The sequence below is a fragment of the Desulfosporosinus sp. FKA genome (assembly GCF_002196785.1).
In the GTDB taxonomy this organism is placed as follows: domain Bacteria; phylum Bacillota; class Desulfitobacteriia; order Desulfitobacteriales; family Desulfitobacteriaceae; genus Desulfosporosinus; species Desulfosporosinus acididurans.
Genome location: NZ_NAHZ01000025.1, coordinates 115,343 through 292,290 on the forward strand (window position 1 = coordinate 115,343; position 176,948 = coordinate 292,290).

191 protein-coding genes, 2 rRNA genes and 9 pseudogenes (1 of these 202 cut by a window edge) are annotated in these 176,948 nt (G+C 38.9%); 151 read left to right on the forward strand and 51 right to left on the reverse strand.

Features of this window, described 5'->3' with window-relative positions; all coding sequences use genetic code 11:
- On the reverse strand, positions 1–968 hold the 5' portion of the coding sequence (locus tag B5771_RS07845) for an MFS transporter (protein ID WP_088187031.1). It extends 277 nt beyond the left edge of the window; 968 of the gene's 1,245 nt are visible here — the first part of the coding sequence; its start codon is at positions 966–968; the stop codon falls past the left edge of the window.
- Between the two features lie 144 nt (positions 969–1,112).
- Here B5771_RS07845 and B5771_RS07850 point away from each other — a divergent pair, with 144 nt between their 5' ends.
- The gene (locus B5771_RS07850) at positions 1,113–1,997 is read left to right on the forward strand and encodes a LysR family transcriptional regulator (protein ID WP_088187032.1); all 885 of its coding nucleotides are present in this window, start codon (positions 1,113–1,115) and stop codon (positions 1,995–1,997) included.
- 58 nt (positions 1,998–2,055) lie between these two features.
- Here the strand turns inward: B5771_RS07850 and B5771_RS07855 are convergent, their stop codons facing one another.
- Positions 2,056–3,357 (reverse strand): homocysteine S-methyltransferase family protein, encoded by a 1,302-nt coding sequence (locus B5771_RS07855; RefSeq protein ID WP_088187033.1) that lies wholly within the window; start codon positions 3,355–3,357, stop codon positions 2,056–2,058.
- 343 nt (positions 3,358–3,700) lie between these two features.
- Positions 3,701–4,009, reverse strand: coding sequence for a carboxymuconolactone decarboxylase family protein (locus B5771_RS07860; RefSeq protein WP_047808502.1), 309 nt, complete (start codon positions 4,007–4,009; stop codon positions 3,701–3,703).
- 319 nt (positions 4,010–4,328) lie between these two features.
- Between B5771_RS07860 and B5771_RS07865 the strand changes: the two genes are divergently transcribed.
- From B5771_RS07865 to nuoB, 7 genes are read left to right on the forward strand one after another with little or no spacing between them, the layout of a single operon-like run.
- Complete coding sequence (locus B5771_RS07865) at positions 4,329–4,877, forward strand: TetR/AcrR family transcriptional regulator (protein ID WP_088187034.1); 549 nt, start codon at positions 4,329–4,331, stop codon at positions 4,875–4,877.
- A gap of 43 nt (positions 4,878–4,920) precedes the next feature.
- Positions 4,921–6,978 (forward strand): proton-conducting transporter membrane subunit, encoded by a 2,058-nt coding sequence (locus B5771_RS07870; RefSeq protein ID WP_088187035.1) that lies wholly within the window; start codon positions 4,921–4,923, stop codon positions 6,976–6,978.
- Positions 6,979–7,017: 39 nt separating this feature from the next.
- Positions 7,018–7,974: an NADH-quinone oxidoreductase subunit H gene (locus B5771_RS07875; RefSeq protein WP_088187036.1), complete on the forward strand. Its 957-nt coding sequence runs from the start codon at positions 7,018–7,020 to the stop codon at positions 7,972–7,974.
- 7 nt (positions 7,975–7,981) lie between these two features.
- Complete coding sequence (locus B5771_RS07880) at positions 7,982–8,641, forward strand: hydrogenase (protein ID WP_088187191.1); 660 nt, start codon at positions 7,982–7,984, stop codon at positions 8,639–8,641.
- Between the two features lie 10 nt (positions 8,642–8,651).
- Positions 8,652–10,124, forward strand: a complete 1,473-nt coding sequence (locus tag B5771_RS07885; RefSeq protein WP_088187037.1) for a hydrogenase 4 subunit F — start codon at positions 8,652–8,654, stop codon at positions 10,122–10,124.
- A 33-nt stretch (positions 10,125–10,157) separates the two neighbouring features.
- A complete protein-coding gene (locus B5771_RS07890) occupies positions 10,158–11,861 on the forward strand; it encodes an NADH-quinone oxidoreductase subunit C (RefSeq protein WP_088187192.1) in 1,704 nt (567 codons plus the stop codon).
- A gap of 46 nt (positions 11,862–11,907) precedes the next feature.
- Positions 11,908–12,765, forward strand: a complete 858-nt coding sequence (gene nuoB / locus B5771_RS07895) for an NADH-quinone oxidoreductase subunit NuoB (protein ID WP_088187193.1) — start codon at positions 11,908–11,910, stop codon at positions 12,763–12,765.
- A 410-nt stretch (positions 12,766–13,175) separates the two neighbouring features.
- Here the strand turns inward: nuoB and B5771_RS07900 are convergent, their stop codons facing one another.
- Together B5771_RS07900 and B5771_RS24230 are read right to left on the reverse strand one after the other, a co-directional pair.
- Positions 13,176–14,000, reverse strand: coding sequence for a hypothetical protein (locus tag B5771_RS07900; protein WP_088187038.1), 825 nt, complete (start codon positions 13,998–14,000; stop codon positions 13,176–13,178).
- Between the two features lie 75 nt (positions 14,001–14,075).
- Positions 14,076–14,216 (reverse strand): hypothetical protein, encoded by a 141-nt coding sequence (locus B5771_RS24230; protein WP_172408184.1) that lies wholly within the window; start codon positions 14,214–14,216, stop codon positions 14,076–14,078.
- Positions 14,217–14,399: 183 nt separating this feature from the next.
- Between B5771_RS24230 and B5771_RS07905 the strand changes: the two genes are divergently transcribed.
- From B5771_RS07905 to B5771_RS07920, 4 genes are all read left to right on the forward strand, one after another.
- Positions 14,400–15,047 carry a flavodoxin family protein gene (locus tag B5771_RS07905; RefSeq protein ID WP_088187039.1) on the forward strand — a complete coding sequence of 216 codons (648 nt, stop codon included), beginning with the start codon at positions 14,400–14,402 and terminating at the stop codon, positions 15,045–15,047.
- A gap of 372 nt (positions 15,048–15,419) precedes the next feature.
- Positions 15,420–16,340 carry a ketopantoate reductase family protein gene (locus B5771_RS07910; RefSeq protein WP_088187040.1) on the forward strand — a complete coding sequence of 307 codons (921 nt, stop codon included), beginning with the start codon at positions 15,420–15,422 and terminating at the stop codon, positions 16,338–16,340.
- Positions 16,341–16,625: 285 nt separating this feature from the next.
- The gene (locus B5771_RS07915; RefSeq protein ID WP_088187041.1) at positions 16,626–17,111 is read left to right on the forward strand and encodes a DUF4829 domain-containing protein; all 486 of its coding nucleotides are present in this window, start codon (positions 16,626–16,628) and stop codon (positions 17,109–17,111) included.
- Positions 17,112–17,162: 51 nt separating this feature from the next.
- Positions 17,163–18,005, forward strand: coding sequence for a site-2 protease family protein (locus B5771_RS07920; protein ID WP_172408190.1), 843 nt, complete (start codon positions 17,163–17,165; stop codon positions 18,003–18,005).
- Positions 18,006–18,197: 192 nt separating this feature from the next.
- On the opposite strand, the gene B5771_RS07925 is transcribed toward B5771_RS07920, so the two are convergent.
- Together B5771_RS07925 and B5771_RS07930 are read right to left on the reverse strand one after the other, a co-directional pair.
- Positions 18,198–18,470: a hypothetical protein gene (locus B5771_RS07925; protein ID WP_088187042.1), complete on the reverse strand. Its 273-nt coding sequence runs from the start codon at positions 18,468–18,470 to the stop codon at positions 18,198–18,200.
- 324 nt (positions 18,471–18,794) lie between these two features.
- A complete protein-coding gene (locus tag B5771_RS07930) occupies positions 18,795–19,163 on the reverse strand; it encodes a hypothetical protein (RefSeq protein ID WP_088187043.1) in 369 nt (122 codons plus the stop codon).
- A 251-nt stretch (positions 19,164–19,414) separates the two neighbouring features.
- Here B5771_RS07930 and B5771_RS07935 point away from each other — a divergent pair, with 251 nt between their 5' ends.
- The gene (locus B5771_RS07935; RefSeq protein WP_088187044.1) at positions 19,415–19,954 is read left to right on the forward strand and encodes a DUF1456 family protein; all 540 of its coding nucleotides are present in this window, start codon (positions 19,415–19,417) and stop codon (positions 19,952–19,954) included.
- 64 nt (positions 19,955–20,018) lie between these two features.
- Positions 20,019–21,362: a VWA domain-containing protein gene (locus tag B5771_RS07940; protein WP_088187045.1), complete on the forward strand. Its 1,344-nt coding sequence runs from the start codon at positions 20,019–20,021 to the stop codon at positions 21,360–21,362.
- A gap of 176 nt (positions 21,363–21,538) precedes the next feature.
- On the opposite strand, the pseudogene B5771_RS07945 reads toward B5771_RS07940, so the two are convergent.
- Positions 21,539–21,815, reverse strand: a pseudogene (locus B5771_RS07945) (MGMT family protein).
- Positions 21,816–22,110: 295 nt separating this feature from the next.
- On the opposite strand from B5771_RS07945, the gene B5771_RS07950 reads away from it, so the two are divergent.
- The 3 genes from B5771_RS07950 (at position 22,111) to B5771_RS07960 (ending at position 24,161) form a co-directional block, all read left to right on the forward strand.
- Positions 22,111–22,803 (forward strand): DNA alkylation repair protein, encoded by a 693-nt coding sequence (locus B5771_RS07950; protein WP_088187046.1) that lies wholly within the window; start codon positions 22,111–22,113, stop codon positions 22,801–22,803.
- 20 nt (positions 22,804–22,823) lie between these two features.
- Positions 22,824–23,462 (forward strand): nitroreductase family protein, encoded by a 639-nt coding sequence (locus B5771_RS07955; protein ID WP_088187047.1) that lies wholly within the window; start codon positions 22,824–22,826, stop codon positions 23,460–23,462.
- A gap of 225 nt (positions 23,463–23,687) precedes the next feature.
- Positions 23,688–24,161, forward strand: coding sequence for a hypothetical protein (locus tag B5771_RS07960; protein WP_088187048.1), 474 nt, complete (start codon positions 23,688–23,690; stop codon positions 24,159–24,161).
- 15 nt (positions 24,162–24,176) lie between these two features.
- Here B5771_RS07960 and abc-f read toward each other — a convergent pair whose 3' ends face one another.
- Together abc-f and B5771_RS24235 are read right to left on the reverse strand one after the other, a co-directional pair.
- Positions 24,177–26,102 (reverse strand): ribosomal protection-like ABC-F family protein, encoded by a 1,926-nt coding sequence (abc-f, locus tag B5771_RS07965; protein ID WP_088187049.1) that lies wholly within the window; start codon positions 26,100–26,102, stop codon positions 24,177–24,179.
- Positions 26,103–26,201: 99 nt separating this feature from the next.
- Positions 26,202–26,354: an RAxF-45 family protein gene (locus tag B5771_RS24235; protein ID WP_172408191.1), complete on the reverse strand. Its 153-nt coding sequence runs from the start codon at positions 26,352–26,354 to the stop codon at positions 26,202–26,204.
- A 236-nt stretch (positions 26,355–26,590) separates the two neighbouring features.
- On the opposite strand from B5771_RS24235, the gene B5771_RS07970 reads away from it, so the two are divergent.
- Positions 26,591–29,041, forward strand: a complete 2,451-nt coding sequence (locus tag B5771_RS07970; protein WP_088187050.1) for a DsrE/DsrF/DrsH-like family protein — start codon at positions 26,591–26,593, stop codon at positions 29,039–29,041.
- A 397-nt stretch (positions 29,042–29,438) separates the two neighbouring features.
- Positions 29,439–30,020, forward strand: coding sequence for a Uma2 family endonuclease (locus tag B5771_RS07975; RefSeq protein ID WP_088187051.1), 582 nt, complete (start codon positions 29,439–29,441; stop codon positions 30,018–30,020).
- Positions 30,021–30,024: 4 nt separating this feature from the next.
- Here the strand turns inward: B5771_RS07975 and B5771_RS07980 are convergent, their stop codons facing one another.
- Entirely contained in the window at positions 30,025–30,744 is a 720-nt protein-coding gene (locus B5771_RS07980; RefSeq protein ID WP_088187052.1) for a DUF169 domain-containing protein, read from the reverse strand.
- A gap of 149 nt (positions 30,745–30,893) precedes the next feature.
- Positions 30,894–31,319, reverse strand: a complete 426-nt coding sequence (locus B5771_RS07985) for a MarR family transcriptional regulator (protein WP_088187053.1) — start codon at positions 31,317–31,319, stop codon at positions 30,894–30,896.
- A 249-nt stretch (positions 31,320–31,568) separates the two neighbouring features.
- Here B5771_RS07985 and B5771_RS07990 point away from each other — a divergent pair, with 249 nt between their 5' ends.
- The 4 genes from B5771_RS07990 (at position 31,569) to B5771_RS08005 (ending at position 34,061) form a co-directional block, all read left to right on the forward strand.
- The gene (locus B5771_RS07990; RefSeq protein ID WP_088187054.1) at positions 31,569–31,967 is read left to right on the forward strand and encodes a rhodanese-like domain-containing protein; all 399 of its coding nucleotides are present in this window, start codon (positions 31,569–31,571) and stop codon (positions 31,965–31,967) included.
- Between the two features lie 351 nt (positions 31,968–32,318).
- A complete protein-coding gene (locus B5771_RS07995) occupies positions 32,319–32,576 on the forward strand; it encodes a phosphopantetheine-binding protein (RefSeq protein ID WP_088187195.1) in 258 nt (85 codons plus the stop codon).
- A 146-nt stretch (positions 32,577–32,722) separates the two neighbouring features.
- Entirely contained in the window at positions 32,723–33,538 is an 816-nt protein-coding gene (locus B5771_RS08000) for a nitroreductase family protein (RefSeq protein WP_047808524.1), read from the forward strand.
- Between the two features lie 16 nt (positions 33,539–33,554).
- Complete coding sequence (locus B5771_RS08005; RefSeq protein WP_088187055.1) at positions 33,555–34,061, forward strand: PaaI family thioesterase; 507 nt, start codon at positions 33,555–33,557, stop codon at positions 34,059–34,061.
- Between the two features lie 86 nt (positions 34,062–34,147).
- Here B5771_RS08005 and B5771_RS08010 read toward each other — a convergent pair whose 3' ends face one another.
- Positions 34,148–34,540, reverse strand: a complete 393-nt coding sequence (locus B5771_RS08010) for a pyridoxamine 5'-phosphate oxidase family protein (RefSeq protein ID WP_088187056.1) — start codon at positions 34,538–34,540, stop codon at positions 34,148–34,150.
- Between the two features lie 111 nt (positions 34,541–34,651).
- Between B5771_RS08010 and B5771_RS08015 the strand changes: the two genes are divergently transcribed.
- The 5 genes from B5771_RS08015 to B5771_RS08035 all read left to right on the forward strand — a co-directional run bounded on the left by B5771_RS08015 (position 34,652) and on the right by B5771_RS08035 (position 37,280).
- Positions 34,652–34,999, forward strand: coding sequence for a helix-turn-helix domain-containing protein (locus B5771_RS08015; RefSeq protein ID WP_047808527.1), 348 nt, complete (start codon positions 34,652–34,654; stop codon positions 34,997–34,999).
- A 578-nt stretch (positions 35,000–35,577) separates the two neighbouring features.
- Positions 35,578–35,874 (forward strand): nucleotidyltransferase domain-containing protein, encoded by a 297-nt coding sequence (locus B5771_RS08020; RefSeq protein WP_088187057.1) that lies wholly within the window; start codon positions 35,578–35,580, stop codon positions 35,872–35,874.
- Entirely contained in the window at positions 35,858–36,292 is a 435-nt protein-coding gene (locus tag B5771_RS08025; RefSeq protein ID WP_088187058.1) for a HepT-like ribonuclease domain-containing protein, read from the forward strand. Before B5771_RS08020 ends, B5771_RS08025 begins: the two co-directional genes overlap by 17 nt.
- A gap of 383 nt (positions 36,293–36,675) precedes the next feature.
- On the forward strand, positions 36,676–36,933 hold the full coding sequence (locus B5771_RS08030; protein WP_088187059.1) for a type II toxin-antitoxin system HicA family toxin: 258 nt from the start codon (positions 36,676–36,678) through the stop codon (positions 36,931–36,933).
- Between the two features lie 2 nt (positions 36,934–36,935).
- Complete coding sequence (locus tag B5771_RS08035; RefSeq protein ID WP_088187060.1) at positions 36,936–37,280, forward strand: type II toxin-antitoxin system HicB family antitoxin; 345 nt, start codon at positions 36,936–36,938, stop codon at positions 37,278–37,280.
- 49 nt (positions 37,281–37,329) lie between these two features.
- Here B5771_RS08035 and B5771_RS08040 read toward each other — a convergent pair whose 3' ends face one another.
- Complete coding sequence (locus B5771_RS08040) at positions 37,330–38,406, reverse strand: hypothetical protein (RefSeq protein WP_088187061.1); 1,077 nt, start codon at positions 38,404–38,406, stop codon at positions 37,330–37,332.
- Between the two features lie 117 nt (positions 38,407–38,523).
- Between B5771_RS08040 and B5771_RS08045 the strand changes: the two genes are divergently transcribed.
- From B5771_RS08045 to trmB, 8 genes are all read left to right on the forward strand, one after another.
- On the forward strand, positions 38,524–39,273 hold the full coding sequence (locus tag B5771_RS08045) for an AAA family ATPase (RefSeq protein WP_088187062.1): 750 nt from the start codon (positions 38,524–38,526) through the stop codon (positions 39,271–39,273).
- A gap of 583 nt (positions 39,274–39,856) precedes the next feature.
- Positions 39,857–41,797, forward strand: coding sequence for a DNA mismatch repair protein MutS (locus tag B5771_RS08050; RefSeq protein WP_088187063.1), 1,941 nt, complete (start codon positions 39,857–39,859; stop codon positions 41,795–41,797).
- A gap of 359 nt (positions 41,798–42,156) precedes the next feature.
- A complete protein-coding gene (locus B5771_RS08055; RefSeq protein ID WP_088187064.1) occupies positions 42,157–42,618 on the forward strand; it encodes a DUF2975 domain-containing protein in 462 nt (153 codons plus the stop codon).
- A 16-nt stretch (positions 42,619–42,634) separates the two neighbouring features.
- Entirely contained in the window at positions 42,635–42,868 is a 234-nt protein-coding gene (locus B5771_RS08060) for a helix-turn-helix transcriptional regulator (RefSeq protein WP_088187065.1), read from the forward strand.
- On the forward strand, positions 42,861–44,408 hold the full coding sequence (locus B5771_RS08065; protein ID WP_088187066.1) for a DUF4173 domain-containing protein: 1,548 nt from the start codon (positions 42,861–42,863) through the stop codon (positions 44,406–44,408). Before B5771_RS08060 ends, B5771_RS08065 begins: the two co-directional genes overlap by 8 nt.
- A gap of 315 nt (positions 44,409–44,723) precedes the next feature.
- Positions 44,724–45,581 carry an ARMT1-like domain-containing protein gene (locus tag B5771_RS08070; protein WP_088187067.1) on the forward strand — a complete coding sequence of 286 codons (858 nt, stop codon included), beginning with the start codon at positions 44,724–44,726 and terminating at the stop codon, positions 45,579–45,581.
- 260 nt (positions 45,582–45,841) lie between these two features.
- Entirely contained in the window at positions 45,842–46,459 is a 618-nt protein-coding gene (locus B5771_RS08075) for a TetR/AcrR family transcriptional regulator (RefSeq protein WP_088187068.1), read from the forward strand.
- Between the two features lie 33 nt (positions 46,460–46,492).
- Positions 46,493–47,131 (forward strand): tRNA (guanosine(46)-N7)-methyltransferase TrmB, encoded by a 639-nt coding sequence (gene trmB / locus B5771_RS08080; protein WP_088187069.1) that lies wholly within the window; start codon positions 46,493–46,495, stop codon positions 47,129–47,131.
- Between the two features lie 661 nt (positions 47,132–47,792).
- On the opposite strand, the gene istB is transcribed toward trmB, so the two are convergent.
- Together istB and istA are read right to left on the reverse strand one after the other, a co-directional pair.
- Positions 47,793–48,536, reverse strand: coding sequence for an IS21-like element helper ATPase IstB (istB, locus tag B5771_RS08090; RefSeq protein WP_088187071.1), 744 nt, complete (start codon positions 48,534–48,536; stop codon positions 47,793–47,795).
- A complete protein-coding gene (istA, locus tag B5771_RS08095; RefSeq protein ID WP_088187072.1) occupies positions 48,537–50,075 on the reverse strand; it encodes an IS21 family transposase in 1,539 nt (512 codons plus the stop codon). It lies immediately after the preceding gene.
- Positions 50,076–50,423: 348 nt separating this feature from the next.
- Between istA and B5771_RS08100 the strand changes: the two genes are divergently transcribed.
- The 13 genes from B5771_RS08100 (at position 50,424) to B5771_RS08160 (ending at position 61,138) form a co-directional block, all read left to right on the forward strand.
- A complete protein-coding gene (locus B5771_RS08100; protein ID WP_088187073.1) occupies positions 50,424–50,666 on the forward strand; it encodes a hypothetical protein in 243 nt (80 codons plus the stop codon).
- 275 nt (positions 50,667–50,941) lie between these two features.
- Positions 50,942–51,286, forward strand: coding sequence for a CPBP family intramembrane glutamic endopeptidase (locus tag B5771_RS24240; RefSeq protein ID WP_282433334.1), 345 nt, complete (start codon positions 50,942–50,944; stop codon positions 51,284–51,286).
- Positions 51,287–51,517: 231 nt separating this feature from the next.
- Complete coding sequence (locus B5771_RS08110) at positions 51,518–52,132, forward strand: SGNH/GDSL hydrolase family protein (RefSeq protein WP_088187075.1); 615 nt, start codon at positions 51,518–51,520, stop codon at positions 52,130–52,132.
- 230 nt (positions 52,133–52,362) lie between these two features.
- A complete protein-coding gene (locus tag B5771_RS08115; protein WP_172408193.1) occupies positions 52,363–52,809 on the forward strand; it encodes a DUF4829 domain-containing protein in 447 nt (148 codons plus the stop codon).
- A 1,137-nt stretch (positions 52,810–53,946) separates the two neighbouring features.
- On the forward strand, positions 53,947–54,462 hold the full coding sequence (locus B5771_RS08125) for a DUF1648 domain-containing protein (protein WP_047810172.1): 516 nt from the start codon (positions 53,947–53,949) through the stop codon (positions 54,460–54,462).
- Positions 54,463–54,695: 233 nt separating this feature from the next.
- On the forward strand, positions 54,696–55,091 hold the full coding sequence (locus B5771_RS25205) for an AraC family transcriptional regulator (RefSeq protein ID WP_348982943.1): 396 nt from the start codon (positions 54,696–54,698) through the stop codon (positions 55,089–55,091).
- Positions 55,084–55,548: a GyrI-like domain-containing protein gene (locus B5771_RS25210; protein WP_348982944.1), complete on the forward strand. Its 465-nt coding sequence runs from the start codon at positions 55,084–55,086 to the stop codon at positions 55,546–55,548. Before B5771_RS25205 ends, B5771_RS25210 begins: the two co-directional genes overlap by 8 nt.
- A 111-nt stretch (positions 55,549–55,659) precedes the next feature.
- Entirely contained in the window at positions 55,660–56,208 is a 549-nt protein-coding gene (locus tag B5771_RS08135) for a DUF6144 family protein (protein ID WP_088187078.1), read from the forward strand.
- A gap of 690 nt (positions 56,209–56,898) precedes the next feature.
- Positions 56,899–57,651, forward strand: a complete 753-nt coding sequence (locus B5771_RS08140; RefSeq protein WP_088187079.1) for an AAA family ATPase — start codon at positions 56,899–56,901, stop codon at positions 57,649–57,651.
- 240 nt (positions 57,652–57,891) lie between these two features.
- Positions 57,892–58,368, forward strand: coding sequence for a hypothetical protein (locus B5771_RS08145; protein ID WP_088187080.1), 477 nt, complete (start codon positions 57,892–57,894; stop codon positions 58,366–58,368).
- Positions 58,369–58,555: 187 nt separating this feature from the next.
- The gene (locus tag B5771_RS08150; RefSeq protein ID WP_088187081.1) at positions 58,556–58,975 is read left to right on the forward strand and encodes a GNAT family N-acetyltransferase; all 420 of its coding nucleotides are present in this window, start codon (positions 58,556–58,558) and stop codon (positions 58,973–58,975) included.
- Between the two features lie 311 nt (positions 58,976–59,286).
- On the forward strand, positions 59,287–60,045 hold the full coding sequence (locus tag B5771_RS08155) for an alpha/beta hydrolase (protein ID WP_088187082.1): 759 nt from the start codon (positions 59,287–59,289) through the stop codon (positions 60,043–60,045).
- A 274-nt stretch (positions 60,046–60,319) separates the two neighbouring features.
- Positions 60,320–61,138 carry a DUF92 domain-containing protein gene (locus tag B5771_RS08160; RefSeq protein ID WP_088187083.1) on the forward strand — a complete coding sequence of 273 codons (819 nt, stop codon included), beginning with the start codon at positions 60,320–60,322 and terminating at the stop codon, positions 61,136–61,138.
- A gap of 402 nt (positions 61,139–61,540) precedes the next feature.
- Here B5771_RS08160 and B5771_RS08165 read toward each other — a convergent pair whose 3' ends face one another.
- Positions 61,541–61,951 carry a YjdF family protein gene (locus B5771_RS08165; protein ID WP_088187084.1) on the reverse strand — a complete coding sequence of 137 codons (411 nt, stop codon included), beginning with the start codon at positions 61,949–61,951 and terminating at the stop codon, positions 61,541–61,543.
- Between the two features lie 801 nt (positions 61,952–62,752).
- Between B5771_RS08165 and B5771_RS08170 the strand changes: the two genes are divergently transcribed.
- Positions 62,753–62,938, forward strand: coding sequence for a hypothetical protein (locus B5771_RS08170; RefSeq protein ID WP_088187085.1), 186 nt, complete (start codon positions 62,753–62,755; stop codon positions 62,936–62,938).
- 296 nt (positions 62,939–63,234) lie between these two features.
- A complete protein-coding gene (locus tag B5771_RS08175) occupies positions 63,235–63,831 on the forward strand; it encodes a YdcF family protein (protein ID WP_088187086.1) in 597 nt (198 codons plus the stop codon).
- A 22-nt stretch (positions 63,832–63,853) separates the two neighbouring features.
- On the opposite strand, the gene B5771_RS24245 is transcribed toward B5771_RS08175, so the two are convergent.
- The gene (locus B5771_RS24245; RefSeq protein ID WP_172408194.1) at positions 63,854–63,994 is read right to left on the reverse strand and encodes a hypothetical protein; all 141 of its coding nucleotides are present in this window, start codon (positions 63,992–63,994) and stop codon (positions 63,854–63,856) included.
- A 171-nt stretch (positions 63,995–64,165) separates the two neighbouring features.
- On the opposite strand from B5771_RS24245, the gene B5771_RS08180 reads away from it, so the two are divergent.
- From B5771_RS08180 to B5771_RS08200, 5 genes are all read left to right on the forward strand, one after another.
- Entirely contained in the window at positions 64,166–65,032 is an 867-nt protein-coding gene (locus B5771_RS08180) for a PH domain-containing protein (RefSeq protein ID WP_088187087.1), read from the forward strand.
- A gap of 177 nt (positions 65,033–65,209) precedes the next feature.
- Positions 65,210–65,545 (forward strand): hypothetical protein, encoded by a 336-nt coding sequence (locus B5771_RS08185; protein ID WP_088187088.1) that lies wholly within the window; start codon positions 65,210–65,212, stop codon positions 65,543–65,545.
- A 204-nt stretch (positions 65,546–65,749) separates the two neighbouring features.
- Complete coding sequence (gene fosX, locus B5771_RS08190; RefSeq protein ID WP_282433329.1) at positions 65,750–66,205, forward strand: FosX/FosE/FosI family fosfomycin resistance hydrolase; 456 nt, start codon at positions 65,750–65,752, stop codon at positions 66,203–66,205.
- Positions 66,206–66,369: 164 nt separating this feature from the next.
- On the forward strand, positions 66,370–66,744 hold the full coding sequence (locus tag B5771_RS08195) for a desulfoferrodoxin (RefSeq protein WP_088187090.1): 375 nt from the start codon (positions 66,370–66,372) through the stop codon (positions 66,742–66,744).
- A 309-nt stretch (positions 66,745–67,053) separates the two neighbouring features.
- Positions 67,054–67,656, forward strand: a complete 603-nt coding sequence (locus B5771_RS08200) for an HAD family phosphatase (RefSeq protein WP_088187091.1) — start codon at positions 67,054–67,056, stop codon at positions 67,654–67,656.
- Between the two features lie 2,654 nt (positions 67,657–70,310).
- Here B5771_RS08200 and B5771_RS08225 read toward each other — a convergent pair.
- Both B5771_RS08225 and B5771_RS08230 read right to left on the reverse strand, forming a co-directional pair.
- Complete coding sequence (locus tag B5771_RS08225) at positions 70,311–70,820, reverse strand: DUF2284 domain-containing protein (protein ID WP_242966786.1); 510 nt, start codon at positions 70,818–70,820, stop codon at positions 70,311–70,313.
- Between the two features lie 177 nt (positions 70,821–70,997).
- On the reverse strand, positions 70,998–71,594 hold the full coding sequence (locus B5771_RS08230; protein ID WP_088187096.1) for a LysE family transporter: 597 nt from the start codon (positions 71,592–71,594) through the stop codon (positions 70,998–71,000).
- A gap of 120 nt (positions 71,595–71,714) precedes the next feature.
- Between B5771_RS08230 and B5771_RS08235 the strand changes: the two are divergent.
- Positions 71,715–72,270, forward strand: a pseudogene (locus B5771_RS08235) (XRE family transcriptional regulator).
- 828 nt (positions 72,271–73,098) lie between these two features.
- On the opposite strand, the gene B5771_RS08245 reads toward B5771_RS08235, so the two are convergent.
- The 3 genes from B5771_RS08245 to B5771_RS08255 all read right to left on the reverse strand — a co-directional run bounded on the left by B5771_RS08245 (position 73,099) and on the right by B5771_RS08255 (position 74,226).
- Positions 73,099–73,359 carry a hypothetical protein gene (locus B5771_RS08245; RefSeq protein ID WP_088187098.1) on the reverse strand — a complete coding sequence of 87 codons (261 nt, stop codon included), beginning with the start codon at positions 73,357–73,359 and terminating at the stop codon, positions 73,099–73,101.
- A 15-nt stretch (positions 73,360–73,374) separates the two neighbouring features.
- Positions 73,375–73,638, reverse strand: coding sequence for a hypothetical protein (locus B5771_RS08250; protein ID WP_088187099.1), 264 nt, complete (start codon positions 73,636–73,638; stop codon positions 73,375–73,377).
- 129 nt (positions 73,639–73,767) lie between these two features.
- Positions 73,768–74,226, reverse strand: a complete 459-nt coding sequence (locus tag B5771_RS08255) for a hypothetical protein (protein WP_088187100.1) — start codon at positions 74,224–74,226, stop codon at positions 73,768–73,770.
- A gap of 344 nt (positions 74,227–74,570) precedes the next feature.
- Here B5771_RS08255 and B5771_RS24750 point away from each other — a divergent pair, with 344 nt between their 5' ends.
- From B5771_RS24750 to B5771_RS08295, 8 genes are all read left to right on the forward strand, one after another.
- Entirely contained in the window at positions 74,571–74,957 is a 387-nt protein-coding gene (locus B5771_RS24750; protein WP_242966787.1) for a hypothetical protein, read from the forward strand.
- Positions 74,958–75,582: 625 nt separating this feature from the next.
- Entirely contained in the window at positions 75,583–76,071 is a 489-nt protein-coding gene (locus tag B5771_RS08265) for a DUF3796 domain-containing protein (protein ID WP_088187101.1), read from the forward strand.
- On the forward strand, positions 76,072–76,275 hold the full coding sequence (locus B5771_RS08270) for a helix-turn-helix transcriptional regulator (RefSeq protein ID WP_088187102.1): 204 nt from the start codon (positions 76,072–76,074) through the stop codon (positions 76,273–76,275).
- Between the two features lie 199 nt (positions 76,276–76,474).
- Positions 76,475–77,002 (forward strand): DUF3795 domain-containing protein, encoded by a 528-nt coding sequence (locus B5771_RS08275; protein ID WP_172408195.1) that lies wholly within the window; start codon positions 76,475–76,477, stop codon positions 77,000–77,002.
- Between the two features lie 172 nt (positions 77,003–77,174).
- The gene (locus tag B5771_RS08280) at positions 77,175–77,672 is read left to right on the forward strand and encodes a PaaI family thioesterase (protein WP_088187104.1); all 498 of its coding nucleotides are present in this window, start codon (positions 77,175–77,177) and stop codon (positions 77,670–77,672) included.
- A gap of 250 nt (positions 77,673–77,922) precedes the next feature.
- Complete coding sequence (locus B5771_RS08285; RefSeq protein ID WP_172408196.1) at positions 77,923–78,489, forward strand: recombinase family protein; 567 nt, start codon at positions 77,923–77,925, stop codon at positions 78,487–78,489.
- Positions 78,490–78,491: 2 nt separating this feature from the next.
- On the forward strand, positions 78,492–79,532 hold the full coding sequence (locus tag B5771_RS08290) for a recombinase family protein (RefSeq protein WP_282433335.1): 1,041 nt from the start codon (positions 78,492–78,494) through the stop codon (positions 79,530–79,532).
- Between the two features lie 14 nt (positions 79,533–79,546).
- Positions 79,547–81,085, forward strand: coding sequence for a recombinase family protein (locus B5771_RS08295; protein ID WP_088187107.1), 1,539 nt, complete (start codon positions 79,547–79,549; stop codon positions 81,083–81,085).
- A 16-nt stretch (positions 81,086–81,101) separates the two neighbouring features.
- Here the strand turns inward: B5771_RS08295 and B5771_RS08300 are convergent, their stop codons facing one another.
- Positions 81,102–83,582, reverse strand: coding sequence for a LuxR C-terminal-related transcriptional regulator (locus B5771_RS08300; protein ID WP_088187197.1), 2,481 nt, complete (start codon positions 83,580–83,582; stop codon positions 81,102–81,104).
- Between the two features lie 188 nt (positions 83,583–83,770).
- On the opposite strand from B5771_RS08300, the gene B5771_RS08305 reads away from it, so the two are divergent.
- The 24 genes and pseudogenes from B5771_RS08305 to B5771_RS08410 all read left to right on the forward strand — a co-directional run bounded on the left by B5771_RS08305 (position 83,771) and on the right by B5771_RS08410 (position 105,988).
- Positions 83,771–84,028: a DUF2442 domain-containing protein gene (locus B5771_RS08305; RefSeq protein ID WP_088187108.1), complete on the forward strand. Its 258-nt coding sequence runs from the start codon at positions 83,771–83,773 to the stop codon at positions 84,026–84,028.
- 88 nt (positions 84,029–84,116) lie between these two features.
- A complete protein-coding gene (locus tag B5771_RS08310) occupies positions 84,117–87,308 on the forward strand; it encodes a fibronectin type III domain-containing protein (protein ID WP_088187109.1) in 3,192 nt (1,063 codons plus the stop codon).
- A gap of 865 nt (positions 87,309–88,173) precedes the next feature.
- Positions 88,174–88,638, forward strand: a complete 465-nt coding sequence (locus B5771_RS08320) for a hypothetical protein (RefSeq protein ID WP_047812164.1) — start codon at positions 88,174–88,176, stop codon at positions 88,636–88,638.
- A gap of 75 nt (positions 88,639–88,713) precedes the next feature.
- On the forward strand, positions 88,714–89,676 hold the full coding sequence (locus B5771_RS08325) for a recombinase family protein (RefSeq protein ID WP_282433336.1): 963 nt from the start codon (positions 88,714–88,716) through the stop codon (positions 89,674–89,676).
- Between the two features lie 129 nt (positions 89,677–89,805).
- Complete coding sequence (locus B5771_RS24755) at positions 89,806–90,117, forward strand: recombinase family protein (RefSeq protein WP_242966788.1); 312 nt, start codon at positions 89,806–89,808, stop codon at positions 90,115–90,117.
- Between the two features lie 277 nt (positions 90,118–90,394).
- Positions 90,395–90,496: pseudogene (locus B5771_RS24760) on the forward strand (zinc ribbon domain-containing protein); the annotation flags it as partial.
- A gap of 9 nt (positions 90,497–90,505) precedes the next feature.
- On the forward strand, positions 90,506–90,949 hold the full coding sequence (locus B5771_RS24765) for a hypothetical protein (protein WP_242966804.1): 444 nt from the start codon (positions 90,506–90,508) through the stop codon (positions 90,947–90,949).
- 186 nt (positions 90,950–91,135) lie between these two features.
- Positions 91,136–91,687, forward strand: coding sequence for a sigma-70 family RNA polymerase sigma factor (locus tag B5771_RS08335; protein WP_088187112.1), 552 nt, complete (start codon positions 91,136–91,138; stop codon positions 91,685–91,687).
- Positions 91,668–92,639 carry a hypothetical protein gene (locus B5771_RS08340; protein WP_088187113.1) on the forward strand — a complete coding sequence of 324 codons (972 nt, stop codon included), beginning with the start codon at positions 91,668–91,670 and terminating at the stop codon, positions 92,637–92,639. Before B5771_RS08335 ends, B5771_RS08340 begins: the two co-directional genes overlap by 20 nt.
- A gap of 97 nt (positions 92,640–92,736) precedes the next feature.
- Positions 92,737–93,030 carry a hypothetical protein gene (locus B5771_RS08345; RefSeq protein ID WP_207652680.1) on the forward strand — a complete coding sequence of 98 codons (294 nt, stop codon included), beginning with the start codon at positions 92,737–92,739 and terminating at the stop codon, positions 93,028–93,030.
- A 352-nt stretch (positions 93,031–93,382) separates the two neighbouring features.
- The gene (locus tag B5771_RS08350) at positions 93,383–93,673 is read left to right on the forward strand and encodes a PadR family transcriptional regulator (RefSeq protein WP_088187115.1); all 291 of its coding nucleotides are present in this window, start codon (positions 93,383–93,385) and stop codon (positions 93,671–93,673) included.
- A 417-nt stretch (positions 93,674–94,090) separates the two neighbouring features.
- Entirely contained in the window at positions 94,091–94,801 is a 711-nt protein-coding gene (locus tag B5771_RS08355) for a response regulator transcription factor (protein ID WP_088187116.1), read from the forward strand.
- The gene (locus tag B5771_RS08360; protein ID WP_088187117.1) at positions 94,798–96,189 is read left to right on the forward strand and encodes a HAMP domain-containing sensor histidine kinase; all 1,392 of its coding nucleotides are present in this window, start codon (positions 94,798–94,800) and stop codon (positions 96,187–96,189) included. The genes B5771_RS08355 and B5771_RS08360 overlap by 4 nt, the downstream gene beginning before the upstream one ends.
- 113 nt (positions 96,190–96,302) lie before the next feature.
- Complete coding sequence (locus B5771_RS08365) at positions 96,303–97,067, forward strand: ABC transporter ATP-binding protein (RefSeq protein WP_088187118.1); 765 nt, start codon at positions 96,303–96,305, stop codon at positions 97,065–97,067.
- Entirely contained in the window at positions 97,054–99,084 is a 2,031-nt protein-coding gene (locus B5771_RS08370) for an ABC transporter permease (protein ID WP_088187119.1), read from the forward strand. Before B5771_RS08365 ends, B5771_RS08370 begins: the two co-directional genes overlap by 14 nt.
- A 269-nt stretch (positions 99,085–99,353) precedes the next feature.
- The gene (locus B5771_RS24250; protein ID WP_172408197.1) at positions 99,354–99,509 is read left to right on the forward strand and encodes a hypothetical protein; all 156 of its coding nucleotides are present in this window, start codon (positions 99,354–99,356) and stop codon (positions 99,507–99,509) included.
- A 497-nt stretch (positions 99,510–100,006) separates the two neighbouring features.
- Complete coding sequence (locus B5771_RS08375) at positions 100,007–100,543, forward strand: (Fe-S)-binding protein (RefSeq protein WP_088187120.1); 537 nt, start codon at positions 100,007–100,009, stop codon at positions 100,541–100,543.
- 263 nt (positions 100,544–100,806) lie between these two features.
- Positions 100,807–101,001 carry a hypothetical protein gene (locus B5771_RS08380; RefSeq protein WP_088187121.1) on the forward strand — a complete coding sequence of 65 codons (195 nt, stop codon included), beginning with the start codon at positions 100,807–100,809 and terminating at the stop codon, positions 100,999–101,001.
- A 29-nt stretch (positions 101,002–101,030) separates the two neighbouring features.
- A complete protein-coding gene (locus B5771_RS08385) occupies positions 101,031–101,597 on the forward strand; it encodes a GNAT family protein (protein ID WP_088187122.1) in 567 nt (188 codons plus the stop codon).
- A gap of 194 nt (positions 101,598–101,791) precedes the next feature.
- A complete protein-coding gene (locus B5771_RS08390; RefSeq protein ID WP_088187123.1) occupies positions 101,792–102,037 on the forward strand; it encodes a hypothetical protein in 246 nt (81 codons plus the stop codon).
- A 284-nt stretch (positions 102,038–102,321) separates the two neighbouring features.
- Entirely contained in the window at positions 102,322–102,783 is a 462-nt protein-coding gene (locus B5771_RS08395; RefSeq protein WP_172408198.1) for a MarR family transcriptional regulator, read from the forward strand.
- Between the two features lie 58 nt (positions 102,784–102,841).
- The gene (locus B5771_RS08400) at positions 102,842–104,332 is read left to right on the forward strand and encodes a UbiD family decarboxylase (protein WP_088187125.1); all 1,491 of its coding nucleotides are present in this window, start codon (positions 102,842–102,844) and stop codon (positions 104,330–104,332) included.
- Between the two features lie 497 nt (positions 104,333–104,829).
- Entirely contained in the window at positions 104,830–105,261 is a 432-nt protein-coding gene (locus B5771_RS08405) for a GNAT family N-acetyltransferase (RefSeq protein ID WP_207652681.1), read from the forward strand.
- A gap of 307 nt (positions 105,262–105,568) precedes the next feature.
- On the forward strand, positions 105,569–105,988 hold the full coding sequence (locus tag B5771_RS08410; RefSeq protein WP_088187127.1) for a GNAT family N-acetyltransferase: 420 nt from the start codon (positions 105,569–105,571) through the stop codon (positions 105,986–105,988).
- A gap of 139 nt (positions 105,989–106,127) precedes the next feature.
- Here the strand turns inward: B5771_RS08410 and B5771_RS08415 are convergent, their stop codons facing one another.
- Positions 106,128–106,334, reverse strand: a complete 207-nt coding sequence (locus B5771_RS08415) for a MerR family DNA-binding transcriptional regulator (protein ID WP_088187128.1) — start codon at positions 106,332–106,334, stop codon at positions 106,128–106,130.
- A 34-nt stretch (positions 106,335–106,368) separates the two neighbouring features.
- Here B5771_RS08415 and B5771_RS08420 point away from each other — a divergent pair.
- The 6 genes and pseudogenes from B5771_RS08420 to B5771_RS08445 form a co-directional block, all read left to right on the forward strand.
- A pseudogene (locus tag B5771_RS08420) lies at positions 106,369–106,547 on the forward strand (carboxymuconolactone decarboxylase family protein); the annotation flags it as partial.
- A gap of 205 nt (positions 106,548–106,752) precedes the next feature.
- The gene (locus B5771_RS08425) at positions 106,753–107,142 is read left to right on the forward strand and encodes a hypothetical protein (RefSeq protein WP_088187129.1); all 390 of its coding nucleotides are present in this window, start codon (positions 106,753–106,755) and stop codon (positions 107,140–107,142) included.
- 12 nt (positions 107,143–107,154) lie between these two features.
- Complete coding sequence (locus B5771_RS08430; RefSeq protein ID WP_088187130.1) at positions 107,155–107,373, forward strand: helix-turn-helix transcriptional regulator; 219 nt, start codon at positions 107,155–107,157, stop codon at positions 107,371–107,373.
- Between the two features lie 484 nt (positions 107,374–107,857).
- Positions 107,858–108,286 carry an HTH domain-containing protein gene (locus tag B5771_RS08435; RefSeq protein WP_088187131.1) on the forward strand — a complete coding sequence of 143 codons (429 nt, stop codon included), beginning with the start codon at positions 107,858–107,860 and terminating at the stop codon, positions 108,284–108,286.
- A 45-nt stretch (positions 108,287–108,331) separates the two neighbouring features.
- Positions 108,332–108,616: an undecaprenyl diphosphate synthase family protein gene (locus B5771_RS25060; protein WP_282433331.1), complete on the forward strand. Its 285-nt coding sequence runs from the start codon at positions 108,332–108,334 to the stop codon at positions 108,614–108,616.
- A 341-nt stretch (positions 108,617–108,957) separates the two neighbouring features.
- Complete coding sequence (locus B5771_RS08445; RefSeq protein WP_207652682.1) at positions 108,958–109,137, forward strand: hypothetical protein; 180 nt, start codon at positions 108,958–108,960, stop codon at positions 109,135–109,137.
- A gap of 396 nt (positions 109,138–109,533) precedes the next feature.
- Here B5771_RS08445 and B5771_RS08450 read toward each other — a convergent pair whose 3' ends face one another.
- On the reverse strand, positions 109,534–109,944 hold the full coding sequence (locus tag B5771_RS08450; RefSeq protein ID WP_088187133.1) for a YjdF family protein: 411 nt from the start codon (positions 109,942–109,944) through the stop codon (positions 109,534–109,536).
- A gap of 352 nt (positions 109,945–110,296) precedes the next feature.
- Here B5771_RS08450 and B5771_RS08455 point away from each other — a divergent pair, with 352 nt between their 5' ends.
- The 3 genes from B5771_RS08455 to B5771_RS08465 all read left to right on the forward strand — a co-directional run bounded on the left by B5771_RS08455 (position 110,297) and on the right by B5771_RS08465 (position 112,461).
- Positions 110,297–110,701 (forward strand): hotdog fold thioesterase, encoded by a 405-nt coding sequence (locus tag B5771_RS08455; protein ID WP_047810268.1) that lies wholly within the window; start codon positions 110,297–110,299, stop codon positions 110,699–110,701.
- A gap of 252 nt (positions 110,702–110,953) precedes the next feature.
- Positions 110,954–111,562 carry a PadR family transcriptional regulator gene (locus B5771_RS08460; RefSeq protein ID WP_172408199.1) on the forward strand — a complete coding sequence of 203 codons (609 nt, stop codon included), beginning with the start codon at positions 110,954–110,956 and terminating at the stop codon, positions 111,560–111,562.
- Positions 111,563–111,654: 92 nt separating this feature from the next.
- Positions 111,655–112,461 carry an NAD(P)H-dependent oxidoreductase gene (locus tag B5771_RS08465; RefSeq protein WP_088187135.1) on the forward strand — a complete coding sequence of 269 codons (807 nt, stop codon included), beginning with the start codon at positions 111,655–111,657 and terminating at the stop codon, positions 112,459–112,461.
- Between the two features lie 201 nt (positions 112,462–112,662).
- Here the strand turns inward: B5771_RS08465 and B5771_RS08470 are convergent, their stop codons facing one another.
- From B5771_RS08470 to B5771_RS24780, 3 genes are all read right to left on the reverse strand, one after another.
- Complete coding sequence (locus B5771_RS08470) at positions 112,663–113,475, reverse strand: MerR family transcriptional regulator (RefSeq protein WP_088187136.1); 813 nt, start codon at positions 113,473–113,475, stop codon at positions 112,663–112,665.
- Between the two features lie 244 nt (positions 113,476–113,719).
- A complete protein-coding gene (locus B5771_RS24775) occupies positions 113,720–113,875 on the reverse strand; it encodes a hypothetical protein (protein ID WP_242966789.1) in 156 nt (51 codons plus the stop codon).
- Entirely contained in the window at positions 113,859–114,023 is a 165-nt protein-coding gene (locus tag B5771_RS24780) for a hypothetical protein (RefSeq protein ID WP_242966790.1), read from the reverse strand. The genes B5771_RS24775 and B5771_RS24780 overlap by 17 nt, the downstream gene beginning before the upstream one ends.
- 373 nt (positions 114,024–114,396) lie before the next feature.
- Here B5771_RS24780 and B5771_RS08480 point away from each other — a divergent pair.
- Positions 114,397–114,556 (forward strand): annotated as a pseudogene (locus tag B5771_RS08480) (aspartyl-phosphate phosphatase Spo0E family protein).
- Positions 114,557–114,622: 66 nt separating this feature from the next.
- Entirely contained in the window at positions 114,623–114,763 is a 141-nt protein-coding gene (locus B5771_RS24255; protein ID WP_172408201.1) for a hypothetical protein, read from the forward strand.
- A gap of 403 nt (positions 114,764–115,166) precedes the next feature.
- On the opposite strand, the gene B5771_RS08490 is transcribed toward B5771_RS24255, so the two are convergent.
- The 3 genes from B5771_RS08490 to B5771_RS08500 all read right to left on the reverse strand — a co-directional run bounded on the left by B5771_RS08490 (position 115,167) and on the right by B5771_RS08500 (position 116,350).
- A complete protein-coding gene (locus tag B5771_RS08490; RefSeq protein WP_088187139.1) occupies positions 115,167–115,409 on the reverse strand; it encodes a hypothetical protein in 243 nt (80 codons plus the stop codon).
- Positions 115,410–115,481: 72 nt separating this feature from the next.
- On the reverse strand, positions 115,482–115,901 hold the full coding sequence (locus B5771_RS08495) for a hypothetical protein (protein ID WP_088187140.1): 420 nt from the start codon (positions 115,899–115,901) through the stop codon (positions 115,482–115,484).
- A complete protein-coding gene (locus B5771_RS08500) occupies positions 115,898–116,350 on the reverse strand; it encodes a helix-turn-helix transcriptional regulator (protein ID WP_088187141.1) in 453 nt (150 codons plus the stop codon). Before B5771_RS08500 ends, B5771_RS08495 begins: the two co-directional genes overlap by 4 nt.
- 1,007 nt (positions 116,351–117,357) lie before the next feature.
- On the opposite strand from B5771_RS08500, the gene B5771_RS08505 reads away from it, so the two are divergent.
- The 4 genes from B5771_RS08505 (at position 117,358) to B5771_RS08520 (ending at position 120,685) form a co-directional block, all read left to right on the forward strand.
- Complete coding sequence (locus tag B5771_RS08505; RefSeq protein WP_140417712.1) at positions 117,358–117,966, forward strand: hypothetical protein; 609 nt, start codon at positions 117,358–117,360, stop codon at positions 117,964–117,966.
- A gap of 277 nt (positions 117,967–118,243) precedes the next feature.
- Positions 118,244–118,480, forward strand: a complete 237-nt coding sequence (locus tag B5771_RS08510; protein WP_088187143.1) for a hypothetical protein — start codon at positions 118,244–118,246, stop codon at positions 118,478–118,480.
- Positions 118,441–119,346 carry a recombinase family protein gene (locus B5771_RS08515; protein ID WP_242966802.1) on the forward strand — a complete coding sequence of 302 codons (906 nt, stop codon included), beginning with the start codon at positions 118,441–118,443 and terminating at the stop codon, positions 119,344–119,346. Before B5771_RS08510 ends, B5771_RS08515 begins: the two co-directional genes overlap by 40 nt.
- Before the next feature lie 121 nt (positions 119,347–119,467).
- Positions 119,468–120,685: a transposase gene (locus tag B5771_RS08520; protein WP_242966791.1), complete on the forward strand. Its 1,218-nt coding sequence runs from the start codon at positions 119,468–119,470 to the stop codon at positions 120,683–120,685.
- A gap of 336 nt (positions 120,686–121,021) precedes the next feature.
- Here the strand turns inward: B5771_RS08520 and B5771_RS08525 are convergent, their stop codons facing one another.
- The 4 genes from B5771_RS08525 to B5771_RS08540 all read right to left on the reverse strand — a co-directional run bounded on the left by B5771_RS08525 (position 121,022) and on the right by B5771_RS08540 (position 124,080).
- Positions 121,022–122,209, reverse strand: a complete 1,188-nt coding sequence (locus tag B5771_RS08525) for an MFS transporter (RefSeq protein WP_088187145.1) — start codon at positions 122,207–122,209, stop codon at positions 121,022–121,024.
- Positions 122,210–122,283: 74 nt separating this feature from the next.
- On the reverse strand, positions 122,284–123,255 hold the full coding sequence (locus tag B5771_RS08530; RefSeq protein WP_088187146.1) for a permease: 972 nt from the start codon (positions 123,253–123,255) through the stop codon (positions 122,284–122,286).
- 272 nt (positions 123,256–123,527) lie between these two features.
- Complete coding sequence (locus B5771_RS08535) at positions 123,528–123,761, reverse strand: thioredoxin family protein (protein WP_088186112.1); 234 nt, start codon at positions 123,759–123,761, stop codon at positions 123,528–123,530.
- Between the two features lie 13 nt (positions 123,762–123,774).
- A complete protein-coding gene (locus B5771_RS08540; protein ID WP_047811418.1) occupies positions 123,775–124,080 on the reverse strand; it encodes a metalloregulator ArsR/SmtB family transcription factor in 306 nt (101 codons plus the stop codon).
- A gap of 170 nt (positions 124,081–124,250) precedes the next feature.
- Between B5771_RS08540 and B5771_RS08545 the strand changes: the two genes are divergently transcribed.
- The 7 genes from B5771_RS08545 to B5771_RS25215 all read left to right on the forward strand — a co-directional run bounded on the left by B5771_RS08545 (position 124,251) and on the right by B5771_RS25215 (position 128,907).
- Positions 124,251–124,556 carry a metalloregulator ArsR/SmtB family transcription factor gene (locus B5771_RS08545; RefSeq protein WP_088187199.1) on the forward strand — a complete coding sequence of 102 codons (306 nt, stop codon included), beginning with the start codon at positions 124,251–124,253 and terminating at the stop codon, positions 124,554–124,556.
- A gap of 143 nt (positions 124,557–124,699) precedes the next feature.
- Entirely contained in the window at positions 124,700–125,761 is a 1,062-nt protein-coding gene (gene arsB / locus B5771_RS08550) for an ACR3 family arsenite efflux transporter (RefSeq protein ID WP_088187147.1), read from the forward strand.
- Between the two features lie 36 nt (positions 125,762–125,797).
- Positions 125,798–126,211 (forward strand): arsenate reductase ArsC, encoded by a 414-nt coding sequence (locus tag B5771_RS08555; protein ID WP_088187148.1) that lies wholly within the window; start codon positions 125,798–125,800, stop codon positions 126,209–126,211.
- A 22-nt stretch (positions 126,212–126,233) separates the two neighbouring features.
- Positions 126,234–127,238 (forward strand): mercury methylation corrinoid protein HgcA, encoded by a 1,005-nt coding sequence (hgcA, locus tag B5771_RS08560; RefSeq protein ID WP_088187149.1) that lies wholly within the window; start codon positions 126,234–126,236, stop codon positions 127,236–127,238.
- A gap of 17 nt (positions 127,239–127,255) precedes the next feature.
- On the forward strand, positions 127,256–127,546 hold the full coding sequence (gene hgcB / locus B5771_RS08565) for a mercury methylation ferredoxin HgcB (RefSeq protein WP_088187150.1): 291 nt from the start codon (positions 127,256–127,258) through the stop codon (positions 127,544–127,546).
- 185 nt (positions 127,547–127,731) lie between these two features.
- Complete coding sequence (locus tag B5771_RS08570) at positions 127,732–128,061, forward strand: hypothetical protein (RefSeq protein WP_088187151.1); 330 nt, start codon at positions 127,732–127,734, stop codon at positions 128,059–128,061.
- Between the two features lie 540 nt (positions 128,062–128,601).
- The gene (locus B5771_RS25215) at positions 128,602–128,907 is read left to right on the forward strand and encodes a LuxR C-terminal-related transcriptional regulator (protein WP_088187152.1); all 306 of its coding nucleotides are present in this window, start codon (positions 128,602–128,604) and stop codon (positions 128,905–128,907) included.
- 36 nt (positions 128,908–128,943) lie between these two features.
- Here B5771_RS25215 and B5771_RS08580 read toward each other — a convergent pair whose 3' ends face one another.
- A complete protein-coding gene (locus B5771_RS08580; protein ID WP_088187153.1) occupies positions 128,944–129,957 on the reverse strand; it encodes a M28 family peptidase in 1,014 nt (337 codons plus the stop codon).
- A 213-nt stretch (positions 129,958–130,170) separates the two neighbouring features.
- A complete protein-coding gene (locus tag B5771_RS08585; RefSeq protein ID WP_088187154.1) occupies positions 130,171–130,596 on the reverse strand; it encodes an SH3 domain-containing protein in 426 nt (141 codons plus the stop codon).
- Between the two features lie 384 nt (positions 130,597–130,980).
- Here B5771_RS08585 and B5771_RS08590 point away from each other — a divergent pair, with 384 nt between their 5' ends.
- The 9 genes from B5771_RS08590 to B5771_RS24260 all read left to right on the forward strand — a co-directional run bounded on the left by B5771_RS08590 (position 130,981) and on the right by B5771_RS24260 (position 140,492).
- A complete protein-coding gene (locus B5771_RS08590) occupies positions 130,981–131,364 on the forward strand; it encodes a BlaI/MecI/CopY family transcriptional regulator (protein ID WP_088187155.1) in 384 nt (127 codons plus the stop codon).
- Between the two features lie 34 nt (positions 131,365–131,398).
- Positions 131,399–133,249: a M56 family metallopeptidase gene (locus B5771_RS08595; protein ID WP_282433337.1), complete on the forward strand. Its 1,851-nt coding sequence runs from the start codon at positions 131,399–131,401 to the stop codon at positions 133,247–133,249.
- Between the two features lie 90 nt (positions 133,250–133,339).
- The gene (locus B5771_RS08600; RefSeq protein WP_088187157.1) at positions 133,340–133,696 is read left to right on the forward strand and encodes an SH3 domain-containing protein; all 357 of its coding nucleotides are present in this window, start codon (positions 133,340–133,342) and stop codon (positions 133,694–133,696) included.
- 220 nt (positions 133,697–133,916) lie between these two features.
- A complete protein-coding gene (locus tag B5771_RS08605; RefSeq protein ID WP_172408204.1) occupies positions 133,917–134,855 on the forward strand; it encodes a C39 family peptidase in 939 nt (312 codons plus the stop codon).
- A gap of 111 nt (positions 134,856–134,966) precedes the next feature.
- Complete coding sequence (locus tag B5771_RS08610) at positions 134,967–136,220, forward strand: hypothetical protein (RefSeq protein WP_088187159.1); 1,254 nt, start codon at positions 134,967–134,969, stop codon at positions 136,218–136,220.
- A gap of 431 nt (positions 136,221–136,651) precedes the next feature.
- A complete protein-coding gene (locus tag B5771_RS08615) occupies positions 136,652–137,893 on the forward strand; it encodes a M15 family metallopeptidase (protein WP_088187160.1) in 1,242 nt (413 codons plus the stop codon).
- A 1,412-nt stretch (positions 137,894–139,305) separates the two neighbouring features.
- Complete coding sequence (locus tag B5771_RS08625) at positions 139,306–139,737, forward strand: Hsp20/alpha crystallin family protein (protein WP_088187161.1); 432 nt, start codon at positions 139,306–139,308, stop codon at positions 139,735–139,737.
- A gap of 389 nt (positions 139,738–140,126) precedes the next feature.
- The gene (locus B5771_RS08630; RefSeq protein ID WP_088187162.1) at positions 140,127–140,285 is read left to right on the forward strand and encodes an aspartyl-phosphate phosphatase Spo0E family protein; all 159 of its coding nucleotides are present in this window, start codon (positions 140,127–140,129) and stop codon (positions 140,283–140,285) included.
- Between the two features lie 66 nt (positions 140,286–140,351).
- Entirely contained in the window at positions 140,352–140,492 is a 141-nt protein-coding gene (locus tag B5771_RS24260; RefSeq protein ID WP_172408206.1) for a hypothetical protein, read from the forward strand.
- Positions 140,493–141,086: 594 nt separating this feature from the next.
- Here the strand turns inward: B5771_RS24260 and B5771_RS25065 are convergent.
- Positions 141,087–141,671: a transposase gene (locus B5771_RS25065; protein ID WP_282433332.1), complete on the reverse strand. Its 585-nt coding sequence runs from the start codon at positions 141,669–141,671 to the stop codon at positions 141,087–141,089.
- Between the two features lie 3 nt (positions 141,672–141,674).
- Complete coding sequence (locus tag B5771_RS08640) at positions 141,675–142,607, reverse strand: DUF4180 domain-containing protein (RefSeq protein WP_088187163.1); 933 nt, start codon at positions 142,605–142,607, stop codon at positions 141,675–141,677.
- Between the two features lie 835 nt (positions 142,608–143,442).
- On the opposite strand from B5771_RS08640, the gene B5771_RS08645 reads away from it, so the two are divergent.
- The 6 genes and pseudogenes from B5771_RS08645 to B5771_RS08665 all read left to right on the forward strand — a co-directional run.
- Complete coding sequence (locus tag B5771_RS08645) at positions 143,443–144,054, forward strand: Crp/Fnr family transcriptional regulator (RefSeq protein ID WP_088187164.1); 612 nt, start codon at positions 143,443–143,445, stop codon at positions 144,052–144,054.
- A gap of 76 nt (positions 144,055–144,130) precedes the next feature.
- On the forward strand, positions 144,131–144,904 hold the full coding sequence (locus B5771_RS08650) for an SDR family oxidoreductase (protein WP_088187165.1): 774 nt from the start codon (positions 144,131–144,133) through the stop codon (positions 144,902–144,904).
- Between the two features lie 112 nt (positions 144,905–145,016).
- Positions 145,017–145,382: a VOC family protein gene (locus tag B5771_RS08655; protein WP_088187166.1), complete on the forward strand. Its 366-nt coding sequence runs from the start codon at positions 145,017–145,019 to the stop codon at positions 145,380–145,382.
- Between the two features lie 324 nt (positions 145,383–145,706).
- Positions 145,707–145,805, forward strand: coding sequence for a DUF6431 domain-containing protein (locus B5771_RS24790; RefSeq protein WP_242966792.1), 99 nt, complete (start codon positions 145,707–145,709; stop codon positions 145,803–145,805).
- Between the two features lie 40 nt (positions 145,806–145,845).
- The gene (locus tag B5771_RS08660) at positions 145,846–146,055 is read left to right on the forward strand and encodes a hypothetical protein (protein ID WP_242966793.1); all 210 of its coding nucleotides are present in this window, start codon (positions 145,846–145,848) and stop codon (positions 146,053–146,055) included.
- A gap of 240 nt (positions 146,056–146,295) precedes the next feature.
- A pseudogene (locus B5771_RS08665) lies at positions 146,296–146,445 on the forward strand (YjbQ family protein); the annotation flags it as partial.
- Between the two features lie 5 nt (positions 146,446–146,450).
- Here the strand turns inward: B5771_RS08665 and B5771_RS08670 are convergent.
- Positions 146,451–147,173: a DUF3784 domain-containing protein gene (locus B5771_RS08670; RefSeq protein ID WP_088187167.1), complete on the reverse strand. Its 723-nt coding sequence runs from the start codon at positions 147,171–147,173 to the stop codon at positions 146,451–146,453.
- Between the two features lie 204 nt (positions 147,174–147,377).
- Between B5771_RS08670 and B5771_RS08675 the strand changes: the two are divergent.
- Positions 147,378–147,676: pseudogene (locus tag B5771_RS08675) on the forward strand (TfoX/Sxy family protein).
- A gap of 298 nt (positions 147,677–147,974) precedes the next feature.
- On the opposite strand, the gene B5771_RS08680 reads toward B5771_RS08675, so the two are convergent.
- Positions 147,975–148,466 (reverse strand): hypothetical protein, encoded by a 492-nt coding sequence (locus B5771_RS08680; protein ID WP_088187168.1) that lies wholly within the window; start codon positions 148,464–148,466, stop codon positions 147,975–147,977.
- 200 nt (positions 148,467–148,666) lie between these two features.
- On the opposite strand from B5771_RS08680, the gene B5771_RS24265 reads away from it, so the two are divergent.
- A complete protein-coding gene (locus B5771_RS24265; RefSeq protein WP_172408207.1) occupies positions 148,667–148,828 on the forward strand; it encodes a hypothetical protein in 162 nt (53 codons plus the stop codon).
- On the forward strand, positions 148,819–149,085 hold the full coding sequence (locus tag B5771_RS08685) for a hypothetical protein (protein WP_242966794.1): 267 nt from the start codon (positions 148,819–148,821) through the stop codon (positions 149,083–149,085). The genes B5771_RS24265 and B5771_RS08685 overlap by 10 nt, the downstream gene beginning before the upstream one ends.
- Positions 149,086–149,181: 96 nt before the next feature.
- On the opposite strand, the gene B5771_RS08690 is transcribed toward B5771_RS08685, so the two are convergent.
- Both B5771_RS08690 and B5771_RS25070 read right to left on the reverse strand, forming a co-directional pair.
- Positions 149,182–149,658, reverse strand: a complete 477-nt coding sequence (locus B5771_RS08690; RefSeq protein ID WP_088187169.1) for a hypothetical protein — start codon at positions 149,656–149,658, stop codon at positions 149,182–149,184.
- A 314-nt stretch (positions 149,659–149,972) separates the two neighbouring features.
- Positions 149,973–150,104: a hypothetical protein gene (locus B5771_RS25070; protein ID WP_282433333.1), complete on the reverse strand. Its 132-nt coding sequence runs from the start codon at positions 150,102–150,104 to the stop codon at positions 149,973–149,975.
- 311 nt (positions 150,105–150,415) lie between these two features.
- On the opposite strand from B5771_RS25070, the gene B5771_RS24270 reads away from it, so the two are divergent.
- The 8 genes and pseudogenes from B5771_RS24270 to B5771_RS08720 form a co-directional block, all read left to right on the forward strand.
- On the forward strand, positions 150,416–150,568 hold the full coding sequence (locus tag B5771_RS24270) for an SHOCT domain-containing protein (RefSeq protein ID WP_172408209.1): 153 nt from the start codon (positions 150,416–150,418) through the stop codon (positions 150,566–150,568).
- Positions 150,569–151,515: 947 nt separating this feature from the next.
- Complete coding sequence (locus B5771_RS08695; protein WP_088187170.1) at positions 151,516–152,760, forward strand: PAS domain-containing sensor histidine kinase; 1,245 nt, start codon at positions 151,516–151,518, stop codon at positions 152,758–152,760.
- Between the two features lie 180 nt (positions 152,761–152,940).
- On the forward strand, positions 152,941–153,426 hold the full coding sequence (locus B5771_RS24795; RefSeq protein WP_088187171.1) for a hypothetical protein: 486 nt from the start codon (positions 152,941–152,943) through the stop codon (positions 153,424–153,426).
- A complete protein-coding gene (locus B5771_RS24800; RefSeq protein ID WP_242966795.1) occupies positions 153,414–153,785 on the forward strand; it encodes a hypothetical protein in 372 nt (123 codons plus the stop codon). The genes B5771_RS24795 and B5771_RS24800 overlap by 13 nt, the downstream gene beginning before the upstream one ends.
- 210 nt (positions 153,786–153,995) lie before the next feature.
- Positions 153,996–154,088: a hypothetical protein gene (locus tag B5771_RS23835; RefSeq protein WP_242966796.1), complete on the forward strand. Its 93-nt coding sequence runs from the start codon at positions 153,996–153,998 to the stop codon at positions 154,086–154,088.
- 442 nt (positions 154,089–154,530) lie between these two features.
- Positions 154,531–154,626 (forward strand): annotated as a pseudogene (locus tag B5771_RS08710) (DUF2200 family protein); the annotation flags it as partial.
- Positions 154,627–154,677: 51 nt separating this feature from the next.
- A complete protein-coding gene (gene arr / locus B5771_RS08715; RefSeq protein ID WP_088187172.1) occupies positions 154,678–155,427 on the forward strand; it encodes an NAD(+)--rifampin ADP-ribosyltransferase in 750 nt (249 codons plus the stop codon).
- Positions 155,428–155,990: 563 nt separating this feature from the next.
- Positions 155,991–156,326 (forward strand): annotated as a pseudogene (locus tag B5771_RS08720) (VOC family protein); the annotation flags it as partial.
- 583 nt (positions 156,327–156,909) lie between these two features.
- Here the strand turns inward: B5771_RS08720 and B5771_RS08725 are convergent.
- From B5771_RS08725 to B5771_RS08740, 4 genes are read right to left on the reverse strand one after another with little or no spacing between them, the layout of a single operon-like run.
- Complete coding sequence (locus tag B5771_RS08725; RefSeq protein WP_088187173.1) at positions 156,910–157,986, reverse strand: HAMP domain-containing sensor histidine kinase; 1,077 nt, start codon at positions 157,984–157,986, stop codon at positions 156,910–156,912.
- The gene (locus tag B5771_RS08730) at positions 157,979–158,683 is read right to left on the reverse strand and encodes a response regulator transcription factor (RefSeq protein WP_088187174.1); all 705 of its coding nucleotides are present in this window, start codon (positions 158,681–158,683) and stop codon (positions 157,979–157,981) included. Before B5771_RS08730 ends, B5771_RS08725 begins: the two co-directional genes overlap by 8 nt.
- Before the next feature lie 10 nt (positions 158,684–158,693).
- Positions 158,694–159,296: a DedA family protein gene (locus B5771_RS08735; RefSeq protein WP_088187175.1), complete on the reverse strand. Its 603-nt coding sequence runs from the start codon at positions 159,294–159,296 to the stop codon at positions 158,694–158,696.
- Positions 159,297–159,308: 12 nt separating this feature from the next.
- Complete coding sequence (locus tag B5771_RS08740; RefSeq protein WP_088187176.1) at positions 159,309–159,890, reverse strand: methyltransferase; 582 nt, start codon at positions 159,888–159,890, stop codon at positions 159,309–159,311.
- 724 nt (positions 159,891–160,614) lie between these two features.
- Here B5771_RS08740 and B5771_RS08745 point away from each other — a divergent pair.
- Positions 160,615–160,887 (forward strand): hypothetical protein, encoded by a 273-nt coding sequence (locus tag B5771_RS08745; protein WP_088187177.1) that lies wholly within the window; start codon positions 160,615–160,617, stop codon positions 160,885–160,887.
- 158 nt (positions 160,888–161,045) lie between these two features.
- Here the strand turns inward: B5771_RS08745 and B5771_RS08750 are convergent, their stop codons facing one another.
- On the reverse strand, positions 161,046–161,549 hold the full coding sequence (locus B5771_RS08750) for an Rrf2 family transcriptional regulator (protein ID WP_088187178.1): 504 nt from the start codon (positions 161,547–161,549) through the stop codon (positions 161,046–161,048).
- Between the two features lie 185 nt (positions 161,550–161,734).
- Between B5771_RS08750 and B5771_RS08755 the strand changes: the two genes are divergently transcribed.
- The 3 genes from B5771_RS08755 (at position 161,735) to B5771_RS08765 (ending at position 163,622) form a co-directional block, all read left to right on the forward strand.
- Complete coding sequence (locus B5771_RS08755) at positions 161,735–162,106, forward strand: pyridoxamine 5'-phosphate oxidase family protein (protein WP_088187179.1); 372 nt, start codon at positions 161,735–161,737, stop codon at positions 162,104–162,106.
- 21 nt (positions 162,107–162,127) lie between these two features.
- A complete protein-coding gene (locus B5771_RS08760) occupies positions 162,128–162,304 on the forward strand; it encodes a 4Fe-4S binding protein (protein WP_014825274.1) in 177 nt (58 codons plus the stop codon).
- Between the two features lie 913 nt (positions 162,305–163,217).
- Positions 163,218–163,622 (forward strand): hypothetical protein, encoded by a 405-nt coding sequence (locus tag B5771_RS08765; RefSeq protein WP_088187180.1) that lies wholly within the window; start codon positions 163,218–163,220, stop codon positions 163,620–163,622.
- Here the strand turns inward: B5771_RS08765 and B5771_RS08770 are convergent.
- Complete coding sequence (locus tag B5771_RS08770; RefSeq protein ID WP_348982945.1) at positions 163,555–164,280, reverse strand: transposase; 726 nt, start codon at positions 164,278–164,280, stop codon at positions 163,555–163,557. The genes B5771_RS08765 and B5771_RS08770 overlap by 68 nt on opposite strands.
- Positions 164,281–164,548: 268 nt before the next feature.
- Here B5771_RS08770 and B5771_RS08775 point away from each other — a divergent pair, with 268 nt between their 5' ends.
- From B5771_RS08775 to B5771_RS08790, 4 genes are all read left to right on the forward strand, one after another.
- Complete coding sequence (locus tag B5771_RS08775; protein ID WP_088187181.1) at positions 164,549–164,923, forward strand: hypothetical protein; 375 nt, start codon at positions 164,549–164,551, stop codon at positions 164,921–164,923.
- A 55-nt stretch (positions 164,924–164,978) separates the two neighbouring features.
- Positions 164,979–165,485, forward strand: coding sequence for a hypothetical protein (locus B5771_RS08780; RefSeq protein WP_088187182.1), 507 nt, complete (start codon positions 164,979–164,981; stop codon positions 165,483–165,485).
- A 189-nt stretch (positions 165,486–165,674) separates the two neighbouring features.
- Positions 165,675–166,346: a hypothetical protein gene (locus B5771_RS24805; RefSeq protein WP_242966797.1), complete on the forward strand. Its 672-nt coding sequence runs from the start codon at positions 165,675–165,677 to the stop codon at positions 166,344–166,346.
- Positions 166,347–167,614: 1,268 nt separating this feature from the next.
- Positions 167,615–169,009 carry a sodium:solute symporter family protein gene (locus B5771_RS08790; RefSeq protein ID WP_088187183.1) on the forward strand — a complete coding sequence of 465 codons (1,395 nt, stop codon included), beginning with the start codon at positions 167,615–167,617 and terminating at the stop codon, positions 169,007–169,009.
- A 393-nt stretch (positions 169,010–169,402) separates the two neighbouring features.
- Here the strand turns inward: B5771_RS08790 and B5771_RS24275 are convergent, their stop codons facing one another.
- Entirely contained in the window at positions 169,403–169,570 is a 168-nt protein-coding gene (locus B5771_RS24275) for a hypothetical protein (protein ID WP_172408210.1), read from the reverse strand.
- Positions 169,571–170,134: 564 nt separating this feature from the next.
- Here B5771_RS24275 and B5771_RS08800 point away from each other — a divergent pair.
- From B5771_RS08800 to B5771_RS08825, 6 genes are all read left to right on the forward strand, one after another.
- Positions 170,135–171,583 (forward strand): MFS transporter, encoded by a 1,449-nt coding sequence (locus B5771_RS08800; RefSeq protein WP_088187185.1) that lies wholly within the window; start codon positions 170,135–170,137, stop codon positions 171,581–171,583.
- Between the two features lie 242 nt (positions 171,584–171,825).
- A complete protein-coding gene (locus B5771_RS08805) occupies positions 171,826–172,080 on the forward strand; it encodes a transcriptional regulator (RefSeq protein WP_140417715.1) in 255 nt (84 codons plus the stop codon).
- 29 nt (positions 172,081–172,109) lie between these two features.
- Positions 172,110–172,631 (forward strand): GNAT family protein, encoded by a 522-nt coding sequence (locus tag B5771_RS08810; RefSeq protein ID WP_242966798.1) that lies wholly within the window; start codon positions 172,110–172,112, stop codon positions 172,629–172,631.
- Between the two features lie 442 nt (positions 172,632–173,073).
- On the forward strand, positions 173,074–173,829 hold the full coding sequence (locus B5771_RS08815) for a class I SAM-dependent methyltransferase (protein WP_088187186.1): 756 nt from the start codon (positions 173,074–173,076) through the stop codon (positions 173,827–173,829).
- An 818-nt stretch (positions 173,830–174,647) separates the two neighbouring features.
- Positions 174,648–176,212 (forward strand): 16S ribosomal RNA (locus tag B5771_RS08820).
- Positions 176,213–176,633: 421 nt separating this feature from the next.
- Positions 176,634–176,948 (forward strand): 23S ribosomal RNA (locus B5771_RS08825); the annotation flags it as partial.

Genomic DNA, 176,948 nt, shown 5'->3' on the forward strand with positions numbered 1-176,948 from the left:
CTGCCAAAAAAGCCGAAGGTTAGGGAAGCAATCCCGAGAATTTTAATGGCTAGAGATGTCTGTAAGGTGAGACATGCTCCTAAAGCCATAAGCAATAATCCAACCCAAAGCATTTTGTTTCGGCCGTGCAGATCTGCCTGACGGCCCATCCAGGTAGAACTAAATGTGCCGACAATATATAAGACGAAAATAAAGCCAACGATTGTTTGACTCAGGGAATAGGGTCGAGCCATTAATTGAAAGCCGATGTAATTATAAAGTGTTACAAAACTTCCTAAAATAAAAAAGGCAATTCCATATAAACAAAGAAGGCTGGGATCTTTCAGATGGTCAATCATGGATTTTGTCAGCATTTTAATTTCCAGTGGGCGTGGTTGAAAATGTTCTGATGGCGGCAAGAGATAGCAGAAAAGCAAACTGGCCAGAACGCTTAAAATCCCAACGGCGCCAAGGGCCACTCGCCAATTGAAGAGATCAGTCAGGATTCCAATTATAATCCGTCCGCTCATCCCACCAACTGAGATTCCGCTGACATAGAGACCCATGGCAATTCCTAAGTCCCCACGTTCAATCTCCTCGCTGAGATAAGCCATGGCTACAGCGGGCAAGCCTGCCAGAACAATGCCCTGAAGAACGCGAAAGAGAAGAAGCATATGATAATTTGGCACGAAAGCGGTGAACATGGCTAAAACCGAAGCTGAGACTAAAGAAAAAATCATCAGCGGCTTACGTCCTTTGACTTCTGACAGGGATCCGACAAAAAGCATACTAATGGCCAGAGCCATGGTTGTTAAAGAAAGAGATAAACTTGCAATTGCCGGGGAGATATGAAATTCCCGTGAAAACACTGGCAGTAGTGGTTGTGTACTGTACATAATGGCAAAGGTGTTAAAACCACCGAAAAACATGGCTAAGGTTGTTCGGCGAAAGGTTTTCGTTCCTTTCTTGATATAAGGTTTTTCATTCATGAACGTTCACCTCAATAATTATTTCGCTTATTATCCTACACCTTGACACCTTATTACGTCTAATTTATAATTTGCATCAAATTGATAACTATAGGTAATGAATAGTAAGACGGTAATTTATATGATTCTGGAGAGGTAATTTTCATGGAATGGACACAATTTCAATACTTTCAAGTTGTTGCACAACTGCAGCATTTTACAAGATCAGCAGAGGCTCTGAATATTTCCCAGCCGGCGTTGAGCCGCTCGATTGCCAGACTTGAAGAGGAACTGGGTGTTCCCTTGTTTGAACGTCAGGGGCGCACAGTAGTTCTGAATAGCTATGGAAGAATCTTTCTCAATCGGGTAAACCGTGCTATTCAGGAAATCACTTTAGGACAGCAAGAAATTGAGGATTTGATCGATCCTTTTCAAGGCAGTGTTTCTCTGGGATTCATCCATTCTCAGGGTTCGAATCTTGTCCCGGACTTACTGGGAGCCTTTCGCAAAAACTTTCCAGAGGTCCGCTTCATGCTTTACCAAAATTTAACGAGTCAAATCTTAGATCAATTAGAAGCCGGGGATATTGATTTCTGCTTTTGTGCCCGGCCGATAGCCCGTGAAAATGTTCATTGGATTCGGTTGTTTACTGAAGAGATTATTCTTATTGTTCCCTGTGAACATCCTCTAGCCCAACGAAAGACGGTTAAGCTTGCCGAATTAGCGGAAGAACTTTTCATTGCTTTTAAAAAAGATGTATCCTTAGGAGAGATTATTGATCGACTTTTTCAGGAAGCAGGAATTACCCCCAAGGTAACTTTTGAGGGTGAAGAGATTGGAACGATTATGGGATTAGTGGCGGCAAAACTTGGGATTGCCCTTATTCCCAAGATCAAGGCCTTTGATATGAGCGGACTATCCCAAGTTCATGTGTCAGCGCCTTTATGCCAGCGGGTCATAGGAATGGCCTGGATTGAGGGACGATACCTTTCTCCTGCCGCCAAACGGTTTAAAGAATTTGTGATGGAGCATTTTCTCCGTGAAAAATAGCCTCCCTTGGCAAAAGTTCAGGGAGAGAAAAAATCTTCTTTAAAACCAACGAACGGATCTAAAAAGATCCGTTCGTTGGTTTTAAGCTGTCATTAACGATTAATGCACCATAATGCTGCAAGCGAGAAAGTGAGATGCTGGAGTCTGCTGAAAGAACAACTCCTGCTCTCCCGGGATAATATCTTAGGAATTGTTCGATAATTTCCGGAGACTTGGCTTTAATCATTACAGGCTTTCTAATAAATGATCCAAATTGGCCGGCGAAATCCACAATATCAAAGGTTTCTCGGATATCCCCAAAATCCAGCAGAAGGTAATCAAAAGCATCGGATCGACATTCGTGGGCTAAGCCAGAGAAGCTGCCATCAATTAATGAAGCCATTGCTTCTGGGGTAAGCTTTTTAACTGTGTGTTCCTGGTCAGGGGAAAGTATGAGATGGCTAAAGGCTGACGCAAGGGTCGGCACGGATTTCAGGTTGATTTCCGGGATCTGGAGGCTAGTAAGAGATTTTCTTAGTTCGCGAATAAATTCTGGGGTAGTTCCGCAGCATCCGCCAATAAGCCGGACGCCATTTTCCAGATAATCTTTAGTATATGAGGCGAATTGTTCCGGTGTTTGACGATAAACCAGCGCTCCCTCGATGAGTTCCGGCATGCCGGCGTTAGGTTTTACGCAAAGAGGAACGGAGGCCACAGAATACATTCGTTTTATAGGTTCAATTAAACTTTCCGGGCCGCCTGAGCAATTAGCCCCAACGATTGCAGCACCGAGGGACTGGCAGACGATAGCGCAGGCTTCCGGCGAATTGCCAAAGGTTGTCCGGCCATTGGCTTCGAAGGTCGCTGAGGCGATAATCGAAAGTTCCGTTGTTTCTTTGGCTGCCAAAATGGCCGCCCTTAATTCATTTAAATCAATAAAGGTCTCAAAGTTCACAAGGTCTGCGCCGGCATTTTCGATGGCCTTTAAGGATTCTTGAAAGACGTTGTAAGCCTCATCAAAACTTAAATCACCGGCAGGTTCCATAATTGAACCAGTAGGGCCCAACGATGCGGCTATATAGGTTCGGCCGCCAACAGTCTCCCGTGCTAATTTAACGCCTGCTGCCACAAGTTCAGAGGTTTCGTCCCCCAGGTTATGTTTATCCAGAGTTATTTTGTTACCCGGAAATGTATTGGTTTGAATTATGTCTGAACCGGCTTGCTGATATTCAGCATAGAGATTTTTCACAACGTCCGGATGTGATAAATTCCACTCTTCGGAAGCTTCATGTCCGGTTAGGCCTTTCTTTTGGAGCATAACTCCTTTAGAGCCATCATATAATAAAACTCTTTTTTGAATTGATTTCAGAAAGTCATGCAAGGATTTAACCCCCTTCATAGATTAAATTTACTGTCATCAATAACCTCAATACTAACTAAAATTGCCTCTTTAGGCAACTAATATTTGATCCAGTTTTTAAGACCCCCACTTCTGCTCGGCAATAATGTCTACTGGATATTATTGGATCTAAAGCCCTGATGTTCAGCTAACTTAAGTAATGGTTTCTCGTAAAAGTTCACGATGGATCTGGTGATTTTCGTTGGACTTTCAAGTTGTCTCAAAAATTGCTGAAGAGGAAGACTAGGTCATCTAATCTTCCTCTTTTCTATTACGGGGTGCTTTTAAAGTTACTCATTCGGATCATTTGAGCGAATTTGTTAATTCAGGGTTTATCATTGTTAGCAAACGCTGCTGATGATGTCGCTAAAATAGAGTTTCCAAAAGCGAAATAAGCGATTCTTAAAGCTTCGGCAATCTCAGCATCACTAGTTCCCTGACCTCTTAGTTGCTTGGCAATTGATGATACGCCTTGACTTGCTCCATGAGCAGCATCTAAAGCGAGAGCAATCAATAGTTTTGTCTTTTGATCCAAAGCCCCTGGTGTCATGGCAGATGCAAAAACCTTTTCAATCGCCTGAGCAAAGTCCGGATCACTGCTTTCTAAAAACTTCAGATAGACAGGTAGTGACATAAAAATGCCTCCTTTATGTGTTTGGATTTTAATTAGTTTATCACAAAATTGGAGGAAGCCATAATAAAGGCTGAATCTTTTTGCGATTTCCTAAAATCAAGAACAAATGTTGGATAGGGTATCCATTATTTTTTTAAATAACATATTAATTATATAACACTATTAGATAAGGCTTTAAATCAAGATATTGCTATTAAACAAAGTATGATTAAGTATTAATAAAATTAATTACGACTACATTGACAGGCTAAAGATCAGAGACTATACTTTGCAAGGCTACCTAACGTTCGGTAGGTAATCAGTCAGGAGTGTTGCTGCGATGGAAACAAAGAAAAAGCTTATGGATTCTGCCTTCAAATTGTTTGCGTATAAAGGAAACGAGTTTTCCTTATCCGAAGTGGCAAGCGAAGTCGGGATACAAAAGGCTTCTATTTATGCTCATTTTGCCAGTAAAGAAGAGCTGTTGTATGCAGTGATTGATCGGGAGATCAATCAATATTTTTTGGAAATCAATGAGCACTATCGGGATTTAAAAAGTATGTTTTTTATGATTTTCAATTATTACGATAGATCACAAACGAAGCTGTATTTTTGGAAAAGGCTGCTCTTGTTTCCTCCTCAAGCCTTTGCGCAGACGCTAATTGCCAAAATACATATCTTATCTGAGGAGCGCTTCCAAATCGTCAAAGATATCATTCGGGCCAATATGAAGGAGGGGATTATTCGCAATCAAGACCCGGAAACAGTGGCTGCTTCCTATATGGCCTTGATTCATGGTATCTTATCAAGCGTCATTATCTATCAAGCTGAAAATGTTACAATCCATTTGGAAGGGATCTGGAACAATTTTTGGAAGGGGATTTGCTAAGTACGAAGAGAAAATCCGTAAATTTTTGGAGGTCTAATAATTCATGGAGCTATATTTGCGCAATTTATTTTTGATGTCTGTTTTATTGTATGTACTAGGTGCCGCTGCTTCGGCTCTAATCTATTTTTTCAAAAAACCGTATAAAACCAGTATGACCGGCAGCTTCATGGTAAATGCCGTCTGTATTGTTGCTTCCGGTCTTGGAGGAGCCGCTTCTGCGGCTAAAATTTTGTTGGCAGCTAATCCTCTAAAACTGATTAACCAATCGTCCGCCATCCCGTTCATATCTTTAGAGATGAACCTGGATAACCTTTCGGCCTATTTCGTATTGGCCCTATCTGTCTTAGTGTTCTGCGTTTCCCTCTATTCTATCGGCTATCTTTCCCATTACAACGGAAAAAGAAATATTGGACTTTTTAATTTGTTATATACAATGTTTATTCTTGCGATGATTGGTGTCCTGACTTCAGCCAATACAGTTTGTTTCTACATATTTTGGGAAGCGATGTCCTTGCTTTCCTATTTTTTGGTGGTTTTCGAGTCGGAGAAAGAGGAAAACACCAAAGCAGGAACAGTGTACATTGTCATGACCCATATTGCCACGGCTCTGCTCCTCATTGGGTTTATTATCATTTATAGTTATACAAAGTCCTTTGCTTTAAGCGCAAATACGGCGGCTATCCCCGCGATGGCCAAAAATATTGTGTTTATACTTTTCTTGATCGGTTTTGGAACTAAGGCCGGTATTATACCTCTGCACATTTGGCTGCCTCACGCCCATCCAGCAGCCCCCAGCAATGTTTCGGCACTAATGTCTGGCATCATGATTAAGACAGCGATTTATGGACTGGTTCGTTTTGTGCTTTGTTATCTGGGTGTCCAAAATACTTGGTGGGGAGTTGTGATCTTAATTCTTGGTATTTTGTCTGCTGTTCTCGGCGTTGCCTATACCTCGATGGAGCATAATGTTAAGCGGCTTTTAGCGTTTTGCAGTGTAGAAAATATCGGAATTATCCTGATTGGCTTAGGCGTTTCTTTTATTGCCTTTGCCCTGCATCATCAAATTATCGGCAGTTTAGCGTTGACCGCTGCTCTTTTGCATACCTTTAACCATACGTTATTTAAAGGCGGTCTTTTTCTCGGGGCAGGTGCTATTCAATATGCAACTCATACTAAAAATATTGAAGATTTAGGCGGCCTTATTAAAACAATGCCCCTTACGGCCTTGTTTTTTCTTTGCTTCTCTCTAGCCATATCGGCTATCGTCCCTTTCAATGGTTTTATCAGTGAATGGCTGACCTATCAGTCGCTTTTTGCCACTATTCTCCCTGGCCATATCGGATTGAATTTCTTAGCTGTTTTAGCTGCCGCGGCCCTTGCTTTGACAGGGGCTATGGCTGCCGCTGCCTTTGTGAAACTTTTTGGCATATCTTTTTTGGGTTTGCCCAGAAGTGAGCAAGCAGCTAAAGCCCAAGACGTTCCGGCAACGATGATGATAGGGATGGGAATACTTGCAGCCCTCTGCCTGGGCATTGGCCTTTTCCCATTAACGATGATTAAGCTTTTGGACAAGGTCGTTCTTAGTGTAGGCGGCGGTTCCATCTCTGGTCAGCTGCGAGGAGGGTTTTTGCTGGCCTATTACCCGTTAACGATCTCAGTGAACAGCATATCTCCCCTAACTTTTATGCTCGCTTTGGGTGCCATCATTCTTCTTGCGCTCATCGTGATTAGAATTGTGGGGGGAAAATACATCGAACGGAGATACGGGACTTGGGATTGTGGGTTTGAGGCTTTGAATTCCCGTACGCAATATAGTGCTACAGGTTTCTCCAAACCCATGAAGATTGTCTTTAGGGCCTTATTCAGGCCGATCCGCAAAACGATTGTTGAAGGGGATTCGCAGTATCATCCGGAAGCGATTATTTATTCCACGACCATTACTTCAATTTTTGAAGATTACCTGTATGAGCCCGTCTACAGAGCGCTGCTCAGGTTTTCCAGAAGAACAAAGTTTAGAGTTCAGACCGGCAGTATTCACAACTACCTTTTCTACATTTTTGCGCTGGTCTTGTTGTTAATGTTATATAACCGCTTTGCATAATGATATAAGTTTGCAGAGAAAGAGAGGGGAGATTGCACAATGAACAATATTGTTTACCTCTTGGTTCAATTATTAGTCATTTTACTCGTTGCACCTTTCGTTAATGGATTGATCAAAAAGGTTAAAGCCTTGAGCCAAAAAAGAAAAGGTGCTTCAGTTTTTCAGATGTATTTTGATTTGTACAAACTTGTTAAAAAGAAAACTGTTGTTTCGAACGTTTCTTCGTGGATTTTTCATGTGACTCCCTATATTGTCTTTGCGACAGCTATGGCTGCGGCCTTGCTTGTTCCTGTTTCGACGAAGATTCTGCCGCCGCAAATTCCAGGAGACTTTATTATGGTTGTTTCCATCTTGGCCCTCGGCAGGTTTTTTCTGATGATTGCAGCTCTGGATACGGCAAGTACCTTTGGCGGAATGGGCAGCAGCAGGGAGGCCATGATCTCTGCGCTCATTGAACCATCTATCCTGATCTCGATGTTCACGGTTGCCCTTATTTCCCGCTCAACGTCGCTGCCTCAAATCATGGAAACGGTTCAGAAGGTTGGAATTCCCTTAGCTCATCCGGTCTATATCATGGTGGGCCTGGCCTTATTAATTATTATTCTTGCCGAGACCTGCCGCATACCGGTTGATGATCCGTCAACACATCTGGAATTAACGATGGTTCATGAGGCAATGATTCTGGAGTATTCCGGGAGACATTTGGCTCTGTTAGAATACGGTGCCGCAGTAAAACAGCTTGTTTTTATGACCTTGTTTGTGAATATTTTAATCCCTCAAGATCAGATGATTGGACTAATAGGTTTAGGGGCGCTGATCCTTTCGCTGCTCATTTATTTACTAAAGGTCATTTTGCTGGCTTTGGTCATGGGAATTATTGAGGTCAATACGGTAAAATTAAAACTTTTCAGCATCCCCAATCTGGCCGCCCTGTCCTTTATCCTTGCATTTTTAGGTGTTTTACAGTTTTTGATCCTGGGAGGTAAGCATGTCTAATTTGGCAGTGAATTCTAATCTGTTAGAAACTCTATCGGTCTTAATCCTATTATCTTCCTTCGTCCTGATGGCTAGTAAAAGAATCAATTCCTACATTAAAACCTTTCGGATTCAGTCGTTCCTGATCGCTTTAGCCGCCGGCATCATGGGGCTCCGAAGTCTGATAAGCGAGGGGCGGTGGGATTTTCTGGTGGTGTGCCTGCTCATCATGATCTTCAAGGTGCTTTATATTCCCAACATGTTGAACAAAACTTATAAGAATGTCAGCTACAAAGTTGAAAAAGACTTTATTTTAAATATTCCTATCCTCGTCTTGCTCTGCTGCGGACTCGTTGTGTTTTCTTACTTCACCTTGACAGGGGTTGACGGGCTTAGTCAGGACGTTTTAAACCTGCAGCTTGTCAACGCGGTCTCTGTGATCTGGATTGGTCTTTTGTTTATGATCAGCCGTAAGAAAGCGATCGGCCAGATCATCGGCTTCTTGGTCATCGAAAACGGTCTTTATATTACCGCGATGTACTCAACACAAGAGATGCCCTTTATCGTTGACCTGGGGATCTTTATTGACCTTCTTACCTTTGTTTTGATTATGGGTGTTATGACGTTTCGCATCAATGAAAAATTCGAGTCCATTGATACAGATCAACTGAATAACCTGAAAGGATAAGATACAGAAGATGGGCATTTTACTCCTAATCGTACCTTTAGTTGCAGTCCTGTTGTTATTAACCGTCAAACAAAGCCAATTCCGGCATGCTATAAGTGTTGGGACTTCAAGTTTGCTGCTGATCCTGGCCTTAAGCCTGAATCGTGAGGTGCTGCTTCACGGTAGTGTTCAATACGCTTCTTGCGGTGGTTTCTTCTATGTTGATGCTTTAAGCATGATTGTTTTAGACATTGTATTGATCATTGGTTTTATGGCAGCCATTTTTTCGCTTGGTTATTTAGAGGCAGAAATTAAGCACGGCAAGCTTAAAAGGGAAAGACTGGGCCTCTATTATAGCCTGATGTATACCTTTATTTTTACGATGGTGCTCGCGTTAACAGTGAAAAATATGGGGCTGATGTGGATTGCCATTGAGGCCACATCCTTGTCGTCAGCCTTTCTGGTCGGGTTTTATAATGATAAACATGCTTTGGAGGCCGCCTGGAAGTATGTGATTCTCTGTTCGGTGGGAATTGCCATTGCCCTACTGGGGATTATCCTGCTTCATCTCTCCTCGGCCGGTGTTTTGAACAGCAGCTCATTTTTGGATTGGACTGCTCTATATGCTAAGGCGTCTTCGCTGAAAAGTTCTGTTTTACGTCTGGCCTTTATTTTTATTCTGGTTGGTTTTGGCACGAAAGCCGGTCTTGCGCCGATGCATAACTGGCTCCCCGATGCTCATAGTCAAGCCCCTTCCCCAATCAGTGCCCTGTTGTCCGGGGTCCTCTTGAATACCGCTCTGTATGGGATTATTCGTGCAGCAGTCATTGTCGATCGTAATCAGGGAAGCAGCAGCTTTACGGGAAGGCTCCTCATCGGTATTGGAATCTTATCCATTGCCACGGCGGCCGTTTTCATTCTAACCCAAAAAGACTATAAAAGACTCTTGGCCTATTCCAGTATCGAACACATGGGAATTATTGTTGTTGCCATGGGTCTGTACTCTCCTTTGGCTGTCTTCGGAGGGCTCATGCACATGATTAACCACTCTCTGACCAAATCGATGCTGTTTTTTTCGTCGGGTAATATTTTGCAGAAATATGATACCAAACAGATTTCCAAGCTCAAGGGAGTCCTGAAAATAATGCCGGTAACGGGGACGGTCTTCTTGCTGGGCTTGTTTGCTATTGCCGGAACTCCGCCCTTCAGTGTCTTTGCCAGTGAGTTCAGCATTGTGGTTGCAGTATTTGACGGGCCTTACAAATGGGTTGGGGTAATTTTTGTCTTGCTTTTGGCCGCAGTATTTGCTGGGATTGCCGTAACGTTACTGAAGATCTTTTACGGTGAACCGGGTGATGAGAGCTTGCAGGCCGGTGAAGTAAATCTTCCGGGAACCGTTTGCCTGGTCATTCTGCTGGTGGGCATTACAGTCAGCGGCCTTTATCTGCCGGGAGATTTAAAAGAACTTATCACAAAGGCGCAAGGTATTATTCTTGGAACATAGGCGTATGAGGGGAAGAGGAGGGCACGAATAGTGATGACATCGAACTTAAAAGGGAATCTTGAGAGTAAATTTGCTCTCAAGGTTTTTTCTGGTAAGGAATTTTCAGAGACAGCCTTTCCGCTGGCAGTAAAACAAGTAAATAATAATTCTCAAGCTACTTTGGCTTCTGATAAAGACAATTCGCAGCATGTCAGCTTCAGCGATCACGATGATAAATTTTGGCAGGAACAAGATAATGTCTATTATCTTGAAGCGCCTTTGGCAAAGGTCAAAGAGATTTGCTGTTATATTCAAGAACTTGGCTGTCCTCTCGTCTTAATGTTTGCCAATGATGAGCGGAACTTTCAAGCAGGCTATGCTGTTTATTATGTTTTTGCGGTTAGAGAAGAAGGTATGCTCGTAGTGATCAAAACCAAGGCAGACTCGGAAAGTATGGAGATCCCTTCTATTAGCAATCATGTTCACGCTGCCTCAGGTTATGAACGTGAAATTCAGGACTTGTTCGGACTTGTGCCGGTTGGGCATCCCGATGCTAAACGACTCGTCTTTCACGGCAATTGGCCTCAAGGAGTGTATCCTTTGCGCAAGGATTTTGCTGTCGGGCAAAAGCCGGATTTTGCTCAAGAAAAAATCCGCTTTCAGGAGGTTGTGGGCGAAGGTGTTTATGAGATCCCCGTTGGCCCGGTTCACGCCGGGATTATCGAGCCCGGTCACTTCCGGTTTAGTGTCGCGGGTGAACCGATTATTAATCTTGAAGCGCAGTTGTATTACGTTCATAAAGGGATTGAAAAATTAGCTGAAGGTCAAAGCCTTGAAAAGTGCCTGTTCATTGCCGAACGGATCTCAGGGGATGAGACTTTTGCCAATTCGCTGGCCTACTGTCAGGCGATTGAAAAAATTGCCGGATCGAAAGTTCCTGCCAGAGCAGCCTATACCAGAGTTCTCTTTGCTGAACTGGAGAGACTCACCAGCCACTTAGGTGACCTTGGCGGAATTTGTCTTGACGCAGGTTACGGTTTTGCCAACTTCCAGTTTCAAATGATGAGAGGTTGGGCTTATTCCGTTGCCGATGAACTCTGCGGGATACGGTTTTTAAGAAGTGTCAATAAATTGGGCGGAGTCAGAAAGGATTTCGTCTCCGGTAAGGAAGCTAAGCTAATTGAACTGCTGTTAAATATTCGTTCCGAACTTGAAGACACCGTGAATATTGTTAAATCGAACAGTATGTTTATCGATAGAGTTGAAAATACAGGTATTCTGGAGCCCAAGATAGCTGTTGATCTAAATGCTGTAGGACCGGGAGGACGAGCGTCAGGGATACGTTACGATGTTCGCAAAGCGTTCCCCTATGCGGCTTATCCAAATTTGAATTTTAAGGTCCCTGAACACAACAATGGAGATATTAACTGTAGAATGAATACTAAAATTGAAGAGAGCTTTGAAGCGATCGACTTAATGATTCAGGCTATTGAAGGGATGCCTGTGGGGAAGGTTTGTGAACCAATCGCGGAGGTCAAGCCTTATCGTTTCGCTTTCGGGTTAACCGAAGCTCCGCGGGGTGAAAATATTCACTGGGTGATGACCGGAGAGAATAATACCCTTTACCGTTATAAAATCAGAACTCCTTCCTTCTGCAACTGGCCTGCTCTCTGCCACGCTGTTAAGGGAAATATTGTCCCGGATTTTCCTCTGATTAATAAGAGTTTCAATCTTTCCTATGCCGGAAATGATTTATAGTAATTTTGCTAACGAGGGAATTTTATACAAAGCAAGGAAGATAGATATGTTCGATACTTTGAAAAAAATTATTAAATATCCAAGGCTGACGCAGGATTATCCCAATAGAAGCCTTACTCCCGCTTCGTTTCTGGGCCAAACGGAGATTGATACGGCGAAATGTAATTTCTGCGGAGAATGTGCCTTACATTGCCCTTCTCAGGCCATTGTTCTGGATAAAAGTGCCCGGAGCATAGGCATCGACTACGCAAAGTGTATCTTTTGTATTCTGTGCGAGGAGATTTGCCAGGTTGGTGCAGTCCAAACGACCAATAAATTTGAACTGGCTGTAAGGGATAAGGTAACGCTGAATAATCACGCTTTATGTGCTAATGCCTTAAGAGATACGCCTTTAAGCAATAAGAGTAACGGTGAATCTTTTTATAAGACTGCTGTAATTAATGAAGAAAACCCAAACACCTCCTACGAAACTATTTGCAGCGATCTACAAGCAACTGTCAAGAAGATTTTTGGCCGAAGTCTCCAAATCAGGGAGGTCGATGCCGGATCTTGTAATGGCTGTGATTACGAAATTAATGCTTTGAATAATCCTTTTAACGATCTGGAAAGGCTCGGGATAAGCTTTGTTGCCTCGCCGAGGCATGCCGATATGTTGTTGGTAACAGGAACCGGAACCAGAAATATGCAGCAGGCCTTGGTTAAAACGTATGAAGCAACGCCTGATCCCAAGCTTGTTGTCGCCGTAGGTGCCTGTGCCTGCAGCGGAGGAATTTTCAGAGATACCTATGCCACAAATAACGGCATTGATGCTCTGGTACCTGTGGATGTCTATATCCCGGGATGCCCGCCGAGACCGCAGGCAATTATCTATGGAATCCTGAAAGCCATAGATAGAGTTAAGTAAAGATAGTTAATATAAAGAGAATTGAATAGAGAGAATTCCATGACCGGGTTTATAAATAATAGAAAGGGCCGTTAAAGTACGAACGAAACGTTCATTCTTCAACGGCTCTTTTGTCCGATCAGAAATTATGACCATCTGTTAAATGCTTTTCTCTGGTAAAGTACAAACAATCACTTCAAAGCCGCTCAGATTTGAAGAAGCCGGATTTCTCTTCCTTGTTTGAATAGATTTATCTAATCGTAAGACTCTCACTTTTGTAAGTGGGAGTAATTCCCATACCTTGCTTCGGTAGGGGTAGGATCCATCCTTCAGCGCGATAGAATTTGTTATGGTTCAGCTTTAGCTGAACGAGTTCACTAAATGCTGCGGCCGGAAGGTTAAAATCTGTTTTTAAATATCTTTCGTGATGTTCAAAACTTAATTTTCCCTGCGGCAGACAGAATAAAACTTAAGCCCAAAGTCAACAAAGAACCGATTAAAGCCAATTCTGAGAGAGCGACTATATAGGTAGTGTAATGGGTTACCTTCTCGATATAACCGTAGGTATTAACTCCCAGAGAGGTTCCGAGAATTGAAAGCATAAAAAGTATTAAGTAAAGAACAACGAGTCCCTGAGTTGCTCCTTCAATGTCTGCCCAACTTAAGGCCATGTGAGATGAAATGCAAATGGCTAAGAACAAAAAAAACCAGAAATTTAGACTGAATACATGATTTAGGGTAAAAAGACTCTTCAATAGAACAAGAGTGCCCTTGAAAAATTCTTTGAAGAAAGTCAGGTCGGAAGGTTGAGACAGTCCACTTGTTTTCCAATAAAGTTCAAAGGCCTTAAACGAATTTGGTAAGAAAAAGTGCAGACAAAGAAACAGAACGCCAATCCCACTGAGGAGAGGTGCTATGCCAATGAAGAAATTGCCAACTGATTGATAGATACTCCTCCGGTTATAAGAGTGAGAGACATACCCAAGGGTGCCATTTGACCGATTAATTTTTAGTAATTTCAGGTCGGTAATTTTATGACCAAAAATAAGGCACATTAAGGCATGTCCCAGTTCGTGCACCGGAGTGCCCAGCCAGGCAGTCGCCAAAATTCCTTTATAACCAAAGGCAGCGAAGAAATTTTGGTTTGCTTTACGCTCCAGGATGCCTAATATCAGTCCGATGACAAGCAGCGGACCGACAAGACTAATTAATTCTAGAAAGCTGATTTTAAGGGCTCCGGCTAATAATTGTTCCATTTTTAATCTCTCTCATAGTTCTATTTAATGTTTTAGGAAAGCTTTAACTTTACAAGAATCCTAAATTCAATTAGGCTATACTTTTAGAACTGCTCTTTGAGCTTGCTGCATACTTGCTTTTTGCTTCTCTCCTACGGCTATTTTACCGGTAATAAAAGCACCCGACCAAAAAATAGATGTCAGCACCATTAAAAGGTGAACCTTTTTATCAGACAATACCAGCGCTCCTCTCTAACTGACTTCAGATTTAAATAATAAACCAATTATAGACTAAGCTTGAAAAATATCAAGGAACGAGAAGCAAATAGACAAATCAGCGGCAGGACCATTTTGTCAATTGATTGTTTGAGAGTATAATTAACTAACTAAAATAATCAACAGAGGGTGTGACTAGATACCATGAAAGTAATTGCTGTCAATGGAAGTCCAAGAAAAACATGGAATACTGCTACGCTATTGCATAAAGCTCTTGAAGGTGCTGAATCGGTCGGAGCCCAAACGGAGATCGTACATTTATATGACTTGAATTTTAAAGGCTGTATCAGCTGTTTTGCCTGTAAACGGAAAAATACTAAGAACGCCGGACATTGTGCCGTACAAGATGATTTGAAAATTGTTCTGGAGAAAGTCTTAGCAGCCGACGTCCTCCTCATCGGTTCCCCCATCTATTTTGGGAATGTTACCGCCGAGATACGTGCTTTTTTAGAACGCCTGTTATTCTCCAATCTTTCCTATAATGAAGGACATCGATCTGTTTTCCAAGGGAAGTTAGCATCGGGTTTTATCTATACCATGAATGTTCCCGAGGAAATTTTGCAACAAGTTAAATACGAAGAAAATGTCTTTCAGCCTAACAAAAACATGCTGCAATTACTTGGAGGACACTCTGAATTCATGATCTCTGCTGATACCTACCAATTTGATGAATATTCCAAGTATGAGGCATCTATGTTTGATGTTAAACACAAGGCTCAAGTGAAAGCCGAACGATTCCCCATTGATTGCCAGAAAGCTTTTGACATGGGAGTTCGCTTAGCAAGGAGCTAAATTTAAGGGATTAGTCAGTAATCAATAATGAGCAACCCATTTCATTTGGACTTCTGCATAAAGGGAAAAAATAATTCTTTCATCAATAATCATCTGTAAGAACTTATCTTTTTGCAAGAACTTAATCCTTCGGATAGAACTTAACGGATAGAAATAACAAATGGGACGCCATTTAACTAATAATGGCGTTCCATTTTGTTATTTCAAAAAATTAGCGATTGGTGGGAGGGAACTTGAGAAGATCTGGCGAAAAAGGAAGGATGATGAAAGTAACAAGGGGAAAGTAATCTATGCTTGTTTGGGCAATTTTTAGTCGATTGAAGTATTGGGAACTATACATGCAATATTAATAGAGAGAAAGGTTAATGTGTTATGGAGATAAAAAAGGTATCAATTATCGGTTTAGGCGCCTTAGGAATTTTGTTTGGCCATCATTTGAGCAAGAGAATGCCCCAAGGGGATTTAAGTATTATTGCTGACCAAGAAAGAATTCGAAGGTATCAGAGGGATTCTCTTTATTGTAATGGTGAGCGCTGCCAATTCAATTATCTGACACCTGAAGACAAAGGGGAGCCAGCCGATCTGTTGATCTTTGCTGTTAAGTATAATGGTTTGCAGGACGCTGTCAAAGCCGTTAAAAATCAGGTCGGGGAACATACGATCATCTTTTCGGCGCTGAATGGAATCAGCAGCGAAAGAATTATCGGACAGACTTACGGGATGGACAAAATTCTCTACTGCGTAGCCCAGGGCATGGATGCTGTAAAAGTTGGCAATCAATTAACTTATGCCCATATGGGAATGCTGGTCTTTGGCGAAGGGGAACCGGGGCTCATCTCAGAACGAGTGAAACGGGTTGCTCAATTTCTGGAAAGTATGGCCGTGCCCTTTGAAGCGGTAACGGATATGAACCGGCGTATGTGGGGCAAATTTATGCTCAATGTCGGTGTCAACCAAACTGTTGCAATGTATGAGAGCAACTATGGCGGGATTCAAAAAGAGGGTGCGGCGAGAGATACAATGATTGCCGCTATGAGAGAAGTTATGGTTCTTTCCGAAAAGGAAGGCATTAATTTGACAGAGACGGATCTAACCTATTGGCTGAATCTCTTAGATACCTTAAATCCGGAAGGCAAACCATCCATGCGGCAGGACATGGAAGCCAGACGTTTCAGCGAGGTGGAACTGTTTTCGGGAGCAGTTTTGGAATTAGGGGTAAAATACGGTGTAGCAACGCCGGTTAATCAAGAACTTTATAGGCGGATAAAAGTGATTGAAGCTCAATATGATTAGAATAGGCGCATTTGCCATAGGGTCTTTGTAACGTATAGTTTAGATTCTTCTACAACGGAATATAATCAAGTGTTGGTATCTCAGCACTCAGACGATCTTTATAATAGAAACTTGTGGGAGCTTATTACATCATGGGGTGGAAATAACTGTTATATAAGGAAGATGTCCTTTAACAATGCTTCTTTATCAGCTAATTAAAAATATATTAATTGGGAACGGAATTGGCACATGCATATAACAATTCCATTCCCATTAATATATTTTTGAAAGGAATTGATAATAATCATGAAAAGGATTTTATCCATAACATTCCTGCTAATTTTATTGTTCAACGTAATTGGATGTTCTCAATTTCAGGGAAATACTGAAAGTGATAATAGATTAATGCCTACAACTTCCGTTTCTGCTCAGAAAGTTACAACTGAAGATATTAGTGAAGGAAAACAAGTGATTAAAGATTATGTTAACGCCTTGAAAAGTAGGGATTTGGGAAATTTAGAAAAAACATTAGGCAAATATAAACAAGGAATTTATAATAAAGACAACATTGGTAGTTTTGACCTTGAAATTGAAACTATTGAGTACCCTGGTAAATATCTTAATGCTCATATCCCCCCAAGTAGTTATAAATCTAATTACGGAAAAGACCCCTATAAATCCATGTGTCTTCATGTGATTTTTAAAGAAGGAACTAATAAAAAGGATTGGGATTATATTTTGATTAAAGAAACTGAAGATTCTCCATGGGTTATACATGATTGGGGCTTTTGAGAATCATTGCTTGGTGGATCTGTTTCGCTTCGCAGAGAGGTGGAGAAGAAGATGGATAACAATGTACATGCTGAACATCAAAATTATGTACCTCCGGAATTATCTCCCAAAAAGAAAAAAGGTTTAGCCGGTGTAATTGCTGTCATCATAGGTCTATTGGTGAAATTCAAAGCAGGATTATTATTGGTTTTACCAAAGCTTAAATTTGTCTTTGTTTTATTAAAGCTTGGTAAATTTGGGACAACTGCTTTTTCAATGCTTATTACAATAGTGATCTATGCCTGGACATTTGGCTGGATGTATGCCGTAGGTTTTGTCGCCTTACTTTTTGCCCACGAAATGGGCCATTACATTATGGCCAAATGGGTAGGACTGCCGGTCTCAGGCCCAATTTTTATTCCCTTTGTCGGTGCTTTAATACAGCTTAAAGAACCACCTGTCAATGCTAAAATGGATGCTCAAGTTGGCTATGCAGGGCCTTTTGCAGGTTCCTTGGCTGCGGGACTATTATTCCTTTTCTACCTAGCCACCGGCTCTAAACTTGTTTTAGCACTGTCTTATACGGGGTTTCTTCTTAACCTGTTTAATCTGATACCGGTTCATCCACTGGATGGAGGCCGGGTAACTACTGCAATTTCGCCTTATTTATGGTTGATCGGAATACCGATCTTGATATATTTTACCATTACCTCTTTCAATCCAATTCTCGTTTTGATCATCATCTTAGGGGGCATTCAAATCTATAAACACTGGAAAGGAACCGATAAAGAGTTCTATGAAGTATCGCCTGAAACACGGAATATTTTTGCAGTTCTCTACTTTGGTTTACTTGCCGGTTTAGGCTCAGGTGTCTGGTATACTCTCCAAATACTTGAGACATATAGAAGATTTTGATTAGCGATACTTCAACCAAGCCATACATTGGCAGGAAAGGCAAGGTTTCGTCTTGGAATAGTAACTGTGAAGCAGCTGCTGAATTTTATGATGCCGCAATACAATAAAACAGAAGCGCTCCCCTCCCACTTTGACAACAGTGAGAGGAGAACGCTTTCTAATTCCTGATACTCCATGAATTATTCGTATAACTTACATGTTAACTACATTAATATGGGGTGAGCTCTGGTTGTTTCGCTCAACAATATGGTTTACTACTTTAACAACGGTGGCCGGCGAATTAGTCAGCTTGACTACTCTAAATTCCCTGGAGTTTTCACCATATAAATCTCCCAGGATTTCCAGAATTCTTCCCTTAATAGCGCTAAATGTCAGCTTATCACTGGCAGCGCGTAATTCGGGTACCCAAAGTCGATCAATTTCATGTGATAATTGGGATAGTTCTTTACAGGAATGTAGAAACATAGTTCCTCCTTATCTTAAACAATTATTGGAATGGGGTTTTCTAAAAGAGGTTAGACGGATTGCCTAAATCAATTTTATAGGAATAATGTTAATTCTCAAGATAACCAGTGTAAAATCTTTGTAAAAAGAAGGCAAACTCACACACGTTCTTAAGATATGTACTTAGTTGCTTTTTAGTGAACAATTTAATAGATAAATTTTGGAGTAATATTGGTATAGTTTGAGAATAACGCTCGTCTATAACGACCGGCGTTGGCTGCTAAAAGGCTCGAATAGGGTTTCGGTCAAATCTTTGCGGTGGGTTGATTGGGAGTTTTTCGATATTCAGTTTAAAATCTCTTTCTTAATCTCATAACTATACTCTTTTTTACCTTCCATTTGACTATAGGTATATTCTTGAACTTTGTATATAACTTCATTTTCTTCAATAATTCGTTGATCTGTATAGTCGTCTTCGAAGCCGGATAGTACCCTTACTACCTGAGCTCTTCTCGGTAACCCAAAGGAACCGACTGTTACAATCTCGCCAATTTGAGCGGTTTCGTCTTCTTCGGCCTGGGGAATAAGAGCAAAAACTTCGTTATCGGCAATAACCTCATACCCGGTACGCTTACCAAAGCAATTATCGTTTTGCCCCGCAAGCTGTTCGATCGTCAGATTTTCTGTAATTGGATTTGTTAGATTTATCGTCATAATTTTTTGCACTCCTCTGTCTCTGGCCATATTATCTGGATTAGTATATGGAAATAGAGGGGCATAATACGTTAAGGCAGAAACTTCGGAAGTTTAAGTGAGGGCAGTTACCTTTTGGTAACTTGGCTGTCGATGGGTTATGTTTTATCGAAAACCTTATTCACTAAAAGCTCTCTGATGGTGACGGTATCGTCAGCTCAGCTGATCAAATATTCATGCTATAATGGATAGTCTAGGATAGATTTAGGAGGATTACGATGGATAATAATGATATTTTAGTTAGAATAAGATATGCGCTAAATTTAAGAGATACTGAAATAGTCGAGATATTTAAGTTTGGCGGCCTTGAGCTAACGGAAGACTTAGTAAAAAAGATGCTTATCAAATCAATAAACCCTTACCGTCATAATGATACGGCTGACGAGCAGAACGAGAGAGATGCAGATGATAGGGAAGAAAGAATCAGATGCAAAAACAGTATGTTAGAGTCATTCTTAAATGGTTTAATTACATATAAGCGAGGAAAGCAGGATGAAAAACCAGAGCCTTCTGAAAGTACGGTGCTTAAGAACAATGAAAATCCCAATAATATCCTGCTTAAGAAATTGAAAATAGCGCTCTCCCTTACAAGTGAAGAGATGATAGATATCTTCGCCGAAACAGGAATTATCGTAACAAAAGGAGAATTGGGAGCGCTGTTGCGAAGAGAAGGGCATAAGAATTATAAAGAGTGCGGCGATAAATATGCTCGAAATTTCTTAAAAGGATTAACGAAAAAATACAGAGGGTAGATTAACGGCGAATTGTTAGAAAGGAGCAAGGGCATACTCTTCAACCGAAGTGAGCTCGTTTTATATGAAAAGTTTAATACAAGGAGAAAAGGTAAAAATCCAAGATTACATATCTGAGCAGGAAATCGAGATCACGATAGCTTTAAATTCAGCAATGACCATCGATATTAGCTGCTTCGGTCTCGATGAAAGAAGACAGCTTTCGGATGACCGGTATATGATTTTTTACAATCAAATGAGTTCTCCGGAGAATTCTCTTCAGATGATCGCAAATAGTAATGGTAAAGGCCGATTTAAAGTCGATTTAAATAAGGTTCCCACTTCCATTAAAACTATGGTATTTACGGCTGCGATTGATGGGGAGGGGGTAATGTCCCAAATTTCGAGCGGCTTTATTGCGTTTGCTGACAGGAATGGCGAACAATTAAGATATGATTTTACTAGTCTGAATTTTAACAAGGAACGAGCCATAATTTTCGCTGAACTTTATTTCAGGGATTCTTGGCGTATCAATGTTATTGGCAGCGGTTTTGACGGTGGCCTCAGTGCCCTGTTGAAACATTTCGGAGGAGAGGAAGCCAAAACCGCTGAAACATTACAGAATGACCTCCAGACAAGCAATTCTTCAGTTGCTGCACCTGAAGTATCTTACGAAAAAATTAGCTTAGAGAAGAAGATGGAGCAAAAAGCTCCCGCTATCCTATCATTGGCCAAAAAGGCAACTATATCTCTCAAAAAGGTAGGCTTGGAAAGCCATTGTGCCAAGGTAGCTCTATGCCTTGATATATCCGGATCAATGAGTTCTTTATATAGAAGCGGTCAAATGCAGGAGTTTGCTGAAAAAATACTTGCGTTAGGCTGCAAATTTGACGATGATGGGTCCATAGATTTGTTCCTTTTTGGCAGCAAAGCCCATGAGGCAGGAGATATGTCCATCGACAATTTTGACGGGTTTGTAAGCAGAACTCTGAAAAAGTATCCTTTAGAAGGCGGAACACATTATGGCAAAGCTATAAAAATGATCAGAGATTTTTATGCTCCGGGATTTAAACAATCTGGTCTGCCGGTTTATGTTATGTTTGTTACAGATGGGGCACCTTTCGACCGGGATTATACTAAAAAACAACTTAGCGAAGCTTCTCATGAACCTATTTTCTGGCAGTTCATGGCCATAGGAAAGTCTAAAAAAGATGTCATTTCTAATGGCGGAAGATTTTTTGCCAGACTGGCCGCCAGTGATTTTACCTTTTTAGAAGAGTTGGACACGATGAGCGGGCGATATGTAGATAATGCTAATTTCTTTAGTGTGGAAAATCCTTCTCAGATATCCGATGATTACTTATATGATTTGTTGATGAGTGAGTATCCGAACTGGCTGAAAGAAGCTAGGCAAAAATCAATCTTATAACTATTTAGAGGCTAGACAATCATGCCGTATTTATCTTATCTTTTAAGCCCTCCCAATTCCTTCACCGCTAAGTATTCCAATCGGGAAAGGCGGCTCGGCAATAATGTCCACTGGACATTATTGTATCTGAAGCCCTGATGCTGAGCTTATGCTGAACGAGTTTACATATAAGTGCTTTAAGTCTTTGATACAAAGTCCCACAGATACTTTTTTAAATTCACGCACCCGTTTTCTTTAAAGTGAACACCTTCGTTGGCTAGGAGCCGTTTTTGATCTGTCCATCCTGGAACTAAACGACCTTGGTGATTCACAACCCGATGGCAGGGGATGTCATGAGAATGAACATTGTGGGTAACCTGTTAAAAAGGCAATCATTCCATAAGTGGCGACGTTACCAGGGGGGATATCTCTGACAATTTCATAAACTTTATTGGAAAATTCTTTTCTGTTCAATTTTATTCACCTGGCCAATTTCATCTTTTTCCGGAGTGAAGGGCTCCTATTCTCTTTAGGTGGCGAGATGAATAGCCGCCCTCAAATTATTACCGAACATTAGTTCCAAATCCGTTCTTGTTGTGGTAAAATAACGAATGGAAAATCACTCCACTTGGAGAAACGGGAGCTTTACGATTAGATGAACTAGCGAATAGCCCTTGACTTGTTTCTAAGCAATTATTCGGTTAATGTGATCAGGCTGATTAGTTTAGTTACGGTTATTATAACATTCGTTGATGAAGGGTAGAATGATATGAGCAATGTTGAAGAAGAGATCCGACGTCGGCTATTCGAGCTGCAGGATCTGAAATACAAAGAGTTTGCGAGCAAACTTATGCCGACAGTGAACCCGGAAACCGTGATTGGCGTTCGTACGCCGGACCTGCGGAAGCTCGCCAGGGAATTTTCCAAAAGGCCGGAAGCCTTGGAGTTCCTTAAAATCCTGCCGCACGCGTATTATGAGGAAAATAACCTGCACGGCTTCCTGATCGAAACGATCAAGGATTATAATGCCGTTGTTGCCGCCGTCGATGAGTTTCTGCCGTACATAGACAACTGGGCAACCTGTGACTTGATTTCACCAAAGATATTTAAAAAGCATCTGCCCGAACTCTTCGAAAAAATCAAAGTCTGGCTATTATCCGACCGAACCTATACGGTACGTTTCGGGATTGGAATGCTGATGAGCTTTTATCTCGATGATGCTTTCCGGCAAGAGATGCTTGAGCTTGTGGCTGGTGTCCGGTCGGACGAATACTATGTCAATATGATGATCGCCTGGTATTTCGCAACGGCATTGGCCAAGCAGTATGAAGCGTCTTTGCCGTATATTCAGGAACAGCGTTTGGCGAAGTGGACCCATAATAAAGCTATCCAGAAGGCGATTGAGAGTTACCGGATTAGCGACGAAACAAAGACGTACCTGCGGACACTGAAAGTAAAATAAGGCCCAAGGAGGAATAGTAAATGCCTAGCAATCAAAATTTGGATGAAGTCTTGAAATCCCGCCGTTCGATTCGTAGGTTTACTGCTGAAACACCTGCTAAAGAGGATATCGAAGCAATTATTGAAGCAGGTGTCTTAGCACCTTTTGCCGCCTTAGCTAACATCGGAAAGGATGGACGCAAATTTATTGTAATTTCTCGTAATAATCAGCTCCTTACTCAACTAGCGAACGTTGTTAGAAAGAAGGCTGCTGATCTCGCCGAACAATTCAGGTCACAGATGGATACCAATCCATTCCTGCAAACTCAAGGTCAAGGATTTCTGAAACGTCTAGAAATGACCGCACAACAAGGCCCTTTAGGTATAGGCAGCGCACCATATTATATAGTTGTTGCTGAAAAGAAAGGTATTCCGGATGTACAGCATCAATCCATATCCTACTGTCTGGAAAATATGTGGTTAAAGGCTGCATCGCTCGGACTTGGCTTCCATCTGGTATCAATAACAAGCCAAATGGAGCAGGACAGCGAGTTCTGCAGCTTGTTAAATCTCCCTCTGGGTGAGTATAGTTTGGACGGTTGCGCAATAGGATATCCTGCTCAAAATTCACCTCAGCCAACAATAGCTTCAGTTGAAGAAGTGACGACTTGGTTTATTTGAAATCAATTAATTATGAAGAAAGAAATGCTGACTGCTAACCGCAGTCTTCTTTTTTACGGGCCGATGCAAAATACCATCCTTCTGGAAAGCAGGGGGCAGAATATCGGGGAAAAAGTGAACTCGTTCAGCTAAAGCTGAACATCGGGGCTTCAAATGCTAATTTAATGTATTAAAGATTGCCATCATTCCAATACTAATTTTAAAAGAATAGTGATGGTGGTTAATATGCCAAAGTATCTTATTTATCCTTTGTATGCAGCAGTATTTGCAGTGATTTTATTAGTTTGTGTGCCAAGAAAGGATATCCAGCGCTTATCGATTTACGGAATTATCTTTGGCGGTGTTTTTGAAGTTATACTCCATATGCTTGGAAAATTAGCCGGATTATATGGATGGTATGACCACGGCCCACTTGGATATAAGGGTATTCAAATTTTTTCGCCTGTGTCATGGGGGATTTTTTTCATTTTATATTTTTACTTTTTGCCAAAATATAAACCTTTGAACTACATTTATATGGTAGTTGCCATAATGTTTAGCATTCTATACACAAACCTTGTTATAAGTTTGGGTGTCTTTTATTGTTATGATAGATTCTTTGTTCCCTTGATTGCTTTTACAATTTGGTTTTCAGCAGCTACATGGGGTTATTATAGGTTGAATAATTTCATTGACAAGAAAGAAAAAAGCAATAGCTAAGTAATGAATAGCAATCTAGGACTTGTCAGATATCATAACCCACTTGTCATACAAAAGATTAAGCCGGCTTTCAATAGTCTCCCTTTCATGCTGGAACGAAGCAAGTCCTGATGAGTCAGAAGAAATTGCAGGGTCAGACATTTGAACCTCAATATCAAGAAGTTGTTGTTCCAGTGCGGCTATTTCCTTTTCTAGTTGAGCGGCTGATTTACCCAGATGGATTTCCTTTCCAACAGATGCTTTAACTTTCTGCCCCCGTTTATTAGCAAGGTTTGCCGGACTGTCTGTTTTACTAGCGATTTTAATAATTTGCTTGGCCTTTCTTTCCAGATAGTCATTATAATTGCCCAAGTACGCCATAACCTTGCCCTGATCAAGTACCCAAACCTTGTGAGCCAAACGATTGATAAAATACCGATCGTGAGAGACTGCCAGCAGTGTGCCGGGGAACTTCTCCAAGGCTTCTTCCAGAGCTTCACGCGAATCAATATCCAGGTGATTCGTAGGCTCATCGAGCAATAACAGGTTTGGCTTTTGATACATGAGTAATGCCAGCTGCAGCCGGGTCCATTCTCCGCCGGACAAACAGTTAATCTTCTTAAAAACGTCGGAATCGTAGAAGGAAAACTTTGCTAACTGTTTTCTCGCTTCACCTTCATCCATATCCAGTTCTGCACGGAAATACTGAAGGATGGTTTGGTCGGATTTGAGCGGTGCACTGTCTTGGGAGAGATATCCGATGTCAACTCGTGAGCCAAGGCGTATTTCACCGCGATCTGGGTTTTCCTGATTTAAGATCAATTTTAGAAGAGTACTTTTACCGCAGCCATTTTTGCCGATAAGGATGATTCGTTCGCCGTAAAATAGCTGGGCTCTGACTTGACCGAAAAGCGAGCGGTCAGCATAGGATTTGCTGATTCCCTCCAGCGAAATCACTTGTTTTCCGGAACGGTCATTTTGTTCGAGATGCAGGCCGATTTTTTTGCGTTCTAAGATCGGCCTTTTTAGTTTAATCAGGCGATCTAAGGCTTTTTGCATCGATGCGGCGCGGCGGTGAAAACCGGGATTCGGTGGATTAGAACGGTTGCCCCAGTCAATTAATTGTTTGATGGATTCCTGCATTTTTTTAATCTTCTTCTGTTGTTCTTGATAATTTGTAAACTCTGAGAGTAGGCGGCTCTCTTTTTCTTTCTGATAGGCGGTATAGTTCGTTTGATAAGTTACAGCTTCTCCGTCTTCCAGCTCAATAGTTTTGATTATCACTTTATCCAAAAAGTAACGGTCATGAGAAACAACGATGACAGTGCCCCTATAGTTATTCAAGAAAGTCTCAAGCCATTCAATAGAAGTCATATCCAGGTGATTGGTTGGTTCGTCCAGCAATAAAACATCGGGCTGCGTCAATAGTAAGGCTGCTAAACCCACCTTTGTTTTTTCTCCGCCGGATAACGAAGAAAATGGACGTGGATAGTAATCCGCCATGATACCGAGTCCGTTGGCAACCTCGTCGATGCGGGAAGAAATTTGGTATCCATCCGCCTCTTCGAACTTCTCCTGAAGTTTGCCATATTCCAGCATAAGCTGATTAAGTTTATTATCTGCGGCGTTCATGAGGTCGGACATTTTTTGCGCTATTCGTTCTAGTTGCTGCTGCCATTTCTTTACTTCTTGAAAGTACTGTTCCAATACTTCATAGACGCTCATTTTGGAGTCATATTCAGGGGCTTGGGCTAAGAACCCAATCTTGGTGTTTTTGCGTATGGCGATTTGTCCTTGTTCAGGTTGAAGGGATCCTATGATTAACTTTAAAATTGTGGACTTTCCTGTTCCGTTACGACCTATTAGACCTACTCGTTCACCTTGCTTAATATCAAAGGAGACATCGGTAAGCACTTCATTGGCACCAAAAGATAGTTTAATGTGTCGAAAATCAATAATCATGTTCATTCTCCTCAAGGGAAATGACACTTTCATGGATTTAAGCATAAAAAAACCGCAGGGAAATGTCCCTACGGTCGCAGCTTCAATGTTTCGTTGCGGTCATGGTAGGTGTGTCATTTCGCAATTTTGTTGATCCGTACTCAGTTGCTTAAAAATGGGCATATCTATCCCGTTAAATGAAACTGCATACATGATTCCAAAGATTGCTATTGGCAACTGTTCAAGACGGAGCATTGCAACATCGCGATTCATCCTACCACACCTCCTTCACTGAATTACTATGAATATAGTAACATAATTTTTGTGGAAAAATCAACCAAGCTTTTATTCCCCATTGACACCCTATACCCCCGGGGGATATAATATAAACAATTCAAGTTCATTTTTTCACAGGTAGAGCCTGAATAGAAATGGCGACAGCTGTTTGCATTCATTTGCATTCAATTGAGAAAACTAAAATTATGTAACTTTTATGGAGGAATAATATTATGTCAAAAAAGGTACTCATAGTTGGTGGAGTAGCCGGGGGGGCCTCAGCTGCTGCGCGTTTAAGAAGACTTGATGAAAAGGCTCAGATCATCCTGTTTGAAAGAGATGACTATATCTCTTTCGCCAATTGTGGTCTTCCCTATTATATCGGTGAAACCATTAAGGAAAGAGAGAAGCTCCTCGTCCAAACTCCTGAGGCTATGAAAGCAAGATTTAACATTGATGTGAGGATCAATAGTGAAGTCATTGGTATCGATACGGAAAAGAAACTGGTTACCGTCAGAAGTAAGGGGCAAGGGACTTACGAAGAATCTTATGACGATCTTGTCCTTTCACCGGGAGCTAAAGCTCTCCGGCCGAATATTCCGGGGATAGAAAGCGCTAAGATATTTACCTTAAGAAACATTCCGGACACAGACAGAATTAAGGCCTATGTTGATCACAAGGGCATAAATAGTGCCATAGTTATCGGCGGAGGTTTTGTCGGGGTTGAAATGGCTGAGAACCTGGTCGAGAGAGGCTTGAAGGTTACTTTAGTTGAAGCCGCTCCCCATATTTTGGCACCGTTTGATTCAGACATGGTGGTTATGGCTGAAAAGGAATTAGTCGAAAATGGCGTGGGTCTTATCTTGGCAGACGGCGTTAAAGCCTTTAAAGAAATTGGAAGCCAAATCGAAGTAACGTTGAGCAGCGCAAAAATAGTTTCTGCCGATCTCGTCATTCTAGCCATCGGAGTAGCACCAGATACTGCTTTTCTAAAAGACTCGGGCTTAAAGTTAGGACCTAAAGGTCATATCGTCGTTGATGAAAGAATGCAAACCAATGCCAAAGGAGTTTACGCAGTAGGAGATGCCATAGAGGTTGTCGACTTCATTACGGGAGAAAAGACGGCTGTTCCCTTGGCTGGGCCGGCAAATAAGCAAGGAAGAATTGCTGCCGATAATATTGCGGGTTTGAATTCGATTTACAAAGGCACTCAGGGAACCTCGATCCTTAAAGTTTTCAGTTTAACGGCGGCCAGCACAGGAGCCAATGAGCGCACTCTGCAAAAAGCAAATCTGCCTTACCAGGTCGTCTACGTTCATCCTGTGGCTCACGCATCTTATTACCCGGCTGCTTTACAGCTGACTCTGAAACTGATTTTTAATGATCAAGGCCAAGTATTGGGAGCTCAGGGAATCGGTTACGATGGCGTTGATAAACGGATCGATGTTATTGCTGCCGTCATTCGCTTAAAAGGCACGGTAGACGATTTAGCAGAATTGGAATTAGCCTATGCTCCGCCCTTCTCATCGGCCAAAGACCCTGTCAATATGGCGGGATTTGCAGCTCAAAACGTTCTGTCCGGAAGAACTCATGTGGTAGCCTGGAAGGATATAGAGCTGTCTGACCTTACAGATTCAATTCTTTTGGATGTGCGAACGGAAGAGGAGTTCAGCAATGGACACATCCCCGGTTCTCTCAACATTCCTCTCGATAGCTTAAGAGGCAGAATGGGTGAACTCGATAAGAACAAACAGGTCATCGGGTACTGTCAGGTAGGTTTAAGGGGCTATGTTGCCGACAGGATCTTGAGCCAAAATGGCTATAAGGTATTAAATATTACCGGTGGCTATAAAACTGTCTCCCTGCAAGAATCTCAGCTTCAAAACCCAGATTCTGAGAGTCGGCAGCCCGCTCCGGGAGCCGGCGAGGCGAATAAACCTCAGGGGTATTTTGATAAAAGTATTGATGCCTGCGGGTTGTGCTGTCCTGGACCATTGATGCAGGTAAAAGCCGCTATGGACACGTTACAGCAGGGCCAGGTGCTCAAAATTCTGGCGTCTGATCCGGGTTTTTATGAGGATATTAAAGCTTGGACGAAAAGAACTAATAATCAGTTGATCGATGTGGCCAAAGCCGGGGGTGTCATTTCAGCCTTCATCAAAAAGGGCACGCAAAAGGACCCGCTTAAGCAAGAACCGGCAGAGGCAACCTTAAAGGACAATAAGACCATGGTCGTTTTTAGCGGAGATTTAGATAAGGCCATAGCATCCTTTATAATTGCCAATGGGGCTGCGGCCATGGGGAAAAAAGTAACGATGTTTTTCACCTTTTGGGGTCTAAATATCCTGCGCAAACATGAAAAAGTCAACATTCAGAAAGGTTTCATGGATAGGATGTTTAGTATGATGATGCCGAGAGGAAGCAAACGCCTTAAGCTATCGAAGATGAATATGCTGGGTTTGGGCGGAAAGATGATCAGAAAAGTTATGAAGGATAAAAACGTTTCTTCCCTCGAAGACCTCATCAAGGCCGCAATGTGCAATGGGGTAGAGATAGTAGCCTGTCAAATGTCAATGGATGTCATGGGAATCAACCAAGAGGAATTACTCGATGGCATTAAAGTTGGCGGAGTCGGTTATTATTTAGGTGAAGCAGAGGATTCCAACGTAAATTTGTTTATCTAACGATGACTTCGTTATCGGTCATGAGTGAAGGATAATTGGCTTTAGTGATAGGAATCAATAGAACCGGATAAGTACAGCCCCTAATGCCGAACGGCATTAGGGGCTGTCTCATCAGATAATCCTACCAATACCAAGGGCGGCAATAACAAGGATAACAACATCTGTAGCCAAAGATTCTATTACCCCAGCACCAAGGATACATGCCCGCCATCTCCTTTCATCTGAGATGACAGAAGATAAGATTTCCTAGAATAATTTACGTAATCTGTCCGAGCTTTGTGACAAAAATTGATGCTTAATTTGCTTTTTGAGGCTCTATCTATGATGTGTTATAATATGGTAATAGTTCATGACGATTTAGATAATTGAATAGTTGATATTACGGGGGTGAGTTTTAATGTCAATAATTCAGCATAGTAGTGATAAAAAATATACCTATGCAGATTATCTTACCTGGAACGATGGAGAAAGATGGGAAATAATTAATGGCGTGCCTTATATGCAATCTGCTCCTACATGGCAGCATCAAGCCATATCCAGTGAACTAATGTTGCAATTTGGTGAATACTTACGGAATAAGCCTTGTAGAGTTTTTTCTTCGCCTTTCGATTTAAGGATACCTGAATTAAATGAAGAAGACGAAGAAACAACGTTTGTATGTCAGCCCGATCTTCTCGTCATTTGTGATAATGCCGGTTTAAAAGGTACCGGGTATTATGGTACTCCGACTCTGATTATTGAAATATCATCTCCTTCAACGGCAAGGATAGATAAGCTTTTGAAGTTCAATAAATTTGAAAAGGCCGGGGTTAAAGAATATTGGATTATTGAACCGGATGGTAAGTTCGTGAGCGTGTTTACCTTACAGAACAATAAGCGTTATGGACGGCCGGATGTTTATTCAGATGAAGAAAAAATAAACGTAAGCGCCTTACCCGATTTAATAATTGATCTTAATCCGGTTTTCGCTGGTCTGTAAGATACTATTCAATTCGTGACGCTATGCCAAGCCATGTTTCTTTGGTTAAAAAACCCTCTTCCACCTGCTCTTCTAACTCTAAAAATCGTCTATAGGGAATACTGAATGAAAGGATATCCTTGTCTACATATTTTCTTGCTGAGGGGTCGGTTAGCCCTATAACACACTTTGGTTCTTTCTCCTCAGCTTGTGCCAGAGGATATAGTACAGACTGATGACAACCGGCACCAAATTCTATTTTAACATTGTCTTGGGTTGGTTTGTCGTAGTTGGCGAACTGTACCAGAGCGGACAGTTGGTCGGCATTTACTAGGAAAATTATGACTTCTGGCGTTTCGTCCCGAGCTAAGACTGCCAAAGGCTTAAAAATAAGATAAGTTTTTGCCTCAACATCCGGCAATTCGGCGGCAAATTTTGCGGCCAGGTCAGGACTTTTTTTGTAGAATTCTCCTTCTCTGCCGCCTACACCGCCCGTTGAGAGGAAATATTCAATAAAACCTAATTGAAACCGTTGAAAACCTAAGCCGACTTTGCCGCCACTACATGTCGTAGTCTTGTTATCAAATGCAGCAACACGACCTTTGGCTGCGGCATTTAACATAGAAATTGCGCAACCCCATTTCCCTTCCTTAAACTGCAATGCTCCCTCTGGCTTAGAGTCCGAACGAAATACGGCAACAGGTTGATACTTAAGTTTAATAGCAGCGGCGATCTTACTTTTCATAGTGACCCTCCTTATTCTTAATCCGTCAGGTTATAGAGCTCAGGTTATTCCTTGCTAACATAAACCACTACCGATCGATAGTGCTTAAGACTATAACCAAAGCCAATTATTATTATAGTTGTCATAACAACTATAATAATAAAAAATAACTAATTAAGATTATTATAGATTTGATTTAATACTTTAATTAATTCTGCTGCTTTCTGTTTTTCTATTCCCATGGTAGCTTCCTTTAGTAATTGCGTAGCTTTAGGTACTAACTCATCTCTTAATGCCCAGCCACTCTTTGTCAAGAAGATCTGATAAGCCCTTTTATCGACTGGATGAGGCTTTCGGACAATCAAATCTTTCATTCGTAACTTTTCAAGAATGCGATTAGTATTTGGTTTATCTTTAAAGATGATATCTGCCAACTCTTTAGGGGTCAGGCCTTCTTGTACCCATAAACAGTTAAGTACAGACCATTGTTCCGGTGTAACATTATAGTCATTAAAGCGTTGAAATAACTTATTTTTAAGTTTTGTATTCGTCTTATTTAGAATAAATCCCAATGAATCCTCTAATTTAAATTCCATCGGCTATCACCTCAGTTGTTATGACAACTATATTATATACGCGTCGTAATTTTCAGTCAATCGCCAATGGGGATGCGGCCATGGGAAAAAGGTCAACATTCAGAAGGGTTTCATGGATAAGATGTTTAGCATGATGATGATGAGATTATTTTGATTGACAAAATTGATGTTTTGGCCTACAATGCCGATATACCCCATGAGGGTATATCGGCATCTTTATTACTATCTTAAAGGGGAAGGGGATAGAGTATGAATCCGACAATAACTATATCAATTATAGTTGGAGTAATAATAATCTGGCTGTACGGCAAGTACTCAGACAAAGAAGTAAATAAATTACGGATCGATCCCTCGGAAGCAAAAAAGAGGCTGGATACTGAAAAGGATATCATTCTTCTGGATGTTAGGACCGAACGAGAATATGTCGAGAACCACATTCCACGAAGCACTTTGATCCCTTTGAACGTGCTGGCCAGAGAAGCCGGCAAAAAGCTTCCAAACAAGCAAACTGCTGTTTTTGTTTATTGTAGGAGTGGAAATCGAAGTAAAGCTGCTGTAAAGATGTTATTAAAGCTTGGGTACTCTAATGTTTACAATTTGGGCGGTATAATACGCTGGCCGTATAGGACTGTATCCGGTAAGAAGTAAACGTATTTAGGCGCCAATCAGATTTGGAGACTGACTGGCGTCTTTCTCAGAGTTTCTAACGCAATCATTCAAAGGAGAGGGCCCGAACCCGGTGAATAGGCGGAGATAAGATTCATCTTTTCGTTGGAGGATTATGCTATAATACTTGTAACACCTTGTCGAAGGACGGTTAGTATTAAGCGGCCTTGCTGCTAAGATTAAGAAGTTTACCCAGGCGGGATAAAATAATAATTACACCTCCATTGTGAAATTGTAATTGTACCATAATTGATTTGATTTTAAGAGACGAATGAGAATTCGAATCAGCCAGCACTATGTTACAAAATCGTTGAGGAAAGGTGTGTGACTAAAATGGAAGACAGAGTACTATTCACTTTAAATCATATTTTACAAAAGAAGAAGAGAAAGATAACCCTGGAGAGCCGTTTATGGGAAGACTTATTTGTAGATTCATTAGATATGTCGATGATTATTGGGGATCTGGAGGATGAATTCGAGATAACCATTACTGATGACGAGTTTGCAGATGTGGTTACCGTCAATGATATTGTAGAAAAACTTAAAGCTAGAGGTTTATCCGATTACCAATCGATTATGAATTCGATCTGATTTCATACCCTTCGTTCCCAGCTTCTGGATTTGAAACGCAATCCATCTGGCTTATTCCTCCGCTGGAAATTCTAAACGAATGGTCATTTTTGTGCATAAAGACTATGCAAAAAGACTAGAAAAAGTGGAAAGTTGGAGTGATGAATATGGATCTAATACAAGTTAACCAAGAGAAATGTATTGGCTGTGGACTCTGTGCAGAAGTCTGCCCCTCTGGATGTATCATAATGGAGAATCAAGTGCCACAGGCCACAGACCGGAATTGTATTGCCTGTGGACACTGCGTGGCTGTATGTCCCGTGGCGGCAATGGACAATGTGAAGGCACCACTTGCCAAACAGTTGCCGCTTGAAAATGTGCCTGTTCTTGATGCCGACACGGCAGCTCGCTTTCTCCGTTCCCGTCGATCTATTCGCCGTTACAAACAAAGTCCTGTACCACGGGAAAAAATAGTGCAGCTCCTTGATATCGCGCGCTTGGCACCTACCGGAGGCAATACTCAAGGTGTTGCTTATCTCGTCATTGATAACGCTGAAACGCTGCGCAAAATAACGGCTGCTACAGTTGATTGGATGGAAGAGCAGGTAAAAAGTGGCTCTGCATGGGCACAGTATTATACTGGAGTAGTGGACACCTATCGCCAAACCGGTCAAGATGTTATTTTACGAAACGCTCCGTGTCTGATCGTAGCCATAACTTCAAAGAACTTTCAACCCCGCGGACGTGACAATACACATTTTTCACTTGCGTACGCTGAACTCTATGCACCTGCTATTGAATTGGGAACATGTTGGGCGGGATTCTTTGAAGGGTGCGCCTCTGCCAAATATAAACCATTATTGGATATTTTGAAGCTGCCGGAAAACAGGGTTGTCACCGGTGGATTGTTAGTAGGCTTTCCAAAGTATACTTATAAACGATTGGTGGACAGAAATCCGTTGCAAGTATCGTGGTGGGACTAAAGGTGGAGGAAAAACAATGAACCAGAAAGTCGTTAAAAAACAACAAAATTGTAAGAAATGCTTAGTCTGCGGCTTAAAGAATGACCTTGGATTAAAAGCTTCTTTTTACGAAACCGACATGAATGAATTGATTGCCATCTTTAAACCCCTCGACGAACATCAAAGTTATCCAGGAAGACTGCATGGCGGAATTGCCGGAGCAATCTTGGATGAAACGATTGGCAGAGCTATCATGATCCAGGATGAAACGATTTGGGGAGTTACTGTTGAATTGAATTTAAAATATAAAAAGCCTATTCCCCTGGATCAAGAGTTAAGGGTTGTGGGCAGAATTACTAAGGATTCTAAACGATTGTTTGAAGGGACAGGGGAAATACTATTGCCTAATGGGGAGATTGCAGCTGCAGCTTGGGGCAAGTACATGAAAATGCCAATTGAGAAAATAGCAGACTTTAACGAAGATGAACAGGAATGGCAAGTTGTATCGTCAGATAGTGAACCCAGCGAAATAGAGATCCAATGAAAGGTCATCAGAAAACAATGCGACAATAAGCCACCGTTCACAGAAAAACGGTGGCTTATTGAAGTTTCAGGCTCTTCAATTAACAGTTAAAATTTAATAATTTTGGGTTCGCCTGCAAAGGAAGCAATCGTAGCTACGGCATCTTGCAAATACAGTACCAGAGTGTTGTCATCAGTTGCAGAATACCGGGATTGAAGTGAAGGATAGCTGTCAAGCATACTTTGCTTTGCTTCAACACGTTCATCCGCTACAGCAACGGCTTGGATGCGAATCCATTCCTGGCCATTAAAAGCGCAAATTTCAATTTTGGGATTGGCCATGATTTGCTTGGCAACGTCCTTTACCTTACCCGTCTGAATATAGAGCTTTCCTTCAAAAATGTTGGCGGTCCCGAAGGGACGGACTCGTGGCTGATCTCCATCCAGGGTTGCTAAGTAATATGTCTGGCACTTTTTCAAAAAATCCAAAACCTCTTGCATAAGTTATCCCCTTTCAAATTTATACAATAAATTTATAATAAAAGTCTTGAAATTGCAAGTACGACTGTTTATGATATATAGTATTCAGAAAGATACTATTGGGAGGAGATTATGGAAACAGAGAACGATTTATTTGGGAAATGCCCTTATACAACAGCACAGAAGGTTCTTTCGGGTAAATGGTCAATGCTTATCCTTTACCATCTCGGGCAAAGAACCATGCGCTTTGGAGAATTGCAGCGGCAGTTGCCTGATTTAACCCAGTCAACGCTGACGAAACAGTTACGCACTTTGGAAGAGAATGGATTGATCGAAAGAAAGATTTATCCGCAAGTTCCACCAAAGGTCGAATACTCTTTAAGTGATATAGGCATAAAGTTTAAAAAAGTGTTAGCTGAATTGGCAATTTGGGGCAACGAATATATCAAAACCTTGAAGGACAAGAATTTACAAATTTAAGACCTCCAGCTTATACTTATACAGATCCGGTAGTGTAACTGCAAGATGAACAACATCTGAACAGACACTTCAACAGTCTAAACTCTGCTGAACCTATTTCTGGTTTATAAGAGCCATTAGATTGTATTATCTGTTATTTCAAACTGAATATATCAATGATAAGCATCTGTTTACGAGATGCTTTTTTGCTGATATTTAACTAATGCTTGTATTTGTGAAGTTAAACAAACTTATAAACCTGTTTTTATAATAAACAGCATTTGCTACACTCGTTGTTATGATCATGAAAAAGAAATAACCGCCCCTGCCAGGATCGCGGTTATTTCTTATAACCCGTAGTTCCGTCTAACCGTTCGGTTAGACAATCTTGCCGGGCTGGCGTGCAAACATACCTATCGCTGGGGCTGTATATTGATGCGCTGACAAGAAAAGCACATTGACGGGATAAATTCCGCATGCTATGCTGAGAATACCAATAATTGGAGACGGAAAAATGCCAAGTTAATAGTTAAGTTTATAAATTAGCCAAAGGTATTAAACAAAAAAGTCTTAGATAATGACAAGAGGGTGTGATCTGAATGCCTGGGCAAAATCATCAGATATCTGAATTAGAAAGTATTATGCTTCGAAATAATCTATTTAAGAAATTCAAATTGAGCAAATTGGGAGTATTCGGTTCTATGGCAAGAGGAGAAATGTCTAATGACATAGATATCCTCATTGAAGACAATGTTGATTACCGATCACTGTCAGTGTTTAGAGATGAGCTCCAAAAACTTACAAATAAGCACATAGATATTGTAATCGAAAGGTATGCCAATCCCATAGTGCTGCATAGAGCAAGAAAGGAGATTATCTATGTTACCGAGCATTAAGAACGACCTCATGTATCTGCTCAATATACTTGAGTGCATCGAGAAAATCATACTGTATTTCGCAGATTGTACCAATGCTGAGGACTTCTTCGAAAAGAACGAGCAGATGAATTTCAACGCCACTCTGAATCTTTTGACGAACATCGGTGAGAATGTTGGAAAAATCAGCAAAGAGCTTAAACAGATATATTCGGATGTGGATTGGCCGTTGATAAAAAGCTTCAGGAATCGGGTAGTTCATGACTATATTAATATTGATACTTTTATGGTGTTTGATATAATCACAAATGATCTCAAAATGCTTAGAGGTACGATTATGAATATTGTGGGGATAGAACTGGATAAGGGTAGTTTCGATACAGAGGAATATGAGGCCGCTAAGAAGAGTTTCTATTATCGGCATATTAAGTTTGATTAAATAAGTACGGAAGTGCTGCCTTAATTTCAAGGAATTCGGAAAACTGACAATGTCAGTTTTTTTTATACTTCAGAAAGCATAAGTTTTGGGGGTACTAAAGGGTACCTGATTCTAAGCATTCAGATCATCAATAAAAAAATATGATTGATGAATTCTCTATCCTCATCAGAAATTACCATACCCCAATCGACCCAACAGACTGCTCTTTGTCGCCCATCGAAAGGAAATATTAAGTCAGAGTTTGGCTTGTTTTCGCGGGATACTCAAGGATCTTAACTAACGGAAGGCGCAGCTCAATAAGTTAATAACGCCAAGGAATATGCAACTAATATTTAGTTGCATATTTTGATCTTTGATAATATAGTTAAGGTAAGAGGTGCACAATGAGCAAAAGAGATAAACTTATAGAGAGATTGTTTAATAGACCTATCGACTTTGAATATGATGAAGCAAGAAGTCTGTTAGCAAAATTCGGTTACAAAGAAGATAACAGGGAGCGTACTTCAGGGTCGAGGGTTGCTTTCGTCCACTGGGAAACAGGACATATTATAAGACTTCATAGACCGAATCCAGGTAATATATTGAAGAACTATCAAATTGAGCAGTTAATTGAAGAGTTGAAAAGTCAAGGAGTGGTTTGATTATGAAAGATGTGATGATATACAAAGAATATATTGGTTCAGTGCATTACAGCACAGAAGACGAGATTTTCTATGGCAAGATTGAAGGTATAAATGATTCAATCAGTTATGAAGGCAGTAGTGTCAGTGAACTAAAGTCAGCATTTGAAGAAGCGGTTGAGGATTATCTTGAACTGTGCAATTTGAACGGTAAAGAACCTGAAAAGACGTATAAAGGCAGCTTTAACGTAAGAATAACCCCTGAGCTTCATAAACAGGCAGCACAAAGGGCCTTGATAGAGGGCAAATCATTGAATCAGTATGTTGAAGAGGCGATAAAGCACTATTCAGCAAAAGAACAAGAATAACGGAGATCATTGGCAGTCCCAACAGCCAATTTCCGACTGTGAACGTTCTTTAAGATTTTGTGGAATAGGCTGTCAGGATTTGTTGGATGAGCTCCTGCCGGCTTTCAGGGATTTCGATTTTGAAGTGCTCAAGATAATCAGATACTTGCTTGGGTGAACCTCTTCGACCGACGATTGCATAAGCTAAGTAGAATAAAGAGGTGCCCCAATTGACTTTCTCGCCCTGTTTGTTTTTGAGTCCATTGCGAGGGAAGTTTAAGAGATCATCGCCAATGTCTTTAACGATTTCATCGAGTTCCCCAATGGTCTTCACTCCCAGGTAACTAAAGACTGTCGTGAGATAGCCAAAAAAACGGTCCTTTAATTCCAGATCAGCGTTGACGATATGACTAATCTTCTGGTCGAGGCTGCGGATGTGTTGCGATTTCAGAACATAGGATTTTAGCGATGCCTGATTGATAAGTACCATAGTGGGAGTATTCTCGATTTGAGCTTCAACTTCAGCTTCGTAATTAGCGAGGTTGGAACGAATTTTAATAAACTCTTCGTCCGCCAACTCCAGTAATCCAGCCAGTCGCGAGAAGCTTCTCCGGATTTCTCGGGGAACGGCGTGTTCATTTTTGTAACCCAAGTCATGTTCGATTTCAGCCCATGTATGTTGAAGGATGGAGCGAATTTGAATTTCTACTTTACAATCAATAAAGCGTTGGTACTCAATAAGCTGAAGTCTAAAGGAGGAAAGTTTGACGACATAATGAAGGGATAGATAGCCAAATTTCTCAGGGTCAATCAACTCTCGCTTGTCCACGGAATTTGACCGATCTACCTCAAATTCCTCCTCCACGAAACTTGCGATAAGGTCCACTTGGTCAGCAAAATAGGTAATAATCCGGATTCCGGCCAAATCGGTGATGTCTTCTAGTTTTGAGTATTTATCATCTTCCCGATTTGCTTTTCTCTTTAAGCTTTCCCGGCTTTTTACCCGGGAAGTGATTGAGTGAACGTTGATGCCCTTAAGCTGAAGTATTCCTTTTAACAAGTTTTCGGTGACATTTGTAAAATCAGAATATACTGGATAAACTTGATCAAATTTAGCGATAATGTCGGCTGAATTTTGATTGGCCATCTTAAATTTCCCTTCGGTTCCTTAATCTTATTTTAGTTATTATGTTATCATATTTATTTTGCCATATAAACGTCACGTCATCACTCAGAATGTACAGGAAATTAAGGAGATGATGTAATGGACGCAAATAGTGTTAAACAGTACATAAGATATATTGAATTAGATAGAGAAAGAGTCCCATCATTCTCGGAATATCCTTTTAACCTGCCGGCAATCAAGAATCTGCAGAGGTTATCATTTCATCCGCAGGTTACATTTATTGTGGGGGAAAATGGTTCCGGGAAGTCAACAATCTTAGAATCAATAGCTGTAGCTTATGGGTTTAATGCTGAAGGCGGCACCAAGAATTTCAATTTTACGTCGAAAGCTACTCATTCCAGACTGAATAATTATATTAAAGTTGTCAAAGGTACTCAAAGGCCTCGGGATGGCTTCTTTTTAAGAGCGGAAAGTTTTTATAATTTCGCCTCAACTATAGATGACTTGGATTCGGAACCCGGAGGAGCGCCAATCATTAACTCCTATGGCGGCATATCGCTGCATGAGCAATCACATGGAGAGTCGTTTTTTGCCTTATTTCAAAATAGATTCGGCGGTAAAGGTATATACATTCTGGATGAACCTGAGGCAGCTTTATCGCCAACGCGGCAAATGTCTATGCTTTCCATAATGCATGATTTGGTTGGGGAAGGGTCTCAGTTTATTATTGCCACCCATTCGCCAATAATAATGGCGTATCCCCAGGCATGGATATACGAAATTAAAGAAGGAATTGAAACTGTAAAGTATGAGGATACCGAACATTATCAGGTTACACGTGCTTTTATTAATAACCCTAAGAAGATGTTAAGAGTACTTCTGGAATAAGGTGAACGAGTCAGTTTGTGGTTCATATCCCTTCGTGAACTATACCAAGACTAAACATTCCATTAACAGATCATTGTCCATATTCGGGATATAATTGACATTTGCCACAGAAATGTAATAAACTAGATTATACCTTAAAACGAGAGGATGGTTTTTTTGTTAAATGTGTCTGTAATGGTGATTTTCAACTAAACAGTTGAGAGAGGCCGCCTTATAAAACGTGGGTTTTATGCCTGCATTTTTAAGCGTGCCTTTCTGAAAGCGCAACGTTTGCGCTTTTGGATAACGCCTTACAGATTACTGCCTACAATAACCATTTGAGTTATAACAGTGTCAGCCTTTGACGATAAGGTCAACAAAGCTGACATTGAAGCTATGGCGAAGATATCGTTATAGAATGTAGAGTGTAACAGGCATGTCCTGCTGCACTTTATTTATTTTCTCAAGATTGTTATGTGATTTTAGACGTCAGTTAAAATCATTGCCCACAGGAGTAGTCTGCGTAGTTTGGGGATCTTAAAGATCTTTGAAATAAGGCAGTCTCTCCTGTGGGCAATTTCATTGTTATAAGGAGGATTTATTGATGAACGCCGACAATACGCTGGAATTTAATATGATACTTGAAACTTTGGCGAACTACGCACTTTCTCAAAAGGCAAAAGAATACTTGCTCTCCCTAAATCCATTTTTAAGCGAGCGGGAGTGCAGATCTAAAATGCAGGAAACAACAGAGGCTAAGAAAATGTTAGAGGGTATTGGCACGCCGCCGCTTGCTGCCATGAAAGAGCTTGATAAAATTTTAGACTTAACTGCGAAAGGCTCTATGCTGACTCCTGAACAGTTTACAGGTATCTGTGATTTTATTTCTTCCTGCAAAAGAATGAAGAAATATCTTAAAAAGGCTGAAGCGTTTAATACGGAGATCGCCTTTTATGGTCATTCTTTAAGTTCTCTTGACACGCTTTTTGAGGAGATTGAGCGCTGCATCAGAAATGAAGCCGTTGACGATAACGCTTCTCCTGCTCTTCGGGATATACGCAGAAAAATAGAGAACACAAAATCTGCCGTTAATCTAAAGCTTGAGGCCATCCTGCGCAGTAAAAAAGAATGGTTCACTGATGGATATGTCACCATCCGTAACGGACGGTTTGTCTTGCCGGTTAAAAAAGGTTATAAAAATCAGTTCAGCGGTACAGTCGTTGATACTTCGAGTTCAGGCGGCACGTATTTTATTGAGCCAGCAGCCGTCAGAAAACTGCAGGAAGAGCTGGCCATTTTAGGAATTGATGAAGAGAATGAGATTCGAAAAATATTATATACCCTTACTGTCCTCGTTGATGAGCATATGAATGAGTTAAGAATCAACAAGGATTGCATGGAAACATTGGACTTCATATTTGCCAAGGCCAAGCTGTCTATGGATATGAAGGCAATTCCTGTCTCTATTACAACGGAACGAAAAATTGTCATAAAGCAGGGAAGGCACCCCCTATTGAAAAAGGATCAATGCGTCCCTCTTGATTTTGAACTGGGAGGGGGTCTGCATGATGAAGCAATTAACGGTGTTGTAATTACCGGGCCAAACACAGGGGGTAAGACCGTGGCCTTAAAAACGATTGGTTTGTTATCATTGATGGCTCAAAGCGGACTTCATGTTCCTGTGTCCCAGGGCAGCGTCTTTTGTATGCATAATAGTATTTTTTGCGATATTGGTGATGGTCAAAGTATTTCTGAGAATCTATCCACATTTTCGTCCCATATTAAAAACATTGTTGCCATTCTTAAAGGCGTATCCGGCGAAAGTCTTGTTTTGCTGGATGAGTTAGGTTCCGGTACAGACCCTGCTGAGGGAATGGGACTGGCCATAGCAATCTTAGCTGAATTAATTCAGAGAGGCTGCCTTTTTGTAGCGACCACCCATTACCCGGAAATAAAGGATTTTGCTAAGAATACTAAAGGACTTACGAACGCACGTATGGAGTTTGATCGTGAAAACCTACAGCCTTTATACAAGCTGCAAATCGGCGAGGCCGGAGAAAGCTGTGCCTTATTTATTGCCCAAAGATTAGGATTTCCCGGGCATATGCTAAAGCGAGCCCAAAGGGAAGCATATCGAAGCAGATCTTCGGGGTTAAGCGACAGAAATACTATTCTGTTTGACGAAGATAAGACTAAGATGGATGCTGATACCATTTCCTACAGTAAAATTCAAAAAGAAGTTCCAAAAGAAAAATCGCCCTCACGGAGCGAAAGCTTTAATATAGGCGACTGTGTAACGGTTTACCCGCAAAAATTGCTTGGTATTATTTACAAGAGGGCCAATGAAAAGGGCGAGCTGGGAGTACAGATAAAAGATAAGAAACAGCTTATCAATCACAAGCGGATTAAGCCTTTCATTCCTGCAAGTGAACTTTACCCTGAGGATTATGATTTTTCGATTATTTTTGATACGGTGGAAAACCGAAAGGCCAGACACCAATTAGAAAAAGGGCACGATGTAGTGATTGAATATGACGAGGATTAAAGGAAATTAACGAAATGCAGTGAAGCAATCATTGCCGAATACAAGTCCCTTCTTAAATGGCCGGATCACAAGGTGATCCGGTTCTTTTGCCCTCATCGGAAAGTTGCATTTAGTTTTCCAAAAGGGCTTTTCGGCTACAAAAACTGCGTTTCGGTTTACAAAATGGCATCTCGCCTTTCAATTAAGTTTTCAATTATGTTCGCATCTTGTTCTTGGATCAATATTTATTGAAAAACAATAAAAATTTAGCGATTTTTAATAAAAATTTATTGATAAATATGCAAATCCCATTTATACTCTTATGGTAAGGGAACGTTATAAGACAGCAGAAGATGTTATAAAGGAGGATTTAGTGGATCATGGTTATTTTGGACAAAAACGGCTTGTCGGGCTTTACGAAACGGATTCTGGATTTTATTTTCCTGGGAGGGCTTGGAATCTTTATTACTCTTCCCTATGCCCTGAGATGGTATATGAATGCAATCTACCGCACGAGCACAGAAAATTATTATTTTTTGCTTGGCTTCCTATACATAACGGGACTGGTATGCCTTGGGTTGGTTAACGAGATGAGAAAGATATTTAAAACCCTCAATAGAAGAAATCCTTTTATGATGGATAATGTGAAAAGTCTGAACCGAGTTGGAGGGTCTTGTTTTATCATTGCTGCGGCTTATCTCGTGAAGATTTTTTTCTATAATTCAGTCCTAACTGCGATTATTACGATGGTATTTATTATTGCAGGACTGTTTGCCGTAGTTCTGGCAGAAGTATTTAGACAAGCAATTGCAGTTAAGGAAGAAAATGATCTGACAGTATAATGAAAGGATGCTTGAGATGGCTATAGTTGTGAACTTAGATGTAGTAATGGCAAAAAGAAAAATTAGTTTATCCGAATTAGCAGCTAGAATAGATATTACTTTAGCGAATCTTTCAATTTTAAAAAATAATAAGGCCAAGGCCATTCGGTTTACGACCTTGGAAGCGATTTGCCGTGCTTTAGATTGCCAGCCAGGAGATATTTTAGAATTTACGCCGGAAGGGCAGATTGGAGACATTAACGATGAGTGAAATTCATGATAACCCATCTGTATGCAAGGATGAACTCTTTGCCAAGAAGGAGAATAGCGTGCTCTTGATTTCTGCTCTAGGTTTGGGTTTGCTGTTTAATCTTTTGTTCTATGGAAAACCTCTGGGAGTATCCTATCCGTTATACATAATGGCTCTATATCTAGTATTATTTTGGAATATGCGAAATAAACGCCCCCTTAAAGTTGACCAGAAATTGCTGATGGGCATCCCGATAATTTTACTTTCGTTTTCTTATTTTCTATATTCCAATCAGGTTTTTATTGTTCTCAATTTTATGGCAATTCCTATTCTCGTAGTTGCTCATACATTGCTTCTGACTTCAAACAATAGATATGAGTGGTTTAAATCTCAATTTTTAGGTGAGGTAATTTATGGCATGGTGGTCCGTCCCTTGGAGAACTTTCTAAAACCTTTTTATGTAATATTAACCTTTGCGAAGCATAGGCCCAATTCAGGCAAGTATAGGGCAGCAAGTAAGATATTGATAGGTTTACTGGCTGCGGCAGGATTGTTAATGGTCATCATCCCACTCTTGGCTTCTGCAGATGATATATTTCGGCAGTTGCTTGAACGAGTTCCTAATGTTTTCAGGGTTATTAACATTAATGAAATTGTTCCAAGAGTGATTGTCGTCACACTGGTTACATGTCTTGTGTTCAGCTATCTGTGGAGTTTATTAAGTTGCAAGGTAGGATTAAACAAGGGGTCATCAGACACATTAAGCGGGGAAGTTTTAAAGACCGACAGTCTGCAAAAATCCAGAGCGTTTCTTGATCCAATTACGGTTACCTCAATGCTGGTGCTGATTGACTTACTTTATACCATTTTCATAGCAATCCAGTTTTCCTATCTTTTTGGCAGCTTAAAGTTTGGCCTTCCCCCAAATTTCACATACTCCCAATACGCAAGGAAAGGATTTTTTGAACTGGTTGTAATCACCTTGATTAATCTGATAATTCTTTTGGGGAACATGAATTTTCTGAAGTCATCGGGGACTAAACTAGATCAGGTTGTGAAACTTTTAAACACAATTCTGGTGGCCAGTACTTTCATTATATTGTTGTCGGCCCATTTCAGAATGTCCCTGTATGAGGATGTATACGGTTATACCTATCTGCGGGTATTAACCCATGCTTTCATGGCCTATTTGTTTGTATTGTTAGCTGTTACCTTATGTAAAATATGGCGTCAAAGGACACAATTACTTAAATCTTACTTAGTAATCTCAATAGTTGCCTATACCCTGATCAATTATGTTAATATAGACAATATCATTGTTAAAAATAATATTGAACGTTACAACCAGGGAAATCCTATCGACATTACATATTTGACAACTCTCTCCTATGATGTTGTTCCCAAGCTCGTTGATCTCGCGCACAGTACATCTGATCGGGTGTTGGCAGACCAGTTGGAGAAGGGGCTTATTTATAAGAAGCAAGTGCTGGCTAAAGAGAGGCCCTGGCAGTCTTTTAATATTTCAATGTATAGGGCAAGTAAAGTCTTATCACAGCAATAAGCTCGGCACCGACTTAGAAACTCTCAATGCTACTGCAGTCGATACTGCAGTAGTATTTGATTATCTTTTAAAGGATGCACTATATTTTGTGAGCGACATAAACCGATTAAATAGATATAATTATAATGATTTGGAAAAGAGACTGAACCAGAGGTGGAATTTTATACTTCTGTACAACGAAGCAAAATTATTGATTAACAATATATTCATCTGAAATGGGATAACTTAAATCGGGGATTGCTTTAGAGTAATAGATAAATAATAAGTTAAAGCTAAATAACCAATTTAAAGCTAAATATCAAGGAGGCTCCCACATTGAACGTTGTCTTGGATTGTATCCCCTGTTATATTAAACAAACTATCAATACGTTAGCCCAAAGTGATAGTTCTGAGGACGAAATGCGAGAAATTATTCATCAAACGCTGCCTCTCTTCTCGCAATTAGATCCTCAAGGAACTCCCGCTGAAAATTCGACGATTGTTCTGAGAAAAGTCAATGAGCTATTAGGAAACAAAGATCCCTTTCATAAGGCTAAGAGGGAGTCCAATGAATTAGCGCTAAAACTTCTGCCCCAGCTAAAAGAGAGAATTAGGCAAAGTTCAGATACGCTCTTGATGTCTTTGAAGATCGCTGTTGCCGGCAATATTATCGATATGGGCATTCTGAAGGATTTTGACGTTGAAGGAAGCATTCGGGAGGCTATGGAGAAGAATTTTGCCCGGGACGATTATTCGTCTTTCCAAAGGAAATTAAACGATGCCAAGGAAATCTTAATTCTCGGAGATAACAGCGGAGAAATTGCTTTCGATCGGCTTTTGGCTGAACAACTGTCCGAGTTGGGGATCAGAGTAACTTATGCCGTTAAGGATCAACCGATTTTGAATGATGCTACGATGGAGGATGCGGAACATGTAGGTATGACAGAGCAAGCTCGCGTTATTTCGAATGGCAGCATCTTTTTGGGGACCATTCTCAAAGATTGTTCTGATGAATTCTTACGGGCCTATAAAATGGCTGATTTAATAATCTGTAAAGGGCAGGCCAATTATGAATCGCTGGAGGCTCTGGGCAAAGAGGATCAACGACTGTATTTTCTGCTGAGGGCAAAGTGTGAAATTGTGGCGAAAAATTTAGGGGTTCAACTTGGTGAAATGGTATTTTGCTGCAGCTGAAGGGGTAAGAATTTAATATAATTTCGGTTATAAATGGGTGGGAAATCAAGGATTTAACAATCCAAGACCCGGAAATCGAGGTCATGATCCATAAAATAGATGAACATGAACATGGACTTGATGAAGCATGATTCAGGATTGAGGCAGGCTTATTGGAACGATCTGGCATGTTGTACACTCCTTTTTAGTATGTTACTATTAAGTGGATCATTCTCCGCTTGCCAAGACCGTTTTTGAAGTTTTTTTAGGGAGGTGATGGTATGGTTAAAGATGCAGGGGCAAGCACCGTTCGCTCTGAACGGCGTGATGCCGCCGAGAATCGACAACGTATCTTGAATGTGGCTATCAGACTCTTTGAACAGCATGGGGTTGAACATGTCAGTATGAATCAAATCGCTGCAGAAGCACAGATTGGATCAGGAACCCTTTATCGCCGATATAGAAATAAAAGTGAATTATGTCTTGATTTAATTAAAGATAACGTAGTTCTGCTCTTCGAGGATATTGAAACTTACCTGGAACAGAATCGTTCTAGACCGCCAAGTCTACGCTTGAAGGGAATTCTTAGTCTATTTATCCGTTTCAGAGAAAAGAAAGCGCAATTGCTTACAGGTGTCGAAGATTCATCGTCAAGCCAATCCAAGACTCGAACGCGGAGCCCAATTCATGACGAACTGCATCAGCTATTGGTTGAGCTCTTTGACGAGATAAATAAAAGAGAGCCAGTTCATCCTGAGAGTGCTTTTAGAGCCGATATGCTTTTAATGGCCTTAAGCAAAGATGCCTATTTGTTTCAGAAAGAAGTGCGAGGTTATTCGCCGGAGACGATTTTGGAACAGGTCTGTTTAACCTTTATCCCACCTGAAAGAGACAATTGAAGTTTGATCTATAGTTATTGAGGAGAAAAGTTAATGCGGCTTAGAAGAAAGTGGTGGGCAAGGCCTGAATTAGAAAAGGATGATAAGGCTGTCTTTGATTCTATACGCTACAAAGGAAAATGGAAAGGACTTTTTGGCAATAACCATCCGATTCATTTGGAATTAGGCTGTGGGCGGGGACGCTTTATCAATGAGCTAGCTAAGATCAATTCGCATATAAATTACCTTGCTATTGATGTTTATGATGAGCTTTTAGTGTATGTTCTGAGAAAAGCCAATGAAAGCCGCTTAGATAATCTTAAAGTGATCTCTATAAATGCTCAGAATCTTGGAGATATCTTTGCTCAAGATGAAATTGAGAAACTCTATATTAATTTTTGTAATCCATGGCCAAATAAACGACATCATAAACGAAGATTAACTCATCCCAATTTTTTAGGATTATATCAAACATTTTTAAAAAGCGGATCGGAAATCTGGTTTAAAACTGATAGCGAATTTCTTTTCATGGATAGTCTTGAATATTTTGCAGCCGCGAGGTTTAAAGAACTTTATAAGACCTACGATTTACATCAGAGCGATTTCCAGGGCAACGTTCTGACTGAATATGAAGAGAAATTTTGTGCTCAAGGAATTAAAATTAAATTTGGCAGGTTTAAAAATTCTAAATAAAAAAGGAAATAAAAATGTCGAGATGCTGAGCGAGCACCTCGACATTTTTATTGGTATTAATGTTAAATGATCAATAATTTAACATAGAAAAACAATGAATTAGCAAAAATCAGGAATAAATTGAATAAATTCTTCCTATCATGGGAGGTGATGGAGAAATAATGTAGAAATGTTAGTTATCAGGAAATCGTGTGAGGTATTATGCTGTATAAGTTGACAGAAACCAAAAAAAGTAATTATATTGAGCTTATAAAATGGATAAAGGGTTTGAATGCTCGTTCCTATGAGATTGTTTTTCAAAAACCTCTAAAAGCACTTAGACTGAATATTTCATCTTTTGGGTGCGACTGGAGCGGAAAACAAGTGCAGTGGCAGCGGAGAAATAGTGCGGTCAGCGCGGAAAGGCCGAGCGCCTTTGGCATAAAACAGTGCATTCGTATTGGTTGAAAATCTCATAATTTATGGTATCATAAAATTGCTTTTACTCACTCGGAGGATAGTGCAACGCCGGAGGGCGACATGAGCGCCGTGTGAGGTTTGGCAAGGAGAGTGATACCGCCCGGTGTCGCTCTTTTTTCGTTCTTGATATTCTCACAATACACTCTCCTTGGAAAACAAAAAGCGATAAACTCTGCGCCGCCAGGCGCTTTGTCAATTTCCTCTATTCTCGAAGCCCCAGTCTTTCGCGCATGGCCAGGTCGCCCTCAATGAGGATTTCATGGGAATTTTGAACGATCCGGTCGAGGATTGCGTCGGCAATGCGACTTTCACCGATCATCTGATACCACCCCGCCGGAGCGGACTGTGTGATAAAAATTGTGGACGCCTCGCCATATCTAGCTTCAATGATCTCAAACAAATCTGCTGTTTGATGCTCAGAAAGTGGAGTGAGCAGCCATTCGTCGAAGATGAGCAGTTGATATTTTTTATATGCTGCAAGGACCTTTTTGTACATACCTTCGCCCCGCGCGATGTTCAGATCTTCCAAAAGCTCCGGCAGACGGATATATTTTGTTTTGTATAGCTGGCGGCAGGCAGAAACGCCCAATGCGCACCCCAGATAGCTTTTACCTGCGCCGGAAGCGCCCATAACAATGATGTTGTTTTTACTCTTAATGTATTTACCAGTTGCTAGCTGCAAAATCTGTTCGCGGTTCAGCTTCCGGTCGGCATGATATTCTATATTTTCAACACATGCGCTGGGTAATTTGAAGGTTGCGGCCTTGATAAGCCTTGAAATATGGGCGCTTTTGCGATCTGACCACTGGCGGTCGACAATCAGTCCAAAGCGGTCCTCAAATGACAGCCCGTTCATCGCAGAATCGTTCAACTGCTCCCTGAAAGCCTTCGCCATAGAGCGCAGGCGAAGCTCCGTTAATTTATCTATCGTTTGTTCGTTCAACATTTACTTTTTCCTCCCATAATATTCGGCTCCGCGAATGAATGAATGGCTCTCATCCACGGGCTTTGTCTCTTTGTTCAACGATTTAAGCTTGTCGCTCCCTGATTTTAAAATACTATCGATGTTCTTATAGCTTGGATTCGGCGTATAGGAGAGAGCCTTTTCGCAAGCTGCTTCCAGACGTTTCACACCATATTTGTCCGCAAGCTTTAAAACACCAATACAGGCGCGGTAGCCCTGTTGTTCAATTTTATGGGAGGAAAGAATAGCAGTAATAGCTGACTTGGTGTATTCTCCAATAGATTTTGCCCAAGAGATGAAGCGCTCAGCGTTCCACTCGGTATAGCTTTTATGCTTCTCTGGCATATGCTCTGGGATGGTGTGATACTGACCTGACTTGCCGTACAATCTCGGATGGGAGCAGATGCGGTGGTTGCTGTAGAAGACTTCGATGGTTGTGCCAGTAACACGCACATCCATTTCATGCTTGATATATTCATAGGGTACGCTGTAGAAATTCTTTTCCACCGAAATATGGTAATTGAAGCCGCACATTAGTTTTTTCCATATCGCAAGCTCGTATCTATTTTTTGGCAGTGGCTGTAAGAACTCTTTTTCCTCATTTAAAAAGGCGCTCATTCTACTGCCCGGTTTCTTTTGAAATGGTTTTTCGTTGAATGCCCGCAATTTTTCGGATATTGCTTCGTTTAAATCGCTCAGCGTGAAAAATGTCCGATTGCGTAAAGCGGCAATGATCCATGTGGATATGACCCCCACAGCGCCCTCTACGGACGGCTTATCCTTTGGTTTACGTACTCTGGCTGGAATTACTGCGCAGCCGTAATGTTCTGCTAGCTCATGATAGGACTTGTTGATTGTGGGCGAGTACCAATTAGACTTCTCTACACCTGTTTTGAGGTTGTCCGGCGTAAGGATGCGCGGTATTCCGCCAAAAAACTCGAAGGCGTGAATATGAGCGCTGATCCAACTTTCTTGGTTTTGGGATAAAAATGCTTCAACATAAGAACAGGCGCTGCATGGAAGGGTTGCTACAAAAATGTATGCCGGCAGCTTCTCGCCGGTATCCCTGTCTACCACAGATGCAGTTTGCCCTGCCCAGTCCACCTCAAGTTGTTCACCGGGTTTATGAGTTAAATGCATAGTCGCTTTTGTCGTCTGCACATAGCGATGATAATGGAACCGAAACTGTGTGAAGGCATATGGGATTTCGCCGTTTTGCCTGCATTCATTGCAGTATTCTTCCCATAGCAACGTCAGCGTAACTCCACTTTTTCCAAGTTCTTTATGCATCTTTTCGCAGTCAGGCATCTTGTGGTTCTGATCCTTCGCTTTTTCCGGGAACAGCAGATCCTGCAATTCCCGGTCACTCATGTCACTGGGTAAAGGTAGTTCGATACCCTTGACCTGCGCCCGGCGTAGCACCTCCGCTACGGTATTTCGCGAGTATCCCAGTGCGGTTCCGATACTCGTGCGGCTTAAGCCTATTCCGGCTAGCCTTAGAATTTCACGGTAGTTCGTCATTCTATGACCTCCAAATTATTATTTGTGCCTTTTTGGACACATACAATAATTTTACTACCACTATATACCGCACTCATCGCTGCTCTGACTGCACTATATTTCCGCTGTTATTGCACTCACTTTCCGCTCAGAATGCACAGTTTTGTCCGCTGTATTCAGATGTGAAAATTACAGTAGATCCATGAAAACGGGAGCAAATTAAACCTTTACATTTAAGTAAAACACACTGCCAGCCTGCAAAAAGGTAGAAATTAAAAACACCTAAATTGTCACTCATGGTCAGATATGGACTAAAATGAGGAATTTACTTTTTCATAAGTATGTGTATTTGGTTGGAGGGAGACGCGGATGCTTTCTTTTAAGATGGCAGGGGAATCCAGACTAAAGGGTGGAGTTGCTGTTGTATTGCTTGTCGGGTTATTGTTTTTACGTTTTCCCCTAGTGATTGGACGAGCGTATGACGTTTTTCTCATACCAAGCAAATGGATAGTTCCAGTATTTCAGAGTGGGACTTATGTCATGACAGCAATCTTAATATGGTTGGAACGAAAGAGACTAAAAGATTTTAACATAGCTTCGGAGCACTTTTAATTTTTATTGTTGGGCCTTTGATAGAGCCTGTTGGGCAAATTGTTAAATATCCTACGTCAGTAAATTCTATGGGACTGACTACATGGATTTCTATAGTGACGTCAATTTCACTTTTAATTTCCCTGTTTGTTACGCGAACTAGATTTCCAATAGGAGAAATCAGGAAATACCTAATTTGGCTAATTATTAGTGTGCTTATTGGACTGTTCCTGGGAGTTATTTTTAGTAGATTAACGAGACTGCAGGTTTCTAGACAATCGATACATATCCATATAATGACTGCCTTTTTGCTGTTGAAGAACCAACTACCTCACTATTTCCTTGTCCAATTAAATAGTGCAGCAATTTTGGAGGAACCTTTGTTCCGTGGCTTCTTCTGGGGCTATCTAAAGAATCGGGGCTGGAAAGAGTCATGGATTTGGCTTACTCAGGCAGGTTTGTTTGTGATTGGACATATTTACTACATTAATAAAGCACCATTGTCTTTTTGGATTATCGTACCACTTTCTGGTTTAGTTTTGGGATTCTTGGTTTGGCGGACACGAACTATTGCTACGAGTATGGTCGCACACGGACTGATCAATTCCGTTGCTGATTTATCGTCGAATTATACAGTTTGAACATGTCTGAGAGACGCGGCGTCGGATAATACAGATTTAGCGCCACTTAGCAAATATGAAAGAGGCAGCCCTGAAGGATGGCATTTCTATATTACTTTAGAAAATAAGCGCTATGATTTAACAAAATTACAGTTCGAAATTAAACCCATATAGGATGATATTCTGTCAGATTGGGGAAAAAGGCTAAACATAGAAACTGAGGTAATTGACTGAGTAGCAAGGTGAAAATATATGGAAAAGAAAAGAGTATTTGTCCTTGGCGATAGCATCTCGATACACTACAGCCCATTTTTAGAAAAAATGATAAGCAGTAAGTATAAGTATCAACAAAAGAGCCAGGTTATTGATGCTCTCAAAGATTTGAATAAGCCGTCTGGGGATAATGCGGGTGACAGTAATATGGTCCTGGAGTATTTAAGAAATGAAGAGAAAAAAGGTGTATATTACGACATATTGCTCGTGAATTGTGGTTTACATGATATAAGGGTAGATCGTAACACTAACCAAATTCAAACTGAGAAAGAGCATTATGAGGAAAATTTAAAACAAATTTGTGAAGTTGCCTTGAAAATGTCACAAAGAATGTTTTGGATCACGACTACCCCAGTTATTGATATAATCCATAATCGTAGATCTGAAGGATTTCTAAGGTATGGCAAAGATGTTGAACTCTATAACCATTTGGCAGAAAAAATAATGGACAATTTGCAAATACCAATTATTGATTTATTTTCATTCACTAGTAGTCTAGGAAACAATATCTATTATGATCATGTACACTTTACTGAAGAGGTCAGGGCATTACAAGCAGCTTTTATTTCCGGATATTTATTTAGTATTGGATAAAAAAATGGATTAATTCCAGTCCACCCAACAATCCCGCTATCTCTCAACACCAAATCCCCATAAACCCCTGTCAAGCCACCGAACTCCTTCAATCCCGCAGGATGTGATGTGGTTACCTGGTGGATACCGGGTGGATGCGACATATTGAGGTTTGCGTGGTTAGTGGGTGTGGTAGGCGGATTCTTGTTGCACATTTGTAGGATTATGTGCAACAAATGAGGGGGTACAACTTGAAAAAGAAACTAGTAATCCTTGGACTTATAAGCTTGTTTGTTTTTACTTTGATGAGATTCGGTATTGAAAGCGTTCCTATCAACACTAACAATTCATTACAACCTAAACAAGTAATAGAAAACTACTATAAATTCTATAATGAGAAAAATAGAGAGGGTTTATTAACCACATTAACTAAATGGCATGACCAATCTAATGTGAATTTTGGTTTCGATAATCTAATATTTACAAAGTTTGTGAGTATTGGAGATAACGATATGACCACAGTTAATGCTTATTTGGGGTGTGGTCGTGGGTCAGTTAACGGAGTTGAATCAAACAATGTTGTGGCGTACAAAGTAATTTTTGTATCTCTAGATAAATGGGCTTCACCATGGCCAAGTGGAATCCAAACTAAAGGTTTTACTTTGATTAGAGAAAGTGATGATGCACCGTGGGGCTAATAGGTGACATGGGTGAAGGTTAAGGAAGAAACCTGTCATAAAGGAAAAAATCACTTAGCAGGGCATTTTATATTTTCTGCTAAAATAATACGGTTTTAAACTAATTGATGTGACTTCAAATATGGACACAATAGTAATTTATGTTAAACCAAAAAGGGGGAATAAGGTTGAATATAGTTGGATTGGCATTAATTGTCCTAGGTATAATATTTCTAATTTATTCTATTATGTCTAAAAACAAGGTCAATATTTACAATAGACGTAATAATCTAATCATAATAAATAAACATGAATTTTTAAAACTTCAGTTATATTTTTCAATTTTCACATCAGTATGTGTTATTACGTGGGGACTGATAATATATAATTTGCCTAATTTGCCTAACATATATATACTACTATCTCCATTGTTATTCCCTTTTATGAATTCTATAATAAACCCAATAAGTAGAATTAAAGGATATATAAAGTAAATATAATCATAATACTACGCAATTTTTTTAAAATTCAAATTAAGGGGAGCCGTTTTGGTTTCTCTTGAAAATTGTCATATTATCAATACTTTTATTAAACATAGCCATAATTTAAAATGATATTGCATATTATTCTGATGTTATGCATTAGAATGAAACTCCAGTCCTGTTCCGAACAGAGCAACTCACCCCACGCTCCAAGCTAATCTCAAGAGGAAATAGCCGCCTAGCTGGTGTTCGAGTTGTAGACTAAAAACCCCCACCCACGAAAAACCAAATAATCTAAACGACTTTGCGAATCCAGGGCGTGTTGCTCTGGATTTTTACAATTTGTCTGAGTACAGTGGTATAATTAGGAAAGGATAGCGGTTAGAACTGGCCCGTACACCAATTCCGTCAGTTGGCGGACAGCTCAACGTGGCAATTTAGCTGACAGTTATTTACTTGCGTCATCCCAACACCTCGCTAACCTCAAGGAGAAATAGCCGCCTCGTATAAACCCCAACCACCTGTCAACCTACCGAACTCATTCAATCCTACAGGATGGATGTGCTAGGCTAGCGGATACGGGGGGGTGGGGGGGATGCGTCACATTATTGGGATTTGGGAATATTTGGAATTTCGGGCTATAGCCAAATAGTTTGCTTTAATAAAGGAGCAAGTTATGAATGAGAGTTCTTCGAAGGAAAAACGTCCGCGAATACAAATGCATCGTTCCTTACTGGAAAACATATTCGATATTGGAGCTATAATTGGAGTAGTAGCTTCATTAATTTATCCTGTAATTATATGGTCCTCATTACCAAGTAAAATTCCGGCTCATTACAATATTCAGGGTCAAGTTGATCGATGGGGGTCGAAAGGGGAAATATTCCTATTAGTTCCAGTGATCATTCTAATGTACATATTCCTAACAATAATTAATCGTTATCCACATAAGTTTAATTATCCATTTGCTATTACCGAGCAAAACGCAGAAATACAATATCAGATAGCCAGGTTAATGGTCCAATCTCTGAAGGCGGAAGTTATTTGGAATTTCGCTTATATTCAATGGAGAACTATTGAGGGTGCAATGGGCAAGGAGCTAGGTCTTGGAATAGGTTTCATCTTAATATCTATATTGCTACCGTTAGTTACTCTGATTTTCTACATTTGGCAGGCATTTAAGGCAAAATAGTGTGAGAACCCTAACACCTGATGCTGCGTGATGTCCTTACCTATCCAAAGGCGCTCAACGAACCAGAAAGCAGGAGTGGATGGGTTTATATGGGAGTGTGTGAAAGGGGACCGGTGTTGGAGAACTGGGTAGGCGGTTTGAATTACATATGGGTACGCTTTCTGAAAGATTATCCTGGTACTCTTTGGATACATGTGAATCATAAATTGCTGTCATAGTAATAGGGGTGCAATATGATCAACGAGGAATTAATAAATAAGAGTGTTGACTATATCATACAACATTTTGATGAGGGTATTTCGGTTAAAGAGGTAACAGATCACTTTCATTTCTCGAAATTTTACTTTTGTAGGGTGTTTAAAGAAGTAACAGGTGAAAGCATATATGCATTTATGAAACGTTTAAAAATGGATCTAAGTGCTGTTGATATCAAATTGGAAAAGCATAAAACAATTACTGATATTGGATTGAATTATGGATATAGTCCATCGAATTATAGCTCTGCATTTAGAAAGCATCATCACGTTTCTCCGGTTGAATTCCGCAAATCTACAAATTGTACGATTATGTTAAATCCATTTTATCCCAACAATTTTGCTAAGTTTGATACGTTTGATAATTATGGATAAAAAGACTAAAATAAAGGAATTAAAAGAATATTTAGTTATTTACGAAAGAGCTATTGGAAATTATATTGAATTAAAGGAAAAATGGATCCAGTTTATGGATACATACAGAGATTATATCAAAACGGATACACTGATGATGGAAAGATTTTATGATGATCCTTCCATTACCGACTTGAATAGATGTATTTGTGATTTATGTATGACAGTAGATGGAAGTTGTGAATTAGACAATATTACCACGATAAAAGCTGGTAAATTCGCGGTGTATCGCTACGAGGGTAAAATAAACAATATCTTTTGTAGTCTACAAGGACTATTTAGTGTTTGGTTGCCTAACAGCGGTTATCAAATGGATGAAAGATATGGATTAAATATTTATCATAAAATTGACATAGATAATGAACGGGTAATTATGGATATATGTATACCAATTAAAAAAGCAAGAATTCAGAAGTAATCCTACAGACTTTTTTCTATAATGAGAGTCAATTGGGGCTAGATAATTCTCAAGAAAAAAGTCTATTTTTTATGAGTAAAGAAAATATTAAAGAACATGGAGGTATTCAGAATGCTAGATATAAGAAAGAACCAAGAGTTTGCTACTTATGAATCAGTTATAAAGAGAAGTGATATTGAAACAGCAAAAGAAATTGTATATGGCAAAGGTGGATTGGCAAAAGGCGAGGATAATGCCAATTGGGTAAAATCAACAATGCGTAGATTAGAGAATACATTTGATCAAGAAACGATAAAACAAATTCGAATGGACTGTCAGTGTGGTTATGGAATGGATGAAAAATTGACATTAGTTAAGGAGTTGGCATCTACAGCATCAAATCTAGCGGAATTTGCAAGTTCGGAGAAGGCAGAATCGGCTGGTTTATTCTATAGAGACGGAGTACTTCACCTACAATTTTTATTTTGCCCTTGTCCTATACTTGCTGATGTAGACAGATTGGATACAAATACGTGGTGCCAGTGCACAACAGGATATAGTAAAGTTCTATTCGAAAAGGCTTTCGATTGTAAAGTGGATGTTGAATTATTAAAAAGCATAAAAATGGGCGATGATATATGCCTCATGAAAATCATTCCTCAAGATAAAAAATGGAAATGAATAGCAGAGGCTAAAATCTCATCGACTCGACGACCTGAAGACTTGTAACACATCGGGGTATAACCTCAAGTGACGTTGATGAGACAATTGACGTACTAAAAAGTATATTATAATGAAATAAAACCTATCGTTTTTAATATGGAAGTTGAATAATCACCCCACACCAGCGCCCCCAGAGAAATTAGGGTTAAAAAAGGAAGCCGTTTATAGGAAGGCCCGGATTGTTGATAATTAATATTATGATTCTGTTAGCTATGGTGTTTTAAAAGAAGAATGGCAAACAATCATAGAAAATTGCTATAACTGACTAAGATAGACTTTTTAGCTTTATATCACCCATAACTTTCCTAATGCCTTTAACACTTAACCTTGTTATAATAGACTTCCTATCAAACCTGCGATGTACGAAGATTTGATTTGGTTTTGACCCTATTATAAATTTCGGGAATTAAATAAACTAACTGATTAGGTCAGTCCTCAAATGTTAGGGGAAACCTAAAAATGCCCACCTGCGAGAGCAGGGTTAAAAACCAAATAATCTAAACGGCTTTGCGAATCCAGGGCGTGTTGCTCTGGGTTTTTTCTATTATAAATGGAACAACAATTTGGCGAGGTACAGTGGTATAATTTGATTCAGATAGATGAGAGGGTTGGTAACTTTAGCGTAATTTATTTTTCGGAGATGAAGTGATGGAATCAAGTGTAAGCCAACAGTACATAAGATACATAGAATTAGATAGGGAAAGAGTCCCCTCATTTTCTGAATACCCTTTTAATCTACCGGCAATAAAAGATTTATACAAATTGTTACTTCATCCTAAAGTGACATTTATCATCGGAGAAAATGGCTCCGGGAAGTCGACGATTTTAGAATCAATGGCCGTCGCATATGGGTTCAATGCTGAAGGTGGAAGCAGAAATTTCAATTTTACATCTAGAGCGACCCATTCTGATCTAGATAACTATTTCAAAGTTGTTAAAGGTACAAAAAAGCCCCGTACTGGCTTCTTTTTACGAGCGGAAAGTTTTTATAATCTTGCCACAAATATAGATGATCTGGATTCAGACCCCATAGATGAACCACGAATAATTGATTCATATGGTGGTATATCATTACATGAGCAATCACATGGAGAGTCCTTTTTTGCATTATTTAAAAATAGGTTCAGCGGCAATGGCATATACATACTTGATGAACCTGAAGCAGCCTTATCACCAACGCGGCAGATGTCTATGTTATCCATAATGCATGACCTAATTGAAGAAGGGTCTCAGTTTATTATTGCAACTCATTCGCCAATAATAATGGCTTATCCCAATTCACTGATATACGAAATTAAAGAGGGAATTGAAACTGTATCATATGAAGATACTGAACATTATCAAGTTACGCGTGCTTTTATAAATAATACCAAGAAGATGTTAAAAGAACTTCTTGAATAATTTGATCGCTATACCCCCCTGATCGAATACCAATTCACCCCCGCCACACGCGCCACCGCTACCCTCAAACCCAAATACCCGGTATAATGCTAACCAGCAGTTATTTGGTGTGACTTGTGTGAGGTTACCGGATGGTGGGCTTCTAGCTGAAGTAACACTAACAGCTAATCCTGCAGGTCCTTTTGTCTAGTGGCTAGGTGGACTAATAAGAGATACTTTAAAGTAGAGGTGTAGTATTAATTGAAAAAAGTAACAATTATTTCAATAATATTATTAGGCCTATCATTAATTATCTCTAGTCTTTTTATAATGCCAATTTCAATAGATTACAAATATGAAGGAATTGCTTACCAGCTAAATAATTCGAAATTTAGTCAAAAGGCTCTAATCGAATTATCTGGTCAATACGATAAAAAGCTAAAAAAGTTTGATGGTCAACTGTGCATAAATAAAAATGAGTTTGTACCATGCTTTTTTTCACCTGCCACAATGTGGATATGTTATGCAGGAGATAGAAGATACATAATGGGGCAGGTATACGCAACTGAGGATTTAAAACAGCTTACATTTGAAATAAACAATGAACAAATTTATTATGACTTAACTAAAGAACCCTATAAGGGTGAAAATTTGTTAGTTACCGTGCCAGCCAATAATAAAGAAGAGGCTGAGGCGATTTACTATAATTTAAAGCAATATGGGGCTATTGGAAAATAGATTCTTGCAGTCTGTTAAAATATCTACAAGTAATATTTTGCCCTTACCTATCCAAAGGCGCTCACCGAAGTGGGAAGGTGGAGGGGATGCTTGGGATGGGTTGGATGGAGAGTTGCGTGTTGATGGGGCTGGTTAGATAGAATGAGCAAAGTATATCATACAAAGTTTTAAATCGGAGTGAGAAAGCATGTTTAACTACAAGATTGGTATAGACTGTATCGATTGGCAACAGCTCTTTCAAATATATGATGAGGTTGGATTAGTTGCTGGCTACGGTAAAAAGAAGGATCATGACAAGATTTGTAAGGCATTTGAACAAAGCTATAAGGTAGTAACAGCTTGGAGAAATGAGAAACTAATTGGAGCGGCCAGGATGTTGTCGGATGGAGTTTGTTATGGAATGATCTTTGATGTAGGTGTCTTGCCGGAATATCAGAAATTAGGAATCGGTAAGGGCTTGATTGCTGAATTGCTAAAAGAAAACGATCACTTATGTATTCATTTGACTTCGACTTTCGGGAATGAGGGATTCTATAGAAAGTTAGGGTTTAAGCGTCATAAAACTGCATTTGCCAAGTATCCATATGACTCAGATTATTTAATTTGACCTAATTTTGGGCCACACAATCAATACCTGCTCTTACCGCCACCCCAGCCCCGTCACCCCCTCCGAACTCCTTCAATCTCGCAGGATGGATGTGGTTGCCTCGTGGATATGGGAAGGCGGTGGGGATGGGTCATTTTAAGTACATTAAGAGGAATTATCAAAAACATGTAGAACATTTAAATTTGAACTGCGATATGATAATTTGCGGTTCCAATATGGATCAATGAAGGAGGCTTCGTAATGGGGATTTGGTAGACCGTCTTCACATATGAAAAAATTTTTTTAAATTTGATAGTGAAGAGGGGATACTTATGTCCTTTTTTAGATACGAAGGTGCCAATGTTTATTACAAAATAGTTGGGAAGGGTAACACACCTTTGCTGTTCTTACATGGTAATACTGCTTCTTCAAAGATGTTTACACAAAAAGTCAAATTCTACGCCGAACGATTCCGGGTTGTTTTAATAGATTATCCTGGGCATGGTAAATCAGAAATGTTGCAGGAGTTCCCAGTGGATTATTGGTGTTATAATGCCAGGGTTGCCATTAAATTATGTCAAACGTTGAAGTTAAATAAAGTAAACTTAATCGGTACGAGTGGGGGAGCCATTGTCGCCCTAAACATGGCTTTATTAGAACCATTGCTTGTCGGCAAAATCATTGCAGATAGCTTTGGAGGCGATTCTCTAAATTGTGAAGATGTTGCTACTCTGAGAGACCAGCGTGAAGAAGCGAAGGGAAATATACTTTCAATACTATTTTGGTTTCTGATGCATGGTCTGAGGTGGAAGAAAGTAGTAGATGCTGATACTAAAATGATCGAACAGTCTAGTTTATCCAGAAAGGGATACTATTGCGGTGATTTATCAGAAATAACCGTGCCAGTATTAATAACCGGAAGTCTTCAAGATGAATTGATTAGGGATATAGAATTTCGTCTGAGAGTATTTTCCAATGGGTTGAGAAATTCAAAATTGGTTTTTTACCCAACTGGTTCTCATCCAGCCATGTTTAGTAATAGTAGAGAATTTGACAAGCTAGCTCTTGAGTTTTTAGAAAATAATCACTAGCTTTTATAATCTTTGAAATACCCTTCAGAATACCTTTATTGGCTTTGGGAGGGTATTTCAATCCTAGTCGACTTTAGCAAAGAATTAGCGAGAGTTAGGGCGGAGAAATATGTAGGTGCATTATTAATATCAATCCCTCCGTCCTAGCGAACCTCAAGAAGAATTGTCGCCATGAAAAAAGTAGCTTGTTCAAGTGACTGTGGTCTGCGAATGAAAGGTATATCGCCCATATCATTCTTTATGATAGAATAAACTAAAAAGGTTCTAGAAGAAAATGATTTTTGATACTCTTTGGATAGATATTTCAGTAATTGCCAGCATTATAGCAATTTGTATTTTGGCATACAAGGCGAAGGCACTCACACTTTTGGGAGCGGTTTTTGCCTTTTTCCTGACTGTTGGGCTTTATATTTCTGGTGGTATTCCTTTCTTGGTTGCTTTGTTAGGATTCTTTATATCCTCTAGTTTTTTTACAAAATTACGTGCAAAGGAGAAGGAAGAGCTCGAAAAGGCATTGTATGAAAAGGGCGGAAACAGAGACCATGTTCAGGTCTTAGCCAACGGTGGGGCTGCATTTATCATTGCAGTAGCTCATTTCCTGATGCCTGATAAACAGCTTTTAGTAGCGTATTTTGTGGCAATAGCAGCCTGTAATGCTGACTCATGGGCTTCGGAAATCGGTATTATGAGTAAGGCGACCCCATTTTCAATTATAAATTTTAAACTTGTACAAAAAGGGATGTCTGGTGGGGTGACATTTCTCGGATTGTTTGCAAGTGCTTGCGGTGCTTTGTTTATTGCCGGAATATATACAATATTTATGTTTGTACGTTTTCCTTTCCTTGAACTGATAAGGGATTGTACAATTATTGCGATATTTGGATTTGCCGGGGCTGCTATAGACAGTGCATTGGGGGTGCTTTTCCAACCTGCCTACGTTGACAGTATAGGGAAGCTCACGGAAAAAAGAGCTGACGGCAGAGTGCAAAACAAGAAGGTAAAAGGCTATGAATATTTCGGTAATGATATGGTCAATTTCGTAAGCTCCCTGGTAGCTGCAGGTCTTGCATATTGTGCTTTGACTTTTTTATAATAAGCTTCCTCCAAACCTGCGAGAGCGGGGTTAAAAACCAAATAATCTAAACGACTTTGCAAATTCAGGGCGTGTTGCTCTGGATTTTTCCTATTATAAATGGAACAACAATTTGTCGAGCTACAGTGGTATAATTAGGAATAAGTGAAGCTAAGAACTGGCCCGGATGGGTCAATTGACGGACAACTCAAAGCGGCAATATTCCGCCCAGTATAGCGGGGATTGTTATTTAGCCGGAGAACGTTGGACAAAGAAATCCTAATTCCTAATACTGCGGGATATCCTTACCTATCCAAAAGCGTTCACTGAACCGGAAAGTTTGAGCCTGAGGGATGGGCCACTTGGGAGTTCTGAGGGACTAAAATTAAAAAAATCCGGGTAAAACCCGGTGAGTAAGTTAAGTTATTTGCCTCTGTGTTTGGCCTTAGCCTTAAGGGTCGCAATCTTGCGTTTCTTTTCAGCCAGTTCCTCGCGTTGCAATTTTGATTCTATGCGTCTCTCCACTTTACGACTTTTCAAATTCTCTTTGATAGCCTCTTGTGAATAGGTGGAGATCCCTTTTGATTGCATTTCTTTTGCTACTTGTCTAGCGAGTTTCTTCGGATTCGCCGATTTGATTTTTGGATGAGGAGCACAAACTAGAGGCTTTGAGGAAGCTAGAAATTCCATCATTTTATGGTTGATAAACCACAGAACGTCCGTATCATGCGGTTCCGTTCCAAAAACATATCGAGCTGCCATGAGTTTTGAATCAGCTATTTCCTCAACCACTCCTACCCAAAATTGGTCATCGTAATAGACCGTTAGTTTCATTTCTATGCCGCCCTCTCGATAAATAGTAACAAACAATGGACATCCCGAGAGGGAAGGATACGACACCGAAAATATCAGTGCATCCGGACTACCAACCGGACCGTGTTTTTATGTTCGCATTACTATTATAGCTTATTTAATCAAGCCTTTCGAGTATTAAACAGCTACCCTAACCCCCAATGCTGGGGATGTTCTTACCCATCCAAAGGCGCTCGCCGAACCGGAAAGCTGGAGGGCTACGTTACATAGAAATTTATAATCGTGCACAAAAGGAGTAACAGAGTATGGAATTTATTATTGAGGACAAGGCAATAAATACAATTGAAAAAAATGGAGGGAATTTGATTATTAAAAATCAAATTAGCTATAGTTGAAATGGCTGGATCAGCAGACTCTGGTCAGAGGCCGACAGCAAAATGAAAAGTACAAAGTTTTATGACGAGTATCAATATAAGGGCATCAAAATATTTATTGATAAAACCTTGAATGTTTCTGATCAAATTCATGTTGATTTACAATCGGATCACTCTTTTGGGGAACCATTATTTACAATCAAAGGTGTGTTCATCTAGAAAAATGAGGCCAATCCACTGCTCATACCACTCATGCCCCACACCACCATCAACCCCAAATCCCCATAAAACCAAGCTTACCTGTCAAGCCACCGGAACTCCTTCAATCCCGCGGGATGGGATGGGCTTGCCTAGTTGGATAGGGGAAGGTGGGGATAAAGGATGGGAGCGTTTTTAACTCGCCAGAGCGCTTTGAATGTTCGTGAATATTGAGGTGAGGTGATAATTAATGGATAAAGATAAATTTACAATCTGTAAAACGTGCTCAAAAGAAGTGGCACGGTCTGCTACTGCATGTCCTCATTGTGGCGCAAAACTTAAGATGAATTTAATAGAAAAGTTAGTACTTTACGTTATTGTCAGCTTTATTGCAATATTTCTTTTTGAAGCATTTGTAATGCGGTGGGTAAAGTAGCTCGATTTGGTACAATTATTATCCTCAATTTGTCTGGCCAAATGTGCTGAAAATCTATACACCCACCTTGTCCACCCAGCTACCCTCAAATCCAAATCCCCATAAACCCCAGCCCCCAGCCAACTACCGAACTCCTTCAATCCCGCAGGGTGATATGAAATTACCCTATGCAAAGACGCTTACCGAACTGGGAAGGTGGAGGGAATGGCCTATATGGGAGCAGGTCTGACGCTTGTTGAATATATGTAGAATAGGCGAAACAAGTAATGAAGATTGTAAGAGGGGGGATGTATTAATTGACAATAGTTTATATTTTATTATTCTTAGTTATACTATGCTTCTTCATTGCAATTACGGTAACTTGTCTTAATTTTAATAAAGCAGCCAATAATAGCGGCCAAAAAAGAGATGTCATCATTGTACTTGGTTATCCTGCAAAAAAGGACGGAAGCATATCCCCTATTTTACGTGAACGAATAAATGAAGCGTCAAAGCTATATCATGAAGGAGTTGCAGGAACCATTATTTGCACTGGTGCTGCAGTAGCTAACATCTATATTGAAGCAGATATCATGGCTCAAGCCCTGATTGAATTAGGAGTGCCAGATTACTGTATAATCCGTGAAAAATTGGCTAAAGGTACATATGATAATTTAGTAAACTCAAGAAAAATTATGCAGGATAGAAAACTTAATACAGCGGTTATAGTATCTTCACCGTGGCATTTACGAAAAGCTAGTTCCTATGCCTTCAAGCTTGAAATTGACCATACAGTAGAAAAATCAAAATTTCCGCATGAATACTTATTGATAGGAATCGGTATGATTTACCTTTATATATACACACAGATGTTTATAAACATTTTAAAGCATTATCAAAGTAGAAAAATATAAACAAGATATAATGACGAAATATTCAAATATTTAGTATTAAGATAGGGTTCCAAATTTTTGTATCTAAGGGCTTGTTCCAGATATTACGTATCACCGCCCGCCAATCATAATCCCAATCCCAATCCCAAACCCAAATCCCCATAACCCCCAGCTTACCAGTCAACCCACCGAACTCCTTCAATCTCGCAGGATGGGATGTGGTTGTTTGGTGGATAACGGGGAAGGTGGGGATGAGGGGAGTTGTTGGAGCCTGCTATTTCAGTTACATCAGGACAACCCATATAAGTGGTATTTTGGGTTGGAAAAGTAGTAAGAAACAAGAGGGTGTGTAAAGATGTACTTTTCATCCAAACGTGATATTTGGCTTGGGTTGCTGCTATGGATACCAATAATAGCGGTGCTTGTTCTAACAACATGGATACCGGCATCAAATGGGCAATATGATCCAACTGGTACATTTATCTTTATACCAATTGTGGCATTTATCGCATGGCTTTGGTTCGGAACAGGATATCGAGTGACGGACAATGAGTTAAAGATAAAATGTGGTCCCATTAGGAAGATAATTTATTTAGAAGAAATAACGAAAATAGAAAGTACAAGAAATCCGATATCCTCTCCAGCCCTTTCATTAGACAGGCTGGAGATTAAATACGGGGAAAGTAAAACAGTAATAATCTCACCACAAAATAAAGAAGGATTTATAAACCAAATAATAGAAAAATGTCCAACGGTGACGGTAGATGGTAATAACGTAGACATTTCAAGTAAGAAAAGAATGTCGGTGCGCATTAGATTTGGAGCAATTATCGCTGTTTTAGCCATAGTTGGCGTAGGTACATTTATGTATTTTAGCAATAAGCCAGCTAGTTATACCATTCAAGGAGGCACTCTAAAAATTAGTGGAGAATATGGTGAAGTAATAAAGCTTTCAGATATAGCAGGTATCGCGATAAAAGACCAGATTCCTGAGATTCAGCTTAAAACAAATGGTTCCGGTTTAGGAAGCATGTTGAAGGGTTATTTCAAATTAAAGGGGATAGGACAGGCAAAATTGTTTGTTGATACGCAAAAGCCACCCTTTATTTTTATAAATGTAAAGTCTGGCTTACGTATCATGAATACCGAAGAACCAAGCGAAACAGATCAGCTTTATAAGAAATTATTAGAAGCTTGGAAACAGAACGCTACACCAATGTAACGTTTATATGCCAAATACCTGCCTTGGCATAACCCCCCAGCCACCTGTCAACCTACCGAACTCCTTCAATCCCGCAGGATGGGATGTGGTTGACTAGTGGATAGGGGGAAGGTGGTGGGCTAACATAGGTAGAATCGGTTCTGTAAGGTAAAATTCCTATTAATTTTGGAGGATTAAATGAAACTAATAAAAAGGATTGGTATGTTGGCAGGCTTATCATTCATTATTGTTTTATCGATACTCTTTGCAAATCGAGTAATATATGGCACATTCAATGTATTTGGGTATCCAAATAGAGTGTTTTTTGGTGGATATAGATATGATAATAACGGATATATTGTAACATTAAATGGTAATAAAAGGCCAAAATATAAGGTTTCTGAACTTATAGATAGAATCATCGGAAAAGAAATTTATAGTAAGGAAAAAGATTTCATCGGAAATGGAAAGGTTGTTTATTTGCATTTAGATGGTGATAAATATCTTGTTTTAGGATCAGGTGGGGGAGGCTGATTACTTGCTTGTTCCAATTACACTATCGATATCAAATCTCTCGCCACCTCATTACCTCGCCATCCGCAACCCCTCAACCTCCAAATCCCCATAAACCCAAGTCACCACCGAACTCCTTTAATCCCGCAGGATGGTTGCCTGGTGGATACCGGGGAAGTGTGGTGAGGTGAGAGATGGGCTGGCGTCACATGTACGAGTAATCTAATGCAGATTGGAGAGTTTGTATTGATTCAAGGGATAAGCCATTTGACTTTTATTGTAAAGAATATAGAAACTGCTTCGACTTTCTTTCGTTCAATCTTTGATGCAAAAGAAATATATTCAAGTGAACATAAGACCTTTTCCTTATCAAAGGAGAAGTTTTTCTTGATCAACGATCTGTGGATTGCGATAATGGAAGGGGAATCATTGTCTGAACGTACATATAATCATGTTGCATTCAGAATAGAAGAGGATGAATTTGTCTATTATGAGTCAAAAATTAGAGAACTTGGGCTGGAGCTTAGAACTCCACGTTCAAGAGTTGATGGTGAAGGTCGATCATTGTATTTCTATGATTTTGATAATCATCTCTTTGAATTACATACGGGTACGCTTTCGGAAAGATTATCTCGCAACTCCAGCGCCACCAAGCTACCACTAACCACCAAATACCTATAGACCCCAGCCCCCAGTCAACTAGCAGACTCCTTCAATCCCGCAGGATGGGATGGAGTTGACTATTGACGTAAACCCTGAGGAAATAGAATAGTTTTAGATTGAAAATAATAGTTATTATGATATAATTATTATAAATAATTTATTGAGTGAAGAGGAGGATGAATATGTCTGAGATTGTATTTTATCGTTGTGAAAAATGTGGAAACATGGTGGCTATGATTAAAAAGGGCGGAGGAACCCTCGTATGCTGTGGGCAACCAATGACAAAGCTTGAAGCCGGTTCAACAGATGCTGCACAGGAAAAGCACGTCCCTGCCATTACAAGAGAGAATGGGAAAATCAAAGTCGCAGTTGGTACAGTATTACACCCTATGCTCTCAGAGCATTATATTGAATGGATTGCGTTTGTGGCAGACAACAAACTTCAAATGGAGTTTTTGCAGCCTGGCATGGAACCCAAAGCTGAATTTAATGACGTGGCTTCTGGATCTGTATACGGATACTGCAATCTTCACGGCCTTTGGAAGACGGATTTCTAATTGATAAGCAAAAGTTCATCTGAAAATAATGATTAGGTCACTCTTCCACAGCTAGATGAAAACTAAAACCCACCCACGAAAAACCAAATAATCTAAACGACTTTGCGAATCCAGGGCGTGTTGCTCTGGATTTTTACAATTTGTCGAGGTACGGTGGTATAATTAGGAAAGAAGAGCGGTTAGTGAACTGAAGAGCTAGTCCGGACGCCAATTTCGTCAAATGGCGGACAACTTAACGCAGCAATATACTGTCCAGTATAGCAGGGATAGTTATTTAGCAGGAGACGTTGGGCAAAGGAGACATGAGAAATGATCAAAAACATCATTTTTGATTTAGGGAATGTTTTGATAAATTTCAAGCCACTAGATTATGTGTGTACCAAAATTGCTGATTGTCAAAGAGCAAATGAGGTTTACCAAAGTATTTTCAAAAGCCCCGAATGGCTGATGCTTGATAGGGGAACCGTGACCGAAGAAGAAGCAATAAATACGATTTGTGAGAGGAATCCGGATCTCAGTAAAGAAATTAGACTTGTGATGACAGATTGGTACCAAATGTTAACGCCGATAGAAGATGTTTTGGATATAGTGAGAGACTTAAAAAGTATTGGATTCAAGATTTATTTTTTATCCAATTATCAGTCGCTTGCTTATGAACATGTCAGAAAGGTGCATTCTGTATTTAACTATTTTGATGGTGGGGTATTTTCTTTTGAAGAAAAACTTCTCAAACCTGAACCAGCAATTTATGAAAAACTAATTCAGAGATATGAAATTGAACCTCAAGAATCGATCTTTATAGATGATACAAAAGAGAACGTTGAAATCGCCTCGACAATAGGGTTTAATGCAATACTATTCACGAGTTCTATTAACCTAAGAGAAGAATTACTCAAATACGGCGTTCTTTAAGTATCCTTGTAATTCAAGCACATAAAACCAAACTCCAGTCATCCACCGAACTCCTTCAATCCCGCAGGATGGGATGGGCTTGCCTGGTGGATATGGGGGAAGGCGGTGGAGTCTATAAAAGGGACGTCTTCTGAAGGATGAGATTGAAAGTCGGAGAAAGAGGGGTGTAAATGAAAACAAAGATTATATCCATAATTATCATCCTTGTAGTTTCGGTATTATCATTATTTATGATTTTATAAGTATCAGGCTTAAAAAAATGCGATATGGGGAATTAAAGTATGTCTTGAAAAGAACTAATAAAAAAGTTCAGGTCATAGGGCTTTTCATCCTAGTAGCAATTTTAATATTCGAAGCGGTCTTAAGAGTCGTTAATATCTCATTTCTATATATGCTGGGCATGTTACCACTAATGTTCGGTTATCACAACGTGGAAAAAGAGGGGTTAGGCGATAACTGCATTTATCAATGGGGAATACCTACAAAGTGGAGTAATGTTACTTCATACTATTTTAAAGAAGAACTATTGACATTTAATGTAACCAAAAAATTCTCAAAACTATCTTTGTACTATATCTCAATATCAAATCCTTCATCACACTTCAACCCCAAATTCCTATAAACCCCCAGCCACTCGTCAAGCCACCGAACTCCTTCAATCCCACAGGATGGGATGTGCTTAGCTATCGGATAACCGAACCGGAAAGTTGGAGGGGATGGTCACATAAGTATTGTAGAAACTAACGGAGCGTTTTTAGGCGCTCTTTTTACATTCTTATTGCAGGAAACAAAGGATAATAGTGGAATTAGATAAATATGGATTGTGCCGTGAATTATTGAGGGGGATCATCTTTGAGTATATTTTGTTTTCCGATTTTTCACTATATTCAACAGTGCTAAAAAAGCACGACAACAAAAAAGGAAACAAAGTATAATAATAGACCATAACGGCATCGATTTAGAATAAATACCCCTATCATAAATCACATAAGAAAGGACTATGGGATAAATAAAATCAAGTATATTAATCCATAGCCTTTTTTCTGACATATAGTGTTTTTTAATAAACTCCAGCACTAGCTCACCTCCACAAGGTTCAACAATCTTATGTTGTTTTTAATTTAACTAAGTCCATTCTTTTACATCCTTTATTAGGTATGGAGTGATTTTATTTCCATCAGGTTATATTTCTTCTCCCAATTCGGCTTTATCTATAGGTTTGACAGTCGCGATTAACATCATTATTTCCTCTTGATGTTCTAAAGTTACCAGTTGACCAGGTTCAGGAATATCTATGCCAAAAAATTTAATATGAGAGATGTTATAGTAATCATTTATTTTTATCCCCCTGAATTTTTTGAACGCTAATCTCAGTAAAAACAATCCATATTATGTTAAGAATATTTAGTGGGTCAGGTCTGATTTCCTCAATCTAATTAAATTTGTGATGGTTGTAATAAATACTACGCCAAAGAGCAAACAACCCACTATACTACCAATGCTTGCGAATCGACAGAGTTTGTACGAATCGAAACTGGTTCCAATTAGAAAGAAAGGAATTAAAAGTCCTGCACATGAAAGAAATGGTATCATCTTATTTATATTTGATATAGAAAGGGGTCTACTTAAAACACATAAAAGCAGTCCTATAGGTAATAAAAGCAAAGATAGTGGAATTATGAACACAAACCCTAAAGGGTCAGGTTCGTACCATGGACAAGTTTTAAAGGGAGATGTGTAAATAAAAATCAAAAATAATAAGACACATAACTCTGAAATATTTAGAAAGATAAACCCTAAATATCTTAATTTGATTTTTCTTCACCTCCTAAAAAATCCTCACTTTTTTGCCCTGCAGATAAGGGTTTTTTAGAGCGTCAGCTTAGTGACATCCTTGACTTTAATATTCCAGGATATTTTTGATTAACCGCTCCATAGACAATATATGTTATATCTAACATTTTACAGTATCCTATTTATTTTGTGGACAACAATTTTAGGATTATTTGGGCACATCTCAAACTCTTATTTTTATTAGAATGTTTATATGCTTGTGGATTTATATGAAGTTATGCGGAAATACTCAAGCCCGAATAGAGCTTGAGTTTATCGGTTTTAATAGACATACATCCGTAACGACTGACTTTAAATTAACCTTCGCATTATCCTACTTCGCAGCCCCAAGATGGTGGTCTCAACCAAAGGAAGATAGAAATGTGGTGGCACACAATTCGGCTTTGCTAGCTCTCTATGAGAATCGTTACTGTTGCTTAAGGGGATCTTAAAAACTGGTATATCCGATAGTATTGAATATATCCTGACAGAAATTCATTTAGTTGACAATGTCCTAACTTCGTTGTTGTCTGCTAAATGAATAAATATGCAAAGCGACCTTCAGCTTATAAAGTGCTGAGGTCGCCTTTAGGTTTTTTACTGCAAGCAAAAATAAGCCAACTAATTTTCGGAAAGATTGGAGCAGCCATTATTCTGGCGAAAGGACATGTTTGGTTAATGATATATATCATAGGCAGAATAAGAACAATGGGAATTATTTCAAATATGCAGATATAAGCAATTTTTCCGATATAAATTATTAGCAGTTTCAGCGAGTCAATAGTAAGCCGCCCTAGTTAATGTGAATTAAACTAATCAATTTATTCTATAAGTATTAGTCCAAAATGATTTTGAACTTCATCCTTCCCTCTCAAGGTTGAAATTTCGTAGCCATTATTCCTTACCGTTTGATAAACATCTATTCCGCAAGCTTCCATGGCAGGAGCTATTTTGTCGGGAAAATTGCACCCTTGTGTATTGCATTCTTTACAACGCAAACATGGACCACTACCAAAGGCAATGGCCTTGTAATAGCCGTCGAGAAATATTTCTTTGGCAATCTTCACAGCAATATCTGTTACAATAGACATATCATGACACCTAAAAAGAATAGCCATATTGTAACAATCTATTATTTCTTGAGTCTGTTTGTAGCTTGGAGATTTTGGCGGGCAACACCAACTTTTTCCATAGCGTCCACATCCAAATTGGCATTTATAGATTGTCCAAGGAGCAGTTACAATTGATTTTGTATCAATGGATTTTATACTATCAGAACCTAAACTCTGTAGTAATTCTATATACTTTTTTATAACAACATCTTTTTCCACTGTACCAACCTCCGATTATTATAGAATGATTAATAAGTATAACCAATGATTTTTGCCCAATTTTTAGTTATTCAACCAATGCGAAAAAGTATAAATATAATATAAACTAAACTAATCGGTATTTTCATAATAGAAATCTTGTATTCTTAGAAAATGAAAATTGATTTACGTTTCTAATTAAAAGAACAATGAAATAGCACAATATAAAAGTAGTAATGCCATAACAATATTGATAATCTTTTCGTTTTGAACAAGAAGTTTTTGAAATACAGAACCAAATAGTGACCAGCAACAAGTAGCTATAAACCCAACGGAAGCGAGAATTATCGAAAATATTGCTAGTACAATCACAGACCTGTAGTAAGGCACAATAAAAGTTGAAACTGTTGTGATTCCGTAAAGGATAACCTTCGGATTTACAAATTGAAGAAGAAACCCAGCTTTGAAAGTGTTTGTTTTCTTTTGGTCGTTGCTATCACTATTACCCTTATTATGAGGGTCATTTTTATATGTCTTCCATGCAAGCCATAGAATATAAACAGCTCCGATGCAAGTCATAATTGGTTTTATAGAGGGTATAAGACGGAAAAGTGTTACACTGAAAGTGCTACAAAGAGCAATTATTGTAAAGAAACCAAAGAAAATACCAATATTAAAAAATATACATTTCATAAATCCGTGACGACTGGCGTTTGACATGGACATTATATTATTTGGTCCTGGGGTAAAGGTCGTTATAACTACATACGATAAAAAAGCAGTAAAATTCGGCATATGACTCCCCTCTCTCTATTTTGTGTGATATAATATACAATATGATTTTTATACAGCACGTTGTGCAATATAATGATATTATACGTGCACTATATTGTCAATGGACGGTGGGATAATATTTTGGATAAGTTGAATTATGTTATCGCCGAAAACTTAAAAAGACTTCGTGAAGAGAGAAAGTTAAGCCTTGATAATGTATCAAGGCTTTCGGGTGTTAGCAAAAGTATGCTCGGTCAAATTGAAAGGGGCGAGGTAAACCCCACAGTATCAACGGTATGGAAAATTTCCAATGGGCTTAAAAATATCCTTTACCCAGTTAATGAGCAGACCAGAAGCAGATATTGAGTGTATTGATAAAACCGAAATACAACCACTTATTGAAGATAACGGAAGATTTAGGAATTTCCCAGTATTTCCTTTTGATAGTGAACGAAGATTCGAAATGTACTCGCTTGAGATTGATGGTGGGGGTCATCTGGATGCAGAAGCACACCCTTATGGTACTCAAGAATTTATTACTGTATTTTCAGGTGATGTTATCATAAGTGTAAATAATGATAATTTCGTAGTAACTACAGGCAATTCAATCCGATTTAAGGCTGATAGTCCACATAGTTACAAAAATTCGGGTAGTGAAGTCTGCACATTATGTATGGTTATTTACTATCCACAATAGGATGTTATAAATCCAGGACCAGCAAAATCAACTTCCACTAATCCTACTTCGCAGAACCCAAGAAGGTGGTCTATTACCGGATGAAGGCTCGGAAATTCCGGAAATGTGGTGCTCGCAATTCGGCATGTTGGACAATTTGATCCTGTACAATTGCTTTGGGGATGAGCTGATTTGAAAGCTGGTATAACTGGCCATGTACAGGAATAGAATATTTTTGACAGATGTCCAGACCAATTAGGCTATGCCCTCACTTCCGGTGGGGGAATAGTACATTACAATATAAAATTAAGCGACCTTCAGCGAATAAAGTGCTGAGGTCGCTTTTTTTAATTGGTTTGCTAAGTTTTAAAAATGCCCATGTTGAAAAACAGTGCCAAACAAAATAGGTGATAAACGGGATTAAGATTCGTCCGTGATGCCATATTATGATACCTAAGTTTTCAAGAACATTCGAAAACATTAAACTGAATAAAGATGCAACAAGAACATAAAAATACATCCATTGTTTGTTAGAAGGAAGAAAATAAAAATACAAGAGAAAGTAAGATGTCCAGGCAATTAAAGGGAAAAAGGGTATGCCCAGAAATCCAAAGGGTCCGTAATTGATATATTCAAACAATCCAGTAAGCCTAAGAAATAGGACAATTAGACCGTCCATGAAACCTCCTAGGGCTATTGCCAAGATTAATAACCGTATAATTTCGTTCAAAGGTATGAGTAATCTAGCAATTGCAGCTAAAACAATCGTGTATATTGGGTATATGAAATAGGTTTACAAGTAAAAGAAGTCCTCCTTTGAACAATCCAATTTCTTAGTGTTCGTTGGGCTTACTGCAAAGACTTTTCTAATTCTTCTAAGCCGCGTTCTATGATTTGTTCCAGGGCAGCATCGTTTATCTTGTTTTGTTCTTCCTCTGATACAAAGCGTGAAAGATAAGATTTTTTAATTATCTTATATATACTATCATAAACTTCGTATTTCTCTTGTATAGTCCATTTCTTGAATTGGCGTGAAGCTTTAATTTGGGCAATCTGTTCTGGAAAGTTTGTTGCAAAATAAAACTCCCGCCGGAATGCTTCTTCATCCATGTTCATAAACCTCCTCTAATGCATAGCCTTCTTCATTTCCAGTCGTGCGCGATCTAACAAATCTTCCATTGCGGCATTTTGCATGCTGCGCTTTTCTTCCTGAGTAGGGCCTTCCGAGAGAAAATTGTTCTTGACGAAGGTGTAATATTCATCGAACAGCTCTTTCTTGTTAGTTTTGTCTAAATTACGAAGCTGGCGATCTTTTTTTAAATGCACAATCATTTCAGGTAGGTTTGTTTGCAAATCAAGTTCTCTTAAGAATATATAGTCATCAGCCATTAGATGTTCCTCCTTGCTATACTAATGATTACTGAGAATTTGGTATGCATAAACATACATATATTCATAATAAATTGACTCGATTATTGAGAGTTATTATCAGTAGTTCAGACTGAAGATGCCGTTTGATTAGTGTTTAAACATGAAGTCTTTGTAAGGCCCCAGTATAACAAAACTACTCATGACAAGACCAAATACAATCAGGAATACAACAATCCCCCAGAGAATACGACCGATAATCCTCGCTCTATCAATATTTCTCTGTTTAAATACTTCTTCAGGGAAAAGTTTTATCGCGATTATCGCGGTCATAGTATCAATTACTTCCAACGTGGTTGTCGGATTACTTATATAGTGTCCTTTGAACTTCATCGTTCCAAGTTTATCTATAGAGGAAAGTCTTGTTATATTTCGGAGAAACAGTTGCATCAAAAAGCCACCTATAATAATTCCGGCTAGAAGAGTGCAGGCGGCCTGCCAGTTGTCTTTGATACGAATAGTAGCAAAATAGCCCCATTGATTTTCGAATAGGTCCCAAAATTGAACGACAAACCAATCAAACCCTTGTGGTACTTTATCAGAAAGCACTCATTCATCATCTTCTTTCTGCTGTCTGCTGTCTGCGACAGATAAGCCTGGAGATGGTGCTTCAACTTCCGCGACGGAAACTACTTCAACCATACAAGTTACTCAATAAAGTTATAATTTTTAAGTTTCGATTCATTGTACATCAACCCTCATCAATTTTTTGTCGGTGAGGGTTGATATAATTTTATGTAAGAAATGATTAAAATTTAAACAGGTGGTGGGTATAATAAGAACATGAGTTCTATAAACAAAATATATGTACTAAGAGGCGGTAAAAATGAGAGATGTTTGTGCTGAGTGTAATAGGAAATCCTGTTGTACGGAGACCTGTGAAGAGTGGTTGATTGCTCATGATCAATGCCCAGTGTGCCGGAACAAACTTATTCATATCGGTGGATGTACGGAATGTATCACGGGTGATTGGGCGAAGTGTGGTTAGTTACATGAAAGTCGTTATGGCGCCTATAGAAATGATTGCATGGTTCGATATCCCCGGTACACCTCGTCCGATTCGCTTTCGACATGAAGGCAACGTTGTTAAAGTTGAGATGATTAAACGAATATCTGAAGAGAAAATTGCCGGAAATCGAATGAGAATTTATGATTGTCAGAGTGAGATCCATGGGCTAATGAAGCAATTTCAATTGAAGTATGAGCTAAAGGCAAGTGGTTTTTGTATAAGATTTAGATTTTGTTTTCTTCGTGCATATACAGAAATAGAAACCTCCTAGCGAAGTTGCTGGAGGTTTGCCATAACTATTTTATTTCATTATGCGTCGATTTCTTAGTCGATGGGCTGCAATAAGGGAACAAAGCAAAAATGCAAAAAACAGGATTGTAAATTGTCTTGTATAAGGAGTAAATATTGATAATGCTAGTGCAATCCATTGAAGAATTAAAAAGATATAATATTCCATAATCCCTCCTAAGAATCATTTTTAATATCTTGTTCAGGTTTATGAAAATTGATTTTGATAAAATCTTGGTTTAAATACCATCTAATGTAGCAATTTGCCCACACGAAGTGGACATTGGGATTATAAGATAAAAGAGTGACGATTAACTTATATAGATATTCGAAGATATAACGAGTATTTTGGAGTTAGCATCTTTGATCAAAAACACTCAATTGACAGAATTTAAAACACGAAATTCAGTTCCCTAAGCCTGATTTTCGTGTTTCTTGACCTCTGTATGTTTCCACAACTTGTCATTTGTCATAGTCTGTTATCGGACTCAATGCTATGCATAAAGTTAAATTACAGCTAAATGCATAAGTATGGTATTGACAGTAATAACTCTTAGTTATATATTTATAACTAAGAGTTAAAAATATATAACTAAGAGGCGATTTCAATGGTTTTTTTTAATACTATAATTGGGAAAGAGATATGGAATTGGTGGTTTTTTTGGTTCGTAAGTATTATGTTCATTATTGTTTCCAGTATAATATCGAGACATAAAAATAACGGAGGAGTTGAACAAGAGGCGATTTTTATGAAAAGAAATTTCAGGAATTTCAACCCAATAGCTTTACTTGGTTTGATTGGATTTCTTGGAATTATTGGCCCTATAATTGGCAAAGCGACATGGTTCTTTCTGCTTTCTTGGTTTGTTTGGTTTTCATTTTATCGCACAACCGCAGACGAAAGATTTCGAAAAAATCTTTTTAAAGCCAGTCTACCAAGCTATGCAATAATTATGTTAGGACTTTTATCGTTATTTTTCATGAAAGACTCAGGTATGTATAAGGATATTATCTATTCCGGCATTGAGTTTATTTATACAATAGGGTTTTTCAGTTTTCCTTTGGTACTCAAATACTTTGAAGTGTATGGTGAATAAATGGCAACATTAAAAACGAACTTAAAAAAGTATCGCTTCTTGGCAGAAATTTCTCAAGATCAATTAGCCAATTTAGTGGGTGTTCGTCGTGAAACCATCGTCCATTTGGAAGCCGGAAAATATAATCCGTCTTTAAAATTAGCCTTTGACATTGCAAAAATATTTAATGTTCCTATCGAAGAAATATTCACTTATACGGAGTAGTTATTATACCGAACAAGATAAATTGTATAAGGGTCTCCGCCAACCTCTGGTTCGACGGTTCGTAGGAATGAAAATAGCACCAGCTACTTAATTGAGAATGCTGGTGCTATTTTCATAACCTCCATTATCAGACTCAATGATAAATAAAAATTTTTAGCATGAATATATGGGAGGAATATCCAGGAAATATATTGAATGTATGTTAGTAGGGGAAAGTTTTCGCTTAAGAAGAGAAAGGAATGACAATTCTATGAGTGATTATAATTATGACTCTTATTGCGGACTTTATTGTGGTGCATGTATTGTTCTGCATGCTTATAAGAATGGTTATGAAGATAAAATTGCCCCACGTTTAAACTTTGAACCATCACAGATAAAGTGTAATGGTTGTAAGACTGATATACTATTTGAAAACTGCCGTAAATGCATAATACGAGATTGTGCCATTAACAAGAAACTGGAACATTGTATAAATTGTATTGATTATCCATGTAATTTACATAATGAATTATTACGAAATTTCTCAAAAGAGCACAAATTGCCACATTTACAAATCATCCCCAAAAACCTTATGACTATAAAAAGTATTGGAGTTGATCAATGGCTTAAAGAGCAGGAACGAGTTTGGAAATGTCCAGAATGCCAAACAGACTTTTCATGGTATACTCCTAAGTGTATTAAATGCGGCAGGGATTTAGACAAAGTAAAAGACTACAATAATTTATAAACACCCCCATCCCTAATGCTAGTATCTCTATTAAACAATTTCAATAAAAATAGCACCAAGATGTGGGTGCTTTTGTCATAACGTTCTATATGGAACGCAGAAGGATATTTATTCCAATGAAGCGAAGATGTTAGGCGGTGAAAGGTACTTTGGTTAATGAAAGGGGTCTTTTATGGATATCGAAAGAAAGCGGACCATTGTCTGGGACGATCCTCAAATAAACAAAAGGGATGCGGTGTCATCCATTTCTGGACTGGATTATCTAAGGGCCATAAGGGACGGTAAAATCAGCCAGCCACCGGTTGCAAAACTGATCGGGTACCAGATCAAGGAAGTTGACCATGGCTTTGCGGTATTTGAACTTGATCCTGGAGAGCAACACTATAATCCTTTTGCTACCGTTCATGGGGGAATTCTCTCCACGTTGCTGGACACCACCATGACAGCCGCGGTGCTTACAACGCTCCCACAGAACATAACCTGTTCGACGATTGAGATTAAAGTGAATTTTATAAAGCCTGTCAATACTCAAAGCAAACTGTTGTGCTGTGAGGCTAGGCCCATCCATATCGGAAGGAAACTAGCCACTGTTGAAGGACGCATAATGGACGGAAATAATGAATTATATGCTCACGGGGTGGGCACCTGCATGATTTTTAAAGTAGGTTAACCTCCACATAAAATGGAATTCGAGAGCTGCCACAAGGTATATGGCAGCTCTTTTCATAATCATTTTTAGTGGACTCAAATAAATGGTAAACAAATGACTTTCGTTAAAGACTTATCTATTAAAGCTCTTAACTAATACTTGCCATCCACCCCATACAAGAGCTATCATGTCCTACACCGGGACTCTATTAACCCGGCGTAGGATATTTTTTTCCTACCAATATGTTCCCACAAGCCTTCTAAGAAGGGAGATGAGCGACACGAAAAAGATACGCACCATTGAGAAAGCACCAGTGCCTCTCAAAAAACTTAGAGTTTGCGCCTACGTCAGGGTTTCCACTAACCAATCCGAGCAGCAGGAAAGCTTTTCAGCCCAAGTCCAGCATTACACTTCCTATATAAATAACAATCCAGCTTGGACCTTTGCAGGCATTTATAGCGACCAGGGTATATCCGGCAAGAACATAGAAAAACGACTAGAGTTCATGAGGATGGTTCAGGATGCTGAAAATAAAAAGTTTGACCTTATCATAACAAAATCAATAAGCCGTTTTGCACGCAACGTTCAAGATTGTTTGGAAACTGTCCGTAAACTTAAACTTCTTGGGATTGCAGTTCACTTCGAGAAGGAGGCTATTAACACTTTAACCGCCGAAAGTGAGCTTATGTTATCCATCCTAAGCTCAGTCGCAGAGGAAGAACTGGCCTCCATATCCCAAAACATGCATTGGAGTAACCAACGGCGTTTCAAGAAAGGTAAGTTCTCAGTTAACACAAAGCGCTTCCTTGGCTATGATAAGACCGAGAGGGCAATCTGATAATTAATGAAGAACAAGCAACTATTGTGAGACAAATTTTTAAAGACTATCTTTCCGGTCTGGAAGTTTCCCACATAGCCAAAGGCCTTGAAGCTGATGAGGTGACAAACATCTCCGGAAAGGTTAAATGGGCTGAATCAAGCATAAGAGATATACTGAAGAATGAGAAATACGCTGGTGACGCCCGCCTTCAAAAAACCATTACAACGGGCCTATATAATAGGAAGAGAAATTCTGGCGAAGCCCCAATGTACTATGTAAAGGACAGTCATCCGGCCATTATTAGTCGAGAGGATTTTGATAAGGTTCAGGAATTGATGGCGATGCGGGCCAAGTCAAAAGGAAACATGAAGGGTGATCGAGAGAAATACACAAATCGATATGCTCTAACAGGAACTATAGTTTGTGGCAACTGTGGGAACACTTTCAAACGGCATATAGATAATTGTGGTACGATTGCCGAGTCGGTTAGCTGGATTTGCAGCACATATATAATAGGAAGAAAAAAATCGTGTGGTATGGGAAGGGTTAAAGAAGAGACAATTAAGGGATTGCTTGTGAGAATGTTTAACCGGATTTGTGATGACCGGGCCAAATTGCTGGGAGACTATAAAGCAAAATTGGAAAGGGAAAAGTTAACTGAGTTAGATAATGAGCGCATCGGAAAATTGGATGAGGAAATTGGAAACCTAATCCAACAAGAACGGGCGCTCTTTTTAATAGAAGGAAAGGGCTATGCAGACCACAATTTGGTGAAAGCTGAACACGAAAATCTCGTGGTCAGATTAACTGGGCTTAAAGCAGAACGATCCGATTGGATGGCTGAAATTAATAAGCGAGATAATCGAATGGTAAGAACTCTGGAACTTGAAACCATACTTGAGGCCCAATGTGGTAACCTCACAGAATTTAACGATGATTTGTATCGAAAGATAGTCGAAAAAATAGTGGTCAAGGAACGAACCAAGTTAATATTCCAGTTAAAAAATGGCCTTGCTTTCGAGGAAAGTTACACCTTGAAGCGAGGCCGCGATATTTTCTAGGGAGGTTTTTATTAATGGCAACAATAACGGTTATTCCGGCTAAACCGATGCAAGAGTTAAAGGGTTTAGAGGCTACCGCAAAACTTAGAGTTTGTGCTTATGCTCGGGTTTCAACAGATAATGAGGAGCAATTGTCAAGCTATCAGGCGCAGGTTGAGCATTATACCTCATATATCCAGAATAATCCAGACTGGGAATTCGTACAGGTCTTCAGTGATGAAGGTATCAGCGGCATCAACACCAAGAAACGCGAGGGCTTCAACCGCATGATTGATGAATGTATGGCAGGTAGGATTGACATGGTGATTACAAAATCCATTAGTAGGTTCGCGAGGAATACTCTCGACACTTTGAAATATGTACGTCAGTTAAAAGAAAAGGGAGTGGCTATTTTCTTTGAAAAAGAGGCTGTTAATACTTTGGATTCTAAAGGGGAATTTCTAATAACTCTTCTCGGAAGCCTGGCGCAAGAAGAGAGTTCAAATCTGTCTCAGATCACCCGGATGGGTATCAGTTACAGGTTTCAGGAAGGTAAGGTTTTAGTTAACCACAATAAATTCCTCGGGTATACCAAGGATGAACAGGGCCAGTTAGTTATAGTGCCGGAAGAAGCTGAGGTAGTTCGACGGATATTTAGGGAGTTTCTTGATGGCAAAAGCTCTTATAAAATAGCCAGTAATCTGCAAAGGGATGGGATACTCACTGGGGCAGGTGGTTCACGGTGGTATGATAGCACCGTCATCAAAATTCTGAGGAACGAAAAGTACATGGGGGATGCGCTCTTGCAAAAAACGTATACCATAGATTTTTTAAGTAAAAAGCGAGTGAAAAATACCGGACATGCAGCCCAGTATTATGTTGAGGATAGTCATGAAGCTATTGTTTCTAAGGAAGAGTTTGCATCGGTGCAGGCGGAGTTCGAAAGACGGGGGAATATGCGAGGGTATTCCAAGACTGGGAAGAGTAAGTTCACAAGTGATTATGCCTTTTCAGGTAAACTGTTCTGCGGGAATTGTGGTTCGAAATTTAGGCGTACCAAATGGGGAAGTGGTAAGAATCTACAGATTGTCTGGATATGTATTAACCATCAAGCTGGTGGCGATTGTGATATGAAGGCTGTTAAGGAGAAAGCTTTGGAACGGGCGTTTGTGCGGGCAATGAATAAAAATATTGCCACTAAAGAGGCCTATATAATAGAAGATATTAGTGGTCCGGAGTTTGATTTTCAAGATATCGATGCCAAGATAGCAGAACTCCAGCAAGAATTGATGAATACGGTTCGGAATAATCAGGAATATTCGAGTTTGACTGCTGAGATTGAAAGGTTGACGGCCCATAAGCAGAGGTTGAAGGGCGATGAGGCTGAGAGGGCATGGAGAGATAGAATGCGAGAAGAGTTCATGGCCTATCTGGATGCTAGGGATGGTAAGCTGCTTGATAGGTTTGATGGAGATTTGTTTCGGAAGATGATTGAGAAGGTTAGAATTGAGTCGATGGTTGAGGTGGAGTTTGTGTTTAAGGTTGGGGTTATGGGGAGGGAAGTGCTGGAATAACAACTATTATAGGCGATTAGTTTTTTAGCCACCCATGCATTTTAGCCACTTTGATCGCAGAAACTTTTCCGTTGACTTCAAGTTTTTGGTAAATATTTTGCAAATGTGTTTTCACCGTTCCCAAGGCCACGCACAGATGTGCTGCGATTGCATCTCTGCTCAAGCCTTCAGCAGTGAGAGAAAGAACTTCGATTTCTCTTTGTGACAACTGGACTTTGCTGATCGGACTATTTCTGAGGCTGTCATTGTATTGTACACTGAAATCGAGAATTTTTTGGAGGTATTTGTCATTTGTACTTCGCGAGGCGATGATGTTAAGCATGTCCATAATATGAGGAGCATTTTCAATAAATGGCATAACGATATCATCGGCACGGCCTTTGGCTAAACCGTTCTCCAGAGCCGCTATACCTTCGTCAATTCCATATAAATGATATTTTGCAACAGCCTCAAAAATATGTTTATGAATATAGCCCAATTGATTCTTATAGTGAGAGAAGTGCTCATCAAGGCTTTCCGCTAGAATCTCTAGCTCTATATAATTTTTGGAAAGAAGGATAGCTTTGCCATAAACGATATAATTGAAAGCAATACCCTGGTAGTAAAAATCGGTTTCCGTCATATCACCTGTCTGCAGCCAGCAGGGTATTATTTCCGGCTGCATCAGACAAGCATGAAGATAACCCTTGCAGATATCAATGGTTGTATAATAAATTGAATTGTGGACCTGTAACACTTCATTTTCTAAGTGTCTAAGCAATTCTAATCCGGCAGGGATTTTTCCCAGCAGAAAATAAAGCCGGATTAGATTGAAGGTGGCACAGATTATAATGCCAGTTTGTGATTTTGTTCGGGCCTTACAAATTGCCTTGTGGCTGTTCAGTTCAGCTTCCCCCAAGTTGCCGGTTTCCAGTGCATATTCAGCGGCTGCTAAAGAGTCAGAGCCTGTGCCGCAACCGTCGGCAAATTGAACATAAGCCATAAACTTTGCGGTTACAGCCCGGGTTAGTTTTTTGAAGCCGCCTTGATCCCGGAAATAGATATACAGTAAATGGGGAGAGCCAAACGTAAACTCATCCTCCCGGCGCATAATCCAGGATTGTTGTCCGTTCAGAAGTCGGATGATTTTGTCATTCGTATCATCGTTGAGTTCGAGCTTATTAAAGTATGTAAACTTCTTAATAATCAGGCTCTCTGCAATAATTCTGTTTTGGTAGGTTTCATCAATATTGTTTATTTGCTCATAGGTTGTTCTTAGGTTTTCTAATTTCTTGGTGTAGGCGGATAGCTTATCTTTGTCTCCGCCGATAATCATGAGCAGAATATGCTGTAGATAGGCAAGGGGATATTTGTTAAGCAAATTCAGCGGTAAGCTTTCAAACATCTGAGGAGAACCTTCGAAGTCAGAAAGACTTTTGGTAATATTTCTGGGATTGTTGAGATGAGTAAGAATTTGCTCTGGATCGCCGGATCGATAAAGGCAGGCATATGCTGTTTTAAAGTCCCTGTTCGCAAGATGCCATTCTCCAAGACGTTTATAGAGACCTTGGAGTTCCTCTATTTGAAAGTGTTGTTTAAGCCGCAGAAAATCCAGTAGTACATTGTGAATATTATAGGTTTTCTTCGCTTCGTTATAAGTGACGAAAGCATTTTCCTTACGAAGCTTTCTGAGAATTTCGAGGGTCTTATCCTCCTGAGTAACAAACATAGCTTGTTTGACTGTGAAATCATTCATTAAGGAAAGCTTAAGTAAGAAATTTTGAATATGCTCATCTAAAACGTCAAAAAGCACGTTTTCCACAAGTTCATCAATGGAACTATTCATGCCCACTGGAATGCCATTTTCCAATCCAAGCAATATTAAATAAATTAAAGAAATCCAGCCGTCAGTGTATTCATTGATTTTTTGCACATCGATCTCCGATATTGTATCGGACATCATTAAGCAATAGTCTCGGATTTCCTGCTCGCTAAATTTTAAGCTTTGTTGAGATATGACATAGCACAGTCCCTTGGCAAGCATCTCAGAAAAGTTGAGCTGGCTGGTATCTCTGGTAATAATAACGATATGAAGATTATCCACTTGTTCAGCCACAATATGCTGCAGAAACTTGGCAATATGACTATTGGGTGAGAGATGAAAGTCGTCAATGACCAGTTCAGTTTTATCTTTAAAATCCATGTTGTTCAAGAGGGACAATACCTTGGCGACTTGGGGTATATCAACAGGAAAACCAAGGCTTTTTAAGGTCAGAGTGGCATTTTTATCGATTTTTCCAAGTTCATCAGCAAATTTATCCCAAAACATGGAGGTTGATTCTGCTGAACTCTGGAAGGTAATCCAGAGGGGACTGCGTTTCTTAAAACGAAAAAAATCTCTGACTGCCGTTGTTTTTCCAAACCCCATAGGCGCTTCAACTATCGTCAGGGGATAATCGTAAAGAATTGATAGCCTATCAAAAACACGTTTTCTATAGATCGTTTGTTTTACTTTCAATTCAAATTCCTCTATTCTGATCATTAAAGCCTATCCAATACAGCCTATATATTATTATCGAAAGTAAATAAAAATTTGTTAAGCAATAAAAATACGCCGAACGGCTGATACACAAACTAGAAAATACTCTCTATGATTACTCAGGAGGAGTAATTTTTTTGTTTTTTTACCGACGAGGAGGTGTATCTATGTGTAAGATTATCAAAGTAACGGCGCAGGATGACTTTAAGTTGTTGATAGAATTTGAGCAGGGTCATAAAGTTCTCTTTAATATGCAACGATTGATAAAAACCTTACCTTTCCTGGCGCTAAATGATCTTGAGTGTTTCCGAAAGGTGGAAATCGAAGATAAAGCTCTCTATTGGCCGGAGGCGGGCGGTCGGAAGCAAACGATCCTGCCGGTCAGGCTTACTGTAGATAATATCCTGTTTGCAATCCGGGATTAAATATCGAAAGGAAGATTATGTAAGGCAGGGCAAACCTATAACCTCAAGCAGTAATTATTTTGAAAATCGATATCCGGAGGGATGGAAAATGAAAAGACAATTGAAGCGGTTTGTGTATTTAGTATTTACCTTTATGTTTTTAGTAACCAGTATATTGGGTGTTCCCCGGTTAGCCTCAGCAGCAAATTCGACGCCCGTAAAATTATCCTCCTTAGCCAGTGGTAACACGGTGCATTTCGGTGGCCAAACATGGATAGTCGTAGATCCTAGCACAGGTTACTTGCTTATGCAGGGTTATTATGGCGGCAACATGGCGTTTGATTCGGATGACACTCAGATTTTTGATAAGAATGATCCAAACAACCTTGCATATTACCTGAATAATAATTTTTACAACAGCTTGCCCCCCGCAGATCGTGCACTAATCCAATCCTCTAGCTGGACCCTTGAGGATAATTCGGGCGGATCACATAGCAGCGTCGATTGTAAGATTGGATTGATTAGCTTCAGCGAATTTAATACATTTAAAGAAAGTGTTATTATTAATTCGCATATTTGGTGGCTTCGCACTCCTGTGAACGGCCAAACCAACTACGTCTTTATCGTAAATGGTAACAGCATCCTAGCCTTCCCAGCCAACCAAGCCGATTTAGCTGCCGTCCGTCCCGCCTTGCATCTCAATTCCGACATCTTAGTATCCGGTGGTAATGGGGGCACGGTGTTGGAACAGACACCAACACCAACAATCACAACCCCGGTTTTAGTCAGTTCTACCAGCGTCTCTGGGACAGCGGTAGTTGGTGCTAGCGTAAAGCTTAGCGTAAATGGAGCAATTCAATCGCCAGTAACTGCAGATGGAAGTGGAATCTGGACAGTTGGAGGATTAACTGCTCTAAACGTAGGTGATGCCATTTCCGTAACTGCAACAGCCATAGGAAATAACGAAAGTAACCCAGCGACTGCGACAGCAGCTAATCCCCCCGGTGCGCCGACCATTGGCACCGCGACAGTAGGAAATGGTCAGGCAACGATAAGCTTTACCGCGCCGACAACTGACGGAGGCAGCGCCATCACAGGGTATACGGTAACCTCCAGCCCTGGAGGATTGACAGCAACCGGAACAAGCAGTCCGATTACCGTGAGCGGGTTGGCCAATGGCACGGCCTATAACTTTACCGTGACGGCCACCAATGCAGCGGGAACAAGTGCGCCGTCAGCAGCGTCAAACAGCATCACACCATCTGCGCCAACCACAGGATTTGCGAATACAGCAAAAACCTCCAGCACAGCGACCTTCAGCTGGACAGCAGCAAGCGGGTCAACAGGGATTATCATCCAGCAGTCGCCGAGCGGAGCCAATACTTGGACGACGGCAACGACAACCTCGGCGATAGCGGTTGATGCAACGACAGCCACCGTGACCGGTCTAAGCCCGGCAACGAGTTATGAGTTTCGGTTGGTGGTGACCGGGGGAGCCAATGCAGGGAACTCTAATGAAGTGACAGTAACTACTGATGCAGTGCCAACCACAAGTTTTGCCAATACATCGAAGACCTCTAATACAGCGACGTTCAGCTGGCCTGCAGTAAGTGGGGCAAGCAGCATTGTCATCCAGCAGTCTCTGGATGGAGGGACAACCTGGACAGCGGCAACCACAACTTCAGCAATAACAGTTAGTGACACAACAGCCACAGTGACCAGCCTCAGCCCGGCAACAAGTTATGAATTCCGGTTGGTGGTGACCGGGGGAGCCAATGCAGGGAACTCTAATACAGTAACAGTAAGCACTGATGCAACCCCAATAACAGACTTTGCAAATACGGCAAAGACCAGCAGCACAGCGACCTTCAGCTGGACAGCAGCAAGCGGGGCAACAGGGATTATCGTCCAGCAGTCGCCGAGTGGAGCCAATACTTGGACGACGGCAACAACATCAGCTATAGTGGTTGACGCAACGACAGCCACCGTGACCGGTCTAAGCCCGGCAACGAGTTATGAGTTCCGTTTGGTGGTGATCGGGGGAGCCAATGCGGGGAACTCTAATGTCGTGACAGTAACTACCGATGCAGCGCCAACCACAAGTTTTGCCAATACAGCAAAGACCTCCAGCACAGCATCCTTCAGTTGGCCTGCAGTAAGCGGGGCAACCAGCATCGTCATCGAGCAGACTCCGAGTGGAGGTAATAGCTGGACAACGGCAACCACAAGTGCGATAGCTGCTAGTGATACAACAGCCACAGTGACAGGCCTTAGTCCGGCAACCAGTTATGACTTTAGGTTGGTGGTTACCGGGGGAGAAAATGCGGGGAATTCAAATATAGTGACTGTAACTACTGATGCAGTACCACCGCCAACTCCGACGACCTATACAGTAACCTTTGACGCGCAAGGCGGTAGTGCAGTGTCAAGTATAACAAACGTAACCACTGGTGCGACTATAAGCGCTCCGACCGCACCGACGAAAGCAGGGTATACCTTTGGTGGCTGGTATAAAGAGTCCTCTTGTACTCATGCCTGGAATTTTAGCAGTGATACTGTGACAGGGAATATAACAATGTATGCCAAATGGACAGCGAATACCCCGCCCCCCGTCTGGACCTGGTATCCAGGCGAGCTGCAGTTCAGCCAGTCTTCCTACAGTGTTGATGAAAACGCCGGGACAGCTACGATTACCGTCAATCGTCTTTATGGCAGTGACGGGACGGTCACAGTTCACTTCAGCACAAGTAATAACACTGCAACAGCTGGAGAAGACTATACCGCAACAAGCGGGGAGTTAAGCTTTGGCTATGGAGAAACAAGTAAGACCTTTACCATTCCGATCACCAATGACAATATCTTGGAAAATGATGAGACAGTGAATCTAACGTTAAGCAGCCCCACAGGCGGAGCTTATCTGGGAAGTCAAGCCACGTCAACACTCACAATTCAAGACACGACTTTGCCGGATGAGAAGCAATATGCCTTATTTCCTGTAAGTGGTATTGCTGGCGGAGTATCTACCGATAAGATGTGGAAGATTGTCATCAATAGGGAAGTGGATCCAAAAAGTGTGGATCAAGCAAGTATTTTTATCTGCAATAGCAAAACAGGTAAACGGATACCTGTGAGTTATGAATTTGCCAATGATCCGGCGACGAATTATACTACTTTGACCATTAAACCTATGCAGTTGTATGTCATGGGCCAAAATTATAGTTTGTATATAACTACAGGAGTAAAAATGATCGATAGTTCTTTTCTTAAACAGGGCTTGAGAGTTCCCTTCACTGTAAAATAATTTAAGATTGGTAAAATCAGCCGATGGGATTGAACAAAATCTCATCGGCTGATTTATTATGTGTTTGCTAAACCGACAAATCGCGCACTCGCGGCACGTTGAGACCGTGTCGGTTCTGAAAACACTAACATTTTGAAAGTCGCTTGTAGCAATGGTTTCGTGGATGGGATATTTTTGAAATAGGCCAAAAATGTTAAGAATGTGTTAAGAGTGCGTTCATGGGAAGAACATGTTAGAAGTAAAAATAGAGTTAACTTAGTAAAATATTCCAATAAAAGCTGGGCACATCTTTGAAATGGCAAATCCCTCTTCACAATAGTGGAAAGGGATTTTCGTGTTTTATTACAAATTTCCCCTTACTTCTCAGGGGAGGTGTGAGATATTTAGATTGCTTGTATTAAAGAGAAGAAATGATCTAAGGGGTATAGAAAATTGGTTAAGACAACTAACGCAATAAGAGATTTTGTTTCATCGTTGTTTTTAGTTATTATATGTACATCCTTATTATCACCATTTATTTTGGTCTCGTATACATTAATTAAGTTTATTTCCGGGTTATTATTTAAAAATATTTTAGCTGCAAATTATATTCCTTTATTAATTTCTTTGATCATTTTTGCGAATATACCCAATTACACCATTGGTAAATTATCACCGATAATTGAACGGTACGTAGAAACCAATTCCAGTTACTATTCGCCTAAGCATAAAGGTTCTGTTACTATTCTTCTTATGATTTTATTCAAGGTAGCACGTTTAAAATCACGCTTAAAGATAAGTATCTATGCTATTTCTCTTATTTTGGTTTTGATCACGAATCTTCAAGAATGTGGCGTGTATTTAATATCAAGAAGGAGTGAAATGAATGGTTCTAAATAATATAAAAGCTTTTTTACTGCATTTAGGCTTAGACGTCATGGTACTGTTCTTTTTTTCCCCTATAATGGGCAAGTTTTTTTCTTCGTCCACAGTGGTACCAAGATTATTTGGGCTATTATCCGTAGTGTTATGTATTTGCCTAGGATTGTTATTAACTCCAAAAGGTACAAAATATAAGAACTTTTTATCCTGTATATTACCAGCTATTATTGGGCTTTTGGTATGGCTTTATTGTTATGTCAATTGGCCGGACAGTTTTAATAGCAACGATCCATCAGGATGGCGACTGGTGTATGCATACTACACATGTGACTCAAATTGGATGGTTGGTTTCTTGGACAATACCGGCCGCCTATTTTATAATGCAAACTTAGCACCCCTTTTCTCATTTATACCGTCTTTCTTGTTATTTATTGGTTTAGAATTAAAGGCTAGAATTATCAAAAGGTGATGTAATTTATGATAATTCGGTTGTCTACTTTACGGAACCTTTTTTATCGGACTTAAATAAGAATTTTTGTAACGCATAGCCAAAGGTCTTGAAGTTGATGAAGTTGTAAATATCTCTGGAAAGATTAAATGGGCTGAATCAAGCATTCGAGATATTTTGAAAAATGAGAAGTATGCCGGGGATGCACGCCTTCAAAAAACAATAACAACAGCCCTATATAATAGGAAGAGAAATTCTGGCGAAGCACCAATGTACTACGTAAAAGATAGTCACCCAGCCATTATAAGCAGAGAGGATTTTGAGAAAGTTCAGGAATTGATGGCACTTAGGGCCAAAGCAAGAGGAAACATTGAGGGTGATCGAGAAAAATACCAAAACCGCTATGCTTTGACTGGAACTATTGTTTGCGGCCAGTGTGGGAATAAATTTAAAAGGCATATAGACAATTGCGGGACGGTCGCGGAAAAGGTTTGCTGGATTTGCAACACATATATAATAGAAGGAAAAAATTTATGTAGGGTCGGGAGGGTTAAAGAAGAAACTATTAAAGGCTTGTTTGTGAGGATGTTTAACCGGCTTTATGCTGACCGGGCTAAGCTGTTGGGACATTATAAGGCAAAGCTAGAAAAAGAAAAGTTAACCGAGTTAGATAATGAGCGCATCGTGAAGTTAGATGAGGAAATTGAGAAACTCATCAAACAGGAACGGGCGCTCTTTTTAATAGAGAGTTACGCAGACCATAAATTGCTGAAGGCTGAACACGATAAACTTGTCAAAACCTTGACCCAACTTCAGACGGAACGATCCGATTGGATGACTGAAGTCAATAAGCGAGACACTCGATTGGCTAGAACTCTGGAGATTGAAGCCATACTTGAAGCCCAAGGAGTCAGCCTCACAGAATTCAGTGATGACTTGTACAATAAGTTAGTCGAAAAAATAATAGTCAAAGAACGAACCAAATTAATATTTGAGTTTAAAAACGGCCTTGCTTTTGAGGAAACTTATACCTTGAAGCGAGGCTACGATATTTTCTAAGGAGGCTTTTATAATGGCAACAGTAACAGTGATTCCAGCAAAACCGATGCAAGAGTTGAAAGGTTTAGAGGCTACCGCAAAACTCAGAGTTTGTGCTTATGCTCGGGTTCAACAGATAATGAAGAGCAATTGTCGAGCTATCAGGCGCAGGTTGAGCATTACACCTCATATATCCGGAACAATCCAGCTTGGGAATTTGTTGATATTTTCTCGGATGAGGGAATTAGTGGTACCAACACTAAGAAGCGTGAAGGATTCAATCGCATGATAGATGAGTGTATGTCGGGCAAGATTGATATGGTGATCACTAAGTCAATTAGCCGGTTTGCTCGCAATACGCTAGATACATTGAAATATGTACGGCAACTTAAGGAGAAGGGGGGGCTATATTTTTCGAAAAAGAGGCTGTCAATACACTGGATTCGAAGGGAGAATTTTTAATAACTTTGCTCGGAAGTCTGGCCCAAGAAGAGAGTTCCAATTTATCTTAGATAACCAAGATGGGTATAAGTAACAGGTTCCAGGAGGGCAAGGTTTTAGTTAACCATAACAAATTCCTCGGGTACACCAAAGACGATCAGGGGATAGTCACGAAGCTATTGTTTCAAAGGAAGAGTTTGCTGCGGTACAGACGGAATTCGAAAGACGGTCAAATCTACGGGGATATTCCAAGACAGGAAAAAGCAAATTCACCAGTGACTATGCTTTTTCCGGTAAATTGTTCTGCGGGAATTGTGGCTCGAAATTCCGGCGTTCTAGATGGGGAAGTGGTAAGAATCTACAGATTGTCTGGATATGTATTAACCATCAAACTGGTGGCGATTGTGATATGAAGGCGGTAAAAGAGAAGGCTTTAGAGAAGGCATTTTTACGGGCAATGAACAAAATTATTGTGAACAGAGAAGCCTATTTATTAGAAGAGACTAGTGGTCCGGAGTTTGACTACGAGACTATCGATGTCAAGATAGCGGAACTCCAGCAAGAATTGATGAATACGGTTCGGAATAATCAGGAATATTCGAGTTTGACGGTTGAAATTGAAAGATTGCATTCGCATAGGCAGAGGATGAAGAACGATGAAGCCGAGAGGGCGTGGAGGAGTAGGTTGGTAGGAGAGTTCAAGGCCTATCTGGATGCTAGGGATGGTAAGCTGGTGGATAAGTTTGATGGGGAATTGTTCCGGAAGGTAGTTGAGAAGGTTAGAGTAGAGTCGATGGTCGAGGTTGAGTTTGTATTTAAGGTGGGGGCGAAGGTAAAGGAGATTTTGTGGTGAATAATGAATTTAAAGCTAAAAATTAATACTCTCCTGAGTAAACCCGTTTAAGGTATCCTAAAATTGTTCGGAGAAATACTAACCGACAATGTCCAGCTAATTATAATTTTTACTATTATTGATCGAACCATTTTAGTACATGATGTGTATATATAGTAGATTATTAAACAGAGGAGGAGGGATATTGTGAGTGACCAAATAGTTAGGGAAACGGCTGAAAAAATTTTTAATGAACATTCTAATTTCGTTTATCGAACAGCTTTTTTTCTGACCAAATCATCTGAATTGGCAGATGACATTACCCAAGAAACGTTTATACAAGTGTTTCGAAAGTTTAATACTTACAATTCTTCTAAGCCATTAAAACCTTGGATATACAAAATAGCTGTAAATATCACCAGAAATATGATCCGAAAACAAAAATGGTTAAAATTTTTTGGAGAAATCCCAGAAATTCGCTCTGCTGAGTTTATAGAAAACTATATTCTTAAGAGCGAAGAGGAACATGAATTGTGGAGGGCGGTAAATAATTTAAATCTTAAAGGCAAAGAAGTAATTATCTTGCATTTTTACTCTGGCTTAACATTAAACGAAATTTCAGTTTGTTTGGGAATACCTATAGGTACATGCAAGTCGAGGCTGAATTCCGCATTAAATACGCTCCGTAAGAGCATACCGAATAATAATTTTGAATTTTTGCTAAAAGGGGGAAACCTATGTGAAGCAAGCAAACTCTGAAATAGAAGATGTATTAAATTTAGTCCTAAATCAATATTCTCAGCCTAAATCCTTCACGTCTATCTGGAATATTTATCAAAATAATAGACGTAGCAAAAGTAGAAATAAGAGGATCATGGCAATTATTTCCATAGCTCTAGTAGCTGTTATAGTTATGGGCGCAGGTATCTTAAGAAAAATAGATAATACAAATTATCCATTTATTAATGATCCTCAGGTAATTGGGAAATGGGAATCTGTTGATTTTGTTCAGAAGATTAATGATTTTAGACCTGGTAAAGAGTCGACAGATGAAAAATTATATCTTACAGCATTAGCCTTTATTAAGGATGGGAAGATGCTTAATGCGACGGATAATGGGAAATTAACGTACACCTCATTCACCTGGACAAAGGATAAAGTAATTAATAAGCAAGAAAAGACAGCGAGCAATTATATAATTAAAGACATAAATGGTTCGACATATATGTTCTTTGAATGGAAGAGTGGTGATTACATTTTTAGGAATATGTCTCCTAGTTATTATGTATTAAAGAAGGTTGACAATAATGATTATTCAAATTATCAAGTAGAACAAATTAACCATGATAAAACTGATTATCCGTTTGTCGATGATAAGCAAGTAAAAGGAAAATGGGAAAGCGTGGATTTTGTTGCAAGTATCAATGAATTTCGCCCTGGGTTTAAGCGTTCTTTGGAAGATTTATTTCTAACAGGATTAACTTTCTATGATAATGGTAAAATAGATTTTGCAACAACATCAGGGAAATATTCAGGAGATTTAATCACATGGACAAAAGGAATGATCATAAACAAAAAAGACAAAACTGCGAGCAAATATCAAATTAAGGTTATGAACGGAAATACTTATATGTTTTACGAATGGAAAACTGGCAATTATATCTATGGAGGCGTAGCACCTAGTTACTATGTACTAAAAAAAGTTGACTAATATTTTAGCCCGACTAAGCTGTTCTCATAAGAGAGCAGCTTTTTATAATGGATCGTTTTTTCATATTGGGCTCTGGTTTGAGGAACTCCAGCAAGAGTTGATTGATGCGGTGCGGAATAATCAGGAGTATTCAACTGCTGAGATTGAAAAGTTGCAAGCACATAGGCAAAGAATGAAGAACGATGAAGCCGAGAGAGCGTGGAAGGGTAGGATGGCAGAGGAATTCAAGGCCTATCTGGATGCTAGGGGGAGTGAGCAGGTTGATAAGTTTGATGGAGATTTGTTTCGGAAGATGATTGAGAAGGTTAGAATTGAGTCGATGGTTGAGGTGGAGTTTGTGTTTAAGGTGGGGGTTGTGGGGAGGGAGGTCCTTAAATTGGACCTGGTGTAACTACTGTCTAAAGTTATCGAGGGATGTTTAAGAGTTGAGGGATCGTTACAAAGCTATATCCCTGTGTTTTAAGCACAGAAATCATATTAGTAGGAGCGATAATTGTATTATCCAGCCGCTCTTTTTTCCCTCTTGCACAATGCTGCAATATAATGCCACCAGGTTTCAATCCCGCAGAATGGAGATGCCTTTCCTACCCAAAGGCGTTCACCGAACTGAGAAAACAGAGGATGAAGGAGGCGTCAAGTGGAGTTGGTCAAGAAGGTGGTTATATAGCTTGGAGTGCTATTGACAAATAAAAGGTATAGGTATAAATTCGATTAGTCAGTATTGAGTAATAGGTGGAGATAGCTTGAAAATTCCTTTTTATCTGCTGAATCTCTTATTAAGATATGGTCCACAACTTGGTTATAGGCTAAATAAAATAATTGAGGAGGAAATATCAGATTTTTCAAAGATTAAACTTCCAACCATTTATTACCACCTTGATAAACTTAAGGAAAAGGAATATGTCACAGAAACTTTGGACAAGGATAGGAATAGGCCTGAAAAGTTTGTTTATAGCATAACTGAAATGGGAAAGGAATATTTTAATGAGCTATTCATTAACCTCAAGAAGAAATATGTTCGAGTTGTAGGATGAAATTTCCACCTGCGAGAAGCAGGGTTAAATACAAAATAATCAAAGCGGCTTTGCGGGGAAAGTAGTCCAGGGCGACAACATGCTCTGGATTTTTACTTATATCGGCGAAAATGGGAGACATTGATACCTTTCGCAACAACTTGTTCAGACACAGTGGTATAATTAGAACATGCCTACCTGACAGATAGAATAGAATAGAAAAGAATGCAATGCAATAATCATCATGGTAGCAAGTTAATTATTCTGCCGGAACGAAGAGATGAGCAACTACCTGATCCTAAATATCTCCAACGGCATAACAAAAATGCAGACTTGAAAATGACTTTTTTTGACCCGAAAAACGGGCAAAAATATTGATGACATAGAAGTTAAAGCGAAAATTATCTTATTAATATGAAACGCTAAGGAGGTGTCAAAATGATGCATAAGATATTATTGGTTGATGATGAACGAGACATTGTGGGTTTACTTGAAGAAGTATTGAGTAGAGACGGTTTTAGAAATATCAGAAAAGCATATACAGGTAAAGATGCTCTTGCCGTTTGCCGGGAGTTCCAGCCGGATGTTATTGTTCTCGACATCATGCTGCCCGATATCGATGGTATTGAGGTGTGCAAACAAATCCGTATGTTTTCATATTGCTCCATCCTGTTCTTATCGTCAAAGAATGACGATGTCGATAAGATACTCGGCCTTGCTTCAGGAGGTGACGATTATGTGGCAAAGCCGTTCAGCCCAAAGGAAATTGTATATCGCGTCAAGTCCCAGCTTCGCAGGGTCCAATACGCGAAAGCCGATGCTGTGGCTCAAAAAAGTATTACTCTGAGCACCGGTGATATATCAGTTGATACTGATGCCTGCTGTGCGTATAAGGCCAGACAGCTTTTGGAATTGACAGCCAAGGAGTACGGTATTCTTCAATTTATGATGGAGAATCAGAATAAGATCATCAGCAAGGAGCGCTTGTATGAACATATTTGGGGCGAAGAAAGCGCCGTCTGCGATAATACTATAATGGTTCACATCCGTCATCTCCGCGAAAAAATTGAGGATGATCCCTCCGATCCTCAGCGGCTTAAAACGGTCAAGGGATTGGGTTATAAGCTGATTGGCGGTAATGAGAAATGAAACTGTCTAGGGATATTATGCGTTTCTTTATTATTCCAGTCGTTCTTCTCGTCGGTATTATTGTGACCGCAGCTTTTACCGTTTTCTATACTACAACCGCAAGGACGTCGAGCGGGAAAATTATCAGCAGCAACTGGCCAAAAGAGTTTACACATGACTTTTCAGAATACATAAATATTATGAACGGGACACCGACTATATCTGACACCGGCAAAAATCTGTTAGTAAAAAACGATCTTTGGATTCAGATATTGGACGCCACCGGCAAGGAAGTATGCAATTATGATAAGCCATCCACGGTATCCGATACATATCAGCCGTATGAGCTTCTGAATCTTTATCAATATGGCGTCGGTCAATACTCCGTATTCGTGAGCAGCGTTAATGCGGGGGACACGGCGTATTCCTATCTGATTGGATTCCCTTTGTCAATTTCAAAGGTAGTCACGTACGTAGATACGGACAGATACAATTCTGGGAAGACGCTGATTATCATGATAATTATACTGACCATACTGCTGATACTTGCATTGACTGTGTTCTATAATGTGGTAATTTCAAAAAGCTACGAAAGAATCCGGGAATCACTGGGTTCGATTGCTTCCAGAACATATAAGCCTGTTGCAGGTCACCGCTTTTTAAGGGAGATTTACGAAGGCCTGGACACTCTGAATCACGACATTGCGTTGGCTGACCGGCAGCGTGAAAAGGATACAAAGGCCAGGGAGGAATGGTTGGCAAACATTACACACGATCTGAAAACGCCGCTTGCTCCTATTCGCGGATATGCCGAATTGCTTTCAGAGACGAATACTGATATACCCTTTGAACGGTCACGGAAGTATGGCGCGATTATACTGAAAAACACTCTGTATGCGGAACAGTTGGTAAATGACCTAAAACTGACCTATCAATTGCAAAGCAATATGCTCCCACTGAAAAAGGAAACATTGAATGTTACTCGTTTTGTAAAGGAAGTTGTAATAGATATATTAAATGCACCTGATTTAGAAGGGCGTAATGTTTCCTTTATTTCAAACAGTGAAGCAGCTACATACTTTTTTGACCCTCTGCTGTTTCGGAGGGCAGTAACAAATATTGTCGTCAACGCCCTGGCGCACAACGACACGAGTACGGAGGTTAGTATTTCTCTTGATGCTGATAGCGGCGTTAAACTGACAATTGCAGACAACGGCAACGGTATGACCCCGCAGGAATTGGATGACTTGTTCACACGTTATTTTCGGGGTACAAGCACCGAAATAAAGGCAGAAGGCTCAGGACTCGGTATGGCAATCGCAAAACAAATTGTAGAGGCACACGACGGGGTGATATGCGCGGAAAGCATGCAGGGTGTCGGTACTACTATCACCATAGTACTTCCGTGAAGATTTAAGGTTAAGTTAAGGTTAACTAAAAACTGATATAAGGGCGACGGTTTATCATGATGATATGAACCGTTGCCCTTCTTTTTATTGGGTTATTATAAGGAGGAAATAAAATGCCAGTACTTAGTGTAAAGAATGTAAAAAAGACTTATGGTACAAAATCAGGTATGCCGTCTATCGCACTCGACGGCGTGAGCTTTGAAGTAAATAAGGGTGAGTTTGTTGGTATCATGGGGCCGTCTGGTGCGGGAAAATCCACACTGCTGAATGTGATCTCAACAATTGATACGGTTACTTCGGGCAGTATTACCATCGGGAGTCAGAATATATGCGGGATTCAGGAACCAGCACTTTCCGATTTTCGCAGAAACAGATTGGGTTTCATCTTTCAAGACTACAACCTTCTTGATACGCTGACGCTTCAGGAGAATATCGCTCTTCCGCTAATCCTGTCCCAAAAAAAGGCAAGCCATATCGACAAGCAGGTAAAGGATGTGGCCGTACAGCTTGGAATTGAAAAGCTCCTGAAAAAATATCCCTGCGAGGTGTCCGGCGGGCAGCGTCAGCGCGCTTCTGCGGCCAGAGCAATTGTAAACAAGCCGGAGATGGTTTTAGCCGACGAACCTACTGGTGCGCTGGATTCAAAATCGACCAAGGATTTGCTTCAATGTATGCAGGATCTGAATGAGGAACAGCTTGCCACTATCCTGCTTGTTACCCACGACGCTTTCGCGGCAAGCTTTTGCCAGCGCATCCTGTTTATCAAAGATGGTCTGCTCGATCGGGAAGTCAGAAGAAACGGCACCCGAAAGCAATTTTATGACAGCATTATCGGCGTTGTTTTGGAGCTTGGGGGTGACAGCCGTGACCTTTATTAATATTGCACTAAAAAATGTCCGAAAGAAATTTGGCAGTTATTTGACCTACTTTTTCAGTACCTCTTTCTCCGTGGCGATTTTCAATCTGTTCTGCTTCATGTATTATAATCCAACTTTTGAAAACTATCGCTTTGGCACGGGGAAAATGTCTGTGCTGTTTCGCGGGGCCGCTGTTGCTGTTTTTCTGTTTGCCATTATTTTTGTCTTATACTCGGGCAACTATTTTATAAAAATGCAGAAAAAGGAAATCGCAATTTACTCCCTGCTTGGTATGAGAAAAGAAAAAATTGCTGCCATGATGTTCCTTGAAACATTTTATATCGGCCTTCTGGCAGTCGCCTTCGGAACATTGATTGGCACCTTTTCAACGGGTTTTTTCACCTCACTTCTGATGCGGCTCATGGCGGAGGGGACTGCCATCCCTTTTCATGTGGAGCTGAAAGCAATCCTTGTGACAATCCTTGCTTTTATTGCACTATTCATCATCGGAGGCATCCGGGCTTATAAAACTATCTATAAATACACTCTGATCGACCTGCTTTCTGCGGCTAAGCAAAGAGAGGGCATACCCGCATTTTCTCCTTTGGGTGCGGCGGTTGCGCTAGTGCTTTTGGCAGCCGGTTATGTAATTTCGGCAAAAATGAATGTCGATGTAAGTGGTATGCATCTTTTGTTTCCTACTTTTATCGGAGCTGTTTGTGTTACAATCGGAACCTTATTTCTATTTCGTAATTTTATACCGATGGCAATTGCTTCGCTGAAAAAGAGAAAACCGTTCTATTATCGAACGTCTAACTTTATCGGCGTTTCTCAGATAGCGTTTCGGCTGAAAGTAAATTCTAAAATGCTGGCTGTTATCGCGCTGCTTACGGCCATCACAATCACAATGGTAAGCGCATCTTACTCCTTTTACAGTGCGATAAATGGAGATGCTACTGAGTGTTATGCGCCGTTTTCCTATCTGGCGAAAAATATAACCGAGCAGCAGCATGAAAAAATTCTAAAAACAATTTCCAGTATCGGTGATGTCACCGTTACTGCAGAGGATAAGATTGAGCTAATTAACGTTTCTATGCAGAACGATCAGTATGCGGTCAAGGATCAGCAGACCGGCGAAGCCGTACCCGGAAAATCAGTAAAAGCCTACCTGATGTCTGAAAGTATGTACTTGAAGATCATATCGGAAACCCATGCGTCCAGGGGTTCCTACAGCGAAGCACGTACGGATTTTACAGGGGGGCTTAATGATCAAGCCTGCTATTTCATCGACGGAAATGCAGTAACTGATTACTGCAAAAATTTACCGGGTCAGCAAATCAAGGTGAGCTTCCGTGGTGAAAGCACTTCTTATACCGTAAACGGCGCCTCAATGCACAAGTATATCGGTGCGCTGGATCTGTATAAGCAACCGACTGTCGTAGTCAGCGACAATACCTATCAGCGCTACCGCTCACAGGCCAGTACAAATGGAATCGACACGTTCTACGGCTTTCAGTTCGATGATAACATGATGTCCGGACGCACAGTCGACGCGATAAATCAGTTCATACCGACGCGCTTTCATATCAGCGGGCTGCCGGGCAATATGAGCTACATCGGAATATACAAAGCAAATTTTGCGCTGTTTGGCTCCTATGTGTTTATTGGCTTTTTCCTGGGAATTCTGTTCCTACTGGCATTGGGAAGCGTGATGTATTACAAACTCATCATGGAGGCGCAGGAAGAAGCGCCGCGGTACGAAATATTGCGAAAAACGGGAATGAAAAAAGGTGAGGTACTGTCCTCTGTTGCAAAACAGTTGGGGCTTATCTATGGAATTCCGCTTTTCATAGGGCTGATCCACACTGTGTTTGCACTGTTGACTTACAATCGGATGCTTGGATCTATGGGTCAGCAGACACCGACACTCCAAAACGCCGCAATGGCCGTGATCCTTTTCGTAGCAGCGTATGGCGCTTTTTATGCACTTTCTGTAAAAAGTTATTACGGCATTGTATGGAGGCGCGCAGGTGGTTGAGGTAGAGTTTGTATTCAAAGAGGGGGTTGAAGTGAAGGAGGTACTTTAGTTCTTGACATTAGTATTGATTTATAATATTAACAATTAATAGTACACTAAATACAAAATCTTTTTGAAATGTCTACTTGATAGTTGAAAGCAGCAGTTTAGCCTCTGCCATAATTAAACCATTGATCTCACTGGTAATATTACAGATTTCAGAAGTGTATCAAATTCGAACTTTTTTCTCTCTTGATTCCTGCTAAAATCAGATTGTAAGAGAGGATGAGATGCGAAAGAACTACTTTGTGAAATTTGTAAGATACATGAAAAATGTCTACTATCTCGAACGAGGTTTGAATAAGCTTTCTGACGACAGAGTTAACCCAACTTATTGCACGGGTCAAGTTATTCTGCCTGTTCTGCTAGGCTTTTATGGCACATAAAACTGCTGATGTGTTTGCTAAACTGACTTTTTGGCAACTCCGGGCACGTTGAGACCGTGGTAAGTTTGAAAACACCTACATTTTGAGAGCCGCTTGTAGCAAGGGTTTCAGGTATGGTAAATATTTGAAATAGACTGAAAATGTTAAGAATGTGTTAAGGGTGCGTCCACGGAAACATATTAAATGTAAATATATAGTTATTTAGTGAAAATATACTAATTATATCTATCACAGCGTTAAGGGGGGATTGAGACTGTGACGATTTAAAATCGCCAGATTGTTCCATATTTTGATATGGACTGTCTGGCGATTTTGTTTTTTTTTGGAGGAGAATTATGATTCTTTTCGAAAGGTAAGAAGGAATATTTAGGAATTTGTTGAATGCTTGGCTAGAACTTTGTTAGTTAACCTTCCGCTATCCAGTGCGGAGCTTTGAGCTGGGTTGCGGTTTATGTCTATAAAAGTAAAGAATTGCATACAGATTGGAGGCGGTATCAATGTCATTAGGACTTATTCAAGAATATGAAATGAAGTTGTCACCACCGGGATGTCATCCGGGTGCGAACTGGTATCGTGTATTCATTGCCATGGTGAACGACATCAGCGAAGTTTTTCCATATCTAAATGCCGACCTGAAGGGACTCGTCGATTATGATCACCAAAGCAAGATCTTGCTTTGGTCGCCCGGTGGAAAAGAAAAGATAGAAAAGATATATGCATTCAGAGCCCACGAAATCGGAATTACTCCTATCTCGGATAGGGATGAAGCAAAAGAATTTACCGGCAAAATCATTGACATTGTCAACGATGTTTGGAATCGAAGAGGCGAGATACAGCCGAAATTTGAGGGCAATAGGCCTCTACCAAGCGCGCTGGATATCTATAAACTCTTGCCAAGGACAAACTGCAAAGAATGTGGTTTTCTAACCTGCATGGCCTTTGCAGTTGCTTTAAGAAATGATTTTAATACATTATCGCTTTGCACATATATGCCAGAGGATGCTTTTTTGAAACTCGTATCGCAAGAGCAGTAATGGGCACACCTAAAAGAGACCAATTGTCCGTATACCAGTTAGGCTAAAAGTGTGAATCGCCGATAAACCTGCGTTAAGGCGTAAAAAAGAATATAGTGCATTAAGATCGAACTCCGGCCTTTGTACCCAAGCATTATCAATCTGGGTTATACCGGATACTGCAAATCGCTGAACACCACCCCAGTACCCTAGCTAACCTCAAGCCCAAATACCCGCCTCCAAAATAAAGCTTAGCTGGCGGTCGAGGTGGGGGGGGGCGGAGGTTGGGTGGAGGAAAAGCAATCCTAACAGGTAATGCTGCGGGATTGCCCTTGCCTAACCAAAGGCGCTCACCAAACTGGGAAGATGAGGGATGCGGCATATGCGGAAGTAGTGGTGGTAAAATTAAAGGAGCGTTTTTGGATGCCCTTTTTGTATTCTTATTGCAGGAGATAAAGGGTAATTATGGAATTAATTAGGATGAAGTGCGAGAGGAGTATAGAATAATTTGAGTAATAATCCATATGATAAATTTCCATATATTGTAGCAGATGAAATAACATTAAGGAAAATTGTGGATTCTGACCTTGACAATCTTTTCAAAATATATAGCAATGAAAAGCTTTTTCAATACTCTCCTGTAAAACTTAAAAAGAATAAAGATACAGTTGCGAATATGATAGGGCATTTTGAAAGAGATTTTAATAAAAGAAAAGAGATATTTCTTGGAATCTGTTTAAATAGTGAACCCAATAATATTGTTGGCGTAGCTGAAATGTTCGACTACTCTCATGATGTAAATATGATAACAATAGGTTACAGACTGAATGATAGGTTTTGGGCTAAGGGAATTGCTACAAAAACTGTTAAGGCAATAACAGACTACCTCTTTAATGACATTGGTATTAACCGTATACAAGCTTTCGTCATGCCAGAAAATATTAAATCACAGAATGTATTACAAAGAAATGGATTTATTAAAGAAGGAATAATTCGACAAGGGTATGTTTGGAAAGGTAAAGGCGTTGTTGATTTGATTTTATATTCATTACTGAAGTCTGATGCTATCAATTAAGTATTTACTAAAATATACATATTGCTTGATAATCTGATATTGCCAAAGATAGAACTACGGCCTTTGTATGCACGGATTATTAATCTGGCTATTTCGGATACAGTAAATCTTCATCTCAAATCGCTCACCTTGCCCCCGCTAACCTCAAGAAGAAATAGCCGCCGTAATAAAACCTAGCCAGAAGTCAAAGTTGCGTGAGTGGTGCGGAGATCTTGAATGACTGGACAACCCAACAGCCATTGCTGCCGGATGTCCTTACCTATCCAAAGGCGCTCACCGAACTGGAAAGCCGGAGGGATTGTGCCAAGAACGTGTTCGAAGAACACGATGCTGTATCCGTGATGAAGGTAGATCCTTCGAAATCGGTTTATAGGAATTGGTTTCAAACAGCCGTAAGCTGCTTCAGACCGAAAGGCTGCGGTGGTGAACGTTACGGTTAAAAGCCGAGAATGATCTCGGCATGTATGGATTAAAGAGACTTGCGCCCTGTAAGTTCAAGAAGTCGAATTGATAAATGTTAGCTTGGTGGTCAAGTGGTGAGTCTTGCAATTCCTTTCGAAGTTCAGTTGGTTTTGCTGGATTAGATGTGAACCCACGGGAGTGTTTGCGTAGGGAGCGTAACTGTGAAATCAAGACGTTTATGCGGTTTTATAAGAAGATTTAGGTAAAATTTCAGGTTGTAATATCAGTAGATTGACAAAAGTAATAGACTAGTGTAGATTACTTGTCAAGACAAGTAATTGAAAGGATGTTATCTATATACATAAACTTGAATGATTCGTTAGGGTATTTGCTTAATATTGCCGCAGGAATAAATAAGAACACCCTCTATTCTGTATTATCACCATATGAAATTACCCCAGAACAGTTTATCCTACTTACCAGGCTTAATGTAGAAGAAGAAGGTAAAACTCAAAAGCAATTGGCAACAGAGACTTTTAAAGATGAAGCAAATGTCACTAGAATTTTAAAAAAGTTAGAGTTAAAAGGCTACGTGAATAAAGTTTCAGACAGTAAAGACAAAAGAAATAACCTTGTGTTTATTACAACAAAAGGGCATAATTTGATAGAAAAATTGTGGCCATTAGTAGGTAATTACCGAGAGAGAATGTTTCAAAACCTCTCAGAAGAAGAAATTTTGACATTGGAGATCCTATTGAAAAAAATAATAGGAAATGGATTTTAAGCATTATTATATTCAAATACTTGTCCTGACAACTAAAAAGCAAATTAGGAGGTTTTTTATGCATCGAATTAAAAGTTTTCGCGAATATATTGAGAAACTAAAAGCTCTTGGTGAAGTCAAAGAAATCGAAGAAGAAGTTAATTGGAACTTAGAAATGGGTGCAATTATCCGTTGGTGTAATGAAAATGGTGCACCTGCTCCACTCTTTAACAACATTAAAGGAGTTGAAAAAGGTTTTCGAGCCCTAGGAGCTCCAGCTGGAGTAAGTAGGCAAAAAGATTTGTATTTATCACGTTACGCATTATCTATAGGTTTATCTCCAAAAGCAACTGGTAAAGAAATAATTGAAGCTTTAATAGATGGATACGATCGTAAACCAGTTGATCCTATAATTGTTCCCAATGCACCTTGCAAAGAAAATATTTTAGTGGGCGAGGAGGTTGATTTATATAAGCTTCCAGTACCATTTGCTCATGACGGTGATGGAGGACGCTATATAAATACTTGGGGGACGATTATTGTACAGTCTCCCGACAAGAAGTGGACTAATTGGTCAATCGCTCGTATTATGATTTTTGATAAAAAAACTATGGTAGGTATGGTTGCAGGCGGACAACATCTTGGTAAGATACGAAAAATGTGGGCAGATTTAGGTAAAGAAGTTCCATTTGCTCTTGCTTTTGGAACTGAACCAATGATTCCTCTTGTTGCCGGTTCAACATTAGTTTCAGAGGGAATGAATGAAGCAGATTATATAAGTGGTTATTATGGGGAACCAATTGAATTGATTAAGGCTGAAACTAATGACATCCTCGTACCTGCTAGCTCAGAAATTGTTCTAGAAGGCATACTGTCTACTAGTGAAACAGCCATGGAAGGTCCCATGGGGGAATATTCCGGATATCTGATAAAACAATCAAAATCCGAGAAACCAATTTATCATGTAATAGCCATGACATATCGTGATAATCCTATATATCCTATTGTAGTAGCTGGTGCCCCAATAGATGATGATCATCCGGTAATGGGAATTGGAGCCTGTGCTGAAATATTGTCTGCACTAAGAAAACATAAAATTCCGGCAACTATGGCCTGGATGCCTTTCGAATCGGCGTGTACTTGGTTGGTTATAACTATACCTAAGAATTGGAAAGAGATGTTGAATTGCAATATAAATGAGCTTATGAAAAAAATAGGCGATGCAATATATTCATGCAAGGGAAGTTTCCTTTCTCCAAAAATTATTGTGGTGAATGACGATATTGATCCAACTGATACAAGCCAAGTGGTATGGGCATTTGCTTCTCGAAACCATCAATCTAAAGAAATTTACTTTAGACCAGAAAGTAGGGTAATAGGTCTAATCACATACTTGAATGAAGAAGAGAAAAAGGTTTTTAAGACAACAGCATGCATTTATAACTGTTTGCTACCAGAAGACATGAAATATGAAGACTATCCTATTACAAGTTCATTTAAAGGTGTATTTCCTAAACAGGTTCAGGAAAGTGCTATGGATAAGTTGGCCAAAGCAGGTTTCTTAGAATAAAACATTTTAGACAGAATTGTCTTTGTCCATTATCTCATTACTTATCGTTATTCTATCTTATGATATGGTATACTTTCCAAGTAATAAACCACTTGTAGTAAATTACCCGCTGGAAGTGGTGTGGAGATGAATATTTTGGTTTTAATCCTATTTATAATTTCGGGAATTTGATAAACTTACAGATCAGGTCAGGCCTGCAACGCTAGAGGAAGACTAAAAGTAAAATACTCACCTGCGAAACACCAAATAATCTAAACGGCTTGACGAATCCAGGGCATGTTGCTCTGGATTTTTACAATTTGTCGAGGTACAGTGATATAATTAGGAATAAGTTGGAGGAGAACGGTTAGCGGAGCTAAGAACCGGCCAGGACGACAATTCATGGGGATTAATTTATTTCACCGGACCGGGAGTGGTGCGCTAAGTGATAATTTTGGAGGTTACATATGTTTACGATACAAGAATATAAAGATGAGTATCAGCGGGGCATTCTTAAAATGATCTTGAAAATTCAACAAAAGGAATACAATATTCCAATAACAGAAGAGGATCAACCGGATTTAGCCAATATTCCTGCTTTTTATCAAAAAAATAACGGGAATTTTTGGATCGGTCTAGATGATAATATGGTTGTTGGAAGTATTGCTTTAAAAAACATAGGTGATAAAAAAGCAGTCTTGAGGAAAATGTTCGTTATGCAGGAATATAGAGGTAAAGAGTGGGGAGTAGCAAAGGGACTGCTATTGAATTTATTGGATTGGGCAAGGCAACATCATTTTAAAGAGATATATTTAGGCACAACACCTCAATTTTTGGCTGCTCATAGGTTTTATGAAAAAAATGGTTTTAGGGAAATCTCGCAAAAAAGCCTTCCCTCGAATTTTCCGGTTATGGAAGTGGACAAGAAGTTTTATTGTTATGAGTTATAATCCCCTCATTTTGGATGTGACATATCAAATTCGCCACCCTTGCACCCAGCTATCCCTCAACCCCAAATCCCATAAACCCCCGCCAGCAGTCAAACCCACCGAACTCCTTCAATCCCGCAGGGATGGGATGTGGTTGCCTGGCTGGATATGGGGGGAAGTCTGATTAGGCGGTATTGCACGTTTGTAGAATAATGTTCACTAATTACTTTAAAATACAAGTATTGTAGCTCAGCTATTTATAAAAAATACTGATTTAATTTAAGTATTATGCTAATAATCAAATATAAAGGAAGAAAGGTCTTAAATTATGATTATAGAAAAGTTAAAAGTAGAAGATATTCCAAATTTATTAGAATTATACAGATCTCTTATTCCATTTGAAATTTCTATTGATAAATCATATCAAGTATATAAAGAGATGCTAAGGGATGAAAATTATTCCTTATTAGTTGCCAAAGAAGATAACATAGTTCTTGGTTCTGCACTTGGTATATGTTGTAAAGGTTTGGCAGTATCTTTTTTAGTAATTGAAGATGTGATTGTTAAAGAAGGATTAAGAGGAAAAGGAGTTGGGAGGAGGTTAATGGAATCTATTGATGAATTCGCAAAAAAGAAACATTGTGCTTATGCAATTCTCGTATCATCTGCTTTTAGAAAAGAGGCACATAAGTTTTATGAAAATGTTGGATTTAAAGATAGTGCGCAAGGTTTCCGAAAAATTTATTAAAATTTATAAAGTTATATACTGATGAAAGTAGAAAAGTTAGATAAAATTGGATGTATCATATCCGACCCAGCTATACTTCAACCTAAAATCCTCACTAATAGGATAAAACCCCAGCCACCAGTCAACCCACCGAACTCCTTCAATCCCGCAGGATGGATGTGGTTGCATGGTGGATAACCGAACCGGGAAGGTGGAGGGTGGGGGATGTGTCAGATGAGTGTTGTGTGTAGCGGCGTCTTCCTACAGTATCTCGCTCGACAAGAATAAGTTGCTCTTTTTCATAATAACGTAATGTGTCAATGCTTAAGCTTATTATTTTTAAAAACTCTCCAATAGAATAACTCATTTCAAATCTCCTAATAATAACTTTTACTTGACCTGGAGGATGTGAGCCACAATTGAAAGTACATATCAACGGGGCGTTGAATGTTGGTGTTACACCGAATAAAGTAGTTGAAACATTTTTACAATGTATCCCCTATACTGGATTTCCGAAGCACTTAACGCCATAACTGTCGCAAAGAAAGTTTTCGTTGATCGAGAAATAATATTGAAATAATGCTTCAGTAAATGTTGCGTTGCATAAATAAACCAAGGTGTGCAAAATTACATGCTTTGGTTTATTATTTGAAAGGAAGCGAGTATCACGGTTGAAAAGAAAGGTTCACCCACCGGAACGTTTTGGGCGGAGGTTGACAAAACATTAAAATGTGATATATTTGTAACAGGTACAAATATATCACATTTTAATGGAGGAATCAGATATGTTAAGTGTAAGAAAAAAAGAATTATTCACAAATGGACTTGCAGGAATAACATGTATACTTATGTCAGTACTTGATTTCTTTGCCAATAAAGATATACTGGCATGCATTTGGTTTGCAATTATTGTTGTGATTTATGTAATAGCATATATTTACCAAGGTAAGGTGAAGAATGAACCTTGGGATGAATTGGCCACTGAAAATTATGCAAAAGCTAGACGATTTACATTATTATTTGTTGAACTTACATTATTGATTTATACCATGATTTTTATTATTGGACATTTTCAGGTCGCAATAAAACCTAGCCATATATTATTTTACTATGGAGCAATTAAACTTGTTCAAACAGGAACCTTTTTGTATTATGACTCTCATATTGTTGAGTAAAGAGGAATCAACATGAAGAAGAAGTTAACAACAAAAATAAAGAAATATAGAATAAATAGAGGAATGAGCCAGCAGGATTTGGCCAATCTTGTAGATGTTCGACGAGAAACAATTATTCGTTTAGAAAAAGGAGAATATAATCCATCTTTGCAATTAGCGATGGATATAGCTGATGTATTTCAAATAACCATAGAAGAATTATTTTCATTCGAATTATCACAGGAAGAATAAATTGCTACTTGTACAGAGTTATTTGAATTTGAAGGTTTAGCAAATTGTCAAAAGTATAAAACAATACTACTTAGCATCGCTTAAAGATGAACGTATACAAAGGAATCCACCAAGGCCCTATCAGCTTCAATTAGCATCTTCTTTGTATCCTCAAGGATACAGTGCTCGGGTCGGAAAAGGCCTCCGAAGACCAGTAACGGGTCATCTTTTCCTCCTCACGGGTACTTCCCGCATATTGCGACTTGAGTCGAGGCACTAATCCTCTCCACTTGCACTACCACTAACATTAAGAAGAAAAGAAATACCCGCCTCTAATAAAGCTCAGCCCCTCCCGTCAACCGCCGAACTCTTCCAATCCCACAGGATGGGATGTGGTTGCCTAGTGGATACAGGAAGGTGGGGGGAGTCTGATTAGGTGGTATTGCTCGTTTGTTGGATTTTAGTACATTAACTTTTATAAGTTTGAAATTTCGAGAGGTAAAAAATGTCAGAGATGATTAAGCTTAAGAATAATATAGGGTTTAAAGAATTAGAAGAAAAATTGAGAACATTGACGGACGATTTCGGAATGAGCACAGAATGCCTATCGAATTTGTTGGGAGTAAAAAATGATGGGCATAAGTTTGAAATACCAACAGGCTATGAATTGCATTCTTTCCTGTTCTCACTGCTAATGTTAGACAATATTGTAAATGAAGAACCAGATTTTAAATTCAAAGCATTTTTGGAAGTGCTTATTGAAGTGCATAAGATAAGTCCTGATACTATTGCTAAATTTGCTAAAATTAAAAAGCAGGATGTTTTAGATTTTATTAATGACACTAACACAGTACCAATTGAGATAAAGTATAGACTTGCATCTGTCATTATGACATTAAGATTTATATTCAAAGCAGTTGAGCCAAAAATATAAATTCAGGGAGAGATACTGCTCAATATTCTGATGTTATGCATTAGAATGGAACTCCAGTCCTGTTCCGAACAGTGCAACCCGCCTAGCTGGTGTTCGAGTTGTAGGATAAAATCCCCACCCACAAAAAACCTATTCGGTGGTTATCTGTGGACTAAAGATCAAGTTGATCCTGACCTGCTGATTCGAACAAGTGGAGAGAAAAGAGTTAGTAATTTTCTTCTTTGGCAATTATCCAAAACTCAAATTTGGACAGCTAATGTTCTATGGCCTGATTTTACCAGTGAGCACTTATTGGAAGCAATCAATAGTTATTGGTCTCAAGGTTATTGAGGATATTAGTAAAGATAGAAACAGATTATTATCAAAATTTGAAGGACAGTATGTAGTGTTTAAATAGCCACCTATGTGATTAATGGTTCCATGATTACTCCAGCCACTTGGCCTTGCCAATTTCAAGATGAACATGTGGCTTGAAATACCATCTTAATCAAGCATAGTTAGCGGTCAAGTGCAGGCAGAGTCTTACAATAAAGAAGGCTACTTTCGATGCAGGGTGGGTAGGGGAGAAAGTTGAAAACTCTCTAAAGTGGAGATGAAATAATTGCTACCTATGAAGTTGGTTTAGATTTGTCGATTGGCAACAACTCTTTCATATTTATGAGAATGTTGGATTGGTTGCCGGTTATGGTCAAAAAAAGGATTATGATAAGATTAAACAGGCATTTAAACAAAGTTTTAAGGTAGTGACGGCTTGGGAAAATGGCAATCTAATCGGTGCTGTCAGAATACTATCGGATGGAGTATGTTATGGGATGATCTTAGAAGTTGGAGTTTATGTTGGGAAAGACTAAAAATGCCCCACCTGCGAGAGCGGGGTTAAAAACCAAATAATCTAAACGGCTTGCGAATCCAGGGCGTGTTGCTCTGGATTTTTCCTATTATAAATGGAACAACAATTTGTCGAGCTACAGTGGTATAATTAGGAATAAGTGAAGCTAAGAACTGGCCCGGATGGGTCAATTGACGGACAACTCAAAGCGGCAATATTCCGCCCAGTATAGCGGGGATTGTTATTTAGCCGGAGAACGTTGGACAAAGAAATCCTAATTGCTAATACTGCGGGATATCCTTACCTATCCAAAAGCGTTCACTAAACCGGAAAGTTTGAGCCTGAGGGATGGGCCACTTGGGAGTTCTGAGAGACTAAAATTAAAAAAATCCGGGTAAAACCCGGTGAGTAAGTTAAGTTATTTGCCTCTGTGTTTGGCCTTAGCCTTAAGGGTCGCAATCTTGCGTTTCTTTTCAGCCAGTTCCTCGCGTTGCAATTTTGATTCTATGCGTCTCTCCACTTTACGACTTTTCAAATCCTCTTTGATAGCCTCTTGTGAATAGGTGGAGATCCCTTTTGATTGCATTTCTTTTGCTACTTGTCTAGCGAGTTTCTTCGGATTCGCCGATTTGATTTTTGGCCGAGGAGCACAAACTAGAGGCTTTGAGGAAGCTAGAAATTCCATCATTTTATGGTTGATAAACCACAGAACGTCCGTATCATGCGGTTCCGTTCCAAAAACATATCGAGCTGCCATGAGTCTTGAATCAACTATTTCCTCAACCACTCCTACCCAAAATTGGTCATCGTAATAGACCGTTAGTTTCATTTCTATGCCGCCCTCTCGATAAATAGTAACAAACAATGGACATCCCGAGAGGGAAGGATACGACACCGAAAATATCAGTGCATCCGGACTACCAACCGGACCGTGTTTTTATGTTCGCATTACTATTATAGCTTATTTAATCAAGCCTTTCGAGTATTAAACAGCTACCCTAACCCCCAATGCTACGGGATGTCCTCACCTATCCAAAGGCGCTCACCGAACCGGAAAGGTGAGGGGATGGGTTATAAAGGAGTGTTAGGTGTGGGGAACCAGATGGTAATCGGGCTAGCGGGATGATTCAGTTAGCATGAGATATCTCCTAGAAATAAGTAACATATTTACAGGAGGACATATGAGCAAAAATATTATGAAGTACCTAGAAAATGATAGGTTTGCTGCTTTAGCAGGAATTAAACTAGTCGAAGTAAAGCCCGGATATGCAAAAGCGAACATGAAAATCACGGATGATCACTTAAACGCTGTTAATATTGTCCAAGGAGGAGCGATATTTACTTTGGCAGATTTTGCATTTGCTGCGGCATCTAATTCATATGGACAAGTATCACTTGGGATAAATGCTAATATATCGTTTTTTCGACCTCCTAAAGGAAATATACTTATTGCCGAAGCTAAAGAACTTTCATCAAGTAAGAAAATCGGAAATTATAATGTTGACATATTGGATGAAGATGGAGAAATTATTGCTAGATTTAATGGTATTGTATATAAAAAGAAGGATGAGATTAAAATTGATTAGTAAAATCTGTATCATCCAGTCACACTCTCTACCTCACCGACTCAGCTAACCTCAAGAAGAAATAGTCGCCGTAATAAAGCCTAGCAGGTAGTCGAGATGGGGCGAGTGTTGCGGGGCGGAGATCTTGAACGGCTGGATAAAAACCTAACAGGTTATGCTGCGGGTTTTTGTTTGAATAGAAAGCCCTTTGCAATATCTTACAATAGGTATATAATTATGTTATCCAATATTGGATGCAGAGGAGGAATAAGTGTGGTTCAATTATTGATTCTTTATTATCTTAGTCTCAAATCAACGCATGGCTATGAAATTCAAAAATTTATACAGCTTAACCACATGGAAGAGTGGAATAACATACAATCTGGTTCAATCTATTATGCCATGAGTAAACTTGAAAAAGGCGGGTTAATTAAGCTTGTAGAGAAAGTGGGCGACAATGAGAAATCGAAAAGGATTTATGTGATAACCGAAAAGGGGCGCAGTAAGTTAGCACAAATGGCTTTACAAGAGCTTAAAAAGCCATTAGGTTGTATCTCGTCGGAGAAGTTTTTGATCTATCCTATTGTGGCAAATCTTACAAGGGAGCAAAGTCTCGCGGCAATTGAAGAGCATATCAAAAACCTTGAAAAAGAGCTTTGTGAGATAAGTCATTGGCACAAGGAAAAACAAATAAATGCTAGTAAGGTAGAAATAGCTACCCTGAAGTTGATGAAGGATACTGTAGAAAACCAAATTGAATGGCATAAAGTTTTGGCAGAGAATCTCGATGAAACGATTTTAGTATCTAAAGAAATTTCAAGCCTTATAAAAACGGTGGACTTTTCGGTTTCCAATGAATGTTCCAAGCACTTCAAAAACTAAGCTTAGAAGCTATTCCATATCGTTAAAAGATATGGAATAAAAAATACAAACGATATCCAATGTTGGATAACATTATGAAGGGAGATAAAATAATGAGAATCTCGGTTCTAATGGGAAGTCCCAGAAAGAAAGACAGCTTTAACATTTGCAAGGAGATTGAGGAGCAAATCAAATTGTATAGTAAGACAGTGGAATTTGATTACATATTCCTCAAAGACTACAAAATTAAGGATTGTAGGGGGTGTTGTCTTTGTTTCCAAAAAAGTGAAAATAATTGTCCCTGCAGAGATGATGACCTCAACGGCATAAAAAAGCAGCTTTTTTCGGCTGACGCTTTGATTGTCGCAAGCCCAGTATACGCCTATCAGATTACAGGACAACTCAAAAGGTTTATTGATAGAATGTCCTACCTATTCCATCGGCAAGAAATGGTGGGTAAGCCGGCTTTAATTGTCGTAACCACCGACGGAGGCGGAAGCAAGCAGGTTTATAAATATCTTAAAATGGTCATGTCCGGTTGGGGGCTTGATATTGTTGGTAATCTTCAAATTGCTTCCCCAATGTATTTTGCTAAACGCAAGCCACAGGGAGCGTTCGTATACGACCAATATTACTTTGAAAAGAAAAGTAAAAAGATTAGATTAGTTTCAGCGAAATTACTAGAACGTTTGAAAGCGACGGAGAGAAGAATGCCATCATTTTACGATATTTTCATGTTTAATTGTCTCAGAAGCAAGACTTATACATCAAAAGTTGATTATACTTATTGGAAACAACAGAACTGGTTAGATAAGGAATACTTCTATGATGTAAAGCTCAATCCCTTTAAAAGAATTTTTGGTAGTGCACTGAAAGGATTTATCCATATGATGGGAGCTAAATATTTAAAAAGTGAATAAGGACGCAAATAGTTGTGAACTTTGCCTGCTATTGATCTATTTGGCTAGGAAACATATGGCTAGTGTTATAAGGGTTCTTTGGGCTACGAATATAATTACGGGATTAGTGGTTATTCGATTATGGGTCAATTTTCGTATATACCATCTAAGATTAAAACCATCCTATTTCAAGGATGGTTTATGAAACCGTAATTGGAGATTTTATTTGATTACCGGGAAACATACTTCGGTTATAAACTGGTCTGGATTATTTACTGTTCGGGGTCCATTCAGGTAAATGTCATAGGGTGCTCCGGCATTCTTATAATCGTTTTCTTCAATCCATTTCATGACTTTTGCATATGCCGCGCCTAATTTTGAATAAGGCCCAATAAATGTTGTACAAGCAGTTAAACCTCCCATGAATTCTTTGAGGTTGTCACTTTTTTCAGTACTGACTTTCTTGATGATTGGAATACAAATTTCAATATCAGCGTTTTCCACGTCGAATTCCTTATCGTAGTAAACTGTCATCACCGGTCCGGACGGTTGGAGGTTCATATGGTAGATATCCTCAAATACCTTTCCGATAACATTACTGATATTTTCCATGCTGGTTGTTGCCCTTCTGCTGGCAACAGTTAAGGTTTCTCTTTCTTTTAATTCAACTTTTAAATCTTGAGTTTCCATTAAATTACCTCCCGACTCAATTTTTATAATTTTCGATTGGATAAGATTTCTTAGTTTTAGGTTTCTTTGCATCTCATTGTCGATTTCTGCGATTTTATTCATCAGAAATTCTTTCAACAAAGCCGCATTCTGCCTGTCTAATACAACTTTAATTTCCTCAAGCTTCAGGCCATATTCCTTAAGTTCCGATATCAATAGGATTATTAAAACCTGTTCATCGGAGTAATACCGATACTGATTCTCACTGTCTACATGAATAGGCTTTAGCAGGTCGATATCATCATAATAACGAAGTGTCTTTGTTGAAACTTTTCCGATTTTAGAAAACTGCCCTATTGTGTACACAAACATTCTCCTTTCTGTCGACGCTATAAGTATAAACCTTCCAGTTAAGGGTAAAGTCAATAAATTATTTTGATTCTCCGTGAATTAATAGTCATAAATTGCTAGCAAGGTATAAGGGTGGTTGAATCTCGATAGAAAATTGTAAATCCTGATAATACCTTTAATTTTAATTCAACCATGTTAAAAACCGCCCCACATCAAGGGCGGCTTAATAGATATCATACCTTAAGATAAACTGATTGTTTTATTTTGCCGTAATACTAACGGTACTCGACGCATTCAACAGGTCATCGACAACAACACTTAAAAGTTCCAAATCAAATGGTTTATCTAATATATAATCGATTTTGTAATGACGAGCTAAATCATCCATTTCTTGCTTGTCAGCGTATGCAGACATCAAGATCACTTTCATATTCGGATTGAAACCAAGTAATCTCTTCCGAAGCAGCTGTGCCTACTTTGTAACCTTTAGAGGAAAAGAGGTCTTCTAAAAGTATTCGAATTCCCGGATTGTCATCAACCACTAGTAAAGAACTCTGTTTCAACAGGCATCCATCTCTCTTTCAAAAGATTTCTTAGATAGTCCTTATTGGGTGAGCTGTTTCTTTTCTAATCGGTACTATGATTTAGGGAATAAGTGGCATATTTTACATAATATTAAGAATATTCTTCATAGAATTCTGAAATCCTTTCTCTTGAGAGAGGAAAAGATTCTGTTTTGGGCTTTACTGGGATCTTTCGCATCAAAGGATTCAAGGGATGAAATTCAGTACAAAAACAATTAAATTTTATTATCGTTTCATGAATATAATAGGATGACAAATATTGTCGGATATATTGATTCTAATCAACACCCGGAATATAATATCAATTGTGTTGAGATAATGTCTAAAATTACCATTTTGAGTGAGACGATGAATGAGTGCTGTAGAAATACTGAAGTCTATTGAGATTTTACGAGGAAAATTAAATACTTTGGGGTCAAATAAACCACTCGTCGACCCTGAAGTTATTCAACTTAGTCAGAGGCTCGATTTATTATTAAATGCATATTTACAGCAGGAGAGATGTTGCTTAAGTTGAGAATAGTTTTATAAAAGTTATCATACATACTTAATATGATCATGTTTTAGGGGGGAGACTTATGGACGCACCTGAGCGAATAATCTTACTTCGTGATGCCGATAAATGCGAAATTAACCCTGAATTAATGGATGCAAGAAATAAGTTTACCGTAGGACAGTTAGAAAATGAGTATTTTCAATGGTTGGATGAATTAATATAAAAAAGTAAAGCGACCTTCAGCTTATAAAGTGCTGAGGTCGCTTTTTTTTATGCAAAAAATAACTCCCACAATTTTGATGAGAGTAAAAAAGAAGGTTGGATATATGTGCGGCTTATTATTTCTGACCTTTTTCTAGACCGCGTATATACCCATGAATATAGGAAGATCTAAGACTTGGCTTATACAATATCAAAAAGGCCGTCAATGTACCAGTAAGCCCCATGACTACTGTCATTAGCTGTTCGTATGCCAATGATCTCACGAAAGGGCTCCAAATGAACCCGATAAAAAGTAAAAATGCAACTATAAAAAGCAATATTTTGGTAATACCTTTCATAAAATTCACTCCTTCCTTTGGAAGATTAGTTTACTCAATTTAGTTAATTTATTCTGAATTATGGAACTAGGACGAACCAATTACACTATGGTTTTCAGTTGAGTCTGAATCAATTTCCTTTGGCCTTTCATACTCAAGCAATCGTTTGAGTAGAGCTGAGAACTCGGATGTATCCGTTACGAGTTCAAGATAAGTCTCATTTTTAGGGTCATCAGGATACATAACAAATGAAAGTTTTCCCGGTTCTGTTTCATAAATCTCAAGTACGATTTCATTTTCGATAATTTCAATTTTTAATTTACCAGGCATTGGATTCATCTCCCGTAAAAGGAGTAGTTTGTTCACAGTTATTATAGAACAAACCGTTTCTTAAAAGACAAGTTAATGCGTTAACATATAATCTTTGTAAGGCTCTAAAATTACAAAGCTGGATACCAAAGCTAAGATAATTAGAAAAATTGCGATAATCCAAAGAGCACGGCCAACAATCTTTGCTCTCTCAGGAAAAAGTTTAATAGCAATAATCGCGTTTATAGTATCTATAGTTTCCAAAGCACTTTTTAGATTACGTATAATACTATCTCGTATTTTTACAGTGCCCAGATTCTCAATCGAAGGGATTTTCATTAGATTGTCTTGAAATCTCATGATCAGAAAGGCACCTATAATGGCTCCTGACAGAAATGTAAGACCCGTAAGACTCAAATCTTTGATTCGAACAGTAGTACCATAGCCTAGTTTATCCTCAAAAAGATCCCAGAATCGGACAATTATCCATTCAAATCCTTGAGGTTCGATCATTTTTCACCATCCCCATTTTGAGGTAATACTCGAGCCATAAAATCCCTATATACCTTAGAAAACTCATCATAAAGTTCTTGTCGCTGTTCGTCAGTAATCTTACCAGTTTTCACTAAGCGTCGCAATTCAGCTAAGGCCAATTGGGTAGACTCTTGATCCTTCAATTCTTCCGCAGTAAAAATTGGGACTCGACTATAACGATTAAATAAATCAACTTCACCTTCGAGACCAAGGTCATAGATTTCAACGAGATTATAAAGTAACTGGTCACTTGGTGATTTATTTCCCTTTTCGATTTCAGACAAATACTGGAACGATACTCCAAGTTTGGAGGCAACGGTTTTTTGAGTTAAGTTTCTCTCAGTTCTAAGAGAGGCAAGGCATTCACCGGCTCGAATTTGTTTTAATCTATTTAATTCATCCTCTGTAAGTTTCCCTAATTCTGACATTTTATATCCCTCTCCAGTCAATTTGTAATAATTTCCTGTAGAAAACACAAATAAATCCTGTTGAATTTTATTAAACCAAACGGTTGAATCATTTATTAGTTGAACCGTTGAAACATGTCTCAATTAGTATTATACATCATTGTTAGCTGTTTATCTCAAAACAATTTATGAAAGTAGGTGGTTATCTTTAAACACTATGACTCGTTGATTAAATCGCAAAACTATAGTGGAGGAATTATATGAAGTATGTGTATATCTGTAGTCCATATCGTGGCGATGTTGACTACCATGTGGCTAAGGCCCAATTTTACTGTCAGAACTCTTGGAAAAATAAGCCCTGAAGTTACAATCAATAATTTTAAAGTAAGAAACCAATTACACAAAATTTCTTATACTCCCCAGTTCTCGGCTTAATATTAGCTGATTTCATTTTTGGAGTGTTGCTTTCGCTTAGAAACAGTAATTTTAGTTTCAGTAAACTGCCCCAATTTGTTGAAACGAGCTTGGTTCCTTATATTGGTGGCCTTTTGGTGCTAGCTGTCTTTTCAATGTGAACGCTGAACTTGGGGCGCTATTTTTTACTCTTGCCGCCACAATTACTGCAAAATTCTTGGCTGATATTGTAACCAAAGCAGGGCAATTATTTAATGGGCTTCAGATTCAGAGTCCGATCACAGTTGGACAGCCGTAATCCGTTCCCGTAGAACCCGCTGCGGAGGTAAAACAATAATATGAAAGATGTATGTGCTGAATGTGATAGACGCTCCTATTGTATGTATCCTTGCCAAGAATGGCTAGACGAGAATAAAAAGTGTCCAATAAAGTGCGAGTAGGATAGACAGATTAAAAACCCCGGCGGCTTGTGTCGTCGGGGTATGTATCCTTAATAATTGAGAAAAAATTATAAGATAAGGAAATATTTAATAAATCTACCTAATGATATTTATATAAGATTCCGATATAAAAATAGGAAGTTCATTTATGTTCATATGGTAAGGAAGGTGTTTTTGTTGAAAATCAATTCTCTTTCTTCTCGGCAATCATTAGTTCCAAACATGATTAATAAATCAAATTTAGACAATAATTTTGAAGTTGAATCACAGGATTCATCTGAATTATTAAAAATGAAACAGCTTGTTTATAGTGATGCTCCAAAGGCAGCTAACTCTCAAACAAATAGCATAAATATTAAACCGGGTGAGATAAAGAATATTGGGAATATTGAGGGCTATCCATTAAACATTAGTTTTGATGCTAACGGTATGATGTCAACTAGTTTTTCGATACCTATTCATTCAAGTGTAGGTGCAGTTACGCCTGAAGATATGTTTGCGGCAAATGTTGCTTCGAGTTATACGCCAGCACAAATTAATAAGGCAAACTCAATTGTTAGTAGGTTTCAACTTTTAAATTCGGTAGCCAATGGGACTATGTCAGTTAATCAATACAATTCAACAGATTTTGGACAGAACACCATGTCAACGTCAGAATTGTTGACTTCACTTGGTATTGATGTATCAAAATCATTCTCTTTTAACGGAAAGAGTTTTTATTTAGATAATCAAGGTAATCTTCACGCTTCGCTGCCAGCTAGTCAGTTAAATGCTATACAATAGAAATATCTAGATGCCTTGTGGAATATGAATGGATCAAGGAAATAGAGGCTCCTTTCTAACTAAGGATAGGAGGCTTACACTGTGCTAAGAAAACTATTTATATTGGACTCAAACGACTGGCTTTCGTTAAAGACTTATTTATTTAAGTCCTTAACTAATACTTGCTATCCACCCATACAAGAGCTATCATGTCCTACACCCGAACAAAACAGGGCGTAGGATATTTTCATACTACCAATATGTTCCCACAAGCCTCTCACGGAAGGAGATGAGCCACATGAAAAAAATACGCACCATCGAGAAAACGCCAGTCTTCAATGAGCCTTTCAAAAAGCTTAGAGTTTGCGCCTACGTGCGTGTTTCGACAAACCAAGCTGAACAGCAAGAAAGTTTTTCAGCCCAAGTCCAACATTACACTTCCTATATAAATAAGATCCAGAATGGACCTTTTCAGGCATTTATAGCGACCAGGGTATATCCAGCAAGAACGCAGCAAAACGACCAGAGTTTATGAGGATGGTTCAGGATGCCGAGAATAAGAAGTTCGATCTTATTATAACGAAGTCCATTAGCCGCTTAGCTAGGAATACAGCCGATTGTTTGGAAACTGTCCGTAAACTTAAGCTTCTAGGGATTGCTGTCCAGTTCGAAAAAGAGGCGATAAATACTCTAACCGCTGAAAGCGAACTTATGCTTAGCATTTTGAGCTCAGTAGCCGAGGAGGAATTGGCCTCAATTTCTCAAAACATGCATTGGAGTAACCAACGCCGGTTTAAGAAAGGTAAGTTCTCAGTTAACACAAAACGCTTCCTTGGCTATGATAAAGACCGAGAGGGAGATCTAATAATAAACGAGGATCAAGCCGCCATTGTCAGGAGAATCTTTAAAAATTATCTTTCCGATCTGGGTGCTTCCCGAATAGCTAAAGGACTTGAAGCTGATGAAATTAATAATATCTCCGGGCGGGTTAAATGGGCCGAATCAAGCATCCGCGATATTTTGAAAAATGAGAAGTATGCCGGAGACGCACGACTTCAAAAGACCATTACAACGGCCCTATATAATAGGAAGAAAAATTCTGGCGAAGCCCCAATGTACTATGTGAAGGATAGCCACCCAGCTATTATTAGCCGAGAGGATTTTGAGAAAGTCCAAGATATAATGGCAGATAGAGCCAAGTCAAGAGGAAACGTTGAGGGTAATCGAGAGAAATACACAAATCGATATGCCATAACTGGAACCATTGTTTGCGGCCACTGTGGAAAAACATTTAAAAGGCATATAGACAATTGCGGTACGGTTGCCGAATCTATTTGTTGGATTTGTAGCACATATATAATGGGAAGAAAAAAATCGTGCGGTATGGGGACAGCAGTTTAGCCTCTACCACAATTAAATCATTGATCTCACTGGTAATATTACAGATTTCAGAAGTGTATCAAATTCGGACTTTTTTCTCTCTCTTGCTTCCTGCTAAAATCAGATTGGAAGAGAGGATGAAATGCGAAAGAACTACTTTGTAAAATTGGTAAAATACATGAAAAATGTTTATCAGATTGATCATGGTTTGAATCAATTATCTGACGGAAGAGTTAACCCTACTTATTGCACGGGTCAAGTTATTCTGCCGGTGCTTTTAGGCTTCTTACTCAGGATAAAAAGCTTTAATGAACTGAATTTCATGATAAAGAATAATGAGTTCAGCAAACTGTTTCCCCGGGGGACAAAATTGCCAAAGATTGATGCTATTAGAGATACACTTAAAGTAATGGATATAGATGGACTAAAACAAGTCAATCAGAATATCGTAAAAACAGCCGTTGAGAATAAAGTTTTCGATAATGGAACGATTGATGGATATACTGTGGTTGCCATCGATGGCACAAAATTCTTCGGTAGTAATAAGAAAAGCTGTCCAGAATGCTTGAAAAATACCAAAGGCAATAAGATCCATAGTTTCCATAGTGGCGCTGTCATATCAACAGTAGGTAAAGGCCCCAAACTGGTGATTGGCTTTGAAATGTACAAGCCCGGAGAAGATTCTGCTTCAAAGGATGAGGGTGAGCTGAACGTTGCGAAAAGGCTGCTTTCAAGCATCATGAAGAGACAAAAAAGATTAATGGATGTTGTCGTTTATGATGCCCTTGCCTGTAATTCAGTTTGGATTAACCACTGCAAAAATCTCGGCATCGGTACAATTGTCCGAGCAAAAAACAATAATAATAAGAGTTTGCGGTCAGCAAGAAAGAAGACAAATAAGTCCAAGACAGTTGATGTATGGGAAGATGAAAGAGGATTTGAGAAAGTTGAAGTTTATGAGTCAATATTTACGATGGACAATGTTGAGCAACCCTTGCGCTTTGTAAAATTTGCAATGAAACATAAGGACAAGAAGCGCACACAGATTATGATCGTAACGACATGTAATGATATGGCGCTTAAGACCTTGTTCAAAATAATTAGAGCACGTTGGGATATAGAGAACTCAATCTTTAACAACCTGAAAAGTGAATGTGGCTTAGAGCATTGTTTTGTGCACGGTGGGAATGCCGTAGAAGCAGTGCTCAATTTGATCTTTATTTCATCGAATATTACGCAGCTGTTCTTAGTAAGGCGGCTGAGAGATCATTTTACAACTCAACGAGAAATGGTAAGGCTTTTATTGAAAGGCCTATATCTAATGAAGTATAAAGATGAACTGGTTTTTAGCAGCTCATAAAGATTAGGCAATTAGAAATGAAGTGTAATTTTGGGGTAAGGGGAGACGTATCCTCGGAATAGTTAAAATAAGTAAATAGTGTAGATATAATACATACTAAGAGAATACTTCAATTAATATCGGTTGGAATCCTACAAAAGCTAAATCGCTGGTAATTTGCTACTGTAGATGAAATACATTTGGCGTTACTTTATTATTTGTGGTAATTGTGTCTAAGTGGGGTAATGTGATTAATGAACGAACTAATTTATTACGAAAAAATGACCTTGCTGTCGAGGAAATTTACACCTTAAGCAAGGTCATAATTGTTATAGGGAGGCTTTTAATAATGACAGTTCATACCTTAGCTTGATTCCCAGTGATTCCAACGACATGTCCACGAATGAAAACAAAACTTAAGCAAAGAGTAATAACTAAGGCAACTCCATAGATAATGAATAGCTGCAATAGTCCAAAAGTTGCTATGAGTCTGCTTCCAATGGCCGTGCCAACACCACCGCCTCCCATAAAGCAGAAGGCAACGAGTGACATGGCCGCTCCTCGTGCTTTTTGGGCAAATTCTGTGGCCCTGGTCAATAATGTCGAGTGCGTAAAGATAAAGCCAAGTCCTAACAGAGCGACTCCTAAAATAAGCAGGATTAGATTTGTACCCAAAGAATAGAGAATAAAGTCAGCCAGGGCAGCAAATAGCAATCCAAAAGTTAATACCGTTCTGGCCCCAACTTTTTGTGAGAGCTTACCACTTAAACGTCCTCCTATAACCGACATAATTCCAAAACCTGTCATGATGAGACCGATATAAAAGAAATTAAAGTGATAAGTTTGTGCTATATAGGAGCCAATGTAGGAAAAACTGCCAACGATAAAAATCCCTTCGAGCACGACTATAAAATACGTGAGGAGACTTTCGGAAGTCGCCAAAAGTCTTTTGTAGGGTGCTAGTAGTTTACTGTTAGGATTTTTATCAGAGGGCAGACTTTTGTAGTTTTTAAGAAGTAAAATTGTTGGGATTAGAGAAAAAACAGAATAGGCCGCAAAAACCCCTCGCCAGTTCAGAAAAAAGGCAATGGTTCCGCCAATGGCCATACTCAAGCCTTGGCCGAGAAAAGAGATGCCCATAAAACTGCCAATTGCACCTTGTCGCTCTTGAAGAGGAAAGACATCGCCAATTAAGGCCAAGGAAATTGGCATTACTGAAGCAGCAAACAATCCTGTCAAAGCCCTGAAAAGGGCTAGACTCGTCAAGCTGCTACCGAAAGCACAGAGACCTGTCGCAATAGTAAAAGCAATCATGGAAAATGTAATCACTTGTTTTTTGCCATAGCGATCGGCAAGCGGTCCAAAGATAACCTGAAAAATACCAAAAGGAATCATGTAAGCACTGATTAATAAGCCGGCCTTTGCTATATCAATGTTCAAATTTTGAGAAATTGCGGGTAATAAGGGAGAAACGACCCAATTATCTGCCATAACGATAAATCCGGCCAAACCGAGCAAGGCGATAAGATTCTTCTTCACGTTCATACACCTCGTTTCACTAATCTTAGGGGGTTGAGAATAAACTTAGTCTCAAAACAACCAATGAGTTTAAGAGTAAATTATGAAATGATAAAGTTAAACATATAACCCGTAAAAATGATTCCACAGCCGACAATAGTCACGAAAATCACAAGCAGTTTTGGCTTTAAAACCTTACGCAGTAAGATCATTTCTGGAATGCTCAAGGCGGTAACCGCCATCATGAAAGCAAGTGCGGTGCCCATAGCGACACCTGCTCTGGTTAACTCACTGACCAGCGGAATGACTCCAGCAGCATTCGAATATAACGGGATGCCGAAGAGAACCGCGACCAACACAGCAAAAGGATTGTTTTTCCCGGCGTATTTGGCCAGCGCATCCTTAGGGATCCATCCGTGCATAAATCCCCCAATCGCAATACCTATCACGACATAAATCCATATTTTTTTAATGAGATCCAATGTGAAAACCCAGGCATCACGAAGTCTTTCATTTAACGCTGGAATAGGTATTTCGAGACCATCATTATCAATTTCAATTTCATAGACATAGCCCTCGACATACTTTTCTAACCCGAGCTTGCCTAAGATGAGACCACTGATGATGGCGATGATTTCTCCAGAAGCAATATAAATGAGGGCAATTTTTAATCCGAAAAGACTGTATAAGAGCCCGAGAGCTACTTCATTAACCATTGGGGCAGCAACTAAATAAGAGAATGTTACCCCTAAGGGAATACCGGCTTCAACAAAGCCTATAAACAAGGGTACCGCTGAACAAGAACAAAATGGAGTGACGATTCCCAGCAGAGCTGCGAGGATGTGAGCAAGAAAGGTATGTCCTTTTTTATTGGCAAGAATTTTACGGGTTTTTTCTGGTGGAAAGAAACTGCGAATAAAGGTAATGGCATAGATGATAAAGAAAAGAAGGATGAAGATCTTGATGGTGTCGTAGACAAAAAAGTTGAGCGCACTTCCAAGTTTTGAATCTTTGGCAATATTAAATACGGAGTAGATCAGCCAGTCAGCTAAGTTTTGAGTCCAGGTAAACATATAATCACTTCCTCTATTACTATTTTAATGGGTTATTTGTTTGGAAAATGGTGCGGCTATTGTCTATAACTCGATAAGAAAGACGCACCTGATAAAAGTTCACCCCCAAAACAAAAATAAGTAATTAAGTATTTTCTAATATTATTATAATATGTAATTATTATTTTTCAAGAGAAGCAGGCCTAAAAAGAGAAAAAAAACCGTCATCCTCAGATGGCGGTTTTAAAGTTAAGTATCATGGTTAATGATAGGCAAGGAACCTTTGCTTAATCTTATGCTTGAATTAACTTCTTAATTTCTGCAGTAGACAATACTTTTCCGTAGGATTTAACCTTTTCATCAATCACAAATCCAGGGGTTCTCATGACGCCATACTTCATGACTTCTTTAATATCCTCAACTTTTGTTATTGAGGCATCGATTCCCATTTCTGCAATAGCCGCTCTAGCATTAGCCTCTAATTTCTTACAGTTGGCACAACCGCTGCCTAGAATTTTAATCTCCATTTTCGGTTCCTCCTTAAGTAATTGATTCTTGAATGCTCTTAATATGGGCAATAGCAAAATCATCCGTTAGTTTGATAATTGATTTTACTTTCTCATTGCTAATACGGTAATGAACATTGAGACCAACTCTCTCGCTGACGAGTAGACCGGCCTCTTTGAGGATCTTTAAGTGTTGTGATAAGTTAGATTGGCTAAATTCTACATCTTCAGTGAGTTTACAGACACATTTCGGTTCATCAAGCAAAAATTTGACAATCTTATAACGAATAGGATGGCCTAGCGCCTTTAAAACTTTGGCACTCAATTCAATTTGGTTCATAATGTTCACCTTTTTCGGCATAATTGCTTTGTTAATTAATTATATTATAAAATACTTATATAATCAATTTCAAGTTATTCATCTTTAATGAATGTCACAAAGAAAACTAAACTAAACTAAAATACAAATGCCACTTGTTCATATCAAAAAAACTTGATATAATTTCCTCTATGATAGATATAGTTAAAATTTCTAAAGCTCTAAGCGATCCTATTCGCTATAAGATTTTATTGATGCTCCTCAACCATAAAGGATGTACATCATCTCAATGTGAGTCGGATATGAATGGCGTGTGCAATTGTGAGATTATGGAGGAGTTTGGTATGATTCAGTCTCGTGTTTCATACCACATGAAAGAACTCTGCGAAAGTGGGCTAGTTACAGAACTGCCCAAGGGAAAGTGGAAATATTATACTCTTAATAAGGAGGCAATACGAGAGTATAGCAAAGAATTGGGGGTTATTTTTCAACTATAACCCCTATTATTATGAATTTAATCATCAAAATTTATTGATACGACTAGAGGGCTTTGAGTTATTGTGATATTTCAACACACTTCACCTATGATTAAGCTTATATTTTTTTATGAATAATCAAATAAAATTGGAGACGATAAATAATGAATCAAGATAAACCTGTTAGTCGCAAACTCTCTACTCTGGACCGATATTTAACGTTGTGGATTTTTTTGGCTATGGCAGTTGGGGTGGGATTAGGATACTTTGTTCCTTCGTTTTCTCAATTTCTTGATCACTTGTCAGTTGGAACGACATCAATACCGATTGCTCTTGGTTTAATCGTTATGATGTATCCCCCTTTAGCTAAAGTTAATTACAGAGAAATTGGGAAAGTTTTCAAAAATGGCCGAGTTTTAGGCTTGTCCTTGATTCAGAACTGGGTGATAGGACCTATTCTTATGTTTTTACTCGCAATCATCTTTTTACGTGGATATCCTCAGTATATGGTTGGGTTAATTCTCATTGGATTGGCCCGCTGTATTGCCATGGTGATTGTATGGAACAGTTTAGCTGAAGGAGATTCAGAGTACGCAGCGGCCCTGGTAGCCTTTAACTCTGTATTTCAAGTGTTGTTTTATTCCGTCTATGCCTATTTGTTTATTACGGTTTTGCCGGGAGTATTTGGCCTGAAAGGAATGCAGGTCCATGTTTCGATGGGTGATGTTGCAGCCAGCGTAGGAATCTATCTGGGTATACCATTCCTGGGAGGTATGCTGACCAGGCTTTTCTTAGAACCGGCTAAGGGAACTGATTGGTACAAAGGTGTATTTGTTCCCAAAATAAGCCCATTAGCGTTGATCGCTTTGTTATTTACCATCGTTATTATGTTCAGTTATCAAGGTCGTTATATTGTTCAGTTACCACTTGATGTTGTAAAGATAGGCCTTCCGCTCGTTATTTATTTTGCTGTTATGTTCACGCTGTCCTTTTTTATTAGTAAACGGATGGGTATTAATTACGCCCAAACAACAAGTTTATCGTTTACTGCGGCGAGCAATAATTTTGAGTTGGCAATAGCCGTTGCAGTCGCTATGTTCGGAATTCAGTCCGGTCAGGCATTTGCCGCTGTGATAGGGCCGTTGATTGAAGTGCCGGTTATGATTGCTCTTGTAAACGTTGCTTTGAGCTGGCGTCAAAAATACTTTGGATTGCAAAAAAGTTAATTGCATAGAAATTAATTTTCTAATGAGGTAATACTAATGAATAAGATTAAAGTTGCGTTTGTATGTGTGCACAACTCTTGTCGCTCACAAATGGCTGAAGCTCTTGGTAAAAAGCTGGCATCGAATGTTTTTGAGTCCTATTCAGCTGGTACAGAAACGAGACCGCATATCAATCTTGATGCCGTTCGGATTATCCAACAACTGTACGATATTAACATGGAAGAGACGCAGTTCTCTAAGCGTATTTCGGATATTCCTACACCGGATATTGTCATTACAATGGGCTGTAATGTTAATTGTCCTTATGTGCCTTGTAAGTATCGAGAAGATTGGGGACTCGAAGATCCAACCGGTAAAAATGATGCTGAGTTCACGAAGGTGGCAAGAATCATTGAAAGGAAGATCTTAGGCTTAAAGAATCGAATCATTAACCATGAGATAAAGGGTTAATGGTTGCAGAAGGAGCAAGACTATGTTGGATATCAGCATTGGGAGAGAAATTATGATTAATCAAACTTCAAGTGAACTGACGTTTCGAGATATCTTAGGCTCTTGGAAGGTACGATGGGGAATTAATCGAATGAACTACAAAGTAGAGCCGGGGCTTTATCGAATTGGAAACCCTGATAAATCTTCTCCCGTTTTTGTTTCAGCAAATTATAAAATGAGCTTTGACAGCTTAAGAAAAGAATTAAGCGGATTTGATGCCTATATCATGGTTATAGATACCAAAGGAATTAACGTTTGGTGTGCCGCAGGCAAGGGGACATTTGGGACAACAGAAATTATAAACCGTATTGCTATCGTTCAGTTGGACAAGGTTGTTTCGCACAGAAATCTAATACTACCACAACTGGGAGCACCGGGTGTCGTCGGTCACGAAGTATTAAAGTATTCTGGTTTCAGAGTAATCTATGGACCGGTAAGGGCTAAGGATATTAAGGACTTTATGAATGCCGGAATGAAGGCTACTTCCGAGATGAGAAGGGTTAAGTTCAGTGCCTATGATAGGTTGGTTTTAACTCCGGTTGAATTGGTTAATACTATTCGGCCTTCGTTAATGATATTTGGAGTGCTTTTTTTGCTAAACCTTATTGGGATAGGGCCATTCGGCTTCGTTGATTTTTACGGGTATTTAGGTACTTTGATAGTTGGATGTGTATTAACTCCATTGCTGCTGCCTTGGATTCCCGGTCGGGCTTTTGCTTGGAAAGGCTGGTTATTAGGACTTATTTGGGCTGTCGGTCTAAATTTGCTGAATGGATGGCCGTATGCGCCGCAATATAGCTTATTAAAAGCTCTGAGTTATTTGTTAATTCTGCCTTCACTTTCTGCTTACCTGGCTATGAATTTCACAGGGGCTTCAACGTTTACTTCCTTCTCGGGTGTATTGAAAGAGATGAAAACAGCTATTCCGGCGATTATTATTTCAATTTCGTTAGGGGTGGTTTTGATTTTAGTAAATAGCTTTATCTAGTGCGTAAGGAGTAAAAAATGAAGAATAGATATTTAAAAAATGTCTCTACATTAAAGATGGGATCAGAGAAATGCACTGGTTGTGGAAAGTGTCTTGAGGTCTGCCCTCATAACGTTTTTGTCATGACAAATGGTAAATCTGTTATTGCCCAAAAAGATAATTGCATCGAATGCGGTGCATGCGTCAAAAATTGTCCGTTTAATGCTCTGGAAGTTAAACCTGGCGTTGGTTGCGCATCGGCCATTATTAAAGGCTGGCTTACTGGAACAGAACCTAGTTGTGATTGTTCGGATGGTAGCTGCTGCTAATTTTAACGGAATGTACACCTTGAAAAATGCATCCCTTTTTAAGCCGATGCACCCCAGCAGTTTAGCCTCTACCACAATTAAATCATTGATCTCACTGGTAATATTACAGATTTCAGAAGTGTATCAAATTCGGACTTTTTCTCTCTCTTGCTTCCTGCTAAAATCAGATTGGAAGAGAGGATGAAATGCGAAAGAACTACTTTGTAAAATTGGTAAAATACATGAAAAATGTTTATCAGATTGATCATGGTTTGAATCAATTATCTGACGGAAGAGTTAACCCTACTTATTGCACGGGTCAAGTTATTCTGCCGGTGCTTTTAGGTTTTTTGCTTAGAATAAAAAGCTTTAACGAGCTGAATTTTATGATTAAGAATCATGAGTTTAGTAAACTGTTTCCCCGAGGAACTAAGCTGCCGCAAATTGATGCAATTAGAGATACGCTGAAGGTCCTAGATCTCGAAGGACTAAAACAAGTCAATCAAAACGTCATAAAAACAGCCGGTGAGAATTAAAGTTTTCGACAATGGAACGATCGATGGGTATACTGTGGTCGCAATCGATGGCACAAAATTCTTCGGGAGTAATAGGAAAAGCTGTCCGGAATGCTTGATAGATAAAGTTACCCGATGAGATTGTAAGATTAATCTCATCGGGTAATTTATTGTGTGTCTAATGAAGTTTAAAGATAAACTGGTTTTTAGCATCTCATAGAGATATAACGATTAAATGAGAAGGCTGATGTTGAGGTAGGGGAATTCTCTCCTTGAAATTAAATTAAGTAAATAATGTTTATATAACACACACTAAAATAATTCTTAAATAGAAATTGACGGAATTCATGCAGAAGCGAAATTGCTGGTATAACACATAATGGATATAATGGTATTGACTTGAAACCTCTATTAATGTAGAGTAAACTCATATTCTACAATAATAGAGGTTAATGAGTTATGAAGAAAACAATCAAAATTACCGATGCTGAGTGGCAGGATATATCATTCAATCTCAAAATGGTTAAAAAAATTAAATATTTCTAAAAAGGAGAGAGAAAAATGTCACTAAAATCTAAAATGTTGGAAGAACTAACCGAACAGGACAAACATAAGCTTTTTGCGGAAAATAATAGCTTTTATTTAGCGGTAAAGTCTGAAGAGAAGCTGCGTAAGATACTGACCAAAAGGGAAACTGAAATAATTAGATTAGTTTCGAGAGGATTACACAACAAAGAAATTGCTTCAGTTTTAGGCATTAGTGTTCGAACGGTGGAATTTCACGTTAGTAATATTCTACTCAAATTAGAGGTAAGCACACGTTTGGAAGCCGTTTTCAAATGGGTTATGTGGGACAAACTCGCTTAAAAGCCCCAATTTTAGCTATTCTCAGTAAATATCACCCTAATTCGCCGCTAGGCTTAGTGCGCCGATCACCATGTTAAACGCTGCCTTTAATCTGTTTTGATCTAGCATCGAATTCTCTATTTTTATTACCGCTTTATCCATTTCATCCACCGACGAATACTTATCTTCCATTTTAATTGGCATGGGTAATTGACCCAATGATACTGCGGGAATCCCAGCCCTAGCAAATGAGATATAGTCACTGGCTGGTGCATTAACAATTTGTATTTGTTTGCTTTGCAAAAAACTATTAAAAAGAGCTGAAGCTTGATTCTCTTTTCCGTCAATGGTAGCTAAAATCAAGTTATTAGTCCCCTTTATGCCGAGGTAATCAAGATTAATGTCAGCCAGAATGTTTTCCTTTTCCTCCTCTGATAACTTGGACACATAGTAGCGTGAACCATATAAGCCGCTTTGCTCTCCCCCAAAAAGCACAAAACGCACTTCCGCGTTGCAATTTGCTTTTGCTATTAATCTGGATACTTCCAGGAGCATGGCTACCCCTGTCGCATTATCAATAACTGCACCGTAGCCTGTATCGTCATAGTGGGCGCTGATAACAATTATTTTTTTGCTGGCATCATTGTTAGGCTTCTGAATAGCTATGATATTTTGACTTTCGCCGTCTTTCTGTGCCTCCGTGACATCCACATTCCAAAATGAATCATCCTTGAAATTCTTAAACTCTTTAAAGTTAGGTTGTTTTTGCAAGTCATAGGGAAATACCTGAACCTTCGGCGAATAACCATATGATTTTAGCTCATTTTGTAAGTACGAGGCGGTGTATCTTTCACCTTGTGAACCCATGTTTCTTTTATAGGATGATACTGAATGGATATTCTTCATTATTTTGTCTAAATTGGGACTTAACCCTGGGTCGATTTTAATAGGGCCTGCAGCCACCGGTTGCTTCATCTCTGACGATCTGGTGCTGCATCCCGTTACAAACATAAAAAGTACGATAAACATTAAACAAACGAATTTGTTGAATGTACTGGCCTTAATAATCATCTACTTTCTACTCCTTATTAAACTAAAGTTGCGTCGATTCCAAATTATTATTTCAACTAGCTAGGAATAATTACTGAAATAAGTACAGTCAAACTGTATTTTTGCTGTTCTCTAAAAAAACCCTTCTCTGTAATATTTAATAATACCAGATCAGGGTTAAATAATGTATTAACTTACCCTTTCTTTAATAGAGCGATATTTTCAGTTTTCTATCTAACCAATGATTTCAATATACTGCTTGGCAATCCATCCCCACAAAGCAGTGTGACTACTGTTATAAATAGGAACCCATGTATATCCATTAGCAGTTATCTCAGTTGCATTATACAGAGAGCCTGTATAACCTTTAGGTAATGTACCGATAATGCTAAAACTAGTTCCGGCACCACTTCTAACACTCAGGGACGATGCCGTTACAGTAAACACATTCATCCATTGGGGGGAAAGAACAGCATTGCTTTTGACATTATTGCTAAGGTCCGTACTATTAGTGTCAGAACTTCCGGGCGTTGTTACTGTCACTTTATCAACATTACTGGAAGATGAAGGATTTGCTGTAGCTAATGATGTCGATCCCAATAGCATAGCGGAACATATTAAGATTGAAGTAACTTTCCCTTTAATGCCAATTTTAATCATCGTTATCTACTCCTTTAATATCATAAAATTGGATATAATTGTAAGTCTGCTTATTCTACTAGGTAACTCTACTCATGATTAAATTACCTCCTTTTTTTGTGGTAAAATATCCCTATAGGCTTTATCATAATACAGTTTTACTAATTGCGCCCCCGTGATTCTACTAGGTAAATAGATTTAATTTTTACGTTACTATAGCAAGATTGTTTTGAATTTTAGTAGATTTATAAATTAATAGAATGCATATATGCACATTAAGTAATATTAAGGATATATAAGTAATAATATAGAAATATAACACATAATGGATACAATGATATTGACTAACAATATCTATTGGTGTAGAGTAAACTCATATTCTACGTTAATAGAGGTTGAAAATTTATGAAGAAAACAATCAAAATTACCGATGCTGAGTGGGAAGTTATGAAACTACTATGGGAAAAATCCCCCATAACATCAAGCGAAATGATTAAAATTTTAGGATCAACGATTGGCTGGAGTCCGACCACTATTTATACACTCATAAGCAGGTTGGTTAAGAAAAAAGCTCTGGTCATTGATCAGGGTTCGTCTCCCTATATTTGCAGGCCTCTTTTATCTCAATCAGACTATCGGAAAGAAGAAAGAACCAGTTTCCTAAAAAAGGTTTATAACGGTTCGCTAAACTTGTTCATTAAGAACCTTTTGGAAGAGGAAGAATTGTCAGAAGCTGAAATTGACGAACTCAAAACTCTTCTGGATATAGCAAAAAATAAGGAACGGTGATATTTTGAGTTTCCTATTCGCCTTATTTCATTGGGTGTTGTTTTCTTCTCTGATGGCATGCCTGATAATCCCCAGCATTTTATTGGTAAAACTAGCAGTTAGAGATAAGCTGTCTCCTTCCTGGCATTATTTCATATGGTTTATCCTACTGATACGGTTGATATTACCGGTTACACCCGCAAGCTCTCTAAGTATCCTCAATGTTCTTCCGAGGTTTAATGCTATTTCCTTTAAAACATCGAATGTTCAAGTTCCATTAGAAAAAGACACTGTTCCTCAAACGGGAGTTATCCTAACCTCGGCACATACACAAACCGATACTCGGCCCGATCCGAAGCAAATCCTACATAATTATTCGTCACAAGCTATTATTGAACCTAGTGATCATCTGAATCAGAAAATTTATATCGACGATATCGCCTTATTAATCTGGCTGACTGGAACCATAAGCTTTGGTATCTATGTACTTTGGATAAATTGGCATCTCCTGTTAAGAATCCGGAAAAACTCACAGGATGCTCAAGAATCGGAAAAATTGTTGTTAGATCAATGCAAGAATATTCTGAATAGTAAATCGAATATAACTCTCATTACTACCCTGTTAGTTGAGATGCCTGGACTGTTTGGCTTTTTCAGGCCTATTCTGTTGCTTCCTCTTCATCTATCGGATCAAATAACTTCTGATGAATTGAAGCATATCTTTCTCCATGAGTTGACTCACTATCAACGAAAAGATTTTATTGTTAATACCATCATGGTATTTTTAAAAGTCATCCACTGGTTCAATCCTTTATTGTGGTACGGTTTTTACCTAATGCGTAAAGATTGCGAAATAGCTTGTGATTCCCGGGTCCTATCCCGCATGAAACCAGAGGAACGTCCAAATTATGGGTATACACTGATTCATCTGAAGCAAATTGCAAGGCTTCAACATATTCCAGGAATTATAGGAATGGTGGCCAAAGAATCGAAATTAAAGAAACGAATTATAATGATTTCTTCATTTAAGAAAAGTACCACAAAGTCAATGGCTATAGGAACTGCTTTGTTGATTCTTTTAGGCCTTATGTTGTTAACCGGAGCCAAGAATAGTTTTACGGACCAGGCGACAAAATTTAATCAAAACTCCGCAGGCCAGATGTCTGGGGATAATCATCCCAAGCAAGAATGGGATAGTCTTGCGAAAAAGAACGCAAGGGTTTCTTTATTGGACATACAGGGTCAAAATTTTGCCGGTCAATTTACTGGGAAGATGATGATTGTTCCTGATTCCTCTAAAGTAGAGGTGGGATTTAGCCATAAAAAATCTAAACCCGATAAGACCACTCGTAATCTGGCAGAGGCCAATAAGGCAGTAGGAGCAATTAATGGGGGAGCATCAAAGACGGATTCTGTTTTTGGACCAGCGATCGCAGCAAGTGGAATAGTCATTCATAATGGGAATTTGATCTTTGACGACCCGAAAGACGACAACCGTGCTCAAACTATAGTCGGGTTAACAGAAAAGGGAACGATGATTGTCGGAAGCCATACCATAGCAGAACTAAAGAAAAGGAGTGTTAAGGAAGCAGTGAGTGCTGGCCTGCCACTCATAATCAATGGAACGGCACAAAATCTCTCGAACTACTTTGGGGTGTATAGTCAGACGGCTATCGGACAAAAGGAAGATGGGACCATACTTATGCTGGTTATAAATGGTCGAAGTAAAGAGTCACAAGGGGCTATGTTACAAGATATCCAGGCTATTTTTCTTAAGCATGGAGCCAATAATGCGGCACTTTTAGACGGAGGAAGTTTATCAACGATGGTTTATCAAGGGAATATCGTCAATAAACCACCCGCAGGTGAGCAAATTGTTGCCTCAGCCATTATGGCGATGCCTTAAAAACAGAGATGATGGAGGTGAATAGGACATAAATTCAGGCTTGAAGTATTACCAGTTAATTTTAATGGAAATCGGAAGGGGAATTAATCGATGAAAAAAACGAAAAGTATCATGACGGTCTTACTAACAGGAATTCTTTTAGTAGCTTTTGGTGCCAATGCCTATGCAACGACAGTATCATCTGAGACATTAACAACATCAACTGTATTATCACCAAATTATATTTCACCGAATCAACCAGGACCAGGGTATACAGGTCCGTGTACTGTTACTGCACAGCCAAGTATAATCGTTAGATCAGGCCCGGGAACAAACTATTCATCTGTTGGCAGTGTGTTATATGGAGGCGTTGTAAACGTTATTTTGGTTAACAACAGTGGCTGGGCAGAAATAAGGATGGTAAATAATCAAACAGGTTGGGTGTCAACTTCTTATCTTACAAAATAAATGGGATAAGAAACTTGATGTATTTAAATGCTACTGCATTTAAATAAAGACGCCCTCAGATCATCAATACCCGCAAAGTAACCAATGATCTGAAGGCGTAGGCCCCTACACAAAATTGTAGGTAATTATATTATAAGCTTACTAGGGGAATTTGTGAAGGGAGTTTTAAAGAAGGGAGTATTAATTGTTTTCCCTAATAAATTTCGAAAAGAGGAGTATTGTGAAGAAATGTTTCTTAAAAAAGGTCATTACTTTAAGTACTATTCTTGCCTTATCTGTTACCCTATTTTCCGTACCGGCCTTTGCCGAAAGCAGAACAGAACTAGGTTTGAAACAGATTTCTGTGACAGATAAAGATCCAAATCTTCTAGGTGATATTACTCCTGAAGCGATAAAAGAAGGCCAAGATAAATCTGCATTATCTCAAAAAATAGTAGAAATTTGGGATAAATCTGTAAAAAAACCCGAATCTGTTACAGAAAGTGATCGTAAAACAATACAAACATATATTGATAAATATGCTAAAGGAAATAGCGTAGATAAATACATTTATAAAAGTAGTGGTAATAGCTCAAAAATAACTGCTGCGGCCATCGGAGATGGAGTGTATAAATACCTAGGTTTACCTGGTATTGTTCAGTCGAAAGATAATTACTGTTCAGCTGCAACATGCTACGCTATTCTTCAGGGTAGAGGAATTAACGTATCTGAAACAACAATGGCTCAAAGATTGGGTATTTATGGAAAGACAAACGGTGCATACCTCAGTGCCGTTTGCCCAGCACTTAATTACTATAATGGTTATAATGGGAACAACTTTAAGTATGCTTTAAGTACAGGCCCTGGTTCCTATACATCAGCATGGGAAACCAGCATGACAAATAATGCTATTGCCACATTATTAGGTAATTATGGGGTTGTTTATGATGTCCATATGGTTAATTCATCTGGGAGTGCCCGATTGTCTGGATATGAAACTATGTATTCATCCGATATTAGGCATTATGTAGCTGGAGAAGGGTTTAACGGCACGAATCCGTCGGCTAAAACTTGTTATTACTATGATTCTAATAACCTGAAAAGTTTTACAAATAGACATTTGTGGGTCTATTTCTCCACTATGGCCCGTCTTACAGATGATATGGGTATTTGTTACTAATTCTATAAGACAGAGCAGGTATATAGTACCTGCTCTGTTTAACACATACAACACTAAGGGCAATTAGAATTAGAGAGTAAATATCCGAATGATAAACAAGGAGTGGCATTAATGAGAAAAATTGCAATCGTTATTTGCTTATCCGCTTTGACGTTAATATCATGTAGTAAAAATGTCGATAATAGTATAATAAAAAAAAACCCAATCCAAAACAATGTTAATAATGTAATGAATGCTAAAATAGTAACAACTAAATCATATACTTCGAATGACGAGATTCCGGTTGGAAGTAATTCTGAAATATGCAAAAAGCAAGGCATATTCGATAGCAAAGTATATCACAGAAATAAAATTCTCTTTCTCGGGGCTGATTCCAACGGTAATATCAGAACATTCAACCTTAATACAAATGAAATTGAAAGCATAGACCAGGATAATAAATTAACTGTGCTGCTTAATATAATGGGTGACCGTAAAAATCATGTGTTTGCTATAAAAATGCTTGGAGATTTGGTCGCTTGGTCGGAATGTCCTAACGGCAACATGGATCCTGCGGAAGATAAAACGAAAGGCAAGGGTTGGGCCGTATATTATGCCGATTTAAAAACTAAAACCATTACAAAGGTTGATGGCGATAAAGGAATAACTGTGCCTGAAAATACTCAATATGGTTATCTGGCCCCTAATCAGGTTTTTCTTTCACCAGATACGATCAGCTATGTATCCTTTGATCAAAACGAAGAGGACCAAGTTACGAGTGTTATTAAACTGTATACCATATCCAAACGAAAACTAGAGATTATCGACTATTTAAATGAAGATTTATCTCAAAACGGTTTTTGCTATCCTTCTGTATCCGGCGATAAAATAGTTTGGGCTAAGGCACATGTCAATCAGGACGGTACGTATACAGGATACTCATATTTATATGATGCTAAAACTAAAGTAAAGTCTGAACTTGTTACAGACGAAAACATCATTAATCCTATAATCAGCGGGCATTATATTTTTGCTGAAGGCAGACCGAATAAGACCTTCTATGATTCAGAAGTTTGCGTCTATGATATTAGCAAAAAAAAATGGGTGTATAAAATTAACAATGATTATTCGCAATATAAGAATAATAAAGATGTTTACTTAGATGATCTTACACAAGTCGGCAACTACTTGTTTTGGAGGTCCGCGGGAATGAATTCATTAGTATTGTTTAATGCCGAAAACAATAAATTATATAATATAGTGCAAGCTTCGAGTAAGACGCGGATAGAATCTCCTTTATTACTAGATGGCGGACTATTTATTTGGTTTGAGACGAATATAGAAGATCCATCAAGGCAGTTATATAAGTATATTCTTCTCAAGTGAACCTTCCCTGCCTACACTTCGAAAAGAACGAAAACACTGTTTTCGCCGTAGGATAGGGGCTTCCGGCAATCCCATAATGCATGTCTCAAGGGTATCTCATTAGAGATGCCTCACCCGATAGGCGAGTTATCCTTATTTTACCACAGCAAGAACGAATTTAGAACGGGTGTTCTGAAATAATTGGGGGCGGCGATTCATCTCGCTACCTAAAGAGGATGGGAGTCTTCTCGCCGCAAAAAGATGAATCTTACCACCATATGTGTAAAAGATTTTGGAAATTATGAATGCGTCTGGTTTTGTGTTCATGACATTTTTATGATCATAAAATAAGTTATAGTAATAAAATATAAGTGAATCGGTTCAACTGCGGCAAAAGCCAAGAATGAAGATACGCAAGAGAGCTAACAAAACAATCAGAAGGAGTGATCCTTATGGCTTATTCGAAATATATTGCAGAATTTGTCTTGATGATTGTCCTGACTGCTTTCATTATTTGCGGATGCGCGCAGCCCAAAAATCTTGATTCATCTGCCCCCAAGAATACAATCGGTTCGAAAGATAACGGCAATTTCCCTGATTCAAACCTGGCTACATCGAGTCCAAAAGGGGTTGATCCTGGAGCGCAAACAATCATAAGTGTTGATGACCCTTTGACTTGCGGACAATTTGTCTGGTTGTTGTTGAAACAAAAAGATTCCTTGATGACAAATACTTCAGAAGAACAGGTATTTAATTCAGCTAAAAGTCAAGAAGATATACCAAGTGATATAAACATCAATGAATCCCTGACCTGGGAAAAATTGGCCTATTTAATTACATATAAAAATAAAAGCTTCGCTAATATTGATGAATCACATTATGATTGGCAGATCACCGATTTTTCTGCGATTAATCCAACAATGAAAAAATATGTACTGATGTCATATGCACGTGGTCTGATTCACACTGAGAACGGAGAAATGAAACCAAAAGGCGGGGTATATCTCAGTTCAGCACAGACAATTATTGCTCGAATGAACCAGCCAGGCAAGTTAAAACTTCCTCCGGATCAGGCCGCACCTTATTTCGAATATAAAGGTCTTGTTGACGTCAAAAGGTTAGCCCCGTCCATTAAGCTTGATTTGAAGTATGCGACAAAAGATAACTTTACCAAAGTAGCGCATTATTCGCGTGTTTTGTGCTTATTAGAAGCTACAACTGCCAAGAAGTTGGCAAAAGCCAATGAATATTTTCATAAACAAGGATATACGATAAAAATTTGGGATGCTTATCGTCCAGTCAGTGTACAATGGTCACTTTATAATGCAACTCCACAAAATCTTAAACAATACGCGCCTGCGCCTTCCAAATACTCTCAGCACTCAAAAGGTATTGCTGTCGATTTAACTCTTGTGGATAAAGATGGGAATGAAATAGCAATGCCGACAGGATTTGATAATTTTACCGAGAGAGCACATATTGATTATGATAATTTGCCCAAACAGGTGCTGCAAAATCGTACCTATTTATGCAAAGGTATGGAACAGCAAGGTTTTAACGTAAATACCCTGGAATGGTGGCATTACTTTTTGTCTGATAAAAGCAATTTGGAAAAATCTGATGTAAGTCTTGATGAGTTTGCACAAAAAGAAAAGGAATTTTACATAAATTATCTGAAGAATTACCGAGATTAGATACTTGTAGGCTTCAAAAATATCATCGCGATTAAGAGCGTTGTACGGATTTCCTGAGACAGATTACCGGATTGACAGTTACGGTTGCCCGTTCAAAATTATAACCATATATCGGGGTGATACGCCACCCGTCAAGACAAGAACGGAATTTTCAAGATGCATAATATTTCAATTCATGATATGAAGAGATGGTGGATATGTGAATTTTTTCCATCTACATATTTCGAAGATCTAAAAAGGTTTTGGCAAAAAGATTTAATCCATAATGAGCTGATGGCCAGAAATTTCGATGTGAACGAAACCACTTTCGCCACTCACCGCGCCCCACTAACCTCAAGAAGAAATAGCCGCCTGAATTTAAAGGTAACCAGGAGTCAGATGCCGGATACCAAGGCGCTACCCCTCACCGAACTGAAAAGTTTGGGCTCAGAGATACGTTAGATCAATTAAAGAGGTAATCTATATGATATTCAAAGCTCTAATCTTTAGCACCATTTTACTATCCCTATTTTACTATACCCACGCTAATGATAATAAAACTAGCTAAATTTAAGAGTCTTGGAAGAATCATGAAGGAGATTATTATCTCTTTGATAGTGGTAGCTTTTTATTTTGTTTCAGCTGAGTTAGTAAAATTAATTGGAGATAATATCGTGCATAATTAATAACCCCCCAGCCCCCGGTCAACCTACCGAACTCCTTCAATCCCGCAGGATGGGATGTTCTTACCTAGTGGATAGGGAGAACGAGGGGATGCGATGCATTAAATCTTATATAAGAGGTCAACGAAAAGTGAGAATTTTAGCCAGAAGTATTGAGGGGGTGATTTTGATTAATCGCGATTTGTTCATTCTAAAGAGGCAAATTGTAGTCAAGAGAATATGTACTCTTCTTTGTTTTTCGGTAGTTGTTCTAATTCTAAGCGCGTGTTCGCCAAATGCTGATTCTCAAGGCAATTTAAGTAATCCGGCGAATCGCATAGCTAGTTCGAGCGTGACACATATCAATTCAAGTGTGGGTACAAATTAACACCTGAAAAGATTATTATCTATAACAAAGGACGCACGGTAGTCTTTAATAAAAACGACACGGAATTCGAATCTTTAAAAGGTTGGAGGTAATTGGTATTTAGGCTGAAGTGGTATGATTGTGAAAGTCAGATGTCTGCGACATAAAATCATCTGAAGCCCTGAAACAAGAAATTATGTCGATGACTTAAGGAATGGTTATAAGCATTAATTAATTACAAGGTGAAAGGTAAACACCTAATGAGCTAAAGGAATAAATTCAAGCAAGGTCAAAGATAAAGGTCAGAAATGGTCAAATCTAACACTTGAGTGTGAAATATAGAGAGAGTATACTAAAAGTCAGAAAAGGTCAGAAAGAAAGACCAGTAATGGAGGTATAAAGTCATGTATGATTTAATTTCTAGCCCAAGACGGTTACAAGATTATAATGATATTGAAAATATTTTTCGAAGCTTCTTCAACGAGCCTTTCTTTTCCGAGATAACACAATGCGACAACAATCTAAAGGTTGATATCAGAGACAACATCAACGAGTATATTCTGGAAGCAGATGTTCCTAATGTGAATAAGGAAAATTTAAATGTTTCGTTTGAAGATAAAGTGTTAACAATTTCGGTAGAACAAGATAAACAAGTTAAGGAAGAGAAAGAAAACTATATCCGCCGAGAACGCTATCAGCAATCAATCTCTCGCAAATTCGTGTTTGATGGTATTAAAAGTGATGGTATCCAAGCCAAATATGAAAATGGTGTTTTGGTGGTGACTTTGCCTAAGAGAGTAGTTCAAGATACTAATCGAAAAATCGAAATTCAATAAAATACAAGGATGAGTGCCCTTATTTAATGGGCGCTCGTCCTAATACATAAACGTTTAACTCCCGCTAAAAGCGGTTAACATAAATTCTTTTATTCCATTGCTTCTCCTCCATTTACCCCTCCAAGTGAGGGGATATTTTTTTAGATCGTGTTAGAAGGAAGTTACGAAAAGATTCTGTTTTGGGCTTTACAGGGATTTTTCGCATCAAAGGATTCACGGGATGAAATTCAACACAAAAACGATAAAATATTAATATCGTTTCATAATTTGTCTTAAATATGATAAGATGACAGATATTGTCGGATACATTGATTCTAATCAACCCCCGGAATATAATAGCAATTGTGTTAAGATAATGTCTAAATCTACCATTTGGAGTGAGACGATGAATGAGTGCTGTAGAAATACTGAAGTCTATTGAGATTTTACGAGGAAAATTAAATACTTTGGGGTCAAATAAACCACTCGTCGACCCTGAAGTTGTTCAACTTAGCCAGAGGCTCGATTTATTATTAAATGTGTACTATAGCATGAGCGATGTTGCTTAAGTTGAGAATAGTTTTATAAAAGTTATCATACATACGTAATATGATCATGTTTTAGGGGGGAGACTTATGGACGCACCTGAGCGAATAATCTTACTTCGTGATGCCGATAAATGCGAAATTAACCCTGAATTAATGGATGCAAGAAATAAGTTTACCATAGGACAGTTAGAAAATGAGTATTTTCACTGGTTGGATGAATTAATATAAAAAAGTAAAGCGACTTCAGCTTATAAAGTGCTAAGGTCGCTTTTTTGGTTTATTGCGGTAAAGAATGTTCTACAATCTCCATGCCGCGTTCTATAATTTTCTGATCAGCCGCTTCTTTAATTGCCTCTCTCTCTTTCCAAGGAACTTGTTTGTAAAAATAATATATTTTGTATGAGTTGTACAGCTCATCATACTTCTCATATTTCTCTTGTTTTCATAGAATTGCTAACTCGCCAAAAGAATTTGCCAAGGAAAGAACTTGCATAGAATGCTTAATTCAGAGAAATTGAGTATGGCAAAGCCAACGTCTGTTGTTTTGGATTATGTTGGCCGTTGTAAACCCACTATTCTCACGGTGGTAAACCTCCCATGTCTAACAGGGTCAAGATATCAAATCTGCCCTAAATTCCTTCGTTCCACCTATCCATGATTGGGTGTCAGTTATGCTCCTCAACCGAGTCTTTGCTCTAATGGAATAATATGCGACTGACTACCAGCTCTTTTGTCTTGCTTGAATTCAATGATTTGGATCTATTCTGTGGTGACGCTTACCAATTGAACAGTTCGGTTTTTGCTCTTCTTGTTACGATTCTTTTACGCTGCCAAATACTCTGCGGGTCGATGAATATCTCGAACTAGCTTTTGCGGCTCGTATTCTATACCCTTCATTAATATGACATAGAATACTCGAATCAATTTGCAGCTTAAAGCAATTAGCGATTGTTTCTTCTTGAGTGGATTCTTGATCCTCGTCGTATAGTAGTTGTGTATCTCTGCAAACTCTGTGTTTTTAGCAACTAACGGCATGACAGCTTGAAATAAAATTGCCCTTAGTCGCGCTCGTCCCCGTTTGCTGATCGTGGTCTGTCCTTTGTGCTTACCCGAGCTGCTTTCTCGCAAGGCCAAGCCTGCAAGTTTTTGGATCTGCTTTTCAACGGCGAAGACGTGGTAGGCTTTACTTAGTGAAGCTACGTCGCTATACCAAGTGAAAGAATTTGATACACTGCCATGAAGAAGAATCAGCGGGGGATTATCGCATGCCCCAGACTCTATGATAAATGTGGGCCCATAACTCGTTTCTATCTCATATTGGCGATTCTGTACAGGCCAAGAAGCAAGTATTTCGCGGTATATTTTCAAAATCTCTTGCTTACCGCCATCTGATTTGTATATTTCCATAGATTAGTCTCCTCCAGTACATTGCAGAAGCCATTTTTCAGCTTCTTCTCTGCTTTCATACATTCTGAAATGGTCGCCTTTATTCATTTCAATAGCTAATTCTCTAAATTTTCCTTTTTGGCTTATCTCATTAGGAATGACAGCAACTGCTTTGATATGATAGTTCATGAACTTCTGAAGAACATTGCCTGCCACTTTTGTCTTTAGCCTGAAGAAGTCTTCGGACAAAACAGCATAGTGTAACATGAGCAGATTGGTATCCTTTTCGCCGCACAAAGCTACTAATTCCAAAGCATCATTTTCCGTAAGCAAAGGAGTGGTTGTAGATATCAATTCCAAATAGTGTTTATTATTAAAGTTGACAACCTGGTAGTTCATTTTCTTAGTCTCCTCTATAATTTGATTCGCATATAATTTTTGCCTGACTTCTTTAATCCAGTCCAATTCAGTTTCATAAGAAGAAATTAAATTTAGAGAAATCATATCCCATAGATAGGTTTCGCGGTCGTTTCTGTTAGGTGAGTTTAGAAAACGCCTGTCCTTTTCCTGTTGCATGAGTAACTGAACTTTAATAGTATTTTCATATCTTGTTAGCAACTCATCTAATTCCTGATTATTTAATAAGTTAGACCAAGCAAGTTGGATAAGAAATGTTTTCTTGAACTCAGGAACTTCCGGGGATGATATAACCCATTCTTTTAATTCTTTCTCTCCTTCGTCCGTTATCCTGTATACCTTTTTGGAAGGAGAGTTGTCTTGATAAACAACTTCGCTGGTAACAAATCCTTCATCATGCATATGAAGTAGGGCTTTATAGATTTGATTGTTATTGCCAGACCAATACATGAAGGAAGATTCTTCGAATATCTTCTTTAATTCATACCCTGTAGATGGTCTCCAACTGAGTATACCTAGTATGGCAAATTTGATTGACATTACGACACCTCTTTGCAAAAATAACATATGTTAAAAGTAACATATGTTATAATAAAAGTAAATTCAATCGTAAAGAAAAGGGTTTGAAGCTGCTGAATAGACGACTGATTGCGAAAGTTCAATTATCATAGTTCGGGTGTAAGGTGGATCTGCTTAGAAGGATGACTTCTTAAGAGATCATTAGTGAACCATCAAATCAGACTTAGTTTCTATTTTGAATCGGAACCTAATTTAATATATAGTTCACATAGGACGGACAAAGTTCTGAAAACTCAATTCCGATTGCATAGAGAATTGAAGCAAATAGATTAGATTTTTTAGTGAAACACATATTTATGCCAAAAACGAAAACACTAAAGCCGGCTTACAAGCTTGATTTTGGTGCTTTTTGAGGTATTGGCAGTTTGCTTACTTCACATAGCACCCATTATCGGACTCATCATAAGTGGTAAATATGGTCAATTTTTATAGGGTTAATGTAATATGGTACATGACAACTGATTACGTGTTCTGGCATTGCCTGTCAGAAGGAAATTAGGGTGAATATGGGGAATTAGGTTTGGTGAACTTAGCAAAATGTTGGTTGTAGGACCTAAGGAGTAAACTTAAAGGTGAATTTCCTTGAAATAGCTGGTATAGCAATGGACCTGGACGAAGATATTATTGTAAGTAAGAACTAGGGAATCTGGATTTTCATTTGAGGTAATCATTCAACCCCTTCGATACGCACAGATATATAGGCACAATGCTAGATGACCTCGATGGCGTTTACTTGAATTTAAATTTATAAAATGTAATGTAAGATTATCACTATTTTAAGAACGGGGAGAATAATTTGATAGATTATAAAAAAAAAGCTTTGGAAGAATTATTAAAAGAAAAGATTTTTTATAGTATTAACAATATTGATGAAAATATTTTAATAGAACTTTCCAATTTATTTGTTAACAGGGAATATAGTCACAACGAAATGCTTGTCAAAGCCGGAGATAAATGGGATAAAGTTTTCTTTATCCATAAAGGTATTATTAGACTTTTTTATACGAATTTAGAAGGGCAGGATTATAATAAGGGTTTCTTCTGGGAGAACCAATTGTTATGGCCGATTGCTCCTTCGGCCCGTAAGAATAATAGTCTCTTCAACGTATCTGCTTTAGAAACTGTTACAGTATCAGTTTGCAATTTTTCATCTTTTTATTCCTGGTTAACTCGTCATGGTTATTGGGAAAAGTTTGCTTTACCTTATGTTGAATTATTTGTAGAGGATAAGTTCCGTAGAGAATATGAATTTCTTACAAATTCGGCGACAGAGAGGTTTAGACATTTCTGCACTGAATATTCCGACCTTGTCGGAAGAATACCTGATTACCATCTAGCTTCGTATCTTGGCGTTACCAATGTTACCCTATCAAGAATAAAAAAATCCATTGATTTTAACCTATGTTAATGAGAGCTTTTTATCTGTATTTTATACTACCTACCTAGAGAAGAAAATTTATGATAATTTTAGGAGGTAGGATAGTATGAATTTGTTAATCAACAAAACAGCTATTATAACAGGAGGAAGTGATGGAATTGGTTTTGCAACTGCTACAGCTTTTGCCGAGCAAGGAGCAAATCTGATTCTTATTGGAAGAGATAAAGAAAAATTGGGTCATAAGGAAAAATTATTAAAACAATATGATGTAACTGTTCACACTCTTGCGGCGGATATTAGTAACAAAGACTCTATCTCTGAGATTGTCGAACAGGTTCGTTCAAAAAACATTAAAATTAACATTATTGTAAATAATGCTGGTATCGCTCGGTTTATCCCTTTTTCGAATACGGATATCCAGGCATTGGATTATCACCTGAATTTGAATGTGAAAGCTCCTTATTTACTGACGCAAGCTTTCCTAGATGATCTAATTGATTCTCAGGGAAATGTGATTAATATTTCATCTTATTTTTCCAAAAGGATGCTGCCGGATAGACCATCGACAGCATATTCCATGACAAAAGGGGCTATAGAATCTTTCACCAAAGCCCTTGCATTTGAATTAGGCCCGCAGGGCGTTCGGGTTAATGCGATTGCACCCGGTACTGTTGCTACGCCTCAAGTTGAGAGTAATATGGAACGGCTCGATAATGAAGCAAAAGACCGTTTCAACGCAATGATTACCTCCATTTATCCGTTGCAAACAATCGGGGAGCCGAAAGACATAGCAGATATGGCAGTTTTTCTTGCATCAGAACAGGCAAAATGGATTACGGGAGGGATTTTTCCAGTTGACGGAGGTCTTACAACAAACTAAAAGCTGTTTCCGTCATTGTTAGCCCAGAGTTTGTTTTTTTAAGAATTTTTATAGCACTGGAAATGGAATATTGCAGTTGAATTAAATGAGATAAGCGGTAAGGAGTGGAATTATGAAATTTTGCTGGTGCACAATTGCGGTTCAGAATATGGAAGAATCGTTAAAGTTTTATCAAGAAATTGTAGAGCTTTCGATTAGCAGACGATTTACTGTGGAGCCAGGAGTCGAGATTTCTTTTTTAGGTGACGGAGAAACAAAAGTTGAACTTATTTGCGGTCCAAGCTATAAAGTAAAGAATGATAATATTGAGGGTATTTCTTTAGGTTTTGAAGTTAAAGCAGTTGATGAAAAGATTAAATTTATAAAAGAAAAAGGACTGGAAGTAGACAGTGGACCTTTTCAACCTAATCCCCATATTAAATTTTTCTATGTTAAGGACCCCAATGGCGTCAGTATACAGTTTGTGGAAAACATGTAACTTTAGCTATAGTGTTTTCGCTAGCATAAAATGACTGAAAGCTGACGGTATTGCCTGTCCATAAGTTGACGGATATAATGACCATATCTATAGAAAGGAAAAGGATGCCTTTGTTAACGTAAGCCTGCGCCAACAGGTTTACCAAAGGCATCCCCCCAAAAATAGCATGGTTATTGTATCAAATTATGAGCTAATTGAAAACCCTCAAACTGGAGTTTTTTGTTAGGTGTACAGAATCTGTTCCTTGTCCTTGCTGTGGAGAACAATTGAGCGTGATCGGAAGTCGGATGCGGAAAGTAAAGAACAGTAACGCTCATCCGTAGAATGCGTTGTGTAAACTGTCGGCGAATCCATCATGAGTTACCAGATTGCCTGGTACCCTACAAACGCTATGAATCGACCTGTATCGAAAGCGTTGGATGAAGGTGAGCTGAACGTAGCGAGAAGGCTACTTTCAAGCATCATGAAGAGTTATAAAAAATTAATAGATGTTGTTGTTTATGATGCTCTCGCCTGTAATTCCGTTTGGATTAACCATTGTAGAAATCTCGGTATCGATACCATTGTCAGGGCTAAAAACAATAATAATAAGAGTTTGCGTTCAGCAAGAAAGACGACAAATCAGTCGAAGGCAGTTGGTGTTTGGGATTTACAACTCAACGAGAAATGGTAAGGCTTTTATTAAAAGGACTATATCTGCTGAAGTTTAAAGACGAACTGGTTTTTAGTAGCTTATAGAGATATGGCAATTAAATAAGAGGTTAATTCGGGGTAGGGGAGATATATTGCTCAAAATCCATATTAAGTAATTGAAGGATATAAAATACATTCCGATTGAATTTATTAATATGATCTGCGAGAATCATCACAGAAGCTAAATTCCTCCAAAAGACCGCCACATCGAAGGTACTTCGCTGCCCATCTGAAAGCCAGCACTGTAGGGCCATCTCAAACTGTCATTATACATAACGGTAAATTGCTCCTGGGCCGCTGGAAGGGGATTTACTTTTGTGATTTTGATGGGCCGAGGGAGCGGAGTTGTTATGTGAAAATACATACGTAATGACATCATTGTTTTATCTTGGTTTCTAATCGGTTAAATAGGGACTGTGTATCGGTTTTTGTCTGATCGTTAATGATAATTAGTCCGGTTGTGGTACTCAAATAAATAAATGGTGGATGCGCTGTATTAATGTAAACCGTTAAATCACCATTTTTTGAAGTAAAATTTCCTTTAAGAATTGTCCCTAAATTAATACCAACAACTTTTTTCAGACCTTGAGGAAGATTGTTTTTTAACTGTAGTCTCTTAATGTCCGAAATATTTATTGTTTCACCATATTCAGTAGAAATTGAAAAAGTGCTATCATTTATGTAATAAACGGGTGGCCTACTATAAAAGTAAAGTGGGATTGAAACTAATAATACTAAAAAAACCGTGAAACATATGCCGATTATTATCTGAAAAGGAGACACTATCTTTTTTTCTTCAAAAATAGTTTTCTGACATTTTTTTCTAACATAAACGGTTGTTACAGCTATTGCAATTCCAACAAAAAACAAAAAAGTAATGATCGAATACAAACTGTTAAAGTATGCCATTAAAATATAGGCTATTGTTATTAACAATAACATAACTCCCGCTGCTCTACTCAATTTTTCCTTGTCGTATTTTTCCTTTTCTTCCTTACTGGCTGTGTTATATCCGGAAATAAGCATACTCCCCTTACCAGAAAGTAAGATAATTGATAATATAAAAAACAACCCACCTGGAAATATTACAATAAGCATAATTAATAGCTCCTTCCATGAGTGGTTTCCTAGACGAAATCATTAAAGTGCAAGGCTTTTAGTCACTTTTCATAATTTGAATTCGACATAAATGACAGCAATACCTTGTTTAATCTACACTTTTGATTATTCAGCAAGCCCTTCGTAACATCTTCCCGTTATCATTTAATACCAAATTATTAGCTCTTAGTAACGGTCAAAAAGATGTTTGGCGGAGCAAGTATTTACCATAACGGTTTGATTTTCGGATTACTTGCCGATGACATCCTGTATTTAAAGTGGATGACTCTAATAAGTCAGATTATATAATGGCAGGAATGCAACCATTTAAACCATTTAATGATAAGCCCATGGTAATGCCATATTACGAGGTTCCTGTTGATATTTTGGAAAACAGAGAACAATTAGCGGAATGGGCTATGAAAGCTTTATTTGTTTCTGGAAATAATCAGCCTAAGAAACGCAAAAGGAGAAGGGGGACTACGGGTCTGATTGATGTCTAAAATATGTCAGTCTAATCTGGCGGGCAATCAGATATTATGTATACTTTTTAAGATCATAAGATAGTAAAAGTCGCCCCACAGCAAGGGCGGCTTAATAATTATTAATTACATTGGTTTAATTTATTTTTTCGTAATATACTAACGGTACTCGTCTTATTCAAGAAGGCCATCAACAACACTTAAATGTTCCAAATCAAATGGTTTATCTAAAACGTACAATAAAGGAAAGATTCATGTGCCCAGTGTTTCTTCATATGAACTAGTAAGTTATTTCTCCGATTTGAGATGCGAATGTTTACTATCGATTGTAGCGCCCTTGATAACCTGGAAAACTGCTTAATTCACCATTTGTAAGAAGTCTAAACCCCATCTTAATCCAGAATGTACGAGCCTCAACAAGAGAACCGAGAATGATATATTTAAACCTAAAATCGTTTGCAAAATCTTTTAGCCAATTAATACAATAAGTTCCGATCCCTCTTCGTCTAAGGCGCAAAGGCAATGTTAATCGATCAACGTAAATTCCTTGTTCTGAATTACAGAAATGAAAGTAAAATTGAGTAAATTCTTCCTGCGTTAGATCTTCTAAATTTACCTCGTTAGAGTTATAATTTATTACTTGAAGTTGAAGTTCATGGTTTATGCTTAAGAAGTCTATTAAAATTTCTACTCTGATCCGGAAGCTCTCATAAGGAAAAATCCAGTTGGCCTCTCTTGGCACAGGTGTTTGTGGTTCATGAACAAATATTCCAGTATCATTTAATTTATTAGGATAGCATGATAAAATCACTCCCTTTCACATGAATAAAACTTTCTGTTTGGTATAGCATATGTAATCTAAAATAGAACTATTAACCCTCATCAATTTTTTGTCGATGAGGGTTGATATAATTTTATGTAAGAAATGATTGATCTAAGAAAAGAACAACAGATATAATAAGAACACGGGTTCTGTTAAAAACCAAATATATGTACTAGGAGGCGATAAGAATGAGAGATGTCTGTGTTGAGTGTAATAGGAAATCCAATTGTATGGAACCCTGTGAAGAATGGTTAATTGCCCATGATCTATGCCCAGTGTGCCGGAACAAACTGCTACATATCGGAGGATGCAGCGAATGTATTACGGGTGATTGGGCGAAGTGTGGCTAGAGATGAAAGTCGTTATGGCTCCTATCGAAATGATCGTATGGTTTGATATCCCCGGTACACCGCGTCCGATTCGCTTTCGACATGATGGCAATGTGGTTAAGGTTGAGATGATTATAAGAATATCTGAAGAGAAAATTGCCGGAAACCGAATGAGGATTTATGATTGTCAGAGTGAGATCCATGGGCTAATGAAACAATTTCAATTGAAGTATGAGCTAAAGGTAAGTGGTTCTTGTGGAAGATATAAATGGATCTAAGATTTAATGTTCGATAAGTGGGAGTTTAGCGAACCAATTAACCTAATTAGTTTAATTCTAAGAGTTGGGTTGTACTCTGGAACGGAATGTTATTTTTTAAATAGGGTTCCTTATAAGAGAGCTTGTTCTGACGAATACCCAGGTAATAGTTGTCCACCAAAACAAAAAAGTAAGATAAGCAAAGAATGGATAATACCAGGGTTTAAAATCAAATAAGCCTACATTATGAACCAAGTAACCATATCCAACACTGAAAACCGCAAATCCTAAAACATAAGCATATTGAAATAACTTTTGTAACGGTAAAAAACGGAGAAAGATCATAACGGTTAAAATCCAACTGGGAGGAGAAAGTAAATTTTCTCCTAAAACATTAAAAATGCCAGCATTTTTAAAGCATATAATGTGTAGTACATTCTGAAATAAGCCAACTACTACTACATCACCAAATCCTCCAAAAAGCACACCGTAAATAAAGTAGTTTTTTAAATCTTTCTGGGGGATGGTTAGAATTACGATTATGAAAGCTATTAATATGTACGATGGATAAAATAATGTAGACAGATAAAACACAACCTTTGCTCTTTTCTGTTGATAGTTTGATACTAGTAAGATTTTTTATGCATAAACATAAGTTTAACCCCTACGTAAATTACTATTCTTCATTTGAGTTTCCAGAACAAAAGTATGGGTAACTTACCTTCGCTAAAGACCCATTTAACGAAACTCTTATTAAATATTGACTTGCAATACACACCATACAGAGCTATCATGTCCTACAACCCTGGTGTAACCATCGGGCGATGTTATTCTTTATAGTTTAATCATGGGAAATGTTAAGTGATGATGATTAAGAGCTACCCGTCGGATAGCTCTTTTAGTTTCAACTATTCTAGGGATTCATTTTTTGATTCTGCTTGATTTTTGTTTTCTTCCATAGAATACGATAAATAATAGGATAAGGGATCACTTTTAGAAATGTATGATAACATCTTAGAAAAGCTTGTTTTAAAGGTCATAGGATCACCTCCTAATAGTTGTTTTGCGGTTACCGTAATATGGAATATTATACGGTTAAGTCTAATTATTGTGGCGGCCTTTTAATTCAATTTAAATTATATGGCTTATTGACAAAGAGAGTCCTCACAGGAATTTTTGATATTGCACGATACTTTCATAAAGCAAGAGTACTTAACATAACAATCATTAAGATCCTAGCATGTTACTTTAGCCGTTACTTTGATTAAAAGTAGCGGCTTTATTATTGGATATAAGGATTAATTTAGTGCTTATATATAGGAAGAAAAAATTCTTACATTGGAGGTGTGATATGGAAACACTAGTTAAGCCAGCATTATCGGTTGAATATGAACTGGCTCTGCTAATAGTAATGAGTCTTCTGAAAAATGGGTTGATTTCAAAGGCTGAGTTTGCGGCAATTGATGCTGAAAATCGAAAAACTTTTCTTCCGGAACATCCTTGAAATGTCTTGCTAAACGAGGCGAACAGAGCTATCATTACCTACCTTTTAAATTAGATAAAGGTAGGTAATTTATTTTAGGAATGAGGATAAAGTGTGAAAAAGGTTATTACTATTGAGCCGACCAAGATGTTTGATGAAAACGGTGTTAGGAAAAGTAAACTCAAATCCATATTAAGTAATTGAAGGATATAAAATACATTCCAATTGAATTTATCAATATGATTTGCGAGAATCATCACAGAAGCTAAATTCCTCTGGGGTGTGCGCTCTTATCATACAGGCGAAGTCGGGAACTATTAAATGAGAACAAAGGACTAGTTATTGGAAATAAGCATAAGCGAATTAGTGAGTTGGTATAAAAATGAATACTGCTTGTTAAGTGACGGTCGTCCAGTTAACAACGATATAGAACAAACAATCTCCAAGAAAGCAAAAGAAAATTCGCTGGAGATCCTAAAAAACGATGTCTTCACAGAATATGTAGAGGAGCCTGTTAAGGAAACGAGTTCCAAATGGCCCTCTCTGCCATAAAATTGGACAAAGGTTCTTTCTCTGAAGAGTTATATATCTTATTGCATGGATATTTTGAGTTAATTAAAGCGGAGATGTCAGACTTTCAAATGAGCAGAGCTTTCAGGTGGAGCTTGCTATTTTTTTAAGAGGAAAAGTTAGAAGTGATATTAAAATTGATCTTGAGAAAAATATTAACTATTTTGGGTTAAAAAAAGTGAGCTTTAAAAAAAGAAATGGATATCGTACTCTATAATGAATCTCAAACAGAAAAATACTGCGTTGAGCTAAAACTTCCAATGGATGGTCAGCTTTTTGAGAGGAGGGTTTTTTCTAATTAAAATTCTAGAAAATTACACCTTGATGAAGGGTTATGATGATAAATGTAGAAATAGTCCTAAATTAAGAATATTTCTTTTGAATAGCGGGGAAATGTTATGATCGAAAAGAAAATGTTTACTCACCTATTCATAGTTTTCGGATTAGTGCTTGGAATCATTTCCTTTTTATTTGATCGTTGGCAAGACACCAATAACTATTCATTTTTATATTCATGGACTATCATCATTTTGTCCTATATGCTATTTGGGGGCGTTATTGGGCATCTCCTAAAAAGAACATTTAATGAACAGAAAAGACAACAAGAGTTAGGAATCGAAGAAAAAAATCGTTTACATGCCCTACTTAATAGTCTTCCGGGTCTAATGATTGTTCTAGATGAAGAGTTTAAAATTCGATTTGCAAATCGAAATTATATTATGAAATATGGAGAGTGCGAAGGAAAATACTGTTATGAGGTAGGTAATAAAAAAAGTCCTTGTAATGATTGTTTAGTAAAAAAGTCATTTACATGTGAACTACCCTTTAGCAGAGAGGAAGTATTTCTTAATAATAGGTTTTATGATGTTACGTTCCAGCCATTTCGCGATATTGATGGTTCAATGCTTGTGATAAGAACTCTATTTGATATCACAGAACGTAAAGAGGCCGAGCAAGAATTATCGCGGTTGCATTCAGAGATGTCGCGCCTTGAGCGTCTGAATATTGTGGGGCAAATGGCAGCGGGTATAGCCCACGAAATCAGGAATCCAATGACAACGGTACGCGGATATCTCCAATTGTTAGGAGAAAAAATGGAGTTTCAATCTCTTAGAACAACGCTTGACCTTATGGTTGAAGAACTTGATCGTGCGAACTCGATTATCACGGAGTTCTTGTCGTTTGTCAGAAATAGTCCCATGGAGAGCCATTACCAAAATATTAACGACATACTCCGAAATTTGTATCCATTACTGGAAGCCGACGCATACAGTCAGGATAAGAAAATCATGTATGAAGCGGGGGAAACACCGGATATTCTCTTAAACTCCAAAGAGATTTCACAATTAATTCTCAATTTATGCCGCAACGGATTGGAGGCAATGCAAGCCGGTGGAACGCTTAAATTAAGCACATACATTGCTGACCAGCAGGTTGTATTTTCTGTTGAAGATGAAGGGTCTGGTATCAGTGGAGAAGCTTCTGAAAAACTGGGAACACCGTTTTTTACGACCAAAGAAAATGGTACTGGATTAGGATTAGTCACTTGTTATAATATTGCTGATCGACATAAAGCGAAAATCGATTTTAAGAGTAGCTCTGGCAAAACAACATTTTTTGTACGCTTTCCTGTTACTGCCTGAGTTTTTACGTTCTGCCATACTTTGATAGATCCACTTATTTCCCAGCACTTTAGCCTCAGCTACTGTTTATCCATTGATATTACTGGCATTATAACTTTTTTTAAAAGTGTACAAAATTCGGAGTTTCTTCTTCTGTCAGACCTCCCTTTCTGTTAAAATCAGTAGAGAAGAGAGGTTGTAATGAGGAAAAACTACTTTGTAAAATTAGTAAGATACATGAAAAATGTTTACCATCTCGAACATGGTTTAAATAAAATGTCTGACGGAAGAGTAAACCCAACTTACAGCACAGGTCAAGTAATCTTACCTGTACTTTTTGGCTTCTTACTAAGGATAAAAAGCTTTAATGAACTAAATTTCATGATAAAGAATCATGAGTTTAGTAAACTGTTTCCCCGAGGAACTAAGCTGCCTCAGATAGATGCCATCAGAGATGCACTTAAAGTCATAGATTTGGAGGGGCTAAAACAAATCAATCAAGACATTATAAAAAAGGTGGTCGAAAATAAGGTCTTTGAAAATGGTACTATTGATGGATATATGGTGGCTGCGGTCGATGGAACAAAATTCTTCGGGGGCAATAAGAAAAGCTGTTCAGAATGCTTGACAAGCACCAAAGCAGAAAAGACTCATTGTTTCCATAGTGGCTCGTTATGTCCACAGTAGGTATGGGTCCTAAATTGGTTATTGATTTTGAGATGTACAAGCCTGGACAAGATGCTGTTTCAAAGGATAAAGGAGAGCTGAACGTAGGGAAGAGACTAATCTCAAGTGTAGTGAAGAGTCATATGAAATTGATTGACGTTGTCGTTTATGATGCTCTTGCCTGTAATTCAGTTTGGATTAACCACTGCAAAAATCTCGGCATCGCTACAATTGTCCGAGCAAAAAACAATAACAATAAAAGTTTGCGGTCAGCGAGAAAGAAAACAAATAAGTCGAAGGTAGTTGATACTTGGGAAGATGAAAAGGGATTCGAGAAAGTAGAAGTTTACGAGTCAACATTTACCATGGGACAATGTTGATCAACCGTTACGTTTTGTAAAATTTGCAATGAAACACCCATAAAACTTTGCTCAAAATTATTAGAGCGCGTTGGGATATAGAGAACTCAATCTTTAACAACCTTAAGAGTGAATATTGCTTAGAGCATTGTTTTGTGCACGGCGGGAATGCCGTAGAAGCAGTGCTTTGCAAATGGTCGTTTAGCACGTAATATATACGATGATTTAGTTATGAATCACGCTAGAAGAGTAATAAACATTGCTAATGTGTCGAGAGACGATTTGTCTGTAATTACAGCTAGCGATTTTGAAGTTTTGAGCTAGGGATATCCAGGTTTGTTATATTCGATAGAAAAATATTATAGATGAGGATTTTGTTAGAAACTATATAGCAAGAACAGCAACACTTTCACGATCGTATACCTTTTGCAGATATAAGTAAAAAATACTCAAAATGAGCCTATCGTTTCACTACGAAGAAGAGTGAATTCCGGCAGAAGACTAGTAAAATAGTGTTGATATGCGTTCGCCTCGAAAGAAAACACAACCGCTAAATATAATGATTTTGGCCCAAAAAATTACGTGTTTCTTTATACTGCGAGAGTAGTGTGAAGAAACATTTTTTTACAGTTTTTGCATCTGAATTATGAAACTCTGTTACTTTGAACCTTAGGAATATGTCGGAAAACGCGAATTGAATTCGGAAATTATTTGGATAATAGATTAGAAGAACAATACTAGGAGCTACAGAAACTTGGGAAATTTGATCGAAGACCCTCTTATGCAGAAAATCAGGTGGCTTGACAAACTGGTGGACGAATTAGCAAAAGGCAAGCCCATGGAGAAGATTTTGAGAAGTTGAATTTCTGGGTTTACTCATAATAACAATCAATGAATTTGGAGGTAAGATTAGATGAATTTAAAATTTGATCCAAATAACGTCGTTATTAGACTCTGTATGAGTGGGATGAAATTGGAAGATAGTGGAGACATTGAAGATGCAATTTCGATGTTTCATAAAGCATGGTACGAAGCAACAGACGACTATGAAAGATTTATTGCAGCGTATCATTTAGCTCGTCAACAAAAAAGTATTACTGATAAATTGAAATGGATGGAAACATCATTACAATGTGCATTTAAAATAAATGATGATAATGTTAAGAGTGCATACTCAACGTTATATTTAAACATTGCCAAATGTTATGAGGAGTTGTGTGATTCTGATAATGCAAAAAGAAATTATGAATTGTCAAATTCATATAAAGGTGCACCTTCTGATGAAGGGCCATTTTATCATGGGACAAAGGTAGATTTGCAGGTTGGTGATTTACTGACAGCGGGTGGAAATTCAAATTACAAATCTGGGCTTAAAATGAACCACATTTATTTCACTGCTAATATCAATGGCGCAGGGCTGGCAGCAGCATTAGCTAATGGAGATGGAAGAGAACACGTTTATATAATAGAACCAACAGGTGAATTTGAAAACGACCCAAATGTTACTGACAAAAAATTCCCGGGTAACTTAACACGTTCTTATCGCTCACAAGAACCTTTAAGAATTATTGGTGAAGAAACAGAGAGGGCGAAACTGACAACTACGGAGCGGCGTGAATGGCGCGAAAAATTAGCTAAAAACAAGGGCGAAATTATTAACTGAACATATTTCATGGGTAAATTAGTTACTATTTCAAGTTTGTCATTTCAAGTTTGTCGGTGGGTTTACATATAAAATAAAGCAAGGCACCCTGTAAAAAAATAGTCCAATGAGTGTGGTTGACTTATTAATACAAAAATATAAGATTAGATGCTCGATATCTCGGGATATGTGAGTTGCCCAATAGTATAAACTAAGGCGTAATGGTAAGATACTACGATCTTAAGGAGGCTTTTTACGCCAGATATTATAATCAATCTACTTGAGGAGTCAGATGCACAGGAACTTTTTACATTTGAAATTAAAAATAGGCCTTTTTTTGAGAGAGTAGGTTGATTTTCAGTTTGTTGGGCGTTTTAATAAATATATCTATAAGAATGGACAATGGTGTGACAGCATGTATTTTGAAAGAATACTTGATTGAATATATGCTGTCAAATACGGTAGAAGTATGATTGGATTAGGATATTGTTGAAATTTGCAGGATAATTGAAAGCTTACTATTATACTATATAACCGATTTCTTGATGATAGATGTCTAGTTAAGAGTTAAGGAGGAGCAAGTTATGCAAAAAATTGTTCCGCATTTATGGTACGACAAGGAAGCCAAAGAAGCGGTTTTGTTTTATGCCAGTTTATTTGACCAATCGAAACTATTGGATGTAACAATTATAGAAAACACCCCATCAGGAGACGCGGAAAGTGTCAGTTTTGAGTTAGCCGGACAGCAATTTAAGGCGATTAGTGCCGGCCCATTCTTTAAATTCAACCCTTCTATTTCCTTGATGGTCGCTTGTCACTCAATAGAAGAGGTGAATACCAAGTGGAGAGCATTATCTGAAGGGGGAACGGAATTAATGCCATTGGGTGAATACCCCTTTAGTAAGCGGTATAGTTGGGTAATTTGATGTAGAAGCTTTGCAAAAAGCTTATGATGGGATTTAAGGTGTAACACTAAGACAACGGTTAGAATACCGGTAGACGTGTATAATCAAAGGAATAACAATCGATAAGGAAAATGCAACTGGCTAATAGTTTCAGTTGCATTTTAGTTTAGTGGAGATATTCATTTTTGATTCAATCGTCTCTTTTCTAACTGATCCTGAAACTGTAGCAGCATGCCACGAATTACATACCGCCTTAGATAGATATCAAGGAATAGGAATAATCAAGAATACTCGACTGCTGAGATTGAAAGATTGCAGGCGCATAGGCAGAGGATGAAGAAATTCAGATATTATTTTTTATATTGGTTCTTTTAAAAAACATTTAGTAAATGGCTTGTTGTGGCACATTAAGGTACTAGGGGCTAACCTTCAAAGGTTTGTCGATTGTTCTTTTGTTTGCTAGTTTGTTGCTTTGTTTTCCTTATATGGTACCAGGTAGAAATAACTAACCCTAATGTGAAAAAGGTAACACTTGCCTCTTTCGTAATTAAGAATTCCAAGTCTTAATCCCCCTCCAAACGTTGGCTAAACTCATCTGTTAACTTAACGGCTGCCAGACATTAAAGCTAAGGGTTTCATTTTGAGTTTCGGCCCAAATAGAGCCGCCATGAAGCTCTACAATACTTTTTGCAATAGCAAGGCCTAAACCTGTACCGCCAGTTTCTTTAGACCTAGATTTTTCAAGTCGATAAAATCGATCAAACAGATGGGCTAAGCTTTCAGAATCAATGGAATTTGCTCTGTTGGTTATGGCCATTTTTACTCCGTTGTTCTCTGCGAAAAGGCTTACAGTGACATTTCCAGGTTTAAGGCTGTATTTGAGTGCATTCCCCAATAAATTTTCTATAACTCTTACATATATTTCAGGGTCGATTTTTACAAAGTATTTATCATTGGGGATAGACGCCTGTAAATTCAGACGTTCTTTGTCAAACAGAGGTCCATAGTCCAGCACGATTTGCCGAACGATATCGTTTAGACATAATCTTTTATAATTTAATTTGATATCCTTTCCTTGAAGCTTGGTATATTCAAACAAGTTTTCGATTAGGTCTTCGAGCATTTCAAGCCGATCGAAAGCAACGTTTATATAAGTTTCGAGTTCTTCTGAAGTCTTATATTGCTTGTCCTTTACCAACTGGAGATACCCTTTGACGGACGTTAACGGAGTTCGTAAATCATGGGAAACTCCAATAATCAGTTCGCTTTTACTATTTTCAATTTCTCTTTCGTGATCAAATTTTGACTTCAGCTCCTGAGACATTAAGTTAATGTTAAGGCAGAGTTCCGAAATTTCATCATCACCTCGGATTTTAATCTTTGAACCGAAGCCTTCGTGGGCAATATCCTTAACCTGTTGAGAGATATATTTTAGGTATTTGATTTTCCTGTTAATAATAAGAAAAAAGGTAAAGGCAAAGATTCCAATACTAATAACAAATACTGACAATGAAATAGCAATAAGAATGTTAACACTCTTATCTTGTATTCTAAAAACATCATTCAACCATGATATAAATTTAAAGATAATTATGGTGGCTCCTAATGAAACAAAAAAACTCAGTATAATTGAAAAAAACAATTGTAGGCTAATTTTAATTCGTAATTTACTCAATTTTATATCCGACTCCCCAAACGTTTTTAATATATCTGGGCTTCCGAGGATTATCCTCAATTTTCTCACGGATATTTCGAATATGAACCATGACGGTATTCTCGGATTCCATCATAGGTTCTTTCCATACACTCTCAAAAATACGTTCACTGCTAAAGACCATTCCCTTATGACGGGCAAGCAGCTCTAAAATTGCAAACTCCTTAGGAGTAAGTTTAACGTCTTTCGTATTAACTATGACTTGATGAGTTGACGTCTTGATTTTTATATTTCCGATATCTATTTCATCATCGTTGGCAGCGTCTGTGGGTTCATTAGAGTGGCTAAAACGGAGGTAACGCCTTAACTGAGACTTCACTCTGGCAACCAGCTCTAGGGGATTAAAAGGTTTTGTCATATAATCATCAGCCCCAACGCTGAGTCCGTGAATTTTATGCATATCCTCAGTCTTTGCAGATAACATGATAATCGGCACTTGGTTTTTTTCGCGGATTTTTAGACACGCTTGAATCCCATCAAGTTTGGGCATCATGACATCCAGTATTATAAGTTGTACATTATTATTTGAAAGGACATCCAGTGCTTCTAAGCCATCTCCGGCTTTTAGGACTTGAAAACCTTCATTCTTTAGGTAGATTTCAATGAGATTGCGTATCTCGGTATCATCATCAATCACTAAAATTACGGGTTGTTCCATGGTAAACCTCCTAAACAGTTGGGCTTGGTTTTGCATAATGATACAAGCGTAAGACTAGGAAAACTACAGCTAATATGCCAAGTGTATACCAGCCATACTTTTCTACTAGAACACTAAGCTGTTCAATATAATTTCCAAATAGCCTTCCCAGGAAGAAATAGATTAAGGTCCATATTAAGCCTGTTGAATAAGAATATAAGGCATATTTAGGATAAGGCATTTTGCCGATTCCTACAAGGTATGGCATCAGATGACGGACTACCGGCAGAAAGTAGCTAATAACCAGAGCATACTTTCCAAATTTATTCAGCATAGCTTGGGTTTTAACAAGATAGCTTCCGGTTGATTGTTTGTTCTTGAGGATCCGATCAAGAATTTTTACACCAATACGATTTCCTAGGAAATATCCTAAAGATAAACCAGATACAACCCCCATATAGGTAAGAATAAACGCTGGGATCGGGTGAAGTAACCCGAGTGTAGTAACCAATCCGCCCGTCATCACAATAGCTTCATCAGGAATGGGCATTCCAACAATCCCCAACCATAATGCAAAGAATAAGGCTAAATAGCCATAATGTCCAATTAAACTAAGTAATATATTATTATTCATTTCATTTCCTCCTTACTTTCGACAGACATAGACGAAGGCAGGGGGGATATTAAGTGGTACAAAGGAGATCTCAACCTGTGAGAAATTATTTATTAGCATTGTTTTCATCTGCAGCGAATATTGGAACGTGACAAAGATTCCGTTTGGTTTTAAAGAGTCTATAACAGCATCAACAATGCGTTTTCGAACAGAAGTTTCAAATAATGCAAAGGGCAATCCTGAAACAACGACATCAAGTGAACCTATTTCAGCCGCTTGGAGCTGTTCGGATAATCCTAGTGCATCTTCGAAATACATCATTTCAGGGTAACAAGTCTTCAGTTTGCTCCGCATTTCATGGTCTTTTTCAAACACAGCAGCTTTACAATCCGGATGCTTAAATGCCTGAATATATTTTGTGATCACACCTGTACCTGCACCCAACTCGGCAATAGCCCTTATACTTCTCCAATCGAGGGGTTCGAGCATTTTCGCGGCAAGAAACTTTGAACTAGGTGTAACACTCCCTATTTGGAATGGGGATTCTATAAACTTCCTTAGGAAAAATAACTTGTTCGCTGAATTTAAGGAGAGATTGGAATTTTTAATAGACATGTATACACTTCCCTTCGTCGAAATCTATCATACTTGATAAAAATAAAGACTTAGGGAGGAAAAAACTAAAGACTTTCTGAAGTTTTTTACGTGACATTATGCAGAAAAATAAAACCTTAACGTGACTAGCAAAGGGCATTTAAACTGAACTACAGGTTGAATGCCCTTTTTGATAAGGTGTTACTTGAAATGAATTCTCCCTTGTTTAATATTTAAGTATAATGTACTTCTCAGCAGGAATGCCGGAATAAAAAAGTAAGGATTTATTAGACATTACAACATTTCTTTTGCTCTAGGATTTTTTTAGTTTGTTGTATGGGAATGAGTAATAATAGTTAAAAGTAACTGCTAGGAGTCTAATCGCTAAACTAATAAGTATGTAGTTAGATAAAAGTGATATGAGTTTGGAGGGGCTTTTAATGTGTTTGCTAAAACGACAAATCCCACAGTCCGGGGACGTTGAGACCGCGATAAATTAGAAAACAGTAAACGCTAGATTGTTCCATATTATATTATGGAATTTATGGCGTTTGCTGTATTTTGCGCAAGACTAGAAGGAATTCCTGGAAAAATGTTGAATGGTTGGAGAGAATTATTTATCCAAAGGCGCTCACCGAACTGGGAAGCTAGGGGGATGTGGTGCGTGAAAGTAACAAAAGAAGGACAGCATCGAAGGTTGGTTGGCGGGAAGAGATACTTTAGAAACTAGATATGGAGAGACAAAATGAATCAAGAACACACATCAGTAGGAGAAATGTGGAGGGATTATTTTAAGTCCATTGGCGAAGCTGATGAGAATTCTAAATGTACTTCTTGGCATTTTTGCGATAATGAAAAAGATGCTAATGATTTAGCGGAATTAGTTAAACAGGGAATTAAAAGAGCAACTACAGGATTATATTATTTTTATGAGTTAGAGAGAGAGCCACTACCTAAAGTTGGAGATATGAGTACCCCAAATCCCCATAAAACCCCAGCCTCTCGTCAACCTAGCTGAACTCCTTCAATCCCGCAGGATGGGATGAACGTAGCTATTTGATAACCGAACCGGTGAGATGGAGGGATGCTGTTGGATGGGATATGTAAAGTAAAGCGACCTTCAAGTGCTGAGGTCGCTTTTTTGGTTTTTTAGCCATGGTATAGGTCACCTTATCACTACTTCCTTGCATTATTAAACCATTCAATTGTTGCATTTTTCATTTCCTTCGGAAGTATTTTGTTATATACCTCATCATATAGCCAGGCCAATGTCTTATTACTTAAATATTTTCTCATTTCCTCTTCTGCTTCTGACATTACAACTTTTATCAAACAAGGACATTTGGTATATGTATCTGGTAAATTGCCTTTGTCTAATAATATATTATTTTGTCGAATTTCTGCACACTGAAAAAATGGTTCACTTCCTTCTACTGCTTCAACAACATCCCAAAATGTTATTTTTTCTGCATTACGAGCTAGTGCATAACCACCTTTTACACCTGGTATAGATTTTATAATTCCTGACTTACTTAATTTTGCATATACTTTTGATAAATAAGTTTCCGAGATACCTTGAAATGTCGCTAAATCCCTTATTCCCACAGATTTACCTTCTTCTGCGTTTACCATGTATAATAAGCAATGTATTGCATATTCTACTCCTACTGAAAATTTCATTTTTCGTACTCCTTTGATATATTATCTTTTCCTTTATGGATAATAACCTTTCATACAGCATTAAATATATACTCTTTTATAAAATATTTCTATTGACAAAAAGAGAATAAAATTATACTCTCTTTATGGACAATATTTATCGACGATAGTTTCTATCCATATTTTGAGAAAGAGGGAATATTGAAATGTTTACAGAAAAATTTTTTGAAGTCCTAAATCATGAAGGTGTAGTTTCTATTGTAACGTGTTCAAATAATGAAGCTCATGTCTCTAATACATGGAACAGTTATTTAATTATTGTAGAAGGAAATAAAATTTTAATTCCTGCAGCTGCTATGATTAAAACAGAAGAAAATATTAATGCTAACCCTAAAGTTAAATTGACTCTTGGTAGTAAGGAAGTAATGGGCTACAAATATATGGGAACTGGATTTTTACTTGAAGGAACTGCCAAATTCCTAAAAGATGGAGATAATTTTAAGATGATGAAAGAAAAGTGTCCATTCCTTACAAGAACATTAGAAGTTACAGTTACTTCTTGTAAACAAACATTATAATTTTTTGATGAGAAAAAAATTATGCCTAGAAAAATTAATAAATCAGATTGTGTAGGTTGTGGAACTTGCCAACGAGTATGCATTATTGGATGTATCACAGAAGAGAAAGATAGAAAGAGAACAATCAAGGAATCTGGTTGTGTTGACTGCGGTGCATGTCAACTTGCTTGTCCTAAAAAATGCATTTCAAGTAATTAACTAAAAAGATATGAATTTAAAGAGAGGTAGCTAGATTATATTGTCTTAATTAGCTTTTGCAAGGCCTAGAATTAGTTCTAGACCTTATTTTTTATATAAAATAACATATCTTATAGCACTATAGTGAATAATAACCTACAATTATGCAATAATTACTATTCCATGAAATCCATTCTTCAAACTATATTCTATATGCCTCTTGAAATAACCTTTTCAGAGTCAAGTTTCCTATAATTCATATGTAATACACGTAATTCATTTATTTCCATTTCCCTACTTCGCAGACCCAAGATGGTGGTCTCAACCAAAGGAAGGTAGGAAGGTAGAAATGTGGTGGCACACAATTCGGCTTTGCTAGCTCTATGAGAATCGTTACTGTTGCTTAAGGGGATAGGCTTAAAAACTGGTATATCCGATAGTATTGAATATATCCTGACAGAACTTCATTTAGTTAGACAATGCCTAACTTCGTTGTTGTCTGCTAAAGAATAAATACGTAAAGCGACCTTCAGTTTATAAAGTGCTGAGGTCGCTTTTTTGGTTTATTGCTGCAAAGACCTTTCTAATTCTTCTAAGCCACGGTCTATGATTTGCTGTGTTGCAGAGTTTTGAATTTGTTGTTTTTCCTCCTCTGTAGGGCCTTTGTCGGTATACAAACAGGGACATTTAATTATTTTGGCGGTAAGTATTCAGGACCATCGAGCCGTATCTCTGAAAGTAAGGACAATAAATCCTAAATCGTTATAAATCATTTATTAAATAGCATATCCGGGATAACAGAGCAAGATATTATGTTAATTTCAGGTAAGGTAAATAAAGGGATTTGTACTTCCTAATAGAATATTATGAGTAAATAAATCTTAAGCCTAAGAGTTGTATATTCACATATAGTATCTTAAGGTGGGTGAGGAATTTGAAAAGACTTGTTTTCCTTTTAGCACTAATAGTATTAATTATCATGGGGTGTTTCGGGAATAGTGATGTTTTTGACAGATATTTTAAAGGTGAAAGTGCTCATTGGATTGGGCTTTACCAAGTAGTTGGTTCAAGTTCTGATCATGTATCCACTGACAAACTAATCTATAAGGGCTCTGATCCAAGTTTAGTTGGGAGAGTAAAATACTCATTTAAGTTTGGTTCGGATGCAGAAGGGACAAGTGGAGAACAAGTACTTCTGAAGGATAAAGGATACATTATGGGGCATGGGGGAGGAAATGGTGCTGTTATTCCTAAAAATGACACTGCCGAAGTTACCGTTGAATGGAATGGTCAAACTGAGAAATTTTCGTTAAACCCTTCTGGGCCAATACAAATTTGACGTATTCAACTCGAATACCTTCCAGAAAGGCCTTGTACTCGATAAACGATGCTAGGCGATAGAAGCTCCGAGTATGTAGATTCTTCTCGTTTTTACGGCTTGTTCTTGCCGTCTGGCGTATACCAGAAAGTTTTTCTAATCGAATGACTCCCACATTGTTTTCTTTCGCGAAATTCACGATCTGTCGGCTCACTTTATGGTCAGTATCGTTCATCCAACGTTGTTCTTTATCATGGCGTTTTCGTATAGCTTTGAGTTTCTTCAGTTTGCCAAGTTTTCTACGAACTGACCGATATTTACGCTTGATAAACTTATTTTGTCTGCCATTACCGAAGAATTTGGTTTTACCAGATTCAGTTGTAGTCACAGCAGGAACTTTAAGCCCTAAATCAACACCCATAACCTTATCGGCTATATTGAGTTGTTGAGTAGCTTCGACAGCGATTTGAGCCATATAGTTACCTGACTTTTGCGTTATTCTAAGGCTGCCCAATTTACCGATCAGCCGTTCTTGCTGATAATTCGTTAGGATAGCTTCAATCTCAAGACGCTGTGATTTGCCGTCAATAATTACAGGAAACGAGAGTATATTGCCTTTAACCGCATAGTTTTGATTGTTCCAGATAGCTACCGCTTTTTTGAGTATAGGGACTTTAATTTCTTTCTGTTCTTCAGGTTCTAGTTTGGCGTTTGCTTTAACCGTTTTTTTGTACTATACCGAAGGGAAAAGAATTTATTGGCTTAGTCTGTTGTATAGCGATTTTATTGTTATTTTACATGATAAAGGTAGATTTTCTTTTGTCAGATAAAAGTTTCCTAAATACAATAAGTTACGGATTAGCGTATGGATTAGCATTTGGAATTGGAAATAGAAGTTTAGAGGCTCAATGACTACTTTTTTCAATTTGAGAGGAGAAGAACATAATATGGCAGCAATTGTCTTACATAAGGTTAAAGGTAAATATTACGTATTAGTTGGTACTGGATATTCATTTTTTAAATATTCTAGACCGAGTTTGTTGGGGGGCGATCTATTTCCACATCAAGAAGAAGGAGAATTTATGCGTGCTGCAATTAGCGATGAATGTGGCGTGATAAGTTGGGTTCAAACGAGTGAACTTGAAGTGATAGAGATAGATGGAATTAAAATAGGAGATTTACTAAAGCCATATATAAATGAGAGTAATTTAGGCAATCGTAAAACAGACCTATCAGGAGAGGTCTGCCCAGCTTGTGGAGTAGGAATTTCCGAATATGAAATAGAGTGTCCGTCTTGTGGAATTAGATTAAATGATCAATAGAGAGCTTACTTCTCTTGGGATGGAGAAGTCCACCTAGGAAATGAGGTTATATGGAATGAGCGGAATGATTTTTTTAGAATGTCTAATAATTTTTATTTCAGGGTATCTATCGAAAAATAAATTAAGTATTTTGGTTTATGTATTGATGCTCACAATCTTACCACTTATATGCATTGGCATTATGATTGCCGAGTTTAGGCATACGTGCGATTTTGTTGGCTATTTAAGTGTTATAGTCTTTGCGGGGGCTTCATTTTTAAGTATTTGGGTTTTCCCGGCTATGAATGGTGAACCCAAAAAAGTTGAGGTATCGATGTACTTTGTGATCGTAATTATATTATTAATTTCTATGACTCTTTTTGCATTAGTGGAGGTATTACCGAACGACATAATCGAGTCTATTCTTAGACCGCTAATATTAAAAGGAAATGCATATGATATTTGGAGCAGGCCACCATATCAATTGGCACACTTTGTAGTTATGGCGGGATGTTTTCCCTATGTCGCGTCGTTTATTATTAGTAAAACAATATTGAAGCTTAAGAGCTATCGAAACCAATAAGAATAGTTCCAACTTGATGATGATTTTCAAAAGCATTTGTGCTGTTGGCTTAGCGCTCTTTATAGGACCCAAGCATATAACTAATTATATAATTAGAGAGGTGTTGGGTGAAAGGTGTTAGGGTTAGCCAAAGGAGTAACGATACCAAACGATATTAAACCAGCAGAATGGTTATTACATTCTCTCCCTGTGAGAAAACGGTGTACGGGCACGCCTGTAGAATCAGTAATTCCAAATGTCTTTGATGAATACGCCCGTGTATTCCATCCTGCAGCTGATAATCAGGATCGTGGCACTGTGCGGTGGAGTGAGATAGCAGCTTGGTCCGGACGTTCAGTTCATCCTGAGATGCAGTGGGAAGCTATTTGTCAACCTGTTAGATCTACCTTAACTCCAAAACCGTGGCATAATGAACCTTTACTGGGCCGTTGCCCAAATGAGGTGCTAATTCCCCTTACAAAGCTGCTAGCGCTTCACACAACAAGTACACAACGATGTTGGGTATGCTTTTGGGAGGGCTTTGCAAGTATCGATGAAACAATACAGGGTATCAATAAAAATGTGCCACTTATTCAGCTACCCGATCGAAACTATTATTTATTGAGTGCATCATTGAACGAAATTGTAAACGGCGTGTTTATAGGTCAAAATGATCTGGTCAGCCCTAGTTTATGGTGGCCTGATGACCGCACCTGGTGTGTGGCGACAGAGATAGATTTCAGCTGGACCTATGTCGGTGGTTCACAAGTCTGTATTAATGAATTGCTTGTCAACACTCAATTAGAAGTTCTTCGAACAAAACCTGAACATCGAGGCGATTATCTTAGTGATGTAGTCAACGGACCAGTCTATCCATACTGACATCATTCATACTCGGCGGAACATGCTAACGGGCTGTCATTTTTTGTCGTTCCGCGTAGGGTCCAGGAAGTGCGACAACCAGCACTTTAGTCTCTGCTACTGTCTATCCATTGATATTACTGGCATTATGACCTCATTTAAAAGTGTATCAAATTCGTAGATTTTTACTCTTGTCAGACCTCCCTTCCTGCTAAAAATGTTTACCACATCGGAATGTCAATTGACACTCCCACGGTTAAAGCCGATGGGATTCTTGGGTGATTAAACCGAAGTACATTTCTGCTATCGGAGTATGACCCCAAGTTCAGGGCTATGCCATTAGCCCGTCCTAGAGCAGTACACAATGGTACTCTAGGCTGATAGCCTGTTACCAGCTACCACAGTTTCTTTGAAAACGATCGTTTTAACGTCTTTTTTCTTGACGACACATAGAGTTTTACCTGATAGACGCATTAGCTATCAGAACCTCTTACTCTATCCAGTTTTCAAAGATCAAACTAATACTAGTTTATCATGGTGCTAAGACATTTACATTTACATGAAATTACGAAGCCGCCTTCATCCCACGATTAAAACCGTGGGCTTTTGGCTACGTTTCTGTAAGTTCAGTCAGTCTGGCAGGGTGAAAGTCCCTGTTGGGAAAGGTTTAGCCAACCACCCATATCGAGTGTTGCACCGAAATGGGTGACCACTAGGTGAAGTGTACACAGAGCACTATTCAGGCCACAGGGAGCCGGTATGGCAATAAAATTGGCAATGAAGGTGTGAGATTTAAGCAACAAGATAAAGGAATATTATGAAATGGTCAAAAAAGCCACACAATTATCAAATACTGTATACTTTTTTAAATTGAATTGCTTTCTACTTTTAAAAGCACTATAATTATTCAAGATGTTATTCAATAATATCAAAAAGCAATGGCGCTTTAGATTATTAATCTAGAGCGCTTTCTGTTTATTTTATAAGTTAATATAATAAACTAAATAAAAATATGAACTATTTTTAGTAGGTACCGGCCGGTAACTGTCAAAGGTAGTTCGGTGTATCAATTTTATAGTTTATCGGAAAGGCACTTTGCGCAAAGTGTAATAATTAAAATTAATAATAAATTATGGCAAAAATATATTTGAGAGGAGACGAGTAGAATAAGCTGATATCTATATGTTTGAGAATTGTTAGCCACGTTTAGTCCAAGTAGACTAAAATGTGTTGGTATAAATTCTCCAATGTATTCTAAAAAATCAACAGCGTTCGAGGAGGTTTGAAAAATGACGACAATTTGGATAATTCTTATTTTATATATGATAATCAATTTAGGTATTGGGATTTATAGTCGGACAAAAATAAGTAATAGTTCAGACTATTTGCTGGCTGGTCGAAGAATTGGTGTTCTACTGACTGCAGGAACTTTGGCTGCTACAGAAATCGGAGGAGGAAGTAGTGTTGGTGTGGCAGCAAAGGCTTACGGTAGTTGGGGGCTATCGGCTGGATGGTATGTAACATCTGCCGGTTTAGGCATCATTCTCGTTTCATTTATTGCTCCAAGATTACGCCGGGCAATGGCTACTACCGTACCAGAGATTATTGGAAGACGTTTTGGACCATCAAGCCACATAGTTACTTTAGTACTATCCTTTCTAGCGAACTTAGCCCTTGCAGGTGTTCAAATTACAGCATCAGCTACAATCATAAATGTTCTAACCGGACTATCCCAAAATGTGGCTATAATTCTCTCTGGTGTCGTGTTAGTTTTCTACACCGTAATCGGTGGAATGTGGAGTGTAACAATAACCGATATCATTCACTTTATAGTTGTACTAGTAGGGTTCACCATCGCAATTCCCTTTGCAATTCATAGTGCAGGAGGCTGGGGACACGTTGTCAGTTTGTTACCGCCAGGACAGTTGGGTTTCACTAAAGTTGGATGGAAAACAATCATAGGGTTAATATTAATGTACTTCATGACTTTCTCGACTGGGCAGGAAGCTGTACAACGTTACTTTGCAGCTAAGGATGAAAGGACAGCCGTTTGGGGTTCTATTCTGTGCGGTGTTCTTATGGCACTGTATTCTTTTGTCCCGGCGATCTTGGGACTTGTTGCTTTAGCTATTTTTCCACATATCGATCCAAACAATGCGGTGGCAACCGTTGCCACAAAATTGACTCCGTCACTAATTGCTGGTTTAGTCATGGCCGCGGTTATATCATGTACGTTGTCTGCTGGTTCAGGGGATCTACTGGGAGCTGCAACAGTATTTGTAAAAGACATTTACCAGCATTATTTCCGTCCTGATATGACCGATGAGCAGATTACCAAGTTCAGTAAATCGGCGGTTCTGGTTTTTGGAATTATCGCAATCATTATCTCACTGGGAAGCAAGCAAATCATACCTATGTTAGTTTTTGCTTTTACAATGCGTTCTGCAGGTCCTTTTGCGGCATTTATCTTTGGTTTAACGTGGAAGAAATCCACAAAAAATGCAGGGATATGGTCCATTATGATAGGAAGTATTGTTGGGTTCTATTGGGAATATCTTAATGAGCCATATGGGATTATGGGCATCGTTGTTGGGGCAGTTGCAAGTAGTCTAAGTTTCCTAATTGTTGTCGCTATTGAGAAGGCATTAGGTCATCCTGACGCGCCCCCAGCCATTCCGGAGTGAGTTGATTACATGTTGATTCTCTTTCGAACTAAGTGAAAAGAAAGAGATAAATTTTTAGTTATGAAGAGTTGCCTTTGAATTAAGAAATTAAAAGTCCATATAACGATAACAGCATAACAGCATAATTTATAGTTAATTCATTGGTAATCCAACAGCTCCGCAATTACGGTAACTTAAAGATTTTTAAAAGCTTTTCTCAACCACTTCCCCCTCCGAAAGAGGGGGATTTTTTAAATATCATAATTCTAAAAATTAGACAATGATGAATTATGTGGTAATATGCTCTATTACAAACGTTCATCCATTTTGAAAATGCCCTCACTTCAGTGGGGGCATATTCTGGTATTAGATAGTATTTCGGGCGGTATTATTACTCTACAAAGGCAACCTCCTCTAATGCATGGCCTTTTTCATTTCTTGCCGTGCGTAATCTAATAATTCTTCCAACGCAGCATCTTGAGTTCTGCGTTTTTCTTCCTCTGTAGGGCCTTCCGCGAGAAAACTGTTTTTGACGAAGGCGTAATATTCATCGAACAGTTCCTTCTTTTCAGTTATATCCATATTTCGGAGCTGGCAATCTTTTTTTAAATGCACAATCATTTCGGGTAGGTAGTTCTAAAAAAGCGTGTTTAATCGATTTCAGCACAACGAGTGCTTCTGTGTTTTTCAAACCCGACTTTTTGGCAACTCCGGGCACGTTGAAACGGTCGTCAGTCTGAAAACATTCACATGATTACAAGCAGCTTGTGGTGCTGCTCTCAGAAGCATGCGATTTTTTTACTGCCCTAGCTAGTACGAAATATCATTGTTCTCACGCAGGAGGATTAGTAGTGGAATAGACGATGAAATCTCTAATGTTGTCTAGAAATAATCTCACAAAGTCTAAGAGGCGAAAACTTGCAAAAAGTGGCCAATAGCATATTTAATATCTCCAAATTGGATCAGGCTAAGATGAGAAGGTGACATGTTAACTCAAATTATTTTAATATTTCTTTGGGAAAATTAACATAAAATTAACATTATCTTAACATGGATTTAAGAGAGCTGTCCGAAAGAGATTTATAATTAAGTAAACAAGCAAATGTAATCCTACATAAACGGGAAAGAAAGAGGAGAGGTTTTCTTTTGACAACAAAATCTGAATCCGGACAAAGGAACCAAATTGTAGCTGCTTTAGACGAAGCCCCGCTAAGCCTTTTCCATCTGCGTGCCGTGATAACATCTGGTCTTGGTTTTTTTACAGATGCTTATGATCTATTCATCATTGGCGCGGCAATGGTTTTAATTCAATCTCAATGGCATCTAAACAGAAGCACCTTAGGACTCCTTGGTAGTACATCTCTGATGGCCGCTTTTCTAGGTTCTTTTGTTTTTGGCCGCCTTGCTGATCTGTGGGGGCGTAAGAAAATGTATGGTCTTGAGGCGTCGCTCATGGCACTTGGTGCTATAATATCGGCTTTTTCACCCAATATAACCTGGCTATTAATTTCCCGGTTTATTATGGGCGTTGGAATTGGTGGAGATTATCCTGTCAGTGCAGTTATAATGACTGAATATGCCAATCGCAGGGATCGTGGAAAGTTAGTAGGAATGGTATTCTCTATGCAGGCCGTCGGTCTAATTCTGGGGCCGATTGTCGCTTTAACCCTGTTGGCGAGCGGGATCAGTCATAACCTGGCTTGGCGCTTGATGTTGGGACTCGGAGCACTACCGGCGTTGTTTAGTATTTACTTGCGTTTGAAAATGCCGGAATCCCCCCGCTATGTCAGCCAGGTTTTGGGTAAGGAGCATGAGGCAGCTGGCAATTTGCAGGCATATACTGGTGGTCAAGTCAAAGTAGAGAAAGCGGACGGCCTTTCACAGCATAAACGCCTGTCAGTATGGAGCTTTTTAACTAATTGGACATTGTTAAAAACATTGATTGGCACGGCTGGAACGTGGTTCATTTTTGACTACGCCTATTATGGCAACACAATTTCTACACCTCTTATTATAAAGATGATATCTCCCCAGACTAACCTTGTTACTACCGAAGCCTGGTCAGTTATTATTTTTGCAATCGCTGCCGTCCCAGGTTATATCTTGGCTTTCTTAACAATTGACAGGATTGGGCATAAACGCCTCCAACTCATTGGTTTTGCCGTGATGGGCCTTGCGTTTTTCGCAATGGGAATTATCCCGCATATAACTATGCTGCTTGGTCCGTTCCTCCTGCTTTACGGAATCAGTTACTTCTTTGCAGAATTTGGCCCTAATATGACTACATTTGTACTGCCGGCAGAACTTTATCCGGTAAGTTTGCGGACAACGGGCCATGGGTTATCTGCGGGATTTGCCAAAATCGGTGCTTTTGTGGGAGTTTTTGTCTTTCCAGTTTTGTCAAAACGTTTAGGGTTAAGGGGGACTTTACTGGTCAGCGCGATTTTTGCAGCGGTAGGCTTTTTATTGACTTTCCTGCTTCCTGAGCCTGCACAGAAATCTATGGAAAATCTTAATACAGAAGTTGTTCCTGTAAAATCCGGCACTAATACTTCCTGCGAATTATTTTCCGAACATTTACCCCAGAAGGTTTGACGAGTAGAAGCTGTAATCCAGGGCGTGTTAACATACCCTGGATTTTACTGTTATATGCAAAAACGGGAGACGGTGAGCAACATTTTGCCCAGGCACCATAATCGTCGATAATTATGCTAAAAACTACCCCATAGCAAGGACAGCATAATAATCAATCACACATTGGAATAGTTGTGTATTTATTTTGCCGTAATTAAGCCTAGCCAGCAGTCGAGTAGGGGAGTGTTTGGTTCGGGGATATTTTGGCAACTAGCTTAGACTATATTGATTATGTCTGCGAACAGATTTTGAATGTGGGCGCGATCAGATATAAGAAAATGTTTGGAGAGTATATGGCTTATGTGAATGAGAAACCATTACTTCTGGTTTGTGACAATACTGTTTTTGTAAAAATGCTTGATCCTATCAGTGAAACGATGAAAGATGCTGAGAAGGGTTTTCCATATGATGGAGCAAAGGAACATTATATATTTAGTGGGGATGCGTCGTATTGGTGATTATGGAAAATAGCAAGGAGTTGCTTTTTTTGAAAGAGATAAGTGAGGTTGTAATTAGAAGGGCCGTAAAATCGGATGCAAAGACTTTAATAGATTATCTTGAAATAATTGGTGGAGAGTCAGACTTTTTAACTTTTGGACCAAGGCAATTTGGAAGAAGTGTTGAGCAGGAAGAAGAGTTCATTCAGTCTGTTTCGACGAGAGAAAATGCCTGCTTTATCGTTGCTGAAGTTGACGGAAAGATTGTTGGTAATTTGAATTTTTCTGGTGGTCCTAGGCAAAGAAATGCTCATGTTGGTGAATTTGGAGTAAGTGTCTTAAGGGAATATTGGGGAAATGGTATAGGTGAAAAACTAATTCAAAATTTGGTTGAATGGGCTAAAAATTCAGAGATAATTAGGAAAATTAATTTAAGAGTTAGAAGCGACAATACACGAGGTATATATCTTTACAAGAAACTAGGATTTATAGAAGAAGGAATAGTAAAAAGGGATTTTTTAATTAATGGTAAGTTCTATGACTCAATAATTATGGGATTGTTAATTGATTAACCCCCAACAGCCAATGCTGCTGGATGTCCTTTACCGACCGGACCGGAAAGATGGAAGGTGAAGCCTCTTGATGTTTTGTCAAACACAACCATGATGCTTGAACGGCTTTGAAACATAAATTCATAATGAGTACCATGGCCTTTAAACATAGATATTAGACCGGGTCAGGATTTTTTCTCTCTCTTGCTTCCTAAATATATTACCACCTGAAAGCTATGATCCTTACAGCCAAATAGTTCTTTCCTATTTTAGGAAGCTATTAGATCTCTAGAGTAACCACCGAACGCTATCAACCCTGCAGGATGGATGACTTTAGCTAGTAGATACCGGGGGAATGGAGAGGATGGGAAGATGCGGATCCACCGGAGCATTTGGGCGCTTTCGGTAGATAAGCTACAAATAATAAAGAAGAAGCTAAAATTTACTTTATTAGGGGTGCGAAATGAATAGTAAAGAAAAGTTTTCAAATAAAGTATCAGATTATATTAAATATCGCCCGACATATCCAAAAGAGTTCATAAATTATCTTGAAAATGAATTAGGGTTTTCAAAGAATAGTGTTATCGCAGATATTGGAGCGGGGACAGGTATTTTGTCAAATTTACTTGCAGACAAAGTGAAGAAAATATATGCTGTTGAACCGAACTACAATATGCGTTCTGCGTGTAAAGAGTATTGCCAAGGATTTAATAACTTTACCACGGTTGATGGTAGTGCAGAGGAAACTGGTCTGCCTAACTATTCGGTGGATTTCATTACTGTGGCTCAAGCCTTCCATTGGTTTGATAGGGACAAATCGAAGATAGAGTTTAACCGGATACTTAGACCAAATGGCAAAGTTGTTCTGGTTTGGAATAGTCGAGTAACCGGGAACACCTTTATTAAAGAGAACGATAAGTTGTGTAGACGTGTTTGCCCAGAATTTATTGGCTTCTCTGGTGGGATTGGTAATGGACCCGAACTGTTTTCTGATTTCTTTAAAAATGGTCTATATGACTCTAAGGTATTTGAAAATGATAGACGACTGTCACTTGAAGAATATATTGGAAGCAGTTTATCTGCTTCGTATGCTCCAGCAGAAGGTGATGAGAACTATCAACAATTTATTGATGAATTGACGGAATTGTTTGAAAAACACAGTAGTGATGGAATAGTGCTATTACCTAATAAAACTCGCAGCTATGTTGGTAAGATTTGAGCTCAGGAGGACTTATATATCCGCACCACGCCCCCTCGCTTCCCTCGACCTCAAATACCCATAAATCTCAGCTACCTGTCAACCACCGAACTACTTCAATCCCGCAGGATGGGATGTGCTTGCCTAGTGGATACGGGAAGGTGGTGGGGATGGGTTGGATGGGAAGTCGATTCGTGGATAAGCAATGCAAAGAGGGTGTATGATGGCAAAGAAGATGATTATTTGTTATCAGTTCCGATCTCGATATTGATTTATTGTTTTGTTTGTGTATGTATTTTTGTAAAAAGTCATACTCAAAGAACAATTATAGGAATTTTCTTTATATTGTCTTTGACTAGTCAAGCAATTGGATATGAATTGAATATTTGGTATTTAAAAATATATTCAAGCACAAATAGTGGGCATGGTATTTCTTATCAAACAAGAAGGATTCTCAATACTCTGAGGAATAGGTTAACAAAAGAATGTCTATTGAAGAAGATATGATGAGGGGAGGTAAATTAGTATCTGTCGCTACTGGACAGGTCAAACGGTGAACCAATTTTTAAAACTTTTAAATAGCTGTTGACAACGTAAGTCGAACATGCTATTATTTATTTCTGGCCAAATTTGGCCAAGCGATTGGTTTAGGATAACAATTAGAATTGGTTATTGACAACAAAAGTTTAAAATGCTAAAATACAGTTCCGGCCCCAAAAGCTGTGGTCTTTGAAAACTAAACAACAAGGACAGCCAATGAGAGAAACTCGGAAGAGTTTCAAAAGAATCATGGAATCATGAGCAAGATATCATCTTCTTCAAGAGAAGTTGAAATAACTTTTTTGGAGAGTTTGATCCTGGCTCAGGACGAACGCTGGCGGCGTGCTTAACACATGCAAGTCGAACGGAGAGAATTCTAAGTTTACTTAGAAGGATCTTAGTGGCGGACGGGTGAGTAACGCGTGGGTAACCTACCCAACAACCGGGACAACCCTTGGAAACGAGGGCTAATACCGGATACGCTTAGGAGTTGGCATCAACTTTTAAGGAAAGGCGGCCTCTGAATATGCTGCCGATGATGGATGGACCCGCGTCTGATTAGCTAGTTGGTGGGGTAAAGGCCTACCAAGGCGACGATCAGTAGCCGGCCTGAGAGGGTGAACGGCCACACTGGGACTGAGACACGGCCCAGACTCCTACGGGAGGCAGCAGTGGGGAATCTTCCGCAATGGACGAAAGTCTGACGGAGCAACGCCGCGTGTATGATGAAGGTCTTCGGATTGTAAAGTACTGTTTTTAGGGAAGAACGGTTTCTTCAGGAATATGGAGGAGACATGACGGTACCTAAGGAGGAAGCCCCGGCTAACTACGTGCCAGCAGCCGCGGTAATACGTAGGGGGCGAGCGTTGTCCGGAATTATTGGGCGTAAAGGGCGCGTAGGCGGGTATTTAAGTCCGGTGTGAAAGATCAGGGCTCAACCCTGAGAGTGCATCGGAAACTGGGTATCTTGAGGACAGGAGAGGAAAGTGGAATTCCACGTGTAGCGGTGAAATGCGTAGATATGTGGAGGAACACCAGTGGCGAAGGCGACTTTCTGGACTGTAACTGACGCTGAGGCGCGAAAGCGTGGGGAGCAAACAGGATTAGATACCCTGGTAGTCCACGCCGTAAACGATGAGTGCTAGGTGTAGGGGGTATCGACCCCTCCTGTGCCGGAGTTAACACAATAAGCACTCCGCCTGGGGAGTACGGCCGCAAGGTTGAAACTCAAAGGAATTGACGGGGGCCCGCACAAGCGGTGGAGCATGTGGTTTAATTCGACGCAACGCGAAGAACCTTACCAGGGCTTGACATCCTCTGAATCCTTTGGAAACAAGGGAGTGCCCTTCGGGGAGCAGAGAGACAGGTGGTGCATGGTTGTCGTCAGCTCGTGTCGTGAGATGTTGGGTTAAGTCCCGCAACGAGCGCAACCCCTGTATTCAGTTGCTAACAAGTAAGGTTGAGCACTCTGGATAGACTGCCGGTGACAAACCGGAGGAAGGTGGGGATGACGTCAAATCATCATGCCCCTTATGTCCTGGGCTACACACGTGCTACAATGGCCGGTACAGACGGAAGCGAAGCCGTGAGGTGAAGCCAATCCGAGAAAGCCGGTCTCAGTTCGGATTGCAGGCTGCAACTCGCCTGCATGAAGTCGGAATCGCTAGTAATCGCAGGTCAGCATACTGCGGTGAATACGTTCCCGGGCCTTGTACACACCGCCCGTCACACCACGAAAGTCTGCAACACCCGAAGCCGGTGAGGTAACCCGCAAGGGAGCTAGCCGTCGAAGGTGGGGCCGATAATTGGGGTGAAGTCGTAACAAGGTAGCCGTATCGGAAGGTGCGGCTGGATCACCTCCTTTCTAAGGAGAACGGTTTAAAGCTTAGGCTTTAAACGAACATCCTATGGGTCGATGCTCTTGCTTAGCAAGAGATCAAAACGAGTCTAAGGACTCAAGCCGAGGGATCGGCAAACTCATTGGCNAAGCTGTTGTTTAGTTTTGAGAGACCAGAAATGGAATCTCAAAGGTAATGAAAATTACCAANNATTACAGGTTGAACTAGTTAAGCAGCAATGCTAAACTAACAATCCATGATTAAGTCGAAGGACTTAATTGCTTTTAATTAAAGAACTTTAATAGTAGTTTAAAGGGAATTAATTGAAGAGTAAATGTTCTTTGAAAACTNCATAGAGAAATAATTTCTAGTAAGTCAAAGGAAACATCACCTCAAAACCGAGTGCAAACAACGTTTTGAGAAACCCTAAATGTAGTAAAAGATTTAGGTCAAGCTACTAAGGGCGTACGGTGGATGCCTAGGCGCTAAGAGTCGAAGAAGGGCGCGGTTAACAGCGAAATGCCACGGGGAGTCGTAAGCAGGCTTTGATCCGTGGATACCCGAATGGGGCAACCCAACTGGAGTCATATCCAGTTATCTGCAGCTGAATACATAGGCTTCAGAAGACAACCCGGGGAACTGAAACATCTAAGTACCCGGAGGAAGAGAAAGAATCATCGATTCCCTAAGTAGCGGCGAGCGAACGGGGAAGAGCCCAAACCAATCCCCTTGGGGATTGGGGTTGTAGGACCCTCTTTTAGG

Excerpts from the sequence above, each read along its gene's own strand:
- B5771_RS07980 (WP_088187052.1), bottom strand. The coding sequence starts at position 30,744 with ATGAAAAGTAAGATCGCCGCTGCTATTAAACTTAAGTATCAACCTGTT.
- B5771_RS08610 (WP_088187159.1), top strand. The coding sequence starts at position 134,967 with ATGAGAAAAATTGCAATCGTTATTTGCTTATCCGCTTTGACGTTAATA.
- B5771_RS08320 (WP_047812164.1), top strand. The coding sequence starts at position 88,174 with ATGGTTCTAAATAATATAAAAGCTTTTTTACTGCATTTAGGCTTAGAC.
- B5771_RS08015 (WP_047808527.1), top strand. The coding sequence starts at position 34,652 with ATGGAAACAGAGAACGATTTATTTGGGAAATGCCCTTATACAACAGCA.
- B5771_RS07930 (WP_088187043.1), bottom strand. The coding sequence starts at position 19,163 with ATGACGATAAATCTAACAAATCCAATTACAGAAAATCTGACGATCGAA.
- B5771_RS08670 (WP_088187167.1), bottom strand. The coding sequence starts at position 147,173 with ATGCTTATTGTAATATTTCCAGGTGGGTTGTTTTTTATATTATCAATT.
- B5771_RS08540 (WP_047811418.1), bottom strand. The coding sequence starts at position 124,080 with ATGAACCAAATTGAATTGAGTGCCAAAGTTTTAAAGGCGCTAGGCCAT.
- hgcB (WP_088187150.1), top strand. The coding sequence starts at position 127,256 with ATGAAGAATAGATATTTAAAAAATGTCTCTACATTAAAGATGGGATCA.
- B5771_RS07995 (WP_088187195.1), top strand. The coding sequence starts at position 32,319 with ATGGAAGACAGAGTACTATTCACTTTAAATCATATTTTACAAAAGAAG.
- B5771_RS08790 (WP_088187183.1), top strand. The coding sequence starts at position 167,615 with ATGACGACAATTTGGATAATTCTTATTTTATATATGATAATCAATTTA.
- istB (WP_088187071.1), bottom strand. The coding sequence starts at position 48,536 with ATGTTGAACGAACAAACGATAGATAAATTAACGGAGCTTCGCCTGCGC.
- B5771_RS08745 (WP_088187177.1), top strand. The coding sequence starts at position 160,615 with ATGAATCAAGAACACACATCAGTAGGAGAAATGTGGAGGGATTATTTT.
- B5771_RS08780 (WP_088187182.1), top strand. The coding sequence starts at position 164,979 with ATGAGCGGAATGATTTTTTTAGAATGTCTAATAATTTTTATTTCAGGG.
- B5771_RS08815 (WP_088187186.1), top strand. The coding sequence starts at position 173,074 with ATGAATAGTAAAGAAAAGTTTTCAAATAAAGTATCAGATTATATTAAA.
- B5771_RS08010 (WP_088187056.1), bottom strand. The coding sequence starts at position 34,540 with ATGCAAGAGGTTTTGGATTTTTTGAAAAAGTGCCAGACATATTACTTA.
- B5771_RS24775 (WP_242966789.1), bottom strand. The coding sequence starts at position 113,875 with ATGTCTGCATACGCTGACAAGCAAGAAATGGATGATTTAGCTCGTCAT.
- B5771_RS07865 (WP_088187034.1), top strand. The coding sequence starts at position 4,329 with ATGGAAACAAAGAAAAAGCTTATGGATTCTGCCTTCAAATTGTTTGCG.
- B5771_RS08125 (WP_047810172.1), top strand. The coding sequence starts at position 53,947 with ATGAATGAGAGTTCTTCGAAGGAAAAACGTCCGCGAATACAAATGCAT.
- B5771_RS08410 (WP_088187127.1), top strand. The coding sequence starts at position 105,569 with ATGATTATAGAAAAGTTAAAAGTAGAAGATATTCCAAATTTATTAGAA.
- B5771_RS08295 (WP_088187107.1), top strand. The coding sequence starts at position 79,547 with ATGGCAACAATAACGGTTATTCCGGCTAAACCGATGCAAGAGTTAAAG.
- B5771_RS07950 (WP_088187046.1), top strand. The coding sequence starts at position 22,111 with ATGAGCAATGTTGAAGAAGAGATCCGACGTCGGCTATTCGAGCTGCAG.
- B5771_RS07940 (WP_088187045.1), top strand. The coding sequence starts at position 20,019 with ATGAAAAGTTTAATACAAGGAGAAAAGGTAAAAATCCAAGATTACATA.
- B5771_RS08305 (WP_088187108.1), top strand. The coding sequence starts at position 83,771 with ATGTGTAAGATTATCAAAGTAACGGCGCAGGATGACTTTAAGTTGTTG.
- B5771_RS07990 (WP_088187054.1), top strand. The coding sequence starts at position 31,569 with ATGAATCCGACAATAACTATATCAATTATAGTTGGAGTAATAATAATC.
- B5771_RS08590 (WP_088187155.1), top strand. The coding sequence starts at position 130,981 with ATGAAGAAAACAATCAAAATTACCGATGCTGAGTGGGAAGTTATGAAA.
- B5771_RS08740 (WP_088187176.1), bottom strand. The coding sequence starts at position 159,890 with ATGTCTATTAAAAATTCCAATCTCTCCTTAAATTCAGCGAACAAGTTA.
- B5771_RS08555 (WP_088187148.1), top strand. The coding sequence starts at position 125,798 with ATGAATAAGATTAAAGTTGCGTTTGTATGTGTGCACAACTCTTGTCGC.
- B5771_RS24235 (WP_172408191.1), bottom strand. The coding sequence starts at position 26,354 with ATGAATCGCGATGTTGCAATGCTCCGTCTTGAACAGTTGCCAATAGCA.
- B5771_RS08570 (WP_088187151.1), top strand. The coding sequence starts at position 127,732 with ATGCGAAAGAACTACTTTGTAAAATTGGTAAAATACATGAAAAATGTT.
- B5771_RS08360 (WP_088187117.1), top strand. The coding sequence starts at position 94,798 with ATGAAACTGTCTAGGGATATTATGCGTTTCTTTATTATTCCAGTCGTT.
- B5771_RS08035 (WP_088187060.1), top strand. The coding sequence starts at position 36,936 with ATGAAAGATGTGATGATATACAAAGAATATATTGGTTCAGTGCATTAC.
- B5771_RS07900 (WP_088187038.1), bottom strand. The coding sequence starts at position 14,000 with ATGGAACAATTATTAGCCGGAGCCCTTAAAATCAGCTTTCTAGAATTA.
- B5771_RS08630 (WP_088187162.1), top strand. The coding sequence starts at position 140,127 with ATGAGTGCTGTAGAAATACTGAAGTCTATTGAGATTTTACGAGGAAAA.
- B5771_RS24255 (WP_172408201.1), top strand. The coding sequence starts at position 114,623 with ATGGACGCACCTGAGCGAATAATCTTACTTCGTGATGCCGATAAATGC.
- B5771_RS08735 (WP_088187175.1), bottom strand. The coding sequence starts at position 159,296 with ATGAATAATAATATATTACTTAGTTTAATTGGACATTATGGCTATTTA.
- B5771_RS08200 (WP_088187091.1), top strand. The coding sequence starts at position 67,054 with ATGATCAAAAACATCATTTTTGATTTAGGGAATGTTTTGATAAATTTC.
- B5771_RS08545 (WP_088187199.1), top strand. The coding sequence starts at position 124,251 with ATGATAGATATAGTTAAAATTTCTAAAGCTCTAAGCGATCCTATTCGC.
- B5771_RS08140 (WP_088187079.1), top strand. The coding sequence starts at position 56,899 with ATGGAATCAAGTGTAAGCCAACAGTACATAAGATACATAGAATTAGAT.
- B5771_RS07885 (WP_088187037.1), top strand. The coding sequence starts at position 8,652 with ATGGGCATTTTACTCCTAATCGTACCTTTAGTTGCAGTCCTGTTGTTA.
- B5771_RS08025 (WP_088187058.1), top strand. The coding sequence starts at position 35,858 with ATGTTACCGAGCATTAAGAACGACCTCATGTATCTGCTCAATATACTT.
- B5771_RS08180 (WP_088187087.1), top strand. The coding sequence starts at position 64,166 with ATGTACTTTTCATCCAAACGTGATATTTGGCTTGGGTTGCTGCTATGG.
- B5771_RS08355 (WP_088187116.1), top strand. The coding sequence starts at position 94,091 with ATGATGCATAAGATATTATTGGTTGATGATGAACGAGACATTGTGGGT.
- B5771_RS08510 (WP_088187143.1), top strand. The coding sequence starts at position 118,244 with ATGAAAAAAATACGCACCATCGAGAAAACGCCAGTCTTCAATGAGCCT.
- B5771_RS08055 (WP_088187064.1), top strand. The coding sequence starts at position 42,157 with ATGGTTATTTTGGACAAAAACGGCTTGTCGGGCTTTACGAAACGGATT.
- B5771_RS08535 (WP_088186112.1), bottom strand. The coding sequence starts at position 123,761 with ATGGAGATTAAAATTCTAGGCAGCGGTTGTGCCAACTGTAAGAAATTA.
- B5771_RS08060 (WP_088187065.1), top strand. The coding sequence starts at position 42,635 with ATGGCTATAGTTGTGAACTTAGATGTAGTAATGGCAAAAAGAAAAATT.
- B5771_RS25065 (WP_282433332.1), bottom strand. The coding sequence starts at position 141,671 with ATGGAAATATACAAATCAGATGGCGGTAAGCAAGAGATTTTGAAAATA.
- B5771_RS08065 (WP_088187066.1), top strand. The coding sequence starts at position 42,861 with ATGAGTGAAATTCATGATAACCCATCTGTATGCAAGGATGAACTCTTT.
- B5771_RS25205 (WP_348982943.1), top strand. The coding sequence starts at position 54,696 with ATGATCAACGAGGAATTAATAAATAAGAGTGTTGACTATATCATACAA.
- B5771_RS08135 (WP_088187078.1), top strand. The coding sequence starts at position 55,660 with ATGCTAGATATAAGAAAGAACCAAGAGTTTGCTACTTATGAATCAGTT.
- B5771_RS08435 (WP_088187131.1), top strand. The coding sequence starts at position 107,858 with ATGTCAGAGATGATTAAGCTTAAGAATAATATAGGGTTTAAAGAATTA.
- B5771_RS07860 (WP_047808502.1), bottom strand. The coding sequence starts at position 4,009 with ATGTCACTACCTGTCTATCTGAAGTTTTTAGAAAGCAGTGATCCGGAC.
- B5771_RS08110 (WP_088187075.1), top strand. The coding sequence starts at position 51,518 with ATGGAAAAGAAAAGAGTATTTGTCCTTGGCGATAGCATCTCGATACAC.
- B5771_RS08625 (WP_088187161.1), top strand. The coding sequence starts at position 139,306 with ATGTATGATTTAATTTCTAGCCCAAGACGGTTACAAGATTATAATGAT.
- B5771_RS08270 (WP_088187102.1), top strand. The coding sequence starts at position 76,072 with ATGGCAACATTAAAAACGAACTTAAAAAAGTATCGCTTCTTGGCAGAA.
- B5771_RS08375 (WP_088187120.1), top strand. The coding sequence starts at position 100,007 with ATGTCATTAGGACTTATTCAAGAATATGAAATGAAGTTGTCACCACCG.
- B5771_RS08660 (WP_242966793.1), top strand. The coding sequence starts at position 145,846 with ATGAAGAGTTATAAAAAATTAATAGATGTTGTTGTTTATGATGCTCTC.
- arsB (WP_088187147.1), top strand. The coding sequence starts at position 124,700 with ATGAATCAAGATAAACCTGTTAGTCGCAAACTCTCTACTCTGGACCGA.
- B5771_RS08365 (WP_088187118.1), top strand. The coding sequence starts at position 96,303 with ATGCCAGTACTTAGTGTAAAGAATGTAAAAAAGACTTATGGTACAAAA.
- B5771_RS08530 (WP_088187146.1), bottom strand. The coding sequence starts at position 123,255 with ATGTTTACCTGGACTCAAAACTTAGCTGACTGGCTGATCTACTCCGTA.
- B5771_RS08005 (WP_088187055.1), top strand. The coding sequence starts at position 33,555 with ATGAACCAGAAAGTCGTTAAAAAACAACAAAATTGTAAGAAATGCTTA.
- B5771_RS08405 (WP_207652681.1), top strand. The coding sequence starts at position 104,830 with ATGATCTTGAAAATTCAACAAAAGGAATACAATATTCCAATAACAGAA.
- B5771_RS08655 (WP_088187166.1), top strand. The coding sequence starts at position 145,017 with ATGAAATTTTGCTGGTGCACAATTGCGGTTCAGAATATGGAAGAATCG.
- B5771_RS07875 (WP_088187036.1), top strand. The coding sequence starts at position 7,018 with ATGAACAATATTGTTTACCTCTTGGTTCAATTATTAGTCATTTTACTC.
- B5771_RS08490 (WP_088187139.1), bottom strand. The coding sequence starts at position 115,409 with ATGCCTGGTAAATTAAAAATTGAAATTATCGAAAATGAAATCGTACTT.
- B5771_RS24790 (WP_242966792.1), top strand. The coding sequence starts at position 145,707 with ATGCGTTGTGTAAACTGTCGGCGAATCCATCATGAGTTACCAGATTGC.
- B5771_RS24240 (WP_282433334.1), top strand. The coding sequence starts at position 50,942 with ATGACTGCCTTTTTGCTGTTGAAGAACCAACTACCTCACTATTTCCTT.
- B5771_RS24270 (WP_172408209.1), top strand. The coding sequence starts at position 150,416 with ATGGAAACACTAGTTAAGCCAGCATTATCGGTTGAATATGAACTGGCT.
- hgcA (WP_088187149.1), top strand. The coding sequence starts at position 126,234 with ATGTTGGATATCAGCATTGGGAGAGAAATTATGATTAATCAAACTTCA.
- B5771_RS08075 (WP_088187068.1), top strand. The coding sequence starts at position 45,842 with ATGGTTAAAGATGCAGGGGCAAGCACCGTTCGCTCTGAACGGCGTGAT.
- B5771_RS08415 (WP_088187128.1), bottom strand. The coding sequence starts at position 106,334 with ATGAGTTATTCTATTGGAGAGTTTTTAAAAATAATAAGCTTAAGCATT.
- B5771_RS08650 (WP_088187165.1), top strand. The coding sequence starts at position 144,131 with ATGAATTTGTTAATCAACAAAACAGCTATTATAACAGGAGGAAGTGAT.
- B5771_RS08430 (WP_088187130.1), top strand. The coding sequence starts at position 107,155 with ATGAAGAAGAAGTTAACAACAAAAATAAAGAAATATAGAATAAATAGA.
- B5771_RS25210 (WP_348982944.1), top strand. The coding sequence starts at position 55,084 with ATGGATAAAAAGACTAAAATAAAGGAATTAAAAGAATATTTAGTTATT.
- B5771_RS07925 (WP_088187042.1), bottom strand. The coding sequence starts at position 18,470 with ATGTTTCTACATTCCTGTAAAGAACTATCCCAATTATCACATGAAATT.
- nuoB (WP_088187193.1), top strand. The coding sequence starts at position 11,908 with ATGTTCGATACTTTGAAAAAAATTATTAAATATCCAAGGCTGACGCAG.
- B5771_RS08585 (WP_088187154.1), bottom strand. The coding sequence starts at position 130,596 with ATGATTAAAATTGGCATTAAAGGGAAAGTTACTTCAATCTTAATATGT.
- B5771_RS08230 (WP_088187096.1), bottom strand. The coding sequence starts at position 71,594 with ATGCCGAATTTTACTGCTTTTTTATCGTATGTAGTTATAACGACCTTT.
- fosX (WP_282433329.1), top strand. The coding sequence starts at position 65,750 with ATGCAGATTGGAGAGTTTGTATTGATTCAAGGGATAAGCCATTTGACT.
- B5771_RS25070 (WP_282433333.1), bottom strand. The coding sequence starts at position 150,104 with ATGACCTTTAAAACAAGCTTTTCTAAGATGTTATCATACATTTCTAAA.
- B5771_RS08615 (WP_088187160.1), top strand. The coding sequence starts at position 136,652 with ATGGCTTATTCGAAATATATTGCAGAATTTGTCTTGATGATTGTCCTG.
- B5771_RS23835 (WP_242966796.1), top strand. The coding sequence starts at position 153,996 with ATGAATCACGCTAGAAGAGTAATAAACATTGCTAATGTGTCGAGAGAC.
- B5771_RS07915 (WP_088187041.1), top strand. The coding sequence starts at position 16,626 with ATGAAAAGGATTTTATCCATAACATTCCTGCTAATTTTATTGTTCAAC.
- abc-f (WP_088187049.1), bottom strand. The coding sequence starts at position 26,102 with ATGATTATTGATTTTCGACACATTAAACTATCTTTTGGTGCCAATGAA.
- B5771_RS24275 (WP_172408210.1), bottom strand. The coding sequence starts at position 169,570 with ATGGATATAACTGAAAAGAAGGAACTGTTCGATGAATATTACGCCTTC.
- B5771_RS08695 (WP_088187170.1), top strand. The coding sequence starts at position 151,516 with ATGATCGAAAAGAAAATGTTTACTCACCTATTCATAGTTTTCGGATTA.
- B5771_RS07985 (WP_088187053.1), bottom strand. The coding sequence starts at position 31,319 with ATGGAATTTAAATTAGAGGATTCATTGGGATTTATTCTAAATAAGACG.
- B5771_RS08020 (WP_088187057.1), top strand. The coding sequence starts at position 35,578 with ATGCCTGGGCAAAATCATCAGATATCTGAATTAGAAAGTATTATGCTT.
- B5771_RS07955 (WP_088187047.1), top strand. The coding sequence starts at position 22,824 with ATGCCTAGCAATCAAAATTTGGATGAAGTCTTGAAATCCCGCCGTTCG.
- B5771_RS08155 (WP_088187082.1), top strand. The coding sequence starts at position 59,287 with ATGTCCTTTTTTAGATACGAAGGTGCCAATGTTTATTACAAAATAGTT.
- B5771_RS08195 (WP_088187090.1), top strand. The coding sequence starts at position 66,370 with ATGTCTGAGATTGTATTTTATCGTTGTGAAAAATGTGGAAACATGGTG.
- arr (WP_088187172.1), top strand. The coding sequence starts at position 154,678 with ATGAATTTAAAATTTGATCCAAATAACGTCGTTATTAGACTCTGTATG.
- B5771_RS08755 (WP_088187179.1), top strand. The coding sequence starts at position 161,735 with ATGTTTACAGAAAAATTTTTTGAAGTCCTAAATCATGAAGGTGTAGTT.
- B5771_RS08150 (WP_088187081.1), top strand. The coding sequence starts at position 58,556 with ATGTTTAACTACAAGATTGGTATAGACTGTATCGATTGGCAACAGCTC.
- B5771_RS08000 (WP_047808524.1), top strand. The coding sequence starts at position 32,723 with ATGGATCTAATACAAGTTAACCAAGAGAAATGTATTGGCTGTGGACTC.
- B5771_RS08040 (WP_088187061.1), bottom strand. The coding sequence starts at position 38,406 with ATGGCCAATCAAAATTCAGCCGACATTATCGCTAAATTTGATCAAGTT.
- B5771_RS24765 (WP_242966804.1), top strand. The coding sequence starts at position 90,506 with ATGAAGGCGGTAAAAGAGAAGGCTTTAGAGAAGGCATTTTTACGGGCA.
- B5771_RS08455 (WP_047810268.1), top strand. The coding sequence starts at position 110,297 with ATGAGCAAAAATATTATGAAGTACCTAGAAAATGATAGGTTTGCTGCT.
- B5771_RS07905 (WP_088187039.1), top strand. The coding sequence starts at position 14,400 with ATGAAAGTAATTGCTGTCAATGGAAGTCCAAGAAAAACATGGAATACT.
- B5771_RS08580 (WP_088187153.1), bottom strand. The coding sequence starts at position 129,957 with ATGATTATTAAGGCCAGTACATTCAACAAATTCGTTTGTTTAATGTTT.
- B5771_RS08280 (WP_088187104.1), top strand. The coding sequence starts at position 77,175 with ATGGATATCGAAAGAAAGCGGACCATTGTCTGGGACGATCCTCAAATA.
- B5771_RS08275 (WP_172408195.1), top strand. The coding sequence starts at position 76,475 with ATGTTAGTAGGGGAAAGTTTTCGCTTAAGAAGAGAAAGGAATGACAAT.
- B5771_RS08170 (WP_088187085.1), top strand. The coding sequence starts at position 62,753 with ATGGATAAAGATAAATTTACAATCTGTAAAACGTGCTCAAAAGAAGTG.
- B5771_RS08310 (WP_088187109.1), top strand. The coding sequence starts at position 84,117 with ATGAAAAGACAATTGAAGCGGTTTGTGTATTTAGTATTTACCTTTATG.
- B5771_RS08100 (WP_088187073.1), top strand. The coding sequence starts at position 50,424 with ATGCTTTCTTTTAAGATGGCAGGGGAATCCAGACTAAAGGGTGGAGTT.
- B5771_RS08425 (WP_088187129.1), top strand. The coding sequence starts at position 106,753 with ATGTTAAGTGTAAGAAAAAAAGAATTATTCACAAATGGACTTGCAGGA.
- B5771_RS07910 (WP_088187040.1), top strand. The coding sequence starts at position 15,420 with ATGGAGATAAAAAAGGTATCAATTATCGGTTTAGGCGCCTTAGGAATT.
- B5771_RS08465 (WP_088187135.1), top strand. The coding sequence starts at position 111,655 with ATGAGAATCTCGGTTCTAATGGGAAGTCCCAGAAAGAAAGACAGCTTT.
- B5771_RS08450 (WP_088187133.1), bottom strand. The coding sequence starts at position 109,944 with ATGAAACTAACGGTCTATTACGATGACCAATTTTGGGTAGGAGTGGTT.
- B5771_RS08185 (WP_088187088.1), top strand. The coding sequence starts at position 65,210 with ATGAAACTAATAAAAAGGATTGGTATGTTGGCAGGCTTATCATTCATT.
- B5771_RS25060 (WP_282433331.1), top strand. The coding sequence starts at position 108,332 with ATGGAACTCCAGTCCTGTTCCGAACAGTGCAACCCGCCTAGCTGGTGT.
- B5771_RS08160 (WP_088187083.1), top strand. The coding sequence starts at position 60,320 with ATGATTTTTGATACTCTTTGGATAGATATTTCAGTAATTGCCAGCATT.
- B5771_RS25215 (WP_088187152.1), top strand. The coding sequence starts at position 128,602 with ATGTCACTAAAATCTAAAATGTTGGAAGAACTAACCGAACAGGACAAA.
- B5771_RS08250 (WP_088187099.1), bottom strand. The coding sequence starts at position 73,638 with ATGGCTGATGACTATATATTCTTAAGAGAACTTGATTTGCAAACAAAC.
- B5771_RS07890 (WP_088187192.1), top strand. The coding sequence starts at position 10,158 with ATGACATCGAACTTAAAAGGGAATCTTGAGAGTAAATTTGCTCTCAAG.
- B5771_RS07970 (WP_088187050.1), top strand. The coding sequence starts at position 26,591 with ATGTCAAAAAAGGTACTCATAGTTGGTGGAGTAGCCGGGGGGGCCTCA.
- B5771_RS07960 (WP_088187048.1), top strand. The coding sequence starts at position 23,688 with ATGCCAAAGTATCTTATTTATCCTTTGTATGCAGCAGTATTTGCAGTG.
- B5771_RS08030 (WP_088187059.1), top strand. The coding sequence starts at position 36,676 with ATGAGCAAAAGAGATAAACTTATAGAGAGATTGTTTAATAGACCTATC.
- B5771_RS07975 (WP_088187051.1), top strand. The coding sequence starts at position 29,439 with ATGTCAATAATTCAGCATAGTAGTGATAAAAAATATACCTATGCAGAT.
- B5771_RS24265 (WP_172408207.1), top strand. The coding sequence starts at position 148,667 with ATGAGAGATGTCTGTGTTGAGTGTAATAGGAAATCCAATTGTATGGAA.
- B5771_RS08285 (WP_172408196.1), top strand. The coding sequence starts at position 77,923 with ATGAGCGACACGAAAAAGATACGCACCATTGAGAAAGCACCAGTGCCT.
- B5771_RS08265 (WP_088187101.1), top strand. The coding sequence starts at position 75,583 with ATGGTTTTTTTTAATACTATAATTGGGAAAGAGATATGGAATTGGTGG.
- B5771_RS08750 (WP_088187178.1), bottom strand. The coding sequence starts at position 161,549 with ATGAAATTTTCAGTAGGAGTAGAATATGCAATACATTGCTTATTATAC.
- B5771_RS08525 (WP_088187145.1), bottom strand. The coding sequence starts at position 122,209 with ATGAACGTGAAGAAGAATCTTATCGCCTTGCTCGGTTTGGCCGGATTT.
- B5771_RS08640 (WP_088187163.1), bottom strand. The coding sequence starts at position 142,607 with ATGTCAATCAAATTTGCCATACTAGGTATACTCAGTTGGAGACCATCT.
- B5771_RS08520 (WP_242966791.1), top strand. The coding sequence starts at position 119,468 with ATGCGAAAGAACTACTTTGTAAAATTGGTAAAATACATGAAAAATGTT.
- B5771_RS08165 (WP_088187084.1), bottom strand. The coding sequence starts at position 61,951 with ATGAAACTAACGGTCTATTACGATGACCAATTTTGGGTAGGAGTGGTT.
- B5771_RS24795 (WP_088187171.1), top strand. The coding sequence starts at position 152,941 with ATGAGGAAAAACTACTTTGTAAAATTAGTAAGATACATGAAAAATGTT.
- B5771_RS08500 (WP_088187141.1), bottom strand. The coding sequence starts at position 116,350 with ATGTCAGAATTAGGGAAACTTACAGAGGATGAATTAAATAGATTAAAA.
- B5771_RS08400 (WP_088187125.1), top strand. The coding sequence starts at position 102,842 with ATGCATCGAATTAAAAGTTTTCGCGAATATATTGAGAAACTAAAAGCT.
- B5771_RS08045 (WP_088187062.1), top strand. The coding sequence starts at position 38,524 with ATGGACGCAAATAGTGTTAAACAGTACATAAGATATATTGAATTAGAT.
- B5771_RS07850 (WP_088187032.1), top strand. The coding sequence starts at position 1,113 with ATGGAATGGACACAATTTCAATACTTTCAAGTTGTTGCACAACTGCAG.
- B5771_RS07870 (WP_088187035.1), top strand. The coding sequence starts at position 4,921 with ATGGAGCTATATTTGCGCAATTTATTTTTGATGTCTGTTTTATTGTAT.
- B5771_RS24260 (WP_172408206.1), top strand. The coding sequence starts at position 140,352 with ATGGACGCACCTGAGCGAATAATCTTACTTCGTGATGCCGATAAATGC.
- B5771_RS08050 (WP_088187063.1), top strand. The coding sequence starts at position 39,857 with ATGAACGCCGACAATACGCTGGAATTTAATATGATACTTGAAACTTTG.
- B5771_RS07920 (WP_172408190.1), top strand. The coding sequence starts at position 17,163 with ATGGATAACAATGTACATGCTGAACATCAAAATTATGTACCTCCGGAA.
- B5771_RS08600 (WP_088187157.1), top strand. The coding sequence starts at position 133,340 with ATGAAAAAAACGAAAAGTATCATGACGGTCTTACTAACAGGAATTCTT.
- B5771_RS08245 (WP_088187098.1), bottom strand. The coding sequence starts at position 73,359 with ATGGATGAAGAAGCATTCCGGCGGGAGTTTTATTTTGCAACAAACTTT.
- B5771_RS08730 (WP_088187174.1), bottom strand. The coding sequence starts at position 158,683 with ATGGAACAACCCGTAATTTTAGTGATTGATGATGATACCGAGATACGC.
- B5771_RS24250 (WP_172408197.1), top strand. The coding sequence starts at position 99,354 with ATGCGAAAGAACTACTTTGTGAAATTTGTAAGATACATGAAAAATGTC.
- B5771_RS08495 (WP_088187140.1), bottom strand. The coding sequence starts at position 115,901 with ATGATCGAACCTCAAGGATTTGAATGGATAATTGTCCGATTCTGGGAT.
- B5771_RS08775 (WP_088187181.1), top strand. The coding sequence starts at position 164,549 with ATGGCAGCAATTGTCTTACATAAGGTTAAAGGTAAATATTACGTATTA.
- trmB (WP_088187069.1), top strand. The coding sequence starts at position 46,493 with ATGCGGCTTAGAAGAAAGTGGTGGGCAAGGCCTGAATTAGAAAAGGAT.
- B5771_RS24800 (WP_242966795.1), top strand. The coding sequence starts at position 153,414 with ATGTCCACAGTAGGTATGGGTCCTAAATTGGTTATTGATTTTGAGATG.
- istA (WP_088187072.1), bottom strand. The coding sequence starts at position 50,075 with ATGACGAACTACCGTGAAATTCTAAGGCTAGCCGGAATAGGCTTAAGC.
- B5771_RS08760 (WP_014825274.1), top strand. The coding sequence starts at position 162,128 with ATGCCTAGAAAAATTAATAAATCAGATTGTGTAGGTTGTGGAACTTGC.